At 64.0% G+C, this 179,301-nt stretch carries 167 protein-coding genes, 2 tRNA genes, 1 other RNA gene, 5 pseudogenes and 1 riboswitch; of the genes and pseudogenes, 64 read left to right on the top strand and 111 right to left on the bottom strand.

Annotated elements, in window-relative coordinates; translation table 11 throughout:
• Window positions 1-160: 160 nt before the first annotated feature.
• Complete coding sequence (locus FJ960_RS19015) at window positions 161-547, bottom strand: MerR family DNA-binding transcriptional regulator (protein ID WP_006203215.1); 387 nt, start codon at window positions 545-547, stop codon at window positions 161-163.
• 138 nt (window positions 548-685) lie between these two features.
• Entirely contained in the window at window positions 686-2,104 is a 1,419-nt protein-coding gene (mgtE, locus tag FJ960_RS19010) for a magnesium transporter (protein WP_140716025.1), read from the bottom strand.
• A 376-nt stretch (window positions 2,105-2,480) separates the two neighbouring features.
• On the opposite strand from mgtE, the gene FJ960_RS19005 reads away from it, so the two are divergent.
• The 5 genes from FJ960_RS19005 to sucD all read left to right on the top strand — a co-directional run bounded on the left by FJ960_RS19005 (window position 2,481) and on the right by sucD (window position 7,575).
• Complete coding sequence (locus FJ960_RS19005; RefSeq protein WP_140716023.1) at window positions 2,481-3,149, top strand: response regulator transcription factor; 669 nt, start codon at window positions 2,481-2,483, stop codon at window positions 3,147-3,149.
• Window positions 3,150-3,272: 123 nt separating this feature from the next.
• Complete coding sequence (locus tag FJ960_RS19000; protein WP_140502586.1) at window positions 3,273-4,463, top strand: aminotransferase class V-fold PLP-dependent enzyme; 1,191 nt, start codon at window positions 3,273-3,275, stop codon at window positions 4,461-4,463.
• A gap of 11 nt (window positions 4,464-4,474) precedes the next feature.
• Window positions 4,475-5,425 carry a CoA ester lyase gene (locus FJ960_RS18995; RefSeq protein WP_140502585.1) on the top strand — a complete coding sequence of 317 codons (951 nt, stop codon included), beginning with the start codon at window positions 4,475-4,477 and terminating at the stop codon, window positions 5,423-5,425.
• A 51-nt stretch (window positions 5,426-5,476) separates the two neighbouring features.
• Window positions 5,477-6,661, top strand: coding sequence for a malate--CoA ligase subunit beta (locus tag FJ960_RS18990; RefSeq protein ID WP_140716021.1), 1,185 nt, complete (start codon window positions 5,477-5,479; stop codon window positions 6,659-6,661).
• Window positions 6,662-6,675: 14 nt separating this feature from the next.
• Entirely contained in the window at window positions 6,676-7,575 is a 900-nt protein-coding gene (gene sucD, locus FJ960_RS18985) for a succinate--CoA ligase subunit alpha (RefSeq protein ID WP_140502582.1), read from the top strand.
• A gap of 259 nt (window positions 7,576-7,834) precedes the next feature.
• Here sucD and FJ960_RS18980 read toward each other — a convergent pair.
• Window positions 7,835-7,919, bottom strand: a tRNA-Leu gene (locus FJ960_RS18980).
• Window positions 7,920-8,153: 234 nt separating this feature from the next.
• Here FJ960_RS18980 and lipB point away from each other — a divergent pair.
• Window positions 8,154-8,897: a lipoyl(octanoyl) transferase LipB gene (gene lipB / locus FJ960_RS18975; RefSeq protein ID WP_140716019.1), complete on the top strand. Its 744-nt coding sequence runs from the start codon at window positions 8,154-8,156 to the stop codon at window positions 8,895-8,897.
• A gap of 7 nt (window positions 8,898-8,904) precedes the next feature.
• Here lipB and FJ960_RS18970 read toward each other — a convergent pair whose 3' ends face one another.
• The 6 genes from FJ960_RS18970 to mce all read right to left on the bottom strand — a co-directional run bounded on the left by FJ960_RS18970 (window position 8,905) and on the right by mce (window position 15,222).
• Window positions 8,905-10,155: a site-2 protease family protein gene (locus FJ960_RS18970; RefSeq protein WP_140502580.1), complete on the bottom strand. Its 1,251-nt coding sequence runs from the start codon at window positions 10,153-10,155 to the stop codon at window positions 8,905-8,907.
• A gap of 425 nt (window positions 10,156-10,580) precedes the next feature.
• Window positions 10,581-11,261, bottom strand: a complete 681-nt coding sequence (locus FJ960_RS18965) for an ABC transporter ATP-binding protein (protein ID WP_027145277.1) — start codon at window positions 11,259-11,261, stop codon at window positions 10,581-10,583.
• Window positions 11,261-12,547 (bottom strand): lipoprotein-releasing ABC transporter permease subunit, encoded by a 1,287-nt coding sequence (locus FJ960_RS18960; RefSeq protein ID WP_027145278.1) that lies wholly within the window; start codon window positions 12,545-12,547, stop codon window positions 11,261-11,263. Before FJ960_RS18960 ends, FJ960_RS18965 begins: the two co-directional genes overlap by 1 nt.
• Complete coding sequence (gene proS / locus FJ960_RS18955; protein ID WP_140502577.1) at window positions 12,544-13,872, bottom strand: proline--tRNA ligase; 1,329 nt, start codon at window positions 13,870-13,872, stop codon at window positions 12,544-12,546. The genes FJ960_RS18960 and proS overlap by 4 nt, the downstream gene beginning before the upstream one ends.
• A 664-nt stretch (window positions 13,873-14,536) precedes the next feature.
• The gene (locus tag FJ960_RS18950) at window positions 14,537-14,821 is read right to left on the bottom strand and encodes a DUF1467 family protein (RefSeq protein WP_140502576.1); all 285 of its coding nucleotides are present in this window, start codon (window positions 14,819-14,821) and stop codon (window positions 14,537-14,539) included.
• The gene (gene mce / locus FJ960_RS18945; protein WP_140502575.1) at window positions 14,818-15,222 is read right to left on the bottom strand and encodes a methylmalonyl-CoA epimerase; all 405 of its coding nucleotides are present in this window, start codon (window positions 15,220-15,222) and stop codon (window positions 14,818-14,820) included. Before mce ends, FJ960_RS18950 begins: the two co-directional genes overlap by 4 nt.
• Before the next feature lie 125 nt (window positions 15,223-15,347).
• Here mce and FJ960_RS18940 point away from each other — a divergent pair, with 125 nt between their 5' ends.
• On the top strand, window positions 15,348-16,211 hold the full coding sequence (locus FJ960_RS18940; RefSeq protein WP_140502573.1) for an MBL fold metallo-hydrolase: 864 nt from the start codon (window positions 15,348-15,350) through the stop codon (window positions 16,209-16,211).
• A 15-nt stretch (window positions 16,212-16,226) separates the two neighbouring features.
• Here the strand turns inward: FJ960_RS18940 and FJ960_RS18935 are convergent, their stop codons facing one another.
• The 17 genes from FJ960_RS18935 to FJ960_RS18855 form a co-directional block, all read right to left on the bottom strand.
• Window positions 16,227-17,897, bottom strand: coding sequence for a ribonuclease J (locus FJ960_RS18935; RefSeq protein WP_140716017.1), 1,671 nt, complete (start codon window positions 17,895-17,897; stop codon window positions 16,227-16,229).
• A 94-nt stretch (window positions 17,898-17,991) separates the two neighbouring features.
• Window positions 17,992-18,813 (bottom strand): biotin--[acetyl-CoA-carboxylase] ligase, encoded by an 822-nt coding sequence (locus FJ960_RS18930; RefSeq protein ID WP_140716015.1) that lies wholly within the window; start codon window positions 18,811-18,813, stop codon window positions 17,992-17,994.
• 4 nt (window positions 18,814-18,817) lie between these two features.
• Window positions 18,818-20,254 carry an NADH-quinone oxidoreductase subunit NuoN gene (nuoN, locus tag FJ960_RS18925; protein ID WP_140502569.1) on the bottom strand — a complete coding sequence of 479 codons (1,437 nt, stop codon included), beginning with the start codon at window positions 20,252-20,254 and terminating at the stop codon, window positions 18,818-18,820.
• 19 nt (window positions 20,255-20,273) lie between these two features.
• Entirely contained in the window at window positions 20,274-21,779 is a 1,506-nt protein-coding gene (locus FJ960_RS18920; protein WP_140716013.1) for an NADH-quinone oxidoreductase subunit M, read from the bottom strand.
• On the bottom strand, window positions 21,779-23,752 hold the full coding sequence (gene nuoL, locus FJ960_RS18915; RefSeq protein ID WP_140502567.1) for an NADH-quinone oxidoreductase subunit L: 1,974 nt from the start codon (window positions 23,750-23,752) through the stop codon (window positions 21,779-21,781). Before nuoL ends, FJ960_RS18920 begins: the two co-directional genes overlap by 1 nt.
• Before the next feature lie 10 nt (window positions 23,753-23,762).
• On the bottom strand, window positions 23,763-24,071 hold the full coding sequence (gene nuoK / locus FJ960_RS18910; RefSeq protein WP_027145288.1) for an NADH-quinone oxidoreductase subunit NuoK: 309 nt from the start codon (window positions 24,069-24,071) through the stop codon (window positions 23,763-23,765).
• 1 nt (window position 24,072) lies between these two features.
• A complete protein-coding gene (locus FJ960_RS18905; RefSeq protein ID WP_140716011.1) occupies window positions 24,073-24,693 on the bottom strand; it encodes an NADH-quinone oxidoreductase subunit J in 621 nt (206 codons plus the stop codon).
• Between the two features lie 124 nt (window positions 24,694-24,817).
• Window positions 24,818-25,309 (bottom strand): NADH-quinone oxidoreductase subunit NuoI, encoded by a 492-nt coding sequence (gene nuoI, locus FJ960_RS18900; protein WP_027025978.1) that lies wholly within the window; start codon window positions 25,307-25,309, stop codon window positions 24,818-24,820.
• A complete protein-coding gene (gene nuoH / locus FJ960_RS18895) occupies window positions 25,309-26,352 on the bottom strand; it encodes an NADH-quinone oxidoreductase subunit NuoH (RefSeq protein WP_023763315.1) in 1,044 nt (347 codons plus the stop codon). Before nuoH ends, nuoI begins: the two co-directional genes overlap by 1 nt.
• A 2-nt stretch (window positions 26,353-26,354) precedes the next feature.
• Complete coding sequence (gene nuoG, locus FJ960_RS18890; RefSeq protein WP_140716009.1) at window positions 26,355-28,436, bottom strand: NADH-quinone oxidoreductase subunit NuoG; 2,082 nt, start codon at window positions 28,434-28,436, stop codon at window positions 26,355-26,357.
• A gap of 72 nt (window positions 28,437-28,508) precedes the next feature.
• Window positions 28,509-29,204, bottom strand: coding sequence for an NADH-ubiquinone dehydrogenase (locus FJ960_RS18885; protein WP_140716007.1), 696 nt, complete (start codon window positions 29,202-29,204; stop codon window positions 28,509-28,511).
• Between the two features lie 66 nt (window positions 29,205-29,270).
• Window positions 29,271-30,575, bottom strand: a complete 1,305-nt coding sequence (gene nuoF / locus FJ960_RS18880; protein WP_015317342.1) for an NADH-quinone oxidoreductase subunit NuoF — start codon at window positions 30,573-30,575, stop codon at window positions 29,271-29,273.
• An 11-nt stretch (window positions 30,576-30,586) separates the two neighbouring features.
• Window positions 30,587-31,870 (bottom strand): NADH-quinone oxidoreductase subunit E, encoded by a 1,284-nt coding sequence (locus FJ960_RS18875; RefSeq protein ID WP_140502563.1) that lies wholly within the window; start codon window positions 31,868-31,870, stop codon window positions 30,587-30,589.
• Entirely contained in the window at window positions 31,871-33,061 is a 1,191-nt protein-coding gene (locus FJ960_RS18870; protein ID WP_140716005.1) for an NADH-quinone oxidoreductase subunit D, read from the bottom strand.
• Entirely contained in the window at window positions 33,062-33,664 is a 603-nt protein-coding gene (locus tag FJ960_RS18865; protein ID WP_140502561.1) for an NADH-quinone oxidoreductase subunit C, read from the bottom strand.
• A gap of 4 nt (window positions 33,665-33,668) precedes the next feature.
• On the bottom strand, window positions 33,669-34,250 hold the full coding sequence (locus FJ960_RS18860; RefSeq protein ID WP_027145296.1) for an NADH-quinone oxidoreductase subunit B: 582 nt from the start codon (window positions 34,248-34,250) through the stop codon (window positions 33,669-33,671).
• Entirely contained in the window at window positions 34,241-34,606 is a 366-nt protein-coding gene (locus FJ960_RS18855) for an NADH-quinone oxidoreductase subunit A (protein WP_010910112.1), read from the bottom strand. The genes FJ960_RS18860 and FJ960_RS18855 overlap by 10 nt, the downstream gene beginning before the upstream one ends.
• A gap of 335 nt (window positions 34,607-34,941) precedes the next feature.
• On the opposite strand from FJ960_RS18855, the gene FJ960_RS18850 reads away from it, so the two are divergent.
• The 8 genes from FJ960_RS18850 (at window position 34,942) to FJ960_RS18815 (ending at window position 44,798) form a co-directional block, all read left to right on the top strand.
• Complete coding sequence (locus FJ960_RS18850; protein WP_140716003.1) at window positions 34,942-36,141, top strand: winged helix-turn-helix domain-containing protein; 1,200 nt, start codon at window positions 34,942-34,944, stop codon at window positions 36,139-36,141.
• 29 nt (window positions 36,142-36,170) lie between these two features.
• Window positions 36,171-36,378: riboswitch (cobalamin riboswitch) on the top strand.
• A 37-nt stretch (window positions 36,379-36,415) separates the two neighbouring features.
• Window positions 36,416-36,850 (top strand): DUF1636 family protein, encoded by a 435-nt coding sequence (locus FJ960_RS18845; RefSeq protein ID WP_140716001.1) that lies wholly within the window; start codon window positions 36,416-36,418, stop codon window positions 36,848-36,850.
• Window positions 36,847-37,884 (top strand): cobalamin biosynthesis protein CobW, encoded by a 1,038-nt coding sequence (cobW, locus tag FJ960_RS18840; RefSeq protein ID WP_140715999.1) that lies wholly within the window; start codon window positions 36,847-36,849, stop codon window positions 37,882-37,884. Before FJ960_RS18845 ends, cobW begins: the two co-directional genes overlap by 4 nt.
• A gap of 18 nt (window positions 37,885-37,902) precedes the next feature.
• A complete protein-coding gene (gene cobN / locus FJ960_RS18835) occupies window positions 37,903-41,313 on the top strand; it encodes a cobaltochelatase subunit CobN (RefSeq protein ID WP_140715997.1) in 3,411 nt (1,136 codons plus the stop codon).
• Window positions 41,310-42,647 (top strand): precorrin-3B synthase, encoded by a 1,338-nt coding sequence (gene cobG, locus FJ960_RS18830; RefSeq protein ID WP_140715995.1) that lies wholly within the window; start codon window positions 41,310-41,312, stop codon window positions 42,645-42,647. Before cobN ends, cobG begins: the two co-directional genes overlap by 4 nt.
• Before the next feature lie 2 nt (window positions 42,648-42,649).
• A complete protein-coding gene (locus tag FJ960_RS18825) occupies window positions 42,650-43,282 on the top strand; it encodes a precorrin-8X methylmutase (protein ID WP_140715993.1) in 633 nt (210 codons plus the stop codon).
• Complete coding sequence (locus tag FJ960_RS18820) at window positions 43,279-44,037, top strand: precorrin-2 C(20)-methyltransferase (protein ID WP_140715991.1); 759 nt, start codon at window positions 43,279-43,281, stop codon at window positions 44,035-44,037. The genes FJ960_RS18825 and FJ960_RS18820 overlap by 4 nt, the downstream gene beginning before the upstream one ends.
• Window positions 44,034-44,798 (top strand): precorrin-3B C(17)-methyltransferase, encoded by a 765-nt coding sequence (locus FJ960_RS18815; protein ID WP_140715989.1) that lies wholly within the window; start codon window positions 44,034-44,036, stop codon window positions 44,796-44,798. Before FJ960_RS18820 ends, FJ960_RS18815 begins: the two co-directional genes overlap by 4 nt.
• On the opposite strand, the gene FJ960_RS18810 is transcribed toward FJ960_RS18815, so the two are convergent.
• Complete coding sequence (locus FJ960_RS18810; protein ID WP_140716039.1) at window positions 44,762-45,529, bottom strand: cobalt-precorrin-6A reductase; 768 nt, start codon at window positions 45,527-45,529, stop codon at window positions 44,762-44,764. The genes FJ960_RS18815 and FJ960_RS18810 overlap by 37 nt on opposite strands.
• Window position 45,530: 1 nt before the next feature.
• Here FJ960_RS18810 and cbiE point away from each other — a divergent pair, with 1 nt between their 5' ends.
• From cbiE to FJ960_RS18770, 8 genes are all read left to right on the top strand, one after another.
• Window positions 45,531-46,772, top strand: coding sequence for a precorrin-6y C5,15-methyltransferase (decarboxylating) subunit CbiE (gene cbiE, locus FJ960_RS18805; protein WP_140715987.1), 1,242 nt, complete (start codon window positions 45,531-45,533; stop codon window positions 46,770-46,772).
• Window positions 46,769-47,155: a cobalamin biosynthesis protein gene (locus tag FJ960_RS18800; protein ID WP_140715985.1), complete on the top strand. Its 387-nt coding sequence runs from the start codon at window positions 46,769-46,771 to the stop codon at window positions 47,153-47,155. Before cbiE ends, FJ960_RS18800 begins: the two co-directional genes overlap by 4 nt.
• Entirely contained in the window at window positions 47,152-47,916 is a 765-nt protein-coding gene (gene cobM, locus FJ960_RS18795; protein WP_140715983.1) for a precorrin-4 C(11)-methyltransferase, read from the top strand. Before FJ960_RS18800 ends, cobM begins: the two co-directional genes overlap by 4 nt.
• The gene (cobA, locus tag FJ960_RS18790) at window positions 47,913-48,731 is read left to right on the top strand and encodes a uroporphyrinogen-III C-methyltransferase (RefSeq protein ID WP_140502545.1); all 819 of its coding nucleotides are present in this window, start codon (window positions 47,913-47,915) and stop codon (window positions 48,729-48,731) included. Before cobM ends, cobA begins: the two co-directional genes overlap by 4 nt.
• Window positions 48,728-50,041 (top strand): cobyrinate a,c-diamide synthase, encoded by a 1,314-nt coding sequence (locus tag FJ960_RS18785; RefSeq protein ID WP_140715981.1) that lies wholly within the window; start codon window positions 48,728-48,730, stop codon window positions 50,039-50,041. Before cobA ends, FJ960_RS18785 begins: the two co-directional genes overlap by 4 nt.
• Window positions 50,042-50,044: 3 nt before the next feature.
• Complete coding sequence (cobS, locus tag FJ960_RS18780; protein WP_140715979.1) at window positions 50,045-50,821, top strand: adenosylcobinamide-GDP ribazoletransferase; 777 nt, start codon at window positions 50,045-50,047, stop codon at window positions 50,819-50,821.
• A 39-nt stretch (window positions 50,822-50,860) separates the two neighbouring features.
• Window positions 50,861-51,871 (top strand): nicotinate-nucleotide--dimethylbenzimidazole phosphoribosyltransferase, encoded by a 1,011-nt coding sequence (gene cobT, locus FJ960_RS18775; RefSeq protein WP_140715977.1) that lies wholly within the window; start codon window positions 50,861-50,863, stop codon window positions 51,869-51,871.
• A 286-nt stretch (window positions 51,872-52,157) separates the two neighbouring features.
• Window positions 52,158-52,469: a hypothetical protein gene (locus tag FJ960_RS18770; protein ID WP_140502539.1), complete on the top strand. Its 312-nt coding sequence runs from the start codon at window positions 52,158-52,160 to the stop codon at window positions 52,467-52,469.
• A 110-nt stretch (window positions 52,470-52,579) separates the two neighbouring features.
• On the opposite strand, the gene FJ960_RS18765 is transcribed toward FJ960_RS18770, so the two are convergent.
• Both FJ960_RS18765 and FJ960_RS18760 read right to left on the bottom strand, forming a co-directional pair.
• Window positions 52,580-52,655, bottom strand: a tRNA-Lys gene (locus tag FJ960_RS18765).
• 128 nt (window positions 52,656-52,783) lie between these two features.
• The gene (locus tag FJ960_RS18760) at window positions 52,784-53,692 is read right to left on the bottom strand and encodes a PhzF family phenazine biosynthesis protein (RefSeq protein WP_140715975.1); all 909 of its coding nucleotides are present in this window, start codon (window positions 53,690-53,692) and stop codon (window positions 52,784-52,786) included.
• A gap of 101 nt (window positions 53,693-53,793) precedes the next feature.
• Between FJ960_RS18760 and FJ960_RS18755 the strand changes: the two genes are divergently transcribed.
• Genes FJ960_RS18755 through FJ960_RS18745 form a run of 3 tightly spaced genes read left to right on the top strand, consistent with a single transcriptional unit; the run spans window position 53,794 to window position 57,012 of the window.
• Window positions 53,794-55,080, top strand: coding sequence for an efflux RND transporter periplasmic adaptor subunit (locus FJ960_RS18755; protein WP_140715973.1), 1,287 nt, complete (start codon window positions 53,794-53,796; stop codon window positions 55,078-55,080).
• 4 nt (window positions 55,081-55,084) lie between these two features.
• Entirely contained in the window at window positions 55,085-55,792 is a 708-nt protein-coding gene (locus FJ960_RS18750) for an ABC transporter ATP-binding protein (RefSeq protein ID WP_140715971.1), read from the top strand.
• 2 nt (window positions 55,793-55,794) lie between these two features.
• Entirely contained in the window at window positions 55,795-57,012 is a 1,218-nt protein-coding gene (locus tag FJ960_RS18745; protein ID WP_140502533.1) for an ABC transporter permease, read from the top strand.
• Window positions 57,013-57,056: 44 nt separating this feature from the next.
• Here the strand turns inward: FJ960_RS18745 and FJ960_RS18740 are convergent.
• From FJ960_RS18740 to FJ960_RS18725, 4 genes and pseudogenes are all read right to left on the bottom strand, one after another.
• Window positions 57,057-57,260, bottom strand: a pseudogene (locus tag FJ960_RS18740) (PIN domain-containing protein); the annotation flags it as partial.
• On the bottom strand, window positions 57,257-57,502 hold the full coding sequence (locus FJ960_RS18735; RefSeq protein ID WP_140502775.1) for a plasmid stabilization protein: 246 nt from the start codon (window positions 57,500-57,502) through the stop codon (window positions 57,257-57,259). The gene FJ960_RS18735 and the pseudogene FJ960_RS18740, both read right to left, overlap by 4 nt.
• 55 nt (window positions 57,503-57,557) lie before the next feature.
• Complete coding sequence (locus FJ960_RS18730) at window positions 57,558-58,274, bottom strand: hypothetical protein (protein WP_140715969.1); 717 nt, start codon at window positions 58,272-58,274, stop codon at window positions 57,558-57,560.
• 50 nt (window positions 58,275-58,324) lie between these two features.
• A complete protein-coding gene (locus FJ960_RS18725) occupies window positions 58,325-59,437 on the bottom strand; it encodes an endonuclease/exonuclease/phosphatase family protein (protein WP_140715967.1) in 1,113 nt (370 codons plus the stop codon).
• Window positions 59,438-59,626: 189 nt separating this feature from the next.
• Between FJ960_RS18725 and FJ960_RS18720 the strand changes: the two genes are divergently transcribed.
• Window positions 59,627-60,232, top strand: coding sequence for a BA14K family protein (locus tag FJ960_RS18720; RefSeq protein ID WP_140715965.1), 606 nt, complete (start codon window positions 59,627-59,629; stop codon window positions 60,230-60,232).
• 102 nt (window positions 60,233-60,334) lie between these two features.
• Here FJ960_RS18720 and ilvC read toward each other — a convergent pair whose 3' ends face one another.
• Window positions 60,335-61,354: a ketol-acid reductoisomerase gene (ilvC, locus tag FJ960_RS18715; protein WP_013531065.1), complete on the bottom strand. Its 1,020-nt coding sequence runs from the start codon at window positions 61,352-61,354 to the stop codon at window positions 60,335-60,337.
• 24 nt (window positions 61,355-61,378) lie between these two features.
• Complete coding sequence (locus FJ960_RS18710; protein ID WP_140715963.1) at window positions 61,379-62,032, bottom strand: TetR/AcrR family transcriptional regulator; 654 nt, start codon at window positions 62,030-62,032, stop codon at window positions 61,379-61,381.
• Between the two features lie 155 nt (window positions 62,033-62,187).
• On the opposite strand from FJ960_RS18710, the gene FJ960_RS18705 reads away from it, so the two are divergent.
• On the top strand, window positions 62,188-62,619 hold the full coding sequence (locus tag FJ960_RS18705) for a DUF1772 domain-containing protein (protein WP_181174271.1): 432 nt from the start codon (window positions 62,188-62,190) through the stop codon (window positions 62,617-62,619).
• A gap of 29 nt (window positions 62,620-62,648) precedes the next feature.
• Here the strand turns inward: FJ960_RS18705 and FJ960_RS18700 are convergent, their stop codons facing one another.
• Window positions 62,649-63,107, bottom strand: coding sequence for a MarR family winged helix-turn-helix transcriptional regulator (locus FJ960_RS18700; RefSeq protein ID WP_140715959.1), 459 nt, complete (start codon window positions 63,105-63,107; stop codon window positions 62,649-62,651).
• 100 nt (window positions 63,108-63,207) lie between these two features.
• Between FJ960_RS18700 and FJ960_RS18695 the strand changes: the two genes are divergently transcribed.
• Window positions 63,208-63,945, top strand: a complete 738-nt coding sequence (locus tag FJ960_RS18695) for a glutathione S-transferase family protein (RefSeq protein ID WP_140715957.1) — start codon at window positions 63,208-63,210, stop codon at window positions 63,943-63,945.
• On the opposite strand, the gene FJ960_RS18690 is transcribed toward FJ960_RS18695, so the two are convergent.
• Both FJ960_RS18690 and FJ960_RS18685 read right to left on the bottom strand, forming a co-directional pair.
• Window positions 63,893-65,158: an NAD(P)/FAD-dependent oxidoreductase gene (locus FJ960_RS18690; RefSeq protein WP_140715955.1), complete on the bottom strand. Its 1,266-nt coding sequence runs from the start codon at window positions 65,156-65,158 to the stop codon at window positions 63,893-63,895. The genes FJ960_RS18695 and FJ960_RS18690 overlap by 53 nt on opposite strands.
• A gap of 54 nt (window positions 65,159-65,212) precedes the next feature.
• Entirely contained in the window at window positions 65,213-65,623 is a 411-nt protein-coding gene (locus FJ960_RS18685; protein WP_140715952.1) for a helix-turn-helix domain-containing protein, read from the bottom strand.
• A 135-nt stretch (window positions 65,624-65,758) separates the two neighbouring features.
• Between FJ960_RS18685 and FJ960_RS18680 the strand changes: the two genes are divergently transcribed.
• A complete protein-coding gene (locus FJ960_RS18680) occupies window positions 65,759-66,649 on the top strand; it encodes an SDR family oxidoreductase (RefSeq protein ID WP_140715949.1) in 891 nt (296 codons plus the stop codon).
• A gap of 34 nt (window positions 66,650-66,683) precedes the next feature.
• On the opposite strand, the pseudogene FJ960_RS18675 reads toward FJ960_RS18680, so the two are convergent.
• From FJ960_RS18675 to FJ960_RS18660, 4 genes and pseudogenes are all read right to left on the bottom strand, one after another.
• Window positions 66,684-67,723, bottom strand: a pseudogene (locus tag FJ960_RS18675) (aldehyde reductase).
• 37 nt (window positions 67,724-67,760) lie between these two features.
• On the bottom strand, window positions 67,761-69,680 hold the full coding sequence (locus FJ960_RS18670) for a potassium transporter Kup (protein ID WP_140715947.1): 1,920 nt from the start codon (window positions 69,678-69,680) through the stop codon (window positions 67,761-67,763).
• Window positions 69,681-69,874: 194 nt separating this feature from the next.
• Window positions 69,875-71,788 (bottom strand): potassium transporter Kup, encoded by a 1,914-nt coding sequence (locus FJ960_RS18665; protein ID WP_140715944.1) that lies wholly within the window; start codon window positions 71,786-71,788, stop codon window positions 69,875-69,877.
• 96 nt (window positions 71,789-71,884) lie between these two features.
• Window positions 71,885-72,625 (bottom strand): pyridoxine 5'-phosphate synthase, encoded by a 741-nt coding sequence (locus FJ960_RS18660; RefSeq protein WP_140715942.1) that lies wholly within the window; start codon window positions 72,623-72,625, stop codon window positions 71,885-71,887.
• A gap of 160 nt (window positions 72,626-72,785) precedes the next feature.
• Between FJ960_RS18660 and FJ960_RS18655 the strand changes: the two genes are divergently transcribed.
• Window positions 72,786-73,214 (top strand): STAS/SEC14 domain-containing protein, encoded by a 429-nt coding sequence (locus FJ960_RS18655; RefSeq protein WP_140715939.1) that lies wholly within the window; start codon window positions 72,786-72,788, stop codon window positions 73,212-73,214.
• Window positions 73,215-73,244: 30 nt separating this feature from the next.
• Here FJ960_RS18655 and FJ960_RS18650 read toward each other — a convergent pair whose 3' ends face one another.
• From FJ960_RS18650 to FJ960_RS18610, 9 genes are all read right to left on the bottom strand, one after another.
• The gene (locus tag FJ960_RS18650; RefSeq protein ID WP_027146532.1) at window positions 73,245-74,372 is read right to left on the bottom strand and encodes an ATP-dependent RecD-like DNA helicase; all 1,128 of its coding nucleotides are present in this window, start codon (window positions 74,370-74,372) and stop codon (window positions 73,245-73,247) included.
• A gap of 137 nt (window positions 74,373-74,509) precedes the next feature.
• Window positions 74,510-74,875, bottom strand: a complete 366-nt coding sequence (locus FJ960_RS18645; RefSeq protein ID WP_181166581.1) for a nitrile hydratase accessory protein — start codon at window positions 74,873-74,875, stop codon at window positions 74,510-74,512.
• Complete coding sequence (gene nthB / locus FJ960_RS18640) at window positions 74,862-75,521, bottom strand: nitrile hydratase subunit beta (RefSeq protein ID WP_140715936.1); 660 nt, start codon at window positions 75,519-75,521, stop codon at window positions 74,862-74,864. The genes FJ960_RS18645 and nthB overlap by 14 nt, the downstream gene beginning before the upstream one ends.
• The gene (gene nthA / locus FJ960_RS18635; protein ID WP_140715933.1) at window positions 75,518-76,123 is read right to left on the bottom strand and encodes a nitrile hydratase subunit alpha; all 606 of its coding nucleotides are present in this window, start codon (window positions 76,121-76,123) and stop codon (window positions 75,518-75,520) included. The genes nthB and nthA overlap by 4 nt, the downstream gene beginning before the upstream one ends.
• Window positions 76,124-76,202: 79 nt before the next feature.
• Complete coding sequence (locus tag FJ960_RS18630; RefSeq protein ID WP_140715930.1) at window positions 76,203-79,364, bottom strand: efflux RND transporter permease subunit; 3,162 nt, start codon at window positions 79,362-79,364, stop codon at window positions 76,203-76,205.
• A complete protein-coding gene (locus FJ960_RS18625; RefSeq protein WP_140716035.1) occupies window positions 79,361-80,614 on the bottom strand; it encodes an efflux RND transporter periplasmic adaptor subunit in 1,254 nt (417 codons plus the stop codon). Before FJ960_RS18625 ends, FJ960_RS18630 begins: the two co-directional genes overlap by 4 nt.
• 239 nt (window positions 80,615-80,853) lie before the next feature.
• Complete coding sequence (locus FJ960_RS18620) at window positions 80,854-81,450, bottom strand: LysE family translocator (RefSeq protein WP_140715929.1); 597 nt, start codon at window positions 81,448-81,450, stop codon at window positions 80,854-80,856.
• A 115-nt stretch (window positions 81,451-81,565) separates the two neighbouring features.
• On the bottom strand, window positions 81,566-82,141 hold the full coding sequence (gene ilvN / locus FJ960_RS18615; RefSeq protein ID WP_013894763.1) for an acetolactate synthase small subunit: 576 nt from the start codon (window positions 82,139-82,141) through the stop codon (window positions 81,566-81,568).
• 76 nt (window positions 82,142-82,217) lie between these two features.
• Complete coding sequence (locus FJ960_RS18610; RefSeq protein WP_140502505.1) at window positions 82,218-84,014, bottom strand: acetolactate synthase 3 large subunit; 1,797 nt, start codon at window positions 84,012-84,014, stop codon at window positions 82,218-82,220.
• A gap of 378 nt (window positions 84,015-84,392) precedes the next feature.
• Between FJ960_RS18610 and FJ960_RS18605 the strand changes: the two genes are divergently transcribed.
• From FJ960_RS18605 to FJ960_RS18595, 3 genes and pseudogenes are all read left to right on the top strand, one after another.
• Window positions 84,393-84,509 carry a helix-turn-helix domain-containing protein gene (locus FJ960_RS18605; protein ID WP_140715927.1) on the top strand — a complete coding sequence of 39 codons (117 nt, stop codon included), beginning with the start codon at window positions 84,393-84,395 and terminating at the stop codon, window positions 84,507-84,509.
• Window positions 84,510-84,631: 122 nt separating this feature from the next.
• Window positions 84,632-85,516 (top strand): AraC family transcriptional regulator, encoded by an 885-nt coding sequence (locus FJ960_RS18600; RefSeq protein WP_140715925.1) that lies wholly within the window; start codon window positions 84,632-84,634, stop codon window positions 85,514-85,516.
• Window positions 85,517-85,797: 281 nt separating this feature from the next.
• Window positions 85,798-87,605 (top strand): annotated as a pseudogene (locus FJ960_RS18595) (NAD(P)/FAD-dependent oxidoreductase).
• A gap of 188 nt (window positions 87,606-87,793) precedes the next feature.
• Here the strand turns inward: FJ960_RS18595 and FJ960_RS18590 are convergent.
• Entirely contained in the window at window positions 87,794-88,378 is a 585-nt protein-coding gene (locus FJ960_RS18590; protein ID WP_140715923.1) for an HD domain-containing protein, read from the bottom strand.
• Window positions 88,375-89,526, bottom strand: coding sequence for a gamma-butyrobetaine dioxygenase (locus FJ960_RS18585; RefSeq protein ID WP_140715920.1), 1,152 nt, complete (start codon window positions 89,524-89,526; stop codon window positions 88,375-88,377). Before FJ960_RS18585 ends, FJ960_RS18590 begins: the two co-directional genes overlap by 4 nt.
• Before the next feature lie 118 nt (window positions 89,527-89,644).
• On the opposite strand from FJ960_RS18585, the gene FJ960_RS18580 reads away from it, so the two are divergent.
• Window positions 89,645-90,532 (top strand): LysR substrate-binding domain-containing protein, encoded by an 888-nt coding sequence (locus tag FJ960_RS18580; RefSeq protein WP_140715917.1) that lies wholly within the window; start codon window positions 89,645-89,647, stop codon window positions 90,530-90,532.
• 6 nt (window positions 90,533-90,538) lie between these two features.
• Here FJ960_RS18580 and FJ960_RS18575 read toward each other — a convergent pair whose 3' ends face one another.
• From FJ960_RS18575 to FJ960_RS18565, 3 genes are read right to left on the bottom strand one after another with little or no spacing between them, the layout of a single operon-like run.
• Window positions 90,539-91,069: a GNAT family N-acetyltransferase gene (locus tag FJ960_RS18575; protein WP_140715915.1), complete on the bottom strand. Its 531-nt coding sequence runs from the start codon at window positions 91,067-91,069 to the stop codon at window positions 90,539-90,541.
• Window positions 91,070-91,111: 42 nt separating this feature from the next.
• Complete coding sequence (locus FJ960_RS18570; RefSeq protein ID WP_140715913.1) at window positions 91,112-91,420, bottom strand: hypothetical protein; 309 nt, start codon at window positions 91,418-91,420, stop codon at window positions 91,112-91,114.
• Between the two features lie 4 nt (window positions 91,421-91,424).
• Complete coding sequence (locus tag FJ960_RS18565; RefSeq protein WP_140715911.1) at window positions 91,425-91,988, bottom strand: XRE family transcriptional regulator; 564 nt, start codon at window positions 91,986-91,988, stop codon at window positions 91,425-91,427.
• A 155-nt stretch (window positions 91,989-92,143) separates the two neighbouring features.
• Here FJ960_RS18565 and FJ960_RS18560 point away from each other — a divergent pair, with 155 nt between their 5' ends.
• A complete protein-coding gene (locus FJ960_RS18560) occupies window positions 92,144-93,976 on the top strand; it encodes an ATP-binding protein (protein ID WP_140502770.1) in 1,833 nt (610 codons plus the stop codon).
• 200 nt (window positions 93,977-94,176) lie between these two features.
• Here FJ960_RS18560 and FJ960_RS18555 read toward each other — a convergent pair whose 3' ends face one another.
• A complete protein-coding gene (locus FJ960_RS18555; RefSeq protein WP_027141716.1) occupies window positions 94,177-94,971 on the bottom strand; it encodes a GGDEF domain-containing protein in 795 nt (264 codons plus the stop codon).
• Window positions 94,972-95,076: 105 nt separating this feature from the next.
• Window positions 95,077-96,042: a tRNA (adenosine(37)-N6)-dimethylallyltransferase MiaA gene (gene miaA / locus FJ960_RS18550; RefSeq protein ID WP_140715908.1), complete on the bottom strand. Its 966-nt coding sequence runs from the start codon at window positions 96,040-96,042 to the stop codon at window positions 95,077-95,079.
• Between miaA and serB the strand changes: the two genes are divergently transcribed.
• Together serB and FJ960_RS18540 are read left to right on the top strand one after the other, a co-directional pair.
• Window positions 96,032-96,919, top strand: a complete 888-nt coding sequence (serB, locus tag FJ960_RS18545) for a phosphoserine phosphatase SerB (RefSeq protein WP_140715906.1) — start codon at window positions 96,032-96,034, stop codon at window positions 96,917-96,919. The genes miaA and serB overlap by 11 nt on opposite strands.
• Window positions 96,916-97,488 (top strand): GNAT family N-acetyltransferase, encoded by a 573-nt coding sequence (locus FJ960_RS18540; protein ID WP_140715904.1) that lies wholly within the window; start codon window positions 96,916-96,918, stop codon window positions 97,486-97,488. Before serB ends, FJ960_RS18540 begins: the two co-directional genes overlap by 4 nt.
• Window positions 97,489-97,532: 44 nt before the next feature.
• Here the strand turns inward: FJ960_RS18540 and FJ960_RS18535 are convergent, their stop codons facing one another.
• Entirely contained in the window at window positions 97,533-99,050 is a 1,518-nt protein-coding gene (locus FJ960_RS18535; protein ID WP_140502490.1) for a DegQ family serine endoprotease, read from the bottom strand.
• Between FJ960_RS18535 and FJ960_RS30165 the strand changes: the two genes are divergently transcribed.
• Window positions 99,040-99,165: a hypothetical protein gene (locus FJ960_RS30165; protein ID WP_281405555.1), complete on the top strand. Its 126-nt coding sequence runs from the start codon at window positions 99,040-99,042 to the stop codon at window positions 99,163-99,165. The two genes, FJ960_RS18535 and FJ960_RS30165, sit on opposite strands and share 11 nt — an antisense overlap.
• A 30-nt stretch (window positions 99,166-99,195) precedes the next feature.
• Here FJ960_RS30165 and FJ960_RS18530 read toward each other — a convergent pair.
• The 5 genes and pseudogenes from FJ960_RS18530 to FJ960_RS18510 all read right to left on the bottom strand — a co-directional run bounded on the left by FJ960_RS18530 (window position 99,196) and on the right by FJ960_RS18510 (window position 103,176).
• Window positions 99,196-99,385, bottom strand: a pseudogene (locus FJ960_RS18530) (DUF2065 domain-containing protein).
• A 6-nt stretch (window positions 99,386-99,391) separates the two neighbouring features.
• Window positions 99,392-100,360, bottom strand: a complete 969-nt coding sequence (locus FJ960_RS18525) for a protease modulator HflC (protein ID WP_140716033.1) — start codon at window positions 100,358-100,360, stop codon at window positions 99,392-99,394.
• Window positions 100,361-100,362: 2 nt separating this feature from the next.
• Window positions 100,363-101,478 carry an FtsH protease activity modulator HflK gene (gene hflK, locus FJ960_RS18520; RefSeq protein ID WP_140502488.1) on the bottom strand — a complete coding sequence of 372 codons (1,116 nt, stop codon included), beginning with the start codon at window positions 101,476-101,478 and terminating at the stop codon, window positions 100,363-100,365.
• 166 nt (window positions 101,479-101,644) lie between these two features.
• On the bottom strand, window positions 101,645-102,163 hold the full coding sequence (locus FJ960_RS18515) for a dihydrofolate reductase (RefSeq protein WP_140715902.1): 519 nt from the start codon (window positions 102,161-102,163) through the stop codon (window positions 101,645-101,647).
• Complete coding sequence (locus FJ960_RS18510; protein ID WP_140715900.1) at window positions 102,163-103,176, bottom strand: DUF4424 domain-containing protein; 1,014 nt, start codon at window positions 103,174-103,176, stop codon at window positions 102,163-102,165. Before FJ960_RS18510 ends, FJ960_RS18515 begins: the two co-directional genes overlap by 1 nt.
• Before the next feature lie 180 nt (window positions 103,177-103,356).
• Here FJ960_RS18510 and cobF point away from each other — a divergent pair, with 180 nt between their 5' ends.
• Window positions 103,357-104,118, top strand: a complete 762-nt coding sequence (cobF, locus tag FJ960_RS18505) for a precorrin-6A synthase (deacetylating) (RefSeq protein ID WP_140715897.1) — start codon at window positions 103,357-103,359, stop codon at window positions 104,116-104,118.
• Between the two features lie 51 nt (window positions 104,119-104,169).
• Here cobF and FJ960_RS18500 read toward each other — a convergent pair whose 3' ends face one another.
• The 6 genes from FJ960_RS18500 to FJ960_RS18475 all read right to left on the bottom strand — a co-directional run bounded on the left by FJ960_RS18500 (window position 104,170) and on the right by FJ960_RS18475 (window position 108,741).
• Window positions 104,170-104,511 carry a winged helix-turn-helix domain-containing protein gene (locus FJ960_RS18500; protein WP_127279684.1) on the bottom strand — a complete coding sequence of 114 codons (342 nt, stop codon included), beginning with the start codon at window positions 104,509-104,511 and terminating at the stop codon, window positions 104,170-104,172.
• 74 nt (window positions 104,512-104,585) lie between these two features.
• Window positions 104,586-105,698, bottom strand: coding sequence for a molybdenum ABC transporter ATP-binding protein (gene modC, locus FJ960_RS18495; RefSeq protein WP_140715895.1), 1,113 nt, complete (start codon window positions 105,696-105,698; stop codon window positions 104,586-104,588).
• Window positions 105,695-106,399, bottom strand: coding sequence for a molybdate ABC transporter permease subunit (modB, locus tag FJ960_RS18490; protein ID WP_027141703.1), 705 nt, complete (start codon window positions 106,397-106,399; stop codon window positions 105,695-105,697). Before modB ends, modC begins: the two co-directional genes overlap by 4 nt.
• 26 nt (window positions 106,400-106,425) lie before the next feature.
• The gene (gene modA, locus FJ960_RS18485) at window positions 106,426-107,220 is read right to left on the bottom strand and encodes a molybdate ABC transporter substrate-binding protein (protein WP_140715893.1); all 795 of its coding nucleotides are present in this window, start codon (window positions 107,218-107,220) and stop codon (window positions 106,426-106,428) included.
• A gap of 241 nt (window positions 107,221-107,461) precedes the next feature.
• Window positions 107,462-108,256 (bottom strand): thymidylate synthase, encoded by a 795-nt coding sequence (locus tag FJ960_RS18480; protein WP_140716031.1) that lies wholly within the window; start codon window positions 108,254-108,256, stop codon window positions 107,462-107,464.
• Window positions 108,257-108,429: 173 nt separating this feature from the next.
• The gene (locus tag FJ960_RS18475; RefSeq protein WP_140502480.1) at window positions 108,430-108,741 is read right to left on the bottom strand and encodes a DUF2853 family protein; all 312 of its coding nucleotides are present in this window, start codon (window positions 108,739-108,741) and stop codon (window positions 108,430-108,432) included.
• Between the two features lie 166 nt (window positions 108,742-108,907).
• Here FJ960_RS18475 and ssrA point away from each other — a divergent pair.
• Together ssrA and FJ960_RS18460 are read left to right on the top strand one after the other, a co-directional pair.
• Window positions 108,908-109,268, top strand: a transfer-messenger RNA (tmRNA) gene (gene ssrA / locus FJ960_RS18470).
• Window positions 109,269-109,597: 329 nt separating this feature from the next.
• Window positions 109,598-110,035 (top strand): VOC family protein, encoded by a 438-nt coding sequence (locus tag FJ960_RS18460; protein WP_140715891.1) that lies wholly within the window; start codon window positions 109,598-109,600, stop codon window positions 110,033-110,035.
• Window positions 110,036-110,176: 141 nt separating this feature from the next.
• Here the strand turns inward: FJ960_RS18460 and FJ960_RS18455 are convergent, their stop codons facing one another.
• Window positions 110,177-111,382, bottom strand: coding sequence for a multidrug effflux MFS transporter (locus tag FJ960_RS18455; protein ID WP_140715889.1), 1,206 nt, complete (start codon window positions 111,380-111,382; stop codon window positions 110,177-110,179).
• Between the two features lie 185 nt (window positions 111,383-111,567).
• Here FJ960_RS18455 and FJ960_RS18450 point away from each other — a divergent pair, with 185 nt between their 5' ends.
• From FJ960_RS18450 to FJ960_RS18435, 4 genes are all read left to right on the top strand, one after another.
• Complete coding sequence (locus tag FJ960_RS18450; protein WP_140715886.1) at window positions 111,568-112,257, top strand: TetR/AcrR family transcriptional regulator; 690 nt, start codon at window positions 111,568-111,570, stop codon at window positions 112,255-112,257.
• Between the two features lie 146 nt (window positions 112,258-112,403).
• Window positions 112,404-112,940 carry an SspB family protein gene (locus tag FJ960_RS18445; protein ID WP_140502475.1) on the top strand — a complete coding sequence of 179 codons (537 nt, stop codon included), beginning with the start codon at window positions 112,404-112,406 and terminating at the stop codon, window positions 112,938-112,940.
• Window positions 112,941-112,951: 11 nt separating this feature from the next.
• The gene (locus tag FJ960_RS18440) at window positions 112,952-113,203 is read left to right on the top strand and encodes a DUF4169 family protein (protein WP_140715884.1); all 252 of its coding nucleotides are present in this window, start codon (window positions 112,952-112,954) and stop codon (window positions 113,201-113,203) included.
• Window positions 113,200-113,424, top strand: a complete 225-nt coding sequence (locus FJ960_RS18435) for a ribbon-helix-helix domain-containing protein (RefSeq protein ID WP_140715882.1) — start codon at window positions 113,200-113,202, stop codon at window positions 113,422-113,424. The genes FJ960_RS18440 and FJ960_RS18435 overlap by 4 nt, the downstream gene beginning before the upstream one ends.
• Before the next feature lies 1 nt (window position 113,425).
• On the opposite strand, the gene FJ960_RS18430 is transcribed toward FJ960_RS18435, so the two are convergent.
• A complete protein-coding gene (locus FJ960_RS18430) occupies window positions 113,426-115,225 on the bottom strand; it encodes a chloride channel protein (protein ID WP_140715880.1) in 1,800 nt (599 codons plus the stop codon).
• A 164-nt stretch (window positions 115,226-115,389) separates the two neighbouring features.
• Between FJ960_RS18430 and FJ960_RS18425 the strand changes: the two genes are divergently transcribed.
• The 3 genes from FJ960_RS18425 to FJ960_RS18415 all read left to right on the top strand — a co-directional run bounded on the left by FJ960_RS18425 (window position 115,390) and on the right by FJ960_RS18415 (window position 117,144).
• Entirely contained in the window at window positions 115,390-115,821 is a 432-nt protein-coding gene (locus FJ960_RS18425) for a helix-turn-helix domain-containing protein (RefSeq protein ID WP_181169685.1), read from the top strand.
• A 104-nt stretch (window positions 115,822-115,925) separates the two neighbouring features.
• Entirely contained in the window at window positions 115,926-116,231 is a 306-nt protein-coding gene (locus tag FJ960_RS18420) for a hypothetical protein (RefSeq protein ID WP_140502469.1), read from the top strand.
• 31 nt (window positions 116,232-116,262) lie between these two features.
• Window positions 116,263-117,144: a sigma-70 family RNA polymerase sigma factor gene (locus tag FJ960_RS18415; protein WP_140502467.1), complete on the top strand. Its 882-nt coding sequence runs from the start codon at window positions 116,263-116,265 to the stop codon at window positions 117,142-117,144.
• 45 nt (window positions 117,145-117,189) lie between these two features.
• On the opposite strand, the gene FJ960_RS18410 is transcribed toward FJ960_RS18415, so the two are convergent.
• Window positions 117,190-121,170 (bottom strand): AsmA-like C-terminal region-containing protein, encoded by a 3,981-nt coding sequence (locus tag FJ960_RS18410; RefSeq protein WP_140715878.1) that lies wholly within the window; start codon window positions 121,168-121,170, stop codon window positions 117,190-117,192.
• Window positions 121,171-121,303: 133 nt separating this feature from the next.
• Between FJ960_RS18410 and FJ960_RS18405 the strand changes: the two genes are divergently transcribed.
• Entirely contained in the window at window positions 121,304-122,266 is a 963-nt protein-coding gene (locus tag FJ960_RS18405; protein ID WP_140715876.1) for a Dyp-type peroxidase, read from the top strand.
• A gap of 57 nt (window positions 122,267-122,323) precedes the next feature.
• Here the strand turns inward: FJ960_RS18405 and FJ960_RS18400 are convergent, their stop codons facing one another.
• Entirely contained in the window at window positions 122,324-122,842 is a 519-nt protein-coding gene (locus FJ960_RS18400; protein ID WP_140715873.1) for a hypothetical protein, read from the bottom strand.
• Between the two features lie 100 nt (window positions 122,843-122,942).
• Window positions 122,943-124,358: an FAD-linked oxidase C-terminal domain-containing protein gene (locus FJ960_RS18395; RefSeq protein ID WP_140715871.1), complete on the bottom strand. Its 1,416-nt coding sequence runs from the start codon at window positions 124,356-124,358 to the stop codon at window positions 122,943-122,945.
• A gap of 102 nt (window positions 124,359-124,460) precedes the next feature.
• Here FJ960_RS18395 and FJ960_RS18390 point away from each other — a divergent pair, with 102 nt between their 5' ends.
• Window positions 124,461-124,970, top strand: a complete 510-nt coding sequence (locus FJ960_RS18390) for a thioesterase family protein (protein WP_140715869.1) — start codon at window positions 124,461-124,463, stop codon at window positions 124,968-124,970.
• A 228-nt stretch (window positions 124,971-125,198) separates the two neighbouring features.
• Window positions 125,199-125,396 carry a hypothetical protein gene (locus FJ960_RS18385; protein WP_015317249.1) on the top strand — a complete coding sequence of 66 codons (198 nt, stop codon included), beginning with the start codon at window positions 125,199-125,201 and terminating at the stop codon, window positions 125,394-125,396.
• Window positions 125,397-125,423: 27 nt separating this feature from the next.
• Here FJ960_RS18385 and FJ960_RS18380 read toward each other — a convergent pair whose 3' ends face one another.
• Window positions 125,424-125,903 carry an Lrp/AsnC family transcriptional regulator gene (locus FJ960_RS18380; protein WP_140715867.1) on the bottom strand — a complete coding sequence of 160 codons (480 nt, stop codon included), beginning with the start codon at window positions 125,901-125,903 and terminating at the stop codon, window positions 125,424-125,426.
• Between the two features lie 89 nt (window positions 125,904-125,992).
• Here FJ960_RS18380 and FJ960_RS18375 point away from each other — a divergent pair, with 89 nt between their 5' ends.
• On the top strand, window positions 125,993-126,946 hold the full coding sequence (locus tag FJ960_RS18375; protein ID WP_246672873.1) for a DMT family transporter: 954 nt from the start codon (window positions 125,993-125,995) through the stop codon (window positions 126,944-126,946).
• On the opposite strand, the gene FJ960_RS18370 is transcribed toward FJ960_RS18375, so the two are convergent.
• A complete protein-coding gene (locus tag FJ960_RS18370) occupies window positions 126,943-127,830 on the bottom strand; it encodes a dienelactone hydrolase family protein (RefSeq protein WP_140715865.1) in 888 nt (295 codons plus the stop codon). The two genes, FJ960_RS18375 and FJ960_RS18370, sit on opposite strands and share 4 nt — an antisense overlap.
• 251 nt (window positions 127,831-128,081) lie before the next feature.
• Between FJ960_RS18370 and FJ960_RS29540 the strand changes: the two genes are divergently transcribed.
• Window positions 128,082-128,240 carry a hypothetical protein gene (locus tag FJ960_RS29540; protein WP_181174270.1) on the top strand — a complete coding sequence of 53 codons (159 nt, stop codon included), beginning with the start codon at window positions 128,082-128,084 and terminating at the stop codon, window positions 128,238-128,240.
• A 4-nt stretch (window positions 128,241-128,244) separates the two neighbouring features.
• Window positions 128,245-128,679, top strand: coding sequence for a hypothetical protein (locus FJ960_RS18365; protein WP_140715863.1), 435 nt, complete (start codon window positions 128,245-128,247; stop codon window positions 128,677-128,679).
• A 27-nt stretch (window positions 128,680-128,706) separates the two neighbouring features.
• Here FJ960_RS18365 and FJ960_RS18360 read toward each other — a convergent pair whose 3' ends face one another.
• A complete protein-coding gene (locus FJ960_RS18360) occupies window positions 128,707-131,022 on the bottom strand; it encodes a glucose/quinate/shikimate family membrane-bound PQQ-dependent dehydrogenase (RefSeq protein ID WP_140715861.1) in 2,316 nt (771 codons plus the stop codon).
• 258 nt (window positions 131,023-131,280) lie between these two features.
• On the opposite strand from FJ960_RS18360, the gene FJ960_RS18355 reads away from it, so the two are divergent.
• Window positions 131,281-134,070, top strand: coding sequence for a UvrD-helicase domain-containing protein (locus tag FJ960_RS18355; RefSeq protein ID WP_140715858.1), 2,790 nt, complete (start codon window positions 131,281-131,283; stop codon window positions 134,068-134,070).
• A gap of 31 nt (window positions 134,071-134,101) precedes the next feature.
• Here the strand turns inward: FJ960_RS18355 and FJ960_RS18350 are convergent, their stop codons facing one another.
• The 3 genes and pseudogenes from FJ960_RS18350 to FJ960_RS30290 form a co-directional block, all read right to left on the bottom strand.
• Window positions 134,102-134,416 (bottom strand): hypothetical protein, encoded by a 315-nt coding sequence (locus FJ960_RS18350; protein ID WP_015317239.1) that lies wholly within the window; start codon window positions 134,414-134,416, stop codon window positions 134,102-134,104.
• 124 nt (window positions 134,417-134,540) lie between these two features.
• Entirely contained in the window at window positions 134,541-136,094 is a 1,554-nt protein-coding gene (locus FJ960_RS18345; protein WP_140716027.1) for a trimethylamine methyltransferase family protein, read from the bottom strand.
• A gap of 14 nt (window positions 136,095-136,108) precedes the next feature.
• Window positions 136,109-136,285, bottom strand: a pseudogene (locus FJ960_RS30290) (glycine cleavage T C-terminal barrel domain-containing protein); the annotation flags it as partial.
• Window positions 136,286-136,518: 233 nt separating this feature from the next.
• Here FJ960_RS30290 and FJ960_RS18335 point away from each other — a divergent pair.
• Window positions 136,519-137,988 carry an esterase-like activity of phytase family protein gene (locus FJ960_RS18335; RefSeq protein ID WP_140715856.1) on the top strand — a complete coding sequence of 490 codons (1,470 nt, stop codon included), beginning with the start codon at window positions 136,519-136,521 and terminating at the stop codon, window positions 137,986-137,988.
• A gap of 56 nt (window positions 137,989-138,044) precedes the next feature.
• Here FJ960_RS18335 and FJ960_RS18330 read toward each other — a convergent pair whose 3' ends face one another.
• Window positions 138,045-138,848 (bottom strand): L,D-transpeptidase, encoded by an 804-nt coding sequence (locus tag FJ960_RS18330; RefSeq protein ID WP_140715854.1) that lies wholly within the window; start codon window positions 138,846-138,848, stop codon window positions 138,045-138,047.
• A 189-nt stretch (window positions 138,849-139,037) separates the two neighbouring features.
• On the opposite strand from FJ960_RS18330, the gene FJ960_RS18325 reads away from it, so the two are divergent.
• On the top strand, window positions 139,038-140,498 hold the full coding sequence (locus FJ960_RS18325) for an MATE family efflux transporter (RefSeq protein ID WP_246672871.1): 1,461 nt from the start codon (window positions 139,038-139,040) through the stop codon (window positions 140,496-140,498).
• A 24-nt stretch (window positions 140,499-140,522) separates the two neighbouring features.
• Here FJ960_RS18325 and FJ960_RS18320 read toward each other — a convergent pair whose 3' ends face one another.
• Together FJ960_RS18320 and FJ960_RS18315 are read right to left on the bottom strand one after the other, a co-directional pair.
• Window positions 140,523-141,728: an MFS transporter gene (locus FJ960_RS18320; RefSeq protein WP_140715850.1), complete on the bottom strand. Its 1,206-nt coding sequence runs from the start codon at window positions 141,726-141,728 to the stop codon at window positions 140,523-140,525.
• Between the two features lie 212 nt (window positions 141,729-141,940).
• Window positions 141,941-142,348 carry an SH3 domain-containing protein gene (locus FJ960_RS18315; RefSeq protein ID WP_140715848.1) on the bottom strand — a complete coding sequence of 136 codons (408 nt, stop codon included), beginning with the start codon at window positions 142,346-142,348 and terminating at the stop codon, window positions 141,941-141,943.
• A 239-nt stretch (window positions 142,349-142,587) separates the two neighbouring features.
• Here FJ960_RS18315 and FJ960_RS18310 point away from each other — a divergent pair, with 239 nt between their 5' ends.
• A complete protein-coding gene (locus FJ960_RS18310) occupies window positions 142,588-143,163 on the top strand; it encodes a TMEM175 family protein (RefSeq protein WP_140502445.1) in 576 nt (191 codons plus the stop codon).
• A gap of 81 nt (window positions 143,164-143,244) precedes the next feature.
• Here the strand turns inward: FJ960_RS18310 and FJ960_RS18305 are convergent, their stop codons facing one another.
• Window positions 143,245-143,526: a hypothetical protein gene (locus FJ960_RS18305; RefSeq protein WP_140715846.1), complete on the bottom strand. Its 282-nt coding sequence runs from the start codon at window positions 143,524-143,526 to the stop codon at window positions 143,245-143,247.
• Window positions 143,527-143,661: 135 nt separating this feature from the next.
• Here FJ960_RS18305 and FJ960_RS18300 point away from each other — a divergent pair, with 135 nt between their 5' ends.
• Window positions 143,662-144,528, top strand: a complete 867-nt coding sequence (locus tag FJ960_RS18300; protein ID WP_140715844.1) for an SDR family NAD(P)-dependent oxidoreductase — start codon at window positions 143,662-143,664, stop codon at window positions 144,526-144,528.
• A gap of 3 nt (window positions 144,529-144,531) precedes the next feature.
• Here the strand turns inward: FJ960_RS18300 and FJ960_RS18295 are convergent, their stop codons facing one another.
• The 3 genes from FJ960_RS18295 to FJ960_RS18285 all read right to left on the bottom strand — a co-directional run bounded on the left by FJ960_RS18295 (window position 144,532) and on the right by FJ960_RS18285 (window position 146,524).
• Complete coding sequence (locus tag FJ960_RS18295) at window positions 144,532-144,960, bottom strand: low affinity iron permease family protein (RefSeq protein WP_181165913.1); 429 nt, start codon at window positions 144,958-144,960, stop codon at window positions 144,532-144,534.
• Window positions 144,961-145,280: 320 nt separating this feature from the next.
• Complete coding sequence (locus FJ960_RS18290) at window positions 145,281-145,922, bottom strand: DapH/DapD/GlmU-related protein (protein WP_140715842.1); 642 nt, start codon at window positions 145,920-145,922, stop codon at window positions 145,281-145,283.
• A gap of 83 nt (window positions 145,923-146,005) precedes the next feature.
• Window positions 146,006-146,524 (bottom strand): CreA family protein, encoded by a 519-nt coding sequence (locus FJ960_RS18285; RefSeq protein WP_140502441.1) that lies wholly within the window; start codon window positions 146,522-146,524, stop codon window positions 146,006-146,008.
• A gap of 195 nt (window positions 146,525-146,719) precedes the next feature.
• On the opposite strand from FJ960_RS18285, the gene FJ960_RS18280 reads away from it, so the two are divergent.
• The 3 genes from FJ960_RS18280 (at window position 146,720) to FJ960_RS18270 (ending at window position 150,222) form a co-directional block, all read left to right on the top strand.
• The gene (locus FJ960_RS18280; protein WP_140502440.1) at window positions 146,720-147,298 is read left to right on the top strand and encodes an SCO family protein; all 579 of its coding nucleotides are present in this window, start codon (window positions 146,720-146,722) and stop codon (window positions 147,296-147,298) included.
• Between the two features lie 11 nt (window positions 147,299-147,309).
• On the top strand, window positions 147,310-148,182 hold the full coding sequence (locus FJ960_RS18275; protein ID WP_140715840.1) for a 50S ribosomal protein L11 methyltransferase: 873 nt from the start codon (window positions 147,310-147,312) through the stop codon (window positions 148,180-148,182).
• 195 nt (window positions 148,183-148,377) lie between these two features.
• Window positions 148,378-150,222 (top strand): aminopeptidase P family protein, encoded by a 1,845-nt coding sequence (locus FJ960_RS18270; RefSeq protein WP_140715839.1) that lies wholly within the window; start codon window positions 148,378-148,380, stop codon window positions 150,220-150,222.
• 28 nt (window positions 150,223-150,250) lie between these two features.
• Here FJ960_RS18270 and FJ960_RS18265 read toward each other — a convergent pair whose 3' ends face one another.
• From FJ960_RS18265 to mraZ, 23 genes are all read right to left on the bottom strand, one after another.
• Window positions 150,251-150,547 carry an AzlD family protein gene (locus FJ960_RS18265; RefSeq protein ID WP_140502435.1) on the bottom strand — a complete coding sequence of 99 codons (297 nt, stop codon included), beginning with the start codon at window positions 150,545-150,547 and terminating at the stop codon, window positions 150,251-150,253.
• Window positions 150,544-151,272, bottom strand: coding sequence for an AzlC family ABC transporter permease (locus FJ960_RS18260; protein WP_140502434.1), 729 nt, complete (start codon window positions 151,270-151,272; stop codon window positions 150,544-150,546). The genes FJ960_RS18265 and FJ960_RS18260 overlap by 4 nt, the downstream gene beginning before the upstream one ends.
• Window positions 151,273-151,439: 167 nt before the next feature.
• Complete coding sequence (locus FJ960_RS18255) at window positions 151,440-152,135, bottom strand: TIGR02453 family protein (RefSeq protein WP_140715838.1); 696 nt, start codon at window positions 152,133-152,135, stop codon at window positions 151,440-151,442.
• Window positions 152,132-154,336, bottom strand: coding sequence for an NAD-dependent DNA ligase LigA (gene ligA / locus FJ960_RS18250; protein ID WP_140715837.1), 2,205 nt, complete (start codon window positions 154,334-154,336; stop codon window positions 152,132-152,134). Before ligA ends, FJ960_RS18255 begins: the two co-directional genes overlap by 4 nt.
• A 133-nt stretch (window positions 154,337-154,469) precedes the next feature.
• Window positions 154,470-156,143, bottom strand: a complete 1,674-nt coding sequence (recN, locus tag FJ960_RS18245; protein WP_140715836.1) for a DNA repair protein RecN — start codon at window positions 156,141-156,143, stop codon at window positions 154,470-154,472.
• Between the two features lie 178 nt (window positions 156,144-156,321).
• A complete protein-coding gene (locus FJ960_RS18240; RefSeq protein ID WP_027141655.1) occupies window positions 156,322-157,191 on the bottom strand; it encodes an outer membrane protein assembly factor BamD in 870 nt (289 codons plus the stop codon).
• Between the two features lie 260 nt (window positions 157,192-157,451).
• A complete protein-coding gene (gene lpxC / locus FJ960_RS18235) occupies window positions 157,452-158,402 on the bottom strand; it encodes a UDP-3-O-acyl-N-acetylglucosamine deacetylase (protein ID WP_140715835.1) in 951 nt (316 codons plus the stop codon).
• A gap of 280 nt (window positions 158,403-158,682) precedes the next feature.
• Window positions 158,683-160,368, bottom strand: a complete 1,686-nt coding sequence (gene ftsZ / locus FJ960_RS18230) for a cell division protein FtsZ (RefSeq protein WP_140502428.1) — start codon at window positions 160,366-160,368, stop codon at window positions 158,683-158,685.
• Window positions 160,369-160,434: 66 nt separating this feature from the next.
• Complete coding sequence (gene ftsA, locus FJ960_RS18225; RefSeq protein WP_015317215.1) at window positions 160,435-161,742, bottom strand: cell division protein FtsA; 1,308 nt, start codon at window positions 161,740-161,742, stop codon at window positions 160,435-160,437.
• Entirely contained in the window at window positions 161,739-162,680 is a 942-nt protein-coding gene (locus tag FJ960_RS18220) for a cell division protein FtsQ/DivIB (RefSeq protein ID WP_140715834.1), read from the bottom strand. Before FJ960_RS18220 ends, ftsA begins: the two co-directional genes overlap by 4 nt.
• The gene (locus FJ960_RS18215; RefSeq protein ID WP_140715832.1) at window positions 162,668-163,594 is read right to left on the bottom strand and encodes a D-alanine--D-alanine ligase; all 927 of its coding nucleotides are present in this window, start codon (window positions 163,592-163,594) and stop codon (window positions 162,668-162,670) included. The genes FJ960_RS18220 and FJ960_RS18215 overlap by 13 nt, the downstream gene beginning before the upstream one ends.
• Before the next feature lie 301 nt (window positions 163,595-163,895).
• Window positions 163,896-164,861, bottom strand: a complete 966-nt coding sequence (gene murB / locus FJ960_RS18210; RefSeq protein WP_140715831.1) for a UDP-N-acetylmuramate dehydrogenase — start codon at window positions 164,859-164,861, stop codon at window positions 163,896-163,898.
• Window positions 164,858-166,258, bottom strand: a complete 1,401-nt coding sequence (gene murC / locus FJ960_RS18205) for a UDP-N-acetylmuramate--L-alanine ligase (RefSeq protein ID WP_140715829.1) — start codon at window positions 166,256-166,258, stop codon at window positions 164,858-164,860. Before murC ends, murB begins: the two co-directional genes overlap by 4 nt.
• The gene (gene murG, locus FJ960_RS18200) at window positions 166,255-167,382 is read right to left on the bottom strand and encodes an undecaprenyldiphospho-muramoylpentapeptide beta-N-acetylglucosaminyltransferase (protein WP_140715827.1); all 1,128 of its coding nucleotides are present in this window, start codon (window positions 167,380-167,382) and stop codon (window positions 166,255-166,257) included. The genes murC and murG overlap by 4 nt, the downstream gene beginning before the upstream one ends.
• Before the next feature lies 1 nt (window position 167,383).
• Complete coding sequence (gene ftsW / locus FJ960_RS18195) at window positions 167,384-168,535, bottom strand: putative lipid II flippase FtsW (protein WP_140715825.1); 1,152 nt, start codon at window positions 168,533-168,535, stop codon at window positions 167,384-167,386.
• Window positions 168,535-169,935 carry a UDP-N-acetylmuramoyl-L-alanine--D-glutamate ligase gene (murD, locus tag FJ960_RS18190; RefSeq protein ID WP_140715823.1) on the bottom strand — a complete coding sequence of 467 codons (1,401 nt, stop codon included), beginning with the start codon at window positions 169,933-169,935 and terminating at the stop codon, window positions 168,535-168,537. Before murD ends, ftsW begins: the two co-directional genes overlap by 1 nt.
• Before the next feature lie 8 nt (window positions 169,936-169,943).
• Window positions 169,944-171,026 carry a phospho-N-acetylmuramoyl-pentapeptide-transferase gene (gene mraY, locus FJ960_RS18185; RefSeq protein ID WP_140502418.1) on the bottom strand — a complete coding sequence of 361 codons (1,083 nt, stop codon included), beginning with the start codon at window positions 171,024-171,026 and terminating at the stop codon, window positions 169,944-169,946.
• Between the two features lie 17 nt (window positions 171,027-171,043).
• Window positions 171,044-172,549: a Mur ligase family protein gene (locus FJ960_RS18180; RefSeq protein WP_140715821.1), complete on the bottom strand. Its 1,506-nt coding sequence runs from the start codon at window positions 172,547-172,549 to the stop codon at window positions 171,044-171,046.
• Complete coding sequence (locus FJ960_RS18175; RefSeq protein ID WP_140715819.1) at window positions 172,546-173,994, bottom strand: UDP-N-acetylmuramoyl-L-alanyl-D-glutamate--2,6-diaminopimelate ligase; 1,449 nt, start codon at window positions 173,992-173,994, stop codon at window positions 172,546-172,548. The genes FJ960_RS18180 and FJ960_RS18175 overlap by 4 nt, the downstream gene beginning before the upstream one ends.
• A gap of 54 nt (window positions 173,995-174,048) precedes the next feature.
• Window positions 174,049-175,773 carry a penicillin-binding protein 2 gene (locus tag FJ960_RS18170; RefSeq protein ID WP_140502413.1) on the bottom strand — a complete coding sequence of 575 codons (1,725 nt, stop codon included), beginning with the start codon at window positions 175,771-175,773 and terminating at the stop codon, window positions 174,049-174,051.
• Window positions 175,770-176,165 (bottom strand): hypothetical protein, encoded by a 396-nt coding sequence (locus FJ960_RS18165; RefSeq protein ID WP_140715817.1) that lies wholly within the window; start codon window positions 176,163-176,165, stop codon window positions 175,770-175,772. Before FJ960_RS18165 ends, FJ960_RS18170 begins: the two co-directional genes overlap by 4 nt.
• A gap of 4 nt (window positions 176,166-176,169) precedes the next feature.
• Entirely contained in the window at window positions 176,170-177,186 is a 1,017-nt protein-coding gene (gene rsmH / locus FJ960_RS18160) for a 16S rRNA (cytosine(1402)-N(4))-methyltransferase RsmH (RefSeq protein WP_140715815.1), read from the bottom strand.
• A complete protein-coding gene (gene mraZ, locus FJ960_RS18155; RefSeq protein ID WP_140715813.1) occupies window positions 177,183-177,656 on the bottom strand; it encodes a division/cell wall cluster transcriptional repressor MraZ in 474 nt (157 codons plus the stop codon). The genes rsmH and mraZ overlap by 4 nt, the downstream gene beginning before the upstream one ends.
• A gap of 407 nt (window positions 177,657-178,063) precedes the next feature.
• Here mraZ and FJ960_RS18150 point away from each other — a divergent pair, with 407 nt between their 5' ends.
• On the top strand, window positions 178,064-179,179 hold the full coding sequence (locus tag FJ960_RS18150; RefSeq protein WP_140715811.1) for a cystathionine gamma-lyase: 1,116 nt from the start codon (window positions 178,064-178,066) through the stop codon (window positions 179,177-179,179).
• Window positions 179,180-179,301 lie beyond the last annotated feature (122 nt).

Here is a 179,301-nt window from a genome sequence, read left to right as displayed (position 1 = left end):
CTCGACAAAGCTCATCTGTCCCGTCCGCTTCACCGCCATCGCAAATCCCTCCGAGCAATAATCGAAGTGAATCACAACGCCAGAATTGCGCAACAGGCCCTTGTGGGGAGATGTCCGGCAGGACAGAGGGCGCTGTCCCGCCGGCATCTCGAAATTTCGGCTAGGTGTTGACCCCGAGCTCGACCAGCCGCTCGACGCAAGACTCCTCGGCCTGATCGAGTTCGGCCAGCGTCTCCTCGAGGTCCCGGCGCTTTTGCCTGAGGTCCTCGCGCTTTTCCTCGATGCGCTTGATCATCAGCTTGAGCTGCCCGACCTCGCCCGGCGGCTCCTTGTACATCTGGATGATCTCGCGGATCTCGTTGATCGAGAAGCCGAGCCGTTTTCCGCGCATGATTTGCCGGATGAGGTGACGGTCGGAAGGGCGAAACAGCCGCGTACGGCCGCGCCGCACCGGCTGCACCAGTCCCTCGTCTTCGTAAAAACGCAGCGTCCGCGTCGACACGTCGAATTCGCGGGTCAGTTCGGTGATCGAATAATATTCCCGCATTGTCACTCCATGCCGGAATTCCGGGTGATCGCCATGCGGCGTCGCCCATCTGTCCCGAACCAACCCTTGCCCGCCGGAATCGACGCGGCACCCCGCACGAGCCTCGCACGGCATTTACGTAAAAGTCAATTAAGACGCTTACCGGACGCCGAACCACCAGGTCGCGAGGCCGAGGAAGGCAAAGAATCCAACGACATCGGTAACGGTGGTGACGAAAACCGCCGAAGCGACCGCGGGATCCACCTTGAACCGGTCGAGCAGCAACGGGATCAGGATGCCGGCAAGGGCCGCCACGAACATGTTGATGATCATCGCCGCCGCGATGATGCCGCCCAGATTGGGGTCATGGAACCAGACAGCCGCGACGATGCCGATCAGGATCGCGAAGACGATGCCGTTGATGAAGCCGACGCCCATTTCGCGGCGGATAATGCGGCCGGCATTGTAGATGTCGAGATCCCTGGTCGCCAGCGCCCGCACGGTGACGGTCATGGTCTGCGAACCAGCATTGCCGCCCATGCCGGCCACGATCGGCATCAGCACGGCGAGGGCGACGATATGCTCGATCGTGCGATCGAACAGGCCGATCACCGATGCCGCCAAAAATGCCGTCAGCAGATTGACGAGCAGCCAGGGAACGCGCGAGCGCGAGGTCGCCAGAATGCTGTCGGAGAGCTCCTCGTCGCCGACGCCGCCCATGCGCAGCAGGTCCTCCTCCGCTTCCTGCTGGATGACGTCGACAACGTCGTCGATGGTCAGCACGCCGACCAGCCGCTCGTTCTCGTCGACGACGGCGGCCGACAAAAGGTCGTATTGTTCGAAGTCCCGCGCCGCCTCTTCCTGGTCCATGGTGGCCGGGATGGCGTGCCGCGTCTCATGCATGACTTCCTCGACCTTGACCGCGCGCTTGGTGCGCAGGATCTGGTCGAGATCGATGGCGCCCAACAGCTTGAAGGTCGGATCGATGACGAAGATCTGGCTGAAGCGGTCGGGAAGGTTCTTGTCCTCGCGCATGTAGTCGATGGTCTGGCCGATGGTCCAGAAAGGCGGCACCGCGACGAACTCGGTCTGCATGCGCCGCCCGGCGGTCTCTTCCGGGTAGTCGAGCGAACGGCGCAGCCTGATCCGCTCGGTGAACGGCAGCTGCGACAGGATCTCGTCCTGGTCTTCCGGCTCCAGGTCTTCGAGGATGTAGACCGCATCGTCGGAATCGAGTGCCTGCACGGCTTGCGCGATCTGCGCATTGGGCAGGTTATCGACGATATCCATGCGGATCGCCTCGTCGACTTCGGTCAGCGCGGAAAAATCGAAGTCGGCGCCCAGCAGTTCGACCAGCGCGCGCCGCTGTTCGGGGTGCAGCGCCTCGATGAGGTCGCCAAGTTCCGACTGATGCAGGTCGTCGACTTGGCGCTTGAGGGTCAGCGTATCGCGATCGGCGATCGCCGCACCAATCTGGGCAAGGAAGGACGATAGGACGGCACCGTCCTCGCCATAGATATCAGCGTGGTGCTCGTCGGCGGCCCTGGCGCCGGTCGTCCGTTCGTCCTGGCCTTCCACCAGCGCCTCCCGCCATCAGAATCCGGAAAAGGTGCAAATCAGGTCTAGACCATGAGTCCGCAAAGTGGAAACCGGTTTTCGGTCCGGTGCCCATACAAAAGTGACGGCGACCCGGAGCGCTTCAACTTCGCAACATGTTCTTCCAACGCACGGGAATTTCAGGCCAAACACATGCTTGCCCGCTCACCGATGCCGAGTTGTCGTGCCCGCGCGAACTGTCGATTTCATCAAAAGCAGGCCACGCTTCGGCTTCCTGCGGCGCGACAGCCGATGTCGCTGGGGAAAGAGCACCCCCGCGCCATTGGAGCAGAATTGTCATGATGCAGGTCCAGGCATCGGCTGGCCCCGCCAGGCCGCAACAAAAAGCCGGAAGCCCTTGAAGATCAGGTCACGGACAGAGAACAAGGCAATCGAAGAGCGGCGCGTTCGCGTGGTCGTGGCCGAACGCAATCCGCTCGTCATATCGGCTCTGCGCGAAATGCTGGACTGCGACGGGCGCTTCGAACTGTTGGCCTCGGTACAAAGCGGCAGGCATTTCCTGGAGCTTGCAGCGGTACAGGAGTTCGATGTCGCCGTGATCGGCTGGAAGCTCTCCGACATGGACGGCGCGGACATCCTGGCCGAGGTCCAGGGCCGCAAGCTCAACATCCGCATCACGGTCTTCTCAAATGACCATGACATCGGCATCCTGAAACAGTGTGTGCGCCTCGGCGCGCAAGGCTACTGCTTCCAGTTCGACGATCCCGCCATCATTTTCGACACGATCCTGGCTGTCGCGCACGGCCGCATCTGCATCCCCTATATCGACATCAACAAGGTCAACGACACGCCTCTGTCCCGGCTTACCGTGCGCGAGCGTGAACTGCTGGCGGTACTGTCAGATGGCTGGACCAATTTGCAGATCGCGACCCGGACCGGGATCTCCGAGAATACGGTGAAGTACCATCTCAAGAATCTCTACGACAAGCTGGACGTCCGCAACCGCGCCATGGCGGTCGCGCTCTATTCACGAGAGAGGCGCAGCCAGAAGCAGCCTTTCGGGTAGGGCAACCGGGTAGGCCATACCCACCCGCACGCGGCAAGTTCTTACCCGCCAAGGTATTGTTGACATCAGCCGTCGAAACGAAACTCCCCACCACCGCTTTGCTGGATCAGGAGGAGTTCGCACATGGCCGGTTTCACCCATCTTTTCATTCCCGGGCCGACCAATATCCCCGAACAGGTGCGGCAGGCGATGAACCTGCCGATGGAGGACATGCGCGCGGCCACCTTCCCCGACCTCACCCTGCCACTGTTCGAAGACATCAAAAGCGTCTTCAAGAACGAGACCGGCCGCGTCTTCATCTATCCGTCCTCCGGCACCGGTGCCTGGGAAGCGGCGATGACCAATGTGCTCAGCCCCGGCGACCGCGTTTTGATGTCTCGCTTCGGTCAGTTCTCCCATCTGTGGGTCGACATGGCCGAGCGGCTCGGCTTCGAGGTCGACGTGATCGACTGCGAATGGGGAACCGGCGTTCCGCTTGACCTCTATGCCGAGCGGCTGAAGGCGGACAAGACGCACCGCATCAAGGCGATCTTCTGCACCCAGAACGAGACGGCGACCGGCGTCACCAGCGACGTCGCCGGCTGCCGCGCAGCGCTCGACGATGCGAACCACCCTGCCCTGCTTTTCGTCGACGGCGTCTCGTCGATCGGCTCGATCGACTTTCGCCAGGAAGAATGGGGTGTCGACTGCGCCGTCAGCGGTTCGCAGAAAGGCTTCATGCTGCCGGCCGGCCTCGGCTTCCTGTCGGTCAGCAAGAAGGCGCTCGTGGCTTCCAGAACCGCCACCCACCAGCGCTGCTTCTTCTCCTTCGAGGACATGATCCGTGCCAACGATGCCGGCTATTTTCCCTACACGCCGGCAACACAGCTCCTGCGCGGCCTACGCGCCTCGCTCGACCTGATCGAGGATGAAGGGCTCGACGCCATCTTCGCCCGTCACCATCGCCTCGCCGAAGGCGTGCGCAAGGCGGTCGATGCCTGGGGCCTGAAGCTCTGCGCCAAGGCGCCGAAATGGCATTCGGACACGGTCAGCGCCATCCTCGTGCCTGATGGCATCGACAGCGGCGACGTCGTCAAGCGCGCCTACCAGGCCTACCAGACGTCGCTCGGCGGCGGCCTCAACAAGGTGTTCGGCAAGGTTTTCCGCATTGGCCATCTCGGCTGGCTCAACGAGGTGATGGTGCTGGCCTCGCTGTCGTCAGCTGAAATGGCGCTGCTCGATTGCGGCGTGCGGCTGGCGCCGGGCTCCGGCGTCGGTGCCGCCATCCAGCATTTCCGCGCCTCGGCGGCAATGCCGGTCGCCGAAGCGGCCTGAGGGGACAGAAGATGAGCCACACCATCAACCACCTCAAGAAACTCAGGCTCCAGCGCAGCGAGCTGGCGGTTCCCGGCTCCAGCCCGGAGATGATCGACAAGGCGGCCAACAGCGCCGCCGACTTCGTCTTCCTCGACATCGAGGACGCTGTCGCCCCGCCCGACAAGGAACGCGCCCGCAAGAACATCATCCAGGCCCTGAACGACATCGACTGGCGCGCCAGGGGCAAGACCGTATCGGTGCGCATCAACGGCCTCGACACCCATTACATGTACCGGGACGTCGTCGACGTGATGGAACAGGCCGGCGACCGGCTGGACACCATCCTGGTGCCGAAGGTCGGCGTGCCGGCCGACCTCTATATGGTCGAGGCCATGGTCAACCAGATCGAGATGGCCAAGGGATTCAAGACCCGTGTCGGCCTGGAAGCGCTGATCGAGACCGCGCTCGGCATGGCCAATGTCGAGGCGATTGCCGCGACGCCAGGCCGGCTGGAAGCCATGCATTTCGGTGTTGCCGACTATGCCGCCAGCAACAAGGCACGCACCGTCAATATCGGCGGCCTCAACCCCGACTATCCCGGCGACCAGTGGCATTTCGCGCTGTCGCGCATGACCGTCGCCTGCCGCGCCTATGGGTTGCGCGCCATCGACGGGCCGTTCGGCGATTTCTCCGATCCGGAAGGCTACAAGGCGGCCGCCAGGCGCGCGGCCGCACTCGGTATCGAAGGCAAATGGGCGATCCATCCCTCGCAGATTGCCTTGGCCAACGAGATGTTCTCGCCGCCGGAGAAGGAAGTCACGCGCGCCCGCCGCATCCTCGAAGTGCTGAAGGAAGCCGAGGCGCAGGGCAAGGGTGCTGCCGCGCTCGACGGCAAGATGATCGACGCCGCATCGGAACGCATGGCGCGCAACGTGCTGGTGGTTAATGACGCCATCGAACGCGCCGGCCAGCTTAACTAGCCAACGAGAACCGCGCGTCGCGGCACTTCGACGATTTGGGGAGGAGAAAAAATGGACATCCACGAATATCAGGCCAAGGAACTGCTCGCCCGGCATGGAGTGCATGTGCCGCGCGGTGGCCTGGCTTACAGTCCCGAACAGGCGACCTACCGGGCGCGCGAGATCGGCGGCGGCAAATGGGTGCTGAAGGCGCAGGTTCATTCCGGTGCCCGTGGCAAGGCCGGTGGCATCAAGCTTTGCGCCAATGACGAGGAGATCTCCAGCGCCGCCGAGGCCATGCTCGGGCGCAAGCTGGTGACCCACCAGACCGGCCCGCGCGGCAAGCTGATCTCGCGCCTCTATCTGGAGGAAGCCGTCGACATCGCGCAGGAGCTCTATCTCGGCTTCGTGCTCGACCGCAAGGAAGAGCGCGTCATGATCGTCGCCTCGGCCGCCGGCGGCATTGAGATCGAGGAGATTGCCGAAAGAGCGCCGGATTCCATCATCCTCGCCACCGTCGATCCGGGCGTCGGCATGCAGCGCTTCCAGGCGCGCGAGATCGCCTTCGGGCTCGGGCTGGAGGACAGCCTGATCGGCAAGGCGACCGAGACCATCTTCAGCTGTTACCAGGTGTTCCGCGACTACGACGCCTCGATGCTGGAGATCAATCCGTTGGTGGTGACCCGCGACGGCAGCCTGGTCGCCCTCGACGCCAAGATGTCGTTCGACGAGAACGCGCTGTTCCGGCGGCCCGAAATCTCCGAATTGCGCGACAAGAGCCAGGAAGACCCGCGCGAAACCTTCGCCAGCGACCGTGGCCTCTCCTATGTCGGCCTCGACGGCAATATCGGCTGCATCATCAACGGCGCCGGGCTCGCCATGGCGACCATGGACATGATCAAGATCGCCGGCGGCGAGCCGGCGAACTTCCTCGACATCGGCGGCGGCGCTTCGCCCGAGCGGGTGGCGAAATCCTTCCGCGCGGTGCTCGGCGACAAGAATGTCGAGACCATCCTGGTCAACATCTTCGCCGGCATCAACCGTTGCGATTGGGTTGCCGAAGGCGTCATCAAGGCGATCCGCGAGGTCGGCGTCAACGTGCCGCTGGTGGTGCGGCTTTCCGGCACCAGGGCCGAGGAAGGGCGCAAGATCCTGGCCGATTCCGGCGAGGCGGTGATCGTCGCCGACACGCTCGCCGAAGCCGCCGAAAAAGCCGTCGCCGCGTGGCGCGCGGCCACCAAGAAAAAAGCAGCCTGAGGGAGGACAGAAAAATGGCAATCCTGCTCAACCGCAGCACGCGCGTCATCGTGCAAGGTTTCACCGGCAAGATCGGCAGTTTCCATGCCGAGGACATGAAGCGCTACGGCACCAAGCTCGTCGGCGGCGTCACCCCCGGCAAGGGCGGCCAGACGCATCTTGGCCTGCCGATCTTCAACACCGTCAAGGGCGCGGTGCGCGAAACCCGCGCCGAGGCGAGCATCGTCTTCGTGCCGCCGCCCTTCGCCGCCGATTCGATCATGGAGGCCGCGGATGCGGGGATAAAGCTCTGCGTCTGCATCACCGACGGCATCCCCTCGCAGGACATGATGCAGGTCAAGCGCTACATGCGCCGCTACCGCTTCGAGGACCGCATGCGGCTGGTCGGGCCGAATTGCGCCGGCATCATCACGCCCGGACAGGCGCTGATGGGCATCATGCCCGGCTCGATCTACCTTCCTGGCCGCGTCGGCATCGTCGGCCGCTCGGGCACGCTGGGCTACGAGGCCGCCTCGCAGATGAAGGCGCTCGGCATCGGTGTATCGACCAGCGTCGGCATCGGCGGCGATCCGATCAACGGCTCCTCCTTCAAGGACGTTCTGAAGCTGTTCGAGCAGGATGACGAAACCGACGCAGTGGTGATGATCGGCGAGATCGGCGGACCGCAGGAAGCGGAAGCCGCGATCTGGGCGCGTGACAATATGCGCAAGCCTCTGATCGCCTACATCGCCGGGCTTTCGGCCCCGAAAGGCCGCCGCATGGGCCATGCCGGCGCCATCATCTCGGCCTTCGGCGAGTCGGCGCAGGAGAAGGTCGAGATCCTGAAAGAGGCCGGCGTCATCATCGTGCCGACGCCGTCGTCCTTCGGCGATGTGGTGGCCGATACGCTGGAGCGAACGAAGAAGGCGGCCTAACCTTCACCAACAAGCGGCCGCGGGCCGTTGCCGAGCACGAGGCGGCGCGACTGGAATGCGCCGCCAACGGTCTCTTCCAATCAGCGGCAAGATCGAGTTGCACGACAACCAGCCAAGCGGCCTCGTCGTGACCATCGATCTGCCGAATGGACCCGAGGTCCGGCCCTTATAGGAAGGTCGGCACCGTACTCATGGTCTGATGATCGCCAGATTGCCGGCGTTGACATCAACGCGTCCGAAGGCTTGCTTCAGGAAATTTTGGTGCGGTCGAGAAGACTCGAACTTCCACGGGTTGCCCCACAGCGACCTCAACGCTGCGCGTCTACCAATTCCGCCACGACCGCACGTGGTAGGAGCCGGAACCGACCGGCTCGCGGCGTGTAGCAAATCGTTTCCGGCGAAACAAGTGCGCGATGAGCAATAATGTCCGGCAATGGGCATAACGTTCCACAGGATTGCAATGAGCATCCGAACTGGACGTTTGCGCCTGATGTCGCCATATGGAGGCCAAAGGCATGTCGCCCAAAAGTGCAAGGCGGTTTTGGGACCACGACATGTATAAGTAAAAGCGACACACCATGACAGAACGCAGCCAGATCGCCACGTCGTTCCTCCCGTTGCCCGGTTCGGCGCCGGTAGAATGGCTGGTCGAACCTGGCCTTACCGCCTATCCCGATGCGCTGGCCTTCATGGAGGCGCGCGCCGAGGCGATCCGCAGCGGAGCCGCCGGCGAGATGGTCTGGCTGGTCGAGCATCCGCCTCTCTACACCGCCGGCACCAGCGCCCGCATCGAGGACCTGATCGAGCCTGACCGCTTTCCGGTCTTCGCGGCCGGTCGCGGCGGCGAATACACCTATCACGGGCCCGGCCAGCGGGTTGCCTATGTCATGCTCGACCTGAAGCGCCGGCGCGAGGACGTGCGCGCCTTCGTCGCCGCACTCGAACAGTGGATCATCGGTACGCTCGCCGCCTTCAACGTGCGCGGCGAGCGCCGCGAGGACCGGGTCGGTGTCTGGGTGGTGCGGCCCGATCGCCCCGCCTTGCCGGACGGCTCACTGGGCGAGGACAAGATCGCGGCAATCGGCATCAGGCTGCGGCGCTGGGTCAGTTTTCACGGCATAGCCATCAATGTCGAGCCGGACCTTTCCCATTTCGGCGGCATCGTGCCCTGCGGCGTGCAGGACCATGGCGTCACCAGCCTCGTCGACCTTGGCCTTCCCGTGACGATGGCCGATCTCGATCTCGCGCTGAAATCCGCGTTCAAAGATGTGTTCGGTGCAGCCGTGGCCTTGCCCGCCGAAGTGGCCCGCAAGACCGGCTGACCGCGCGTCAGATCAGTTGGGCCGACGCCCACAACACGCCGCAGCCATGGATGGCGAACACCGCCAGCAAGGCCCCTGCGATGACGAGACGGTCGACGGTGCCGATCGGCTCCAGTTCATGACGTGGCTTCACGCCGCTGCCGACGGTGAGCAGGCTGAGGATCGAAAACACCGCACCGGCCGCCAGCAGGAAGCCCGACGAAAAACCAGCCCGCCAGCCGAGCGCCAGAAAGGCCGAAAGCAGCGAGAAGGACGCCAGCGCCAGGACGATTGGCCCCGGGCAGATCTGGCGCAGCACCTGGCCGCCGTCGAATTTCCACACCGGCACCAGATTGGCGATGTTGAACAGGGCCACGCAGCCCGCAAGCGCGGCCAGCAGCGCGGCCGCGGCCTTGTGGCCCTCGCCGCCGGCAAGCACGCTGGCGGCAATGACGATCGGCACCAGGAAGGCTGAGAACCCCGCCCCCATCAACGCCACGAAGGCCACTTCGAAACGGCTGTTGTAGGGCCGGCCGCCAATGGCGATGCCGCCAAGCAGCGGGATGAAGATCATCCGCGCCCTGCGATGGCCCGTCAGCCGAAACGCCGCCATGTGGCCGAGTTCGTGCAGTGCCACCACCGACGTCAGGATCGCGGCCAGCGCCAGCCCGCCGAGGTGAAGGCCGAAGAACGGCCACAGCATCAACGCCGACAGCACGGCAAAGCCGACCTGGCTCAGCGGATGCTCGAACCAGCCGCCCTTGCGGTACTGCCCGGTCCTTGCCCAACACTGCAGCTTGGAGAGCTCGCGGCGCATGGCGAAGTAACGGAACACCAGGAAAGCGACGCCGCGATACCGGTCTGTGCGGCTGAGCGTCACGCGTGTGCCGCTGCCCTGCGAAACCAGTTCGGCGGTCTCGCCATAATCCTTCCAGAACGAGCCATCGAGCGCGGTGTCCTCGATCACCCGCATCGAGAAGCGGCTGCCCTCGACGACGTCTTCAAACCGCGCCCTGCGCTCGATCGGCTTGCCGTCGCGGCCTTCCCACGACAGCATGATGCGGGCCACGCCCCCTTCGTCCAGCGGCTGCGCCGACAGGATCTCGCCGGACCAGCCGGCATCGCTGCCAAGTGGCCACAGCGCTTGCCACAAGCGCTGCCGGTCCATTGCCACGACGCGGCTCGACCGGACCGTGCGCAAACCGAGCGGCACGGTCATCAAGAGAAAGATCAGCCCGAGATTGCTGGCCACGAGAATGGCCGTGACGATGGGCGACACCTGGACGTTGCTCCTGCCTGGAGGCGCACCCTAACGTCGCGGCGGCAAGAAAAGCTTAACGGCGGAGCGGCTTACGGCCATCGGGAATAGCGATGGCGGATGCCGCCAACTCACATGGCTCCGATCCAGATCGCCATGGAAACAAGAAACGCACTCATGCAAACCAGCGAGATGACATCCTGAACCAAATCGGTCATAACTCTCTCCTGTTGTGGATATGTTTCTAATTTGTTCTAATTTTGTTCCATTGTCAACGAACAGAATCCGACCGCATCCAAAATCTCCGGGCGATCAGATCGGCAGAGTTAAGAAAAGGTTGACAGCCCGCCGCCTACCAACAGGCAGGGAAAATGGCGGGCGTCGGGCACTCGCGAAACACGCAGGTGTTGAGTTTCAGGTCAGGCCGGCAACACCTGACGCACAGACTAAAGCGGCACCACCTTGCCGTCGGAGAGCGTGACGCGCCGGTCCATGCGCGATGCCAGTTCGTGATTGTGGGTGGCGATCAGCGCGGCGAGACCCGATTGCCGCACCAGCGCCTCCAGCGCCTCGAACACATAGGAGGCGGTGACCGGGTCCAGATTGCCGGTCGGCTCGTCGGCGAGCAGCACCAGCGGCGCATTGGCGACAGCTCGCGCAATGGCGACACGCTGCTGCTCGCCGCCGGACAGCTCGGATGGCCGGTGCGACGCCCGCTTGCCGATCTGCATGTAGTCGAGCAGTTGCGCGGCGCGCTCGCCCGCTTCCTTGCGCGGCAGCCCCTTGATGAGCTGCGGCATCATGATGTTTTCCAGCGCCGAAAACTCCGGCAGCAAATGATGGAACTGATAGACGAAGCCGACATCGTTGCGGCGGATCGAGGTGCGCTCGTCGTCGGACAACCGGCCGCAGGCGCGGCCGGACAAGATCACGTCTCCGGCGTCGGGACGCTCCAGCAGGCCCGCCGTATGCAGCAGCGTCGACTTGCCGGTGCCCGACGGCGCCACCAACGCCACCATTTCGCCGCGCCGCAGCGAGAAGTCGGCGCCGTTCAGTATGGTGAGCTTGCGCGGCCCCTGGACATAGTGCCGCTCGACGCTCTTCAGCTCGATAATGACCTCGGCCACTACTCATACCTCAACGCTTCGACCGGATCGAGGCGGGCCGCCCGCCAGGCTGGAAACACCGTTGCCAGGAAGGACAACGCCAGCGCCATGATGATGACGTAGGTCGTCTCGCGCGGATCCATCTTGGCCGGCAACTGGCTGAGGAAATACAGCTCCGGATTGAACAGCACCTTGCCGGTCATCCAGGAGAAGAACTGGCGGATCGATTCGATGTTGGTGCAGATCAGGACGCCGAGCAGCACGCCGGCGAGCGTGCCCGTCACGCCGATCGCCGCTCCCGTCATCAGGAAGATGCGCAGGATGGCGCTGCGCGAGGCGCCCATGGTGCGCAGGATGGCGATGTCATGCCCCTTGTCCTTCACTAGCATGATCAGTCCGGAAATGATGTTGAGCGCCGCCACCAGCACGATCAGCGTCAGGATCATGAACATCACGTTGCGCTCGACCTGAAGGGCGGAAAAGAAGGTCTCGTTGCGCTGGCGCCAGTCGACGAGGTCGATGGGGCGTTGCGCCGCCTCTTCCACCTTCGGTTTCAGCGCATCGACATCATCGGGATTGTCGACATAGATCTCGATCGTCTGCGCCCGGCCGTCCATGTTGAAATAGAGCTGCGCTTCGGAGAACGGCATGTAGACGATGGAGCTGTCATACTCCGACATGCCGACTTCGAAGATCGCGGCGATCTTGTAGCCCTTCATGCGCGGTGTGGTGCCGAGCGGCGTCACATCCCCGTCCGGCGAGATCAAGGTGATGGTATCGCCGAGCGCCAAGCCGAGATTCTCGGCCATGCGCTTGCCGATGGCGACGCCCTCGCCGGTATCGAAATCGGCGAGCGTGCCTTGCTTGATGTTGCTGGCCACGATGGCGATCTTGCCGAGGTCTTCACCCCTGATACCGCGCACCAGCGCGCCGGTGCCGCCGCCGACATTGCCTTGCGCCAGCACCTGGCCATCGATCAGCGGAATAGCGTATTTGACGCCGGACACGCCGTTGATGCGGCTGGCGACCTGGGCATAGTCCTCGAGTGGCGAATCGAGCGGCTGCACGATCAGATGGCCGTTGACGCCGAGTATGCGCGTCAAAAGCTCGGCGCGGAACCCGTTCATCACGGCCATGACCACGATCAGCGTGGCGACGCCCAGCATGATGCCGAGAAAGGAGATCGAGGCGATCACCGAGATCACCGTCTCCTTGCGCCGCGAGCGCAAATAGCGCCACGCAACCGTGCGTTCGAAGATTGAGAACGGGCCGGCGCCCGCCGATCTCGCTGCCGCCGCCTCGCTCATGCGGCGGCACCGAAGCGTTTTGCCGCGTCGGCGATCGGCAGCGTCACGCGCTCGCCGCTCTTGCGATTCTTGATCTCGACCTCGCCGGCGGCCACGCCGCGCGGCCCGACAATCACTTGCCAGGGCAGGCCGATCAGGTCCGCGGTGGCGAATTTGCCGCCCGGCCGCTGGTCCGTATCGTCGTAGAGCAGGTCCTTGCCGGCGGCCGTGAAGGCAGCGTTGAGCTCGTCGCAGACGCGGTCGCAGTCGGCGTCGCCCGCCTTCATGTTGATCAGGCCGATATCGAACGGCGCCACCGCTTCCGGCCAGATAATGCCGTTCTCGTCGTGGCTGGCCTCGATGATCGCCGCGACCAGCCGCGACGGGCCGATGCCGTAGGAGCCGCCGGAGGCGAAATGATCCTTGCCGTCGGGGCCGGTCACCTTGGCGCCCATCGGCTTGGAGTATTTCTCGCCGAAGTGGAAGATATGGCCGACCTCGATGCCGCGCGCCGAGACCCGGTCACTTGTCGGGACCTTCTCCCAGGCCGCCTCGTCATGCATCTCGTCGGTAGCGGCGTAAGGCGTCGTCCACGTCTTGACGATGTCCGATATCTCGCCGTCATTGGCGAAGTCGGTGTTCGCGCCAGGCACGGCAAGCGACAGATAATCGCGATGGCAGAAAACCTGGCTCTCGCCTGTATCGGCCAGGATGATGAACTCATGGCTGAGATCGCCGCCGATCGGTCCGGTGTCGGCCCGCATCGGGATTGCCTGCAGGCCCATGCGGGTGAAGGTCCGGAGATAGGACACGAACATCCTGTTATAGGCGGCCCGCGCGCCCTCGAAGTCGAGATCGAAGGAATAGGCGTCCTTCATCAGGAATTCGCGCGAACGCATCACGCCGAAGCGCGGCCGCACCTCGTCACGGAACTTCCACTGGATGTGGTAGAGGTTGAGCGGCAGGTCCTTGTAGGACTTGACGTAGGCGCGAAAAATCTCGGTGACCATTTCCTCGTTGGTCGGTCCGTAGAGCATGTCGCGGTCCTGACGGTCCTTGATGCGCAGCATCTCCTTGCCGTAGTCGTTGTAACGGCCGCTCTCGCGCCACAGATCGGCCGACTGGATGGTCGGCATCAGGATCTCCAGCGCGCCGGCGCGGTTTTGCTCCTCGCGGATGATCTTGCAGACCTTGTCCAGCACCCGCTTGCCCAGCGGCAGCCAGGAAAAACTGCCCTGCCCCTGCTGTCGGATCATGCCGGCGCGCAGCATCAGCCGATGCGAGACGATTTCGGCCTCGCGCGGATTTTCTTTAAGGATAGGCAGGAAATAGCGCGACAAACGCATGGACTGGTCCGTGAATGAGAATGGCCACGCCAGAATCGGCGGGGCGCAGGCTTGCTTGCCCCGGCTTCATAGCGATTTCATGACCGAATGGAAACCCGGCCATCCCACCACATCAGCCCCTTCCGTCCCGGAATCCCGCGCTCCGGATCAGTCCGCGCCGACAATGGAACGCACCGATCCTCTTCGGATTTGCCCACCAATTCTTTGCGCGCGTCAATCGCGAACATGCCGCAAAGGCTCTATCAACCCTGGCTGTCCGTTTCAAAAGCAAAGCCTGCCGCACTATTGTGCAGTGCAGCACGAGAATGCCCGTTTCAAGGCAAAATTCTTCGTGACATTTTCATTTCCGTTAGGCTAATGTGCCCCGATAACCGAGAGGGCAGAAACAAATCTGCCTTCCTACGCGGTCAAAGTCTTGGGAGGATGCGATCTAGGCGCGGTTATTCGCTGCCGCCGGACACCGGAAACAGATCGGACGCGTTTAATTGCAAGGCCTTGTGCCTTGCATTTTTTTTGTGCAATCATCTGGTTAGCGCCGCGAATTGCCAGGCTACATGACCTCGCGTCAGCAGCCCGTGGCCGGCAGGCGGGGCGGCATCTCAATATCATCCGCAGCGCTCCGATCTCGTTGGAGCACCTTTGGGGAGCAGCCTTACCGGGCGCTCTATTTCGCTGGGGTCTGGCCGAAATCCGGCACGATGTGCGGGATGTCGTTGAGGCTATATCCCAGCCCGTGCGTCAAACCGTAGAAAATGCCCATCAGGATCGCCGTCGCGATGGTGGTGCGGATCACGGCACGCAACATATGCGGCCCGCGCGGCGCGCTCGCAACCGTGCCCAGCGTCACGTCATGATCGTCATCCTGCGTCTTGACGCTGAACGGCAGAACGGCAAACAGCACCACCCACCAAGTCGCGAAAAACAGGGCGGTGAACGAGACCCAGCTCATGATTGCTCCAGTTCGATCAGCGTACCGAAGAAATCCTTCGGATGCAGGAACAACACCGGCTTGCCATGCGCACCTGACTTGGGATTGCCGTCGCCAAGCACGCGGGCGCCGGCAGCCTTGAGCTGGTCGCGCGCGGCCAGGATATCGTCGACCTCGTAGCAGAGATGATGCATGCCGCCCGATGGGTTCTTCGCCAGGAATGCCGCGATCGGCGAGTTCTCGCCGAGCGGCTCCAGCAATTCGATCTTGGTGTTGCCGACATTGACGAACACCACGGCGACGCCATGCTCCGGCAAAGCCTGCGGCTCGGTCACTTCGGCGCCGAGTGTGTTGCGGTAAGCGGCAATGGCGGCAGTCAAATCCGGCACCGCAAGCGCGACATGGTTCAGTCGTCCGAGCATGGCGAGCTTTTTTCTCCCAGGTCCAAGGTTGGCGTCATACGTCAAATCAACCGAGACCGACAGCCTTTCACGAGGAGCGCACTGTCGCACCTGTTGCAAACGACATCAGCGAAGTACAAACGGCAATGTCCGGAATCAGCCCTGCCCGCGCCCGCGTGTTCACCTTCGATCTCGGGTCGTTCAAAGTTGCCGCTTTGCTCGACGCCGTTGATATCAGAGACAAGCTTGCATCGGCCTTCGCGGCCGGACAGCCGCCGGCGGCCGTGCACGAACTCGCGGTCTCGAATTTCATCGACCCGGATCGCTACGAACATTGCTTCGTCCCGACGCTGGTCGACACCGGTTCCGAAAAGATCCTGTTCGACACTGGCTGCGGAGATGAAGACAGTTCACTCCTGGGCTGTCTGCAAGCCCTTGGGCTCGGCCCCGATGACATCGATGTCGTGGTCATCACGCACGGGCATCCGGACCACATTGGCGGGCTTGTCCGGAACGGCGAACCGGTTTTCAGCCGGGCGCGCTATGTATTCGGCGCGGCGGAATTCGCCTTCTGGACCGAAGGAAATGCTGTGCGCGCGGCCAGGTTGGCCAACCGTGATCTCTTCAGGCGGATTTGCACCGGACTGGCCGATCGCGCGACATTCATAGCGCCTGGAGACGAAGTGGTGCCGGGCATCACTGCCATCGATGCAGCCGGTCACTCTCCCGGGCTTTTGGCCTTCCTTGTCGAAAGCGGCGGGCAGCAATTGCTAATCTGGTCGGACGCTTTCCTGCACTATGTCGTGTCCATCCAGCATCCGGAGTGGCATGCCGATTTCGACGACGACAAGGAAAGGGCAATCGAGACCCGCAAGCGGCTGCTGAGGATGGCTTCGGAACGGCGCCTGCTCGTCGCAGGTCATCACATGCCGTTTCCGGGCCTGGGCTATGTCGGGCAGATAGGCGGGTCCTTTCGCTGGATTCCGGTCAGCTATCAGTTGAACGTCTGACCAGCCCTGCCCCTCTCAACGGGTGACGAAAACAGTCACCAACGGTTTCTTGCCCCAGGCTTCGTTCGCCGCGCCGCGTACCGCGCGCCGCACCGCCTCCTGCACCAGGTCGAGGTCCTTGCGGCGCTGACGGGGGATCGAATCGACCGCGCCGACGGCCGCATCGATCATCAGGTCCTCGAGCGTCTCGCCACGGGCATCGGCCTCGGCCACGCCAATTGCGACCAGATCGGGATCGCCGGCCAGTTCATACATATCGTCGAGAACGACATTGACCGCGACATGACCGGCAAAGGACAATTTGCGCCGGTCGCGAATACCCATCGCCTGGTCGGTACCGATCAGATTGCCGTCCTTGTAGACGCGGCCGAACGGCACCTGGTCGATGATGGTCGCGGGACCCGGCGCCAGCCGCAGCATGTCGCCATCGCGCACCTGCGCCACCTGGCCGATGCCCGACATCGACATCAGCGAACCCTGCGCCACCAGATGCGCGGCCTCGCCGTGTACGGGAACGCCTATCTGCGGGCGCACCCATTCATACATCTTGCGCAGTTCGCTGCGCCGGGGATGGCCGGAGACATGCACCAGCGCATCGCCGTCCTCGATGATCTTGATGCCGAGATCGATCAGGCGGTTCTTGATTTCGAGGATCGCCTTTTCGTTACCGGGAATGGTGCGCGAAGAAAACACCACCGTGTCGCCCGCCGTCAGCGACACCGATTTCATCTCATCGCGCGACAGTTTCGCCAGCGCCGCCAGCGGCTCGCCCTGGCTGCCGGTGCAGATGATGACCAGGTTCTCGCGCGGGATGAAACCGAAATCCTCCTCGGCGATGAACTCCGGCAGACCGTCCATGTAGCCAAGCTCGTCAGCGACATCGATGACGCGCTTCAGCGAGCGGCCGAGCACCAGGCACTGGCGGCCGGCATCGCGCGCCGCCCGGGCGATCGAGACGATACGTCCGACATTGGAGGAAAAAGTGGTGACGGCGACGCGGCCCTTGGCGGCCTGGATGACACCTTTCAGGCCCTCGCCCACGGCCACTTCCGAGGGTGAATCGCCTTCGCGCAGCGCGTTGGTCGAATCGCAGATCAGCGCCAGCACGCCCTTGTCGCCATAGGCGCGGAAACGCGCCTCATCGGTCTTGGGTCCGATCGTCGGTTCCGGATCGATCTTCCAGTCGCCGGTATGGATGACGGTGCCGGCCGGCGAGGTGATCGCCAGCGACATCGGCTCGGGGATGGAATGCGCCACCGGAATGGCTTCGATCTCGTAGGGACCGACGGTGAACTTTTCGCCGGCCCGGTAGATCGACAGCGGGATCTTCGGTGCGCCCTGCTCGCCCTGCCGCTTGGCTTCCAGCAGCCCGGCGCTGAATGGCGTCATCCAGACCGGCGCCTTCAGCTTCGGCCAGGTGTCGAGCAGCGCACCGTAGTGGTCCTCATGCGCGTGGGTGATGATGATGCCGCGCAAATTGGCGAGGTTCTCCTCGATAAAGCGCGTGTCGGGCAGGATCAGGTCGACGCCCGGATGCGCTGCGTCGGGAAAGGTGACGCCGACATCGATCACGATCCACTCGCGCGCGCTCGGCGGGCCGTAGCCGTAGAGGGCGAAGTTCATGCCGATCTCGCCGACGCCGCCAAGCGGCACGAAGACGAGTTCGGCGTTGTCCGCTTTCGCCATGATTTTTCCCTTCCTGGCCCTCAGGCCAAGCCGTTAAAGCAATTCCAGCAAAAGTGTCTAACCGTTTTCAGCCCGGAATTGCTCAAGAACAAAACTATACCCGCGCGGACGCGACCGCGCCGAAATGCACATCGCCGGCGGCGATCGTCAGAACAGACCCTTCATCGTCGCGGATCACGAAACGGCAGTCCTCGTCAATGGTCTCGAAGACGCCGCGCACCACATTACCGTCAATTCTGACAGCAACCTCGCCGCCAAGGCCAGCTGCGCGGGCCAGCCAACGCTTCCTGATGGCGGCAAGGCCACGCCCTTCGTCCCAAAGGCGGGCATTCTCGCTCCAGGCATCCGACAGCGCCAAAAACAGCGTTTCGGCATCGCAAGCCGCACCCAACGCATGAAGCGATGTCGCGGGATACGGCAAATCCTGCGGGTGCGCCACCACGTTGACACCGATGCCTACCGCCACCGCGAAACGGCCACCATCAAGCATCGCCGACTCCAAGAGGATGCCGGCGAGCTTGGCCCCGGAGGCGAGCACGTCGTTTGGCCATTTCAGCTCGAAGCGGTTCCGTCCCTGGCTCGCACCGTCGAGACCTATCGCGATGCGGCTCTTCGGCACCACCGCGTCGAGCGCGTCCGCCAGCGCCAGCCCGGCGACAAAGCCGAGCGTCGCGGCCAGGCGAAGCTCGCCGGCGGTGATGACAAGCAGCGTCGCCGCCAGATTGCCTTCCGGCGTTGCCCAGGCACGGCCACGCCGGCCGCGCCCGCTTTCCTGCTTTTTGGAAACGACCCAGAGCTTGCCCGGGTCGCCCGCCCGGGCATGGTCCAGCGCCAGCGCGTTGGTGGAGCCGACACTGTCATGCGCTTCGAGCCGGAACCCTTCCGACGCCGAGGTTGGAGCCAGCCGAAATGCCATCCCGTCAGAAAAATGTCTTGGCGGCGGCTTCGGCATAGGTGCCGATCGGCCCGCCGATCAGCACATAGAACAGCACGAACGCGCCACTGACGCCGAGCACGACACGCAATTCGCTGGCCATCGGCACGAAGCCGCCGACCGGCTCATCGAACCACATGATCTTGATGATGCGCAGATAATAGTAGGCGCCCACCACCGAGGCCAGCACGCCGATGATCGCCAGCGCGTAGAGATTGGCGTTGATGGCTGCGAGGAAGACGTACCACTTCCCCCAGAAGCCGGCGAGCGGCGGAATGCCGGCCAGCGAGAACATCAGGACCGTCAGGATCGTCGCCATCACAGGGTTGGTCGACGACAGGCCGGCGAGATCGCTGATCTGCTCGACATTGCCTTCCTTGCGCCGCATGGCGAGGATGAAGGCGAAGGTGCCCAACGTCATCACCAGGTAGATCAGCATATAGATGGCGACGCCGCGCACACCGGCCTGGCTGTTGGCGGCGAGGCCGACCAGCGCGTAGCCCATATGGCCAATCGAGGAATAGGCCATCAGCCGCTTGATGTTGGTCTGGCCGATGGCGGCGAAAGCGCCAAGCGCCATCGAGGCGATCGAGATGAAGACGATGATCTGCTGCCAGTCGGAAGCGATCGGCTTGAACGCGCCCATGGTGACGCGCACGATCAGCGCCATCGCCGCCATTTTCGGCGCTGCCGCCAGGAAGGCCGTCACCGGCGTCGGCGCGCCTTCATAGACGTCTGGCGTCCACATGTGGAACGGCACCGCCGAGATCTTGAAGGCAAGCCCGGCCAGCACGAAGACGAGGCCGACGACGAGGCCAAGCTGGCGCTCGCCGCCGCCAAGTGCGGTGGCGATCTCCTGGAAACCGGTGTTGCCGGTGTAACCATAGACCAGGCTGATACCATAGAGCAGCATGCCCGAGGACAGCGCGCCGAGGACGAAATATTTCAGGCCTGCCTCGGTCGAACGCAGATTGTCGCGGTTGATCGCCGCCAGCACGTAGATCGCCAGCGACTGCAGTTCGAGGCCGAGATAGAGCCCGATCATGCCGTTGGCCGAGATCATCAGCATCATGCCGAGCGTGCAAAGCAGGATCAGCACCGGATATTCGAACTTGTCGAAACGCTCCGCCTTGGCAAAGCGCATCGACATGATGAGCGTCACCGCCGAACCGACCAGCGCCAGCACCTTCATGAAGCGGGCGAAGGAATCCTGGATGAAGGCATTGCCATAGGCGGTGCCCTGCCCGGCGTGGAAGATCAGCCAGGCGCCTGCGATCACCAGCACGGCGACGGCAAGGCCGGTCACCGTATTGGCGGTGTTGGAACGCGAATAGGCCCCGACCATCAGCAGCGCGAGCGCGCCGATGGCAAGGATCAGCTCGGGCGTCGAGAGCGACAGGCTGGAGAGAAGGTCCGGCGTCATGGTTCGCAAAACCCCTGGGTCAGTTCGCCGCCGCGGTCTGCGCGGCGCCGATGGATGCGGTGACATTGGTGACGAGCGACTTGACCGACTGGGCCGTCGCGTCGAAGACGGGTGCGGGATAAACGCCGAAGAAGATGACCAGCACGACCAGCGGATAGATGATCGCCTTCTCGCGGGTCGACAGATCGAGCAGTCCCTTCAGGCTGTCCTTGGTTAGTGCGCCGAAGATCACCCGACGATAGAGCCAAAGCGCGTAGGCGGCCGACAGGATGACGCCGGTGGCGGCGAAGAACGCCACCCAGGTATTGACGCGGAACACGCCGAGCATGGTCAGGAACTCGCCGACGAAGCCTGACGTGCCAGGCAGGCCGACATTGGCCATGGTGAAGATCATGAACACGGTGGCGTATTTCGGCATGTTGTTGACGAGGCCGCCATAGGCGGCGATCTCGCGGGTATGCATGCGGTCATAGATGACGCCGACGCACAGGAACAGCGCGCCCGAGACCAGGCCGTGGCTGAGCATCTGGAAGATCGCGCCCTGCACGCCTTCCTGGTTCATGGCGAAGATGCCCATGGTGACGAAGCCCATATGGGCGACCGAGGAATAGGCGATCAGCTTCTTCATGTCCTCCTGCATCAGCGCCACCAGCGAGGTGTAGATGATGGCGACGACCGACAGCGTGAACACCAGCGGCGCGAACATCTCGGACGCCAGCGGGAACATCGGCAGGGAGAAGCGCAGGAAGCCGTACCCGCCCATTTTCAAGAGGATGGCGGCCAGGATGACCGAGCCTGCCGTCGGCGCCTCGACATGCGCGTCGGGCAGCCAGGTATGTACCGGCCACATCGGCATCTTCACCGCGAAGGAGGCGAAGAAGGCGAGCCACAACCAGGTCTGCATGTTGGCCGGGAAGTTGTGCGTCAAAAGCGTCGGGATGTCGGTGGTGCCGGACTGGAAGAACATCGCCATGATGGCGAGCAGCATCAGCACCGAGCCGGCCAGCGTATAGAGGAAGAATTTGAACGAGGCGTAGACGCGCCGCTTGCCTCCCCACACGCCGATGATGATGAACATCGGGATCAGGCCGGCTTCGAAGAAGACGTAGAACAGCACGATGTCCAAAGCGCAGAACACGCCGATCATCAGCGTTTCCAGAAGCAGGAAGGCGATCATGTAGGCCTTGACGCGCTTCTCGATCGCTTCCCACGACGCCAGGATGCAAAGCGGCATCAGGAAGGTCGTCAGGATGACGAACAGCATGGAAATGCCGTCGACGCCCAAATGGTAGGAAATGCCGGAGTCGAGCCAGGCGACCTTTTCGACGTACTGGAAGCCGGCCTGCGAATTGTCGAAGCCGGTCCAGATCAACAGCGACACCAGGAAGGTGGATGCCGTGGTTATGAACGCAATGGCGCGGATGTTGCGGCGCGCGTTTTCGCTGTCATCGTTGATGAACAGGATCAGCAGCACACCAACCAGCGGCAGGAAGGTGACCAGCGAGAGGATTGGCCAGGCGGTCATCAGAGCATCATCCAGGTGACGAGTGCGGCAACGCCGATCAGCATGGCGAAGGCATAGTGATAGAGATAGCCGGTCTGCAGCTTGACGACGCGGTTGGTGACATCGACGACGCGCGCCGAAATGCCGTCCGGCCCGAGCCCATCGATGATGGTCCCGTCACCGGTCTTCCACAGGAAGGAACCGAGACGCTTGGCCGGCCGCACGAACAGGAAGTCGTAAAGCTCGTCGAAATACCACTTGTTGAGCAGGAAGGCGTAGAGTCCGCGATGCTGGGCAGCGAGATTCCTCGGCATTTCCGGGGACCGGATGTAGAACTGCCAGGCCACCGCGAGTCCTATCAGCATGGCGATGAAGGGCGAGAGCTCGACCCACAGCGGCAGTTCGTGGATCTCGTGCAGGATGTGGTTGTCCGCCAGCGTGAACAGCGACGCCTTCCAGAATTCGGCATAGCCCTCGCCGATGAAGGCGCCGTGGAAGATGATGCCGGCAAACAAAGCGCCGGCCGCCAGGATGAACAGCGGCACCAGCATCACCGGCGGTGATTCATGGACGTGATGCATCACCTCGTGGCTCGCCCGCGGCTCGCCATGGAAGGTCATGAAGATCAGCCGCCAGGAGTAGAAGGAGGTGAAGCCGGCGGCGATGACCAGGGCCACGAAGGCCAGCCCCGCGACCGAATTGTGCCCGGCAAAGGCCGTCTCGATGATGGCGTCCTTGGAGAAGAAGCCGGCGGTACCGATAACGGTCACCGGAATGCCGACGCCCGTCAGCGCCAGAGTGCCGATCACCATCATCCAGTAGGTGGTCGGGATCAGCTTCCTCAAGCCGCCCATCTTGCGCATGTCCTGCTCGTCGGAGACGGCATGGATGACCGAGCCCGAGCCAAGGAACAGCAGCGCCTTGAAGAAGGCGTGCGTGAACAGGTGGAAGATCGCAGCGCCATAGGCGCCGACGCCGAGCGCCACGAACATGTAGCCGAGCTGCGAGCAGGTCGAATAGGCGATGACGCGCTTGATGTCGTTCTGGACCAGGCCGACGGTCGCCGCGAAGAAGGCGGTGAAGGCACCGATGAAGGTCACCACCGTCAGCGCCGAATGCGACAATTCGAACAGCGGCGACAGCCGCGCCAGCATGAACACGCCGGCGGTCACCATGGTGGCGGCATGGATGAGCGCCGACACCGGCGTCGGGCCTTCCATGGCGTCCGGCAGCCAGGTGTGCAGCGGCACCTGCGCCGACTTGCCCATGGCGCCCATGAACAGCAGCAGGCAGACGACGGTCATCGCCGCCTGCTTGTCCAGCGCATGGCCGAGGAAGGTGAGCACGGCGGCACCCTGCGGCGCGCCTTCAGCAGGAATGAACGTCGCCGCATTGGCGAAGATCGTGCCGAGATTGACCGAGCCGAACAGCACGAACAGGCCGAAAATACCGAGCGCGAAGCCGAAATCGCCGACGCGGTTGACGACGAAGGCCTTGATGGCGGCGGCATTGGCCGACGGCTTCTTGTACCAGAAGCCGATCAGCAGGTAGGACGCGAGGCCCACCCCTTCCCAACCGAAGAACATCTGCACGAGGTTGTCGGCCGTCACCAGCATCAGCATGGCGAAGGTGAACAGCGACAGATAGGCGAAGAAGCGCGGCCGGTTCGGATCGTGGTGCATGTAGCCGATCGAATAGATGTGAACCAGCGCCGACACGGTGTTGACCACCACCAGCATCACCACTGTCAGCGTGTCGATCCGCAGCGCCCAGGAGACGTCCAGGCCGCCGGACTGGATCCAGTGCAGCACCGGCACGGTGAACACCTCGCCATGGCCGAAACCGACGCTGAAGAAGGCGACCCATGACAGCACGGCCGCGATCACCAGGAAGCCGGAGGTGATGTATTCGGATGCCTTGGCACCGAGCGACGTGCCGAACAGGCCGACGATCAGGAAGCCGAGCAGTGGAAGGAAGACGATGGCCTGATACATGGTGGTTCCGTCAACCCTTCATGGCGTTCACGTCTTCGACCGCGATCGAGCCACGGTTGCGGAAGAAGACGACGAGAATGGCAAGTCCGATTGCGGCCTCAGCCGCCGCGACCGTCAGCACGAACAGCGCGAACACCTGGCCGACCAGATCGCCGAGCGCCGCCGAAAAGGCGACGAAGTTGATATTGACGGCGAGCAGGATCAATTCGATCGACATCAGGATGACGATGATGTTGCGGCGGTTGAGGAAGATGCCGAACACGCCGAGCGTGAACAGGATCGCCGATACGGCCAGATAATGTGCGATGCCGACGACCATCTCAGACTCCTTCGCCCGACTTGACCTTGCGGATTTCCATGCCGGTCGCCGGCGTGCGGCCGACCTGGGCTGCGATCGACTGCCGCTTGACTCCTTCCTTGTGGCGTAGCGTCAGGACGATGGCGCCGATCATGGCGACCAGCAGGATGAGGCCCGAAATCTGGAAGTAATAGAGGTAGTCGGTATAGAGGATGTCGCCGAGCGCTGCCGTGTTCGAGCGCGCGGCGAGATCCGGAATGGGCTTTGCGACCGCCGAGGCGAGCTTCGGCGCGAAGGTGTAGCCGCCCAGCACGACGATCAGCTCCGCCGCCAGGATCAGCCCGACCATCGCACCGATCGGCGCGTATTGCAGGGCTCCTTCCTTCATCTCGGCGAAGTCGACGTCGAGCATCATGACGACGAACAGGAACAGCACCATGACGGCGCCGACATAGACGACAAGCAGGATCATCGCCAGGAACTCGGCGCCGGTCAGCATGAACAGGCCGGCCGCGTTGAAGAAGGTCAGAATCAGGAACAGCACCGAATGCACGGGGTTGCGCGACGAAATGACCATGAACGCCGACGCCACCGCGACAAAGGCGAAGAGGTAGAAAAAGGCCGCCTCTAGTCCACTCAGCATTGGGGATCCCCCGGGTTCCTGTCCGGACACGACGCTTGCGCCTATCCGATTTTCTGCCGCCGCCTCCGGCTGGCAAGTTGCTTGTCCTTAGACGAGGCCCCTCGCCCCGTCCATGCGTCAAATGTCAGCGATACGGCGCATCCAGCGAGATGTTGCGCGCCAGTTCGCGCTCCCACCGGTCGCCATTCGCCAGCAGCCTGTCCTTGTCGTAGTAGAGTTCCTCGCGCGTCTCCGTCGCGAATTCGAAATTCGGCCCCTCGACGATGGCGTCGACCGGGCAGGCTTCCTGGCAGAAGCCGCAATAAATGCACTTCACCATGTCGATGTCGTAACGCACCGTGCGGCGCGTGCCGTCATTGCGGCGCGGGCCGGCCTCGATGGTGATCGCCTGCGCCGGGCAGATCGCCTCGCACAGCTTGCAGGCGATGCAGCGTTCCTCGCCGTTGGGATAGCGGCGCAGCGCATGCTCGCCCCGGAAGCGCGGGCTGATCGGCCCCTTTTCGTGCGGATAGTTGATCGTCTCCTTCGGCGCGAAGAACTGGCGCATCGACAGGAAGAAGGCGCTGACGAAATCCTGCAGCAGCAGCGATTTTGCGGCTTGAGACAAAGCGGACATCACGCAAACCCCGTGATCTTGAGGAAGGCCGCCGTGGCGACGACCATGAACAGCGAGATCGGCAGGAACACTTTCCAGCCCAGCCGCATCAGCTGGTCGTAGCGGTAGCGCGGCACGAAGGCCTTCACCATCGAGATGCCGAAGAAGACGAAGCAAACCTTCAGCACGAACCAGATCACGCCGGGCACCCAGGTGAAAGGCGCGAAGTCGAAGGGCGGCAGCCAGCCGCCGAGGAACAGGATGGTGGCCAGCGCGCACATCAGCACGATGGCGACATATTCACCGAGGAAGAACAGCAGGAACGGCGTCGACGAATATTCGACCATGTGGCCGGCGACCAGCTCCGATTCGGCTTCGACCAGATCGAAGGGCGGACGGTTCGTCTCGGCCAGCGCCGAAATGAAGAAGATGATGAACATCGGGAACAGCGCCAGCCAGTTCCAGTCGAGGAACGTGTTGGGCAGGCCAAGCCGCGTACCGAGCCCACCCTGCTGCGACAGCACGATATCGCTGAGGTTGAGCGAGCCGGCGGTGAGCAGCACGGTGACAATGACGAAGCCGATCGAGACTTCATAGGATACCATCTGGGCCGCCGACCGCAGCGCACCGAGGAACGGATATTTCGAGTTGGACGCCCAGCCGCCCATGATTACGCCATAGACCTCGAGCGACGAGATGGCGAAGACATAAAGGATGCCGACATTGACGTTGGCGATCGCCCAACCCTGGCTGACCGGAATGACCGCCCAGGCCGAGATCGCCAGCACGGCCGAGACCAGCGGCGCCAGCAGGAAGACGCCCTTATTGGCGCCTGACGGGATGACCGGTTCCTTGAAGACGAACTTCAACAAATCGGCGAAGGCCTGCAGCGTGCCCCAGGGGCCGACGACGTTCGGACCACGGCGAAGCTGCACGGCCGCCCAGATCTTGCGGTCGGCGTAAAGGATGTAGGCGACGAAGATCAGCAGCACGACGATCAGCACGACTGACTTCAGCAGGATCAGCAGCGCCGGCAGCACGTAGAAGGAGAAGAAGGTGTCCATGCTTATTCCGCCGCCTGCTTGAAGCCGCTCTTGGCCAGTGCCGAGCATTCCGCCATCACGGCCGATGCCCGCGCGATCGGATTGGTCAGATAGAAATCCTTGACCGGCGAGGTGAAGGTGCCCTTGTTCAGCCGTCCGCCTAGCTTCGCGACCCTGGCGATGTCCTCGGCATTACCAGCCGCGACCTGGTCGATGCGGGCGAGATGCGGGTATTCGCCATAAAGCTTGGCACGCAGTTGCGGCAGCGAATCGAACGGCAGTTTCTTGCCCAGCACGTCGGACAGTGCCCTGAGGATCGCCCAGTCCTCGCGCGCATCCCCCGGTGCGAAGCCGGCGCGGTTGGTCTGCTGCACGCGCCCTTCCGTGTTGACATAGGTGGCCGACTTTTCGGTATAGGCCGCCGCCGGCAGGATGACATTGGCGCGGTGTGCGCCGGCGTCGCCATGCGTGCCGACATAGACGACGAAGGCGCCGCCGGTCTTGCTCATGTCGATCTCGTCGGCACCGAGCAGGAACAGCACGTCCGTCTCACCCAGCATGCCGGCAACGGCCTTGCCGCCCTCGCCCGGTACGAAGCCGAGGTCGAGGCCGCCGACGCGCGCGGCTGCAGTGTGCAGCACGGCGAAGCCGTTCCAGTCGGCGCGGGCAGCATTGACGGCAGCGGCGAGCCTGGCCGCCTGGCCGAGTACGGCCGCGCCATCGGCGCGCGCCAGGGCGCCCTGGCCGACGATGATCAGCGGGTGTGTCGCCTTCTTCAGCGTCTGGAAGAACTTGCCGTTGCCATCCGCCAGATCCTTCAGCGAATCCGGCCCGGCACCCAGCTGTTCGTAGCCATAGCGCGTGTCGCCGACTTCGCCGATGACGCCGACCGGCAGATTGCCGAGGCGCCAGCGCTTTCGGATGCGGGCATTGAGCACCGAAGCCTCGAAGCGCGGATTGGCGCCGATGATCAGCACCGCGTCCGCCTGCTCGATGCCTTCGATGGTCGGGTTGAAGATATAGCTGGCGCGTCCGAGCGCCGGATCGAGCGCGGCGCCATCCTGGCGGCAATCGATGTTCTTCGAACCGAGCGAAGCCATCAAAAGCTTCAGCGCAAAGATTTCCTCGACCGCCGCGAGATCGCCCGCGATCGCGCCGATCTTCTCAGGCGTCGTCTTCGAAACCGCGTCCTTGATCGATGCGAACGCTTCGGCCCAGCTCGCCGGAACCAGCTTGCCGTCCTTGCGCACATAGGGGCGGTCGAGGCGCTGCGTGCGCAGGCCGTCCCAGATGAAGCGGGTCTTGTCGGAAATCCATTCCTCGTTCACGGCCTCGTTGACGCGCGGCAGGATGCGCATCACTTCGCGCCCGCGGCTATCGACGCGGATCGCCGAGCCGACGGCATCCATGACGTCGATGGATTCGGTCTTGGTCAGCTCCCACGGCCGCGCCTGGAAGGCGAAAGGCTTCGAGGTCAGCGCGCCGACCGGGCAGAGATCAATGACATTGCCCTGCAGTTCCGAGGTCATTGCCTGCTCGAGATAGGTAGTGATCTCGGCATCCTCGCCACGGCCGATCAGGCCAAGTTCGGAAATGCCGGCTACCTCGGTGGTGAAGCGGACGCAACGCGTGCAGTGGATGCAGCGGTTCATCACCGTCTTGACCAGCGGGCCGATATACTTGTCTTCCACCGCGCGCTTGTTCTCGTGGTAGCGCGAGGAATCGACGCCGAAGGCCATCGCCTGGTCCTGCAGGTCGCACTCGCCGCCCTGGTCGCAGATCGGGCAATCCAGCGGGTGGTTGATCAGTAGGAATTCCATCACGCCTTCCCGGGCCTTCTTGACCATGGGCGTGTTGGTGAAGATTTCCGGCGGCTCGCCGTTCGGACCGGGGCGCAGGTCGCGCACGCCCATGGCGCAGGAGGCCTGCGGCTTGGGCGGCCCGCCCTTCACCTCGATCAGGCACATGCGGCAATTGCCGGCGATCGACAGCCGCTCGTGGAAGCAGAAGCGCGGCACTTCCGCGCCCGCGTCCTCGGCCGCCTGCAGCAGCGTGTAATGGTCGGGTACAGTGATTTCTTTCCCGTCGACCTTGAGCTTTGCCATTTGTCTCAAACCCCTGCGGATTTCCCGCAATCTCATTTCCCGGACGCGACAGAACCAGCGCCCGATATCCGTTTACTTCTTGGCGGCCAGCGCCGCGGCCTGGGCAGTCCAGCCGTCGCGGCCGATACGGCCGTTGAACGACAGATAATCGTCGACCCAGGCGATCTCTTGCGGCGACCATGCCGCGATCTGGGCGAACGTCCAGATACCGAGACCGTTCAGCACTTTTTCCAGCTTCGGACCGACGCCCGATATCGCCTTGAGGTCGGACGGCTTCGCGGGCTTCGCCATGGCCTTGGGCTGACGGAAATCCTCGGGCAGCAGCACATCGGCGGCCTCGCTTGTTGCCGGAGCGGCGCTTGCGGTCGGCGCGATGATGGCGGTTTCCCTGGCTGCGATATCGGTGACTTCCTGGGCGAACGACTGCGCCTCGGCAATCATGGTCTTCGCCGTCGCCCGCGCCCTGGTGGATGACGAGTTCGCGTCCTCGAATTGCTCGACGCGTGCTTCGAAATCCTCGATCAGCGGCTGCATGAGGCGCTGTGACGCCTCGGCGGCTCCCGAAAGCGCGCCCATCCAGACGCCGAACGCATGATTGGCGAGCCCCATGCCAAGCGCCGACATCGCCACCGCACCCGCCACAGGGTGCGCGAAAAGGTTGACGGCGTTGGCCATCTCCTTCGGCAGCATCCTGGTCAGGTCTTGGTTCATCTTCTCGATCTGGTCCAAATTGGGCATCAATGGGTAGGGTGTCGAATACGGCGCCATAGAGTTCTCCTGGTCGATTCTTCGTTCGTCCCGCCCCGTTTTCTTCCCGAGTTCAAAAGTTTCTTTTTATTCCGCCGCCACCATCACCGGTTCGGCCCGGTGCGCGTTGCGCGAAAATTCGTCGATACGCCGCTCCACCTCGCCGCGGAAATGCCGCATCAGGCCCTGGATCGGCCATGCCGCCGCATCGCCCAGCGCGCAGATCGTGTGGCCCTCGACTTGCTTGGTGACGTCGAGCAGCATGTCGATCTCGCGCTTCTGCGCCTCGCCGCGCACCAGCCGCTCCATCACCCGCCACATCCAGCCGGTACCCTCGCGGCACGGCGTGCACTGGCCGCAGCTTTCATGCTTGTAGAAGTAGGAAAGCCGCGCGATCGCCTTCACGACATCGGTCGACTTGTCCATGACGATGACGGCCGCCGTGCCGAGGCCGGATTTGAGATCGCGCAACGCGTCGAAATCCATCGGCGTGTCGATGATCTGCTCCGCCGGCACCAGCGGCACCGAGGCGCCGCCCGGAATGACCGCGAGCAGATTGTCCCAGCCGCCGCGGATGCCGCCGCAATGCGTCTCGATCAGTTCGCGGAACGGGATCGACATCGCTTCTTCGACGGTGCACGGATTGTTGACATGGCCGGAGACGCAGAACAGCTTGGTGCCGACATTGTTGGGCCGGCCGAAGGACGAGAACCACGCCGCCCCGCGGCGCAGGATGGTCGGCGCCACCGCGATCGATTCGACATTGTTGACCGTCGTCGGGCAACCATAAAGGCCGACATTGGCCGGGAATGGCGGCTTCAGCCGGGGCTGGCCCTTCTTGCCTTCGAGGCTTTCCAGCAGCGCCGTTTCCTCGCCGCAGATATAGGCGCCGGCGCCGTGATGCATATAGATTTCGAAATCATAGCCCGACGTATTGTTCTTGCCGATCAGCTTGGCCTCGTAGGCCTCCTCGATCGCCCGCTGCAGCGCCTCGCGCTCGCGGATGAATTCGCCGCGTACATAGATGTAGGCGGCAATCGCGCCCATGGCGAAGCCGGCCAGGAACGCGCCTTCGACCAGCGTGTGCGGGTCGTTGCGCAGGATATCGCGGTCCTTGCAGGTGCCGGGCTCGGATTCGTCGGCATTGATGACGAGATAGCTCGGCCGGCCGTCGCTCTGCTTGGGCATGAACGACCATTTCAGGCCGGTCGGAAAGCCGGCGCCGCCGCGTCCGCGCAAGCCCGACGCCTTCATCTCGTTGACGATCCACTCACGCCCCTTGGCGACGATGCCGGGCGTGTTGTCCCAGGCGCCGCGCGCCATGGCACCGGCCAGCGACTTGTCGAAGAGGCCGTAGATATTGGTGAAGATGCGGTCTTTGTCCTGAAGCATTTTTTCGTCCCTCAGACCGGCTTCTTGCCGAAGACGCGGATGTATTCGGCGACGCCGCCCTTCGCGAGCGCCTTGGCTTGGCGGACCCAGTCGTCGCGGTCGATGCGGCCCTGGAAGGAGAGATAGCCGTCGACCCACTCTCGTTCGGCCTTCTTCCACGACGCGACCTGCGCGAAGGTGAAGATGCCCAGCGTGTGCAGGATACCCTCGATCTTCGGACCGACCCCGGAGATCAGCTTGAGATCGTCGACCGCGGCCGGCCTGTCGATACCGGCTGGACGATTCTTGTCCTCCAGCGATGGTTTTGCCGGCTTTGCGACTGGCACCTTGGCTTCCGGCGCCTTGAAGGCCGATGCCGGTTCGGCCCTGACCGTCGGTCCACTGCGCTGCTTGGAGACCTTCTCCACTTCCGGCGCCGCCTTGTTGGCATTGGCGGCCGAATGCAGCGGCGCAGAAACGCTCGCCGCCTTCTCCGTCGCCGGCGCCACCTTGGCCTTTGAAGGCGTCTTCAACACCGGGCTGGTCTCAGGCGCGTCGGTCTTCGGCTTGCTGGCATTGGACGGCGCGACAGGGGCACCAGCCGCCGGTGGCGGCACCGGCGCCGCGATGATCGCGCCGGGTGCTGCCTTGGCAGCCTTGGCTGCTTCCCGGGCCTCCCGATCGCGGGTCGACTTGAGGATAGCCTTTTCGCTCTTGAGCGTCGTCAAACCGGAGGCCGGCTCCGAGCCTGTACGGCCATTCTGCGGTCCGGGCGCCACCGAGGCCCCCTTGCCGGCATCGTAGAGATCGATGATTTCGGCCAGCCGTTCCGGCGTCAGATCCTCGAACGTGTCCTTGAACACCATGACCATCGGCGCGTTGACGCAGGCGCCGAGACACTCCACCTCCTCCCACGACAAGGTGCCCTTGTCGTTGGTATGGAACTGCTCGTGATGGATTTTCGAACGGCACACATCCATCAGCGCTTCCGAGCCGCGCAGCATGCACGGCGTGGTGCCGCAAACCTGGATGTGCGCGCGTGTGCCGACGGGATTCAACTGATACTGCGTGTAGAAGGTCGCGACCTCGAGCCCGCGAATACGGGGCATGTCGAGCATGTCGGAGATGGTCTCGATCGCCGCCTTGGTGACCCAGCCTTCCTGCTCCTGCGCCAGCATCAAAAGCGGAATGATCGCCGACTGCTCGCGGCCCTTGGGGTATTTCTTGATCCATTGCTTGGCAGCCGCCGCATTCGCACGGTTGAAGGCGAAGGAGGCTGGCTGGACGCTGGCTTCTGCGAGACGGCGGACTGACATTTAGCGATCGACCTCACCAAACACGATGTCGAGGGAGCCAAGAACGGCGGTGACGTCGGCCAGCAGGTGGCCGCGGCAGAGGAAATCCATGGCTTGCAGATGCGCGAAACCAGGTGCGCGCAGCTTGCAGCGGTAGGGCTTGTTGGTGCCGTCGGAGACCAGATAGACGCCGAACTCCCCCTTCGGCGCCTCGACCGCCGCATAGACCTCGCCGGCCGGCACGCGATAGCCTTCGGTGTAGAGCTTGAAGTGATGGATCAGCGCTTCCATCGAGCGCTTCATCGCCGCGCGCTTGGGCGGCACTACCTTGCCGTCGAGATTCGACACCGGACCGGTGCTCTCCTTGCCGAGCAGCAGGTCGACGCATTGGCGCATGATCCGCGCCGACTGGCGCATTTCTTCCATGCGCAGGAGATAACGGTCGAAGCAGTCGCCGTTCTTGCCGATCGGGATGTCGAAATCCATTTCCGAATAGCATTCATAGGGCTGCGACTTGCGCAGGTCCCAAGGCGAACCCGAGCCGCGCACCATGACGCCCGAAAAGCCCCAGGCCCAGGCGTCGGCCAGCGAAACAATGCCGATATCGACATTGCGCTGCTTGAAGATGCGGTTGCCGGTGAGCAGCTTGTCGAGGTCATCGAGCGATTTCAGGAACGGGTCGATCCATTTGCCGATGTCCTCGACCAGTTGGCGCGGCAGGTCCTGGTGGACGCCGCCGGGACGGAAATAGGCCGCATGCATGCGCGAGCCGGAGGCCCGCTCATAAAACACCATCAGCTTTTCGCGCTCGACGAAACCCCACAGCGGCGGCGTCAGCGCGCCGACGTCCATCGCCTGCGTCGTCACATTGAGGATGTGCGACATGATGCGGCCGATTTCGCAATAGAGCACGCGGATCAGTTGGCCGCGCCTCGGCACCTCGATGCCGAGCAGGCGCTCGGCGGCGAGCGCGAAGGCATGCTCCTGGTTCATCGGGGCGCAATAGTCGAGCCGGTCGAGATAAGGCACCGCCTGCAGATAGGTCTTGGCCTCGATCAGCTTTTCCGTACCACGATGCAGCAGGCCGATATGCGGATCGACGCGATCGACGACTTCGCCGTCGAGTTCGAGGACCAACCTCAAAACACCATGCGCCGCAGGGTGTTGAGGGCCGAAATTGATGTTGAAATTGCGGATGGAGGTTTCGGCCATTTACTGCTTTGCCTTCTCATCCCCGGGCAGCACATAGTCGGTGCCTTCCCAAGGGGAAAGAAAATCGAAATTGCGGAATTCCTGCTTCAGTTCCACAGGCTCATAGATCACGCGCTTGGCCTCGTCGTCGTAGCGCACTTCGACGAAACCGGTCAGCGGGAAATCCTTGCGCAGCGGATGGCCTTCGAACCCGTAATCGGTCAGCAGGCGGCGCAGGTCCGGGTGGCCCGAGAACAGCACGCCATAGAGATCGTAGGTCTCGCGCTCGAACCAGTCGGCGCCTGGATAAACGCCGGTGATCGACGGCACCATCGTCTCTTCGTCGGCCTGCACCTTGACCCGGATGCGGACATTCTGTTTCGGCGACAGCAGATGGTAGACGACGTCGAAGCGCTTGGCCCGCGACGGATAGTCGGCGCCGCAGACATCGATGATCGAGATGAACTGGCAGCGCGCATCGTCGCGCAGGAAGGTCATCACTTCGACCAGGTCGCGCGGCTCGACATTGATAGAGAGCTCGCCATAGGCGAGCACCGCGTCATTGACGCGGCCGATCAGCTTCTCGCCGAGATAGGTCGACAGTTCGGTAAGGGATGCGGCCATGGATTTACCGTTCGATCGTGCCGGTGCGGCGGATTTTCTTCTGCAGCAGAAGAATGCCGTAGAGCAGGGCTTCGGCGCTCGGCGGGCAGCCGGGCACATAGATGTCGACCGGCACTACCCGGTCGCAGCCGCGCACCACCGAATAGGAATAGTGGTAATAGCCGCCGCCATTGGCGCAGGAGCCCATCGAGATGACGTAGCGCGGCTCCGGCATCTGGTCGTAGACCTTGCGCAGCGCCGGCGCCATCTTGTTGGTCAGCGTGCCGGCCACGATCATGATGTCGGACTGGCGCGGAGACGCGCGCGGCGCGACACCGAAGCGCTCCGAATCGTAGCGCGGCATCGAGGTGTGGATCATTTCGACCGCGCAGCACGCCAGACCGAAGGTCATGAACATCAGCGAACCGCTGCGCGCCCAGGTGATCAGCGCCTCGGTCGAGGTGACCAGAAAACCCTTGTCGGCAAGCTCGTTGTTGATTTCGAGGAAGAAGGGATCGTCCTCCCCCACCGGCTTGCCGGTGTTGGGATCAATGATACCCTTGGGCTTCGGCGCGACGAGGGTGCCTGAACTGTCGTTCAATCCCATTCCAGCGCTCCTTTTTTCCATTCATAGGCAAAGCCGATGGTCAGCACTGCCAAAAACACCATCATTGACCAGAAACCGAGCATGCCAATCTTCGAGAAGGACACCGCCCAGGGGAAGAGGAAGGCTACTTCCAGGTCGAAGATGATGAACAGGATCGACACCAGATAGAAGCGGATGTCGAATTTCATGCGGGCATCGTCGAACGAGTTGAATCCGCATTCATAGGCGGACAGCTTCTCGGGATCCGGGTTGCGGTAGGCTACCAGGAAGGGCGCAGCCAGCAGCGCCAGACCGACCACCAGCGCCACGCCGATAAACAGGACGATGGGCAGGTACGAACTGAGGAGTGCGTTCATGCAGCGGCTTTCCGTTGGCGCCAATCCACGTTGATTACAGCACCGGACCTTAATGCGGAAGCGTGACAGTTTAACCGCTGAACCGTTTTAAGGAGCCTATGCTGCAACGCGGCGAGGGTTAGCGCAGCACTTCCAGTGAAGCAAGTCAAACCTTGTTCAAAACACCGAGCTGGACGGCAATCCGGGAGAAACTGGTCCCATACGCTCCTGTTTGATTTCCTTCGCCATTTACTCCACTTTTCTCTCCTGACAGGGTTGCCGCCAAAACCCTGCTAGCATTGGCTGGAATCACGCCTCGCAACGACGCCAGACAGGTCCATCAGGGACGCATCCGCATGAAGGAAAAGATCTCGCTTGCCGCCGCCCGGCGCATCGCGCTCGCCGCTCAAGGGTTTCTCGATCCCCGCCCCGCCGGCACGCCCGACCGCCGCCACTTCGCCCGCGTTCTGTCCCGCACCGGCCTGCTGCAGATCGATTCCGTCAGTGCGGTGGTTCGCGCCCACTACATGCCGCTCTATTCGCGTCTTGGCCCCTATCCCCTCGCTTTGCTCGACAACGCCGCCGTGACCCGCAAGCGCACGGTCTTCGAATACTGGGCGCATGAGGCCTCGTTCCTGCCGATCGAGACCTACCCGCTGATGCGCTGGCGCATGCAGCGCGCCGAGCAAGGCGATGAAATGTATCTGGGGCTGGCCAAATGGGGCCGCGAGCACGCCGCCTACATAGAAGAGATCTACCGCGAGGTCGTCCAGCGCGGCCCGGTCGCCGCTTCTGCGCTGGAGGGCCAGAAAGGCTCCGGCGGCTGGTGGGGCTGGAGCCACGCCAAGCATGCCTTCGAATGGCTGTTCTGGGCCGGGCGCATCACCACGGCGCACCGGCGCGGCTTCGAGCGCTTCTACGACCTGCCGGAGCGCGTGCTGCCGCAGGCGATTCTCGACCTGCCAGTACCGGCCGCCGAGGACGCGCATCGTGAATTGCTGCGCATCTCCGCCCGCGCCCACGGCATCGCGACATCAGGCGACCTGCGCGACTATTTTCGACTCTCCCCCGCCGACATGAAAGGCCGGCTGGAGGAACTGGTCGAACTCGGCGAGTTGCTGCCGGTCCGCGTCGAGGGCTGGGACAAGCCGGCTTACCTCTATAGGGACGCGCGATTGCCACGCAAGATCGAGGCCCGCGCCCTGCTGGCGCCGTTCGATCCCGTTGTCTTCGAGCGCTCGCGCTCAGAGCGGCTGTTCAGTTTTCACTACCGGATCGAGATCTACACGCCGGCCGACAAGCGCCAATACGGCTATTATGTCCTGCCCTTCCTGCTCGGCGACAGGATCGTGGCGCGCGTCGACCTCAAGGCAGACCGGCCGGCAAGTGTCCTGCGTGCCCATGCTGCTTACGCCGAGCCCGGCGCACCGCCCGATACCGCCGCTCAGCTCTTCGAGGAATTGAAGCAGATGCAGGGCTGGCTTGGCCTCGAACGCATCGAAGTGACGCCTGCCGGCGACCTGGGCCCGGCGCTGTCCGACATCGCGGTGTCGTAAGCTCGCGTTGACACCGCTGCCCGCAAGAGCCTAAATCGGATCCAGACGGTCTCCTCTCGGCAAAGGGAGGAGCCAAGAGGGAATGCGGTGCGGGATTGAAAATCCCAAATCCGCGGCTGTCCCCGCAACTGTGAGCGAAGAGCCAAGGCCGAAAGCCACTGGGATTGTCCCGGGAAGGCGGCTACCCAAGGCGATGACCCGCGAGCCAGGAGACCTGCCGTCTGGAATGCAAGTATCCGATCGCCCGGCGGGTTTTCCGGGCAAGGAGCCTGATTTGGATCGCGACAGCAGTTTTTCGGCTGAAACAATGGACATTTCGTCCGGCGAGGATGATTCCCTGGCCGGCATCACTGTCATCGTCTGCGCCTCCTGTCGCGACGAGAGCGGCTCCGACGCCCGTCCCCGGGCCGGCGAACTTTTGGCCGAAGATACGCGCCAAGCCGCCTCGGGCGACAACATCCGCATCCGCACCGTCGAATGCCTCGGCAATTGCAAACGTCGACTGAGCGCCGCGATCCTGCGTGACGGCTGCTGGAGCTATGTATTCGGCGATCTGACCACGACCAGCGGCGCCGATCTCGTCACTGGCGCGAAACTCTTCGCCACCACCAGCGACGGCCTCATTCCCTGGCGGGGCCGGCCCGATAGCCTCAAGCGCGGCCTCGTGGCCCGCATCCCTCCCCTCGACATGCTGAAAGACTTGATATGACCGCATCCGTTTCCCGCGTTCCCTGCACCGTCGTCACCGGCTTCCTCGGCGCCGGCAAGACGACCCTGGTCCGCCATCTCCTGGAAAACGCCGGCGGCAAGCGTATCGCGATCATTGTCAACGAATTCGGTGACATCGGCATCGACGGCGAAATCCTGAAAGGCTGTGGCATCGACACCTGCCCAGAGGAAAACATCGTCGAGTTGGCCAATGGCTGCATCTGCTGCACCGTCGCCGACGATTTCGTGCCGGCGCTCGACCAGATCCTGTCGCTGACGCCGAAGGTCGACCATATCCTGATCGAAACCTCGGGCCTCGCTTTGCCCAAGCCGCTGGTCCAGGCTTTCCAGTGGCCGACAGTGAAGAGCCGGGTGACCGTCGACGGCGTCATCGCCGTGGTCGACGGTCCCGCACTTGCCGAAGGCCGCGTCGCCAACGACATGGACGCCCTGCAGGCGCAGCGCGCGCAGGATGAGAGCCTCGACCATGACGACCCGGTCGAGGAAGTGTTCGAGGACCAGATCGCCTGCGCCGACCTGATCATCCTGTCGAAGAGCGACTTGATGGATGCCGCCGGCTCGGCCCGCGCCAACGCCATCATCAACGAACACTCCGCCCGCGCCGTGAAGATCGTGCCGACGTCTCATGGCAAGGTCGATCCCTCGGTGCTGCTCGGGCTCGGTCTCGCCGTCGAGGACGACATCGAGAACCGCAAGTCCCACCATGACGGCGCATTCGACCATGAGCATGACGACTTCGACACGTTCATCGTCGACATTCCCTCGATCTCCAATCCCGACGAACTGGCAAAGCGCGTCGCCGCGGCCGCCGAACAGGAGAACGTGCTGCGCGTGAAAGGCTTTGTCGAGGTCGGCGGCAAGCCGATGCGGCTCCTGCTGCAGGCCGTCGGCCCGCGCGTCAATCATTACTACGACCGGGCCTGGACCGCCGGGGACAACCGCCGCTCGCGCCTCGTCGTCATCGGCCTCAAGGGGCTGAACCGTCCGGCGATCGAACGTATCCTCGCCGGCTGATTTCAGGCACGGGCCGCGATGCACATCCTCACCACGACCTCCGCCTCGCTCGACGACCTCGCCGAGCCTGTCGATCTCCGGCAGGCGCCGGCGGATATCGTGGCCTTGTCCTTCACCGACAGCGATCTCGCCGGACTGGCGGCGGCATGGAAGGCCGACGCCGATCGCCTGCCGTCGATGCGGCTCGCCGCACTGCGCGACCTGCGCCATCCCATGTCCGTCGATCTCTGGATCGACAGCGTCGCCCGCCATGCCAAGGTCATCATGGTGCGCATCCTCGGCGGCTACGACTGGTGGCGCTATGGCTGCGACCAGCTCGCGGCAATCGCCCGCGAGCGCGACATAAGACTGGCGCTGCTTCCGGGTGAAAGCCATGACGAGGATCTCAGGCTGATCGAAGCCTCGACGCTGCCGCGCGCCGAACTCGACGGCCTGCTCGGCTATTTCCGCGAGGGCGGCCCGGCCAATATGAGCACCCTGGTGCACAGGCTGGCAGGCCTGGCTGGACAAGATATGCCCGTCGCCAGTCCGGTCAGCGTGCCGAAAGCTGGTTACTATCAATCTGGATTGGGGGTCGCAGAACAGCCGGACCTTTCAAATGCCAGCACTCCCATCATCCCGATTCTCTTCTACCGATCGATGCTGCTTGCAGCCGATGTCGCCCCGATCGATGCGCTGGCCGAGGCTTTACACTCCCAGGGACTGGCACCGGTCCCGATCTTCGTTTCCAGTCTCAAGGATCCGGTGTCCCTGGCGTTCGTCGAAAATACCATCGCATCGCTGAAACCCGCCGCCATCATCACCGCGACCGCTTTCGCTTCTGGCGCCGAGCCCGGCGTGGAAACCCTGTTCGACCGCGCCGGCGTGCCTGTCTTCCAGGTCATCGTCGCCACCACGCGCCGCGACGTGTGGGAAAACAATCAGCGCGGACTGGCGCCCGCCGACCTTGCCATGCATGTCGTGCTGCCCGAACTCGACGGCCGCATCCTTGCCGGTGCCATCTCTTTCAAGGGCGAGAGCGATGTCGACGCGGCGCTGGGCCACCGCGCCTTGGCCAACCGGCCGGAACTGGATCGTGTTGAGCAAGTGGCTAGCCGCGTAGCGGCCTTCATCCGTTTGCAGCAGACCCCGCGCGCCGAACGCAAGCTGGCGATCCTCATTCCCGATTATCCCAGTGCTCCCGGCCGCACCGGCTATGCGGTCGGGCTGGATGTGCCGTCCAGCGTGATCGCCATGCTGCGGGACTTGAGCGAACAGGGCTATGCCGTTGACGCGATACCGCAAACGCCGCGTGAATTGCTGGATTTGCTGGAGCGCGGCGACTGTGGGCTGAGGCTGGACGACTATCACTCCTTTTCGACAGAGTTGCTGGCAACGGCAATTGCTGCGGTAGAGGCTGCTTGGGGCAGAGCGGAAGATGAGACAGGTCTTCGCGAGGCGCCCCCCTCCGGCAGGACAGAGGGGGGCGCCTCGCGAAGGCCTTCGCTATCAGGCAAAAAGCACTTCGCCTTCCGCGCCGCGCATTTCGGCAACATCACCGTCGCACTCGCCCCTGACCGTGGCCGTTCCGCGGACCGCCGCGCCGACTACCACGATCCGACGCTGCCTCCGCGCCACGCTTTGATCGCGTTCGGCCTGTGGCTGCGCGAATCGCTCGGCGTCCACGCTCTCATCCATGTCGGCGCCCACGGCACGCTGGAATGGCTGCCCGGCAAGACCGTCGCGCTTTCGCAAGCCTGCTTCCCCGAGATCGTCACCGGCTCCCTGCCCGTCATCTATCCCTTCATCGTCTCCAACCCCGGCGAAGCGGCACAGGCCAAACGGCGCATTGCCGCGGTCACGCTTGGTCATCTGCCGCCGCCGCTGACAGGCGCCGGACTGGACGAGGACCAGCACAAGCTCGAACGGCTGGTCGACGAATATGCCCAGGCCGACGGCCTCGACCGCCGTCGTCGTGACCGGCTGGCGAAACTGATTGTCGAAACCGCGCAAAAGACCGGCCTCGCCTCCGAAGCCGGCGTCGCCGAGACCGACGCGCCCGACGAAGCACTGCGCCGCATCGATGCCTGGCTCTGCGATCTCAAGGATTTTGCCATCAAGGACGGGCTGCATATCTATGGTCGCGCCCCAGACGACGAGCCCGATCCCATGCGCCGGCAAAGCGCGGAAGCCGAGAAGGCCGCGCTGCTCGCCGCGCTCGATGGCCGTCACGTCAAGGCGGGCCCGGCCGGCGCGCCCGCGCGCGGGCGCTCCGATGTCTTGCCCACCGGCCGCAACCTGTTCACATCGGACCCGCGCACCATGCCGACCCCGACCGCCTATGATCTCGGCAAGGCGGCGGCGGAAGAAGTGGTGCGCGCCTACATGCAATCGCATGGCGATTGGCCGCGCTCCCTGGTGACAGACCTCTGGGGCTCGGCCTCGCTGCGCACCGGCGGTGAGGAGATCGCGCAGGGCCTTGCGTTGATGGGCTGCCGGCCGCAATGGGATACCGCGACCGGCCGCATCACCGGCATCGAAGTGTTGCCGCCGGCGACGCTCGGCCGCCCGCGCGTCGACGTCACCTGGCGCATATCAGGCCTGTTCCGCGACATGTTCCCGACCCAGATCGCACTGATCGACGCCGCCGCCAACGCCGTTGCAGCGCGCGACGAGGACGAATCAGAAAACCCGCTCGCCGCCAGGACCCGCGCCGACGGCAAGGTCAGCCCGCGCATCTTCGGCACCTCGCCCGGCACTTACGGCGCCGGCGTCGAAGAGATTTTGTCCAGCGGCGACTGGGCGGCGCGCGAAGAAATCGGCCGCGCCTATCTCGACGCCACCTCGCATGCCTATGGCGGCGCCGGCGGCGAAGGGGTCTCGGCACCCGGAGCGTTTGAAGGCCGCATCGCCGAAGCCGATCTTCTGGTCCACACCGGCGACGACCCCGGCCGCGACATTCTCGAAGGTTCCGCCGACGTCGCCTTCATCGGCGGCTTTTCGGCCGCCTTGGCCACACTCGGCAGGAACGCCGACGTCATCGTGCTCGACACCACGGACCCGCAGAAGCCGAAACCGCGATCGGTTGGCGAAGCGGTGTCGCGCGTGGTGCGTGCCCGTGCCGTCAACGCCCGCTTCATATCAGGGCAGATGCGCCACGGTCCGCGCGGCGCCTCCGAATTCGCCGAGACGGTCGACCGGCTGGTCGGCTTCGCCGAGGCCACCCATGCCATTTCAGGCGCGTTGATCGAGGCCGTGCATGATGCCTATCTCGGTGACGCCGAGGTTCGCGCCTTCATTCTGCGCGAAAATCCCGCCGCCGCCAAAGTCATCGCCGAGCGCTTCCTGTCGGCACGCCGGCGCGGCCTCTGGCATCCCTTGCGCAATTCCATCGACGACGATCTCGCCGCGCTGATTGCCGAGGCCAACGCGCTCGGGGTCGCGGCATGAACGCCTTCTCGCGCCGTGGCGCCTGCCCTGCTTTGTCGGCGCCGATGCAGACAGGCGACGGCCTGCTGGTGCGGCTCAACCCGGTCTCCGGAGGCCTATCGCCGAGGCTCTTGATCGAGCTGGCCGAAGCCGCCTTGCGGCACGGCAACGGCATCATGGAAGTAACGGCGCGCGGCAGCATGCAGATACGCGGCCTGTCAATGGAAAGCGCTGCGTTGCTGGCAGCGGAGGTCGATGCGCTGGGCATCGCGGTGCGCACCGGCGTCCCGGTCGAGACCGGCCCGCTGGCCGGCATTGACCCGCGGGAGATCGCCGATCCGAGGCCGATGGCTGAGCGCATTCGGATGGGCATTGAAGAAACCGGGCTGGCAATAAGGTTGGGGCCGAAGGTTGCGGTGGTCGTCGACGGCGGTGGGCAACTGACGCTGGATGCGGTGACGGCGGATGTGCGGCTCGCTGCAACGCGGACCGATGTGGGGATCCAGTGGCGGGTATCCGTCGCGGGTGATGGGCAGACCGCCAAGCCACTCGCTGTGGCGGATGAGGATGCGGCGCGCGACATTGCTGTCGCGGCGTTGCGGATGGTTGCCGAGAAAGGCCGCGAGGCGCACACGCGGGATTTGTCGAGGCGGCAATTGGAGTCTCTTGCAGGCTGGCACTCTACGGCGCCCCCCTCTGTCCTGCCGGAGGGGGACGCTGTAGAGCGCTTTCATTCGCCCATTGGCGATTTCAGCCTGGGTAAAGGCCACGCCCTCGGCATCGGCCTAGCCTACGGCAGCATGCCGGCGGACAAAATCATCGGCCTCGCGCAAAAAGCTCTCGCCCTCGGCGCAACCGAAATCCGCCTCGTCCCAGGCCGCGCCCTGCTGTTCCTCGGCCAGCCGGTCGTCGCCAGCCGGTCCCTCCAAACCATTGCCGCCACCCTTGGCTTCGTCACCTCCCCCGCCGACCCGCGCACGCGCATCGCGGCCTGCCCGGGCACGCCGGCCTGCGCGTCCGGCCGGATCGCGACCCGCGACATCGCCGAGGCGATTGCCGCCGAGAACGCGGACATCCTCGACTTTACCCTGCACGTTTCCGGCTGCGCCAAGGGCTGCGCACATCCCGGCCCAGCAGCACTAACAATTGTCGGCGGTGAAAATGGAGCCGGACTTGTCGTGAACGCGACGGCAAAGGCCCTTCCTGCCGGCTACAGGCCGGGCTATGACGCCGCGCACGGCATCAGCCGCGTCGCGGCGATGATCCGCAGCGCACGATTTCAAGGCGAAACCGCCGCCGCTTGCCTGACAAGGCTAGGACCGGCCGGCATCGCTGAGACCTACAAACAGGAATGAGCATGGCCGCCTACGACTATATCCACGACGGCACCGCGATTTACGAGCGCTCCTTCGCCATTATTCGCGCCGAGGCTGATCTGTCGCGCTTCTCCGAAGCCGAGGCCGATGTCGCCATCCGCATGATCCATGCCTGCGGCCAGGTCGAGGCAGCAAGTCGTTTCGTTTTCTCCCCCGATTTCGTCACCGCCGCCCGCACCGCTCTGGCCGCCGGCGCGCCGATCTTCTGCGACGCGGAAATGGTCTCGCATGGCGTCACCCGTGCCCGGCTGCCGGCCGGCAACGAGGTGATCTGCACCTTGCGCGACCCGCGCACGCACGACATCGCCAGGGAGATCGGCAACACCCGCTCGGCCGCCGCGATCGACCTTTGGGGCGAGCGTATGGCCGGTTCGGTCGTCGCCATCGGCAATGCGCCGACCGCACTCTTCTACCTGCTGGAAAAGCTGCGCGATGGCGCGCCCAAGCCGGCCGCCATTATCGGCATGCCGGTCGGTTTTGTCGGTGCTGCCGAATCCAAGGATGCCCTGGCCGAAAATTCCTATGGCGTACCGTACGCCACCGTGCGCGGCAGGCTTGGCGGCAGCGCGATGACCGCCGCAGCGCTCAATTCACTGGCGAGGCCGGGCCTGTGAACGCGCTCCCCAAAGGCCGTCTCGTCGGCGTCGGCACCGGTCCCGGCGACCCCGAATTGCTGACGCTGAAGGCCGCACGGACCTTGGCCGAGGCCGATGTCGTGGCTTATTTCGCCAAACGCGGCAACAACAGCAATGCGCGCGCCATCGTCGAGGCGCGCTTCCGGCCCGACATGCTGGAACTGCCGCTGCTCTATCCCGTGACCACCGAGACCGACAAGGATCACGACGATTACCGCTCGCAGATATCAGGTTTCTACGAGGAGTCGGCCGACAGGGTCGCCGAGCACCTCGACGCCGGCAAGATGGTTGCCGTGCTCTCCGAAGGCGACCCGCTGTTCTACGGCTCCTACATGCACCTGCATGTGCGCCTTGCCCATCGCTACCCGACCGAGGTCATTCCCGGCATCACCGCCATGTCCGGCTGCTGGTCGCAGACCGGCGTGCCGATCGTCCAGGGCGACGACGTGCTGACCGTGCTGCCTGGCACGATGAGCGAATTCGACCTGACGCGCCGCCTCGCCGACACCGACGCTGCCGTCATCATGAAGGTCGGCCGCAACCTGCCCAAGATCAAGCGCGCGCTGGAGGCGACCGGTAAACTGACGCGTGCCGTCTACGTCGAGCGCGGCACCATGGCCGGCAGCGTCTCGATGAAGCTTGCCGACAAACCGGACGACAAGGCGCCCTATTTCGCCATCGTGCTGGTTGCCGGCTGGTCCGGTCGACCCGGCGTGGCTGGAGCGCAGGCATGAGCGGCCGTCTCACCGTCATCGGCCTCGGGCCCGGCAATGCCGACCAGGTCACGCCGCAAGCCAGCCGCGCTATCGCGGAGGCAAAATTCTTCTATGGCTACAAGCCCTATCTCGACCGGCTCGACCTGCGCCCGGACCAGACCCGCGTCGCTTCCGACAACCGTGAGGAACTCGCCCGCTCCAAGGAGGCCCTGACCAAGGCAGCCGAGGGCCACGACGTCGCCGTGGTATCCGGTGGCGATCCCGGCGTCTTCGCCATGGCCGCGGCGGTCTGTGAGGCGATCGAGGCCGGTCCGGCCGAATGGCGTGCGGTCGATGTCATCATCGTGCCTGGCGTCACCGCCATGCTGGCGGTCGCTGCCCGCATCGGCGCGCCGCTCGGCCACGACTTCTGCGCCATTTCGCTATCCGACAATCTGAAGCCTTGGGATCTAATCGAGCTGCGTCTGTTGGCGGCGGCCGGCGCCGGCTTCGTCATCGCGCTCTACAACCCGATCAGCAAGGCGCGTCCCTGGCAACTTAGCCGCGCCTTCGAATGCCTGACCGCCATCCTGCCCGGCACGACGCCGGTGATCTTCGGCCGCGCCGCCGGCCGCCCGGACGAGCGCATCGAGGTCTATCTGCTGGCCGATGTCGACGCAGAAAAGGCCGACATGGCGACCTGTATCATCATCGGCTCGCCGGAGACCCGGATCATCAAGCGCGGCGACAAGCCGGCGCTGGTCTACACGCCGCGCTCGGCATCGGGCTCCACAAAATGAGGCACCATCGCGGCCAGCGCTTCTACGGTTTCAGCCGAAGGCACGTCCGGCAGATCGGGCCTGCGCACCATGACCACCTCGAGGCCGAGCGTTCGCGCCGCGGCAATCTTCCCGTATGTCGCCGCGCCACCGCTGTTCTTCGATACCACGACATCGATCCGATGCTCTTCGAGCAGCACGCGCTCGTCGGTCTCGCCAAACGGTCCGCGCGCCAACAGGTACGCGGCATCGGCAACCGCCAGCTTCGGCTCGACCGGATCGACGCTGCGGATGAGATAATGGTGCTGGGGCGCTGCCTCGAAGGCGGCGACCTCCTGGCGGCCCAGCGCCAGAAACACACGGCGCGGCACATCGCCAAGCGCCCGCGCGGCCTCGGCAACGCTGTTGACCTCAAGCCAGCGGTCGCCTTGGCCGGCCTCCCACCCCGGGCGCCGCAGGGCGAGGATCGGCACGCCGGTCTTGCGCGCGGCCATCGCTGCATTGGCGGAGATTCGCGCCGCGTAGGGGTGCGTGGCGTCGATCAGCAGACCAGTGCCTGTCTCGCTGAGATAAGCAGCCAGACCATCGACGCCGCCGAATCCTCCGCTTCGCACGGGCACACCCTGCGCGACCGGGCTTTGCGTGCGGCCGGCCAAGGAAAGCGTGACCGAGCAATCGGCGCGCGCCGCCAGTTCTCCGGCCAGTTGCCGGGCTTCGGTGGTACCGCCAAGGATCAGAATGCGGTGGGTCATCATGCCTGCTAAGGGTCCGAGCGGCGCCAAGCTCAACTCGAGATGGCTCACCATCGTCGGCATCGGCGAGGACGGTTTAGCGGGTCTCGGCGACGAGGCCAAGCGGCGGATCGCCGAGGCAGAGTTCATCTTCGGTGGCAAGCGGCACCTGGCGCTCGTCGCTTCCTTCGCCAGGGGCAAGCAGCGACCTTGGCCGGTTCCGTTCGATGCCGGAATGGCCGAGATCTTGGCGCTTGCCGGCGGAAACGTCTGCGTGCTCGCCTCCGGCGACCCGTTCTTCCACGGGGTCGGCGCCACCCTCGCCCGCAAGGTCAACCCGCGCGAGATGTATGTCATCCCAGCGCCGTCAGCCATTTCGCTGGCAGCCGCCCGTCTTGGCTGGGCGCTGCAGGACATCGAGATCATCTCACTGCACAGCCACCCGATCGACCTGATTCGCCCGCTGCTGCAGCCCAACGCACGCATCCTGGCGCTGACATCGGATGGCGATGCACCTGCTGCAATTGGGCGCCTGCTTACCGAACTAGATTTCGGCACTTCGCGGTTGACGGTCTTGGAAGCGTTAGGCGGGCCGAAGGAGACGTTGCGTTCGGTTCGTGCCGACGCCTTCAACCTCGAAAACATCAATCCACTCAACGTGCTGGCCATCGAAATTGACTCGAACCCGCAAGCGCGCGTGCTGCCGCTCACATCAGGCCTTGCCGATCATCTGTTCGAGCATGACGGCCAGATCACCAAACGCGAAATCCGCGCCGTAACCCTGTCGGCGCTGGCGCCGAGGCGCGGCGAATTGCTGTGGGATGTCGGCGCCGGTTCAGGCTCGATTGGCATCGAATGGATGCTCGCCCACCCTTCGATGCGCGCCATCGCCATCGAGGCCGATCCGGCCCGCGCCGCCCGCATCGGCCACAACGCCGTTGCCTGCGGCGTTCCCGGCCTCGTCATTGTGGAAGGCAGCGCGCCCAAGGCACTGGCCAGGCTAGAGACGCCCGATGCCGTCTTCATCGGTGGCGGTGGCAGCGACGCCGGCGTCTTGACCGCCGCCACCAAGGCCTTGCGCGCCGGCGGCCGTCTTGTCGCCAACGCGGTGACGCTGGAAATGGAAGCCCTGCTTCTCGCCCAGCACACAAAGCGCGGCGGCGATCTCACCCGCATTGGCATCTCCCGCGCTTCGCCGGTCGGCTCCATGCAGGCATGGCGGCCGGCCATGCCTGTCACGCAATGGAGCTGGGTGAAGCCATGATGGTCGCGGGCATCGGCAGCCGCAAAGGCGTAACCGTCGAAGACGTGCTCGCGGCGATAGAAACCGCGCTCGAAGCGCATGGCCTGGCGATGTCGGCTCTTTCGGCACTGGCTACCGCGGCGCTCAAGAAGGATGAAGACGCGATCGCCGCCGCCGGTCGAAAACTGAACCTTCCGGTCATCATCGTCGATGACGCAGCCCTTCAGGCCGCCTCGCCGCGGACGCTCAGCAACTCCAGCCTCTCGCGGGACTTGGCCGGCACCCCATCGGTCTCGGAAGCCTCCGCCCTTGCCGTCGCCGGCAAAAGCGCCAGCCTGCTTGGTCCGCGCACCGTGCTCGGCGCGGTCACCTGCGCCATTGCCATCAGCGGAGACGCGCCATGACCGTCCATTTCATCGGCGCCGGTCCGGGTGCGGCCGACCTCATCACGCTGCGTGGCGCAAGGCTCCTGGTGAGTTGCCCGGTCTGCCTCCATGCCGGGTCGATCGTCGCGCCGGAATTGCTGCAGCATTGCGCGCCGGGAACAAAATTGATCGACACCGCGCCGATGTCGCTGGATGAGATCGAGGCTGAATATGTGGCGGCCCACAAGGCCGGCCATGATGTTGCCCGCCTGCACTCCGGCGACCTGTCGGTGTGGAGCGCTGTCGCCGAGCAGATCCGCCGGCTGGAAAAGCATGGCATCCCCTACACGATGACCCCGGGCGTCCCGTCCTTCGCCGCCGCCGCCGCCGCACTTCGCCGCGAGCTGACCATTCCCGAAGTCGCGCAAAGCCTGGTGCTGACCCGCGTCTCCGGGCGTGCGTCGAAAATGCCGCCCGGCGAAACGCTGGCCGCCTTCGGCCGCACCGGCGCCACGCTGGCCATTCATCTTGCCATCCACGCCATCGATCGCGTCGTCGCCGAACTGACGCCGCATTATGGCGGCGATTGCCCGGTCGCGATCGTCTTCCGCGCGTCCTGGCCGGATGAGCGGGTGCTCACCGGCACGCTGGAGACCATCGAGGCAAAGCTCGCCGCCGATCCGATGGAGCGTACGGCGCTCATCTTCGTCGGCCGCTCGCTGGCGGCGGAAAGCTTTGGCGAGAGTTCATTATACGACGCCCATTATCAGCGGCGTTTTCGCGGACGGGACGGATTGTGAGCGGCAGCACCAGCAATAAAGGCGGAAACGCCACGCTCGAAGGGGCGCTCGCGCGCCTGAACTTCAAGCCTCGTCCGCTTGAGCCGGGCCATGTCTGGCTGGCCGGCGCCGGTCCCGGCGATCCCGGCTGCCTGACCCTGGAAGTGCTGGCGGCGCTGGCCGAAGCGGATGCGCTGGTCTACGACGCGCTGGTTTCGCCTGATGTCGTCGCTGTTGCCGCAAGTGCCGAGCTTTTCTTTGCCGGCAAGCGCGGCGGCCAGCCCTCGATGAAGCAGGACGACATCACCGCCCTGCTGGTACGGCTGGCGCGTGAAGGCCGCCGCGTCGTCAGACTGAAGGGCGGCGATCCCTATATTTTCGGCCGTGGCGGCGAAGAGGCGCTGGCGCTGGCGCGCGAAAACATCCCGTTCCGTGTGCTGCCGGGCCTGACATCGGGCCTCAGCGCGCTGGCGGCCACGGGCATCCCGGCCACCATGCGCGGCATAAACAAGGCTGTCATCCTGGCGACTGGGCATGCCGCCGGCACCGATGACGACATCGACTGGGCGGCGATCGCCCGCACCGGCCAGCCTGTGGTCGTCTATATGGGCATGGCCAATCTGCCACTGATAGCAGCCGCCTTGCTCGACGGCGGACTGGCGCCGTCGACGCCGGCCGCCGTGATTGTCGCCGCGACGACACCGCAGGAGCGAACCGTCGTGGCCACGCTCGCCACCATTGCCGAGGAAGCGGCGGCTGCCGGGCTCGCCTCACCGGCACTGATCGTCGTCGGCGGCATCGTCGCGATGCGCGCGGCACTGGCAGCGCAAGCATGACGGCGCGCGCGATCATCATCGGCGCGCCGCGCTCCGGCTCGGGCAAGACCAGCGTCACCATCGGCATTCTGCGCGCGCTCACCCGGCGCGGCCTGAAGGTGCGCGGCGCCAAATCCGGCCCGGACTATATCGACCCCGGCTTCCACACCGCCGCCACCGGCCTGTCCGGCGTCAACCTCGACAGCTGGGCGATGTCACCGTCGCTGCTCAATGCGCTCGCGGCACAGGCAGCCGACGATACCGACTTCGTCATCCTCGAAAGCGCAATGGGCCTGTTCGACGGTATTCCGGCCTCGCCGGGGCGCACCGGTTCGGCCGCCGATCTTGCCCGGCTTTACGGCCTGCCGGTGCTGCTGGTGCTCGACGTGTCAGGCCAGTCGACCACGGCGGCGGCCGTCGCCAAGGGTTTTGCCATTTACGATCCGGATGTGCGCATGGCGGGTGTCGTGCTCAACCGGCTGGGCAGCGAGCGTCACCGGCGGCTGTCCGGCGACGCCATCAAGGCGATCGGCCTGCCAGTCGTCGGCGCCATCTTGCGCGATCCCACGTTGAACCTGCCCGAACGCCATCTCGGCCTCGTCCAGGCCGGCGAATATGACGATCTGATGGCGCATCTCGACCGGCTCGCCGACATGGCGGAGAAGTCGCTCGATCTCGACGCGGTCATGGCGCTGGCGACACCCCTGGCCCCGGCAGTTGGCGACTTCACCGACGCGCTGCGGCCGCCCGGCCAGCGCATCGCACTGGCCGAGGATGCCGCCTTCAGCTTCCTCTACCCGCATGTTGCCGCCTGTTGGCGCAAGGCAGGAGCGGAAATTGTCCCGTTCTCGCCGCTCGCCGACGAAGCGCCGGACGAGGATTGCGATGTCTGCTGGCTGCCCGGCGGCTATCCAGAGCTTCACGCCGGCAAGCTGGCCGCCGGCACGAATTTCCATGTGGGAATGGCGCGTTTCGCCGAGAAGAGGCCGATCCATGGTGAGTGCGGTGGCTTCATGGTGCTTGGTGAAGCGCTGGAGGATGCCGGCGGCGAAACGCATCGCATGCTCGGCCTGCTCGGCCATTCCACCAGCTTCGCCAGGCGCAAGATGAATCTCGGCTACCGTGAGGCACGGCTGCGCGCCGACTGTCCGCTGGGGCCGCAAGGCGCACTGATCCGAGGTCACGAATTCCACTATGCGCAGATGACGGCCACCGGCAATGATGAGCCGCTGGCCGACCTCGCCGACGGCCAGCGCAATCCGCTCGGCGCTTCCGGCTACCGGCGTGGCCATGTCAGTGGCACCTTCTTCCACGCCATTGCACGGGCCTAGACCATGAAGCGCCCAAGAATCACCATGTCGCCTCGGCAAGTCCTCGATGACATCGCCCTTTGCCTGGTCTTCTTCACCCGCCTGCCACTGCCCGTCTTCGATTTTCGTGGCCGCAGCCTCGCCGCCGCGATCTGGGCCGCCCCCATTGCCGGCCTTGTCGTCGGCTTGATCGGCGCGATCGTCTTTGCCACGGCGGAACGGTTTGGCCTTGCCATAGGACCGTCGGCCGCCCTCGCCCTTGTTGCAACCGTGCTCACCACAGGCTGCCTGCATGAGGATGGGCTGTCCGACGTCGCCGACGGCTTCGGTGGCGGCAAGTCGCGCGGACGCAAGCTCGAGATCATGCGCGACAGCCGCATCGGTGCCTATGGTGCCATGGCGCTGGCGCTATCGCTGCTGATCCGCTGGAGCACGCTTTCGGAACTCACCGATCCCACGCAAGCCCTCTTCGCTCTGGTGGCGGCGCATGCCGCTTCGCGCGGCATGCTCGGCGCCTTTATGCATCTTTTGCCGCCAGCGCGATCCGACGGCCTCTCGGCAGACGCCGGCACCGTCTCACTCGAAATGGCAATAGCCGGCGCCGTGCTCGGCGCGATTCCGCTGCTCCTGCTTGGCGCCGGCGGCGCCATTGCCGCGCTCATCCTGCTCGGCCTGCTGTTTGCTGCCTTCCACGCCCTTTGCCTCAACCAGATCAATGGCCAGACCGGCGACACGGTTGGCGCCTTGCAGCAATTGAGCGAGATCGCGGTGCTTCTCGTCGCTTCCGTCGCTCTTTCCTGATCCCCTTTTGCCTGATTCCCTTCCGGAGACCTTGCCCCCATGCCCTTCAAATCCCTCGATGAACTGCGCGCCGCCTGTCTCGACCTGCCCGCCGGCAGCGAGGCGGCAGCCAATGCCGTTGCCAGCCGCCAGGACACGCTGACCAAACCGCAAGGCAGTCTCGGCCGGCTGGAAACGATCACCGCCTGGCTGGCGCGCTGGCAGGGCCGTGACATGCCGAAGCTCGACCGCGTGAAAGTCTTCGTCTTCGCCGGCAACCACGGCGTCACCGCGCAAGGCGTGTCGGCCTATCCTTCGGAAGTCACCGTGCAAATGGTGGCGAATTTCGCTGGCGGGGGTGCTGCCATCAACCAGCTCGCCCGCATCGCCGGCGCCGAGCTCGACGTCATCCCGCTCGACCTCGATCATCCAACCGGCGATTTCACCCAAGTGCCCGCAATGGATGAGAAACCCTTCCTCGCCGCGGTCTCGGCCGGTTACGACGCGGTGACGAAAGATCTGGACCTCGTCTGTTTTGGCGAAATGGGCATCGGCAACACCACGCCGGCCGCCGCCATTTCGGCGGCGCTTTTCGGCGGGGGTGCCGAAAAATGGACCGGGCGCGGCACCGGCGTCGACGATGCCGGACTGAAGCGCAAGGTGGTCGCCATCGAAGCCGGCCTGAAGCGCCACGCCGCCGCCCTTGCCGATCCGCTGGGGGTCGCAGCCAGCCTCGGCGGGCGCGAACTCGCCGCCATCTTCGGCGCCACGCTCGCCGCCCGGCATCTGGGCATACCCGTGCTGCTAGACGGCTTCGTCTGCACCGCCGCCGCCGCGCCGCTGGCAAAGCTGCACCCAACCGGCCTTGCTCATACGACCGCCGCACATGTCTCCGCCGAATCGGGCCATCGCGGCCTGCTCGAAGCGCTCGCCCTGCCGCCGCTACTCGATCTCGGCATGCGGCTCGGCGAAGGCTCTGGCGCGTGCCTCGCCGTCAACATCGTGCGCTCGGCGCTGGAGTGCCATGCGAGAATGGCGAGTTTTGCCGAGGCTGGCGTGTCGGAGAAGTAATGCGCGGATCGCCTTGATGTACAAACCCTCATAAATTTTCAGAGGCCCAAAAACAGCGGGTTCGCGATGTCCTTGCTCGGAGTGAGTGAAATTTCGACCGCAAAAAGCGGCCCCGGGCGCCGCTCGGCCTTTCCGCAGGCTCAACGAAGGAGGAATATTAGCAGGAAAGAATATATTAACGACTGTGATGCAGCCTTCCATGCGGGGACGGGAAACGCCTCCTCATCGGACGTTCCAAACGCGCGCCCTCAAGCGCCGGGACGCTCGACCAATGCGGAGCAAACGCATGAGTGTCGGAGCAGCTCTCGAACTATTGCTGCGGTTGATTCATAGCCGAGCCATGAAGTTGGCGGCGTTGCCGGAGGATGAAAGGGATATACATTACGATCTCATCCGCCGCTCATGTTGCGAAGCCGCCGAGCACATCGGGCAAAACCCCGACAAGGCAGCCATCACGGCAAACGACATGGTTGAATTTGTTCGCGCACTGGTGGGAATCATCGAAGTGGGCTGTGGATCAGGCCAAGGGCCAAGCACCGATCGGCCGCCGCCAGCGCGACATTTTGGCAGCCGGGAGAATGGCATGACACGCGTCTAGAGCATGATGCGGAAAAGTGTGGGTGCTGGCCCAAAATATTTGGACACGGACCTCCGCCTGCATCCATCGGGGTCCCTCACCTCGTCCAACAAATTGATTTTGTTAGATTTTGGTGGGTGCGCACAGGATTGAACTGTGGACCCGCTGATTAAGAGTCAGCTGCTCTACCAACTGAGCTACGCACCCACTCGGCCGGCAAAAACCGGCGTTGGCGGGCATATAGCCGCCGACACCGGTCCTGTCCAGCCCTGCTGGAATCATTTCCCGACAAATCGCATCAAGCCTTGTCGTGCCGGGAAAGAATGCGGAGGCGATCAGACGAAAAGCTTGCCTTCCGCCACCTTGATCGCGTTGCCGCCAATGCGCGCGGACTGCAGCTTTCCGCCTTGCACGGTCAGTTCGAGGCGAATGCGCGACGGCCGCCCCATCTCCAGTCCCTGCTCGATCCACAATTGCGAAACCCCGTCCGTCGGGCCGTCGAAATGCATGATGGCGCCGGCGAAGGCCGCCGCCGCCGAACCGGTCGCCGGGTCCTCGTAGGACGGCGTGCCGGGCACGATCATGCGCACATGGAACGCGCTTTCGTGATTCACCGTTTCACGGCAATAGACGTACGGGCTGGCGAAGGCCCATTCGCTCTTGCGCGGCGCTAGTTCCGACCACGCCTGGTTGTCCAGCCGGATCCGGCCTGCCGCCTCGAGGTTGGCGACCGGGATGGTCACATAGGGCACGCCCGCCGACCAGAAGGCGACGCGGTGATTCTCGAAGCCGATCTCGTGCGGTGTCAGGCCGAGTGCCGCGCCGATCGCCTCCGGATCGGCGTCGAGCTTCAGCGGCTCCGGCAGCTTGGCGAGGTCGAATTCGGCGAAGGTGGCGCCATCGTGCTTGCTCACGGCGCAACGCACCGGACCAATGTTTTCTTCCAGCACGAAAATGCCGGCGCCGCCCTCACCGGCCAGTTCCGCCAGCGCGATTGCCGAGCCCACCGTCGGGTGGCCGGCGAACGGCATTTCATAATCGGGGGTAAAGATGCGGATGCGGTTTCGGTGCTTGGGATTGTCCGGCGGCAGCACGAAGACCGATTCGGACAGGTTGAACTCGCGCGCGATGGCTTGCATCGCGGCGGTGTCCAGACCTTTGCAATCCAACACCACCGCCAGCGGGTTGCCGGCCAGTCGCTCGGTCGTAAACACATCGTAAAGCAAGTAATTCCGGGTTTGCATTCCTGCCTCAATCCCAACATGGGCGAAATTTAATTTGATATTTGAACCGATAAGCCTGATCTGTGCACAGACAGGGACATTACGCATAATAGGGGTCCGACGTGGACCAGATTGTCAATCTGCCAAAGGCGGAATCGGATTCCGCCATTGAGACGGCGCTAGGGCTCGACCAGATCGGCCGGCGCAGGACGCGCCGCCGCGGCTGGCTCTACGCGCTGCTGGCGCTGATCGTCCTCGTCGCGGCTTTTGCCGGCTACCAATGGTATGCCGGCACGCCGACCAAGATCGACTATACGACAGTGCCGGCCGCCAAGGCCGACCTCACCGTCCAGGTTTCGGCGACTGGCACGCTGCAACCCCTCACCCAGGTCGACATATCAAGCCAGCTCTCCGGCATCATACGCTCGGTCACGGTCAACGAGAACCAGCAGGTGAAGAAGGGCGACGTGCTGGCTGCACTCGACACCGCCAAGCTGCAGGTCCAGATCGAACGGGCCGAAGCGTCCGCAAAAGGGGCGGCTGCCAATGTCGAGGACGCCCGGGTGACGCTCACCGAGAACGAGAGCGCGCGTGTCCGCGCGGCGGCCCTGACCAAGCGCGGCATGGCCACCGACCAGTCGCTCGAGGCCGCGACCGCGACCCGCGATCGCTCCAAGGCTGCACTCGACAGCGCCGAGGCCAATCTCGCCATCGCCAATGCAGACTTGAAATCGCAGCAGACCGATCTCGCCAACAGCACCATCTATGCGCCGATCGACGGCATCGTGTTGACCCGTTCGGTCGACCCCGGCCAGACGGTCGCCTCTTCGCTGCAGGCGCCGGTGCTGTTCATCATCGCCGCGGATTTGAGGAACATGGAGCTGGTGGCGGCGGTCGACGAAGCCGACATCGGCGCGGTCAAATCAGGCCAGCATGCCCGCTTCACCGTCGACGCCTTCCCCGACCGGCCGTTCGATGCCGAGATCCGCGACATTTCCTATGCCTCGGTCACGACGGATGGGGTCGTCACCTACAATGCGCGGCTCGAGGTCGACAACAGCGAACTTCTGCTGCGCCCGGGCATGACCGCCACCGTTTCGGTCGTTACCCGGCAGGCCAAGGATGTGCTCACCGTGCCGGCCAGCGCCTTCCGCTACCGACCGGCGCAGCAGGCCCCGCGTGGCTGGAGTCTCGGCGACCTGTTCACCGGCCGCATGGGCCGCCCCGACCGCCAACGCCAGGCGGCGAAGGCCCCCACCGATGGTTCTCGCACGCTCTATGTGCTGGAGAACGGCCGGCCGCATCCGGTCAACGTCAAGATCGGCTCCACCGATGGCGAACTGACAGAGATCACCTCCGGCCTGGAGGAAGGAGCGCAGATCATCACCGCCTCGCAGTCGCGGAGCTGAGGCTATGGCCGCGGGCGCGCCCCTCATTATCTTCGACACGGTCTGGAAGAGCTACGGCCAGGGCGAAGCCAAGGTGCATGCGCTGGCCGGCGTCGACCTTGCCATTCGGCGCGGCGAATTCGTCGCCATCATGGGTCCGTCGGGCTCCGGCAAGTCAACGGCAATGAACATCATCGGTTGCCTCGACACGCCGACGGCCGGAACCTACTCCTTCATGGGCGTCGATGCCGGCCGGCTCGACCGCAACCGCCGCGCCATGTTGCGCAACCTTTATGTCGGCTTCGTCTTCCAGGGCTACAATCTCTTGGCCCGCACCACCGCGGCGGAGAACGTCGAACTGCCGCTGATCTATCGCGGCGTCGCCGCCCGCGAGCGCCGCGACCTTGCCATGCAGGCGCTGGCTGAGGTCGGCCTTGTCGGCCGCGAACATCACACGCCGGCCGAGCTCTCCGGCGGCCAGCAGCAGCGCGTGGCGATCGCACGCGCCATCGTCACCAGGCCGACGCTGCTCGTCGCCGATGAGCCGACCGGCAATCTCGACACGGCTCGCACCCACGAAATCATGGAACTGCTGACGCGGCTGAACAAGGAGCTTGGCCTGACCGTCGCCATGGTCACGCACGAGGCCGATGTCGCCGAATATGCCGAGCGCACCATCCGCTTCCTCGACGGCCATGTCGCCTCCGACACAAGGAACATGGAGACGGCATAACCATGATCTGGGAAACCATCCGCCTCTCGCTGCGCTCGATCCGCCGCAACGTGCTGCGTTCGTTCCTGACCTTGCTGGGCATCGTCATCGGGGTCGCCGCCGTCATTGCCATGCTGACCATCGGCTCCGGCACCACGCAAAAGGTCAAGGCCGACATCTCCAAACTCGGCAGCAATCTGCTGGTCGTCCGGGCCGGGCGCCCGGCCGGTCCCGGAGGTCCGGGCGGGCTCGATCAAGCGGTGCGGCCGCTGGCGGAAAAGGACCTGGCGGCGCTGGTTGCGCATCTCTCCGGCGCGCGCGCCATCTCGCCGGCATCGCAGAAGCAGGTCCGCGTCATCTTCGGCACTGAAAGTCTGACCTCAGGCGTCACCGGCACCGACAGCGCCTATCTCGACGCGCGCGACTGGAAACTGGTGTCCGGCCGCCCGTTCAGCGATTCCGAAACCCGTTCGGGCACCGGCGTGTGCCTGATCGGCGAGACGGTGCGCCAGCAATTCTTCGGCACCGGCGATCCCGAGGGTGAGATCATCCGCGTCAACCGCACCTCCTGCAAGATCGTCGGCCTTCTCGAGCCGAAGGGCTATACCGGCTTCGGCCAGGACCAGGACAATGTCGTGCTGATGCCGCTCGCCGCCTATCAGCGCCGCATCGCCGGCAACCGCGATATCGACAACATCTACATCGCCGCCGACGACCGCACGCCGACCACCGAATTGCAGCCGCGCGTCGAGGATATTTTGCGCGATGCACGCCGTATAACCCCGGACCGCGAAAGCGATTTCGCCATCCGCGACATGACCCAGATCGCCGACGCCATGGCCAGCGCAACCACGACGATGACCGGCATGCTGGGCGCGGTCGCCGGCGTCAGCCTGCTGGTCGGCGGCATCGGCATCATGAACATCATGCTGGTGTCGGTCACCGAGCGAACCCGCGAGATCGGCATCAGGCTCGCCATCGGCGCGCATGAAAAGCACATCCTCATCCAGTTCCTGGTCGAGGCGACGGTGCTGTCGCTGCTCGGCGGCATCATCGGCATCCTGATTGGCCTGGCGCTGGCCGGCCTCGCCTCGATGACCTTGACCATACCCTTCGCGCCGAGCCCGGCGGTCATCCTGCTCGCCGTCGGCTTCTCGGCGCTGATCGGCATGGTGTTCGGCTTCTTCCCGGCCCTGCGCGGCGCCAGGCTCGACCCGATCGACGCGTTGCGTCACGAGTAAAGGAGCAAGCTGCGAAGGCAGCCCGGCACTCCGGGCCGGTGTTACACAACCTTCTGCTCGAGACGATCATGCAGGATCGTGCGGCGCTTGCCGGCAGGCATCGCCGCGATACCGAAACGTAGCTCAGCCACGGTGACGGCCGATAGATGCAGGGTTTCGACGGCCTGCGCGTCGATCCATGCTGTGACACGGGGATCGGGTGCAGGTTTCCACGGCTCAGAAATTACATTGGTGTCGATGAGGATCATTCGAACCGCACCGGCTCGCCCGGTGTTTTGTCGCGAAGCTGTTGCAAGGTATCGACATCCTCTTGAGACAATCCGGCCTCGCGGCCGATGGCGGCGAGCAGGGAGCCGAGTTTGACTCGATTGGTCGGCCGCACAGCCGTTTCCAGGATTTCACGCATTTCGGCTTCGGTGCTGCGGCCGTGGTGCGCTGCCCGCACCTTCAAGGCGCGGAGCGCGCAACAGCCCGTGTACGGTTTTATCATCTGCAAGAAGCCACTCGGACCATCGCGTCTGCGATCATGACATCGGCACGAAATTTTAATTTCCGTTCGCGAAATGCCACTCGATCAGGGGCTCCATGTGCGGCGACAGACCGTCCGGCAGGTCGTCGGCATGGCGGATGATCACCGGCCCCTCGATCTCCGGATCGGCTTCGGTGGCGACGAAGGCCAAGATTCGGCGCGCTATCTCATCGGCAGGCTCGTCGACGTGATAGCGGCGGAAGATGACGGTGCCGCTTGCCGTCGACAGCGCGTGCCAGCGCACCCCGCGCCTGGCATCCGACAGGTCGAGGCCGGTCTCCTCGCGCACCTCGCGGATCATGTTGAAATCGACATCGACCAGCCCATCGCGGAAATCGGTCGGCTCGAACGAACCGGCGGCGAAATAGACCCGGCCGGCATTGACGGTTCGCGGCCCCATGCGAATCGCCACCAGCGCATTGTCGCCGGCCACCAGCACGGCATGGGCATAGGCGTGTTCGGCGCCGGAATTCTTGCGCCGCTTCCGCCACAGCATGAAGGTCGAGTAGTTGACCGCATGGCAGAGGCCAATGAGACTGCGGTCGCGATAGGCAAGTTCCGAAAGCAGAACCACGGTGCCGTCGAAGAGCGCCGGATTGGTCTCGATCTCGCTCTGCCAGTTCTCGGCGATCGCCCCGGCATTATCCACCGCGAAGGGATGCGGGCCGGCATCGAGGCGCACATCGATGGCGTCGACCGGCAGGATGACATTGCGTGGAAGATCAAAGCTCATGTCGGCTCAGGCCCCATCCTGCCCATCAGGCCCCGGGCCCATACTCCCCATCATGCCATGTCCAGCTTGATCGCCACCGGGCAGTGGTCCGAAGCCTTGGGCCGATCCCAGCCGGCGCGCGGGAAGCGCTCGACTTCCTGGCCCGCGGGAAAGATCGTGCGCCAGGGCTGACCGTTGCGGATGATGTCGGGAACCGCGGTGGCGTTCTTCGCCGCCAGTCCCCTGGAAAGCAGGATATAGTCGAGCTGGCACAGATGCCGCTCTTCGGGTCCGCGTGTGTGATAGAAGGTCCAGCGGTTCATTTCCGGCCGGCGCTCCACCACGTTTTCGCAGAAGCCGCCCGCTGTCAGCACGTTGATGCAGGACAGGTTCTCGTCAACCACCTCGAAACGGTAGCCGTCCACCTCATCGCCGGCGATCTTCACCCGCTGGCGGTAATCGTTCATGTCGCCGCAGATCGCCCAGCGCTTGTCGGCGGCATGATCCACACCGAAACGCTCCTCGATGATGCGCCGCACGGCCTGCGCTTCCGCGACGCGCACCGGCATTGTCGCTTCGCGTCCGTCGAGCCCGTTGCGGGGCGAGCCCATCGACTTGAAGTGCACGAGATAAAGCGTCATCGGTGCGCCGCCCACCTTGATGTCGACCTCCAGGCAGTCGCGCCGGAAGATGCGTTCATTGGACTGGTTGCCGAGGGCCGCCAGCTCCGGCGTATGCAACCCGAACTGCTCGTAGGTGACATAAGCGTGGCTGGTCATGCGAACGAATTCGATCGGCTGTCCCTGCGCGGTTTCGTTGCGCATCATCACGGCGACATCGATGCCGCGCGAATCATTGCCCGACGTGGTGTATTTCTGGCGGTAACCCTGCCCCACCATCTTGAACAGATAGCCGTACTCGAACGCCTTCAGCGCTTCGATGTTGTCGACCTCCTGCATGCAGATGATGTCGGCGCGGGTGGCGGCGATGGCCAGTGCCGTCAGCTGGCGCGTGTCGTCGGATTGCGCGATGGCGCGCGCCTGCTCCAGTATCTTGTATTCGGCCTCGCTCTGGATATCGAACATCGCCAGCGTGCGATCCTCGTTGAGCTGGTTGCGATAGCCGGAAAAATCGAACCTGTTCATCAGGTTCTCGACATTGAAGGTGGCAAGGCGCAGCGACATGCCCTGACCTTTGCCTGCAAGAGCGGCGGAAAACAAGATCGCGGGACCACAAGCAGGGATGCTTTGGTCCTGGTGGCCTTCGCCCTATGGTTGACGGAACCTTTCCGTTCATCCGCCGTTCAGACGCAAAGGCCCACAGTAGGCTCATTCCCAGGGTAGGCGTGGGGCCTGTATCTCTTGGAGAGTGCAATGAATTCGCTCTTTTCTTCCACTGTCAAATCCGGGCTGATTGCGCTCGGTATTGTCTCCGGTATCACGGCGCCATCCGCCGCCGGTCCGATCCTGCAGCCCGATCTATCGATCCCGGCCAGCACCGCGCCAACGGTCACCCCGGTCCGCGAAGACTGGGCCGGCGGCAACAACAATGGCGGCGATTGGAGATGGCGCCGGAACTGGAACGGCGGCCACTGGAATGGTGGCGGCAACTGGAGCGGCCGCCACTGGAATGGCGGAGGCAACTGGAGCGGCCGCCACTGGAATGGTGGCGGTAACTGGAGTCGCGGCGATGACTGGCGCTGGCGCCATGGCCGCCGCTATTATCACGGCGGCTACTACGATGATGGCGCCGCCGCAATCCTCGGTCTTGGTCTGGGGCTCGGCCTTGGCAGCATGTACAACAACTATAACAACTACGATTACTATACGCCGGCGCCGCGCCGCTACTACCGCGCCGGCCGGCTTTCGAGCGCCCATGTCCGGTGGTGCTACAACCGCTACCGTTCATATCGCGCCTACGACAACACGTTCCAGCCCTATAACGGCCCGCGCCAGCAGTGCTGGTCGCCCTATAGCTGAGCTGGCTGCGGCTGATGTGGAGAAAATGAAAACGGCGCCACCTGGCGCCGTTTTTGGTTTTGACCGTTCGAAGTTAGAGGGCTTCGAGCCTGTCGATTTCGCTCAGTTCTTGGCCTTGTCGACCAGCTTGTTCTTGGAAATCCACGGCATCATCGCGCGCAGCTTGGCGCCGACTTCCTCGATCTGATGGCTGTCATTGTTGCGGCGGATCCCCTTGAAGCGCGACATGCCGGCGCGGTATTCCTGCATCCACTCCGAGGTGAACTTTCCCGTCTGGATGTCCTTCAGCACGCGCTTCATTTCGGCTTTGGTCTCGGCGGTGATGATGCGCGGGCCCGAGACATATTCGCCCCACTCGGCGGTGTTCGAGATCGAGTAGTTCATGTTGGCGATGCCGCCTTCATAGATCAGGTCGACGATCAGCTTGACCTCGTGCAGACACTCGAAATAGGCCATTTCCGGCGCGTAACCGGCTTCCACCAGCGTCTCGAAGCCGGCGCGGATCAGTTCGACCAGGCCGCCGCACAGCACGACCTGCTCGCCGAACAGGTCGGTCTCGCATTCCTCGCGGAAATTGGTCTCGATGATGCCCGAACGGCCGCCGCCGACGCCACAGGCATAGGAGAGAGCGAGGTCGAGCGCGTTGCCCGAGGCGTCCTGGTTGACGGCGACCAGGCACGGCACGCCGCCGCCCTTCTGGTATTCGCCGCGCACAGTGTGGCCCGGGCCCTTTGGCGCGATCATGACGACGTCGACGGTCGACTTCGGCTCGATGAGGCCGAAATGCACGTTGAGGCCGTGCGCGAAGGCGATCGCGGCGCCGTCGCGGATGTTCGGCGCGATCTCGTTCTTGTAGATGTCGGCCTGCAATTCGTCGGGGGTCGCCATCATCATCAGGTCGGCCCATTTGGCGGCATCGGCGACGCTCATCACCTTGAGCCCGTCGGCCTCGACCTTCTTGGCGGTCGCCGAGCCGGCCTTGAGGCCGATGGCGATCTCCTTGGCGCCGGAATCCTTGAGGTTGAGCGCATGCGCCCTGCCCTGGCTGCCATAGCCGATGATGGCGACCTTCTTGCCCTTGATCAGGTTGAGATCGGCATCACGATCGTAATAGACACGCATTTTACTTCCTTCCCGTTTTGAAGATCAAAGGCCTTGAGGCCCGGTTTTTGCTCCGAAAAGAGCGAGAAACTGTTGCGTCGCGCGGATGGCATCGCCGCCGATCGCCGCCTCAGTCAATTCCAGCCGGTCACCGAGCAGCAGACGGATCTGCACATCCCGGCCAACCAGCCCGAAAAAGGTCCGGAAGGCCGTCTCGGCATCCGCAAATTCAAGGAGCCCCGCCTGCCGGCCGGCTTCCAGCACCGGCTTCAGCCGCTTGGCCAGTGCAAAGCGCCCATTCTCCAGCACGACGGCGCCGAGGTTGTCCTTACCCGACCCCGCATGACCAACCGCCACCCTATTGAGCGCGATCGAGGTATCGCTCGAAATGACCATGAGCCAGTCGCTGGCAAAGCGCTCGAGGCTCGCCGTCAGCGAGGCAAGGTCGAGCCCCTTCCCGTCAACCTGCGCCACCCGCACCTTCGACGCCTGCCACTGCACGGTCGCCGTCAGCAGCCCGTCGCGGTCGCCGAACCATTTGTAGAGCGTTTCCTTGGAACAGCTCGCGCGGCGGGCCACGGCGGTCATGGTCAGGTTGTCGCCGTCTTCGACCAGCAGCCGCAGTGCCGCATCCAGGACGGCCTGCTGCCGCTCCGTCAGCGTCTCGCTATTGTCGATGTCGGGCACGATGTGCAACACGCTCTTCCCTCGCGGACGGCCAAGCCAGTCATTTTCGGCAACCGTACCGTACGTTACGGTTCGCTTCCTCCTCTATGGCCTATTGCACCGAACCTTGCAAGCCCTATTTCTCTTCGGACGGCTTCGCTGCCGTTATCCTAAGGGGAGGAAACATGTTGGCCGGTCTGCTGGCCTTGGCCATAGCCGCCGTGTTCACCGGTGCGGCGATCTATGTCAGCGTGGCCGAGCAGCCGGCACGGTTGCGGCTGGATGACAGGTCCCTGCTCCAGGAATGGCAGCCTTCCTACAAACGCGGTGCGGCCATGCAGGCATCGATCGCCATCGTCGCCTGCGTTCTCGGCCTTGTCGCCTGGTGGCAGACCGGCGGGCTTGCCTTTCTCAGCGGCGCGGTGACGATCATCCTGCCCTGGCCGTGGACCCTTGTTGTGATGATGCCGACCAATCGAGTGCTGGAGGCAATGGACCCGCAAGCGGCCAATCCGCTGGCCAGGGCGCTGATCGTCAGATGGGGCAATCTGCACCTAGTTCGCGCGGCGCTCGGTGTGCTGGCGACGCTGTCTTTTCTCTGGGGCAGCCATCTGCCTTGACCCGCCAGGCCGGGCTCGTCCCTGCGGAATCAGTCCGCGGCAGGCGGATGGCGCAGCCGGCCGAGCAGTGCCGAGACCGTGCTCAACTCATCCGGCGAGAGCTTGGCACCCACCAGTTCGGCGATCGAACGTCCGTAAACCGCCCACATGCGGCGGCGCGTCTCACGTCCCCTGGCCGTGATGCGAATGGTTTGCCCACGGCCGTCATCGGCCACCGGCAGTTTCTCGACCAGCCCGTCGGCCTCGAGCCGGGCCAGTAGACGCGAGATGTTGTACTGCGCGAACAGGGTGCGTTCGATCAATTGAAACGGCCGCAAGCCGCCCTCGCCCACCTCGGCAAGCTCGTGCAGCACATCGTACCAGGCGAGCGGCGGCAGGCCGCCCTCCTTCAGCGCGTCTTCGGCCCGTTCCATCAGTTGGCGCGAAACCCGCATCAGGCGGGCCCAGGCCTTGATGGCATCCGGCGAAGGCTTGGCTCTTTCGGTCATGGCCCACCCTAGGCGATAGATGCAGATGCATCAAGCTTGACGATCAATGCATATGCATCTACATAAATGCAATTGCATCGATGTTGAAAGGCACATTCCTATGAAACCCGCCGACACCCTCGTTCTCGTCAGCCATCCGCTCTGCCCCTATGTCCAGCGCGCCGCGATCTCGCTGGCCGAGAAAGGTGTACCCTTCGAGCGGATCGACATCGACCTCGCCGGCAAACCGGACTGGTTCAAGGCGATCTCGCCGCTCGGCAAGGTGCCGCTGCTGCGCGTACGGCAAAATGGCGGCGAGACGATAATCTTCGAATCCGCGGTCATCCTCGAATTCCTCGAGGAAACGCAGGCCAATCCGCTCCACCCTGCCGACCCTTATGCCCGCGCCCGGCACCGTGCCTGGATCGAGTATGGCTCAGCCATCCTCAACGCCATCGGCCGGTTCTATTCAGCGCCGAGCGAGGCTGGATTCCTCGCCGAGTCTAGCGCGCTGTCGGCGATGTTTGACTGCATTGAGGCTGAACTCGCTAACGATACCCTGCGGAGCGGGCCATGGTTCGCTGGCAGCCGCTTTTCCCTCGTCGATGCCGTTTACGGGCCGGTCTTCCGCTATCTCGACGCTTTCGACAGGATCGGCGATTTCGGCATCCTGGACGGCAAGCCGCTTGTCCAGGCCTGGCGCAAAGCGTTGAGCGACCGCCGGTCGATCGGGCAAGCCGTGGCGCCGGACTATCCGCAGCGCCTGCATGCTTTCCTGTGGGCGAAGGGGTCTTTTCTATCGAGCCTCATTCGGCAACGCGATCCGGCCAGCGCGCTTCGGCAAGCCCAGCTCGCCTGAACGGATCGATCACCGTGCCGGCCACCATCGAGGCCAGGAACCGCGGCGCCGGCGGAATCTTGGCAATCGTCGCCACCAGCCTGTCGCGGATGAAAGGCAGCGCCACGGAGTCCGACTGGTAGAAGGGCGTGAATGCCAGCGACAGCGCCTGGAAGGCCCGCACATGCCAGCGCCGCGCTTTCGCATAGCCTTCGAGAGCAGCCTCGACGCTGCCCGTTCGCGCCAGCGCATGGCTGAGCGCCGCGGCGTCGAGCAGCGCCATGTTGGCGCCCTGGCCAAGCTGCGGACTGGTCGAATGCGCGGCGTCGCCGACCACGGCCAACCGCCGGCCAACCGGAGACTTCATCGTGTGATGGCCATAGCGGGCCAGCGAGAGCTGGTCGAAACTGCCGATCTGGCTGGTGAACGCCTCGGCTTGCGGCCACAGCCGCACCACCCGCTCCTTCCAGGCATCGATGCCAAGGTTGCGCACGGCATCGGCATCCGCCGGTTTCAGGCTCCAGAAGAAGGCCGCCATCCTTTCGGCATCGGGTTCCGGCCGGCCGATCGGCAGCACGCCGATCATCACGCTGGCCTTGTCGTAGCGCTGCAGAAGCGCGTGCTCGTCAAAGCCCTCGCCGCGCCAGCCGAGCGATGCCCAGAATGCGCCATAGGTGAGTGGTCGTGGCGCCCCGGCATTGCCGGCGCACTGCCGCAGTTTCGAACGCGAACCGCTGGCGTCGACGACAAGATCGAACGGCCCCGCCCTTCGTCCATTGCCACGGACCAGCGTCGCCCGGTCGCCGGTGTCCAAAGTCTCGATTTCGACGCCGGTTTCGATGGCGATGGTCTCACGCCGGGCAGCGCGAAACAGCACGCCCAACAGAGCCGCCCGGTGCACCGCCAGGCCGAAGCGACCGCCGTGCTGGGCGTCGTAGCGGACGTCGAGCACGGTGCGGCCGGTCGAGGCATCGGCGCCATGCAGCCGGTCGATCCTGCTGCCCAGTGCCATGATGTCGTCGAGCAGGCCGAGATCGGCAAGCACCGTCAATCCGGTCGGCTGCAGGATCAACCCGGAGCCTACCGGCTTCGGTTCCTCAAAGCGCTCGAAGATGGTGACGCGGTGGCCGGCGCGCTTGAAATAGAGCGCCGCGGCCAGCCCAGCCGGACCGGCGCCTGCAATTGCGATATCGTAGGAAATGCCGTTGCCCCCAAGCCGCACTGGCCGGGACAATCCTTCAGCCGCCGGATGAAATCAAGTCGCGATACCGAATGCTAACCGGCTGGGTCAAGCCTGTGTCGAATCAAAGGAAGTGCGCGCGTCGCGCACCGCGTCGTGGTTGTTTTCAGCCCAATTCAACAAATGCTGCAAAGCGTCGAACATCGAGCGCCCAAGGTCGGTCAGGCTGTATTCGACACTGGGCGGCTTGGTCGGAAACACCTCGCGACGCACATAGCCGTCGCGCTGCAGATCATAGAGCGTCTGGGTCAGCATGCGCTGCGAAATGTCGGGAACCAGCCGCCGCAGCTCGCCGAAGCGATAGGGCTGCTCTGCCAGGGCCGCCGTCAACAGCGAGTTCCATTTACCATTGAGCCCCTGAATGACGTCACGGACCGGGCAATCGGCAATGTTTCCGCCTTCGGTCATTGCTTTGTAGACTTCGAGTTTGGATTTCAGATTGACGGTCCGGCTGTCCATGACTGGTTCCCTGCGTGTGCCTACCTCCCCAAAAACTGCCTTCTTTACGGCGGTGGGTCAATTCCTATTTTAGTGCTGGTCTCTTTTTGAGACCACCACCCGAACCGCCCTTCCGGCGCAATGTCAGGATCCTCCATGACCGCAACTCTTCTCGTCACCGGCGCGTCCGGCCAACTCGGCCGCAGCGTCATCAACCATCTGCTGGACACATTAGAGGTGCCGGCGGCCCGGATCATCGCCACGACCCGCACGCCCGCCAATCTTGCCGACCTGTCGGCGCGCGGCGTCACTGTTCGCGAGGCCGACTTTGACGATCGGGCCTCGCTTGCCAAAGCCTTCGCGGGCGCCGATCGGGCGCTCATCATTTCGACCAACGAGCTGGCGATCCAGGGAAAGCGGCGCGAGCAGCAGCTTGCCGCCGTGGCCGCGGCTAGGCAGGCTGGCGTCTGCCACCTGCTCTACACCTCGCTGCCCAACACCGAGCCGGGTTCCGCCGTGCTTTTTGCTCCCGACCACTACGACACCGAACAGGCGATCAAGGCCAGCGGCATTCCCTACACCATCTTCCGCAATGGCTGGTACGACGAGAACCTGTTCATGGCGATGCCGCAAATCCTCGCATCGGGCCAATGGTATACGTCCGCGGCCGACGGCGCCATTTCCTATGGCGCGCGTGACGATCTCGCCGCCGCCATAGCCGCGGGGCTGGCTTCGGACAACACCGAAAGCCAGACGTATACGCTGACCGGCCCCAGGGCCTATACGTCAGCCGAAGTCGCGGCACTTGTCACCGAAGTCACCGGCAAGCAGATCCAGGTCATTCAGCTCTCGGACGAGGCCTTGACCGAGGGGATGAAGGGCGCAGGCCTTCCCGAGCCCATCGCCCGGCTTCTCGTATCCTTCGACGCTGCCACGCGCGTTGGCGGCCTTGGGATGGTGACGGACTCCGTCGAAAAGCTTTCCGGCCGGAAGTCGGTACCGCTGAAGCAGTTCCTCGAGGCCAACAAGTCCGCATTGGCAGGCTGAAACCAGCGCGGCGGGAAGTCTTTCTCCCGCCGCGCTATTTCGGCGTTTTGACCAGCCCGAGCCGCACCAGGCTTTCCGCGGTGGCGGCCAGCGCGTCCTCGCGCGAGCGCGGCGCCCAGCCGAGCATGCGCACCGCCTTGGCGCCGGTGGCGTTCTTGACCTTGCCGAGTTCCGTCACGAGTTGCGCGGCTTCCGCGTTGAACAGCCCCACACCCGCACCAACCAATCGGGAAGCTCCCGCGTCGTGACCCGCGAGGCGGCAGCGCCGAGCCGCGTTTTCACCGTCTGGGCGATCTCCCGCACGGTCATGAAATCGCCGGCAACGGCCAGGAAACGCTCGCCACTGGCGGCGGGATTGGTCATTGCGCGCACATGCAGGTCCGCCACGTCGCGCGCGTCGACCACACCGAAGGACAGGCGCGGCAACCCAGGTATGGCACCATTCAGCATGCGCTGAACAAATTCGGTGGAGGTCGAATGGTCGGACCCGAGCACTGGTCCGAAAATGCCGACCGGATTGACGACGGCCAACTCCAGCTTGCCACCCTCGGCGGCGATGAAATCCCAGGCCGCGCTTTCGGCGAGCGTCTTCGACTTCACATAGGCGCTGACCTTGGCCGTTGGATCGGTCCAGCTCTCCTCGGTGAAGGGCCGGCCGCCGGGCGGCATCTTGCCATAGCCGATGGCGGCGAAGGACGATGTCAGCACGACGCGTTTGACGCCGGCGTCTCGCGCCGCCCTGAGCACGCGCAAGGCGCCTTCGCGAGCCGGGATGATCAGGTCATCCTGATGCTTCGGCACACCGGGCGGGAACGGTGACGCGACATGCAGGACATAGTCGCAGCCGGCGATAGCGTCGGGCCAGCCGGCATCGCTCATGAGGTCGGCGATGGCAAAGGAAAGCCTGTCGCCCGGCTCGCCGCCGCCGGCCTTGAGCATGGCGATAACGTCGGCTTCGCGCTTGGCGGCGCGCACCGTCGTGCGCACGCGATAGCCCGCCTTCAGCAGGGCAAGAATACAATGTGCACCGAGGAAACCCGATCCGCCTGTGACAAGCACCAATTCGCCGCCCATCTCAGCCTCCCCGTTCAGGCCGAGGCGATCGACCTCGTCAGATCGCCACCTGCGTGCCGATTTCTACCACACGGCCGGTCGGGATCTGGAAATACTCCGTCGCATCCGCCGCCGTGCGCGCCAGGCCGATGAACAGCCGGTCCTGCCATAGCGGCATGCCGGAATTGGGCGAGGCCTTGAGCGAGCGCCGCGACAGGAAGAAGGACGTCGTCATGATGTCGAACTTCCAGCCCTGCTTGCGGCAGATCGCCAGTGCGCGTGGAATGTTGGGCTGTTCCATATAGCCGAAAGTCAGCGTCACCCGCATGAACAGCTCGTTGACCGTCTCCATCTTGACGCGCTCGCTGTCGGGCACCACCGGCTGAGGGGCAGTCACCACCGAAAGGATAACGTTCTGCTCGTGCAGAACCTTGTAGTGCTTGAGGCTGTGCATCAAGGCGGTCGGCGCACTGAGCGGATCGCTGGTCAGGAACACCGCGGTGCCGGATACCAGCTGCGGCTTCTTCTTCAGCAGATTGCCTGCAAGGAAATCGAGCGGGATCTCGTTGCGGCGCGTCTTGTTGAAGAGATAGCGGCTGCCGCGCACCCAAGTCCACATGCCCAGCACGATGGTGAAGGCCACGACCAGCGACGCCCAGCCGCCTTCGAACACCTTGACGATGTTGGAGGCGAAGAAGCCGACATCGATGAAGGCGAACAGCACGGTGAGCGGGATCGCCACCGACAGCTTCCACTTCCAGATACGGGTCATGATCACATAGAGCAGCACCGTCGTCACCAGCATGTTGCCGGTTACCGAGATGCCGTAGGCGGAGGCCAGCTTGCTCGATTCGCCGAAGCCGACCACCAGCATCATCACCACCAGGGCCAGCAGAAGATTGACGCGCGGCATGTAGATCTGGCCGGACTGCTTTTCCGATGTGTGCAGGATTTCCAGCCGCGGCAACATGTTGAGCTGCACCGCTTGGCGGGTCAGCGAAAAAGCCCCTGAAATGACCGCCTGGCTGGCGATGACGGTAGCCGCCGTCGCCAGCACCACCATCGGGATCAGCGTCCAACCCTCGTTCATCTCGAAGAACGGGTGCCCGACCACACCGTTCTTCGCCAGCACGAAGGCGCCCTGCCCGGCATAATTCAACAGCAGGCAGGGGAACACGATCGAAAGCCAGGCAAGCACGATCGGCTTGCGGCCGAAATGGCCGAGATCGGCATAGAGCGCTTCCGCGCCGGTCACGGCAAGGAAGATGGCGCCGATGGTGACGAAGGCGACGTCGGGCGAATGGATCAGGAAGGCGACGATATAGTGCGGACTGATCGCCCACAGGATTTCCGGATCGGCGATGATGTGCTTGAGACCGGAAAGGCCGATGGCCAGGAACCAGATCGCGGTCACCGGGCCGAAGACCAGCCCCACGCCACCGGTACCGAAACGCTGAACCGCGAATACCATGGCGAGGATGACCAGCGTCAGCGGCACGACATAGGGCTGGAAGGTGGGGGTGACGACATTCATGCCCTCGACCGCCGACAGCACCGAAATCGCCGGCGTGATGACCGCGTCGCCGAAAAACAGCGAGGCGCCGACGATGCCAATGCCGAGCATCAGCGCCGAGCGCTTCGGAAAACTGCCGCGGGCCAGCGCCATCAGCGACAGCACACCGCCCTCGCCGCGATTGTCGGCGCGCAGCACGAACATGATGTATTTGATGGTGACGATGATCGTCAGCGACCAGATGATCAGCGACAGAACACCAAGAATGTCGCCACGGTCGGCAACTTGCCCGCCCGACGACGCGACCAGCGCCTCGCGGAACGCATAGATCGGGCTGGTGCCGATATCGCCATAAACCACGCCGAGCGCGCCCAGCATCAGCACCTTGGTACTGTGCTGTTCGATTTCGGGATGGCTCGATTGGTCGACGGGTTCTGCCTCACTACCAGCACTGGCAAGGGCCATGTACGACACTCCGATAAACGCGCGGTGCTCTACGCTTGCTGCAATGCAATATCAAGTGCCGTAACGTTATGGCACTCATGGTGGCAGCGCGCGGCTTCTTGTGGGCGAATTCGAACGAATGCCGGTCAATGCGACATTCGCGGGCTCATGTCCGGACCCATGGCAAAACCCGCGGGACAGCGAGCACGTGTCTGTCAAATGGCGACCTGCGTGCCGATTTCAACGACGCGGCCGGTCGGGATCTGGAAATACTCCGTCGCATCGGCCGCCGAGCGCGCCAAGCCGATGAACAGCCGGTCCTGCCATACCGGCATGCCTGAATTAGGCGAGGCTTTCAGCGACCGCCGCGACAGGAAGAACGACGTCGTCATGATGTCGAACTTCCAGCCCTGTTTGCGGCAGATCGCCAGCGCGCGCGGGATGTTGGGCTGTTCCATGTAGCCGAAGGTCAGCGTCACCCGCATGAACAACTCGTTGACCGTCTCCATCTTGACGCGTTCGCTGTCGGGCACGACGGGCTGCGGCGCGGTCACCACCGAAAGGATGACGTTCTGCTCATGCAGCACCTTGTAGTGCTTCAGGCTGTGCATCAGCGCGGTCGGCGCGCTGAGCGGATCGCTGGTCAGGAACACCGCGGTGCCCGACACCAGCTGCGGCTTCTTCTTCAACAGATTGCCGGCCAGGAAATCGAGCGGGATTTCGTTGCGGCGGGTCTTGTCGAAGAGATAGCGGGTGCCGCGTATCCACGTCCACATGATCAGCCCCATCAGGCAGGCAACGGTGATCGAGACCCAGCCGCCTTCCACGATCTTCACGACATTGGCCAGGAAGAAGCCGCTGTCGATGACGCCGAACAGCAGGGTCAGCGCCAGGGCCAGCGCCAGCTTCCATTTCCACATCTTGCGCATCACCACGAACAGCAGGATCGTCGTCATCAGCATTTCGCCGGTCACCGAGATGCCATAGGCGGACGCCAGCGAACTCGAACTGCCGAAACCGACGACCAGCAGCATCACCCCCATCGCGATGAGCAGGTTGACACGCGGCATGTAGATCTGCCCGGACTGCATTTCCGACGTATGCTGCACCTCGATGCGCGGCAGAAGATTGAGCTGCACCGCCTGGCGGGTCAGCGAAAAAGCCCCTGAAATGACCGCTTGGCTGGCAATGACCGTCGCGGCCGTTGCAAGTCCCACCATCGGCATCAGTGCCCAGTCAGGCAACATCTCGAAGAACGGATTGGTCGGTTTCCCGCCATGGGCGAGCACAAAGGAGCCCTGCCCGAAATAGTTGAGCAGCAGGCAGGGGAAAACCACGGAAAACCATGCCAGCACGATCGGCTTGCGTCCGAAATGGCCGAGATCGACATAAAGCGCCTCAGCCCCGGTTACCGCCAGGAACACGGCGCCGACGGTGACAAAGGCGGCGGTCGGTGTGCTGGCCAGATAAGCGACCGCGTAATAGGGATTGATGGCCAGCAGGACCGATGGATCATCCTTCAAATGATAGAGGCCGGCAACGCCGATGGCCAGGAACCACAGCGCTGTCACCGGCCCGAACACCGCCGCCACCTTTCCCGTGCCGAAGCGTTGCACGGAGAACAGGATGGCAAGGATGACCAGCGTGATCGGCACGACATAGGCGCCCAGCGTTGGGGTCACCACGGTAAGGCCTTCGACCGCCGACAGCACCGAGATGGCCGGCGTTATGATCGAATCGCCGAAAAACAGCGCCGCGCCGCAAAGGCCGATCACAAGGATCAGCCGGGCGCCTTTGGGATAGGCGCTGCGTGCCAACGACATCAGCGACAGCGTGCCGCCTTCGCCCTTGTTGTCGGCACGAAGCACGAAGGCGACGTATTTGATGGTCACGATGATCGTCAGCGCCCAGACGATCAGCGACAGCACGCCAAGCACGTGAACGCGCGTTGCGATGCCGGGCGAAGCGTGAAGCGCCTCTCGGAAGGCGTAGATGGGACTCGTGCCTATGTCGCCATAGACGACACCGAGCGCGCCCAGCATCAGAACCTTGGTGCTGTGCTGCTCGACCGCGGCATGGCTCGATTGCTCGACGGTTTCAGCCTCGCTCCCGCTATTGGCAAGGGCCATCGACCACTCTCCGACTAGCGCGCGGTGCTTTATCCATGCTGCGACACGATATCAAATGCACGCGATGGCTGCCATACCAATACGAAGCATTACCCCCTACCAGCCGCAAGCCCTGAGGAACCGGCCCACTGTGCCGGCCATGCCATACTCCAACGCGTCGGCTGTCAACCCATGTCCGATCGACACTTCGGCCAATGCCGGAATGCGCTTTGCCAGCGCGGGCAGATTGGCCACCGTCAGATCGTGCCCGGCATTGACCTGGAGACCGGCGGCAAACGCCGCGTCAGCGGTTTTTCCCAATCTTTCCAACTCTTTGGCCGCCTTACCCGAATCGGAATGGTAGCTGCCATAAGGACCGGTATAGAGTTCGATACGATCAGCGCCGGTGTCGCGCGCGGCCGCCATGCCGGCGGGATCGGCATCGGAAAACAGCGAGACCCTGAAACCGCCCTTCTTCAGACGCTTGACGATCGGCGCCAGGAACGCCGCATCGGCGATAAAGTTCCAGCCGTGGTCGGAGGTTGCCTGTGCCGGATCGTCGGGCACCAGCGTCACCTGCTCAGGCTGGTGCTTCTCCACAAGCGCCAGGAAATCCTCGTTTGGGTAGCCCTCAATGTTGAATTCCGCCTGCGGGAATTCGTCGTCGATCAGCGCCCTGATCTGGGGCAGGTCGGAATGCCGGGTGTGACGTTCGTCGGGGCGCGGATGCACCGTCAGCCCATGCGCTCCGGCGGCAAGGGCAAGGCGGCCGACGCCGATTACGCTGGGCCATGGCAGGTCGCGCCGGTTGCGCAGCATGGCGATGGCGTTGAGGTTGACGGAAAGCTTGGCGGGCATGGGCTGGCGTCCGTGAAACAGGCTATCGAGGCGCGCCACGCTTATTCGTTCCGGCACGGCGCATTTGAGACGGCGCATCTATAGCGTCTTTAACGGGAACAGATAGGGCCTTTCCGGTGTTCCAGAAGACCAACATACTCCACGAAAAGGAGGCGCTACCTTGAATTTCCTCCAATCCGTGCCGGCGATCCGCCGCATCGATACCAGCCGCGACGACCTCTTTGCCATCGATGTGGTTGGCCATGTCTCGGCCGCCGATGCCGAGAACCTGTTTGGCCTGCTCGAGGCGGCCTATTTGCTCCATCAGAGAATCGACGTGGCCGTGCGCATAGTCGATCACGAGGGCGTCGACTGGGCGGACATCTCCGATGAGACCATCAAGAAGGGTGCCGTCCACGCATTGGAACATATTGGCCGTTGCGCGGCGATCGGCGCCCCTGACTGGACGCCGAACGCACGGCGCGCCTTGCCCGCTTCGTCGCCCGTCGAATTCAGGCATTTCCAGATCGAGGACGAAGCTGCTGCCTGGGAATGGCTCGGGGCGCGACCGACGGGCCAGGAGGCCACGGCCGCTCCAGAAAGAGGATGAAACGGTTTTCCACCTACCCGCCGACCCCTTCTATCTGACGATCGTCAGTCGTTCAGCGGCCCGGGTGATGGCTGTATAAAGCCAACGCTGGCGCGTTTCCTTGAAGGCCCAGCTTTCGTCGAACAGCACGATCTCGTTCCACTGCGAACCCTGCGCCTTGTGCACGGTCAGCGCATAGCCATAGTCGAAATCATCGAAGCGCTTCTTCTGCTGCCAGGGGATTTCGGCGTCCGGATCTTCGAACGCCGCCTTGAGCAGCTTGATCTTGGCGACGCCACGATCCGGATCGTCCTCCTCGGGCGACACCAGAAGGTTGATGCCGGGCTTCACCGTCTCGCGCGACGAGGTCATAACCTTCCACAGCGAGCCGTTGAGCAGGCCTTTGGCTGGGTCGTTGCGCAGGCACACCAGCTTGTCGCCCGCTTGTGGGTAATCCGCATTGAAGCCCTTCAACTCGCGCAGGCGCTGGTTATAGCGCCGCCGCGTCCGGTTGGTGCCGACCAGCACCTGATCAGCCCTCAGCACCAGTTCCTGGTTGACGTCTTCCTTGCCGATCACCTGCGCGCTGCCATAGTCGCCGCGCATGAATTCGCGGCCCTCGCGCACATCGAGCGCCAGCCGCAGGATCGGATTGTCGCGCGCCTGCCGGTGGATCTCGGTCAGCAGAAAGTCGGGCTCGTGATCGGTGAAGAAGCCGCCGCCCGAGATCGGCGGCAACTGGCCGGGATCGCCCAGCACCAGGATCGGCGTGCCGAAACTCATCAGGTCACGGCCGAGTTGTTCGTCGACCATCGAGCATTCGTCGATGACGACCAGTTTCGCGCGCGAGATCGGGCTCTGCCGGTTGAGCGAAAAGGTCGGCGACATCGACGTCTTGCCGGTCACCTCGTCGGCCACCGATTCCTCGCCCTTGGGCCTATAGATCAGCGAATGGATGGTGCGGGCGTTGACCGCGCCCTTGGAGCGCAGCACTTGCGCCGCTTTGCCGGTGAAGGCGGCGAACTGCACCTGGCCGTCAACATGTTCGGCGAAATAGCGCGCCAGCGTCGTCTTACCGGTGCCGGCATAGCCGAACAGCCGGAACAGCTGCGGCTTGCCGGTCTTCAGCCAGCGGGCGACCGCTTGCAGCGCCTCATCCTGTTGGGGTGAAAATTCCATCTAATCGTGTGACCGGATTCGCGAGGCAAACACAAGATAGCCGCCACCAGCATCGACATAGCGGGCGGCGAACTCCCCCCGTGGTTCCAGGCTATCAGCCGCAATCAAGAACGTAAAGGGAACGAAACAGCCTGCATTCAGTTGGCAGCGCGCGGGTCGTTGTCCAGCAGGATCGGCTTGCCATGCGGCGTGGCGTGCGCGGCACGCTCCCAGGCCCGCGCCATCGCATCGACGTCAGGCTTGGCGGCCAGCCCCTTGGAAGCAAGCAGGGTTTCAAGCGCCGCCAGCCAATGCTCGTAGTAATCATGGCCGTCCGCCGCGGCATCTGGCTTCTTCACCTCGGCGGACAGGGCATCCGCCCACTCGCTCCACGAAAACAGGCCCTTGTCGTGCAGGGCCACCGTCATGGCGAAGGCTTCGGCCTGCCATGGCGCGGCGAAAACCGGTGCGTCGAGCCCGGCGGGCAAACCGGCGGCAGGCCCCTTCACTTCACGCCGGTTCAAGATAGCTCGCCCAGGCGTCGATCGAGACGGTCAGTGTCGGGTCGGCGCCCTCGCCCCAGATTTCCGTGCCGTCGAAAACCACGGTATAGACCCATTGCGGATTCTCGCCCTGCCCATGCGCGTTGCTGTCGGGGAAGACGAAGCCGTCTCGCACGGCCCCGATCGTCCCGTTCTTGTCGCGCGCATAGCGCGGCAGCCTGGTATGGCCGGTCGGATTGAAGTTTTTGGTCCGCACCGAATCACCAGCCTTGAAGCGCGGCGCTGTCTCGACCGGCCGGTCACACGGACCGCCCTTGGCCAGCACAGCCGGAACGTTTTCCGCCTTCAGCACCCGTTTCGGAGTCGCCGCCGGATCGATCGCCTCGCCTGCCCCGAGGTCGCGTTCGCTGACGAAGCCGTGCCGCTTGAGCAGGATCTCCAGTGCCTTGATCCAGATCTGATAGTAGCTGGAGCTGTAATAGTCGGCCGGATGCAGCGATTCCCGCGCATGCCGGCTCTCGTCGATGTTCCAGGCGCCCATGCCGCCGGCGCAGAGCGTCACGCCGAGCGCCCGCCGCTCCCACGGAGCATGGAAATAGGGTTCATCCTTTTCGGGCGCGACCGGCCCGAATCCCATCTGTCCGCCGAGATCTTGCGGCCCGTTCATGCCCGTTGACTCGCCAGCGCGGTGCCGATCATGGCATCGCGGCTCACCAGTTCCGCCAGCCGCTCCTCGCTCCAGCCTTCGGTGCCCTCCGGCCGCATTGGCACGACGAGATAGCGCAGTTCCGCCGTCGAATCCCAGACGCGTATCTTCGTCCCGGCCGGCAGCACCAGCCCGAATTCCTCGAGCACGCCGCGCGGATCGATCACCGCGCGCGACCGATAAGGCGGCGCCTTGTACCACACCGGCGGCAAGCCAAGCACCGACCACGGATAACAGGAACACAGCGTGCAGACGACGAGGTTGTGGGTGTCCCCGGTGTTGAACACCGCCTGCATGTGCTCGCCTTGCCGGCCGGTATAGTTCAGCGATTCGATTGCCCGCGTCGCGTCGCGCTTCAGCCACTCGGCAAAAGCGGGATCGCTCCAGGCCTTGGCCACTACCCTGGCACCGTTGCGCGGGCCGATCTTCGTCTCGTAGGTATCGACGATGACGTCGATCGCGGCCGGATCGATCAGCCCCTTGCGGGTCAGGATGGTTTCCAGCGCCCGCACCCGCGCGGCAAACGGATCGAGTTCGTTGTCATGGACATGATCGTGGGACATGGCCGCAAATTACGGTTCCGATCCGCCGGCCGCAAGCTCCATGGCTTGGGCCAACAGGGACCGGAGCTTTGTCCGCCCGCTACTCGGCGGCCGTCTTCTGTGGCTCGCCCGGGATGTCGTCATTGGTGCCGAACAGCGAAGGCTGATCGCCCTCTTCGACCAGATGCAACTCGGCTTTGCGCTTCGGCATGAGCCCGACCAGCCAGCCCGAGAAATTCTCCATGTAGACATAGATCACCGGCGTCACGAACAAAGTCAGCGCTTGCGAAGCGAGCAAGCCACCGACAACGGCTACGCCCAGCGGCTGGCGAAGTTCCGCGCTGGCGCCGGTGCCGAGCGCGATCGGGAACGTGCCCATCAGTGCTGCCAGCGTCGTCATCATGATCGGCCTGAACCGCATCAGGCAGGCCTTGTGGATCGAATCCGTGGCCGACATGCCTTCTCGTCGCAGTTCAAGCGCGACATCGACCATCATGATGCCGTTCTTCTTGACGATGCCGATCAGCATCAGGATGCCGATCACCGCGATGACGGACAGATCCATGCCGGCGAAGCGCAAGGCGACAACCGCCCCGAGCACAGCCGACGGCAGGCCCGTCAAGATGGTGAGCGGGTGGATGAAGCTCTCATACAGAATGCCGAGCACGATATAGATGGTCAGGATGGCGCCGCCGACCAGCAGGCCCTGGTTGGCGAGCGAATCCTGGAAGGTCTTGGCCGTGCCGGCGAAGGTCGTGGAGATCGCTGCCGGCATGCCGATCTGTTCTTTCAGCGCGTCGATGCGTTTCACACTGTCGCCCAGCGCCACGCCCTGCGGCAGGTTGTAGGAGATGGTCACGGCCGGAAGCTGGCCGAGCTGATTGACCGTCAAGGCGCCGGCCGTGCGATCGACCCGGGCGAAGGCGCCGAGCGGCACCAGGCTGCCGCTCGCCGTCCGCATCTGGATGGCGAGCATCCGCTCCGGCGACCATTCGATCTTGGGATCGAGTTCGGTGATGACTTCGTAGCTGTCGGCCGAGCCGAAGATCGTTGAAACCTGGTCGGTGCCGAACCCGCCATAAAGCGCCGAGCGGAGCGTGTCGGTGTCGATGCCGAGCTGCGCGGCCTTGTCGCGATCCACCACCAGCGACGCCTGCAACGCATTGTTCTGCAGGTCGCTGGTGACATCGGCGAAGGTCGCATGGTCGGCCGCCATCGCGTCATTCATCTTCTGCGCCCAGATATCGGTCTGTCCGGTATCGAGGCCCTGAACCACGAGCTGGTAGGCACTGGCCGACGACCGCGAACCGAGCCGCAGATTCTGCACCGGCTGCATGTAGGTCTCGATGCCCGCCACGCCGGCCAGTTGCTTGCGCAGGTCCGAAAGCACCTTCTCGATATCGGGACGCAGGTCCTTGCCCTTGAGCTGGACGAAGAGCTGCCCCTGGTTGAGGGCATTGTTGCCACTGCCCGCCGACCACGCCACGTGGTCGACATAGGGCGACTTCGAGAACACGCTGGCCACCTGCCCTTGCAGCTTGGCCATGGCGTCAAACGAAATGTCCTGGCGCGCGATCGTGGTCACCGAAATCTGGCCGATATCCTCCTGCGGGAAGAAGCCCTTCGGCGAGACCTCGATCAGCCACACCGAGGCTGCCGCGGTGCCGATGAAGACGAGGAACACCAGGAAGGTGTGCCGTAGACAGAAGCTCAGGATCCAGTCATAGCCGCGCGTGATGAACTCGCGCTTGTGGCCGGCGCCGTGCGCCTCGCGGTCGGCCTTGGTCACCGACAGCAGCCGCGAGCACAGCATCGGCGTCAGCGTCAGCGACACGAACATCGAGGCCAGGATGGCGACGGTCACCACCACGGCGAACTCGTTGAAGATGCGCCCGATCACGCCGCCCATCAGGAGCACCGGGATGAACACCGCCACCAGCGAGATCGAGATCGAGATGATGGTGAAGCCGATCTCGCGCGCGCCCTTCAGCGACGCATCGAAGGCCGACAGCCCGTCCTCTTCCATGTGGCGGAAGATGTTTTCGAGCATCACGATGGCATCGTCGACGACGAGGCCGACGGCGAGCGTCAGGCCCATCAGCGAGATGTTGTCGATGGAAAAGCCGAACAGGAACATCGCGCCGAGCGTGGCGATCAGCGAGATCGGCACCGCCACGGCCGGGATGATGGTCGCCGTCACCCGGCGCAGGAACACGAAGATCACCAGGACCACCAGGGCGATGGTCAACAGCAGCGTGAACTGCACGTCGTCGACGGCCTGGCGGATCGAGCTCGAGCGGTCGTTGAGCAGCTTGATCTGGGCGGCGGCCGGCATCTGGCCCTGGAAGGACGGCAGCATCGCCTTGACCTTGTCGACGACGTCGACCGTATTGGCGTCGGGCTGGCGTTGCACGGCCATGATGATCGCGCGGGTACCGTCGTACCAGCTTGCGGTCGTGGTGGTCTGCACCGAATCGACGACACGGGTCACCTCGCCCAGCCGCACCGGATGACCGTTCTTGGTGGCGATGATGAGGTTGGAGAAGCCGGCTGCATCGGTAAGCTGCGTGTTGGCGGTGATGGTCAGCTGCTGCTTGTTGTTCTGCAGCACGCCGAGCGGCGTGTTGCTGTTGGCCGAAGCCACAGCCGCTTGCAGCTGATCGATAGAAATGCCCCGCGCGGCAAGCGCGGTCGGATCGATCTGGATGCGCACTGCGTATTTTTGCTGGCCGAAGATCGACACCTGCGCGACGCCGTCGATGGTCGACAGCGACGGCGAGATGACGTTTTCGGCGAAGGCATCGAGGTCGGTCAGCGGAACCGTATCGCTGACCAGCGACATCAGCAGGATAGGCGCATCGGCCGGATTGACCTTCCGATAGCTCGGCGGCGACGTCATCTGCGGCGGCAGTGATTTCTGGGTGCGTGCGATCGCGGCTTGCACGTCGGCCGCGGCCGCATCGATATTCCGGTTGAGGACGAATTGGATGGCGATCGAGGTCTGGCCGAGCGCGTTGGTGGTCGAGATGGAATCGATGCCGGCGATGGTGGCGAACTGCTTGATCAGCGGCGTCGCCACCGATGTGGCCATGGTTTCCGGCGACGCGCCAGGCAGCGAAGCCGAGACGTTGACCACCGGAAATTCGGCGCTCGGCAATGCGGCGACCGGCAGGAATTTGTACGCGAACAGCCCGCCCAGCACGAGGGCGAACGACATCAGAAGGGTGGCGACGGGCCTGCGGATGCAGAATTCGGAGATCATTGGCCTGCCTCGCCGGCGTTGCTGGCCTGGGCAACCTTGGGCGCTTCCTTGCCTTCATGCACCGCAGCGCCGTCCTTCAGCCTTGTCTGGCCCTCGGTGACAACCCTCTCGCCGCTTTTCAGCCCCTGGCTGATGGCGCTGTTTTGGCCTTCGGTCAGCGCCACCTGCACTGGCCGCATCTCGACGGTGTTGTCCGGCTTGACCACATAGACGAACGGTCCCTTCTGGCTGGGCTGGACCGCGACGGTCGGAACCGAGGTCATCTGCGGCATGATGCCGGCGTCAAGGACGACATTCACATACTGGCCGGGCCACAAGGAAAGATCGGCATTGGGAATGCTTGCCCGTGTGGCGATCGTGCCCGACGCGGTGTCGACGCTGGAATCCACGAAATCGAGCGTCCCCTTGCCGATCGGCGTCGGGTCGCCGCTTTGGGTCAACGTCACCGCGTTCTGCTGCGGATTGGCAAGCGCCTTGTGCAGCAGCGCAAGGTTGCTTTCCGGCAGATTGAAGTTGACCTGCAAGGGGTCCATCTGGGTGATGGTCACCAGTGGCGTCGCCGTGCTGCTGTTACCGTTGCTGACAGTCACGAGGTCGCCGACGGCGACATTCACCGCACCCAGCCTGCCGGCGATCGGCGCGGCGATGGCGGCAAAGCCGAGCTGGACATTGTCCGCGTCGATCGTTGCCTTGTCGGCATCGACGGTCGCCGCCGCCGCCTTCTGCGCGGCAACGGCCTGGTCGTAGGTCTGCTGCGTACCGGCCTGCTTGGCGACGAGGTCCTTGGCGCGCTGAAGGTCGGAATTCGAGCTGGCAAGCAGCGCCTGATCCTTGGCAAGCGCTGCCTGGTCCTTGGCGAGTTGCGCCTTCAGCGCCCGGTCGTCGAGCGAGAACAGGAGGTCGCCTGCCTTCACCATCTGCCCGTCCTTGACGTCGATCGACACGATCTGGCTGGAGACGCGCGCGTTGATGTTGACCACGGCCGGAGAGGAGACGAAGCCGATGGCATAGCGGCGGACCGGAAAGTCAGCCGTCGTTGCCGTCGCCGAAACGATAGAAGCCGAACGGGCACCATTGCCGCCACCGCCCTGTTTGCCGCCCGCCTTGTCGGCTGCCGGCTTGTCTGTCGCGGCGACCTGCTTTGTGCCGATGATCTGCTGGCCCTTGTTCAGCGCGTCCGGCGACAGATAGAGCCAGGCCGCACCCGCACAGGCGACCGCCAGCAACGACAGAATGACTTTTCCACGTATCGACAAAAGACCTCTCCGTCCGACACGCCATAGCCAGGTGGTCGTATTCTAGCGCAATTCACGGCTCATTGCCGCGATTTCGCCGAATAGATAGGACGCGGGTTTGTCGGAAAAGGGCCAAAACACGGCATTACGAAGATTTAATGTGCACTGCACAATAGCTGTGCAGCCGGCTATCATTAAAGGCCGGAGGTCGGATGGGCTCCGAAAAATGGCCTCCGAGAGGGCAGCCTTATAATCTAGCGCAACATCGGCCAAAGCGTCGCCGCCAGCAGCGTGCCCATGGCGATGTTGAACCATTTCAGCCGCACCGGATCCGAAAGGAAACCGCGCAACGCCGTGCCGAATCCAGCCCAAGCCGAGACGCTGGGAAGGTTGACCACGGTGAAAGCCACACCAATCAGAATGACGGACAGGAATGGTCGTTCGGGATTGGTGTAAACGGCCATCGCGGTGATGGCCATCACCCAGGCCTTGGGGTTGACCCATTGGAAAGCCGCTGCATCGATGAACCGCATCGGCCGCGCATCCGTCTCGCCTTTGCCGCTGAGCGAGCGCGACATGGCGATCTTCCAGGCAAGGGAGAGCAGATAGACGGCACCGGCAATCTTCAGCCCGGTGTGCAGCGCGGGAAACGCGGTCAGCACCGCCCCCAGGCCGAGCCCGACGGCCAGGAGCAGCACAAGAAACCCGATACTGATGCCCAGCATGTGCGGCACGCTTCTGACCAGTCCAAAATTCACGCCTGATGCCAGCAGCATAAGGTTGTTCGGCCCTGGCGTGATCGAGGTCACGAAGGCGTAGACAAGCAGTGCGAGGAATGCGTCGAGGGACATGATATCCTCCCAGATACGTCAGTACTATTGTCTCTTTCCGACGGCTGCACAAAAGCCAGTGCCGACCGTTGGTCGCGCCAGTCCTCGTACAAAAATTCCGATGGGCTAAGTCGGCCTACATCCCCTGCGGGCCGCGGTTCATCGCCGCCACGCCGGTACGGCAAATCTCGACCAGGCCGAGCGGCTTCATGATGGCGATGAACTGGTCGAGCTTGGACCCCTTGCCGGTGATCTCGAAGATGAAATGCTCGGTGTTGGCGTCGATGACGCTGGCGCGGAAAGCGTCGGCCAGGCGCAGCGCCTCGACCCGGGCCTCGCCGGTGCCGGCAACCTTGACCAGCGCCAGTTCCCGCTCCAGCGGCCGCTCCTGCCCGAACTCGTGCGAACGCACGGTGAGATCGACCACGCGGTGCACCGGCACGATGCGCTCGAGCTGATGCTTGATCTGCTCCAGCACATGCGGCGTGCCGCGCGTCACGATAGTGATACGCGACAGGTGTTTTTCATGCTCGGTCTCCGAGACGGTCAGGCTCTCGATGTTGTAGCCACGCCCGGAAAACAGGCCGATGACCCGGGCGAGCACGCCCGGTTCGTTATCGACCAGCACGGAAAGCGTGTGGTTTTCCGGCCGTTCCGTTTCCTTGGCGATGAAGTAGGCGGAACCGGTGGGTTGAAGGTGCTGTGCGTTCATGACATGAATCTCAAATTCTGGATCTAATTATCTGGTTCCGCACGGCTTTTTGACAAGCCCTGCCTTGGCTCGTCGTCTACACCAGTTCCCGGCCCTTGGCGTCGATGGCATTGGCCACGGCCTCGTCGGTCGCCTCGTCGGGCAAAAGCATCTCGTTGTGCGCCTTGCCCGAAGGGATCATCGGGAAGCAGTTGGCGAGTGTCGCCACGCGGCAGTCGAACAGCACCGGTTTCCTGACCGAGATCATCTCCTTGATCGCGTCGTCGAGTTCGTCGGGCTTGTCGCAGCGAATGCCGTGGCCGCCATAGGCCTCGGCCAGCTTGACGAAGTCCGGCATCGCCTCGGTGTAGGAATGCGACAGCCGGTTGCCGTGCAGCAGCTGCTGCCACTGCCGCACCATGCCCATATACTGGTTGTTGAGGATGAAGATCTTGATCGGTGCGTCGTGCTGCACGGCGGCACTCATCTCCTGCATGGTCATCTGCACCGAGGCGTCGCCGGCGATGTCGACGACCAGTGCATCGGGATGCGCGATCTGCACGCCGAGCGCGGCCGGCAGGCCGTAACCCATCGTGCCCAGCCCGCCCGACGTCATCCAGCGGTTCGGCTTCTCGAAATGATAGTGCTGCGCCGCCCACATCTGATGCTGGCCGACCTCGGTGGTGATGTAGGTGTCCATGTTCTTGGTCAGTTCATAGAGCCGCTGGATGGCGTATTGCGGCATGATCACGTCGTTGTTCATCTTGAAGGCGAGTGAATCGCGCGCGCGCCATTTGGCGATCTGCTCCCACCAGGGATAGAGCGCCTTCTTGTCGGTCTTGGCGGTTGCCCGCCACAGCCGCACCATGTCTTCCAGCACCCGGCCGACATCGCCGATGATAGGCACTTCGGTGTGGACGTTCTTGTTGATCGAGGACGGATCGATATCGATGTGGATTTTTCGCGAATTCGGCGAGAAGGCATTCAGCCTGCCGGTGATACGGTCGTCGAAACGCGCGCCGATGCAGAGCATCACGTCGCAATCATGCATGGCCATGTTGGCTTCGTAGGTGCCGTGCATGCCCAGCATGCCCAGCCAGTTCTTGCCCGAAGCCGGATAGGCGCCGAGACCCATCAGCGTCGAGGTGATCGGGAAACCGGTGAGATCCACCAGTTCGCGCAGGAGATGGCTCGCTTCCGCGCCGGAATTGATGACGCCGCCGCCCGAATAGATGACCGGCTTCCTGGCGGTGGCCATCAGTTCGACCGCGGCCTTGATCTTGTCCAGGTCGCCCTGGACCTTCGGCTGGTAGCTGGTGCGCGGCGCGATCTGCGGCGGGACATAAAAGCCCTTGGCGAACTGCACGTCCTTCGGGATGTCGACCACGACCGGGCCGGGACGGCCGGTCGTCGCGACATGGAAGGCCTCGTGGATGGTCGCGGCGAGTTCGTTGACGTCCTTCACCAGCCAGTTGTGCTTGGTGCAGGGCCGCGTGATGCCGACCGTGTCGCATTCCTGGAACGCGTCGGAGCCGATCAGCGAAGTCGGCACCTGGCCGGTCAGGCAGACCAGCGGGATCGAGTCCATCAGCGCGTCCTGCAGCGGCGTCACCGCATTGGTGGCGCCGGGGCCTGATGTCACCAGCATGACACCGGCCTTGCCGGTCGAGCGCGCATAGCCCTCGGCGGCGTGGCCGGCGCCCTGTTCGTGCCGCACGAGAATGTGCTCGACCTCATCCTGCTGGAAAATCTCGTCGTAGATCGGGAGAACGGCGCCGCCCGGATAGCCGAAGACATGCTTGACGCCATTGTCCTTCAGCGCCTGCACCACCATTTCGGCGCCAGTCATTTCCCTACTTGCCATTTCGCGCCGCTCGTTCTGTCCATTGCTCATCGGTCTGGTCCCGTACTGTCGCCATTTGGGCGTTGCTGGTCGTTTAGTCGTGTTTCAGGCAATAAAAAAGGCCCCCGAGGGAGCCTGTGTGGTGCGCATGGGAGGTCTTCGCCCGGCGGTTACACCGCCTTGCCCACGCGCCTTCCTACGAGAATGAGTGCCGTTTTCATGGTGGCGGACCATAAAGGCGAACTCGCGGGGTCGTCAATGGGGGATGATGCGAATTCACTCGCCTGTGAGATAGGGCTTCGCTACGCGCTACCATAGTACAGTTGGGCCCATCCCATCGACACACACCACTATGCGACGCCGCCTGCCCCGGCCGCCCGACTGGCAGCGCCTCGTGCTCCATCCCCCGAGGATGAGCGCGCGTCGCCGATGGATACTCTCGTAGCCGCCGGCTGGGACATCTCCGAGGCGGCGCGGCGCCTCGGCGGCGACTGCACGACGGTGCATCGCCGCATGAAGCGGCTGCGGGTCGATGCTCCCAACTAGGCTGTAGACCCGCTCATAAACGGTCCTTGGCGCCGTTCTGCGACCTGTGACAAAACCGCAAGATCGGTCGAGCGCTTCAGGTCTGCCTGCCCATATTTGGTGCTGCCACGGAGAACGGAACGATGAAGGCGTCGCTTCAAAACTACCATGCCCGGATGCAACGCGTGCTGGATCACATCGACCAGCATTTGGACGGCAATCTGGACCTGGACGCGTTGAGCGGCATCGCGGCATTTTCCAAATACCATTTCCACCGGCAGTTCACGGCGACCTTCGGGTTGTCGGTGCATCGCTATGTCCAGCTTGCCCGTATGAAGCGTGCTTCGCACCGGCTGGCCTCGAACGAGGCCCAGAGCGTCACGGATATAGCGATGGATGCCGGTTACGATGCACCGGACGCCTTCGCCCGCGCCTTTCGGCAACGGTTCGGGCAATCGCCCTCGTCGTTCCGGAAGTCGCCCGACTGGGCACCGTGGCTTGCGGCCTTCGGGCCCTTGGACAACGCAAGGAGCAAGCTCATGCAGATTACCTATGAACAAGACGACGTCACGATCCGCGATATGCCTCCAACGCCGGTGGCGATCATGGAGCATCGAGGCGACCGCGCGACACTCGGCGACACCATCCAGCGGTTCATCACCTGGCGCAAGGCTGCTGGCCTGTCGCCCGAGACGAGCCCGACCTTCAACATCTTCCGTTCCGAGAGAATCCCCGCGGTTCCAGCCGATTACAGCATGGACCTGTGCGTCGGGACCGACCAGCCGATCGATGCCGATGACGAGCAGATGAAGGCTGGTGTGATCCCTGGCGGGCGCTGCGCGGTGTTGCGCGTCGTCCACAATACCCACAATCTGGAACCCGCCGCGCTCTACCTCTATCGCGACTGGCTCCCTGCCAGCGGCGAGGAAGCGCGTGACTTCCCGATCTATTGCCGACGACACTTTTCATTCTTCCCGAACGTGGCGGTGCATGACGTCGTCGTGGAATTGTTTCTGCCGCTAAAATAGCGCCCTGACAGGCCTGCCCCCCGATCGCAAGAAGTGGACAGGCCACGATTCATCCGAATCTCGGTCTTTATGGGCTCACGGTCTGGTGTTGCATCGACTGTGGCGTACCATGGCGCACGCAACACCGCTGCAACGGCCCGCAATACCGGAATTCGTTGGGCCGGACTGATTTCACTACGATTTCTACCGTGCAGCGTGGTTGGCATGCCCTTTGCGATGGCCTGAGGCACCATCTGGCGCCTGGAGGAGGCGCCATGAACCTGACAACTGGAGGAGAAACCATGCTCGAGAGAACACCCACAACGAAGGCGCAAGCGCTGCTCGACAAGTTTGGCAAGGCGCTGGATACCGGCGACATCGACGCGGCGGTCAACTGTTTCCAGGCGGATTGCTACTGGCGCGACCTCGTCACCTTCACCTGGAACCTGAGGACGATGGAGGGCCAGGACCAGGTCCGCGACATGCTGAAGGCAACGCTGGCTGAGACCCGGCCGAGCAACTGGAAAGTGGCCGAAGGCGAGGAGGCGACCGAGGCGGACGGCGTCACCACCGCCTGGATCACCTTCGAGACCGAGGTGGCGCGCGGTTTCGGCCTGGTGCGGTTCAAGGGCGAGCTGATCTGGACCTTGCTCACCACCATGGCCGAACTCAAGGACCATGAGGAGAAGGCGGGCTTCACCCGGCCGCTCGGCGCCAAGCACGGCCACGGCAAGGACAGGAAATCCTGGCGCGAGGAGCATGACGATGAACTCGCTGAACTCGGCCGCAGCAAGCAGCCCTATGTCGTGATCATCGGCGGCGGCCAAGGCGGCATCGCGCTCGGCGCGCGCCTGCGCCAGCTCGGCGTTTCAGCCATCATCATCGAGAAGAACGAGCGCCCCGGCGATTCCTGGCGCAAGCGCTACAAGTCGCTCTGCCTGCACGATCCGGTCTGGTACGACCATCTGCCCTATATCGATTTCCCCAAGAATTGGCCGGTCTTCGCGCCCAAGGACAAGATCGGCGACTGGCTCGAGATGTACACGAAGGTGATGGAGCTGAACTACTGGTCCTCCACCTCGGCGAAATCCGCGAAATACGACGAGAAGGCCAAGGAATGGACCGTTGTAGTCGAACGCGACGGCGAAGAGATCGTCCTCAAGCCCAAGCAGTTGGTGCTGGCACCGGCATGTCCGGCAAGGCGAACTGGCCGAAATACAAGGGCCAGGACATCTTCAAGGGCGAGCAGCAGCATTCCTCGACCCATCCCGGCCCGGACAAATACCGCGGCAAGAAGGTCGTGGTCATCGGCTCCAACAACTCCGCCCACGACATCTGCGCGGCTCTCTGGGAGGGTGGCGCCGACGTCACCATGGTGCAGCGTTCCTCCACGCACATCGTGAAGTCCGACACGCTTATGGATATCGGGCTGGGCGCGCTCTATTCGGAGCAAGCGGTCGAGAGCGGCATGACGACGCGCAAGGCCGACCTGATCTTCGCCTCCCTGCCCTACCGCATCCTGCACGAATTCCAGATCCCGCTTTACCAGCAGATGAAGGAACGCGACGCCAACTTCTACGCGGACCTGGAAAAGGCCGGCTTCCTGCTCGACTGGGGCGATGACGGCTCGGGCCTGTTCATGAAATATCTGCGCCGCGGTTCAGGCTACTATATCGATGTCGGCGCCTGCGACCTCGTCATCGACGGCTCGATCAAGCTCAAGAGCGGACCAGGCGCGGCGGTGGAGGAGCTGACGCAAACCGGGGTCAAATTCGCCGATGGAACCGAATTGCCGGCCGATCTCGTGATCTACGCCACAGGCTACGGCTCGATGAACGGCTGGGCCGCGGACCTCATTTCCCAGGAGGTGGCGGACAAGGTCGGCAAGGTCTGGGGTCTTGGCTCCGACACCGCCAAGGATCCCGGCCCCTGGGAAGGCGAGCAGCGCAACATGTGGAAGCCGACCCAGCAGGAGGCGCTGTGGTTCCATGGCGGCAACCTCCATCAGTCGCGCCACTATTCGCAATATCTGGCGCTGCAGCTGAAGGCCAGACAGGTTGGCTTGCCCACACCGGTCTACGGATTGCAGGAGGTCCATCACAAGGGATAGCCGTATCCCCGCATCACGATGGTGAGCCTTCGGCGACACCGAACGAAACGGCGGGAGTGAGCCCGCCGGGCTCACCGCTGGTCGGCGATGGCGTGAAACGCCCTCGTCAGCCAAACACTCGCGGCAGGTCTCCGGGCTACCGCATTCCGCCATCGAAGCAGAGGCACATGTCTCCTCGCGGTGACTGGTCAGGCGCGATTGGCGAAATCGTGCACGACGCGCTGCAGCAACGGCACATAGTCGCGAAACGCCCGCGTCCGCATATTGGCGACCTTGCCCCCCTCGTCCCAGATGCGAACCCGCACCGCTTCCTCATGGAACGGGTTCCTGCGGAACTCGGCCACCTCGTCGGCACTCATCGGTCCGCCCTGCAGCGACAGGGTGTGAACCGAAGCCGGCGACAGCTTGGAGAAATAGGTCGGGTCCGTGGCGCAGAGATAGCGCTTGGCGGCGACATGCAGCCGGACGCATTCGACGATGACCGGCGGGAAGAACGGCGCCAGCACCTTGCCGCCGGCCTCGTCATGGTGCTTGTCTTCGACATCGTCGGGCGAATAGGTGCCGAACTCGCTGGTGTAGTGGCCGATGTCGTGCAGCAGCGCGGCGGCCACCAGCACCTCGGGCGCTCGATCCTGTTCCGCCAGCCAAGCCCCCTGGAGCATGTGCTCGGACATCGTCACCGGCTCGCCGAGATAGGATTCGGCACCCCGGCGCTCGAAGATGTCGGCTATGAACTCGACGATGGTGTCCGTGTTCAGATCCTGGCCACTCATTCCGCGGCCTCCTTGAAGCCGTGTTCGATCGCCGCGAGCGTCGACAAAAGGCCGTCCTTGTCTGCGTAGCATCCCTGCAGCCACCGCTTGCCGGTGCCCGAAAACGCCTTGCGGGCATGCATGACGCGAGTGTTGTCGACGATGAAGGCCTGGCCGGACTCAAGCTTGAAGGTGACTTCGAAGGACGGATCCTCGATCAACTCGGCAAAGCGGCGGTAGGCGGCGTAGTAACGATCCATGTCGGCGAACGGCACATCGACGGTCGGCGCCAGCGAGCGGTTGTTGAAGCGGATGCAGATCAGTTCGCCGTCGGGTCCAAGCTCGATCATCGGCCGTTTGGACTGCAGCCGCACGCCGGATGAACCTGCGTATTCGAACCGCGCCGCATGGGAGCTCAACAGCCGAAAACCTTCGGGGTTTTCCGCTTGCAAGGCAGCGGCGACGGCAAAGCCGTCGACGACGCTGGATTCGCCACCCTCCACCGTGTTCTCGATGCAGGACAGGATCTGCAGCGTCGGCACCGGATCGCGATAGGGATTGTCGGTATGCGCCTGCAGGCCGAGATTGGTGTAGGCGAGGTTGTTCGGATTGACTTCGGCGCGCACGTCGAACCAGCGCCCGTAATTGGTTTCCCTGATATAGCCGAACAGGTCGGACACCTTGCACAGCGCCCCGGATTCGGCCGGCAGCCCGTCCATCACCGCAAAGCCATAAGTCCTTACCGCCGAAAGCCATTCGCGCAGCACACCGCGGCCATGGAAGGCCGCCGGATAGCTGGCGCGCGGCACCGAGTTCTGCATCGTCGCCCTGGTCCAGCGCTGGATGACATCGCCTGTCCAACCGGGCTGGCGTGTCTCCTCGCGATCATAGGCGTTTGCACGCAGCCAATGGGCGGGAAAGCTGACCGTCTTTCCCTCCGGTTCGAAGCTGATCTCCAGCGCCCCGGCCTTGACCGAAGCAGCGCCAATTCTCGTGCCGGCCGGAATGTCGAGGATGGTGACGAGCCGCTGGCCATTGCCGGCGCTGCGCGTCTTGTCGTCCAGCGCATTGTCACGCAGCCAGATGGCGTGAAAGCGGGTGCGCCTTCCGTCCTGCCAGCCAAGTTCGATCGTTCTGCCTTCGTCGCCGATCAGCGCGTGGGTCAACATGGAGATCAGGTCCTGTGTCTATCCGCCCACGGCCAGATCCGGGGCTTCGATTGCATGTTGAGCGGACCCCAGGCATAACTCAAATTATCATTTTTTAGCCAAAGGCCGAAATTTCGTAATGGCTCGGAAACGACTCCCCACGTTGCCTCCACTCGACTGGCTGCGCAGTTTCGAGGCTGCGGCACGGCTGTCGAATTTCACCGCGGCGGCAGCCGAACTCGGCCTGACCCAAGCGGCCGTCAGCCAGCATATCCGGCTGCTCGACGAACGGCTGAAGACGCGGCTGTTCTCGCGGCTGGCGCGTGGAGTCGCGCTATCGCCCGAGGGCGCCGCCTACCTGCCGCACATCCAGTCGGCCTTCGCCACCATTGGCAGCAGCACCACGGAATTGTTCGAACCGCGCGCCGTCCGGACCGTCTCCAGCCGGGTGCCGATCTCGTTTGCCTTGCTGGCATTGGTCCCGGCGCTGCCGGAGCTCGCCGAGGCGCTGCCGCGCGTCCAGCTCGATCTGGTGACGATCCACCGGCCGACCGACTACGATCTGCCGGGCTCGGCGCTCGACATCCGTTTCGGCAACGGATCCTTTCCTGGTCGCGAGGCCGAGAGGCTGACCGCCGAGCGGCTTGTGCCGGTGGCAAGTCCGGCCCTCGCCAGTGCCGCCGATTGGACATCGCTGCCGCTGCTTCTCGTGGCCGGCGCGCGCGAGATGTGGTCGGAATGGTTCGCGGCGGCCGGATTGGCCGGCCATTCCCAGCGGTCGCATCGTTTCGACAGTTTCGTCGCCGCCATGGAGGCGGCAAGAGCCGGCGCCGGCGTGCTGCTGGGGTCCCGTCCTTTGATCGACGCGGCGCTCGACGACGGGGCGCTGGTCCCGCTTTCCGATTTTGAGCTCCCCAGCACGTCGGGGCATTTTCTGACCAGGCCGTCGACCGCGCATCTGACCAGTGCCGAGCAGGATTTCCGCCACTGGCTGCTAAAGCGCCTTGCCGGAGAAGCCCGGACCTGACTGGCGCTACGGCGACGCTGTGCCGATACGCTTCCAGTAGATTAGCGTGCCCGTCAGCCCGCCATGCGGCTTCAGCGCATAATCCGGTACCTCGCCGGCCAGGGTGAAGCCGAGCTTCTCATAAAGTCCTGAAGCACCATCCTCCGTCGCCGTGTCCAGAACCAGCAGCGTGCGTCCCTTCTCCGCCGCGAGGTGTTCGGCGGCCCGCATCAGGCGTGTCCCGACACCCCTGCCCCGTTGCTCGGCTGATGTCATCAGCTTGGCAATCTCGGCCCGATGCGGCTGGTTGGGAGGACAGTCGAGCAGCAGCGTGACAGTGCCGACCAGAGCCCCGCCGTCCCATGCCCCAAGCACCACTCTTTGCCCTCGTGCCGCCGCGGCCAGCGACGTCTCCCAGAATGCCCTTGCCGCCTCCGGCGCCAGCGGATGCATGAAACTGACCGATCCGCCGGCGGCAACCGTTTCGACCAGCAGATCCGTCAGCAGTGCGAGTGTTTCCTGGCTGGCGGTCAACGGCCCGATCTCTATGGCATTCATAGCTGGTCCTCTGGAAGCGATTGCTGGTATCGATAGCGCTGGTCAGTCGAGATGGCTGGCACGCCGCCGCTTGCGTGCGGCCTTGATGGCGCTGATGCGTTCGGTGTCCTCTTCCCTGAGATGCCGACCGCGCTCAAGGATTTCGAGCGTGTATTCCTCATAGGTCAGGCCCAGCCGTTCAGCCTTGTCCATGCGCATCAGCATCACTTCGCGGCTCGGCGCCTTCCATGCCTTGGCGTGCGCCGTCTGCCAGGCCAGGAAGATGTAAGGATCGCCCTTGCCCCATGGCGGCCCCTTGTAGTCGTCAAGCGGCGGCCCCCCATTATGGGAGCGCTTTGGCCGTCTTGCCATGATGTCAGCCCTTGACCAGAGCGACGAGATAGTCGGCGCCCGGTCCCAGCGCATGGAAGGTGCAGTCCGACGGTGCCCCGAGCGCCAGGCAGTCGCCCGGCTCGAGCCTGTGCACCTGATCGCCTTCGGTGAATTCGAGTTGTCCCGAGATCAGCCAGATCTGCTGCTTGATGAAAGCATAGGAAGCCGCGGGCAAGCTGACCTTCGCGCCCGCGGGCAGATGGACCTTGATCAGTTCGAGCGGCATGTCGCAGGCCGGCGACAGATGCCGCCTGACATAGCCTGTATCGGGATCGCGCCACACCGGCTGGTCGGCCGCGCGCAGCAGCCCGCCGCCTTGCAATTCCGCGCGCGCGATAAGGGTCGACAGCGTCATGCCGAAGGCCGCCGCAATGCGCACCAGAAGCGCGGCCGTCGGGCTGGTCATTCCGCGCTCGATCGTGCTCAGCATCGCCTTGGAAACGCCCGACCGTTCTGCGAGTTCGGCCAGCGACCAATCCCGCATGATCCTCTCGGCATGAATGCGCCTGCCGATGGTCGAGGAAATATCGTTCGCTATATCATCCATTCGTCCATTATAACGAAACAAAAAACGCGAGTGAAGAGCCATCTCACGATAATTTTTACGAGGGCCTTAATCCTATCTACACCATCCGACCTCATCCGACCTTAACCCCGTTCCTGTAGCATCCGGTCTCCAGGGAAATGGGGATTGGCGTGTCCATGTATGTCGAACGCGAGGCTTCCGTCGGAGAACCGACATCGCAGGAGCGCCGCAACGCAGAGCAGAACGATCGGCGCATCCTGGGCAACGTCGTGCAATGCGACGGCGCGCGCGCCACCATCAGCGCCTATGCCGACGATGTCGACGGCGCGGTCACCGGCCTGTGGACGGTGGGCAAGATGATCTCCATCAATCTGGGCACGACGCGCACCGTTGGCCTGGTTTATGCGATCGGCAAGTCGGATCGCGCCTGGAGCAATGAGGGCCAGAACGCCATCGAGGTCAGCATCGAGCTGATCGGCGAAGTGCGCGACGGCGCCGAACCCGGTGCCAAGCCGATCTTCGACCGCGGCATCACCAGCTATCCGCATATCGGCGCCGTCGCGCACCGCATTCGCACCCGCGACCTGCAGGCGGTCTATGACCTGGCCGGCCGCCATTCCATCACCATCGGCTCCCTGGCGCAGGACGAGGCGATCGCCGCCAACATCGCCATCGACGACACGCTGGCGCGCCATTTCGCCATTGTCGGCACGACCGGCGTCGGCAAGTCCACCGCCGTGTCGCTGCTGCTGCGCAAGTCGATCGCGGCGCGACCGGACCTGCGCATCCTGATCCTCGATCCGCACAATGAGTTCGCGGCCTCGCTGCCCGAATATTGCGTAAGGGTCGATTCCAAGACGCTCGACCTGCCGTTCTGGATGTTCACGCTGGAGGAATTCGCCGAAGTGCTGTTTCGCGGACGCGAAACGGTGCCGGAAGAGATCGACGCCCTTCGCGACCTCGTTCCGCTCGCCAAGAACCTCTATCGCAACCCCGGTTCAGGCGCCTACCTGAGGCGCGGCAGCGATGCGCTGACCGCCGATACGCCGGTACCTTACCGCATCGCCGACCTGCTCAAGCAGATCGACGAGCGCATGGGCATGCTCGAAAGCAAGACCGATCGTCCTACCCTCAAATCGCTGAAGACGCGCATCGAATCGGCGGCTGCCGATCCGCGCTACCGCTTCATGTTCAATTCGCGCCTGATCGAGGACACCATCCACGAGACGATCGGCAACATCTTCCGCGTGCCGCATCATGGCCGCCCGGTAACCTGCTTCGAGATGGCCGGCATGCCCTCGGAAGTGGTCAATTCCGTCTGTTCGGTGCTGGCGCGCCTGGCCTTCGACCTCGCTTTGTGGAGCGAAGGCAAGCTGCAGCTCCTGTTTTTATGCGAGGAAGCGCATCGCTATATGCCAGCCGATCCGCGCCTCGGCTTCGCGCCGACCAGGCATGCGCTGTCGCGCATCGCCAAGGAAGGCCGAAAATATGGCTGTTATCTCGGCGTCGTCACCCAGCGCCCAGGCGAGCTGGACCCGACCATCCTGTCGCAATGCTCGACCTTCTTCGCCATGCGGCTCGCCAATGAGCAGGACCAGGCGATCATCCGCTCGGCAATCGCCGACTCGTCCGCCTCCACGCTCGCGTTCCTGTCCTCCATGGGCCAGCGCGAAGCTATCGCCTTCGGCGAAGGCGTGGCGACCACCATGCGGCTGAAATTCGAGAGATTGCCCGCTCACCTGCTTCCCGGCACGGCCAAGCGCGAGGAAGAAGTGACGTCGAAGGCCGGTGAGGTCGATCTGGTGGCGATCGTCGAGCGGCTGCGCAACGTACCGAAACCGCAGAGCCAGGCAATGGCTTTCGCCGAGGTGGTCGATTCCGGCCGGCAGGCCGGCGACCCCGACTACCGCAAAGCGCCGGCGGCGGCGCGCGTGCAGTCGGACGAAGATTTCGACACGCGCTACGGCCTCAAGCCAGCCACCTTCGGCCTGCGTCCGCAGAACGATTGAGGCTGAGCGCTGCTTTCGCGTCAAATTCCGTGGTTCTGCTTCGTCGGAAAGCTCGGCTAAATCCCGTCAGGAAATTCGTCAGGCTGAGTCGATTGGTGTCGACTTCGAGAACCGGAGCGGAGCGGGTTCTTGGTCCGTGAGCAACGGAAGCGCAGACGTCGGCATCAAACGGCCAGCATCACGAATTTAGTGACGGGATTTTAGGCGCAGACGCGATTGCGGCCTTGCCTCTTGGCTTCGTAGAGCTGGCGGTCGGCGCGGCGGTAGAATTCCTCGGCGGTTTCCTTGCGGTCCCAGACGGCGAGGCCGACGCTGGTCGTGATCTTGAGCCGGACATTGTTGCCGGAGAGGATCGACATGTTGGCGATCGCCTTGCGGATGCGCTCGGCGAATTTGGCCAGGAGGTCCGCCTCCATGTTGGGCGTGACCACGGCGAACTCCTCACCGCCCAGGCGCGCCACCACATCGTGGAAACGTGTCATGTCCTTGAGGCATCTGGCGACAGCCTTGAGCACCTCGTCGCCGACGTCGTGGCCGTGAGTATCGTTGACCTGCTTGAAGTGGTCGAGATCGAGGATCATCAGCCCGACCGGCTTTTCGATGCGCCGGAACTCCTCGAGATATTCCTTCAGCGCGTCGTCGAAATAGCGGCGATTCTGCATGCCCGTCAGACCGTCCGTCAGGGCGGCATGCTCGAACGTCTCGGAGCGGGCACTGAGCGAAACCGTCATGGCGCGCAGCTTGCCTTCTTCCGTCGCCTGTTTGCGGATCAGCGGGTAGATGAAGAAAATGCCGAAAAACAGCGCGGTCGCGAGCAGAACGCCCGTCGCGAACAACAGCTTGTTGAGGTAGATGACCTTGTCCAGGCCCGAAGGCGTATGGAGCTCGGTGGCGAAGGATTGCAAGAGCCCATAGGCGTGCAGCGTCACCAGGCCAGCAGCGAGGATCACGAAAATAAACACGAAAAAAGCGGATTCCGCCTTATGGAAACGCATCTGCTCCCCGATGGAAAAGTGCCCACCGACCTTATGGCAGCGACCGCCTTACGGAGCGTTAATTCCGGCAACTTCGGCGGGAACCTTGCCCCCAAGGTCAACTTTTTAGGTTGCATTAGCAACAAGTGTTTGGATCGTGGTTTCGCAATCGTCACCGGGGCGCAGTCTCTGCCATTCCGGCCCCAGCTGATGGCGAAACCAGGTCCCCTGCCGCTTGGCATATTGCCTTGTCGCGATCTTGGCGCGCTCGATCGCCTCGGGAAAGCTCGATTGCCCTGCCATCGCAGCCTGCAGTTCGCGAACCCCGATCGCCTTCATCGCCGGCAGGTCCGGATCCAGATGAAGGGTCGCAAGCTGCTTGACTTCCTCCAGCGCGCCCTTGTCCAGCATCCGGTCGAAACGTCTTTCGATGCGGTCGACCAACGCCGCCCGATCCGGCTCGATGACCAGGAAATGCGCGCTCTGCCTGTCGATCAGCGGCCGGCCGCGCTCGGCCTGCCATTCCAGGATCGATCGGCCGGACGCGTCGAGCACCTCGAGCGCCCGCACGATGCGCTGGCTGTCGGTTGGCTTCAGCTGCATGGCGGCTCTCGAATCCTCACGCAACAACAAGGCGTGCAGCTTGACCGCGCCTTGCTCTTTCAACTCATAGCGCCAGCGATCGCGGATCCGCTGCGGAATGTCGGGCATTTCCGAAATACCCTCGGTCAGCGCGCGAAAATAAAGGCCGGTGCCGCCGACGAAGATTGGCCGCCGCGAGAGTGTTTCGTCATCGATCAGTTTCATCACGTCGCGCAGCCAGGCGCCGGTCGAGTAAGCGGAGCCGGGATGGACATGCCCATAGAGAAAATGCGGCGCTCTTGCGAGCTCGGCCGCCTCCGGCCGGGCGGTCAGGACGTCGAGAACCGAATAGACCTGCATGGAATCGGTGTTGACGATGACGCCACCTGTGCGTTCGGCCAATTCGAGCGCCAGCGCCGACTTGCCGCTGGCGGTTGGTCCGGCTATCAGGATCGCGTTCTTCACGCGGCCTTCGCCCGCATCCGCGCCGGAATTCTCGATGCCGCTCATTGCCACGCTTGTTTCCCATTCCGCTGACCGCGCTCTGTCGCCGTCGCTTGCGAATATGGCCTCACGGTCGGTGGGCGCAAGCGCTGTCATCTGGCTGGCCGAAGGCATTGCCTGTGATCTTGCCCTGCCGCCAGAGGCGCAGGCTGATGAAACGACTGCAAGGCTTCGCGCCGCATTGGCCGTTGAGCCCATCGATGTGATCGTCCAGCAGGCTGAAACACGCCGCAAGAAAATCCTTATCGCCGATATGGATTCGACCATGATCGACCAGGAGTGCATTGACGAACTGGCCGACGAGATCGGCGTCAAGGATCACGTGGCGGCCATCACCGCGCGGTCGATGAATGGCGAGATCGCCTTCGAGCCGGCACTGCGCGAGCGCGTGGCACTGCTCAAGGGTCTCGATGCCGCCGTGGTCGAGCATATCGTCGCCAATCGGCTGACGCTGGCCTCGGGCGGCCGCGCGCTGGTCCAGACCATGCGCGCCAACGGCGCCTGGACTGCACTCGTCTCGGGCGGTTTCGAGGTCTTCACCACGCGCATCGCTGCGATGCTTGGCTTTCAGGAAAACCGCGCCAACAGCCTGCTCGACCAGGATGGACGCTTCACCGGGCTGGTCGGCGAGCCGATCCTCGGCCGCGCCGCCAAGGCCGAGGCGCTGCTCGAAATCTGCGCGCGCCTTGGCTTGACGCCGGCCGATGCCATCGCCGTTGGCGACGGCGCCAACGATCTCGACATGATCCGCCTGGCCGGCACCGGTGTCGCGCTCCATGCCAAGCCTAGCGTCGCGGCGCAGGCAAAAGTCCGGATCGACCATGCCGACCTAACCGCGCTGCTCTATCTGCAGGGCTACCGGCGGGAAGAATTCGTGCAATGAAACCAATCCGTACCAAACGACTGATCCTGCGCAATTGGGAGGATCGCGACCGCCAACTGTTCCATCGCATCAATTCCGATGAACGCGTGATGGAGTTCTTCCCGTTTCGCCGCGACCGTGCCGCCGCCGACGCCAAGATGGATGAGTTCCGCGCCGCCATCGATCGCGACGGCATTGGCTTCGCCGCCGCTGAGATCGCTGCCACGGGCGAATGCATCGGCTTTGTCGGCATAACCGGAACCGATCATCTGCCGTTCCTGCCGGCCAGCATGATCGAGATCGGTTGGCGGCTGGCGCCCGAATTTTGGGGCAAGGGCTATGTCACCGAGGCCGCCGAGGCATGGCTGGCCTACGGTTTCGAGACATTGGCCCTCGACGAAATCGTTTCCTTCGCCGTCGCCGACAACCGCCGCTCGACTGCCGTCATGGAACGTCTCGGCATGAGAGCCGATCCCTTCGCCGATTTCGATCATCCCGGCATTCCCGACAGCCATCCCGCGCTCAAGCGGAATGTGTTCTACCGGCTGTCTCGCCAAGACTGGCAGGCAAGAAAAAGGGCGGCTCTCTAACCGCCCTTTCCGTCAAAATCAGGTTTTGCAGGTCCTGCCGGACATCAATCCATCCGGATCGTCACGAACCTGAGCTCACCGGTCTTCGAAGCCAGCATCAGCAGCGCGTTCTTGCGCCCCTGCTCCTTCAGCGCGCCAATCCTGTCCATGACGTCCTTGGGCGTGGCGACCGATTCCTGCGCGATCTCGGTGATCACTTCGCCCGGCTGGATACCGCGTTCGGCGGCGGCGGAGTCCTTTGCCACGTCGGTGATGACGACGCCGGAGACATCTCCGGCGATGCTGAACTTCTTGCGCGTCTCGTCATTGAGTTCGCCGACCGTCATGCCAAGCACTGCGGCGGTCGAGACAGCCGGAGCCTTGTCGCCGCCCTTGTTCTGGTCGGTGTTGCCATTCTCGCCGCTGGCGAGCTTCTCGCCATCCTCAAGCCGGCCGAGCGTCACCTTCACCGTCTGCTCGACGCCCTTGCGCACGATCAGCACGTCGACGGCCTTGCCCACTGGGCTTTCGGCCACGACGCGCGGCAGGTCGCGCATTTCATGGATGTCCTTGCCGTCGAACTTGATGACGACGTCGCCGGCCTGGATGGTGCCGTTGTCGACTGGTCCGCCCTTGATGACGCCGGCCACCAGCGCGCCCTTGGCGGTCGCCATGCCCAGGCTTTCCGCGATGTCGTCCGTCACCGGCTGGATGCGCACGCCGAGCCAGCCGCGCCGCGTCTCGCCATATTGGCGCAACTGCTCGACGACGCCCGAGGCGAGCTGCGAGGGAATGGAGAAGCCGATGCCGATCGAGCCGCCGGACGGCGAAATGATCGCGGTGTTCATGCCGATGACCTCGCCGGCGCTGTTGAACAGCGGTCCGCCCGAATTGCCGCGGTTGATCGCCGCATCGGTCTGGATGAAATCGTCATAAGGGCCTGAATTGATGTCTCGGTTGCGTGCCGAGACGATGCCGACGGTGACGGTGCCGCCGAGGCCAAACGGATTGCCGACCGCCATCACCCAGTCGCCGACGCGCATCTTGGTGGAATCGCCGAATTTCACCGCCGTCAGCTTGTGGCCTTTCGGATCGACCTTCAGCACCGCGACGTCGGTCTTGGTATCGGTGCCGACCAGCGTCGCCTTCAAGGTCACGCCATCGGAAAAATTGACCTCAATGTCGTCGGCATCGGCGATCACGTGGTTGTTGGTGACGACGATGCCTTGCTCGGCGTCGATGACGAAACCCGAACCGAGCGATTGCACCTTCTGGGATCCATTGTCCTTGTCGCCACCGCGGTTCTTGAAGAAGTCGTCGAAGAAGTCCTGGAAGGGGGAGCCTTCGGGCAGCTGCGGCATCGGCACGGCGCCCGGCCCTTCGGTGCCCTTCACCGTCTGCGAGGTCGAGATGTTGACCACTGCGCCGAGCACGCTTTGCGCCAGGTCGGCGACCGAGGCAGGCCCGTCGGCGGCGAATGTCGGCGTCACGAAGGACGGGATGGCGGCAGTGCCCAGGACAAGCGCTGCCGTACCGGCGACCAACGTCCGTCGAGCAGCGCGCAAAAGGGTGTTGGATGTCATCGAGAAGCCTCCCGGCATTTCTGAAAGAGAAAAGCGCTTCGACGAAAACGCCGTGTCGCGCCATGATGGCAAGAAATACGGCACGTTTGCGGCTATGGCTATCGGCGGAGTGTAAATCGAGTGTTATTCCGCAAACCGGACGCCTTTACCCGCCCCGCACCAGCCAGACGATGCCGACACCGATGGCGCATGGCGGCCAGCCCGCCAATCCGCAGTGCATTCTCCGGCATCGACAGCACTTCGCCCGCGAGCTTCCTCGCAAAGCGGGGGAAGCCGCCATAGACCAGGCCCTCTATGACAAGGACCAGGCTTATCGCCGCGAAGAAGTCCTGCACCGGCCGTTACTGGCCGGTGCTGGGCTGTGTCGTCGGCGCAGTGGGTGACGCCACCGGCGCGGCGGGTGCCGGCGATGTCGGCTTCGCCGGCCCTTCCTTGCCATCGGGATCGCGGAAGTAGCGGAAGAACTCCGAGCTTGGCGACAGCACCATGGTGGTCCCGGTGCTGTCCAGCGCGGTGCCATAGGCATTCATCGACCGGTAGAAGTCGAAGAAGGCCGGATCACGCTGATAGGCTCCCGCGAAGGTGGCGCTGCGCTGGGCTTCGCCCTCGCCGCGCAGGATTTCGGACTCCTTCCGCGCTTCGGCAACGATCTCGACCACTTCACGATCGGCGCGTGCCGTAATGCGCTGTGCCGCTTCGTTGCCGCGTGCCCTCAGCCGCGCGGCCTCAGCCAGGCGTTCCGCCTTCATGCGGTCGTAGGTCTGCTGTGAAACTTCGGCCGTCAGATCGGTGCGGCGGATGCGGACATCCTCGATCTGCAAGCCGAGCGATGTGGCGTCGGGCCTGAGCTGATCGCGAACTTCGCGCATCATCACGGCACGCTCTTCGGAGAGCGCGGCCTCGAAATCGCGCAGGCCGTAGACGCGGCGCAAGGCAGCGTCGAGACGCGTCCTGAGCCGCGCTTCGGCCAGTTCGATCTGACCCGACACCGCCGCACGGAAGACGCGCGGATCCGAGATGCGGTAGGCGATGAAGGCATCGACCTCATAGAACTTGCCGCCCGACACCTGGACGCGAATGTTGTCGAGATCGAAGCGCAGCACCCTGTTCTCGATCAGCTGCACCGTGTCGGCGTCGAAGAAGGAGAACGGCGCCTTGAAGTAGATGCCTGGCTCGCTCTTGACGTCAACGATCTCGCCGAAACGGAGCACCAGCGCCTGCTGGCGCGCATTGACCACGAAGACCGAGGAATAGATCAGGAACAGGATGACCGCCGCTACGACGACGAAGATGGGAAGACGGTTGGCCATCATCACTGGGTACCTCCCGTGCGCGCGGCGGGGGCAGCCGGCGCCGGCGGTTTCGGCTGCAATGCGGGCAGCGGCAGATAGGGCAGGACACCTTGTCCGTTGCCCTGCTCGACGATGACCTTGCTCGAGTCCTTCAGAACCCTCTCCATGGTTTCCAGATAAAGGCGTTTGCGCGTGACATCGGGGGCCTTGGCATATTCGTCGTAGACGGAGATGAAGCGCTGGGCCTCACCTTCGGCTTCCTGCACCACACGGTTCTTGTAGGCGGCCGCGTCTTCGCGGACCTGGGCTGCCTCGCCGCGTGCCTGGCCGAGCTTCTGGTTGGAATACTGATTGGCCTGCTCGACGAACTTGTCCTCGTCCTGCTCGGCACGCTGCACCTCGTCGAACGCATCTGCCACCTCGCGTGGCGGCGCTGCATCCTCGATGGAGACGGCGTTGACGTTGAGGCCGGCCTTGTAGCCGTCCAGCGTCGTCTGGATGATCTCGCGCACCGAGGCCGCTATGCCCTGGCGGTCGTCGCGGAAAATGTCTTGTGCCGGCCGGCGGCCGACGGCTTCGCGCATGGCGCTCTCGGCAACCTGCCGCAGCATGCCGTCCGGGTCGGAAACGTCGAACAGGTAAGCGCGGGGGTCGGAGACCTGGTAGGCCACCGAAAACTGTACATTGACGATGTTCTGGTCGCCCGAGAGCATCAGGCCGTTGCCGCTGGTGTTGCCACCGCCAATGTCGACGAGTTGCTCTGAAATCTTGGCCGTCTCGACGGTTTCAAGCGGCCACCAGTGGAAGTGCAGGCCAGGTTGGGAAAGCTCGGCCTTCGGCTTGCCAAAGCGCAGTTCGACCGCGACCTCGTCGGGCTGAACGGTATAGACCGCCTGGAAGGCCCACAGAACGACCAGCACCGCGGCGATCAGCCCAAACACGGCCGGACTGGCGCCACCGCCGCCGGGCAGCGCGCGCCTCAGCCGATCCTGGCCACGGCGGATGATGTCTTCGAGGTCGGGAGGCGACCCCTGCGGGCCGCTCGGCCCCTTGGGTCCCTGCCCCCAGGGTCCCTGATTGTTGCCGCCGCCACCCCACGGGCCGCCGCCTCCGCCACCTTTGTCGTTCCAGGGCATGAATGTCCTTTCGCTTGGAATTCCCTCAAGCGCCGCGGGTACGGCGCAAATCCAGTGTCGTTCTTCTATAGGGACGCCACGGCACGCTTTCAACGCGATGCCCGTCGACTTCATCCGTTTTGGGCCGGTAGCGACCCTTTGTCGTCCTTAAATGCCGTTTTTGTCTTCAAACCATTTCGCGGCGGCGCTCGTAAACCGTATAGCGCGTCGCATGGCTGTCCTTTTCTCCTGACGGAACCCCCTGCGAACTGACCACGTGCCATGTATCAGGGTCGATCGGCGGGAAATACGCGTCGCCGTCGACGGCGGCCAGTACATGGGTGACGTGCAGGCGGTCCGCCAGCGGCAGCGCCTGGGCATAGATTTCGCCGCCGCCGATGATGCAGACCTCGTCGACGCCTGTCATGCAGCGTCCGCGCACCGTTGCCAGCTGGATCGCGGCTTCCAGCGTATGCGCCACCTCGACGCCCTCGGCGCGCCACGCCTTGTCGCGGGTGACGACGATGTTCAGCCTGCCCGGCAGCGGCCGGCCGATGCCTTCATAGGTCTTGCGGCCCATGATGGTGGGCTTGCCCATCGTGTCGGCCTTGAAGCGCTTGAGGTCGGTGGAGAGCCGCCAGGGCAACCCACCTTCCCGCCCGATCACGCCGTTCTCGGCAATGGCGACGTAGATCGCGACATGCATCAATTTGCGTCCCCGCCATTGCTGTCGGACGGTTCGAGCAGGAGGATATCGATATCGTGCTCGGGATAGAAATCGTGCGCCGTCATCTCGAAACTCGTCGGCCCGACCTTTTTGACGTTGTCGCCGCAGAACGAGACCAGGCCTTTCGGATTGCCCTTGTCGACGGTCAGCTTGAACTTGCCGATGGTGCCCGCCGCCCAGTTGCCGCCGGTGGTCAGGATATAGGCGATGCGGCTTTCGTAGAATTTGGGATAGCCGTCCGCATTGTCCTTCGCCGCCTTGCGCACCGCGTTCTCGAAGGTGTCGTCCATGCAGTAGCGGGTCTTGTAGGATGAATATGAGCCCTGGAACTGGCCTTCATTGTAAAAGCTGACCGACGACGTGCCGCCGACGCTCGGCTTGTAGCGGTGCGAGACGTGGACGTCCTTGTTGGCCGGAAAGGCCGAGCGCCACCAATAGGTCGAGCGCAATTGCCAGAACGGCGAATAGCCGGGTTTTTGGCCACTGTCGGCCTCCGCATCCTCGATGATGATGCCGCGGTTGACCCAGTCGTCAGCCACCGCTTGCGGCAGCTTCGCTAGCGCCGCCTTGGCGGCATCGCCGAACGGATTGAAGGGCACGTTTTGCGCCTTCAAATCGGCGCTGATGTCGATGCCGAGCGCGAGCACCTTCTGCTCGAGTTGCGGCTTTGCCGGCGCGCCGTCGATCGTCACCTCGAAGCCGAGGAAGTTGTCGCTCTGGTTTTCAGGGATCGCCGGCATCTCTTCGGGATCCCCCGAAATGTCGGGCATCGGGAAGGCCACGATCGCGTCGACATCCTTGTTGGTGTTGTTGTGGAAGACGTAATCCACCGTCACCTTTTCGGGCGAGATGAAAAGATCCTCACTTTGCATCGCCACGGCATCGTTGCGCGACAGGATCAGGCCGCCGGTGCCAAGCTCGGCAACCGAATCATTGGCCAATGCAGGCGCCCCCGATAGGGCCAGTACGGTGGTCAAAACATATCGCAGCATGAAAGCCCCCTCGGCGAGAATGCTCGCGGGACCCTAGCCCTTTCAATGCGGCGTTTCAAAGCCCTTCCGCGTCAGTGCTCACGCACGCAGTCTGGACAGGTACGCGGTCTGGACAACCCTGCGGTCTGGACACGCATGTGGTCTGGACTAACAGGTTACGATCGGGCAGGAGTTCGCCGCATGCGCAAGCTTCTCGTCATCGGCATCGGCGCCGGCAATCCCGACCACATGACGGTTCAGGCCATATCGGGCCTGAACCGGGCGGACGTCCTGTTTATTCCCGACAAGGGCGCCGACAAGACAGACCTTGCCGACCTGCGGCGCGGCATCTGCGACCGCTTCGTCACCAACCCGACCTCACGCCGGATCGAGTTCGACGTGCCGGTGCGCGTCGAACCAACGTCTTCCTATCGCTCGACGGTCGACGACTGGCATGAGGCGATCGCCGCCATCTACGAGGGGCTGATCCGCGACGAGATCGCCGGGGACGGTTGCGGCGCCTTCCTGATCTGGGGCGACCCCTCGCTCTACGACAGCGCCCTGCGCATCCTGGAGCGCGTGCGCCTGAGGGGCAGTGTCGCCTTCGAGCTGGAAGTCATCCCCGGCATAACTGCCATCCAGGCGCTGGCCGCCAGCCACAAAACGGCGCTGAACCGCATCGGCGATCCTGTGCTGATCACCACCGGCCGCCGCCTGACCGAGGAAGGCATGCCGGACAATGCCGGCAGCGCCGTCGTCATGCTCGACGGCAAATGCGCCTTCAACACGCTGGCCGACCAGAACCTTTTCATCCAATGGGGCGCCTATCTCGGCACGCCGGACGAGATCATCATCTCCGGCCGCCTGGGCGATGTCGGCGCCGAAATCGAGAAGCGCCGCGACGAAGCCCGCCGGGAAAAAGGCTGGATCATGGACACGTATTTGCTGCGGAAGCAGGAGTAGTAGTGAGTAGTGAGTAGTGAAGCCAACCAACTACTGACTACTGACTGTTCCCTACCCCGCTTCAATCTCGGCCTGCAGCGCATCCATATGCGTCGCCGCCGCGGCGGACGCCGCGCGCTCGATGGCGCGAAAGCGGCTGACCACCGCCAGGCCGACCGTTGTCAGCTGCGCCCCGCCGCCCTTGCGGCCGCCGGTCTGCGCCGAAACCAGCGGCTTGCCGAACACCCGGTTCATGTCCTCGACCAGATCCCAGGCGTGCTTGTAGGACATCTCCATGCCGCGCGCGGCGGCCGAGATCGAACCGAATGTGGCGATGTGCTCCAGAAGCTCGATCTTGCCAGGGCCTATCCGTCCGTCCGGATCGAGATTTATCCGCAAGCTCAGCGACGGCATTTTTGCTCCTCCGCGATCGCTTCAGCTTCGGCGACCGTTATTCCAAAACAATATAGCGGCGATCACCACCCCTGTCAGCCGTCGACCTCGAGCGGCAAGCCGGCGCCGGTGTTCGCCCGGTCGAAGCTCACGGTCTTGACCACCGCGAAGACCTTGTCGCCAAGCCGCAGCTTCAGCGCCTGCCGCGATTGTTCCGTGATGCGAGCCAGCACGGTTGCGCCATCGCAGTCGATGCCGATCTCGACCGTCGGCCCTTCGCCCGGGCTGATCGCGACGATAGTGCCCGGCAAGATGTTGAGTGCACTGAGGCCCGTCGGTTTTTCCGTGGCGATCATCACGTCGCGAGCGCGAATGCGGATACGCACCGGAGCCCCGGGCTTCATCTCAAGGCGCGGCACGCGGATCTCTCCGGCGGCCGAACCGAGCACGGTCATGCCGAAAGTCTCGTCGTGACGCAGCACCTTCGTATCCAGCACGGCGCCACCCTCGCCGCGCTCTTCGGCCGGCAACAGGTCGAGCCTTTGCATGACTGCCTCGGTCGGCCCCCTGGCGATGACCTTGCCCTGCGCCAGCATCACCACGTCGCTGGCCAGCCGCGCCACCTCGCCAACCGAATGGCTGACATAGACGATCGGGATCTTCGTTTCGTCGCGCAGCCGCTCGATATAGGGCAGGATCTCGGCCTTTCGGGCTTCGTCGAGCGAGGCCAGCGGCTCGTCCATGAGCAGCAGCCTGGGGCTGGCAAGCAGCGCCCTGCCGATCGCCACGCGTTGTTTCTCGCCGCCCGAGAGTTTTGCCGGCCGTCGCCCAAGCAGCGGGCCGATGCCGAGCAGTTCGACAACACTGTCCATATCCGCGTAGCGTTCCACCGCTGGCGTGAACCAACGGCCGTAGCGCAGATTGCTCATCACGCTCATATGCGGAAACAGGCGCGCATCCTGGAACACCATGCCGATGCGGCGCTTGTGCCTTGGCACGAAAATGCCGGCACCGGTGTCGGCCAGCACGCGGCCGTCGACCTCGATGCGCCCCTGGTCCGGCCGGATCAGCCCGGCAATCATGTTGATCAGCGTCGTCTTGCCCGAACCGGATGGCCCGAACAGCGCCGTCAGCCGTCCGGCGCTCTCGAAGTGGGCGTCGATGGCGAAATCGCCAAGCCGATGTCCGATGTCGACAAGGACGCTCATTCGATGTCCATCCGCCGGCCGACGCGCCGCGCCAGCACTTCCGAGGCGACCAGTGCCGCCATCGAAATAATGATGGAAATCAGCGTCAGCCGCAGCGCCCCTTCGTCGCCGCCCGGCACCTGGGTAAAGGTGTAGATTGCCGTCGGCAGCGTCTGCGTCTCGTTGGGGATGTTGGAAACAAAAGTGATCGTGGCACCGAACTCGCCCATCGCCTTGGCGAAGGACAGGATGGCGCCGGCGATCAGCCCGGGCAGGATCAGCGGCAGCGTGATGGTGCCGAACACCCACAGAGGGTTGGCGCCGAGCGTGCCCGCGGCCGCCTCCATCTTGCGGTCCACCGCCTCGATCGACAGCCGAATCGCGCGCACCATCAGGGGAAAGCCCATGACGCCGCAGGCAAGGGCGGCACCCGTCCAGCGAAACGAGAAGACGATGCCGAAATGTTCGGCGAGGAATGCACCGGCTGGGCCGCGCCTGCCGAAAGTCAAAAGCAAGAGATAACCGGTCACCACGGGGGGCAGGATCAGCGGCAGATGCACCAGCCCGTTGAGTAGTGTCTTGCCCCAGAATTTCCCCCGGGCAAGCAGCAGCGCGATCGCTATGCCCGGCGGCAGACTGGCCAGCATCGCAGCCGTCGCCACCTTGATGGACAGCCGGACCGCATTCCATTCGTCGGGAGTGAGGTCCAGCAGCCAGGTCATGTTGCGGTATCGGGGCCTTTTCGAGCTCAGTTGCTCGGCGTGAGCACGGTAAAACCCTGTTCCCTAAAGAGTGCGCCGGCCTTGGCGGATTGCAGGCACTTCAGGAAGGCCGGTGTATCCTTGTCCTTCGAATCGGCGGTCTGGGCAACCGGATAGATGATCGGCGGGTGTGAATCCTCTGGGAAGGTGCCGACCACCTTGACGCCCTTTTCGGCGTGCGCGTCGGTGGCATAGACGATACCGAGGGCTGCTTCGCCGGTCGAAACCAGCTTCAGGGCCGCACGGACATTCTCGGCCTGCGCCACCTTGCCCACGACCGAGGACCAGACGCCGAGCGATTCGAGTGCCGCCTTGCCGTATTTGCCGGCCGGCACGGCCTTGAAGTCGCCCATGGCGAGTTTGCCGTCGCCGACCAGCTTGGCGAGGTCGAAGCCCTTCTCGATCTTGGCTTCGACAGTCGAATCCTTCGGCGCCACCAGCACGATCTTGTTGCCGAGCAACTTCACTTCCGTATTGGGCCTGGTCAGCTTTTTGTCGGAGAGATATTTCATCCAGTCGAGATCGGCCGGGATGAAGACGTCGGCCGGTGCCCCGCCCTCGATCTGCTTGGCCAGCGCCGAACTCGCGGCATAGGAGACGGTCGCGGCCTCGCCGACATCGGCTTCGCAGGCCTTGTTCACCGCGTCGAGCGCGTCCTTGAGGCTGGCAGCCGCGAACACCACGACCTTGTCCTCCGCGTGCGCTGCCGGCATTGCCGCCACCAACGCCGCTGCAAAACCGCTAATGGCGATCGTCCTCAACCCGAAACCTTTGCGCGTCACCGAAAACTCTCCCTGGGTTTGAAATCCGGTCGGCTCGAAGCCTGCAGACCGATATATCCGCATGGATATAACAAGGGAAGGCCTGGCATTGCCGGAATGCACCTGTTCGAGGGTTGTTCTGCTAAGATCTTCGATCGCCAACGAAGCCGTCGCGACCTCAAGCTCGAAAAAAGGGTAAGGAGGCCTATGCCGTGGTCAAGGCTTCGGACGTGATGGTCGGCATCGACTGAAAAGCCGCGGCTCAGACCGCTATCGGCGCCTTGATCGAGGCATCGGCGACATAGTTTTCCAGCCGGAAATCCTCGAAGCGGAAGGCGAACAGGTCCTTCACGTCCGGATTGATCCACATCGTCGGCAGCGCCCTCGGCGTGCGCTGCAACTGTTCGCGCGCCTGCTCGAAATGGTTAGAGTAGAGATGCGCGTCGCCGAGCGTGTGGACGAAATCGCCTGGCTTCAGCCCCGTCACCTGCGCCACCATCAGCGTCAGCAGCGCATAGGACGCGATGTTGAACGGCACGCCGAGGAAGATGTCGGCGGAGCGCTGGTAGAGCTGGCAGGAAAGCCGGCCTTCGGACACGTAGAACTGGAACAGGCAGTGGCAAGGCGGCAACGCCATCGCTTCCACCTCGGCGGGATTCCAAGCCGAGACGATCAGTCGCCGCGATTGAGGATTGCGGCGGATCTCCTTGAGAAGATTGGCGATCTGGTCGATCGAACCGCCGTGGCCGTCCGGCCAGGACCGCCACTGCTTGCCGTAGACCGGACCAAGGTCGCCATTCTCGTCGGCCCATTCGTCCCAGATCGAAACGCCATGGCCCGTCAAGTACTTGATGTTGGTGTCGCCGGCCAGGAACCACAGCAGTTCATGGATGATCGACTTCAGGTGCAGCTTCTTGGTGGTGGTGACCGGAAAACCGCGCGCGAGATCGAAGCGCATCTGGTAGCCGAAGATGGAGCGCGTGCCGGTACCGGTACGGTCGCCGCGATCGGCGCCGTTGTCGAGCACGTGCTGCAAGAGGTCGAGATACTGGCGCATCGGTTCCGGGCTCGATTCGAGATTTCGCCGATCATAGCGCATGTAGGCGCTGACGCCACGCTTGTCTGAAGTTTCCCCATCCAGGGGAGAAACTGTTTCAGCGCTTGCTCTGGCGAACCGGAAACGCGGAAAGTCGCCAGCGGGCCGCCAGAATGGAGTGACCCAAAAAAGTCCTAGAGGGAGCTGAGCTTGCCCAGATCCTTGGCCACCAGATAGTAAAAGGTCACGCGGTTCTTGGTGTTGTCGGCGTGCATCGCCTTGCAGGTCTTCTCGATCGCAGCGTCGGCTTTCGCCCCGTCGCTGACGCCGAGCTTCTTGGCCACCCAGCTCTCCTTGACCCGCGCCAATTCCTTTGGGTCCGTGCAGGACACCAGCGAGGAATCGCGGTTCCTCAGCGCAATGCCGAGATGCTTGACGATCTTTTCGACCGCATCGGCGTTTGCCGCGGCGTCATACTTCTTCACATCCGCAAGATAGTCGGCCATCAAAATTCCCCCTCGTCGGCGCCACGGATCCGATCGATGAGGGCTGTGGCGCTTGGCAACTTGTGCGCTAGGTCGGTAACTCCTCACCGCTCGCAAAGCTTCGGTTGAGACCGCGCCCAAGTCAACCCTCGGCGTCGCGATTTGACACAGGGACAACCACCATTGCGGCCTTTCATTTCCACGCAACGCCCCCTATATTCGTTTTGTCGGCTTGACCGACTATGGCGATAAATGGGCGATGAAATAAGCCGTTCGGACCCGGGGGCGGTACCCGGCGCCTCCACCAAAAGCCGCTGTCGACGATAGAGCGGTTTTTGCTGGGGGCGAAATAGGATCGACGAAGGTGTAAAGATCGTACTTTTGCCCGGCATTGTACCACCGTTATCGGGCTAAACTTATAGTTGCCAACGACAACTATGCGGAAGCACGTCTCGCTGCTTAATGCAGTGCGATAGCTTCAAATCAAGCCCTAGGGGTTCGCACTTCTAGGCGGGGTTCGGAGGTACCTGGCAACAGAAACCTCCACTTCTCCCCCTTCAATTTGCGTCACGCACAACGGCTCGTGCCGACGAAACTTCGCGCCTCTTCACCCAGGACGAAGAGCGCAGGCAAACGCTCGACGAGGCCGAGCGCACTTGCCAATCAGTGGTCGGCGTTTGTGCCGAACTTGGCTACGAATTGGTGACCTTGCCGCTTGCGCCAGTCGAGGAGCGCGTGCGCTTCCTCCTCGACGCTGCTGGATTGTCGCTGACATCGCGAGCATAAAGCGGCCGGACCACCGGCCCGGCCTTTCATGCGTGTTGTTGGAACCCGGCGAAACATTGTGGATTGAACCGACATCTTGGAGATCGGAAACATGGCGCTCAAGCGGATGGACAATGTAGGAATCGTCGTCGAGGACCTCGGAGTGACGATCGATTTCTTTCGCGAACTCGGCCTCGAGCTCGAAGGGCGGGCCACGATCGAAGGAGAATGGGCCGGGCGTGTCACCGGACTGGGCGATCAGCATGTCGAGATTGCCATGATGCGCACGCCGGACGGCCACAGCCGGCTGGAGCTCTCCCGCTTCCTCACGCCGCCTGTCGTCGCGGATCACCGGAATGCCCCGGTCAACGCCATGGGCTACCTCCGCGTCATGTTCACCGTGGACGACATCGACGATACGCTTGAACGGCTCCGCACGCGCGGCGCGCAGCTCGTGGGTGAACTGGTCCGGTATAAGGATGTGTATCGGCTCTGCTACATCCGTGGGCCCGAAGGGCTTCTCATCGGACTCGCCCAGGAACTCAGCTGAGCGCCAGAGAGCAGTCGTGAACCCCGGGCAAACGCCGGTTTTGCGCCGGGATAAACGACTGCAGCTTGTGTCGTCCGCAATGCCTCCGGCACAAAAAAGGCCGGGATCGACCCGGCCTTTCCTGATTCATCGAGGGTTTGCCTATTCCGCCGGCGCTTCGACCGCTTCCCGCGAGCGGCCAAGCGTGACCTTCGCCAGCGCGAACGATATCACCGCGCAGAGCGTGATGCCGGCGACCATCGGAAACGGCGTGCCGTCGAAGAATACGCCGGCAACGCCCATGGCAAGCGCGCCGATGGCAAAGTGCAGCGTGCCCATCAGTGCCGACGCCGTGCCGGCGATCTCGCCATGCTCTTCCATCGCCAGCACCGATGTGGTCGGGATAACCAGGCCGAGGAAGCCGTAGCCGACGAACAGCAGGGCCGCCATCACATCGAGCCGGTCGACGCCCGTCGCCATGATGGCGAACAGCACAACCATCGTCGTGGCGTAGCCGGTCACCGCCACCCACACCACGCGCTTCAGCCCGAACCGTTCGGAAAGCAGGCCGGTCAGTTGCGACATGCCGATGAAGGCAACCGCATTAATCGAGAAGAACACGCTATAGACCGAAGGCGACAGCCCATAATGGTCGATCAGGATGAAGGACGAGCTCGACAGGTAGACGAAGAAGCTCGCAATGCCGAAGCCGGCGATCGCCACCAGGCCGAGGAAATTACGGTCGCCCATCAGGAAGCGGTAGCCGGCGAGCGCGGTTCCGAAGGAGGAACCGACCCGTTCTTCCGCCGGCCGCGTCTCTTTCAGCGAGGTGGCCAGGAGAATGGTGGCGAGCACGGCCGCGCCGGTCACCGTCCAGAATACGGCGCGCCAGCCGAAATTCTCGATGATCTGGCTGCCGGTCAGCGGCGCCAGGATCGGCGACACCGAAAACACCAGCATCAGCAGCGACATCAGCTTGGCGGCCTCATTGCCGGTGTGCAGATCACGCACGATGGCGCGCGGAATGGCCATGCCGGCGCTGGCGCCAAGACCTTGCAGGAAGCGGAAGGCGATCAGCCACTCGATGGTCGGCGCCATTGCCGAGCCGATGCCGCCGACCATGAACAGCGCCAGGCCGCCATAGAGCGGCAGCTTGCGGCCGACCATGTCGGAGAACGGCCCAACGACGATCTGGCCGAAGCCCATCGACAGGAAGAAGATCAAAAGGCTCATCTGCACGGCGGTGGTGCCGGCATGCAGATCTGTGCCGATCGACGGCAGTGCGGGCAGATACATGTCGATGGCGAACGGGCCGATGGCGGACAACAGGCCGAGTACGACCGCGATGCGGAGGAATTTGGGACTCATGATGTTGGCTTCTTTCGAATCTGGTTATCGCCGCCAGGCGACGTCTACCCCAGGACGTTCCATCCCGTGGGATTCCGACTCCTGGAGAGAATTTATTCGTCCCTCTGGAGTGAAATCCCTTTATGCCGTGTCCACAAATTTAGACAGCCTTGTCTAAATCGTCAATCACCTCTATATAGATTTTCATGAGACCGGGCGTTTCTCCTGACACTTTCCCGCCACGCGGCCACGAGGCCAAGCGCCTGTCGATCGTCGACGCCGCCGCCGGAGTGTTCTGCCGAGAAGGCTTCGCCGGTGCCAACATCGACCTGATCGCGATTGAGGCGGGCGTGTCACGCCAGACCGTCTACAACCACCATGGCGACAAGGAAAAGCTGTTCATCGCCGTCGTGCGCGACCTGACCGAGCGCTGCAACGCCGGCATCTTCGCCACCATTGCCACCTTCCCCGATCAGCCCGGGGATATCGAAGCGGACCTAATCGGTTTTGCCGTGCGCCTGAACCAGAATTGCATCTGCAACCGCGACGGAAAATTCCTGCGCAAGCTTATCCAGACCGAAGGCGAGCGCTATCCCGAGCTCTTTGCCGAGTGGCGTAAACAGGGCCCAGGCCGGACATGGCCGGCAATCGCCGCCCGTTTCGCCCGCCTCGCCTATGGCGGCCACCTCACGATCGACGATCCCGACGTCGCGGCACGCCAGTTCCTCGGCCTCGTCAATGCCGAATTGCAGACCACCTTCATGCTTGGCGGCACGCCGCGCGAGGACGAGGTGGTGCAATCGGCAACGAACGGCGTGCGCACCTTCCTGCGCGCTTTCGGCAAGCGCCCTTCCCCGGCCGGCGCGAAAAAGCACACTGCGCTGGCTAACGCATAACATTTGCGGTTGCGGCGAAGCCGCCTTGCCGATCAAATCGTTGGCAATAGTCTTCGCTTCGGCGCGGCGGCGGTCTATATCAGGTTTACGCCGCGCCCAAGCTTGATTACAGCTATGCGGACGATTCAACGGAACCTGACCACCTCATGGCCGACGACCACATCCGCTACGACATTCTGGCCCAGGAGGCGTTGCGCGGCGTCATGCGCAAGGTCCTGGCCGAGGTCGCGCGCACCGGCCTCCCCGGCAATCATCATTTCTTCATCACCTTCCTGACCGGCGCGCCCGGCGTGCGCGTGTCGTCGCGCCTGCGCGAGCGCTATCCCGAGCAGATGACCATCGTCATCCAGTTCCAGTATTGGGACCTGAAGGTGACCGACACCGGCTTCGAGGTCGGTCTCTCTTTCTCCGACGTGCCGGAGAAACTCGAGATCCCGTTCTCGGCCGTGCGCGGCTTCTACGATCCCTCGGTCAATTTCGAACTCGAATTCGACGTCAAGACCGACGCGCAGCCCGACGAGGAACCGGCAGCACCGGCCCCCGAGCCGCTGACCATCGTCTCCGAGAAGAAGCCGAAGGCCGAGAAGAAGGCCGCCGCCGAAGCGGAGAAGAAGCCCGCCGCTGGCGATGCCGGCACCAAGGGCGCAGAAGTGGTCTCGCTCGACGCCTTCCGCAAAAAATAGGCTCGCGGTCCATGGCCGATATCGTCAACCTTCGTCAGCTCCGCAAACAGAAGGCGCGAGCCGACAAGGAACAAATGGCCAGCCAGAATCGCGCCTTGCACGGCCGCACCAAGGCTGAAAAGCAACGCGACCGCCTGATCGCCGACAAGAGCGAAAGGTTCGTCGCGGGCCATCACCGCGAAAAGCCCGGCGAACCAGGCAACCCCAGCCAACCTAACGATCGCAGCCAATCTGACGATTCCAGCCAATCTGACGGTCAATGAGCGCCGTCGAAAAGCGCTCGGTGACCATTCGCGGCCATCGCACCAGCTATTCCCTGGAAAAACCCTTCTATGACGACCTCCTCGCCATCGCGGCGGCGAGAAAGCTGACACTCGCCGCCCTTGTCGCCGAAATTGACGAGACCCGGCCGCGCGATGCCAACCTGTCCTCGGCGCTGAGGCTCTATGTCCTGGAGTGGGCGAAGCACGGGACGAACGCCTGAACTAGGCACTGTCAGCCACGTCTGCCTTCCTGCGTCTGGTGCCGAAGCCGAGCAAGGTCGAGCGCTCACGCTCCTCGGCCTGCTTGCGCGAGCGCACGCGCATCAGATCCTTCCAGCCGACATAGCCGACCAGCCTTCCGTCCTCACGCGCCACGACCGGCAGATGCGAGACATTGGCCGTCAACAGTTTGTCCGAAAGACCTTCCAGATATTCGTCGGGATAGGCCAGCGTCACCTTGCTTCCGGCCAACAACTCCCCCAGCGTCGTCGTCCGGTGCTTGCCGGCGCGGCGCCAGCGCAGGATCGCCGGCGGATCGATGAGCCCGAGCACCTGCCTGTTTTCATCGACCACGGGAAAACTCGGATGCCGGGTTTCCGGCGCGGTCAAGAAGGCGGCCGCGCCATGCAGCGTCATCGTCGCCGGCACGCTCTCGACTTCCGATGTCATCACCTCGCGCACCCTGGTGAGCGCGAATGGATCGACGCGATATTCGCGCACAAGGTGGTGCCCTCGCCTGGCGATCTTCTCGGTCAGGATCGAACGCTTCATCAGGAGAACGGTGACGGCATGCGCCGCCGCACAGGCCGCGATCAGCGGCACCAGCACATGCGTGTTGCCGGTCAGCTCGACGGCGAAGAAAGTGGCTGTCAGCGGCGCGCGCATTGTGCCGCCCATGGTGGCGGCCATGGCCAGCAGCGCCCAGAAGCCCGGGTCCGCCGCCGGCAGGATCCCGGCAAGCACCGCGCCCATTGCGCCACCCATGATCAACAGCGGCGCCAGCACGCCGCCCGAGGTTCCCGAGCCGAGCGCCACCGACCAGATCACGGCCTTGACCACCAGCAGCAGGAGCGCCGCGGTCGCGATCGTGCGGCCGTCCAGCATGTCGGCGATGTTGTCATACCCCACGCCGAGCGCCCGTGGGTCGATCAATCCGCCTATGCCGACCACCAGGCCGCCGAGCATCGGCCACCACATCCAGTGGATGGGCAGCTTCTGGAAGCCGTCCTCGCACGCATAGACCATCTGCGTCAGCAGCCCGGACAAAAGACCGGCGCAGATACCGACCAGCACCCAGCCGCCAAGGCCGAGGAAGGAAACCGCCATGCTGCCCTGGAACGGAAAGATCGGCCCCGGCATATGCAGCATCGTGCGCTCCACCTCCGCCACGATGGCCGCCACCGCCACGGGAATGAAGCTGCGCGGCGTCCATTCGAACAAAAGCAGTTCCACCGCCAGCATGATGGCCGCGATCGGCGTGCCGAACACGGTGGTCATGCCGGCCGCCGCTCCCGCGACCAGCAGCGTCTTGCGCTCGGTGTCTGAGACCGGCAGCATCTGCGCGATCAGCGAGCCGATGGCGCCGCCGGTCATGATGATCGGCCCCTCGGCGCCGAACGGCCCGCCGGAGCCGATCGAGATCGCCGACGACAGCGGCTTCAGGATTGCCACCTTCGCGTCCAGTCTGGAGCGCCCGAGCAGGATCGCCTCGATCGCCTCGGGAATGCCGTGACCGCGGATCTTCTCGCTGCCATAGCGCGCCATCAGGCCGATGATCAGCGCGCCGATGACCGGAACGATGACGGCGGCAAGCCCGAGCGGCGTATCCTGCAGCTTCAGCTCGGCAAGCGAGAACTGGCCGAAATAGGCGATGTTGGTGGCCAGCCGGATCAGCTTCAGCAGCACGATGCCGGCAAACAGCCCGGCGGTCGCCACCACCACCGCTATCGCGGCGACGAGCAGCACTCGGGCATCCGTGGTGAAATCCCTGAGATGACCGGGATTGGAGTTGTGGGTCTTCATGGTTGCGTTGCTTCCCGGCGGCGGCCGTATCTGGTTCTGCGGCACGGTCGAAGTGGCCAGCCGGTTGTCGGTCGGCTATGTATCGTAACACGATATATCTGTTCAAGCTCATTCCGCCCGAAATTTCGTTTGAGCTTTCTCCGGAAAACGAAGACATCTCCTATATGACGCAGCCACCCAAGACACGACGCCCCGCCATCAGGCAATCCGACTACGAGCGGCTGTCCGAATTCCGCTACCTGATCCGCCGCTTCCTCGAATTCAGCCAGGTGCAGGCCGAGGATGCCGGCCTGACCCCGCGCCAGCACCAGGCGCTGCTGGCGATCAAGGGCTATCCGGGCGGCGGGCCGGTGACGGTGGGCGACCTGGCGGAACGCCTGCGCATCCGCCACCACAGCGCCGTCGAACTGGTCAACCGTCTCGGCGAGGCAGGACTGGTCGCACGAGATCAGGACAAGGACGATCATCGCCGCGTACTGCTGCGGCTGACCGAGCGCGCCGACGATTGCCTGGCCGAGTTGTCTGCCGCGCATCTCGACGAGCTCTCGCGCATAGAACCCATGCTGCGGCGCCTGCTCGATGGGGGCCAAGACTGACGCCCGGCGTCCGCGCGGGCCGATACCGAATTATTTTTTTCGAATCCGAATCCTTTGGCCTGGCCGCTGCGTCCTGGACAGGTGAGAGCCGAGGAACCGATGCGATGAAACACCATTTGATACGCTATAAGACGAAGCCGGACCGGGCCGACGAGAACGAGCGCCTGGTCAAGGCCGTGTTCGAGGAACTGCGCGGCAAATCGCCGGAAGGCGTTCGCTACATGACCTGGCGCTCCGGCGACGGCACTTTCGTCCATCTCGTCGAGATCGAAACCGACGAGCATGCCGATGTCATCCCCGGGCTTGCCGCTTTCGAGGCCTTCCAAAATGGCATCAGGGATCGCTGCATCGACCCGCCGCACCGTGACGTGATGACAGTGGTGGGCCATTATCGGATGCTGGACGAGTAGCTGAATAAACCACGTCAAGAACGGGCGGTGCATGAACAGCCAAGGCGAAGTCCGCGAGCCTTTCGACCGCTTGTTCGGCGAATTGCGCCCCAAGCTGCACCGCTATTGCGCCCGCATGACAGGCTCGGTCGTCGATGGCGAGGACGTCTTGCAGGAGGCGCTGGCCAAGGCATTCGAGGCCTTGCCCAACGCCGGCCCGATCGCCAATCCCGAAGGCTGGCTGTTCCGCATTGCCCACAATGCGGCGCTCGATTTCCTGCGCCGCCGCGCCCGCGAGAGGGCCTTCTCCGACGAGGAGCCGGACATGATCGCCGACCCGGCAAATTCCATCGCCGACCGGCAGGCCGCGGCAGCCGGATTGCACAGTTTCATGCGCCTTCCCGTCGCGCAACGAAGCAGCGTCATCATGATGGACGTCCTGGGCTATTCGCTGCAGGAGATCAGCACCATGCTCGACACCAGCATCCCCGCGATCAAGGCCGCGCTGCACCGTGGCCGAGGCCGGTTGCGCCAGTTCGCCAATGAACAGGACGATCGTCCTGTTCCCAGGCTGAGTGCATCGGAGCGCCTGTTGCTCGACGCCTATGTCGATCGCTTCAACGCCCGTGATTTCGACGCCGTGCGGGACATGCTGGCCGATGAAGTGCGGCTGGAACTTGTGGCCAGGGCAAGGCTGAACGGCCGCAAGGAGGTGGCCACCTATTTCGGCAATTATTCCCGGGTGCAGGATTGGCATTTCGCGCCTGGTTTCGTCGAAGACCGTCCGGCAATCCTCGTGCGTGATCCCAACGACCCTGCGGCAGCGCCGACATACTTCATCCTGCTGGGTTGGCAGGGCGACAAGCTTGCCACCATCCGCGACTTCCGCCACGCCAGATACGTCGCTGACGGCGCCGAAACGTTTCTTCTTTGAGACGATTGCGAGACGGCGAGCAACCGGAAAGCCCAGTCCTACCGCCTACTGCAGCGACTTCAGCAGATTGTCGACAGTGAACGGATTGGCTTTCGGCTTGGCCGGAGGCGGATTGTCGTTGGCGGGCACCCGCTCGGCCTTGGGCGCCTGTTCCGCCGCCTTGCGCTCGGCTTCGAGCCTGGCTTTTTCCTGAGAGGCAATGCGCATCGCCTCCTCCGCCTTCTGGCGCTCCTGCTCGGCCTGCGCCTTGGCCGCCTCGTCCGCTGCCTGCTGTTCCGCCGCCGCCTTCGCATCGGCATCGGCCTTGGCTTTCGCGTCTGCATCCGCCTTGGCTTTCGCTTCCGCGTCGGCCTTCGCCTTGGCATCCGCTTCAGCCTGGGCCTGAGCGTCGGCTTCCGCTTTCGCCTTGGCGTCGGCTTCTGCTTTCAGGCGCGCCGCTTCCTCCTGCTGGCGCAATTCTTCCGCGGCCTTGTCGCGGGCATCCTGAAGTGCCGCGTAGTAGCGCACCTCGCGCCGCAGCCGCTGTTTCTCAAGCAGCGCGGCCTGCATCGCCTCGACGCGTTGCTGTTCTTTTTCCAGCGCGCGCTGGGTCAGGAACTGCGCCAGCGGCTCGCTGTCGAACTGCCGTTTCACGGCACCGAACGGCCCCTCGGCGGTGAAATTCACGACCGGCTCGGAGCCGACCAGCGCTTCGTCGCCGGGCCGATAGGTGACCGCGCCCTTGGCCGAAACCGTGCTGGCGTTAAGGTCGGCCGTGATGTCGGCCGACAAGGTCGCCGCCGGATTTTCAAGGCTGATCGGCGGCGCTCGCAGCATGCCGCCGGCAATCGTGAAGGCGACCTCGGCGTCCTTTGCGGCGAAGCTGCCGTCGGCTGCGATGTCAGGCACGAAGCCAGCGGTCTTGGCCGCGTCGATATCGCGGCCGATCGCATCCGCCTTGGCGAGGAATGCGCCGAACGCGTCAGGATTGACGCCGGCGATCTGCAAGCCCTTCAGCGTCGCCGTGCCGGATCCCGACAGAGCGGCGATCATCGCGTCGACCGACTTGCCGCTGGTCGACAGCGTCGTCGAAAAATCGCCACTGCCGCCGATGCCCGCATTCGGCAACACATCAGCCAGGTCGGCACCCGCCAGTTTCATCTGTCCGGTGAAAAGCCCGGTGCCCTCATTGTTCTTCAACTCGAACAGGCCGGAGAGCGCGCCGCCGAGGAATTTGGCTTTGAGGTCGGCGACCCGAATGCCTTCCGGGTCGAGCTTGAGCGAGAAGGCCGCGTCATAGGCGGTGGCCAACGGGCCGGCGGCCAGCGAAGCCGTGGTCAGGTCGAGATCGGCGGTGAACGGCAGGCTGGACTTCTGGCTGAACGGCGCCGACGGCCATGCGCCGGCCTTGTCGCTCTTGCCGGCTCCGTTCTTGTCCGCGAGAAAAGCGGAATCGCCAAACAGTGCCACCGCCATCGGATCGAGGTCGAGTTCGTCGAGCGCCAGCGCACCGGCCAGATGCGGCACGCCATCCTTGCCGTCGACCCCCTGCTTGACATCGAGGTTGATGTCGCCGGACACAGCCGCCTCGTTGATGGCGCCGCTGAGCCCGGAGAGCACCAGCAGGCCATTGCCGTAATCGGCCTGCGCGGCCAGCGATGTCGACATGCCGGCGCCCATGCCGGGCAGGCCAATGCCCGTCGTCATCAGCCAAGGTTCGATGTCGGAGGCGTCGAGATTGACCTTGCCCTTGGCCGTCGGACCTTGCGGCGTGTCCGCGACCGTACCCTCGAAGCCGGCCTTGAAGTCGTTGCCGGCAAGGCTGAAGCTCGTCGCCAGGCCGCCGCCAAACGTGCCCTTGGCCTGGATATCGGTGCTTGCTTCACCCAGCATGCCGAGCGGCAGCGCCGGCAGGCCATAGAGCGCCAGCAAGGCGGTTGCGTCCGGGTTCCTGGCATTGAAAGTCAGGGTCACCGGCGCGTCGGCAAGCTTGTCCACCGAGCCCCTTCCCGACAGCGACGCCGAAAACGCCGAGCCGCCGGCCTTGCCCTGCCCGCTGACCGCCAGGCCCGTGGTGCCGTCGCCATTGTCGGCGGCACTGGCCACGAGGTCGATGCGCGCATCCTGGAACAGGTCGGGATAAGCGGCGGCGCGGCCCGCGAGCCCCTTCAGCACGGCATTGTCAGGATAATGCTGCGCGGCGACGTCGATCAGCGGCTTCAGGTCGACCGCGACCACCGAGGCGTCGAGCTTGCCGGTCGGGCCCGCCGGAAAATCCTTGATCCGGCCCGTGGCGCTGATCGAGGAACCGGCCAGTCCGCCGACCGAAAGCCTGTCGATTTCGAGCAGTCCGTCCCGCAGCCTGAGAGCGGTATCGACCGTGTCGGCGGTCAAGCCGCCGGCGCTGACCGGGCCGGCCTTGATCTGGAAATCGAGGTCGCTGCTGGCAAAACGGTTGGCGCCCTTGTCGCTGACGAAGATCGAGGCGAAGGCCGCCAGCCCATCGACATCGAGGTCACCGCCCTCGAGCCGCATCAGCACCGAGGGCTTTGCGTCGTCAGGCTGGCTGGAATCGATGCGGCCGGAAAACTTCGCCTTGCCCAGGATCAATTCGAGATCGCTGAAGGATTGATGGTTTTCCGAGAGATCGACCTTGGCTTTGAACCCGGCGGCAGGCAGACGGCGGATCGCTTCGTCGACATCCTTCGACAGCCAGGCTGCGAAACCCGAAGGTTGCGCCACGGCCAGCAGCAACGAGCCGGTGAAGCCGAAATGGCCCTGCACGTTGAGCATGACCTTGCCATCGGCTTCCAGCTTGGTGCGGCCCGGCAAGGTCGCGGCCAGCGATTTCACCGACCAGCCGTCACCGACCGGCTCGGCGGAAAGATGAACGTCGCGCACCGTGGTGTCGCCGGCCACCACCGCCGGCAGCTTGATCTCGACCGTGCCGGGAATAGTCGGCTTCGGCACATCGAGCAACGCCTGCTCGAGCCCGGCGATACGCTGGTCCAGCGTCAGGCCCGCACCCGCCGGCGCACCCACCGCCTCGTCGAATTGCACCTGTGCGCCGTTGGCTTCGATGGCGAAGCTCGGTTTCTGGCCGAGATCGACCGAAGCCTTGCCGTCGGCGGTGTAGGGATTGTCGAGCGGACCGGTTTCGAAACGGAATTCATCGACACCAAGCTTCTGGTGGTCGAGCGAGAACTTGCCGTTCAGCCGGAAACCCGGATCGGGCTTGCCGGCGCTGACCTTGACCGTCTCGCCATCCGTGCCGCGCAGCTCGGCTGAATTCTTGCCGGCATCATCCTTGTCGGCACCCGAAATCTTGAACTGGCCGGAATAGACGGCGGCACCATTGACGATTCCGGCATTGCCGTCGGTCTCGATGACCAGCGGATAGGCTTCGGGGTCCGCCCTCACCCGTAACCGCATCTGCCCGGAGGGTTCGGCCTTGCCGGTCGACGCCGCGACCGTGGTCCGCAACCCGTCCAGCCGCAACGTGCCGTCCATGCGCCACGGACCGGCCAGCGACTTGGCCGAAATGGTCGAATTGATCTCGGAAAAGATGTGGCTGCGGCCGCCTGCGGCATGGCGCAGTTCGACCTGCCCTTCCGTCACCGTCAGCTTCTCGATCGAAATCTGGCCGGGGTCGAAGGGCGAGGACGGGCGCATCGCCCAGTCGACGGTACCATTGGCCGCGATGTCTATGGTCGCCTTCGGCCGCACCAGCCGCATGTCGAAGATCAGCACCTCGCCGCGCAGGAAGGGCGCCAGTTCGGCATCCATCGAAAACGTCTCGACGGTCATGGCCGGCTGGCCGTCGGGGCCACCGGCGACGGCGACGTTGGAAAAGGTCACCGAGGGGAACGGCAACAGCCTTGCCGTGGCATCGCCCTGCACGGTTACCTTGCGGCCGAGGATGGCGCTTGCCTCGCGCTCGAACTCGGCGCGGTAGCCGGTCCAGTCGACGAAATACGGCACCACCAGCGCCGCAAGCAGCACCAGCACGAACAGGCCACCGAAGATCACGAACAGGCGTGCGAGCATCCGCTCCGAACAGGTTGATTGAAATTCTGCCGCACTCTACCCGCATCCGCGTGTCGATAAAGAGGCAATTCATCCTGTGTTGCGTCACGTCGGACGATCTGAAACAAATTCTAGGAAAAGCGGAGATTCTCGGATGTCGGGCAAGAACTGGGATCGCGTGCCGATCGATGCACAGAGTGTCGATGCCCCGCTATCGCAGTCGGCGATTTTCCTTGTCGTCACCGTCGCCGGCGAACAGCCGGCCTTGGCCAGGGTTTGCTCCGTGCTCGGCGAGCTCGACGACCTGGTCAAGACTGTCGGATTCCGCGATCTTGGCGGGCGCCTGTCGTGTATCGCCGGCATCGGCAGCGATCTCTGGAACCGGCTCAGCCCCGGCCGGCGACCGCTGGAGCTGAAGCCGTTCGCGCCGATCAAGGGCGCGGTCCATTCGGCGCCAACGACGTCGGGCGACCTGCTCTTCCACATCCGCGCCGAGCGGCCCGACATGTGCTTCGAATTCGAACGCATCCTGCTCGACAGGCTTGGTCCCGGCGTGACCGTCGTCGACGAAGTGGCGGGCTTTCGTTATTTCGATGCCCGCGACCTGCTCGGTTTTGTCGACGGCACTGCAAACCCGGCCGGCCTCGATCTGCCAGCCTCGGCGCTGGTCGGTGACGAGGATGCCGACTTCGCCGGCGGCAGCTATGTCGTGGTCCAGAAATATCTCCACGATATGCAGGCCTGGGCGCGCATTCCGACTCCCGAGCAGGAGGCGATCATCGGCCGCACCAAGATCGACAACATCGAAATCGATGATGACGACGCGCCCCGCAAATCGCACAAGTCGCTGGCCACCATCGAGGATGCCGACGGCAACGAGTACGACATACTGCGCGACAACATGCCGTTCGGCAGGCCCGGGCAGAACGAGTTCGGCACCTACTTCATCGGCTACAGCAGATATCTTTGGGTCACCGAGAAAATGCTGCAGCGCATGTATGTCGGCGACCCGCCGGGCGCCTACGACCGGCTGCTCGATGTCTCGACGCCGCACACCGGCACGACCTTCTTCGCCCCGACCCGTCCCATGCTGCAGACGCTTGTGCAGGCTAAGTAAGACAAGCTACTCCACTGCACGGTAGAGCAGCGGCTGGTGGCCTCTATCCGCGGTCCCTCAGCGTGCGTCGCGTTTCGCCTGCGCCACCTTGGCCGCTTTGCGCTGGCGGCCAAGTTCCGCCGGTCGAACAAGACTTGGAACCTTCTGGTTGGCGACGGCCCGCATGCCCTTGTGCGCCGTTCGCGAATTGTGCGTGGGACCGTCCGGGGCTTTCTGCTTCAAGGCCAGCGCCTTGCGTGCATTGTCAACCAGCGAAATGCGGGCCGCCAGTTGGCGGCGCCGTTCGGCCTCGCCGTTCAGCCGCCGCATCGCCATGGCCAGCACCGCGAGCTTCACTTGTGAACCGCCATCGGCCTTTGAGGGTGCCGCGCCTTTCGGCGCGCCCTTGCCGCGTATCTCGCGCCGCCTGCGATGCGCTTCGGCCTGCGCCTTGTCACGCCGTTCCCGCAACAGCTTGACCAGGCCGGAAAGGTCGTTATCGGAAAGTTCCTGCACCACCGGATGGTGCGATTTCTCCACCATCTCGTGTTCGTCGGCGCTCAGCGCTCGCGCTTCTTCCTTGCGTGAAATGGCCATGACAGTCCTCCTCAGCCGGCACGCCTGTCTTTCCAGGCTTGCCACTGCGGGAGCCTCGACCCGAATGGCCGCGCGGTCAAGACGCGCTCTTCACGACGCCCTAGCCCGCGTCAGGCAGGATCTTGCCCGGATTCATGATATTTTGCGGATCGAGCGCCTGCTTGATGGTGCGCATGACGTCGACGCCGTGGCCGAGTTCATGGCGCAGGAAGCCGATCTTGCCCTGGCCGATGCCGTGCTCGCCGGTGCAGGTGCCCTCCATGGCGATCGCCCGCATGTTGAGCCGCGCGACGAATTTTTCCGACAGCGCGATTTCCTTGGGATCGTTCACATCCATCAGCACCAGCACGTGGAAATTGCCGTCGCCGGCATGGCCGACGATCGGCGCGATCAGCCCCATCTCGGCGATATCAGCTTCGGTTTCCATGACGCATTCGGCAAAGCGCGATATCGGCACACAGACATCGGTCGAAAGCCCCTTGGCGCCCGGCCGCAAGGTCAGCGACGCCCAGTAGGCGTCGTGCCTCGCCTTCCACAATTTTGTCCGCTCCTCGGCGACGCTGGTCCACAGAAACGGCCCGCCGCCATTCTCTTCCGCGATCATGCCGAAGGTCTCGGCCTGCTCGGCGACACCGGCATCGCTGCCATGGAATTCCACGAACAGGCATGGGCTCTCGGGATAATCGAGCTTGGAATAAGTCTTCATCGCCCGCATCTGCAGTGCATTGACCAGTTCGATGCGCGCCACCGGAATGCCCATCTGAATCGTCGCGATGACGGCGTTGCAGGCCGCCTCGACGCTCGGAAACGGACAGACGCCGCCCGAGATCGCCTGCGGAATACCCTGCAGCTTCAAGGTTAGCGCGGTGATGATGCCGAGCGTGCCTTCCGAGCCGACCAGCAGCCGGGTCAGATCATAGCCCGCAGAACTCTTCTTCGCCCGTTTGCCGGTCGTCACCGTCTCGCCGTCAGCCATGACGGCGGTCAGCGACAGCACGTTCTCGCGCATCGTCCCGTAGCGCACCGCATTGGTGCCGGACGCCCGCGTCGCCGCCATGCCGCCGAGCGAGGCATTGGCGCCCGGATCGATCGGAAAGAACAGCCCGGTATCGCGCAAATGCCGGTTCAGGTCCTCGCGCGTCACGCCGGGCTCGACCGTGCAGTCGAGATCCTGTGGATTGACCGAAAGAATGCGGTTCATCCGCGACGTATCGACCGAGATACCGCCACCCGGCGCATTGGTGTGGCCTTCGAGCGACGAGCCGACGCCAAACGCGATCACCGGCACGCGATGCGCGGCGCAGGCGCGCACGATCTCCTGCACCTCGGCCGTGGTCTCGGGGAAAGCCACGCCGTCGGGCGCCTGCGTCGGAATGTAAGTCGTCGTATGCGCGTGCTGCGAGCGGATGGCCTGGCCGGTCTGGAAGCGCTCGCCCAGCCGCTGCTTGAGGATGCCGAGCACCGCCGCGATGCCTTCCTCGTTGCGTTCGACCGGATTGAGGTCGCTCAGAGCCATGAAATCCTCCGCGAATGGACCAGCATGCATGCTTGTTATGCGATTATGGATGCGTAGTCTCCGCGACCACGCTCTGTCCAGCACCAGAACAAGGAAGTTTCAATGTCCATCCCCGCCCCCTTCGTCTCCAGGCCCATGGACATCGAGAAGGACTGGATCGACTATAACGGCCATCTCAACATGGCCTACTACAACGTGCTGTTCGACCGCTGCTCGGACGAGGCCTTCGAGGCGATGGGCATGGGGCTGGACTATGTGAAAGAGCGGCGGCTCACCATCTACACCGCCGAAGTCCATGTCTGCTACGTGCAGGAACTGCACCTGGATCACAAGGTCACGGTCTCCTTCCAGCTCATCGAGCATGACGAGAAGCGGCTGCGGGCCTACCAGGAAATCCGCCATGTCGACGGCTGGCTCGCCGCCACGTCCGAGACCTTGTCGCTGCATGTCGATATGTCGGGGCCGAAGGTGGCGCCCTTCCCGGCCGATGTGCTGGCGAGGATCCAAGCCATGCGCGCCGCCCATTCGGTGCTGCCTATGCCCGAACGCGCCGGCCGCTCGATTGGAATCAAGCGCAGGTGGGCGGAGCCGGCATCCATCTCGCCCCATTAGCGGGAGACCGGGCTGGCTTCAAAGCCACACCCGAAACTCAAAATCGCAGAACATCGGATAACCGCCGGCACCCGCGCTTGAAGCGGGTTCGCACCGACGTTAACCTTACCGAGGTTTTAACGGGAACAAGCCAATTGAGCCGTTGAACGACTCAGCGGAGCGGTCGAAAACGTCCGCACAAGGGTTGTTTTAGCGGGCGGCGGGGCGAAGCCGGTTCGAGGAACGTGCATGAAAACGGACATCAAGGTCGAGGTGGACAGGCTGGCCGCCGATCCGCGCATATCAGACTACGATTTCTGGCGTTCGCTCAAGAATGTCGACAACGAGATCTTTCACATCGCCAACAACAACGAACCGATTCCATTCGACATGATCCGCTGGCGCAGCATCCTGAAGCGCGCCCGCCTGAAGCGCGGCCATGCATAGCGAGGCGGAGGGATCAAATCCCCAGCTTCACGGCTGCCGCCTGATCGCCGCCAGCGGTGAGCGCGCGATCACCGGCGATGACTGGATGATCGCCGTATTGGTCATCGCATGGGGGATGATGCGGTCGATCACCCGTTCGAGTTCGGCGACCGAGCCGACATGCGCCAGCGCGATGAAACAGTCTTCGCCGGTCACCCGGTCGCATTGCGCGATTTCCGGCAGGTCTCGGATGATCTCGGCCACGACGGCCAATTGCCCAGGCACCGGCCGGATGCGCAGCCATGCCGATAGTTTCAGGCCAAGCGCCGCGGGATTGATCTTGACGCAATAGGCCTCGATCACGCCGTTTTCCTGCAGCCGCTTGATGCGCTCGGCCACACTCGGCGCCGACAGGCCGACCGAGCGCGCCACTTCCGCCGTGCTGGCGCGCGCATCCTTTTCCAGCAGGCGCAGGATCTTCATGTCGGCCGCATCGAGGTTGATGTTTTCGCTTCGAAGGCGTTTCATGGAAAACTCCTTGCTTCCGGGTAAGAAATGATCGGACAAGCGGATCATCATCCATATAAGTCGGGACGATCGGCTACGATACTGGTCTCATGGACGACCCGAGGCAAGCACCGCATTCCGGTTTTACCGCAGGCAGCCCTACTGCTGTCCGCCCGGCCCTTGCCGGCCCCGCACTCACCGGGCTGGCGACAAGACTGCCGCCGCATGTCTGGTTCGCGGTCAGCGCGGTCTTCCACTATCTCGGACCGGCCTTCGCCGTGCTGCTTTTCCCGCATGTCGGCGTGCTCGGCATGGCGTGGCTGCGTATCGCCACCGCGGCGCTGATCTTCGCGCCGCTGACCCGCCCTTGGCGAACCTTCGCCCGGGCCGGCCCTCGGACGCGGCTCCTGCTCATTGCCTTCGGCGCTTGCCTGGCGGTGATGAACTGCTCGTTCTACCTGGCGCTTGACCGCCTGCCGATCTCGCTGGTGGCGGCGATCGAGTTCGTCGGCACCATCGGCATTGCGCTGGTCGGCCTAAGGAGCGCCCGCAATCTGGCCGCTCTTGCCATCGCCGTCACCGGCACCTTGCTGTTGATTGACGTCAAATGGTCAAGCGACCCGGTCGGGCTGTTCTGGGCTTTCCTCAACGGGGCGCTCTTTGTCGGCTACATCGTGCTTGGCCACCGTGTCGCCCGCGCGGGCGCCGGCGACGGCATCGCCGGCCTTGGTGCTGCCATGGCGGTCGCCTTTGTCGTCGTGCTTCCGATCGGTGTCACCGACGCGCTGCCCGCCTTTTTCTCGCCGCCGCTGCTCATCGCCGCCATCGGCGTCGGCATCTGTTCTTCGGTCATTCCGTATATCTGCGATCAACTCGCCATGGCGCGGTTGCCGCGCGCGAGTTTCGCGCTGATGCTGTCCCTGCTGCCGGTCACCGCGACGCTGATCGGCATCGTCGTGCTGCGCCAGATTCCAAGCATCAGAGATTGCCTCGGCGTCGCGCTGGTCGTGGCCGGCGTTGCCTTCCACAAACCGGCGGCTGATCGCGAAGCCGATCGCACTTAGGCCAGCTTCTGCTTGAGGAAGGCGATCGTCCTGCCCCAGGCGAGGTCGGCCGCCTTCTTGTCGTAGCGCGCCGCCGAGGTGTCGTTGTTGAAGGCATGGTTGGCGCCTTCATAAACATAGACCTTGTATTCGACATGCGCGGCGTCGAGTTCCTTCTTGAAAGCATCGATGCCGGCGTTGGTGCGCTCGTCCAAGCCCGCATAATGCAGCAGCAGCGCAGCCTTGATCTTCGACGCGTCGGCGGCCTTGGGCTGCATGCCGTAATAGGCGACGCTGGCGGAGAGATCGGGCGCGTTGACGGCCAGCATGTTGGCCGTGCCGCCGCCCCAGCAGAAGCCGATGGCGCCGACTTTGCCATTGCCGTCCTTGTCGGTCTTGAGGAAGGCGACCGTCGCCACGCCGTTGGCAACGGTCTGCGTCGCATCGAGTTTCCCGAACATGTCGCGCGCCTTGTCCTCATCAGTGGGCGTGCCGCCGAGCGGCGACAGGAAATCGGGCGCGAGCGCCAAGAAGCCCTCCAGCGCCACGCGCCGGGCGACGTCGCGGATATGCGGGTTGAGCCCCCTGTTTTCATGGATGACGATGACGGTGCCGAGCTTGCCGGTCTGGTTTGCCGGTTTGACCAGATAGCCTTTCATCTCGCCGCCGCTGACGGGATAGGTGATGTCCTCGCCCTTCACGCGGGGATCGTTTTCGGCCACGATCGCCGCCTGGGCGGAGTTCGCCGCCAGCATCGGCACGATCGCGGCGGCCGCAGCACTTGATCCGGCAAGCCTGGTCAACTGCTCCATGAAGCGGCGGCGATCCAGCGTCAGATGCGTGTATTCGTCATAAGCATCGATCATCGCCTGGGTGATGACGGGTTTGGTGGTGACGTTGGCCATCAGCTTCCTCGCTCTCTCGGCTTCGGTGTCCTTGCCGGTCGCAAGATAGGGGCGAGCCTCTCATCGTCCAGTCACCGGACCGTGACATCTCGCTGTCCTGCCGGCCGCCAGTCGGTCGGCTGGAAGATCATCACGTTTTTGTCATCGGTGACAAATCTTGATGGCGCCGCCACAATAGTGGGGGAAACTGGCTTGCCGGCCGCCTTTGGCGGCCACGGTCCTATAGGCCCGATCTGAAAGGAACAGTACCGATGACCATGACCTCGCCGATCCTGGCAACCGCCTTCGTGGCAGCAGTGGCGGCCGTTCTGGCGATGCGCGCGGCTGTTGTTGCGGCGAGCCGCAAGTCCATGGTCAAGGTTCGCAGCCGCCGGCGTCAGCGCACAAACACGAAACCCAAGTTGAGGTGAAGTCATGAACGTCCAGGACATCGTGAACACCGTCTCGCAGAAGGCCGGGCTTGACCAGGCTACGACCGAAAAGGTCGTCGGCACCATCCTCTCGGTGCTGGAGCACGAAGCCGAAGGCACCAGTGCGTCTTCGTTTTTCGCCAAGATTCCCGGCGCCGACGACCTTGCGCACCAATATGACGTCATGGCCGCCGCGCCGGCCGGCGGCGGCGGCTTCCTGTCGTCGCTGCAAGGCGCGCTTGGCGGCGTTCTCGGCGAGAAAGCCGGCGCACTGGTCAACGGCCTCGCCGCGCTCAAGGCATCCGGCCTCGACATGGCGCAGATCCAGAAGGCCGGCGAGACGCTGGTGCAGCAGGCCGAGGCCGCCGCCGGCCCCGATTTGACCAACCAGGTGCTCGGTTCGGTGCCCAGCCTGAAGGCCCATCTGGGGCTCGGCTGATCGTCGAATCGCCGAACCCGGCACCGCCTATTTCGGCAGCGCGTAGGCCATCACATAATCGCCCGACTTGGTGCCGACCGAGCCGTGGCCGCCGGCGACGATGACCACGAACTGCCGCCCGTCGGCGACCGTATAGGTCATCGGCGTCGATTGCCCCCCGGCCGGCAGCCGCGCCCGCCAGAGCTGCTTGCCCGATGTCAGGTCGTAGGCGCGCAGATAGTCGTCGACGGCGGCACCCAGGAAGGCAACACCGCCGGCCGTGATCATCGGTCCGCCAATGCCGGGCACCCCGACCTTCAGCGGCAACGGCAGTGGCGTCATGTCGTAGACGGTGCCGTTGCGGTGCTTGTAGGCAATGGTACCGGTCCGAAGATCGACGCCAGCGACATAGCCCCAGGGCGGCGCCTGGCACGGAATGCCGAGCGGCGATAGGAACGGTCCCATCACCACCGCATAGGGCGCGCCGTCATTGCGGTTCAGCCCCTGCTCGCTGCCCTTGGTATCGCCCGGCGGCGGCACGTCGGCGCGGGGGATCAGCCTGGACGTGAAGGCGAGATAAGTCGGCATGCCGAACATCACCTGCCGCACCGGATCGACCGCCACGCCGCCCCAGTTGAAAGTGCCGAAATTGCCGGGGTAGACCAGCGATCCCTGCAGCGAGGGCGGCGTGTAGCGGCCTTCATAGCGCAATTTATGGAGCGCGATCCGGCAGGCCAGTTGGTCGAACATGGTGATGCCCCACATATCGGCCTCGGTCAGCGGCGGCGGGCTGAAGGAAAGGTCGGATGCCGGCTGCGTCGGCGATGTGTGATCTCCTCCGATGGCGCCGCCCGGCGCTGGCACGTCCTTGACGGGGATGACCGGCTCGCCGGTGCGCCGGTCGAGCACATAGAGGTCGCCCTGCTTGGTCGGCCCGACGAGGGCGGGCACGACGGAGCCGTCAGCCTTGGTGATGTCGATCAGGCTCGGCTGCGCCGGCACGTCCATGTCCCAGAGGTCATGGTGCACGGTCTGGCGCACCCATTTCAACTGTCCGGTGTTGAGGTCGAGCGCGGTGATCGAGGAGGAGAATTTCTCGACATTGGCGCTGCGGCCCATGCCGAGCTGGTCCGGCGTCTGGTTGCCGAGCGGTACGTAGAGCAGGCCGAGTTTCTCGTCGGCGCTCGGCGTCGACCACATGTTGGGCGAGTTGGCGGTGTAGGTCTGGTCGGCCGGCAGCGGCGTCGTCTGGTCCGGATTGCCGGAATCCCAGTTCCACAGCAGCTTTCCGGTGCTCGCATCGTAGGCGCGGATGACGCCGGACGGCTCCTGCGTCGAATAATTGTCGTTGACCGCGCCGCCGACGATGATCTTGCCGCCCGCGATCAGCGGCGCCGAAGTCGAGTAGTAATAGCCCGACTTCGGATACGGCATGTTGGCCAACAAATTGAGCGTGCCGCCCTCGGCGAAGGCCGGGCAAACCTGCCCGTTGGCGGCGTCGAGCGCGATCAGCCGGGCATCCGAGGTCGGCAGGTAGACGCGCGCAGCGCAGGGCTGACCGGCGGCGCCCGCGGCATCGGCATAATAGGAAACGCCACGGCAGGTCTGGTGCTGGCGGTCCTTGTCGAGCTTGACCTTGGGATCGTAGCGCCACTTCTCCTTGCCGGTCGCCGCATCGACGGCGATGGCGAAGTTGTGCGGCGTGCAGATATAGAGCGTGTCGCCAATTTTAAGCGGTGTCACCTGGTAGGTGGTCTCGCCGACATCGTCCGGGCCCTTCACGTCACCGGTGCGGTAGGTCCAGGCCGGCTGCAGATTGGCGACATTGTCCGGCGTGATCTGGTCGAGCGGCGAATAGCGCTGGCCGAACTGCGTGCGCCCATAATAGTGCCATTCGCCCGCGGGCACATCGCCGCCGAGATTGGCGTTGGGGATCACCTTGTCGGTGTCGAGCGCGCCGCCGATGTCCTTCGGGTCCGTGGTCATCGAATAGCCGGCCACCGCCAGCGATGCCAGCACGGCAAGGATCAGAGGCGCGCGACCGTCCGGACCGGCAAGGCCCCGCCGCGCCCACGGCGTCAGCAGCCACAGCGCCACCAGCACGATGATGCCGCCGCGCGGGCCGAGCTCCCACCAGTCGAAGCCGGTTTCCCAGACCGCCCAGGCCAGGGTGCCGATCACGATCGCCGCATAGAGCCAGAGCGCCGTGGAACGGCGCCGGTAGAGCAGCCAGGCGGTGATCAGGAAGGCGAGACCGACAATGATGTAGTACCAGCTGCCGCCCAGCGAAGCCAACCAGATGCCGCCGGCGCCAAGTGCCAGGCCTATGAGGAAGAGGACGAGGGAGGCGATGGTGACAGCCAAGATGATACTCCTTCGACTGTTGCGCGCATGAGGCGGCCTTGGGCAACCCGGCATTGTGTGCCGCCCCCTGCGCAACTTTCTCCCGACCGCCGCGCCTGTCAAGCATAGGTCATGGGCCCGCGGCAGCAACCTTCTTCCGCCTGAGGTTGTTCACAACGCCGGCCGCCATGTCGCTCAAGCGGCCGTATCAGGCACTTTACCGGAACAAAACGTAGACAGTTCTGGTCTTTCGCTACCGAATCACTACATTCGGGGGCGATGTCCGGCTTTTCCGAAGACATGCCCTTTTTCGACGAACCCGATGCGCGGCCCACGGCCCCGTCGGGCATTGCCGCGCGCGCCATGGCTGCCCGCGGTGGCCAAAACAACGCGCCGGACTATCTCAGGGGGCTTAACCCCGAGCAGCGGCTGGCGGTGGAGACCACCGAAGGGCCGGTTCTGGTGCTGGCCGGCGCCGGCACCGGCAAGACCCGCGTGCTGACCACCCGCATCGCCCACATCCTCGCCACCGGCAGGGCCTTTCCCTCGCAGATCCTGGCCGTGACCTTCACGAACAAGGCCGCGCGCGAGATGAAGCAGCGCATCGGCATCCTGATCGGCGAAGGCAATGTCGAGGGCATGCCGTGGCTCGGCACCTTCCACTCGATCGGCGTGAAGCTGCTGCGGCGCCATGCCGAGCTTGCCGGCCTGAGGTCCGACTTCACCATCCTCGACACCGACGACGTCGTGCGCTTGATCAAGCAGCTGATCCAGGCCGAGGGCCTGGACGACAAGCGCTGGCCCGCGAAACAATTCGCCCAGATGATCGACGGCTGGAAGAACAAGGGCCAGGGCCCGGCCGACATCGCCGAGGGCGATGCGCGCAGCTTCGCCAACGGCAAGGGCCGCGAGCTCTACAAGGCTTATCAGGAGCGGCTGCAGACACTGAACGCCTGCGATTTCGGCGACCTGCTCTGCCACCCGATTCGCATCTTCCGCGCCAATCCCGATGTGCTGAAGGACTATCACCGGCGGTTCAAATACATCCTCGTCGACGAATACCAAGACACCAACACCGCCCAATACATGTGGCTGCGCCTGCTGGCGCAAAGGCCCGAAGCGCCAAGGAGTGGTTCTCCGGGCGGTCGCGCTCCCACCGCGTCCAATTCGTCGGTCATCGACAGAACAGAAGCAGGGCGCTATAGGCCTCCAGCGCCTGAAGAAGACCCACTGGAGCATAGCCATGGATCGGCTGCTTCGGCCGAAGGCCGCAAGCCCGACCGGGCGTCCGAGCCGTTGCGAGGCCCCCGCGGAGGGCCCGCGCCGGCAGGCGCGGAACAGCCCGTGAGCGAAAACAAAGTAAACATCTGCTGTGTCGGCGATGACGACCAGTCGATCTATGGCTGGCGCGGTGCCGAGGTCGACAACATCCTGCGCTTCGACAAGGATTTTCCGGGCGCCACCATCATCCGGCTGGAGCGCAATTACCGCTCGACCGCGCACATACTGGGCGCCGCCTCCCACCTCATCGCCTACAATGAGGGCCGTTTCGGCAAGACGCTGTTCACCGATCGCAACGATCCCGAGGACGGCAAGGTCAACGTCCACGCCGCCTGGGATTCGGAGGAGGAAGCCCGCGCCATCGGCGAGACCATCGAGGCCTACCAGCGCCAGAAGCATAATTTGAACGACATGGCAATCCTGGTCCGCGCCTCGTTCCAGATGCGCGCCTTCGAGGACCGCTTCATCACGCTCGGCCTTAACTACCGCGTCATCGGCGGTCCGCGTTTTTACGAGCGCATGGAAATCCGCGACGCGCTGGCCTTCTTCCGGGTCGTCGCCAACAGCACCGACGACCTCGCCTTCGAGCGCATCGTCAATGTGCCCAAGCGCGGCTTGGGCGAAGCGACCATCCGCCAGATCCACGACACGGCGCGCGGCTTGCGCATCCCGATGCTGGAGGCGGCGGCTACACTCGCCGAAAGCGACGAGCTGAAGCCGAAACCGCGCGCCGCGCTGCGCGAGGTCGCGGCCAATTTCGAACGCTGGCAAAAGGCGCTGGAAACCACGCCGCACACCGAACTCGCCGAGACCATTCTCGAGGAGAGCGGCTACACCGACATGTGGAAGAACGACCGCTCGGCCGAAGCCCCCGGGCGGCTGGAGAACCTCAAGGAACTGATCCGTTCCATGGAGGAGTACGAGTCGCTTCGCTCCTTCCTCGAACATGTCGCGCTGGTCATGGATGCCGAGCAGAATGCCGGGCTCGATGCCGTTTCCATCATGACCCTGCACTCGGCCAAGGGCCTCGAATTCGAAACCGTCTTCCTGCCCGGCTGGGAGGAAGGCCTCTTTCCCCATCAGCGCGCACTCGACGAAGGCGGCCGCTCCGGGCTCGAGGAAGAGCGGCGGCTCGCCTATGTCGGGCTGACGCGGGCCAAGAAGAACCTGCATATCTGGTTCGTCTCCAACCGCCTCATCCACGGGCTCTGGCAATCGACCATCCCGTCGCGCTTTCTCGAGGAACTGCCGGAAGCCCATGTCGAGGTCGCCGAAGCCGGCAATTCCTATGGCGGCTACGGCAATCCCTATGGCGGCGGCTCGTTCGCGTCCGGCCGTGGCGGCGGCCAAGGGGCAGGAAGACAGAACCCGTATGGCGCCTCGCGCTTCGACAATATCGGCGCCAATTCGGGCGGCGGGGAAAAGTCCGGCGCCTTCTCCAACACCTATTCCACGCCGGGCTGGCAGCGCGCGCAGGCCAACCGCACCGAGGCGACCGACCGCAACTGGGGCACGCGCTCGGGCCATCAGGTCGAACGCATCGGCTATGGCGAAACAGACTCCGGCTACGGCGCCGGCCGCACCAGCGTCAAGGGCCGCACCATCGACGGTGAACTGGTCGCCAAATCCGTCTCCGACACGCCGTCCGCCTTCAGCGTCGGCGACCGCGTCTTCCACCAGAAATTCGGCAACGGCAATATTTCAGCCATCGAGGGCAACAAGCTGACCATCGACTTCGACAAGGCCGGCCAGAAACGCGTGCTGGACGGGTTTGTCCTGCCGGTGTGAGGCTGCCAGCCTCGAAGACTGACGTCCCGCCTCAATCCACCTTCTTCTCGCCCCGCTCCCCGGCCTTCACGATATCCCCCGTCGTAAACAGGATTTCCTTCAATTCCACGCGCCAATCCGTCTTCTGGCGCAGCAGGAATTCGAGGTCCATGCCGAAATGCTTGAACTCCTCGCTCTGCGCGTTCTTCATGATCGCCTTGGCCTGTGGGTTCTTCTCGACCGACATGCGCTGTTCGTACCAGCTGATCGCTTCCGCCTCCTCGATCAGCGAGGTGATCATGCGGGCAAAGGTCCGCACTTCCTGCGACAGTTCTTCCGGCGGTTCGTGATACTGGTCGAAACCCATGTCGTCCTCCCCTCAACGGCTCGCGGATGGAGCCAGGCGTTGGCCCGCACCCATGAATGCGTGGGACGCGCCGCGGGTTCCGGGACCACGGCCACAATTCGGGATGATGGATCCGCGAACTATCTCACGACACTGGCGCCGCGCCGCCCTCTTCCGTCCGCCGCGCGATGAACGCGTCCAGCACGCCTGACGTTGCGGCGGCCGCGGCCGGCGGCTCGAAATCGGCAAGGATGCGCTTCCAGATGCCGGTGGCGCGTTCGGTCGCGGTCTTCGAGCCGCTTTGCGTCCAGTTGCCGAAATTCGACCAGTCGGCCACCAGCGGCTCGTAGAAGGCGGTGCGGTAGCGTGCCATGGTGTGGCTGGCCGAGAAGAAATGGCCGCCCGGCTGCACTTCGGCGATGGCCTCGAAGCCGATTGCGTCGTCGTCGCCGGGCGTCGCGGTACAAAGTTCCGCGACCGTCTGCAGCGCTTCGATGTCGGTGACCAGCTTTTCCAGGGAAACACTCAAGCCCCCTTCCAGCCAGCCGGCCGCATGGATGCAGACGGTGGCGCCCGAAAGCACCGAGCCCCACAGCGCGAACTGTGTCTCGTGCGCGGCCTGCGCGTCCGAAATGTTGGCAGCGCTGCCGCCGCCCGAGCGCCAGGGCAGACCGGTGAAGCGCGCCAATTGGCCTGCACCCAGTGTGGCCTTGACGTGCTCCGGCGTGCCGAAGGCCGGTGCGCCCGATTTCATGTCGACATTGGAGGAGAAGGAACCGTAGACCACCGGCGCGCCCGGCCGCACGATCTGCGCCAGCGTCAGCCCGGCCAGCGCTTCGGCATGCTGCAGCGTCAAGGCGCCGGCCACCGTAATCGGCGCCATCGCACCGGCCAGGCAGAACGGCGTGATGATCAGGACCTGGCCCGCCTTGGCGAAGTCGATGATACCTTGCGCCATGGGAACATCGAGCTGGCGCGGCGAGTTGGTGTTGATGACGGTGTAGCAATGCGCGCCCGAGCGGAACTCGTCCTCGGACAGCCCGCGGGCCAGCCTGATCATCTCGAAACTGTCATCGACCTGCGGCGTGCCGCGCGCGAACACGAATGGGAACTTGTCGGACAGTGTCAGCTGCGCCCGATTGACGGAGTAATGGCGAAAACGATTGTCGATATCCTGCGGTTCGATGCACGGTCCCAGCATGTGCAAGACATCGAAATGCTGCACCAGCTTGATGAGCTCCTCGAAGGCGACCAGCGTTCCGGGGCGCCGGCCGCGGTCGAGATCGGTGATGTTGGGCGCGCCGGAGCCCGCCAGGAACGTCATCGAGCCCAGTTCGAGCGACAGATCACGAGCACGCGCGCCTGCATTGGCGTGGATCGATCGCGGCGCCGAGGCTAGGGCTGCCACCACCATGTCGCGGCCGATGCGCACCATGTCGGTGTCGGGATCGACCAGGGCGCCGGCGCGGGCGAGCACTTCGCGCGCCTCAGGCAGCAGCACCTTGATGCCCAGTTCTTCCAGCACGCGCAGCGCCGTGTCGTGGATCGACGCCACCTGGTCGTCGGAAAAGATCGGCTGTGGCAGGAATGGATTCTTCAGCGAGCGGTAATTGGGCTTGCGGCTTGATTCGCTGCCGGCCTCGCCCGTGCGTCCGCGCCGGCGTTCGCGCCTGCTGTCTCGTGCCGCGTCATCGATCATCGCGAATTCCCTCCTCATTGCCGCATCGCCTTGCCCTGGGGATCATAGGGCGAGCCCGCGATGACCCGCGCAGGCCGTTCGACGCCGACAATGTGCACGCAAAGCTGCGTCCCCTCCCCGGCGAAATCGTCGTCCACCAACGCCAGCGCGACGCTCTTGATCGTGTAGCCAAATCCGCCCGAGGTGACGAAGCGCGCGGCGGCCTCAAGGCTTCCCTTCCGGTCAGTTCGAAGCCGGCATCCTATATGTACTAGACATAAGTGTCCAATACGTTGGCGGACCGGCATCGCGCACTGTCACGCAAGCATCATGTTCACGCCTTAGATCGCTTTTGGGGAGGCTCGCGCGGCATCGTCGATGCGGCACCTCTTTCCGTTTTTGTCCTTCGGCCGCTCCGGCATGCTCGTCACAAAGAGGATTGTCCATGAAACACCCGCACCGAACCGCCTCGCTCGGCGTCGCGCTGGCCTTGTTCACCGCCCTGACACCGGCGCTTGCCGACGGCGTGGCCTACATCAACAAGGGCCTGGTCGGCGTCGGCCGCATGCCGGCTGCTCAGCGCGACAAGTTCGGCGAGACCTTCGGCTCGGGCTCCGGCATGGCAATCGACACTACAGGCTGGACGCAAGATGCCGGCACCTACAAGGGATCGCTCTGGCTCCTGCCCGACCGTGGCTACAATGTCGCTGGCACCACCGACTACCGGCCGCGCCTCAACACCATCGGCATCGAGTTCACGCCTGTCGCACCGGGTGCGGCTCCCGCCGCCGGCCAGGAGCAGACGGGCGTCAAGGCGACGCTTGCCGACACCATGCTTCTGACCGACGACAAGGGCGCCGATGCCACCGGCCTCGATCCGCTGTCGGATGTACGCCCTGCCGCCGGCGACATGCCGATGCTGCCCGTCGCCACCAACGGCAAGCTCGCTCTCGACAATGAGGCCATCGTGCGGCTGCCCGACGGTTCGATGTTCATCTCCGACGAGTACGGCCCCAACATCTACAGGTTCTCCGCGCAAGGCCGCCTGATGTCGGCGACCCAGCCGCCGGCAGCCCTCGTGCCGATGCGCAAGGGAACGCCGAACTTCTCCTCCGACAATCCCGGTCCGGGTGCCGCCGACCCTGATCCGAAGGATCCCGAAACCGGGCGCCAGAACAACCAGGGCCTCGAAGGCATGGCGATGACGCCGGACGGCAAGTTCCTGATCGCCGTGCTACAGTCGGCGCCGAGGCAGGACGGCGGCGATTCACCCTCGACGCGCCAGAACACCCGGGCGTTGGTTTACGATGCCTCCGACCTCGCCCATCTGAAGCTCGCGCATGAATACGTCGTGCCGCTGCCGATGTTCAAGGATGCCAAAGGCAAGACCAAGGTCGCCGCGCAGAGCGAGATCGTGGCGCTTTCGGACACATCCTTCCTGATGCTGGCGCGCGACAGCGGCAACGGCCAGGGCCTGAAGAAGGGTGACGCGTCGCTCTACCGTCAGATCAACATCGTCGACGTGTCCGGCGCGACCGACATCGCGGGCAGCGCCTTCGACGCGGCCGACAAGCCGGTAGCGCCCAAGGGCGTGCTCGATCCCTCGGTGACGCCGGCCAAGCTGACGCCGTTCATCGATATCAATGACGCCGCCGAGCTTGGCCGCTTCGGCCTGCATAATGGTGGGGCGAAGGACCACAACGAGCTTTCGGAGAAGTGGGAAGCGATGTCGGTCGCCAGCGTCCTCGATCCGAAGCTGCCCGACGACTATTTCCTGTTCGTCGGCAACGACAACGACTTCCTCGCCCAGGACGGCTTCCAGGTCGGCGCGCCCTACAAGGCCGATGACGGCGCCGATGTCGACACCATGTTCCTGGTCTATCAGGTCACGCTGCCAGGTCTCGGCAAGAAGTAACGATCGCCGCACAAGCGGGCGCGCCTGGCGCGTCCGCCTGTGCAGGTCGTGAAGGCTTACTTCAAGAACTCGGCGTCCTTCGGCACGCCCGCATCGATTGGCTCGGCCGTCCTGCTTGACACGGCCATGATCTTGCCGGCAGCCGACAGGTTGGGCCGCACGAAGACCTGGGCGGGGCCGTTGACGCGGCTGTAGAGGTCGATGATGTCCTGATTCATGAAGCGCACGCAGCCGGACGATGCGTTCTTGCCGATGGAATCCCATTCCGGCGTGCCGTGCAGCCGGTACATCGTGTCCTTGCCGTCGCGGAAAAGATAGAGCGCGCGGGCGCCCAGCGGGCTCTGCGGTCCGGGCGGCATGCCGTTCTTGTATTTCGCCAGTTCCGGCCGGCGCTGGATCATTTCGGGCGGCGGCGTCCACACCGGCCACTTCTTGTGTGCCTGGACCACGGCGCTGCCGGTCCATCCGAAACCGGCCTTGCCGAGGCTGACGCCGTAGCGGATGGCCTTTCCGCCGTCGCGCACCAGATAGAGGAAATGCTCGGAAACATCGACGACGATCGTGCCAGGCTTCTCTCCGGTCGGATCGGCCACGATCTGGCGCACGAACTTCGGATCGAGCTTGGCAACCGGGATGGCCGGCAGTTGATAACCCTCGTCGGTGCGCGCCGCATACATGGTTGCGGTATCGCCGACAGCCGGCTCGCTTGGCGCAGCCGACGGCGGGACCGGCGCCACTGCCGGCGGCGCCACATCGGTCGTGGTGCACGCCGAGAGAACGACGGAAGCGCAGCCCAAAGCGGACGCGCCAACAAACGCGCGCCGGCTCAGGCGCTCAGCAACAAGCGGAATATCGGACATGAACCCCCTGGTGAGAAACGCGGCCCAACGCGCCTGGGATCAATATCCCATTCCGCAAGCTTTGAGAACAGGATGGATCATGGCGTGAACACCGTGGACCGTTCGCGCCCCCGCATCGACCTGTCGGGTTGAATCTGCAATCATCGCGCACCGGACTCGAGATAGGCTTTGTCGGCCATGAACGAAAAAATGCCCGCGCGTCGGCGCACCGGCGACCTGACCAGCGGCCCGATCCCACGCACGCTGCTGCTCTTCGCCTTGCCGGTGCTCGGCTCCAACGTGCTGCAATCGCTGAACGGCTCGGTCAATGCCGTCTGGGTTGGCCGCTTCCTCGGCGAATCGGCGCTGACGGCGACCTCCAACGCCAACCTCGTCCTGTTCCTGATCCTCGGCACGGTGTTCGGCATTGGCATGGCGGCCACCATCTTGGTGGCGCAGTCGGTCGGCGCCCGCGACCTGCCCGAGGCACGCCGCATCGTCGGCACCAGCGCCACTTTCTTCTTCCTCGTTTCGGTGGTCTTCGCGGTTTGCGGCTGGATCTGGGTCGACGCCATCCTGGGCGCGCTTGGCACGCCGGCCGACGCCTTGCCGCTCGCACGCTCCTACCTGCGCATCATCTTCGCCGCCGTGCCGATGATGAACCTCCTGTCCTTCGTCATGACCGTGCTGCGGGGTGCCGGCGATTCCCGCACGCCCTTCATCTTCATGGCGCTGGCGGTCGTGCTCGACATCGTGCTCAATCCCCTGCTCATCCGCGGCATCGGCCCGTTTCCCGAACTCGGCATCGCCGGTTCCGCCACCTCGACGCTGATCGGCCAGACCGTAAGTGTTATCGCCATCCTCGTCGTGCTCTACGCGCGCAAGCATCCGTTGCGGCTGGCCGGCACAAATCTCGCCCTGCTGCGCCCGGATCCGGCGCTGCTGCGCATCGTCGTCTTCAAGGGCGTGCCGATGGGCCTGCAGATGATCGTCATCTCGGCGGCGGCACTGACGGTGATGGGCATCGTCAATTCCTATGGTTCGCAAGTCGCCGCCGCCTACGGCATCGCAGCGCAGCTCTGGACGTACATCCAGATGCCGGCGCTCGCCATCGGCGCCGCGGTTTCTTCCATGGCGGCGCAGAATGTCGGGGCCGGCCGCTGGGACCGGATCGGCCGCGTTGCCGCCTCCGGCGTCGGCTTCAACCTCGTCCTGACCGGCGCCCTCGTCGCGCTGCTATGGGTCTTCGACCGCTCGATCCTGGGCCTGTTCCTGAGCAGTGACAGCGCCGCGATCGATATCGCCGCCCACATCAACACCGTAGCATCCTGGTCGTTCATCCTGTTCGGCATCACCATCGTGCTGTTCGCCACGGTGCGCGCCACGGGTGCCGTGATGCCGCCGCTGATCATCCTGGTGATCTCGGTGCTCATCGTGCGCACCGGCTTTGCCTATTACATGCGCGGCGTGATCGGCGAGGAAGCGCTGTGGTGGAGTTTCCCGGCCGGCTCGATCGCCTCGCTGGTCCTGGCCGCGGCCTACTACCGCTTCGGCGGCTGGCGCACCTTGCACATGATCGAGAACAGGCCGGCTGCCGGCGAACCGCCCGACACCGGGCTCGGCGTGCCGCGCCAGCGCGCGAACATGGCACCTGAAACGCCGAACGGCTGAAGCGCACGTGCTGGCGCGGCGGTCTCAGCGCCTCTGTCGGAGCCCGAAGGCGAGCGCCACCAGCGCGAACACGATGATCATGGCCGCGAAGGTCAGGCTCGCGGCGACGGGGCTGGCATAGGTCGACACGACGCCGATGCCGATGACAGGCAAGGCGTTGCCGACAAAGCAGCAGACGAAGAAGCTCGACACCACTTCGGCACGGCGATCCTGTGGCGCGATCTCGTTCACCACCTGCAGGCCGCCTCGGTAGCCAAGCGCGGCCACGACACCGCAGCAGGCCGTCGCCACGATCATCAGTGCCATCGAGGCCAGAACCTGTGCAGCCACCACCAGCAACACGCTTGGGATCATCAAGGCCAGGGCGGCCAGCATGGCCTTGCTGCTCTGCACCCGCATCAGCGCCACGATGCTGGCCGCCGCGACGATCGCCAGTTCGAAGAACAGCGCGCCGGCAACGGCATGGTTCGTTTCGTGCAGCTGCTGCGCCAGGATGCTCGGCGCCAACGCGGCATAGAAGCCGACCAGCGCCATCGCGCCGAAACCGGTCACCGCCGGCGCGACGAAGCGCGTGCGTATCTTCTGAGGCACGGAGAGGCGCGGCCGCATCGAAATCCGCTCGAGGCCACCCGGCTTCGCCACCGTTTCACGGGTACGCCAGACCAGGACCGCCACCACCGCGAGTGCCATGAGATAGACGATGAACACCAGCCGCAGGGGCCAGGGCTCGTATTGAGCCAACAGTCCCGATATCAGCGACCCGAAACCGAGACCGAGGAAATTGGTGCTGGTGGTGATGACGCTGGCACGCGATTTATCGGCGGCGGGGAGAAGCTCGGCAATCCAGGCGGTTCCCGTTCCGGCGCCAACGCCGATGCCAAGCCCGCTCAGGATGCGCGCCACGTCGAGCGAGACGACATTTCCGGCGAACAGGAAGATAAGCGCGCTGACAATGGCCACGATCATCGCCGCCAGCGCTGCGGGCCGGCGCCCGACAACATCCGACACGCCACCGAACACCAGCAGGGCGCCGAGATTGCCGACAACATAGACCGCGTAGATCAGCGTCAAGGTGATCTGCGAAAAGCCGAACTGCTGCTTGTAGATGATATAGAGCGGCGTCAGCGCCGTGCTGCCGGCAAACAGCACCGCGATCATCGCCGCGACAGTCGGGATCGCGAGGACGTCGCCGGCCTCGTTCTGAGTTTGCGCCAAATCGCGAAAGGCCATGGCCAACCTCGTCATCAGTTTCAGGGATCGCGACATTAACGTGCCCTTCCCGCCGGCGTTCCAGTGAACGGCCACGCTCCTGACACCACGGTGGGCCTTGCCTGACCAGGCCGATGAACGCACAAATGCGGATCGGGGCCAGCGGCCCCGATCCATCACGGCACCCCTTGTGCCGTATCAGACGCAATCAGACTATTTGCAGGAAACCGGGCCTACTTGCAGGAAAAACCGGGCGCGATCTTGCACTTGCCGGGACGCGGCTTGTGCGGCGGGCGGTGATGCGGAGGACGGTGATGAGGCCGGTGGTGCCAGTATGGCGGCCGGTGCGGCGCGCCTACGATGATAACCGGCGGATGCACGACTTGGGCCCGCGAGAGATAGCCGGAGCTGGCCCAGCCGCTGACACCGCCGCCATGGATCCTGCACCAGCCAGGCTGGCAGCCGGTCACGTCAACCCGGAAGCCGGCCGGCAGCGTTCCGACCTTGGCGTATTCCGCGCCAGGCCCGGTACGCACGTTGAGGCTGGTCGTGGTATGGGCGCCGTAGGCGAAGGCAGCGGCGGACGTCCCGAAGACGGCGGCCAGAATGGTCGCTATCGCAAGCAGAAATCGAAATCTCATCGGTCCCTCCATCGAGTGCCGGCCGTTCGACTGCTTCGGCCGGGACAGCATCGCAACGGGAGAGGCCGCGGCAAGAAAAGTCAACAAGCTGCCAGGGCCGATCACCACGATCACCGTTCCTGCGTGGAAGTTTCCCCTGATATAGTTGAGGAGTTTTCCTCACACTGTTTATCGGCGCGCCAACATCCGCTAACGATTTACTATCTTTCGGCAACTCATCGCGGACTGGGGTGGTGATCATGGGCAAAGGCAGGGTCGAGGCATTCACCGACGGCGTGGTGGCGATCATCATCACCATCATGGTGCTGGAACTGAAGGTGCCGGAAGGCGAGGATTTTTCGGCGCTGCTGCCGCAGTGGCCGATCTTCCTGTGCTACGTGCTCTCCTTCATCAATGTCGGCATCTATTGGAACAATCTGCACAATATGTTCCACACCGTGCAGCGTGTCGACGGCCACGTGCTGTGGGCGAACCTGCATCTGTTGTTCTGGCTGTCCCTGATGCCGATGACGACCGCCTTCATGGGCGAGAACCATTTCGCCACGGTTCCCGTCGCGGTTTACGGTTTCGACCTTGTAATGTGTGCGACCGCCTACAGCATCCTGGTCATTGCGCTGCATCGGCTGCATGGGCCGGATACCGCATTCGCCAAGGCGATCGGCCGCGACCGCAAGGGAAGGATTTCGCTTGCCGCCTACATAGCGGCCGTTGGGCTGACCTTCCTCGACCGGTGGATCGGCGTCGCGCTCTATGTCGCCGTCGCCCTGGTCTGGCTGGTCCCGGACACGCGTTTTTCGCGCGTTCTCGAAAAATAGCTCTTTGTCCAGCGCAATTCCCTAGGGAAAGCGTTATGCGCTTTTCCCGGGAAAACTGCCTCACGCCTCTCCTGGAATTGCTTAACCGCGCATCGCCTTCAGCTTCTCCGCCACGGAAGCGGCAAGGTCGGCATAGCGCTCTTCCAGCCGCTCCGCCGCCTTGATGATCGAGAAATCATGGCCGAACTTCTCCAGCGCCATGCGCAGCTTCTCGACGAACTCCGCTTGTTTTTCCAATGCGGAGAACAAGGTTTTCACCTGGGCTTCGCTGATATCCGGGTTGGCCAGCATCTGTGGCACCTCGCGCCCCATCTGGTCGCCGGCGGCGGTCTGCTCCTTCAGAATTGCAACCCAATCCGTCAATCGGAAATCTCCCTTTTGGCATCGCAGCATGCGCAGCCACGACCGGACTGGTCAACCCGACGAGCCCCGACGGCGGCTTGCACAAGCCCGTTCCGGCGCTAAGTTCGGCGCAATCGAAAAAGGAAAGCATCGCCGATGATCCCCGATACCGAGATCCAGACCGCCTTGCCCGCGCTTGGCCAAGGCAATACCGCCGTCATCACCGGTGCCGCCAGCGGCATTGGTCTTGCGGCGGCCAAACGGCTGGCGCTGATGGGCATGAAGATCGTGCTCGCCGACATTGGCGGCCCGCGCCTCGACGATGCCTCGCGAGTCGTTGCCGCGATTGCCGGCGACGACGCCGTGCTTGCCGTCGCATCGGACGTGTCGAAGGCCGATGAGGTGGATCGTTTGGCCGACCGGGCATTCGGCGCATTCGGCGCCGTCTCGCTGCTGATGAACAATGCCGGCGTCGGCGACAACCCGGGAAAACCCTGGGACAACCGCGCCGGCTGGAAACGGCTGCTCGACATCAATTTCTGGGGCGTCGTGCATGGCGTCGAAGCCTTCGCGCCACGCATGCTCGCATCGGACAAGCCGGGCCTGATCGTCAACACCGGCTCCAAGCAAGGCATCACCACGCCGCCCGGCAACCTCGCCTACAACGTTTCCAAGGCCGGCGTGAAGACCTTTACCGAGGGCCTGGCGCATGCGCTGAGGAATGAGCCTGGCGCCCGCCTGTCGGCGCATCTGCTCATCCCCGGCTTCACCTATACCGGCCTGACCGAAGGCGCGACGGAAAAGCCGGCGGGAGCGTGGACCGGTGAGCAGGTGATTGATTTCATGCTGGAATCGCTGGTCAGGGGTGACTTCTACGTCCTGTGTCCCGACAATGAGGCCGCGCGGTCGCTGGACGAAAAGCGCATGGCTTGGGCGATCGGCGACATTATCGAAAACCGCCCTGCCTTGTCGCGCTGGCACCCCGACCACAAGGATGCGTTCGCGGCGTTCATGAAGGGCTGAGCCTCAAGCCACGCTCTTTTTCGCGCCCCGCTTCTGGGCAACCGCCTTCTTGGCCGCCATGGTGGCGATCTTCTCGTCGTGCCGCTTAGCCGCCCGCTCGCATTTGGCGCGGATCTCCTGGACCTCGGCTTCAGTCAGGTGCTCGATGCCGATGAAGGTGTTTTTGGCCGCGCTGACCCGTATCAGCTCATCGAGCTTGGCCTGGATCGCCGCGCCGTCGCGATTCTGGGTGTTCTGGATGAGAAACACCATCAGGAAGGTGATGATTGTCGTCCCGGTGTTGATCACCAGTTGCCAGGTGTCCGAGAACGCGAAGAGTGGCCCGCTTAGTCCCCAGACGATGACGATCAGGCAACAGAGTGCGAACGTGGGCGACAGGCCAGCAAGGTGAGCCACCCGGTTGGCGATTTTGGTGAAAAGCTTCTCGATCATGAACTCCCTCAGACAGCGCGGCTCCGTGCGGGCACAAGAGGAAACAACCAGCAGCCATTTCAGGTTCCCGCGGGCAAAAAATACAACCGATGCAATTAAATGCACGCGAAGCGCGCATTCGGCACAAAACACACCTTATCGGTTCAATGTCATGGTAGCCGCGCAGGCAAGAGCCTGTTCCTTCCGCTTTACAGCGGGTTACCTCCAGCCCCTTCCGCCGCGCCACCCCCGCATGGCGGAAGGGGTTTCATTCCGGAGAGCGTCAAGAATAGTTCCCTGCGCAGCCGTGACGGCGAGGCCCAAACCGTTCTCCGCGGGAGTTAAACGGCGTCGTTTTCCCAGCGGTCGAGGAAGGCTTCGATCGGCATTGCCTGCATGTCGGGAACCGCCCTGGCGAGTGTCTCGACCGGCCAGTCCCACCAGGCGAGAGCCTCGATGCGTACCGCTATTTCAGGGGCAAAGCGCAGCCTGATCGGCTTCGCCGGCACGCCGGCGACGATCGTGTAGGACGGCACGTCCCGCGTCACCACCGCATTGGCGCCGATGACCGCGCCATTGCCGATGGCGATGCCAGGCAAGATGACCGCGCCGTGGCCGACCCAGACATCATTGCCGATGGTCACGGCCTTCGACCGCCGCCGGTCGCGAAACGCGGCATCGACACCCAGCCAGCGAAAATATTCGTTCGGCCGATAGCTGACCTTGTGCTGGGTCAGCCGCTCGATCGGATGTTCCAGCGCATTGATGCGGCTGTTGGCGGCGATGGAACAGAATTTGCCGATCGTCGTATAGATCGCCTCGGCATGACGTTCGAAATAGGAGAAATCGCCGACGATGACCTCGCGCAGCACGACGCGTTCGCCGATCACGGCATAGCGGCCAAGCTTGCAGCCCTTCATCTCCGCCGTTGGATGGATGCGCGGCTCGGGGTCTTTCGCGACGAGATCTTCGGAACGGTCCATGCCAGCGGCTTTACGTCAGGTCGATTGGTCCCGCAAGCAGGAGCCGATCATCGTCAGAGTAGCACCAGGAAGAGTTCGCCCGCCTATTTCGGCTTGCTGTTGCTCCACACCACGTTCTGGCCGTAGAGCGGCACCGTCGTAACCGACATCTTGGCCGAGCCGTTCTGCACCTGGCGCGAGTGCGACAGATAGATCAGCGTCTCGTTCTTCTTGTCGTAGATGCGGTTCACCACCTGCTTCTTCCAGATCAGGCTGAGACCTTGCTTGAATACCTCCTCGCCGCCCTCGCTCATGTCGATGTCGCCGATGGTGATTGGCCCGGTCTGGCGGCACGAAATCGAGGAGTCGCTGGGATCCTCGAACCAATTGCCCTTGTGCAGGCGGTCGATGACGCTTCGGTCGAAATAGGAGACATGGCAGGTCACGCCATCCACCTTCGGGTCCTTGATCGCGTCGATGATGATGTCGTTGCCGACCCAGTCGACGCCGACCTTGCCGACTTCCTCGGCAACGGCGCTACCGGCGCCAAGCGCAACGCATGCCGCCAACGCGCCGCCGATCAGTTTCCGCCCAGTCAGTTTGAGCCCAATCAGTTCGAGCAAAGAAGCCTCCTCGGTTCGAGTTGCCGGTCTCAGGTGGGGCGGGCTGTGCGGCTTTGCAAGCAGATGTGGCAACACCACAGCGGTTGCGGCAACGCGGCACTTTGCCTGTGCGAGGCTGAACCGCTAAGACTGTGACCGAACAAGGGGCGCACGGCTTTGGCCGGCGCGCCATGACATTACAGACGGACTTTTCTGATGATGCGTTCTATCCTGGTCGGCATTCTCGTCCTGATGGCCGCCGGCATCGGCTGGCTGACCTTCGACTGGTATCGCGGCCACTATGGCGGCGAGCCGTTCGGTGCGGCGTTCACCCTGGTCGACCAGAAAGGCGCACCGATTACCGAGGCCGCTTTCCGGGGCCAGCCCAGCGTCGTCTTCTTCGGCTTCACCCATTGCCCTGAAGTCTGCCCGACCACGCTGTTCGAACTCTCCGGCTGGCTGAAGACGCTCGGCGACAACGGCAAGAACCTGCACGCCTATTTCGTCTCGGTCGATCCGGAGCGCGATACACCGCAGGTCATGAACGCCTATGTCAGCAATTTCTCCGACCGCATCACCGGCATTACCGGCGACCCTGACAAGGTCCATGCCATGGCCAAGGCATTCGGCATCTACTGGAAGAAGGTCGACACCGGCGACGGCGACTACACCATGGACCACACCGCCTCGGTGCTGCTGCTCAACGCCAAGGGCGACTTTGCCGGCACGATCGCCTATGGCGAGAGCGCCGACACCGCCGTGGAGAAGCTGAAGCGCCTCGCCGCGAACGGCTGACCAGAATTCACATGACCCAAACGCGGCTCCATTTCACCACCGGAAAGATCGAGGCCGAGCGCATCTTCGCGGCGCTCGAAACGTCCTTCGAGGATGAAGGCCTGCCGATCGCCCTGCTGGAGGTCGACGAAGACGCCGACATCCATGAGGTCTCGCTTTATGCCGATGGCGACGTCGACGCGGTTGAGGCGCGGCTGAAGGACATTCTCGCCGGTCTCGCCTTGTCGAGACCGGTCGAGCGCGAGGCGCTGCCCGACATCGACTGGGTGGCACGTTCCCTGGAAGGCCTGAAGCCGGTGCGCGCCGGCCGGTTCTTCGTCCATGGCGCGCACGACAGCAGGAAGCGCCATAGCGGCGAGCTCGCCATCGAGATCGAGGCGGGCCTTGCCTTCGGCACCGGCCATCACGGCACCACCGCCGGATGCCTCGAAATGCTGGAGAAAGTCGTGCGGCGCGAGCACCCGCGCAACGCGCTCGACCTCGGGACCGGCAGCGCGGTGCTGGCGATCGCCGTCGCCAAGCTGGCGCATATTCCGGTGCTGGCCACCGACATCGATCCGGTGGCGGTCAAGGTCGCCGCCGCCAATGCGCGGCTGAACCACGTCAAGGCGCTCATCGAGACGGTGACCGCGCCGGGCTTTCATCACTCGATCTTCGCCAGGCGCGCACCCTTCGACCTCATCGTCGCCAACATATTGGCGCGGCCGCTGATGCGGCTCGCGCCGCAAATGGCAGGGCATATCGCGCTTGGCGGCTCGATCGTGCTGTCAGGCATCCTGGACCGCCAGCGTGATGCGGTGGTATCGGCCTATGTCGGCCAGAATTTCCGCCATATCAGCACCTTACACCGCGAAGGCTGGGTGACGATCCACCTCAAGCGCTGAGGCCGGCAAAGCCATTGCCGATCAATGGTTGTCGGCAAGGCACCGCCAAGAGAATGCCGGCGCCGTCAGGCCAAGTCTGTACCAGCCCCATTTGGTTGTCAGCCAGGCAATGCTGTAGCAGGTTGCGCCAGCCGGAAATCGATTCCGATTTCCAGGCCCATGCGCTACGGTCAAGCTGATATCAGGAGGCCCATCATGTTCCAGACCTTCGATTCCGCGGGCGATCCGGCAGTCGGCAAGCCACGCGTGGCGCTGCTGCGCCAATGGCTCAGCGACAATGGCCTCGATGGCTTCATCGTTCCGCGCGCCGACGAGCACCAGGGCGAATACGTCGCCGATCGTTCTGCACGGCTGAAATGGCTGACCGGCTTCAGCGGCTCGGCCGGCGTCGCCGTCGTGCTGCGCGACCGCGCCTTCGTCTTTGTCGACGGGCGCTACACGCTGCAGGTGCGGGGCGAAGTCGACCTCGGCATCTTTTCGATCGAGAGCCTGGTCGACAATCCGCCCGCTGTCTGGCTCAGGGACAACATCGGCAAAGGGGCGCGGCTGGGCTTCGATCCCTGGCTGCACACGATCGGCGAGGTCAAGGCGCTGCAGGCCTCCGCCGACAAGACCGGCGCGGTGCTGGTGCCGTTAGACAGGAACCCGATCGACATCATCTGGAAGGATCAGCCCGCCGCACCCGTAACCCCGGTCGAACTGCACCCGATCGGCTTTGCCGGCGAGCTCGCCAAGGACAAGCTGGCGCGGCTGGCAACGGCGATCGGCAAGGACGGCGCCACCCATGCGGTGCTGACCGACCCCTCCTCTATCGCCTGGGCCTTCAATATTCGTGGCGGCGACGTCCCGCATACGCCGCTGGCGCTCGGCTTCGCCATTCTCGCCGCCGACGGATCGCACCAGCTTTTCATGGATCGACGCAAGTTCTCGCGTCAGGTGGCGGCCTACCTCACCCAGCTCGCCGATCCGCGTGAGCCCGGCGAATTCGAGGCCGCGATCGTGGCGCTTGCCAAAAGCGGCGCGAAAATCGCGCTCGATCCGGTGCTGGCGGCCGACCGTCTGCGCATGCTGGTCGAGGACAATGGCAGCACGGTGATTGCCGCGCCCGATCCCGCCCGTATTCCGCGCGCCACCAAAAACCAGGCCGAGATCAACGGCTCACGCGCCGCGCATCGCCGCGACGGCGCGGCGGTGGCCAAGCTTTTGTGCTGGCTCGACCGGCAGCAGCCCGGCTCCCTCGACGAGATCGCGGTCGTTACCAGGCTCGAAGAGACCCGCCGGCAGACCGGCGAGGAAACCCAGATGCCGCTGCGCGACGTCTCCTTCGACACTATTTCCGGCGCCGGCCCGAACGGCGCCATCATGCATTACCGCGTCTCGCGCGCCACCAGCCGCAAGCTGCAGGCTGGTGAGCTGTTCCTGCTCGATTCCGGCGCGCAATACCAGGATGGCACCACTGACATCACCCGCACCGTACCAATCGGCCAGCCGACCGAGGAGATGCGCGAGCGCTTCACGCTGGTGCTGAAAGGCATGATCGGCATTTCGACGCTGCGCTTCCCCGCCGGCACGCGCGGCTCCGAGATCGACGCCGTCGCCCGCATGGCGTTGTGGAAGCATGGCTGCGACTTCGCCCATGGCACCGGCCATGGCGTCGGCTCGTACCTGGCTGTGCACGAGGGTCCGCAGCGCATCGCCCGCACCGGCACCGAAAAGCTGCTCGAGGGCATGATGCTGTCCAACGAGCCGGGCTATTACAAGGAAGGCGCCTACGGCATTCGCATCGAGAACCTCATCCTGGTGACGCCGGCCGAACAGATCGAGGGCGGCGACATCGCCATGCACGGCTTCGAGACGCTGACGCTGGCGCCGATCGACGTCAGGCTGGTGCGATCGGACCTGCTGACACGTGACGAACTGCACTGGCTCGACACCTACCACGCCCGCGTGCAGTCCGAGATCGGTCCGATGCTCGACGGCGAAACGCTCGCCTGGCTGGAAAAGGCGACAGCACCGCTGCCGCACGACGCGAAGATTTGAATTTTGAGGCGCTGAAGGGCGATGCGCCCTACCCCACGAACTGCCGTGCCAGGATCAGCGCCACCGCGCCCGCCAGAAACATCGCCATCAGCCCGCCACGCAGCGAAACCACCGCCGTGACGACCAGGGCTGCCCACTCCGCCGGTCCGGCATTCAACAGTTCCGGCGCCACCAGCGTGGTCAGCACGGCAGCCGGCACGGCGTTGAGACCGGCTTCCACGCGCGGATGGATGTGATCGAATCGGGAGATGACCAGATGGCCACCGATGCGCGTGAGATAGGTGGCGAACGCGCCGGCGATGATGATCCAGAATGTTGTGCTCATGACCTTGCCTCCACGCCGCTGTGGCGCGGCGGCAGAATGACGGCGAGCAGCACGCCGGCGACGGCGCCTATGGAGACGTGCCAGGGCGAACCCACCGTCTTGTAAGCGACGATCGAGGCGCAGGCACTGGCGACGACCACCGGCAACCACAAGGGGCGCTTGCGGAAGCCCATCACGAGGCCGAGGAAATAGATGGGCAGCAGGAAATCGATGCCCAGCGCATGGGTGTCCGGGATGAGCTTGCCGAACAGCGCGCCGAGCGCGCTTTCGACGATCCAGAACAGATAGACCGGCAGGCCAAGCCCCAGATACCAGGCGAAGCCGACCGTTTGGCCGGATTGCGCCCGCGCCTCCGCGACCGCGAATTGCGGGTCGGTGAGGATGAAATAGCCGAGAGCCTGCTGGATGACAGGCCAGTGCGCGATGCGCCGGCCGATGCCGGCGGAATAGAGCACGTGGCGGAAATTGACGGCGAAGATCGAGAGCACGACCAGCCACGGCGCGACATGCTGGCCGAACAGCTGGATGCCGACCATCTGGCTGGCGCCGCCATAGACCAGCGCGCTCATCAGGAAGGCTTCAAGGACCGAGAAGCCATTGTCGACGGCGAGCGCGCCGAACAGCACGGCGAACGGCGCCGACGCCACCACGACCGGCATGGAGAGCCGTACGCCCTGCCAGAAATCGCTTTTGCCGCCGCTCTCAGAAATCACGTCCGTCGCCATCGGCCACTCCTTATGCATGTCGCCCAAACTGCGTAGCGGTTTTGGGACAACGACATGCACGACAACAAAAGGAGTGGCGGTATTTAGGTGGCATGGGTTGCCGTGTCACACGAATTCGCTTGAGCCAAACGATCAGCGGAAATGATCGTCGACGCTTGCGTGGAGGCTCAGTCCTTCGCGGTCTTGCCCTCGATCGCCCTGCCCCAGTCGAGCAGCGGCTTGGCGCGCAAGGTGAAATCGACAAGTTCCTCGACCAGCTCCGGCCCGTGGATACCAGCCGGATCGATCGCGTGGCGGACGGCGAAATGCCGGTTGCGGATGGCAGCGACAAGATCCTCGTCGGCGACCTCTTCGAAGCCGCGCGGCGTGCGTTTCATGCCGCCTTCGGCATCGAGTTCGAGGCCATTTTTCCTCAGCGCCGCCACCACTGCGCGAAACGTATCGGGATGGCTCGCGATGGCCTTGCGCATGGCCGTCAGCAGTTCCGGCGCCGGCTGCCACCAGGCGACGCCGGCAAAGCAGCGCTCAAGCCCGATATGGACGAAGAACACGCCCTGCTCCATCTTGGTGCCGTCCGGCGACAGGATAGCCGACAGATGTCGGTTATAGGGTCGCTTGTCCTTGGCGAAGCGCACGTCGCGGTTGATGCGGAACAGCGATTTCTTGCGATCGCCGCGCAGACCGAGGCCGGCTTCCGCAAAACGCTGCGTAAGCGTGTCGACGAGATCACCCAGTGGGTCGCGCAATTCCTTTTCGAACAAGTCGCGATTCTCCAGGAACCACTCGCGACTCTGGTGGAAATCCAATGCCTTCAGGAACGGAATTGCCTTGGAGCCGAACCCCTTGAACGCTTCGCCCGTCACGACTTGCCGACCCGCTGCAGCCAGGTGTCCTCGTCGATGACTTCAACGCCGAGTTCGCTGGCAAGCTTGAGCTTGGAGCCCGCACCCGGTCCCGCCACCAGCAGATCGGTCTTGGCCGAAACCGAGCCGGCCACCTTGGCGCCGAGACGCTCGGCCATTGCCTTGGCTTCGGAGCGCGTCATCTTTTCCAGCGAGCCGGTAAAGACGATCGTCTTGCCGGCGACCTCGCTGTCGGCCGAGACGGTGACGATATACGGCTTCGGTTTGACCTGCTCCAGCAGCTTCTCGAGCACGTCGTCATTGCGCTCATTGCCGAAGAAATCGCGCAGCGCATCGATCACCGTATCGCCAATGCCGTTGATCGATGGGAAGACGGCATGCGGATCCGCCGCCGCCGCCGTCTCCTTGCCGACGCGGATCAACTCCTCGATGGTTGAAAATGTCCGGGCCAAGACGGCAGCTGTTGTCTCGCCGATATGGCGGATGCCGAGCGCGAAAATGAAGCGGTCGAGCTCCGGCTCTCGGCGCGAATCGATGGCCGCGAACAGCTTGTCGAGCCCCTCATAGTTGCGGTCCTCGACGCTGCGCACGTTCTTGCGGGTCTTGCCGGACGCTGCCTCGCGCTGCCTGGCCTGCTCCTCGCGCCGCTCGGCCAGCGCCTTGGTCACGGCGGGCCGGCGCTCCCTGAGCGTGAAGATATCGGCGGCGGTCTTGATCAACCCGGCATTGAAGAAAGTATCGATGTTCTCCGCGCCCAGCCCCTCGATATCCAGGGCGCCGCGCGACACGAAGTGGCGCAGCCCTTCCACTGCTTGCGCCGGGCAGATCAATTCGCCGGTACAACGGCGCCGTGAATCCTCCTTGCCGGTCTTTTCGTTGATCTCGCGTGTCGCCGGCGAACCGCAGATCGGGCAGGTGTGCGGGAATTCGTATGGCACGGCATTGGGCGGACGCTTGTCGACGACGACACTGACGATCTGCGGGATGACATCCCCTGCCCGCTGGATCACGACCGTGTCGCCGATGCGCACGTCGATACCGTCGCGGATCGGCTGGCCGGTGCTGTCCAGGCCCTTGATATAGTCCTCATTGTGCAGCGTGACGTTTTCCACCACCACGCCGCCGACCGTCACCGGCGCCAGCCGCGCGACCGGAGCCAGCGTGCCGGTCCGGCCGACCTGGATGTCGATCCTCTGCACGGTCGTCATCGCCTGTTCGGCCGGGAATTTGTGCGCGACGGCCCAGCGCGGCTCACCGGTGACGAAACCCCAACGGCGCTGCAACTCCAACTGGTCGACCTTGTAGACGACGCCGTCTATGTCATAGCCGAGCGACGAGCGCTGCTCCTCGATCCGGTGATAATGCGCGACCAGCTCCTCGACCGACTTCGCCCGCACCATCAGCGGACTGATCTTGAAACCCCAATCGGCGAATTTCTGCACCGCTTCGTACTGTGTTGGTGCCGGATCCGCCGTCGTATAACCCCACGCATAGGCAAAGAATTTGAGATTGCGGCTGGCGGTGACGGAGGGATCCTTCTGGCGCAGCGACCCGGCCGCCGTATTGCGCGGATTGACGTAATCCTGGCCACCGACAGCCGCCGAGCGCGCCTTGAGCGCCTCGAATTCCGCATAGGTCATGTAGACCTCGCCGCGTATCTCAATGATCTCGGGCCAGCCTGAACCTTTCAACCTTGCTGGGATGTCGGCGATGGTCCTGAGATTGCCGGTGATGTCCTCGCCGACAGCGCCGTCGCCGCGCGTCGCCCCCTGCACGAACACGCCTTTTTCGTAACGCAACGACGCCGACAGCCCGTCGATCTTCGGCTCGGCGGTGAAGGCGATGTCGAGGTCCTTGTCGCGGTCGAAGAAGCGCCGGCCGCGCTCGATGAAATCGGCAACGTCAGCGTCAGTATAGGCCTTGGCGAGGCTGAGCATCGGCACGGCGTGGCGCACCTTGGTGAAGCCTTCCGCCGGTGCGGCACCCACCCTGAGCGAGGGCGAATCCTCACGCACCAGCCCGGGAAAACGCTCCTCGATGGCAAGATTACGCCGCCGCAGAGCATCATACTCCGCGTCCGTGATAACAGGCGCGTCCTCGGCATGGTAGCGCCGGTCGTGACCGGCGATCTCCTCGGCAAGGCGCTGGAGTTCGGCTTCAGCCTCGCTTTCGCTGAGCGAATCGACAGGTTTTTCGGCCATGCTTTTTGTCCCTGAACGGTGGCGCGTCACCATAGAGCATGATCCGGAAAAGTGGGAACCGGTTTTCGGAAAGATCATTCCTGAACAGCAGGATGGAGCCATATCCTGACTCGCCCCATGACGCCGGATAGTCTCATGCCGCGTTTGTATTCTCGCGGAGCAGCCGCTCGGCGGCGGCGCGCGCCTCGTCGGTGATCGTGGCACCGGCCAGCATGCGGGCGATCTCCTCCTGCCGCGCCGTCTTGTCCATCTCGGCAATCCCTGTCGCGACCCGGTCGGTGCTGCCCGATTTGGAGATCAGGAAATGTGTCGCCGCGCGCGCCGCAACTTGCGGCGCGTGGGTGACGGAAAGCACCTGGACGCGCTTCGACAGCCGCGCCAGCCGCTGGCCGATGGCGTCGGCCACCGCGCCGCCCACGCCGGTGTCGATTTCATCGAAAACCAGTGTCGGCGCCGAACCACGATCGGCCAGCGCCACTTTCAGCGCGAGCAGGAAGCGTGACAGCTCACCGCCGGACGCGACCTTCATCATCGGCCCGGGCCGCGTGCCGGGATTGGTGCGCACCCAGAACTCAATCTGGTCGATGCCCTCCTCCATGCGCGTCTCGGCCTCGCTCTTCATCTCGACGATGAAGGCCGCGCGTTCGAGCTTCAGCGCCGGCAGTTCGGCCATCACAGCCTTGGTCAGACCGACCGCCGCGGCATGGCGGAGCGAGGACAGCTGTGCGGCGGCGATGTCGTAGGTTTCGCGCGCGGCCGCCGCCTGCCTTTCCAGGCCGTGCAGGCGCTCCTCGCCGGCATCGAGATCGGCGAGATCGGCAACCATCGTGTCGCGCAGCTGCGCCAGATCGTCGACGGCGACGCTGTGCTTGCGCGACGCCGCGCGCAGCGAAAACAGCCGCTCTTCCGCTTTTTCCAGCCGCTGTGGATCATACTCCGTGGCCCGAAGCGCGGCCTCGACGCCCGATTGCGCCGCATCGAGCGACAACATCGCTTCATCCAGCGACTTGACCACGTCCTCGAGCAGGCCGGGCGCCTCCGTCGCCTTGCGCTGCAACCGCCTCAGCAGGCTGGCCAGTTGCGGCAAGGGCGAGGATGGACCCGACAGCACATCCTGCGCATCGTGGATTTCGGAGGCGATCTTCTCGGCGCGCATCATGTGGGCGCGCAGCTCCGCAAGTTCGGTTTCCTCGCCGGGCTGCGGATCGAGCTTGGTCAGTTCGGCGACCGCGGCGCGCAAATAATCGGCCTCGCGCGCGGCGGCCGCCACCTTGGCGCGATGGCGCGTCAGCTCCTGCTCGCAGGCGCGCCAGTGCCGCCATGCCTCGCCGGTCGAGCGGACGGCACCCAGATGGCCGCCGAAAGCATCGAGCACATCGCGGTGTGCGCCGGGATCGACCAAAGCGCGTTCATCATGCTGGCCGTGGATCTCGACCAGCGCGCGGCCGACGTCGCGCATCAGCGTCACACTGGACGGCTGGTCGTTGACGAACACACGGGTACGGCCGTCCGCCGTCTGCACGCGGCGCAGGATGACGTCGCCGTCATCCTCGATGGCGTTTTCGGCAAGCAGCGCGCGCACCGGATGGTTGCGCGGAACATCAAACACGGCAATGACCTGCCCCTGGGATGCGCCATGGCGCACTAGCGAGGCATCGCCGCGCGCGCCGAGCGCCAGCGACAGGGCGTCGAGCAGGATGGATTTGCCGGCGCCGGTTTCGCCGGTCAGCACGGAAAGACCAGGCTGGAAGTCGATGTCCAGCTTTTCGATCAGGACGATATCTCGGATCGACAGTCTGGAAAGCATGAGAAACCGGACCTATTGCATGCCGCCCAAAAAGTGGACCCGGTTTCGGGATAACGACAGGCACGAAAACAAAAAGATTTAGAGCGGCACCCGACGGTTGGAGTCGCAGCGCCGCACTATCTTTTTGTTTGAGCTTCGGATCAATCCGAAAAAGCGCGCTGCGCGCTTCGCTCGGAGGTCAGGCGCCGGTAATCAGCTTCCCGGCCTTGGATATCCACGATCCGGCATTCTCGCGCGGTGCCAGCCCATTGCTCTGCAGCAGCTTGTAGGAATCCTTGTACCACGAGCTGTCGGGATAGTTGGTACCGAGCACCGCGGCGGCAGTCTGGGCCTCCGAGGTCAATCCCATCGCGTAATAGCTTTCGGTCAGGCGCGCGAGCGCTTCCTCGACATGGCGGGTATTGGAATAGTTTTCGACCACTGTGCGGAAGCGCTTGACGGCGGCGATGTACTCGCGGCGCTCCAGATAATAGCGCCCGATCTGCATTTCCTTGCCGGCGAGCTGGTCGTTGGCGAACCGGATCTTTTCCTTGGCGTCGTCAACATATTCCGACGTCGGCCAGCGCGTCACCAGGTCTTGCATGGTCTGCAGGGTCTGGCGTGCTTCCTTCTGGTCCTGCGTCACGTCCTTGATCTGGCGATAGTAGCTGAGACCAATGATGTACTGGGCGTAGGCGGCGTCATCCGTGGACGGATAAAGCGCCAGGTACCGCTTTGCCGACTGGATCGCGTCGTCGTAGCTGCCCTTTCGATAGTCGGCGAACGCGCCCATCACCATCGATTTGCGCGCCCACTCCGAATAGGGGTGCTGGCGGTCGACGGCGTCGAACTTCTTGCTCGCCTCGTCCAGGCGTCCCGCATTCATGTTGGCGAGGCCCTGATTGTAGAGAACGTCGGCCGGCTCGGTCTGGTCGACATAGGTCGACAAGTCGATATCTTTCTCCGACGACATGCAGGCCGACAGAAAGAGCGATGGAACAACCACCGAAAGCGCCAGGAAAACAGACCGCTGCGGCGCTTTCGATTGACCGACTCGCTTGAAGAACATGATTGGATTGCGCCCTTTCGGCGTTATTTCAATGCCTCTTGCATGCTGTTGTCCCAAAACTGATCCCCACTTTTGAGCGACATGCACTAATAGACGGCCGCAGCCATAAACCATAACCGCCTTGCCCGGCAACGCTATGTCCAGCCAATCGCACATTTTTGTGGCGGCGGACCGTGGCGTGAAAATCTATGCAATTTCGCTGATGGATGATGCATTCATGCAACACCCATGCCCCATGGAATCCGAAAAGATTAAGAAAATCAGATCATCCAGGGTGCATAGAGCGGCGCGTTGACGGCGTTCATCTCGGCGGCCCGGCCACGCTCCCGGCGTGTCGTCTCGACGATCTCGAAGGCCGTGCGGTCCGACAGCAGGCGCCGCAGCGCGGCGGCGTTCAGCCTGTGACCGCCGCGATAGGAGCGGAAGCAGCCGATGAAGCGCGCACCGGCCAGCGCCAGGTCGCCCATGGCGTCGAGCGTCTTGTGGCGCACGAATTCGTTGGGATAGCGCAGGCCGCCCATATTGATGACGCGGTTGTCATCACCGATCACCACGGAATTTTCCAGCGAGGATCCCAGCGCATAACCGGCGGCCCACAGCCGCTCGACGTCCTTCATGAAGCCGAAGGTGCGGGCCCGCGCGATGTCGCGGCGGAAAATATCGGCATTGATGTCCGATGCGAAGAGCTGACGGCCGATCGCCGGGCTTTCGAAATCGATCTCGACCTCGAAACGGGTACCGTCATAAGGCCTGAACTCCGCCCAGGAGGCGCCGTTCTCGATGCGGACCGGCTTGACCACCCTGATATATCGCCGCTTGACGGCCAACACCTCGATGCCGGCCTGGTCGATGGCTTCGACGAACGCCATGGCGCTGCCATCAAGGATTGGGACCTCGTGGCCGTTGATCTCGATGACGACATTGTCGATGCCGAGCCCGAACAGGGCCGCCATGATGTGCTCGACCGTGGCGATGTGCTCGCCAGAGGGATCGCCGAGCATTGTGCAAAGGTCAGTGGCGCCGATCTCGGAGAACAGGGCGCGGAATTCGCGGCCCTGCCCATCGCCATTAAGGAGTTGGAACACGATGCCGGTATCGGCATCCGCGGGCAGGAAACTGATGGAAACTTCTTTGCCGCTGTGAACGCCGGTGCCTGTAAGCGACGCGCGCGTCTTCACTGTCGTCTGGTGGTCGTGCAAGACAATCCCCATGAGCCCGTAATGCCTAGGTCCGCTTCTCCAGCCCGAGGGCGCGGCTCTTGTTAAATCGGCAGGCGGGGCTACTTCCCCCGAAATCCCGGCATACCGACTATGGTAGGCAGCGAAGATAATGTCCCGGCAAGGAGACTCCAAATCACGGTTTCTTACTCTTTGTAACCGCGAACTGGAACATGTACGGCACCATAACCAATTGATTATGCTGCATTTTAAACGCTAACAGGCAAGCAATTCCTTGCCTGCCTGTTAACAATTGTTACAGTCCGTTAACGGCTCAGTTGGCTTGGCGGCGCAGGAACGCCGGGATCTCCAACTGATCGTCGTCCTGAGTCGCCCTGGTCTGTGGTGTCAGGCGGCCCTGATCGTCCAGCTGACCGCGGCGCGGCGCGTAGAGCTGCGCGTCCTGGCTGGCGAGGCGGCGCACTTCCGGGGCGGCCTGGCGCAGTTTGGGCTCGCGCGGTTGCGCCGGCTGCAGCCGTGCAGGTTCCTCTTCGCGACGGGTCAGGCCATTGGTCAGGCGCTTCAGGAGACCCATCGGGCCGCTGTTCTCATGGTCCACCGGACGGCTCTTGGCGTCGACCTCGGCCTTCACGACCGGCGGAAAGTCCTCGACGCGCGGCATGCGCTGCGGCGCCATCGCGACCGGCTGCTGAACCTCACGCAGCATTTCGCGCGGCTGCGGAGCCGGCTGCATCATCTGCTGGACGACCGGCTGCACCATCGGCTGCGGCTGTGCGGGCGGCGCCTGGAAGATCTTGCTCTGCGGGCGGAAATCGTCCGCATGGGCGACCGGAGCCGGACGAGCCTGCGCCATGGCCGCGGCATTCGCTTCGGCCAACTGGATGGCTTCGGCAACCGGATCGGCGGCGCGTGGTTCATACACCGCCTGCTGGACCGGTGCCGGGCGGCTTTCCACCGGGGCGACGGCCGGCCGAGCAGCCGGCTTCGGCGGAGCGGTGCGGATCGAAATCGGCGCGGCGGCGATTTCAGCCGCCGACTTGTCGATACCGGTGGCGACCACCGAGACGCGGATGACGCCTTCGAGTTCCTCGTCGAAAGTGGCGCCCAGGATGATGTTGGCGTCCTGGTCGACTTCCTCGCGGATGCGGGTCGCCGCTTCGTCGACTTCGAACAGGGTCAGGTCGCGGCCGCCGGTGATCGAGATCAGCAGGCCCTTGGCGCCCTTCATCGAGGTCTCGTCGAGCAGCGGGTTGGCGATCGCGGCTTCCGCCGCGGCCATCGCACGGCCCTCGCCCGAAGCCTCGCCGGTACCCATCATCGCCTTGCCCATCTCGCGCATCACCGAACGCACGTCGGCAAAGTCGAGGTTGATCAGGCCTTCCTTGACCATCAGGTCGGTGATGCAGGCGACACCGGAGTAGAGCACCTGGTCGGCCATCGCGAAGGCGTCGGCAAAGGTGGTCTTGTCATTGGCCAGCCGGAACAGGTTCTGGTTGGGGATGACGATCAAGGTGTCGACGCATTTCTGCAACTCCTCGATACCGAAGTCGGCCGTTTTCATGCGGCGCTGGCCTTCGAAGTGGAACGGCTTGGTGACGACGCCGACGGTCAGGATGCCCTTCTCGCGGGCCGCGCGGGCAACAACCGGAGCAGCACCCGTACCGGTGCCGCCGCCCATGCCGGCGGTCACGAAGCACATGTGGGTGTTGGTGAGATGGTCGAGGATCTCGTCGATGCACTCTTCCGCCGCGGCGCGGCCGACTTCCGGCTGCGATCCGGCACCGAGCCCCTCGGTGACATGCGCGCCAAGCTGGATCAGCCGGGAGGCCTTCGACATGGTCAGCGCCTGCGCGTCGGTGTTGGCCACGACGAACTCGACACCGCGCAGTCCGGCGGTGATCATGTTATTCACGGCATTGCCGCCGCCGCCGCCGACACCGAACACGGTGATGCGCGGCTTGAGCTCGGTGATGTCCGGCTTCTGCAGATTGATGGTCATTGTCTCCGTCCTTTGCCTTTCACGCCGCTTCGCCGCCGCGGCCGCCTATGGGGCTGTCCCCGTCAATTAGAAACTGTCTCTCAACCACTGACTCATGCGATGCAGTTTTCCACCAGTTCCGGTCATCCTGAGACCGGAAATGCCTTTCGCCGGATGGCTCTCGAAGCTCGCCATCTGCGGATAGATCAGAAGCCCGACAGCGGCCGAGAAAGCAGGGCCTTTCGCCGCTTCGGGCAAGCCCGCCACGCCGAGCGGGCGACCGATGCGTACATTGCGCCCCAGGATGCGGCGCGCCGCCTCCGGCAGGCCGGCCAGCTGGCTGGCGCCGCCGGTGAGCACGACGCGCTTGCCGACCGCATTGCCATAGCCGGACTTGTTCAACCGGTCGCGCAGGAGTTCGAGCGTCTCGTCGATGCGGGCGCGCACGATGCGCGTCATCACCGAACGCGGGATCTGCAGCGGCACGTCGCCATCATCGCCGATCGGCTGGATCGAGACCAGGTCGCGGTCGTCGGCACTGCCCGGCAACGCCGAGCCGTGCATCACCTTGAGCCGTTCGGCGGCATCGAGCGAGGTCGAAAGTCCCTTGGCCATGTCGAGCGTGACATGGTTGCCGCCAATGGCGATGGCGTCGCCATGAACGAACTTGCCTTCCGAAAACACCGAGATCGTCGTCGTGCCGCCGCCCATGTCGATGCAGGCGGCTCCGAGTTCAAGCTCGTCGTCGACGAGTGCCGCCAGCCCGCTGGCATAGGGCGTCGCCACCATGCGCTCGACCGACAGGTGCGAGCGATTGATGGAAAGCTCCAAATTGCGCATCGGCGCGGCATCACCGGTCAGCACATGCATGTCGACGCCAAGCGTGTCGCCCACCATGCCGCGCGGATCGCGCACACCGCGCTCGGCATCCAGCGAGAAGCCGACGGGCAGCGAATGGACCACCTCGCGCTCGGCCTTCAGCGCCTGCTTGGCGCCGGCGCCGAGCACGCGCTTGATGTCGGCCTCGTCGGCCTCGTGGCCACCAAGGTTGATGGTGGCCGAGAAGCTTTCGCTCTTCAGCCGTCCGGCGGTCATGTTGACGATCAGCGAATCGACCGTCAGCCCGGCCATGCGCTCGGCGGCGTCGACGGAAAGGCGGATAGCATGCTCGGCACGATCGAGATCGACGATGACACCCGACTTCACGCCTTGCGATTTCTGGTGGCCGATGCCGATGACCTGGATGCGGTGCGAGCGGCCGCGCAGGAGCTTGCCGTCATCGTTCGGCTTGAGCTTGGCCACCATGCAGCAGACCTTGTTCGAGCCGACATCCAGCACCGTCAGGGTGCCCGACCGGCGCGACGAGGCATCGCCAGAACCGCCAAGCCAGCTCATATCTTCGTCTCCGGCTTGCGTTTCAGGGTTTTCGGCTTCTCGTTGAGCGCGGCTTCGCGCTGCGTCGCCGCCTGTGGCGTCAGCTCCACGACCAGCCGGTCTGTCAGGCGCATATCGACGGCGGCGATGTCGCGCGACAGCAGGCCCTTGTCATGGTCCATCTTGACGAGCTCGGCGAGCGCCTGTTCCTCGTCATCCTCGGGTAGCTTGATGGTGATGCCGTTGTCCAGCTTCAGGTCCCAGCGCCGCTCGCCGACGCGGACATAGCCTTTGATGCGACTGGCAAGGTCAGGATACTGTTCGATCCTGGCCAGGAAATCGGGCGCCTTGGCGGGCGCGCCAGTACCGATCAACAGCGGCAGGAGCACCTGCTTGCCGCCCGAGAACGGCGCGATGACAGCGCCATCCTTTTCGATGACGGAGAGATCGTTGCCCTGCTGCCAGAGCGCGAAAGCCGCGCGCTCCTCGACGCGCACTTCGAGCGTATGCGGATAGACCTTGCGCACCGCGGCGACCTGGATCCACGGCAAGGTCGCGATGCGCTCCCGCGCGGCCTCGGCATCGAAGCCGATCAGCGAAGTCCAGCCATCGAGTTCAAGCCTGTCGAGAATGTCGATCTCTGAAGTCTGACGGTTGCCGACCACCTTGACCTGATCAACGGCAAAGCCGGTGCGGGCGGTGATGCTTTGAATGATGCCGTCGGCATGACCGCCGAGGTAGGCGCCATAGGCCCCGCTCGAAGCCAGCAGCACCGACGACATGATCGCGACGGAGAACCGCGGCGCCTGGAATTCACCATCTCCAAGGCGCGTCAGGATGCGCACCGGGCGGCGAAGCACGCGCGGCAGGACGAAATGGTCCAACGACAATGGCAGGCCGAACAGCGACGGCCCGGCCGCGCCCCTCACCTTGCCCTGCCCCCATTTCAACGCAGACACGAAGCGTCCTCCACCATCCAACTCAACAGTTCACCAAACGAATGCCCGGCATGGGCGGCAATTTCAGGCACCAGAGACGTCGGCGTCATGCCCGGCTGAGTGTTGACCTCGAGCCATACAACCTCGCCATTTTCGGAGTGACGATCGTCATAACGGAAGTCCGACCGGGAAACGCCCCGACAGCCGACGGCTTGGTGAGCCTTGAGCGCCAGTGTCTGTATTTTTTGGTAAATATTCGGTGAAACTTTTGCGGGGCATTCGTGTTTTGATCCGCCCGCGACATATTTTGAATCATAGTCGTAGAAGGAATGGCCCGTCGGGATGATCTCGCAGACGCCAAGCGCCACATCGCCCATGACGGCGCAGGTCAGCTCGCGCCCATAGATGTAGCGCTCAACCATGACGGTATCGCCATATTTCCACTCGGACGACCCGATCACCTGCGGTGGGTGGGACTGCCCCTCCGACACGATGACGACGCCGAAGCTCGACCCTTCGCTGACCGGCTTGACCACGTAGGGCGGCTTCATCGGGTGTTTGTTCTGGATAGAGAAGCGGTTGGCGACCTTCGATTCGGCAACGGGAACGCCGACCGATTTGACGATCTTCTTCGCCTGCTCCTTGTTCATGGCAAGCGCCGAGGCGAGCACGCCGGAATGGGTGTAGGGAATGCCGAGATATTCAAGGATACCCTGGATGGTACCGTCCTCTCCGAACGGTCCATGCAGCGCATTGAAGGCGACGTCGGGCGTGAGCTCGGCAAGCACCGAGCCGACATCGCGCCCGACATCGACACGGGTGACCTGATAGCCTTCCTGCTCCAGCGCATCGGCACAGGCCTTTCCCGAAGACAAGGACACGGGCCGCTCGGACGAGAAACCTCCCAGCAATACGGCCACATGCTTGTTTTTCATTCCCCGTCATCCCCTCTCACGGCGGACCAAAATCCAAGATTTCCGCAACATTGAGTCCGAGTCTCCCGGCAGGTTGCCCCCCCAGACGGAAAACGCGGGTAACGCGTCGAACGACTCAAATCAGGAAACGCTTTAGGGCAGAGAATCAGAGAGTTGATTCACTGGCAAGTACTTATGATTCCGAGAGATTCACTTTCTGAGAAAATGGATGCGAAATCCGTGTCGCTGAGTCTTTGCAGCAACGATTTCACGGCATTTCGATTCTGTTGAAGTTCACGCATCACGTGAACTTCAAGATGCGCTAAAGGAGCTGGCCGAGGAACTCCTGCACGGCATGCCCGAAGCGGAAATCGCCGATGCGCTTGATCTCCCACTGCAACCGGATGCCGGAATGCTCGAGCACCCGCGCGCGCACCGTCTCGCCGAGATATTCGAGGTCGTAGCCGGTCGCGGTTCCGGTGTTGATCATGAAGTTGCAGTGCATCGGCGACATCTGCGCGCCACCGATCATCAGGCCGCGGCAACCCGCCTTGTCGATTTCCTTCCAGGCCGAGGTGCCTTCCGGATTCTTGAAGGTCGAGCCGCCGGTCTTCTCGCGGATCGGCTGCACGGTCTCGCGATGGTTCTGCACCGCATCCATCGCCGTCTTGATGACCGCTTTGTCTTCGGCAAAGCCTTCGAAAACGGCCGAGGTGAAGATCAGCCCGACGGGCGCCGCCGAATGGCGGTAGGCATATCCCATCTCGGCATTGCTCAGCGTCTGGACATTGCCCTTGCGGTCGAGCGCCCGCACCTCGACGACGCGCTCGCGCGTCTCGACGCCATTGGCGCCGGCATTCATCCTGAGCGCCCCGCCAATGGCGCCCGGAATGCCGTGGTAGAAATGGAAGCCGCCAATGCCGGCCTCGAGCGCCACCGCCGCCACACGCTTGTCGGGCGTGGCGGCACCTGCCTTGATCCTGATCGGGGAAATGACTTCAGCCTCGCCAAAGCCCTTCGCGGAAAGCCTGACGACAAAACCCGGGATGCCGCCGTCGCGGACCAAAAGGTTCGAACCGACGCCGACGATCGTCAGGGGGATCTCTTCGGGAACCGCCCTGAGGAACGCCGCAAGGTCCTCCTCGTCCGCGGGCTGGAACAGCGCCTCGGCAAGGCCGCCTGCCCGGAACCAGGTGATCTTGTCCATCTCGGCATTCGGCGTGATGCGACCGCGCAGGCCGGCCAGCCGGTCGCCAAGTCTGTCGATCAGGGCCTGGCCGTTCATCATGAGGGGGCAAGCTCCTTCGGCAGAGCATAGGCCCATTGGGTGATATTGCCGGCGCCCAGGAAGACGACGAAGTCGCCGGGCTTGGCGATGTCACGGATGACGGGTGCGATATTAGCCGGACCCTCGATATAGCGGGCGTCGCGATGGCCACCGGCGCGGATGCGCGACACCAGCGCGTCCGAGGTCACGCCGTCGATCGGCTCTTCGCCGGCGGCGTAGACCGGGGCGACCATCACCGTGTCGGCATCGTTGAAGCAGGCGGAGAACTCGTTGAACAGATCGTGCAGCCGGGTGAAGCGGTGCGGCTGGGCAATGGCGATGACACGCCCATTGGTGGCGCTGCGCGCCGCCTTCAGTACCGCCGAAATCTCGACCGGGTGGTGACCGTAGTCGTCGAACACGTCGACACCATTCCAGGAACCGGTGTGCGTGAAGCGGCGCTTGACGCCGGCGAAGGAAGACAGGCCCTTCTTGATCGCCTCGGCGGAGAGGCCGAGTTCGTGCGCGACCGCGATCGCGGCCGTCGCGTTGGATACATTGTGGTGACCAGGCATCGGCAGGCGCAGGCCCGCTATCGTTGTCTGGCCGCGCCCCTTGCGGTCGCGGATGATGACATCGAACTCCGAGGTCGCCCCCGCCATGCGGTGGTTGGTGAAGCGCACGTCGGCCTGTGCGTTCTCGCCATAGGTGATGACGCGCCGGTCCTCGATGCGGCCGACCAGCGCCTGCACTTCCGGGTGATCGGTGCACATCACGCCGAAGCCATAGAAAGGCACGTTCTCGACGAACTGGCGGAACGCTTCGCGCACATTGTCGAAATTGCCATAATGATCGAGATGCTCGGGATCGATGTTGGTGACGACCGCGATGTCGGCCGGCAGCTTGAGGAAGGTGCCGTCGCTTTCGTCGGCTTCGACCACCATCCATTCGCCGTCGCCCATGCGCGCATTGGTGCCATAGGCATTGATGATGCCGCCATTGATGACGGTCGGGTCGAGCCCACCGGCTTCAAGCAGTGTCGCCACCATCGAGGTAGTCGTCGTCTTGCCATGCGTGCCGCCGATGGCAACAGCCTGGCGGAAACGCATCAGCTCGGCAAGCATCTCGGCGCGGCGCACGATCGGCAACAGTTTTTCACGCGCCGCCTTCAGTTCGGGATTCGACTTCTTGATCGCGGTCGAGACGACGATGACCTCGGCGTCACCGAGATTCTCGGCCTTGTGGCCGACGAAGCATTCGATGCCCTTGTCGCGCAGCCGCTGCACATTGGCGCTGTCGGCCTGGTCGGACCCTTGCACCTTGTAGCCGAGATTGTGCAGCACCTCGGCGATGCCGCTCATGCCGATGCCGCCAATGCCGATGAAATGCACGAGGCCAATGGTCTGCGGCATCTTCATGGGTGCGTTCCCTTCCTGAAATCCGATACTGTTTTGCGGGACGCAATAGCCTCTGTGAGGTCGGCGAGCAACCGTGCCGCGTCGGGCCTGCCGACCGACTTGGCCGCGGCGGCCATGGTCGCAAGCCGCTCCGGTTGGTCCATCAGGGCGCCGAGCAGTGCCGCGATACGCTCGGACGAAAGCGACGATTGCACATGCACTTCGCCGCCGCCAGCGGCAGCGAGCGCTGCCGCATTCGCTGCCTGATCGTGGTCGAGCGCAAAGGGATAGGGGACCAGCAGCGCCGGCCGGCCGATAACTGCGATCTCCGAGACAGTCGAGGCGCCGGAACGCGAGATCACCAGATGCGCCGCCGCAATGCGCGCCGCCATGTCGGTAAAAAACGGCGAGACCTCGACGGCGACGCCAAGCGCGGCATAGGCCGCCTTCACCCGCGCCACGTCGTCCGCGCGAGCTTGTTGAGTAATGACAAGGCGTCTGCGCTGTGCATCGGAAAGCAGCGCGACTGCCCCCGGCATCGCATCGGAAAAGAATTGGGCGCCCTGGCTGCCGCCGAACACCAGCAGGCGGAAAGGCTCATCCCTGGTTGAAGCGACGTAAGGTGTCCTGGCTGCTTCGAGCACAGCCGGCCTGACCGGATTGCCGGTCGTCACCGTCTTGGCGCCGGCCGCACTCTCATCCTGCGGCAGGAAGCCGCCGGCTATCGCATCGACACGGCCCGACAGCGCCCGGTTGGCGCGCCCCATCACCGCGTTCTGCTCATGGATCAGCGTCGGAACCTTGCGCCGCGTCGCCGCGTAGAGCGGCGGCAAGGTCGGATATCCGCCAAAGCCCACGACGGCCTCCGGCTTGATCCTGCCGATGATGGCGGAGGCCTGACGCACGCCGCTCCAGATTTTCCAGAAGGCGCCAAGCAGGGTGAAGGGATTTTTCGAGCCTAACGTCGCCGACTGGATCGGATGGACGGCCGCCGCCGGGAAACGGGCGGCAAACCGCTCGGCCCGGGTGTCGGTCGCCAGATGCACCGCCCAGCCGCGCTCGATCAGTTCGTGCGCCAGCGCTTCGGCTGGAAACAGATGTCCGCCGGTTCCACCCGCCGCGAGAAGGATAACGCCTCTGGCCATGTCACTCCGCCGGCACGGTGCGCTGCGGCAGCGCAAAGCCCATCTGCTTGCGCTTTTCCGGCCGCTTGCGCGTCAGCGCCAGCACCATGCCCATCGAGATGGCGATGGCGATCTGCGAGGAGCCGCCATAGGAGATGAAGGGCAGCGTCATGCCCTTGGCCGGCACCAGTTGCAGGTTGACGCACATGTTGATGACGGCCTGCAAGCCGAACACGGTGACCAGACCGCCGACGGCATAGCGGGTGAAGTCGTCATGCTCCTTGAGCGCCGTGTTGAGACCGCGCAGCACGATGAAGGCGAAGATCGACATGATGAAGAAGCACATGATCAGCCCGAACTCCTCGCCCGCGACCGAGAAGACGAAGTCGGCATGGCTGTCGGGGATGACCCGTTTGACGGTGCCCTCGCCCGGCCCGACGCCGAACCAGCCGCCATTGATCAGCGCATCGCGGCCCATGTCGACCTGGAACGTGTCGCCTTCGCCGGTGAGGAACTTGTCGATGCGCAGCGCGACGTGCGGAAACACCGTATAGGCGGCGAAGACGCCGCCGACGCCGGCGGCTCCCAGCACGATGATCCAAAGCCATGGCAGTCCCGCCATGAAGAACATAATGCCCCAGGTGCCGGTGGTCAGCATGGTTTGACCAAGGTCCGGCTGCGCTACCAGCAGCGACACGACCAAGACCAGGAGCAGCATGGCGAACAGATTGCCGGGAATGTCGGGCTGGCGCTTGTGTTCGGCGAACAGCCAGGCGCACATGATGACGAAGGCCGGTTTGAGGAATTCCGAAGGCTGGATCGACAGGCCGGCGAGCGACACCCAGCGGCGCGCGCCCTTCACCTCGACGCCGACATAGAGCACCGCCACCATCAGCACCAGCATGAGGCATAGCATGATCAGCGACATGCGCCGGATCTGCCTGGAATCGAGGAAGGAGACCGCCAGCATCACGCCGAGCGCAGGCACGGTGAAGATGATCTGTCGGGTGGCGAAATGGAAACTGTCGAGGCCGATGCGTTCGGCGACCGCGGGGCTTGCCGCGAAGGACAACACGATGCCGAGCCCCATCAGCGACAGGAACGCCGCCAGGAACCAGCGATCGATGGTCCACCACCAGGTTGCGACCGGACTTTTGTCGAGACGGCTCTGCATTATCGTGCCCCTCCGATGGGTTTGACACCATCTATAGCGCTCGCAGCTTGCCTGAAGGCTTCGCCGCGGACCTCGAAATTCTTGAACTGGTCGAAACTGGCGCAGGCCGGCGACAACAGCACCACTGCCTCGCCGCTGTCGTCTTTGGCTGCGTCATGCGCGGCGTGCTCGACCGCGGCGGCCAGCGTGCCCGAGATCTCATAAGGCACGGCCTCGCCGAGCGTCGCCGAAAAGGCGGGTGCGGCCTCGCCGATCAGATAGGCCTTGGCGATGCGCGGGAAGAAGCCGCGCAGCGGCTCGATGCCACCTTCCTTCGGCAGGCCGCCGGCGATCCAGTAGATGCGGCTGAAGCTGGACAGCGCGGGTGCCGCGGCATCGGCATTGGTCGCCTTGGAATCGTTGACGAACAGCACATGGTCCTTGCGGCCAACCTGCTCCATGCGATGGGCGAGACCCGGAAAGCTTTCCAGTCCGGACTGGATCTCGCCGAGGTCGAGCCCGACCTTGAGGCAGGCGGCGACGGCGGCTAGAGCGTTCTGCGCATTGTGCTGGCCGCGCAGCGAGCCGATGCCTTCGAGGAAGGCGACCCGGCTGTAGCGGCCATGCACGGCCTCCATCATGTTGGTGCCGTCGGCGAAATAGCCGTCGGTCAGCGGCAGACGCTTGGAAATGCGGATGACCTGCCGCCCTGCCCGCTCCAGCCGATCGGCGATCTGCGCGCACCAGGAATCGTCGATGCCGATGATCGCCGTCTCGCTGCCTGCCACCAGCCGCTCCTTGATCGAGGCGTAGTGCTGCATGGTGCCGTGGCGGTCGAGATGGTCGGGCGTCAGATTGAGCAGGATACCGGCCGTCGGATTGATCGAGGGCGCAAGGTCGATCTGGTAGGACGAGCATTCGACCACGTAGTGGCGATCGGGCTTCGGCGGATCGAGCGTCATCACCGCGCGGCCGATATTGCCGCCCATCTGCGTGTCGCGTCCGGAGGCCTTGAGAATATGCGCCGTCAGCGCGGTCGTTGTCGACTTGCCGTTGGTGCCGGTGATGGCGATGAAGGGAGCATCCGGCGAACGCTGCGTCCGCTCCCTGCAGAACAACTCGATATCGCCGATGACCTCGACGCCCGCCCCGCGCGCCAATTCCACGGTCCAGTGCGGCTTGGGATGGGTCAGCGGCACGCCGGGCGACAGCACGAAGGCGGAAAACCCAGCCCAGTCGGCGCCACGCAGATCGCCAGTGGCGATACCGGTGGCCGCCGCCTTGGCGACGCTGTCGGGATTGTCATCCCAGGCCAGCACCTCAGCGCCGCCCTCGATCAGCGCGCGAGCCGTGGCGATCCCCGAGCCGCCGAGCCCGAAGAGCGAAACACGCTTGCCTGCGAAGGATGCGGCGGTGATCAAATGGCGGCCTATCTGAGCTTGAGGGTGGAGAGGCCGACCAGCGCCAGGATGACGGCGATGATCCAGAAGCGGATCACCACCTGGCTTTCGGTCCAACCGAGCTTTTCAAAATGATGATGGATCGGCGCCATCAGGAACACGCGCTTGCCGGTCATCTTGAAGTAGCCGACCTGGATGATGACCGAAAGGATTTCGACCACGAACAGGCCGCCGACGATGACGAGCACGATCTCGTGCTTGGTGGCGACCGCGACCGTGCCGATCAGACCGCCCATGGCGAGCGACCCGGTGTCGCCCATGAAGATCGCCGCGGGCGGCGCGTTGAACCAGAGGAAGCCGAGGCCGGCGCCGATGACCGCGCCAAGCACGACCGCCAGTTCACCGGTGCCGGGCACGAAATGGATCTGCAGATATTCGGCGAACACCGCGTTGCCCGAGAGATAGGCGATGACGCCGAAGGATGCCGCCGCGATCATGATCGGCACGATCGCCAGACCGTCGAGGCCGTCGGTCAGATTCACCGCATTGCCGGCGCCGACGATGACGAAGCAGGAGAACGGAATGAAGAACCAGCCGAGGTTGATGATGAATTCCTTGGCGAAGGGGAAGGTCAGCGACGACGAGAACGGCGCCTGGCCATTGTGCATGATCGCCCAGGCGGCGATGCCGGCGATAATGAATTCCAACGCAAGCCGCGCCTTGCCGGAGAAGCCGAGATGCGACTGCTTCGTCACCTTCAGATAATCGTCGTAGAAGCCGATCAAGCCGAAGCCGAGTGTCACCAACAGCACCACCCAGACATAGATGCTCGACAGGTTCGCCCACAAAAGCGACGAGCCGATGATGCCGGACAGGATCATCAGGCCGCCCATGGTCGGCGTGCCCGCCTTCTTGAAATGGGTCTGCGGCCCGTCGGCGCGGATCGGTTGACCCTTGCCTTGCCTGAGCCGCAGCGAATTGATGATGGTCGGCCCGAAGATGAAGACGATCAGCGCCGAGGTGATCAGCGCGCCGCCGGTGCGGAACGTGATGTAGCGGAAGACATTGAAGACAGAGACCTTGTCCGCGAAATCGACCAGCAGTGTGAACATGCGCTTTCGTTCCCCGACTAGGTCTGGTTACTGGTTATCGTCTTGGCCGGGAATTTGCCCAGCAGCGCATCGACCAGTTTTGCAAAACCGATGCCCTTCGACGATTTGATCATCACCACGTCGCCCGGCTTCAGCGCGGCGAGCAGCACCGGCTTCAACTCCTCGACGCCGGCGCGGTATTCCGTCCTGATATCGCCCGGCAGCGCTTCCGCCAGCGACCGCATTTCCGGCCCGCCGAGAAAGACTGTCCGCGTGCCCGTGCCGACGATGAGATCGGCAAGAGCGGCATGCAGCTTGGCCGAGTGGTCGCCGAGCTCCAGCATGTCGCCAAGCACGGCGATGCGCCTGCCCTCGCCCGTCACCGGCGTCGCATTGAGCAGCGCCATGGCGGCCGCCATCGAGGCCGGATTGGCGTTGTAGCTCTCGTCGATCAGCGTGATTTGGCCACCGGGCTGGCCCGAAGTCGAGCCACCGGGCTGGCCCGAAGTCGAGCCGCTGGGGTGGCCCGAAGTCGAGCCGCCGGGGTGCCGCAGCACGTGGCGCTTGCCGCGCCCGCGCTCGGCCGAGAGATCGGCCAGCGCCAATGCAACCTTGTCGAGATCGGCGCCAATCAGATGCGCGGCGCCAAGCACCGCCAGCACGTTCTGCACCATGTGCCGGCCGGGAGCTCCGATACGGGCGATCATATCGTGGCCGCTGATCCTGGCGGCGATGTCGGAATGATCGGCATGCAACTCGCACTTGACCAGCTTGAAGGTCGAGCGAGCATTCTCGCCGAAGCCATAGACATGCTCGACGCCGGCAGCCTGTGCCATCTTGTCCAGCAGCTTGAAACGCGCATCGTCGCGGTTGAGCACCGCGGCACCGTCGGGCTCCAGACCCTCGAAAATCTCGGCCTTGGCTTTGGCGATCTCGTCCAGATTGCGAAAGAAGCCAAGATGCGCGGCCGCGATCATGGTGACGATGGCGACATGCGGCCGCACCATCTTCACCAGCGGCCGTATCTCGCCGGGATGGTTCATGCCGATCTCGAACACGGCATAGTCGCAGTCAGCCGGCATGCGCGCCAGGGTCAGCGGCACCCCCCAATGGTTGTTGAAGGACTGCGCCGAGGCATGCACCTTGCCAACGGCCGAAAGCACGTGGCGAAGCGCCTCCTTGGTTGTGGTCTTGCCCGCGGAGCCGGTCACCGCGATGATCCTGGCCTGCGAGCGGGCGCGCGCCGCGACACCGAGCTTTTCGAGCGCAACCAGCACGTCCTCGACGACGATGATCGGCGCCGTCAGCCGGCCAAGAGACGGCAACTTGCCTTCCGCCACCACCAGCACGCCGGCGCCAGCCTTGATGGCGGCGGTGACGAAGTCATGGCCGTCCATCGCCTCGCCCTTGATGGCGAAGAAGGCCTCGCCCGGCTGCAGGCTGCGACTGTCGATCGAAATGCCCGATATGCCTTCGGGCATGGGGCCGAGCGGCCGCCCGTCCGTGGCGGCAATCAGCGCTTCGGATGTCCACAGCAAACTCATGCGGCACGCTCCCTGAGCGCGGCGCGCACTTCCTCATGGTCGGAAAAATGCAGGGTTTCAGAGCCGATCGTCTGGCCTTCCTCATGGCCCTTGCCGGCCACGATCAGCGTGTCGCCGGCATGCAGCATGCCGACAGCCTCGTGGATTGCCTTGCGCCGGTCGCCGATCTCGATGGCACCGGGCGCGGCGGCGAGAATGGCGGCGCGGATGGTCTCGGGCACTTCGGAGCGCGGATTGTCGTCGGTGACGATGACGACATCGGCGAGCCGGGTCGCGATCTCGCCCATGATCGGTCGTTTTCCCCGGTCACGATCGCCACCGCAGCCGAACACGACCATCACGCGCCCGGTGGTGAACGGACGCACGGAGGACAGAACATTCTCCAGCGCATCGGGCTTGTGGGCGTAATCGACATAGACCGGCGCGCCGCTCGCCGTGGTGCCGACCAGGTCTAGCCGGCCCGGCGCGCCTTTCAATTTCTCCAATGCCGCCAAGGCTTTGGCGACAGGTGTTCCTGTGGAAATGGCAAGCCCCGCCGAAACCAGCGCATTCGCTATCTGGAAATCGCCGGCGAGCGGCAGGTCGATCTCGTGGATCACACCGTCGGCCTCGACCTCGGCACGCTGGCGATGACGCTCATGCTCGACCCGCTTCAGCCTGAGGAAATCGCCATGGCGGCCGACCGTCAGCACGTCGAGCCCAGCGGCCCGCGCCGCCTTTATCGTCGGTTCCGACCACGGATCGTCGGCGAAGACAACGGCCGGTGCGCCCTTCGGCAGCAGCGTGTCGAACAGGCGCAATTTGGCGCGATGATAATCCTCGATCGTCGGGTGGTAATCCATGTGGTCGCGGCCGAGATTGGTGAAGCCGCCAGCCGAGAGCTTCACCCCATCGAGGCGGCGCTGGTCGAGCCCATGGCTGGAGGCCTCCATCGAGGCGTGGGTAACGCCGGCATCGGCCAGTTCCCTCAGCAACTGGTGCAGGGCGACCGGATCGGGTGTCGTCAGCGAACCATATTCGTTGCGGCTGGGCGCAACCACGCCGGTGGTGCCGATCGAGGCGGCTGCGTATCCCGCCTGCTCCCATATCTGCCTGGTGAAGGCGGCGACCGACGTCTTGCCGCTGGTACCGGTCACGGCGACCATGGTTTGCGGCTGTCTGCGGAAGTAGCGGGCGGCACTCAACGCCAGTGCCAGGCGCGGATCATCGACCGCCAGCACCGGAACCGGCAAATCGGCAAGGGCGCTGCCCGCGACGATCGCGGCAGCGCCACGCCGGGCCGCGTCGGCGGCGTAGCTGGCGCCATCGGCCCTGGTGCCGGCAAGCGCGAAAAAGAGGACGCCCGGTTTTACCTGGCGGGAATCCGACGAGATGCCGGAAACCTCCAGATCGGCGGAAGCTGTTCCTTCGACTGGCAGGATACCGGCTAGATCTTTGAGCTTCATCGAGTCCCGTTCACCGCAACAAAATAGCGCGCAGTTGCCGGCGCGCCCCAAGAATCACTGATAGGAAACCAGCGTTGCACCATTTTCATGGCTGAAATCTGGCTTCACGCCAAGCATGGCCGCTGCACGCCTGATGATATTGCCTGCCATTACCCCTGCATTGTTGGCCGCGACGTCGGTCATCCCGGGCTTTTCCGGATGCGGGGCGTCGGCGATCGTGAACACCAGATATTGCGGATCGTCCATCGGGAAGGCGGCGACAAAGGTGTTGAAATTCAACTCCTTCGAGTAACGGCCATTGATGACCTTCTCGGCCGTTCCGGTCTTGCCGCCGACGCGGTAGCCGGGAACCCGGGCGTTTCTGGCCGAACCCTTCTCGGCGTTTAGCGAATAGAGGTAGCGCATGCCCTCGACAGTTTTTTCGGCAACCACTTTCTTGGCCGCCGCCATCGCATCCTCTTGGCTGCGGACCAGGAATGTCGGCTGCATCAGGAATCCGCCATTGACCAGCGCCGCGCAGCCGACAGCCGCTTGCAGCGGCGTCGTCGACACGCCATGGCCGAAGGCAATGGTGAACGAATTGACCTGCTTCCAGACCTTCGGCTCGGTCGGGCGGGCAACTTCGGGCAGTTCGGTCTGCATCTTCTCCAGAATGCCGAGGCGATGCAGGAATTCGCGATGCGCCTCGATGCCGACCAGCTCGGCCTCCCTGGCCGACCCGATATTGGAGGAATAGAGGAACACCTCCGGCAACGACAGCACGCGGTTCTTGCCGTGGAAATCGTGAATGGCCTGGTGGCCGACCCGGATTGGATGCGAAGCGTCGAAGCGGCTCGACATCGTCGCCTTGCCGGAATCGAGCGCCATGGCCGAGGTGAAGCTCTTGAACGTCGAGCCCATCTCATAGAGTCCCGCCGACATCCGGTTGAGCCGGTCCTTGTCCTGCGCATTGTATGGATTGTTCGGATCGAAATCCGGCACCGACGCCATGGCGACCACTTCGCCGGTCTTGACGTTGAGCACGACGGCGCCAGCCCCCATGGCGCGATAGCGTTCCAGGCCGGCGGCGATCTCGTCGCGCACCACATGCTGGACGCGCAGATCGATCGAAAGCTTGACCGGTCTGAGATCCTTCGCCACGGCCAGGCCCGACGCCTGCAGGTCGCTCAGGCCCTGCTCATCGATATATTTCTCCATGCCGGAGATGCCCTGGTTGTCGATGTTGGTCAGGCCGACAATGTAGGATGAGGTTTCGCCGCTCGGATAAAAACGGCGCTTTTCGGTGCGGAAGCCAAAACCGGGAATGCCGAGCTGCATGATGTCGGCCTGCTGCTTGGGCGTCAGCTGCCGCTGCAGCCAGACGAAGCCGGCGCCGCTCTTCAGCTTGTGATAGGTCTGCTCATAGTCGATCTCGGGCAGCACCGTCGACAGCTTCTCGATCGCCTCGTCGGCATCGACGATGCGGCGCGGCTCGGCGAACAGCGACGCTGTCTTGATGTCGGTGGCCAGCACTTCGCCGTTGCGATCGACAATGTCGGGACGTGACGCGGTCACCCGGCTTTGCGGACCGCCCGACAGGTCGGGTGTCTGGAAACCGAGATAGACCAGCCGCCCGGATATAGTCGAGAAAATGCCGAAGAATACCGCCATCGTCATCACGATGCGCGCCTTGCCCTTGCCGCCGGTCGCCTTGCGGGCGCCTTCGACCACGATCGACCCGTCCTCGCCCGTCCTGGCGCGGCCTACCGTGGCGAAGCGTTTCAGCAGTTTGCCGATCATTGGGCGATGCCTCCGGTCACGACGGGATCCTTGTCGCCCAAGGGCGCCTTGTCGGAATTGTCGGCCATGGCGCCCTGGCGCCCGTTCAGGATGTCCTGGATGTCGAGGGCCTTGGCCGGCAGGTCGCCCAGGCCCACGATCTGCCGGGCACTGACCGGCTCCAACGCGAGCTGCGATTTGTAGAGCTCGGCGAGCTTCTGCAGCCGCGACGGCTGGGTGAGCAGGCTCCAGTCGGCCTTGAGAAGGTCGATCGTGTCCTCCTCGTAACGTATCTCGGCATGGATCTTCTGCACGGCCGCCAACTGGTCCTCGGCCTCGCGCTTGGCCTTGTAGGTCAGGGCGGCGGCCGAAACCATGACGGCGATCAGGACAATATCGCTGGTACGAAACACGTGCTTACCTCTCCCCCGGCCGGTCGATGCCAGGAAGTTTTGGAAGACCGAAGATCGAGAAATCGCCGCTGCGCGCCGGAGCCTCGGTGCGGATCGCCGCACGCAGTCTGGCCGAGCGGGCGCGCGGGTTGGCCGCAACCTCGGCGTCGCCTGCCGTCACGCCGCCACCAGCCTTGCGGAAAGTCGCGGTGCGCGCCTGCGCCTCCGGCATGTGGCGCGAGCCGGTCATGGCGTCGGCGCGGTCGGCGATGAAACGCTTGACGATGCGGTCTTCCAGCGAATGGAACGTCACCACGACAAGGCGGCCGCCGGGCTTCAGCGCGCGTTCGGCCGCGAACAGTGCCCTGGCCAATTCACCAAGCTCGTCATTGACGAAGATGCGCAGCGCCTGGAAGACGCGCGTCGCCGGATGGATCTTGTCCTTCGGCGCGCGGCCGATATGCGTCTCGATCGCGTCGGCGAGTTCCAGCGTTCGCTCGAACGGGCGTTTTTCCCGGCGCGCCTCGATCATGCGGGCGATACGGCCGGCGTGACGCTCCTCGCCGAGGAAGCCGAAGATGCGGGCAAGGTCGCCCGGCCTGAAACTGTTGACGACATCGGCGGCGCTCAGTCCCGCCTGCGCCATGCGCATGTCGAGCGGTCCGTCGTTGCGGAAGGAAAAGCCGCGCTCGGCCTGGTCGAGCTGCATCGAGGAGACGCCGATGTCGAGCACGACGCCGTCGGCGCTTTCGACGTGTTGGTCGAGCGTCGAGAACGGCGCCTGCACGAGCCGCAGCCGGCCCCCGGACCGCGCCTCAAGGTCGCGGCCGGCCGCGATGGCATCCGGATCGCGGTCGATGGCAACGGCGGACGCGCCGGCCGCCAGGATGGCCTTGGTGTAGCCGCCGGCGCCGAACGTACCGTCGATGATGATGTCGCCCTTTGCCGGCGCGAGCGCTTCCAGCACTTCGCCAAGGAGGACCGGAATGTGGCGGACCGATCCGCCAACGGCGTTGATATCATCGCCGTGGCCCACCGTCATTCCGGTCGCTCCCCAGCCTTGGCCTCGTGAGCCTCCGTCCCCTGCCGAAGCTGCAAAAGCCTGGCCCGCGCCTGCGCTCCATAGGTCGCAAGCCGTCCCGGCTCCCAAATCTGAAAGAAATTGCCGCGCCCGACAAAGGCCACCTCCGCCGAGATGCCGGCATGCTCGCGAATGAAATCGGTCATGGTGATGCGGCCGTCCTGGTCGAGTTTCAGGAATGCGCCGTCGCCATGGCAGAAGAACGACATGTCGTCCGCAGTCTGCAGGAACGGGTCTTCCCGCGCGATGCGCTGCTCGTAGCGGTCGAGCAGATCGAGCCCGCCGACATCCATCGCCGGCAGGTCCAGGCAGCGCAGCGCGTAGAGCTCCGAATAGCCGCGCTTCTGCACCACGGCACGAAAATGCGCAGGAACGGACACCCGCCCCTTCGCATCGATCCTGCTCACCGTGTTCGACAGAAACCGGTCCATCACACGTTGCGGCCGCTTGCGCCGCCGCACCCCTCTTCATCGTGTCGCACGCGCCACCGCCGCGCATTGCCTGCCCCGCACCCACCTCGTCCACACGGGCGAAAACCGGCAAACGCGCAGCCGCCGCGGCTGCCCGATTGGCGTACGCTCTACCCTGACGCGGAACGAAGGCTTTGATGTCTGGATGGGATATCATGGGGCACTATGGGCGTCAACGGGAATAGGCTTCTCAAACACGCGCATCATGCCGACGAGAAAGGCTTTGACAGCACGTCTCGTCTTTATGGTCTATTAAGCCTAACGAACCGTTTAGAGCCTGCCTGGCCCAACTTGAGGCGCCTTGCCGCGAGCCGCGGCCGGGCATAGCGTCTCGCCCTTCTCACCGATCACCAAGGGATTTGAAATCGATGTCTGAAACTGCGAAGTCGCGCGCTGCAGCCCTTCCCCATTTGCGTCGCGGCGGGTTTGCCATGGGCGATTCCATTCCCCTGCCCCTGACCATGGCCGCCATTTTCCATGCTCCGGGCGATGCCACCGGCTTCAACCAGTACGGCCGCTTCAGCAACCCGACCTGGGATGCCGTCGAACACATGTTGTCTCATTTGGAAGACGCGCCTTGCGTCGGTTTTCCCTCGGGGATGGCGGCGATCTCGGCGGCATTCTTTGCCGTGCTCAAGGCCGGCGACCATATCCTGCTGCCTTCGGACGGCTACCATACCACCAGGGCGCTGGCCGATCGTTTCCTGAAGCCGCTCGGCGTCACCTACGACGTCAGACCGACATCGACTTTCCTCGACGGCGGCTTCGATGGCTACCGCCTGGCCTTCGTCGAAACGCCAGCCAATCCGGGGCTGGACATCTGCGATATCGCAGCTGTCGCCGAAGCCGTTCACAAGGCCGGCGCGCTGCTGGTGGTCGACAACACGACGATGACGCCCTTCGGCCAGCGCCCTCTCGATCACGGCGCCGATATCGTTGTCGCCGCCGACACCAAGGCGCCCAATGGCCATTCCGACGTGCTGTTCGGCCATGTCGCCAGCCGCAATGCGGATATCATCGCCGCCGTGACCGGCTGGCGCGAGGTCTCGGGCAGCATCCCCGGGCCATTCGAAGCCTGGCTGGTGCATCGCGGCCTGGAAACACTCGATGTGCGCTTCGACCGTATGTGCTCATCGGCGGAAGTGATCGCGCGGCGCCTGCAGGGGCATCGGGCGATCACCGGCCTGCGCTATCCCGGACTGGAAGGCGATCCCTCGCACAATCTTGCCCGCGCCCAGATGGAGCGCTTCGGCTTCCTCATCTCCTTCGAACTCGCTTCCGAGCAGAAAGCCGAGGATTTCATCAACAATTGCAGCCTGATGCAGGCCGCGACCTCCTTCGGTGGCGTCCACACTTCGGCTGAGCGGCGGCTTAAGCGAGGCGATGCGGTTCCGGCCGGCTTCGTTCGCTTGTCGGTAGGCTGTGAGCCCGTGGAAGAACTCTGGAAGGCGATCGAGGCCTCGCTGGGCAGGATCAGCGGCTGACAAATCGACAAGCGGTTCAGTGTTTGATAGACTCGCCGAACCGCTCTAGAGCGTTTCATCGCTTGATTGAATCGGAAGGGATTCCCGGTCGGTCGGATTTGTGATTCAAGATGCTGGCTGGA

The organism is Mesorhizobium sp. B2-3-11, from assembly GCF_006442215.1.
GTDB lineage: Bacteria > Pseudomonadota > Alphaproteobacteria > Rhizobiales > Rhizobiaceae > Mesorhizobium > Mesorhizobium salmacidum.
Note: the sequence above shows the minus strand (reverse complement) of the source record. Positions and strands in the feature narration are given on the sequence as shown.

What these genes read in the sequence shown, in the direction of transcription:
- FJ960_RS19015 (WP_006203215.1), bottom strand. Translation starts at nt 547, where the DNA reads ATGCGGGAATATTATTCGATCACCGAACTGACCCGCGAATTCGACGTG.
- FJ960_RS19000 (WP_140502586.1), top strand. Translation starts at nt 3,273, where the DNA reads ATGGCCGGTTTCACCCATCTTTTCATTCCCGGGCCGACCAATATCCCC.
- FJ960_RS18995 (WP_140502585.1), top strand. Translation starts at nt 4,475, where the DNA reads ATGAGCCACACCATCAACCACCTCAAGAAACTCAGGCTCCAGCGCAGC.
- FJ960_RS18990 (WP_140716021.1), top strand. Translation starts at nt 5,477, where the DNA reads ATGGACATCCACGAATATCAGGCCAAGGAACTGCTCGCCCGGCATGGA.
- sucD (WP_140502582.1), top strand. Translation starts at nt 6,676, where the DNA reads ATGGCAATCCTGCTCAACCGCAGCACGCGCGTCATCGTGCAAGGTTTC.
- lipB (WP_140716019.1), top strand. Translation starts at nt 8,154, where the DNA reads ATGACAGAACGCAGCCAGATCGCCACGTCGTTCCTCCCGTTGCCCGGT.
- FJ960_RS18960 (WP_027145278.1), bottom strand. Translation starts at nt 12,547, where the DNA reads ATGAGCGAGGCGGCGGCAGCGAGATCGGCGGGCGCCGGCCCGTTCTCA.
- proS (WP_140502577.1), bottom strand. Translation starts at nt 13,872, where the DNA reads ATGCGTTTGTCGCGCTATTTCCTGCCTATCCTTAAAGAAAATCCGCGC.
- FJ960_RS18950 (WP_140502576.1), bottom strand. Translation starts at nt 14,821, where the DNA reads ATGAGCTGGGTCTCGTTCACCGCCCTGTTTTTCGCGACTTGGTGGGTG.
- mce (WP_140502575.1), bottom strand. Translation starts at nt 15,222, where the DNA reads ATGCTCGGACGACTGAACCATGTCGCGCTTGCGGTGCCGGATTTGACT.
- FJ960_RS18940 (WP_140502573.1), top strand. Translation starts at nt 15,348, where the DNA reads ATGTCCGGAATCAGCCCTGCCCGCGCCCGCGTGTTCACCTTCGATCTC.
- FJ960_RS18935 (WP_140716017.1), bottom strand. Translation starts at nt 17,897, where the DNA reads ATGGCGAAAGCGGACAACGCCGAACTCGTCTTCGTGCCGCTTGGCGGC.
- FJ960_RS18930 (WP_140716015.1), bottom strand. Translation starts at nt 18,813, where the DNA reads ATGGCATTTCGGCTGGCTCCAACCTCGGCGTCGGAAGGGTTCCGGCTC.
- nuoN (WP_140502569.1), bottom strand. Translation starts at nt 20,254, where the DNA reads ATGACGCCGGACCTTCTCTCCAGCCTGTCGCTCTCGACGCCCGAGCTG.
- FJ960_RS18920 (WP_140716013.1), bottom strand. Translation starts at nt 21,779, where the DNA reads ATGACCGCCTGGCCAATCCTCTCGCTGGTCACCTTCCTGCCGCTGGTT.
- nuoL (WP_140502567.1), bottom strand. Translation starts at nt 23,752, where the DNA reads ATGTATCAGGCCATCGTCTTCCTTCCACTGCTCGGCTTCCTGATCGTC.
- nuoK (WP_027145288.1), bottom strand. Translation starts at nt 24,071, where the DNA reads ATGGTCGTCGGCATCGCACATTATCTGGCCGTATCGGCGATCCTGTTC.
- FJ960_RS18905 (WP_140716011.1), bottom strand. Translation starts at nt 24,693, where the DNA reads ATGCTGAGTGGACTAGAGGCGGCCTTTTTCTACCTCTTCGCCTTTGTC.
- nuoI (WP_027025978.1), bottom strand. Translation starts at nt 25,309, where the DNA reads ATGTCCGCTTTGTCTCAAGCCGCAAAATCGCTGCTGCTGCAGGATTTC.
- nuoH (WP_023763315.1), bottom strand. Translation starts at nt 26,352, where the DNA reads ATGGACACCTTCTTCTCCTTCTACGTGCTGCCGGCGCTGCTGATCCTG.
- nuoG (WP_140716009.1), bottom strand. Translation starts at nt 28,436, where the DNA reads ATGGCAAAGCTCAAGGTCGACGGGAAAGAAATCACTGTACCCGACCAT.
- FJ960_RS18885 (WP_140716007.1), bottom strand. Translation starts at nt 29,204, where the DNA reads ATGGCGCCGTATTCGACACCCTACCCATTGATGCCCAATTTGGACCAG.
- nuoF (WP_015317342.1), bottom strand. Translation starts at nt 30,575, where the DNA reads ATGCTTCAGGACAAAGACCGCATCTTCACCAATATCTACGGCCTCTTC.
- FJ960_RS18875 (WP_140502563.1), bottom strand. Translation starts at nt 31,870, where the DNA reads ATGTCAGTCCGCCGTCTCGCAGAAGCCAGCGTCCAGCCAGCCTCCTTC.
- FJ960_RS18870 (WP_140716005.1), bottom strand. Translation starts at nt 33,061, where the DNA reads ATGGCCGAAACCTCCATCCGCAATTTCAACATCAATTTCGGCCCTCAA.
- FJ960_RS18865 (WP_140502561.1), bottom strand. Translation starts at nt 33,664, where the DNA reads ATGGCCGCATCCCTTACCGAACTGTCGACCTATCTCGGCGAGAAGCTG.
- FJ960_RS18860 (WP_027145296.1), bottom strand. Translation starts at nt 34,250, where the DNA reads ATGGGATTGAACGACAGTTCAGGCACCCTCGTCGCGCCGAAGCCCAAG.
- FJ960_RS18855 (WP_010910112.1), bottom strand. Translation starts at nt 34,606, where the DNA reads ATGAACGCACTCCTCAGTTCGTACCTGCCCATCGTCCTGTTTATCGGC.
- FJ960_RS18850 (WP_140716003.1), top strand. Translation starts at nt 34,942, where the DNA reads ATGAAGGAAAAGATCTCGCTTGCCGCCGCCCGGCGCATCGCGCTCGCC.
- cobW (WP_140715999.1), top strand. Translation starts at nt 36,847, where the DNA reads ATGACCGCATCCGTTTCCCGCGTTCCCTGCACCGTCGTCACCGGCTTC.
- cobN (WP_140715997.1), top strand. Translation starts at nt 37,903, where the DNA reads ATGCACATCCTCACCACGACCTCCGCCTCGCTCGACGACCTCGCCGAG.
- cobG (WP_140715995.1), top strand. Translation starts at nt 41,310, where the DNA reads ATGAACGCCTTCTCGCGCCGTGGCGCCTGCCCTGCTTTGTCGGCGCCG.
- FJ960_RS18825 (WP_140715993.1), top strand. Translation starts at nt 42,650, where the DNA reads ATGGCCGCCTACGACTATATCCACGACGGCACCGCGATTTACGAGCGC.
- FJ960_RS18815 (WP_140715989.1), top strand. Translation starts at nt 44,034, where the DNA reads ATGAGCGGCCGTCTCACCGTCATCGGCCTCGGGCCCGGCAATGCCGAC.
- FJ960_RS18810 (WP_140716039.1), bottom strand. Translation starts at nt 45,529, where the DNA reads ATGACCCACCGCATTCTGATCCTTGGCGGTACCACCGAAGCCCGGCAA.
- cbiE (WP_140715987.1), top strand. Translation starts at nt 45,531, where the DNA reads ATGCCTGCTAAGGGTCCGAGCGGCGCCAAGCTCAACTCGAGATGGCTC.
- FJ960_RS18800 (WP_140715985.1), top strand. Translation starts at nt 46,769, where the DNA reads ATGATGGTCGCGGGCATCGGCAGCCGCAAAGGCGTAACCGTCGAAGAC.
- cobM (WP_140715983.1), top strand. Translation starts at nt 47,152, where the DNA reads ATGACCGTCCATTTCATCGGCGCCGGTCCGGGTGCGGCCGACCTCATC.
- FJ960_RS18785 (WP_140715981.1), top strand. Translation starts at nt 48,728, where the DNA reads ATGACGGCGCGCGCGATCATCATCGGCGCGCCGCGCTCCGGCTCGGGC.
- cobS (WP_140715979.1), top strand. Translation starts at nt 50,045, where the DNA reads ATGAAGCGCCCAAGAATCACCATGTCGCCTCGGCAAGTCCTCGATGAC.
- cobT (WP_140715977.1), top strand. Translation starts at nt 50,861, where the DNA reads ATGCCCTTCAAATCCCTCGATGAACTGCGCGCCGCCTGTCTCGACCTG.
- FJ960_RS18770 (WP_140502539.1), top strand. Translation starts at nt 52,158, where the DNA reads ATGAGTGTCGGAGCAGCTCTCGAACTATTGCTGCGGTTGATTCATAGC.
- FJ960_RS18760 (WP_140715975.1), bottom strand. Translation starts at nt 53,692, where the DNA reads ATGCAAACCCGGAATTACTTGCTTTACGATGTGTTTACGACCGAGCGA.
- FJ960_RS18750 (WP_140715971.1), top strand. Translation starts at nt 55,085, where the DNA reads ATGGCCGCGGGCGCGCCCCTCATTATCTTCGACACGGTCTGGAAGAGC.
- FJ960_RS18745 (WP_140502533.1), top strand. Translation starts at nt 55,795, where the DNA reads ATGATCTGGGAAACCATCCGCCTCTCGCTGCGCTCGATCCGCCGCAAC.
- FJ960_RS18735 (WP_140502775.1), bottom strand. Translation starts at nt 57,502, where the DNA reads ATGATAAAACCGTACACGGGCTGTTGCGCGCTCCGCGCCTTGAAGGTG.
- FJ960_RS18730 (WP_140715969.1), bottom strand. Translation starts at nt 58,274, where the DNA reads ATGAGCTTTGATCTTCCACGCAATGTCATCCTGCCGGTCGACGCCATC.
- FJ960_RS18725 (WP_140715967.1), bottom strand. Translation starts at nt 59,437, where the DNA reads ATGTCGCTGCGCCTTGCCACCTTCAATGTCGAGAACCTGATGAACAGG.
- FJ960_RS18720 (WP_140715965.1), top strand. Translation starts at nt 59,627, where the DNA reads ATGAATTCGCTCTTTTCTTCCACTGTCAAATCCGGGCTGATTGCGCTC.
- ilvC (WP_013531065.1), bottom strand. Translation starts at nt 61,354, where the DNA reads ATGCGTGTCTATTACGATCGTGATGCCGATCTCAACCTGATCAAGGGC.
- FJ960_RS18700 (WP_140715959.1), bottom strand. Translation starts at nt 63,107, where the DNA reads ATGACCGAAAGAGCCAAGCCTTCGCCGGATGCCATCAAGGCCTGGGCC.
- FJ960_RS18695 (WP_140715957.1), top strand. Translation starts at nt 63,208, where the DNA reads ATGAAACCCGCCGACACCCTCGTTCTCGTCAGCCATCCGCTCTGCCCC.
- FJ960_RS18685 (WP_140715952.1), bottom strand. Translation starts at nt 65,623, where the DNA reads ATGGACAGCCGGACCGTCAATCTGAAATCCAAACTCGAAGTCTACAAA.
- FJ960_RS18680 (WP_140715949.1), top strand. Translation starts at nt 65,759, where the DNA reads ATGACCGCAACTCTTCTCGTCACCGGCGCGTCCGGCCAACTCGGCCGC.
- FJ960_RS18670 (WP_140715947.1), bottom strand. Translation starts at nt 69,680, where the DNA reads ATGGCCCTTGCCAGTGCTGGTAGTGAGGCAGAACCCGTCGACCAATCG.
- FJ960_RS18665 (WP_140715944.1), bottom strand. Translation starts at nt 71,788, where the DNA reads ATGGCCCTTGCCAATAGCGGGAGCGAGGCTGAAACCGTCGAGCAATCG.
- FJ960_RS18660 (WP_140715942.1), bottom strand. Translation starts at nt 72,625, where the DNA reads ATGCCCGCCAAGCTTTCCGTCAACCTCAACGCCATCGCCATGCTGCGC.
- FJ960_RS18650 (WP_027146532.1), bottom strand. Translation starts at nt 74,372, where the DNA reads ATGGAATTTTCACCCCAACAGGATGAGGCGCTGCAAGCGGTCGCCCGC.
- nthB (WP_140715936.1), bottom strand. Translation starts at nt 75,521, where the DNA reads ATGAACGGGCCGCAAGATCTCGGCGGACAGATGGGATTCGGGCCGGTC.
- nthA (WP_140715933.1), bottom strand. Translation starts at nt 76,123, where the DNA reads ATGTCCCACGATCATGTCCATGACAACGAACTCGATCCGTTTGCCGCG.
- FJ960_RS18630 (WP_140715930.1), bottom strand. Translation starts at nt 79,364, where the DNA reads ATGATCTCCGAATTCTGCATCCGCAGGCCCGTCGCCACCCTTCTGATG.
- FJ960_RS18620 (WP_140715929.1), bottom strand. Translation starts at nt 81,450, where the DNA reads ATGTCCCTCGACGCATTCCTCGCACTGCTTGTCTACGCCTTCGTGACC.
- ilvN (WP_013894763.1), bottom strand. Translation starts at nt 82,141, where the DNA reads ATGAACGCACAGCACCTTCAACCCACCGGTTCCGCCTACTTCATCGCC.
- FJ960_RS18610 (WP_140502505.1), bottom strand. Translation starts at nt 84,014, where the DNA reads ATGAGCAATGGACAGAACGAGCGGCGCGAAATGGCAAGTAGGGAAATG.
- FJ960_RS18605 (WP_140715927.1), top strand. Translation starts at nt 84,393, where the DNA reads ATGGATACTCTCGTAGCCGCCGGCTGGGACATCTCCGAGGCGGCGCGG.
- FJ960_RS18600 (WP_140715925.1), top strand. Translation starts at nt 84,632, where the DNA reads ATGAAGGCGTCGCTTCAAAACTACCATGCCCGGATGCAACGCGTGCTG.
- FJ960_RS18590 (WP_140715923.1), bottom strand. Translation starts at nt 88,378, where the DNA reads ATGAGTGGCCAGGATCTGAACACGGACACCATCGTCGAGTTCATAGCC.
- FJ960_RS18585 (WP_140715920.1), bottom strand. Translation starts at nt 89,526, where the DNA reads ATGTTGACCCACGCGCTGATCGGCGACGAAGGCAGAACGATCGAACTT.
- FJ960_RS18580 (WP_140715917.1), top strand. Translation starts at nt 89,645, where the DNA reads ATGGCTCGGAAACGACTCCCCACGTTGCCTCCACTCGACTGGCTGCGC.
- FJ960_RS18575 (WP_140715915.1), bottom strand. Translation starts at nt 91,069, where the DNA reads ATGAATGCCATAGAGATCGGGCCGTTGACCGCCAGCCAGGAAACACTC.
- FJ960_RS18570 (WP_140715913.1), bottom strand. Translation starts at nt 91,420, where the DNA reads ATGGCAAGACGGCCAAAGCGCTCCCATAATGGGGGGCCGCCGCTTGAC.
- FJ960_RS18565 (WP_140715911.1), bottom strand. Translation starts at nt 91,988, where the DNA reads ATGGATGATATAGCGAACGATATTTCCTCGACCATCGGCAGGCGCATT.
- FJ960_RS18560 (WP_140502770.1), top strand. Translation starts at nt 92,144, where the DNA reads ATGTATGTCGAACGCGAGGCTTCCGTCGGAGAACCGACATCGCAGGAG.
- FJ960_RS18555 (WP_027141716.1), bottom strand. Translation starts at nt 94,971, where the DNA reads ATGCGTTTCCATAAGGCGGAATCCGCTTTTTTCGTGTTTATTTTCGTG.
- serB (WP_140715906.1), top strand. Translation starts at nt 96,032, where the DNA reads ATGCCGCTCATTGCCACGCTTGTTTCCCATTCCGCTGACCGCGCTCTG.
- miaA (WP_140715908.1), bottom strand. Translation starts at nt 96,042, where the DNA reads ATGAGCGGCATCGAGAATTCCGGCGCGGATGCGGGCGAAGGCCGCGTG.
- FJ960_RS18540 (WP_140715904.1), top strand. Translation starts at nt 96,916, where the DNA reads ATGAAACCAATCCGTACCAAACGACTGATCCTGCGCAATTGGGAGGAT.
- FJ960_RS18535 (WP_140502490.1), bottom strand. Translation starts at nt 99,050, where the DNA reads ATGACATCCAACACCCTTTTGCGCGCTGCTCGACGGACGTTGGTCGCC.
- FJ960_RS18525 (WP_140716033.1), bottom strand. Translation starts at nt 100,360, where the DNA reads ATGGCCAACCGTCTTCCCATCTTCGTCGTCGTAGCGGCGGTCATCCTG.
- hflK (WP_140502488.1), bottom strand. Translation starts at nt 101,478, where the DNA reads ATGCCCTGGAACGACAAAGGTGGCGGAGGCGGCGGCCCGTGGGGTGGC.
- FJ960_RS18515 (WP_140715902.1), bottom strand. Translation starts at nt 102,163, where the DNA reads ATGCATGTCGCGATCTACGTCGCCATTGCCGAGAACGGCGTGATCGGG.
- FJ960_RS18510 (WP_140715900.1), bottom strand. Translation starts at nt 103,176, where the DNA reads ATGCTGCGATATGTTTTGACCACCGTACTGGCCCTATCGGGGGCGCCT.
- cobF (WP_140715897.1), top strand. Translation starts at nt 103,357, where the DNA reads ATGCGCAAGCTTCTCGTCATCGGCATCGGCGCCGGCAATCCCGACCAC.
- FJ960_RS18500 (WP_127279684.1), bottom strand. Translation starts at nt 104,511, where the DNA reads ATGCCGTCGCTGAGCTTGCGGATAAATCTCGATCCGGACGGACGGATA.
- modC (WP_140715895.1), bottom strand. Translation starts at nt 105,698, where the DNA reads ATGAGCGTCCTTGTCGACATCGGACATCGGCTTGGCGATTTCGCCATC.
- modB (WP_027141703.1), bottom strand. Translation starts at nt 106,399, where the DNA reads ATGACCTGGCTGCTGGACCTCACTCCCGACGAATGGAATGCGGTCCGG.
- FJ960_RS18480 (WP_140716031.1), bottom strand. Translation starts at nt 108,256, where the DNA reads ATGCGCCAGTATCTCGACCTCTTGCAGCACGTGCTCGACAACGGCGCC.
- FJ960_RS18475 (WP_140502480.1), bottom strand. Translation starts at nt 108,741, where the DNA reads ATGGCCGACTATCTTGCGGATGTGAAGAAGTATGACGCCGCGGCAAAC.
- FJ960_RS18460 (WP_140715891.1), top strand. Translation starts at nt 109,598, where the DNA reads ATGGCGCTCAAGCGGATGGACAATGTAGGAATCGTCGTCGAGGACCTC.
- FJ960_RS18455 (WP_140715889.1), bottom strand. Translation starts at nt 111,382, where the DNA reads ATGAGTCCCAAATTCCTCCGCATCGCGGTCGTACTCGGCCTGTTGTCC.
- FJ960_RS18450 (WP_140715886.1), top strand. Translation starts at nt 111,568, where the DNA reads ATGAGACCGGGCGTTTCTCCTGACACTTTCCCGCCACGCGGCCACGAG.
- FJ960_RS18445 (WP_140502475.1), top strand. Translation starts at nt 112,404, where the DNA reads ATGGCCGACGACCACATCCGCTACGACATTCTGGCCCAGGAGGCGTTG.
- FJ960_RS18440 (WP_140715884.1), top strand. Translation starts at nt 112,952, where the DNA reads ATGGCCGATATCGTCAACCTTCGTCAGCTCCGCAAACAGAAGGCGCGA.
- FJ960_RS18435 (WP_140715882.1), top strand. Translation starts at nt 113,200, where the DNA reads ATGAGCGCCGTCGAAAAGCGCTCGGTGACCATTCGCGGCCATCGCACC.
- FJ960_RS18430 (WP_140715880.1), bottom strand. Translation starts at nt 115,225, where the DNA reads ATGAAGACCCACAACTCCAATCCCGGTCATCTCAGGGATTTCACCACG.
- FJ960_RS18425 (WP_181169685.1), top strand. Translation starts at nt 115,390, where the DNA reads ATGACGCAGCCACCCAAGACACGACGCCCCGCCATCAGGCAATCCGAC.
- FJ960_RS18420 (WP_140502469.1), top strand. Translation starts at nt 115,926, where the DNA reads ATGAAACACCATTTGATACGCTATAAGACGAAGCCGGACCGGGCCGAC.
- FJ960_RS18415 (WP_140502467.1), top strand. Translation starts at nt 116,263, where the DNA reads ATGAACAGCCAAGGCGAAGTCCGCGAGCCTTTCGACCGCTTGTTCGGC.
- FJ960_RS18410 (WP_140715878.1), bottom strand. Translation starts at nt 121,170, where the DNA reads ATGCTCGCACGCCTGTTCGTGATCTTCGGTGGCCTGTTCGTGCTGGTG.
- FJ960_RS18405 (WP_140715876.1), top strand. Translation starts at nt 121,304, where the DNA reads ATGTCGGGCAAGAACTGGGATCGCGTGCCGATCGATGCACAGAGTGTC.
- FJ960_RS18400 (WP_140715873.1), bottom strand. Translation starts at nt 122,842, where the DNA reads ATGGCCATTTCACGCAAGGAAGAAGCGCGAGCGCTGAGCGCCGACGAA.
- FJ960_RS18395 (WP_140715871.1), bottom strand. Translation starts at nt 124,358, where the DNA reads ATGGCTCTGAGCGACCTCAATCCGGTCGAACGCAACGAGGAAGGCATC.
- FJ960_RS18390 (WP_140715869.1), top strand. Translation starts at nt 124,461, where the DNA reads ATGTCCATCCCCGCCCCCTTCGTCTCCAGGCCCATGGACATCGAGAAG.
- FJ960_RS18385 (WP_015317249.1), top strand. Translation starts at nt 125,199, where the DNA reads ATGAAAACGGACATCAAGGTCGAGGTGGACAGGCTGGCCGCCGATCCG.
- FJ960_RS18380 (WP_140715867.1), bottom strand. Translation starts at nt 125,903, where the DNA reads ATGAAACGCCTTCGAAGCGAAAACATCAACCTCGATGCGGCCGACATG.
- FJ960_RS18375 (WP_246672873.1), top strand. Translation starts at nt 125,993, where the DNA reads ATGGACGACCCGAGGCAAGCACCGCATTCCGGTTTTACCGCAGGCAGC.
- FJ960_RS18370 (WP_140715865.1), bottom strand. Translation starts at nt 127,830, where the DNA reads ATGGCCAACGTCACCACCAAACCCGTCATCACCCAGGCGATGATCGAT.
- FJ960_RS29540 (WP_181174270.1), top strand. Translation starts at nt 128,082, where the DNA reads ATGACCATGACCTCGCCGATCCTGGCAACCGCCTTCGTGGCAGCAGTG.
- FJ960_RS18365 (WP_140715863.1), top strand. Translation starts at nt 128,245, where the DNA reads ATGAACGTCCAGGACATCGTGAACACCGTCTCGCAGAAGGCCGGGCTT.
- FJ960_RS18355 (WP_140715858.1), top strand. Translation starts at nt 131,281, where the DNA reads ATGTCCGGCTTTTCCGAAGACATGCCCTTTTTCGACGAACCCGATGCG.
- FJ960_RS18350 (WP_015317239.1), bottom strand. Translation starts at nt 134,416, where the DNA reads ATGGGTTTCGACCAGTATCACGAACCGCCGGAAGAACTGTCGCAGGAA.
- FJ960_RS18345 (WP_140716027.1), bottom strand. Translation starts at nt 136,094, where the DNA reads ATGATCGATGACGCGGCACGAGACAGCAGGCGCGAACGCCGGCGCGGA.
- FJ960_RS18335 (WP_140715856.1), top strand. Translation starts at nt 136,519, where the DNA reads ATGAAACACCCGCACCGAACCGCCTCGCTCGGCGTCGCGCTGGCCTTG.
- FJ960_RS18330 (WP_140715854.1), bottom strand. Translation starts at nt 138,848, where the DNA reads ATGTCCGATATTCCGCTTGTTGCTGAGCGCCTGAGCCGGCGCGCGTTT.
- FJ960_RS18325 (WP_246672871.1), top strand. Translation starts at nt 139,038, where the DNA reads ATGCCCGCGCGTCGGCGCACCGGCGACCTGACCAGCGGCCCGATCCCA.
- FJ960_RS18320 (WP_140715850.1), bottom strand. Translation starts at nt 141,728, where the DNA reads ATGGCCTTTCGCGATTTGGCGCAAACTCAGAACGAGGCCGGCGACGTC.
- FJ960_RS18315 (WP_140715848.1), bottom strand. Translation starts at nt 142,348, where the DNA reads ATGAGATTTCGATTTCTGCTTGCGATAGCGACCATTCTGGCCGCCGTC.
- FJ960_RS18310 (WP_140502445.1), top strand. Translation starts at nt 142,588, where the DNA reads ATGGGCAAAGGCAGGGTCGAGGCATTCACCGACGGCGTGGTGGCGATC.
- FJ960_RS18300 (WP_140715844.1), top strand. Translation starts at nt 143,662, where the DNA reads ATGATCCCCGATACCGAGATCCAGACCGCCTTGCCCGCGCTTGGCCAA.
- FJ960_RS18295 (WP_181165913.1), bottom strand. Translation starts at nt 144,960, where the DNA reads ATGATCGAGAAGCTTTTCACCAAAATCGCCAACCGGGTGGCTCACCTT.
- FJ960_RS18290 (WP_140715842.1), bottom strand. Translation starts at nt 145,922, where the DNA reads ATGGACCGTTCCGAAGATCTCGTCGCGAAAGACCCCGAGCCGCGCATC.
- FJ960_RS18280 (WP_140502440.1), top strand. Translation starts at nt 146,720, where the DNA reads ATGATGCGTTCTATCCTGGTCGGCATTCTCGTCCTGATGGCCGCCGGC.
- FJ960_RS18275 (WP_140715840.1), top strand. Translation starts at nt 147,310, where the DNA reads ATGACCCAAACGCGGCTCCATTTCACCACCGGAAAGATCGAGGCCGAG.
- FJ960_RS18270 (WP_140715839.1), top strand. Translation starts at nt 148,378, where the DNA reads ATGTTCCAGACCTTCGATTCCGCGGGCGATCCGGCAGTCGGCAAGCCA.
- FJ960_RS18265 (WP_140502435.1), bottom strand. Translation starts at nt 150,547, where the DNA reads ATGAGCACAACATTCTGGATCATCATCGCCGGCGCGTTCGCCACCTAT.
- FJ960_RS18260 (WP_140502434.1), bottom strand. Translation starts at nt 151,272, where the DNA reads ATGGCGACGGACGTGATTTCTGAGAGCGGCGGCAAAAGCGATTTCTGG.
- ligA (WP_140715837.1), bottom strand. Translation starts at nt 154,336, where the DNA reads ATGGCCGAAAAACCTGTCGATTCGCTCAGCGAAAGCGAGGCTGAAGCC.
- recN (WP_140715836.1), bottom strand. Translation starts at nt 156,143, where the DNA reads ATGCTTTCCAGACTGTCGATCCGAGATATCGTCCTGATCGAAAAGCTG.
- FJ960_RS18240 (WP_027141655.1), bottom strand. Translation starts at nt 157,191, where the DNA reads ATGTTCTTCAAGCGAGTCGGTCAATCGAAAGCGCCGCAGCGGTCTGTT.
- lpxC (WP_140715835.1), bottom strand. Translation starts at nt 158,402, where the DNA reads ATGGGGATTGTCTTGCACGACCACCAGACGACAGTGAAGACGCGCGCG.
- ftsZ (WP_140502428.1), bottom strand. Translation starts at nt 160,368, where the DNA reads ATGACCATCAATCTGCAGAAGCCGGACATCACCGAGCTCAAGCCGCGC.
- ftsA (WP_015317215.1), bottom strand. Translation starts at nt 161,742, where the DNA reads ATGAGCTGGCTTGGCGGTTCTGGCGATGCCTCGTCGCGCCGGTCGGGC.
- FJ960_RS18215 (WP_140715832.1), bottom strand. Translation starts at nt 163,594, where the DNA reads ATGAAAAACAAGCATGTGGCCGTATTGCTGGGAGGTTTCTCGTCCGAG.
- murB (WP_140715831.1), bottom strand. Translation starts at nt 164,861, where the DNA reads ATGATGAACGGCCAGGCCCTGATCGACAGACTTGGCGACCGGCTGGCC.
- murC (WP_140715829.1), bottom strand. Translation starts at nt 166,258, where the DNA reads ATGAAGATGCCGCAGACCATTGGCCTCGTGCATTTCATCGGCATTGGC.
- murG (WP_140715827.1), bottom strand. Translation starts at nt 167,382, where the DNA reads ATGGCCAGAGGCGTTATCCTTCTCGCGGCGGGTGGAACCGGCGGACAT.
- ftsW (WP_140715825.1), bottom strand. Translation starts at nt 168,535, where the DNA reads ATGCAGAGCCGTCTCGACAAAAGTCCGGTCGCAACCTGGTGGTGGACC.
- mraY (WP_140502418.1), bottom strand. Translation starts at nt 171,026, where the DNA reads ATGTTCACACTGCTGGTCGATTTCGCGGACAAGGTCTCTGTCTTCAAT.
- FJ960_RS18180 (WP_140715821.1), bottom strand. Translation starts at nt 172,549, where the DNA reads ATGAGTTTGCTGTGGACATCCGAAGCGCTGATTGCCGCCACGGACGGG.
- FJ960_RS18175 (WP_140715819.1), bottom strand. Translation starts at nt 173,994, where the DNA reads ATGAAGCTCAAAGATCTAGCCGGTATCCTGCCAGTCGAAGGAACAGCT.
- FJ960_RS18170 (WP_140502413.1), bottom strand. Translation starts at nt 175,773, where the DNA reads ATGATCGGCAAACTGCTGAAACGCTTCGCCACGGTAGGCCGCGCCAGG.
- rsmH (WP_140715815.1), bottom strand. Translation starts at nt 177,186, where the DNA reads ATGACGGTGGGCCACGGCGATGATATCAACGCCGTTGGCGGATCGGTC.
- mraZ (WP_140715813.1), bottom strand. Translation starts at nt 177,656, where the DNA reads ATGGACCGGTTTCTGTCGAACACGGTGAGCAGGATCGATGCGAAGGGG.
- FJ960_RS18150 (WP_140715811.1), top strand. Translation starts at nt 178,064, where the DNA reads ATGTCTGAAACTGCGAAGTCGCGCGCTGCAGCCCTTCCCCATTTGCGT.